The sequence below is a fragment of the Rhodopseudomonas pentothenatexigens genome (assembly GCF_900218015.1).
Classification (GTDB): Bacteria; Pseudomonadota; Alphaproteobacteria; order Rhizobiales; family Xanthobacteraceae; genus Rhodopseudomonas; species Rhodopseudomonas pentothenatexigens.
In genome coordinates this window covers 141,688-318,551 of record NZ_UFQQ01000002.1, presented here as the reverse complement: position 1 = coordinate 318,551, position 176,864 = coordinate 141,688, and the positions used below count along the sequence as shown (strand labels likewise).

Annotated in this window: 163 protein-coding genes, 4 tRNA genes, 1 other RNA gene and 2 pseudogenes; 106 read left to right on the top strand and 64 right to left on the bottom strand. The window is 65.6% G+C overall.

Annotation, left to right across the window (positions count from 1 at the left end; translation table 11 throughout):
- Window positions 1-263: 263 nt before the first annotated feature.
- The 3 genes from DWA33_RS02930 to DWA33_RS02920 are packed head-to-tail and all read right to left on the bottom strand — an operon-like array spanning window position 264 to window position 3,384.
- Window positions 264-557 carry a type II toxin-antitoxin system HicB family antitoxin gene (locus DWA33_RS02930; protein ID WP_114356577.1) on the bottom strand — a complete coding sequence of 98 codons (294 nt, stop codon included), beginning with the start codon at window positions 555-557 and terminating at the stop codon, window positions 264-266.
- Between the two features lie 9 nt (window positions 558-566).
- Window positions 567-761 (bottom strand): type II toxin-antitoxin system HicA family toxin, encoded by a 195-nt coding sequence (locus DWA33_RS02925; protein WP_114356576.1) that lies wholly within the window; start codon window positions 759-761, stop codon window positions 567-569.
- Between the two features lie 43 nt (window positions 762-804).
- Complete coding sequence (locus DWA33_RS02920; protein WP_114356575.1) at window positions 805-3,384, bottom strand: ATP-dependent helicase; 2,580 nt, start codon at window positions 3,382-3,384, stop codon at window positions 805-807.
- A gap of 314 nt (window positions 3,385-3,698) precedes the next feature.
- Between DWA33_RS02920 and DWA33_RS02915 the strand changes: the two genes are divergently transcribed.
- Complete coding sequence (locus DWA33_RS02915) at window positions 3,699-3,872, top strand: DUF1328 domain-containing protein (RefSeq protein WP_114356574.1); 174 nt, start codon at window positions 3,699-3,701, stop codon at window positions 3,870-3,872.
- Here the strand turns inward: DWA33_RS02915 and DWA33_RS02910 are convergent.
- Window positions 3,869-4,396 carry a thioesterase family protein gene (locus DWA33_RS02910; protein WP_114356573.1) on the bottom strand — a complete coding sequence of 176 codons (528 nt, stop codon included), beginning with the start codon at window positions 4,394-4,396 and terminating at the stop codon, window positions 3,869-3,871. The genes DWA33_RS02915 and DWA33_RS02910 overlap by 4 nt on opposite strands.
- Window positions 4,397-4,463: 67 nt before the next feature.
- Here DWA33_RS02910 and DWA33_RS02905 point away from each other — a divergent pair, with 67 nt between their 5' ends.
- Together DWA33_RS02905 and DWA33_RS02900 are read left to right on the top strand one after the other, a co-directional pair.
- Window positions 4,464-5,891, top strand: a complete 1,428-nt coding sequence (locus DWA33_RS02905; protein WP_114356572.1) for an FAD-binding oxidoreductase — start codon at window positions 4,464-4,466, stop codon at window positions 5,889-5,891.
- Between the two features lie 135 nt (window positions 5,892-6,026).
- A complete protein-coding gene (locus DWA33_RS02900) occupies window positions 6,027-9,800 on the top strand; it encodes an AsmA family protein (RefSeq protein ID WP_114356571.1) in 3,774 nt (1,257 codons plus the stop codon).
- A gap of 25 nt (window positions 9,801-9,825) precedes the next feature.
- On the opposite strand, the gene DWA33_RS02895 is transcribed toward DWA33_RS02900, so the two are convergent.
- The 5 genes from DWA33_RS02895 to ssrA all read right to left on the bottom strand — a co-directional run bounded on the left by DWA33_RS02895 (window position 9,826) and on the right by ssrA (window position 13,225).
- Complete coding sequence (locus DWA33_RS02895) at window positions 9,826-10,101, bottom strand: ribbon-helix-helix domain-containing protein (protein ID WP_114356570.1); 276 nt, start codon at window positions 10,099-10,101, stop codon at window positions 9,826-9,828.
- Window positions 10,098-10,286: a DUF4169 family protein gene (locus DWA33_RS02890; protein WP_114356611.1), complete on the bottom strand. Its 189-nt coding sequence runs from the start codon at window positions 10,284-10,286 to the stop codon at window positions 10,098-10,100. The genes DWA33_RS02895 and DWA33_RS02890 overlap by 4 nt, the downstream gene beginning before the upstream one ends.
- 266 nt (window positions 10,287-10,552) lie before the next feature.
- The gene (fumC, locus tag DWA33_RS02885; protein ID WP_114356610.1) at window positions 10,553-11,980 is read right to left on the bottom strand and encodes a class II fumarate hydratase; all 1,428 of its coding nucleotides are present in this window, start codon (window positions 11,978-11,980) and stop codon (window positions 10,553-10,555) included.
- Window positions 11,981-12,092: 112 nt separating this feature from the next.
- Window positions 12,093-12,626: an SspB family protein gene (locus tag DWA33_RS02880; protein WP_114356569.1), complete on the bottom strand. Its 534-nt coding sequence runs from the start codon at window positions 12,624-12,626 to the stop codon at window positions 12,093-12,095.
- Window positions 12,627-12,856: 230 nt separating this feature from the next.
- Window positions 12,857-13,225, bottom strand: a transfer-messenger RNA (tmRNA) gene (ssrA, locus tag DWA33_RS02875).
- Window positions 13,226-13,365: 140 nt separating this feature from the next.
- Between ssrA and DWA33_RS02870 the strand changes: the two genes are divergently transcribed.
- The 18 genes from DWA33_RS02870 to DWA33_RS02790 all read left to right on the top strand — a co-directional run bounded on the left by DWA33_RS02870 (window position 13,366) and on the right by DWA33_RS02790 (window position 29,800).
- Window positions 13,366-13,962: a chromate transporter gene (locus DWA33_RS02870; RefSeq protein ID WP_114356568.1), complete on the top strand. Its 597-nt coding sequence runs from the start codon at window positions 13,366-13,368 to the stop codon at window positions 13,960-13,962.
- Window positions 13,959-14,489, top strand: a complete 531-nt coding sequence (locus DWA33_RS02865; RefSeq protein WP_114356567.1) for a chromate transporter — start codon at window positions 13,959-13,961, stop codon at window positions 14,487-14,489. The genes DWA33_RS02870 and DWA33_RS02865 overlap by 4 nt, the downstream gene beginning before the upstream one ends.
- Before the next feature lie 68 nt (window positions 14,490-14,557).
- Entirely contained in the window at window positions 14,558-15,058 is a 501-nt protein-coding gene (locus tag DWA33_RS02860; RefSeq protein WP_114356566.1) for a tripartite tricarboxylate transporter TctB family protein, read from the top strand.
- A 10-nt stretch (window positions 15,059-15,068) separates the two neighbouring features.
- Window positions 15,069-16,583, top strand: coding sequence for a tripartite tricarboxylate transporter permease (locus DWA33_RS02855; protein ID WP_167443109.1), 1,515 nt, complete (start codon window positions 15,069-15,071; stop codon window positions 16,581-16,583).
- 104 nt (window positions 16,584-16,687) lie between these two features.
- Window positions 16,688-17,695 carry a tripartite tricarboxylate transporter substrate-binding protein gene (locus DWA33_RS02850; RefSeq protein ID WP_114356564.1) on the top strand — a complete coding sequence of 336 codons (1,008 nt, stop codon included), beginning with the start codon at window positions 16,688-16,690 and terminating at the stop codon, window positions 17,693-17,695.
- Between the two features lie 182 nt (window positions 17,696-17,877).
- On the top strand, window positions 17,878-18,672 hold the full coding sequence (locus tag DWA33_RS02845) for a thymidylate synthase (RefSeq protein ID WP_114356563.1): 795 nt from the start codon (window positions 17,878-17,880) through the stop codon (window positions 18,670-18,672).
- 3 nt (window positions 18,673-18,675) lie between these two features.
- Window positions 18,676-19,089: a HEPN domain-containing protein gene (locus tag DWA33_RS02840; RefSeq protein ID WP_114356562.1), complete on the top strand. Its 414-nt coding sequence runs from the start codon at window positions 18,676-18,678 to the stop codon at window positions 19,087-19,089.
- Window positions 19,068-19,439 (top strand): hypothetical protein, encoded by a 372-nt coding sequence (locus DWA33_RS24870; protein WP_147270217.1) that lies wholly within the window; start codon window positions 19,068-19,070, stop codon window positions 19,437-19,439. Before DWA33_RS02840 ends, DWA33_RS24870 begins: the two co-directional genes overlap by 22 nt.
- Complete coding sequence (locus DWA33_RS02835; protein WP_114356561.1) at window positions 19,436-19,951, top strand: dihydrofolate reductase; 516 nt, start codon at window positions 19,436-19,438, stop codon at window positions 19,949-19,951. Before DWA33_RS24870 ends, DWA33_RS02835 begins: the two co-directional genes overlap by 4 nt.
- Window positions 19,952-20,095: 144 nt before the next feature.
- Entirely contained in the window at window positions 20,096-21,247 is a 1,152-nt protein-coding gene (hflK, locus tag DWA33_RS02830) for an FtsH protease activity modulator HflK (protein WP_114356560.1), read from the top strand.
- Complete coding sequence (gene hflC / locus DWA33_RS02825; protein ID WP_114356559.1) at window positions 21,244-22,188, top strand: protease modulator HflC; 945 nt, start codon at window positions 21,244-21,246, stop codon at window positions 22,186-22,188. Before hflK ends, hflC begins: the two co-directional genes overlap by 4 nt.
- A gap of 226 nt (window positions 22,189-22,414) precedes the next feature.
- Window positions 22,415-22,615: a DUF2065 domain-containing protein gene (locus tag DWA33_RS02820; RefSeq protein ID WP_114356558.1), complete on the top strand. Its 201-nt coding sequence runs from the start codon at window positions 22,415-22,417 to the stop codon at window positions 22,613-22,615.
- A 206-nt stretch (window positions 22,616-22,821) separates the two neighbouring features.
- Entirely contained in the window at window positions 22,822-24,330 is a 1,509-nt protein-coding gene (locus DWA33_RS02815) for a Do family serine endopeptidase (RefSeq protein ID WP_114356557.1), read from the top strand.
- A gap of 6 nt (window positions 24,331-24,336) precedes the next feature.
- Window positions 24,337-24,975, top strand: a complete 639-nt coding sequence (locus DWA33_RS02810; RefSeq protein ID WP_114356556.1) for a class I SAM-dependent methyltransferase — start codon at window positions 24,337-24,339, stop codon at window positions 24,973-24,975.
- A 504-nt stretch (window positions 24,976-25,479) separates the two neighbouring features.
- A complete protein-coding gene (dctP, locus tag DWA33_RS02805) occupies window positions 25,480-26,484 on the top strand; it encodes a TRAP transporter substrate-binding protein DctP (RefSeq protein WP_244601187.1) in 1,005 nt (334 codons plus the stop codon).
- Window positions 26,485-26,595: 111 nt separating this feature from the next.
- The gene (locus DWA33_RS02800) at window positions 26,596-27,138 is read left to right on the top strand and encodes a TRAP transporter small permease subunit (protein ID WP_114356554.1); all 543 of its coding nucleotides are present in this window, start codon (window positions 26,596-26,598) and stop codon (window positions 27,136-27,138) included.
- A gap of 14 nt (window positions 27,139-27,152) precedes the next feature.
- The gene (locus DWA33_RS02795) at window positions 27,153-28,475 is read left to right on the top strand and encodes a TRAP transporter large permease (protein WP_114356609.1); all 1,323 of its coding nucleotides are present in this window, start codon (window positions 27,153-27,155) and stop codon (window positions 28,473-28,475) included.
- A 131-nt stretch (window positions 28,476-28,606) separates the two neighbouring features.
- A complete protein-coding gene (locus DWA33_RS02790) occupies window positions 28,607-29,800 on the top strand; it encodes a CaiB/BaiF CoA transferase family protein (protein ID WP_114356553.1) in 1,194 nt (397 codons plus the stop codon).
- 69 nt (window positions 29,801-29,869) lie between these two features.
- Here DWA33_RS02790 and DWA33_RS02785 read toward each other — a convergent pair whose 3' ends face one another.
- Together DWA33_RS02785 and DWA33_RS02780 are read right to left on the bottom strand one after the other, a co-directional pair.
- Complete coding sequence (locus tag DWA33_RS02785; RefSeq protein ID WP_114356552.1) at window positions 29,870-30,778, bottom strand: restriction endonuclease; 909 nt, start codon at window positions 30,776-30,778, stop codon at window positions 29,870-29,872.
- Window positions 30,779-30,885: 107 nt separating this feature from the next.
- Window positions 30,886-30,959, bottom strand: a tRNA-Gln gene (locus tag DWA33_RS02780).
- Window positions 30,960-31,238: 279 nt separating this feature from the next.
- Here DWA33_RS02780 and DWA33_RS02775 point away from each other — a divergent pair.
- On the top strand, window positions 31,239-31,493 hold the full coding sequence (locus tag DWA33_RS02775) for an AbrB/MazE/SpoVT family DNA-binding domain-containing protein (protein ID WP_114356551.1): 255 nt from the start codon (window positions 31,239-31,241) through the stop codon (window positions 31,491-31,493).
- Window positions 31,490-31,894: a PIN domain-containing protein gene (locus DWA33_RS02770; protein WP_114356550.1), complete on the top strand. Its 405-nt coding sequence runs from the start codon at window positions 31,490-31,492 to the stop codon at window positions 31,892-31,894. The genes DWA33_RS02775 and DWA33_RS02770 overlap by 4 nt, the downstream gene beginning before the upstream one ends.
- A gap of 44 nt (window positions 31,895-31,938) precedes the next feature.
- Here DWA33_RS02770 and DWA33_RS02765 read toward each other — a convergent pair whose 3' ends face one another.
- Both DWA33_RS02765 and DWA33_RS02760 read right to left on the bottom strand, forming a co-directional pair.
- The gene (locus DWA33_RS02765) at window positions 31,939-35,073 is read right to left on the bottom strand and encodes a multidrug efflux RND transporter permease subunit (RefSeq protein ID WP_114356549.1); all 3,135 of its coding nucleotides are present in this window, start codon (window positions 35,071-35,073) and stop codon (window positions 31,939-31,941) included.
- Window positions 35,074-35,075: 2 nt separating this feature from the next.
- Window positions 35,076-36,311: an efflux RND transporter periplasmic adaptor subunit gene (locus tag DWA33_RS02760; protein ID WP_114356608.1), complete on the bottom strand. Its 1,236-nt coding sequence runs from the start codon at window positions 36,309-36,311 to the stop codon at window positions 35,076-35,078.
- 331 nt (window positions 36,312-36,642) lie between these two features.
- Between DWA33_RS02760 and DWA33_RS02755 the strand changes: the two genes are divergently transcribed.
- The 6 genes from DWA33_RS02755 to DWA33_RS02730 all read left to right on the top strand — a co-directional run bounded on the left by DWA33_RS02755 (window position 36,643) and on the right by DWA33_RS02730 (window position 42,579).
- A complete protein-coding gene (locus tag DWA33_RS02755) occupies window positions 36,643-36,888 on the top strand; it encodes a hypothetical protein (RefSeq protein ID WP_114356548.1) in 246 nt (81 codons plus the stop codon).
- Between the two features lie 267 nt (window positions 36,889-37,155).
- Window positions 37,156-39,540 (top strand): TonB-dependent receptor, encoded by a 2,385-nt coding sequence (locus DWA33_RS02750; protein ID WP_114356547.1) that lies wholly within the window; start codon window positions 37,156-37,158, stop codon window positions 39,538-39,540.
- Window positions 39,541-39,565: 25 nt separating this feature from the next.
- The gene (locus tag DWA33_RS02745) at window positions 39,566-40,255 is read left to right on the top strand and encodes a Fe2+-dependent dioxygenase (RefSeq protein WP_114356546.1); all 690 of its coding nucleotides are present in this window, start codon (window positions 39,566-39,568) and stop codon (window positions 40,253-40,255) included.
- Window positions 40,252-41,217, top strand: a complete 966-nt coding sequence (exbB, locus tag DWA33_RS02740; RefSeq protein WP_114356545.1) for a tonB-system energizer ExbB — start codon at window positions 40,252-40,254, stop codon at window positions 41,215-41,217. The genes DWA33_RS02745 and exbB overlap by 4 nt, the downstream gene beginning before the upstream one ends.
- A 3-nt stretch (window positions 41,218-41,220) precedes the next feature.
- A complete protein-coding gene (exbD, locus tag DWA33_RS02735; protein WP_114356544.1) occupies window positions 41,221-41,670 on the top strand; it encodes a TonB system transport protein ExbD in 450 nt (149 codons plus the stop codon).
- A 114-nt stretch (window positions 41,671-41,784) separates the two neighbouring features.
- A complete protein-coding gene (locus DWA33_RS02730; protein ID WP_114356543.1) occupies window positions 41,785-42,579 on the top strand; it encodes an energy transducer TonB in 795 nt (264 codons plus the stop codon).
- Window positions 42,580-43,578: 999 nt separating this feature from the next.
- On the opposite strand, the gene DWA33_RS02725 is transcribed toward DWA33_RS02730, so the two are convergent.
- The 3 genes from DWA33_RS02725 to DWA33_RS02715 form a co-directional block, all read right to left on the bottom strand.
- Entirely contained in the window at window positions 43,579-44,328 is a 750-nt protein-coding gene (locus DWA33_RS02725) for an SDR family NAD(P)-dependent oxidoreductase (protein ID WP_114356542.1), read from the bottom strand.
- Window positions 44,329-44,491: 163 nt separating this feature from the next.
- Entirely contained in the window at window positions 44,492-45,226 is a 735-nt protein-coding gene (locus DWA33_RS02720) for an SDR family oxidoreductase (protein ID WP_114356541.1), read from the bottom strand.
- A 169-nt stretch (window positions 45,227-45,395) separates the two neighbouring features.
- Window positions 45,396-47,204 (bottom strand): IlvD/Edd family dehydratase, encoded by a 1,809-nt coding sequence (locus tag DWA33_RS02715; RefSeq protein WP_114356540.1) that lies wholly within the window; start codon window positions 47,202-47,204, stop codon window positions 45,396-45,398.
- A 235-nt stretch (window positions 47,205-47,439) separates the two neighbouring features.
- Between DWA33_RS02715 and DWA33_RS02710 the strand changes: the two genes are divergently transcribed.
- The 7 genes from DWA33_RS02710 to DWA33_RS02680 all read left to right on the top strand — a co-directional run bounded on the left by DWA33_RS02710 (window position 47,440) and on the right by DWA33_RS02680 (window position 56,386).
- A complete protein-coding gene (locus tag DWA33_RS02710) occupies window positions 47,440-48,504 on the top strand; it encodes an ABC transporter ATP-binding protein (protein ID WP_114356539.1) in 1,065 nt (354 codons plus the stop codon).
- A gap of 75 nt (window positions 48,505-48,579) precedes the next feature.
- Window positions 48,580-49,905 (top strand): ABC transporter substrate-binding protein, encoded by a 1,326-nt coding sequence (locus DWA33_RS02705; protein WP_114356538.1) that lies wholly within the window; start codon window positions 48,580-48,582, stop codon window positions 49,903-49,905.
- 343 nt (window positions 49,906-50,248) lie between these two features.
- Window positions 50,249-51,202 carry a carbohydrate ABC transporter permease gene (locus tag DWA33_RS02700; RefSeq protein WP_114356537.1) on the top strand — a complete coding sequence of 318 codons (954 nt, stop codon included), beginning with the start codon at window positions 50,249-50,251 and terminating at the stop codon, window positions 51,200-51,202.
- Entirely contained in the window at window positions 51,195-52,121 is a 927-nt protein-coding gene (locus DWA33_RS02695; RefSeq protein ID WP_114356536.1) for a carbohydrate ABC transporter permease, read from the top strand. The genes DWA33_RS02700 and DWA33_RS02695 overlap by 8 nt, the downstream gene beginning before the upstream one ends.
- A 174-nt stretch (window positions 52,122-52,295) precedes the next feature.
- Window positions 52,296-53,282 carry a D-erythronate dehydrogenase gene (gene denD, locus DWA33_RS02690; RefSeq protein ID WP_114356535.1) on the top strand — a complete coding sequence of 329 codons (987 nt, stop codon included), beginning with the start codon at window positions 52,296-52,298 and terminating at the stop codon, window positions 53,280-53,282.
- Between the two features lie 246 nt (window positions 53,283-53,528).
- Complete coding sequence (locus DWA33_RS02685; protein ID WP_114356534.1) at window positions 53,529-54,698, top strand: acetyl-CoA acetyltransferase; 1,170 nt, start codon at window positions 53,529-53,531, stop codon at window positions 54,696-54,698.
- Window positions 54,699-54,859: 161 nt separating this feature from the next.
- Window positions 54,860-56,386, top strand: a complete 1,527-nt coding sequence (locus tag DWA33_RS02680) for a class I adenylate-forming enzyme family protein (protein WP_114356533.1) — start codon at window positions 54,860-54,862, stop codon at window positions 56,384-56,386.
- Between the two features lie 394 nt (window positions 56,387-56,780).
- Here the strand turns inward: DWA33_RS02680 and DWA33_RS02670 are convergent, their stop codons facing one another.
- A complete protein-coding gene (locus DWA33_RS02670) occupies window positions 56,781-57,659 on the bottom strand; it encodes a hotdog family protein (protein WP_114356532.1) in 879 nt (292 codons plus the stop codon).
- A 228-nt stretch (window positions 57,660-57,887) separates the two neighbouring features.
- Here DWA33_RS02670 and DWA33_RS02665 point away from each other — a divergent pair, with 228 nt between their 5' ends.
- The 3 genes from DWA33_RS02665 (at window position 57,888) to DWA33_RS02655 (ending at window position 60,781) form a co-directional block, all read left to right on the top strand.
- The gene (locus DWA33_RS02665) at window positions 57,888-59,090 is read left to right on the top strand and encodes a CaiB/BaiF CoA transferase family protein (protein WP_114356531.1); all 1,203 of its coding nucleotides are present in this window, start codon (window positions 57,888-57,890) and stop codon (window positions 59,088-59,090) included.
- Between the two features lie 192 nt (window positions 59,091-59,282).
- Window positions 59,283-60,419 carry a thiolase family protein gene (locus DWA33_RS02660; protein ID WP_114356530.1) on the top strand — a complete coding sequence of 379 codons (1,137 nt, stop codon included), beginning with the start codon at window positions 59,283-59,285 and terminating at the stop codon, window positions 60,417-60,419.
- Complete coding sequence (locus DWA33_RS02655; protein WP_114356529.1) at window positions 60,416-60,781, top strand: Zn-ribbon domain-containing OB-fold protein; 366 nt, start codon at window positions 60,416-60,418, stop codon at window positions 60,779-60,781. The genes DWA33_RS02660 and DWA33_RS02655 overlap by 4 nt, the downstream gene beginning before the upstream one ends.
- 54 nt (window positions 60,782-60,835) lie before the next feature.
- Here DWA33_RS02655 and DWA33_RS02650 read toward each other — a convergent pair whose 3' ends face one another.
- The 4 genes from DWA33_RS02650 to DWA33_RS02635 form a co-directional block, all read right to left on the bottom strand.
- Window positions 60,836-61,390, bottom strand: coding sequence for a hypothetical protein (locus DWA33_RS02650; protein WP_114356528.1), 555 nt, complete (start codon window positions 61,388-61,390; stop codon window positions 60,836-60,838).
- 105 nt (window positions 61,391-61,495) lie between these two features.
- Window positions 61,496-63,562 (bottom strand): TRAP transporter permease, encoded by a 2,067-nt coding sequence (locus DWA33_RS02645; protein ID WP_114356527.1) that lies wholly within the window; start codon window positions 63,560-63,562, stop codon window positions 61,496-61,498.
- A gap of 28 nt (window positions 63,563-63,590) precedes the next feature.
- A complete protein-coding gene (locus tag DWA33_RS02640; protein WP_114356526.1) occupies window positions 63,591-64,751 on the bottom strand; it encodes a TAXI family TRAP transporter solute-binding subunit in 1,161 nt (386 codons plus the stop codon).
- A 188-nt stretch (window positions 64,752-64,939) separates the two neighbouring features.
- On the bottom strand, window positions 64,940-65,161 hold the full coding sequence (locus DWA33_RS02635) for an acyl-CoA carboxylase biotin carboxyl carrier protein subunit (protein ID WP_114356525.1): 222 nt from the start codon (window positions 65,159-65,161) through the stop codon (window positions 64,940-64,942).
- A 275-nt stretch (window positions 65,162-65,436) separates the two neighbouring features.
- Between DWA33_RS02635 and DWA33_RS02630 the strand changes: the two genes are divergently transcribed.
- Both DWA33_RS02630 and DWA33_RS02625 read left to right on the top strand, forming a co-directional pair.
- The gene (locus DWA33_RS02630) at window positions 65,437-66,402 is read left to right on the top strand and encodes an IclR family transcriptional regulator (protein WP_114356524.1); all 966 of its coding nucleotides are present in this window, start codon (window positions 65,437-65,439) and stop codon (window positions 66,400-66,402) included.
- Entirely contained in the window at window positions 66,311-67,870 is a 1,560-nt protein-coding gene (locus DWA33_RS02625) for an acyl-CoA carboxylase subunit beta (RefSeq protein ID WP_114356523.1), read from the top strand. Before DWA33_RS02630 ends, DWA33_RS02625 begins: the two co-directional genes overlap by 92 nt.
- A 212-nt stretch (window positions 67,871-68,082) precedes the next feature.
- On the opposite strand, the gene DWA33_RS02620 is transcribed toward DWA33_RS02625, so the two are convergent.
- Both DWA33_RS02620 and DWA33_RS02615 read right to left on the bottom strand, forming a co-directional pair.
- Window positions 68,083-69,366 (bottom strand): MFS transporter, encoded by a 1,284-nt coding sequence (locus DWA33_RS02620; RefSeq protein ID WP_114356522.1) that lies wholly within the window; start codon window positions 69,364-69,366, stop codon window positions 68,083-68,085.
- A 126-nt stretch (window positions 69,367-69,492) separates the two neighbouring features.
- Window positions 69,493-70,263 (bottom strand): enoyl-CoA hydratase, encoded by a 771-nt coding sequence (locus tag DWA33_RS02615; RefSeq protein ID WP_114356521.1) that lies wholly within the window; start codon window positions 70,261-70,263, stop codon window positions 69,493-69,495.
- Window positions 70,264-70,407: 144 nt separating this feature from the next.
- On the opposite strand from DWA33_RS02615, the gene DWA33_RS02610 reads away from it, so the two are divergent.
- The 9 genes from DWA33_RS02610 to DWA33_RS02570 all read left to right on the top strand — a co-directional run bounded on the left by DWA33_RS02610 (window position 70,408) and on the right by DWA33_RS02570 (window position 79,110).
- Window positions 70,408-70,983, top strand: a complete 576-nt coding sequence (locus tag DWA33_RS02610; RefSeq protein WP_114356520.1) for a PaaI family thioesterase — start codon at window positions 70,408-70,410, stop codon at window positions 70,981-70,983.
- Between the two features lie 72 nt (window positions 70,984-71,055).
- Window positions 71,056-71,724 carry a TetR/AcrR family transcriptional regulator gene (locus DWA33_RS02605; protein WP_114356519.1) on the top strand — a complete coding sequence of 223 codons (669 nt, stop codon included), beginning with the start codon at window positions 71,056-71,058 and terminating at the stop codon, window positions 71,722-71,724.
- Window positions 71,725-71,882: 158 nt separating this feature from the next.
- Complete coding sequence (locus tag DWA33_RS02600) at window positions 71,883-73,379, top strand: CoA-acylating methylmalonate-semialdehyde dehydrogenase (RefSeq protein WP_114356518.1); 1,497 nt, start codon at window positions 71,883-71,885, stop codon at window positions 73,377-73,379.
- 59 nt (window positions 73,380-73,438) lie between these two features.
- Complete coding sequence (locus DWA33_RS02595; protein WP_041807176.1) at window positions 73,439-73,666, top strand: hypothetical protein; 228 nt, start codon at window positions 73,439-73,441, stop codon at window positions 73,664-73,666.
- A complete protein-coding gene (locus DWA33_RS02590; RefSeq protein WP_013501683.1) occupies window positions 73,663-74,091 on the top strand; it encodes a type II toxin-antitoxin system VapC family toxin in 429 nt (142 codons plus the stop codon). Before DWA33_RS02595 ends, DWA33_RS02590 begins: the two co-directional genes overlap by 4 nt.
- A complete protein-coding gene (locus tag DWA33_RS02585; RefSeq protein ID WP_114356607.1) occupies window positions 74,091-75,236 on the top strand; it encodes an isobutyryl-CoA dehydrogenase in 1,146 nt (381 codons plus the stop codon). The genes DWA33_RS02590 and DWA33_RS02585 overlap by 1 nt, the downstream gene beginning before the upstream one ends.
- Complete coding sequence (locus DWA33_RS02580) at window positions 75,233-76,306, top strand: enoyl-CoA hydratase/isomerase family protein (RefSeq protein ID WP_114356517.1); 1,074 nt, start codon at window positions 75,233-75,235, stop codon at window positions 76,304-76,306. Before DWA33_RS02585 ends, DWA33_RS02580 begins: the two co-directional genes overlap by 4 nt.
- Window positions 76,307-76,340: 34 nt before the next feature.
- Window positions 76,341-77,228 (top strand): 3-hydroxyisobutyrate dehydrogenase, encoded by an 888-nt coding sequence (gene mmsB / locus DWA33_RS02575; RefSeq protein WP_114356516.1) that lies wholly within the window; start codon window positions 76,341-76,343, stop codon window positions 77,226-77,228.
- Between the two features lie 160 nt (window positions 77,229-77,388).
- Window positions 77,389-79,110, top strand: coding sequence for an AMP-binding protein (locus DWA33_RS02570; protein ID WP_114356515.1), 1,722 nt, complete (start codon window positions 77,389-77,391; stop codon window positions 79,108-79,110).
- Between the two features lie 323 nt (window positions 79,111-79,433).
- On the opposite strand, the gene DWA33_RS02565 is transcribed toward DWA33_RS02570, so the two are convergent.
- The 3 genes from DWA33_RS02565 to DWA33_RS02555 all read right to left on the bottom strand — a co-directional run bounded on the left by DWA33_RS02565 (window position 79,434) and on the right by DWA33_RS02555 (window position 83,101).
- The gene (locus tag DWA33_RS02565; protein WP_114356514.1) at window positions 79,434-80,324 is read right to left on the bottom strand and encodes a crotonase/enoyl-CoA hydratase family protein; all 891 of its coding nucleotides are present in this window, start codon (window positions 80,322-80,324) and stop codon (window positions 79,434-79,436) included.
- Between the two features lie 178 nt (window positions 80,325-80,502).
- Window positions 80,503-81,921 carry an amidase gene (locus DWA33_RS02560; RefSeq protein WP_114356513.1) on the bottom strand — a complete coding sequence of 473 codons (1,419 nt, stop codon included), beginning with the start codon at window positions 81,919-81,921 and terminating at the stop codon, window positions 80,503-80,505.
- Window positions 81,914-83,101 carry a M20 aminoacylase family protein gene (locus DWA33_RS02555; protein WP_114356512.1) on the bottom strand — a complete coding sequence of 396 codons (1,188 nt, stop codon included), beginning with the start codon at window positions 83,099-83,101 and terminating at the stop codon, window positions 81,914-81,916. Before DWA33_RS02555 ends, DWA33_RS02560 begins: the two co-directional genes overlap by 8 nt.
- A 527-nt stretch (window positions 83,102-83,628) precedes the next feature.
- Here DWA33_RS02555 and DWA33_RS02550 point away from each other — a divergent pair.
- From DWA33_RS02550 to DWA33_RS02525, 6 genes and pseudogenes are all read left to right on the top strand, one after another.
- A tRNA-Leu gene (locus DWA33_RS02550) sits at window positions 83,629-83,714 on the top strand.
- Between the two features lie 231 nt (window positions 83,715-83,945).
- A pseudogene (locus DWA33_RS02545) lies at window positions 83,946-84,948 on the top strand (IS481 family transposase); the annotation flags it as partial.
- Window positions 84,949-85,357: 409 nt separating this feature from the next.
- Window positions 85,358-86,197 (top strand): vWA domain-containing protein, encoded by an 840-nt coding sequence (locus DWA33_RS02540; RefSeq protein WP_114356511.1) that lies wholly within the window; start codon window positions 85,358-85,360, stop codon window positions 86,195-86,197.
- Window positions 86,198-86,956, top strand: a complete 759-nt coding sequence (locus DWA33_RS24865; protein ID WP_147270216.1) for a hypothetical protein — start codon at window positions 86,198-86,200, stop codon at window positions 86,954-86,956.
- Entirely contained in the window at window positions 86,940-89,990 is a 3,051-nt protein-coding gene (locus DWA33_RS02530; RefSeq protein ID WP_114356509.1) for a peptidoglycan-binding protein, read from the top strand. The genes DWA33_RS24865 and DWA33_RS02530 overlap by 17 nt, the downstream gene beginning before the upstream one ends.
- Before the next feature lie 20 nt (window positions 89,991-90,010).
- A pseudogene (locus DWA33_RS02525) lies at window positions 90,011-90,247 on the top strand (transposase); the annotation flags it as partial.
- Window positions 90,248-90,253: 6 nt separating this feature from the next.
- Here DWA33_RS02525 and DWA33_RS02520 read toward each other — a convergent pair.
- The 3 genes from DWA33_RS02520 to DWA33_RS02510 form a co-directional block, all read right to left on the bottom strand.
- Window positions 90,254-90,709 (bottom strand): GNAT family N-acetyltransferase, encoded by a 456-nt coding sequence (locus tag DWA33_RS02520; protein ID WP_114356507.1) that lies wholly within the window; start codon window positions 90,707-90,709, stop codon window positions 90,254-90,256.
- 26 nt (window positions 90,710-90,735) lie between these two features.
- Window positions 90,736-91,578, bottom strand: a complete 843-nt coding sequence (locus DWA33_RS02515) for a glycosyltransferase family 92 protein (RefSeq protein ID WP_244601184.1) — start codon at window positions 91,576-91,578, stop codon at window positions 90,736-90,738.
- Window positions 91,579-91,686: 108 nt separating this feature from the next.
- Window positions 91,687-92,115, bottom strand: coding sequence for a universal stress protein (locus DWA33_RS02510; RefSeq protein WP_114356505.1), 429 nt, complete (start codon window positions 92,113-92,115; stop codon window positions 91,687-91,689).
- Window positions 92,116-92,214: 99 nt separating this feature from the next.
- On the opposite strand from DWA33_RS02510, the gene DWA33_RS02505 reads away from it, so the two are divergent.
- A complete protein-coding gene (locus DWA33_RS02505) occupies window positions 92,215-92,619 on the top strand; it encodes a twin-arginine translocation pathway signal (protein ID WP_114356606.1) in 405 nt (134 codons plus the stop codon).
- 10 nt (window positions 92,620-92,629) lie between these two features.
- Here DWA33_RS02505 and DWA33_RS02500 read toward each other — a convergent pair whose 3' ends face one another.
- Window positions 92,630-93,823, bottom strand: a complete 1,194-nt coding sequence (locus tag DWA33_RS02500; RefSeq protein ID WP_114356605.1) for an FAD-dependent monooxygenase — start codon at window positions 93,821-93,823, stop codon at window positions 92,630-92,632.
- Window positions 93,824-93,841: 18 nt separating this feature from the next.
- On the bottom strand, window positions 93,842-94,087 hold the full coding sequence (locus tag DWA33_RS02495) for a zinc-finger domain-containing protein (protein ID WP_013501700.1): 246 nt from the start codon (window positions 94,085-94,087) through the stop codon (window positions 93,842-93,844).
- 210 nt (window positions 94,088-94,297) lie between these two features.
- Between DWA33_RS02495 and DWA33_RS02490 the strand changes: the two genes are divergently transcribed.
- The 4 genes from DWA33_RS02490 to DWA33_RS02475 all read left to right on the top strand — a co-directional run bounded on the left by DWA33_RS02490 (window position 94,298) and on the right by DWA33_RS02475 (window position 97,788).
- A complete protein-coding gene (locus tag DWA33_RS02490) occupies window positions 94,298-95,446 on the top strand; it encodes a hypothetical protein (protein WP_114356504.1) in 1,149 nt (382 codons plus the stop codon).
- A gap of 169 nt (window positions 95,447-95,615) precedes the next feature.
- On the top strand, window positions 95,616-96,371 hold the full coding sequence (locus tag DWA33_RS02485; RefSeq protein ID WP_114356503.1) for an alpha/beta fold hydrolase: 756 nt from the start codon (window positions 95,616-95,618) through the stop codon (window positions 96,369-96,371).
- Window positions 96,372-96,584: 213 nt separating this feature from the next.
- Window positions 96,585-97,412, top strand: coding sequence for a serine O-acetyltransferase (gene cysE / locus DWA33_RS02480; RefSeq protein WP_114356502.1), 828 nt, complete (start codon window positions 96,585-96,587; stop codon window positions 97,410-97,412).
- 157 nt (window positions 97,413-97,569) lie between these two features.
- Window positions 97,570-97,788, top strand: a complete 219-nt coding sequence (locus DWA33_RS02475) for a DUF3126 family protein (RefSeq protein ID WP_013501704.1) — start codon at window positions 97,570-97,572, stop codon at window positions 97,786-97,788.
- A 15-nt stretch (window positions 97,789-97,803) separates the two neighbouring features.
- Here DWA33_RS02475 and DWA33_RS02470 read toward each other — a convergent pair whose 3' ends face one another.
- Window positions 97,804-98,511 (bottom strand): hypothetical protein, encoded by a 708-nt coding sequence (locus DWA33_RS02470; RefSeq protein ID WP_114356501.1) that lies wholly within the window; start codon window positions 98,509-98,511, stop codon window positions 97,804-97,806.
- A gap of 193 nt (window positions 98,512-98,704) precedes the next feature.
- Between DWA33_RS02470 and DWA33_RS02465 the strand changes: the two genes are divergently transcribed.
- Together DWA33_RS02465 and DWA33_RS02460 are read left to right on the top strand one after the other, a co-directional pair.
- Window positions 98,705-99,043: a DUF6949 family protein gene (locus DWA33_RS02465; RefSeq protein ID WP_114356500.1), complete on the top strand. Its 339-nt coding sequence runs from the start codon at window positions 98,705-98,707 to the stop codon at window positions 99,041-99,043.
- A gap of 58 nt (window positions 99,044-99,101) precedes the next feature.
- Entirely contained in the window at window positions 99,102-99,632 is a 531-nt protein-coding gene (locus tag DWA33_RS02460) for a gamma carbonic anhydrase family protein (RefSeq protein ID WP_114356499.1), read from the top strand.
- Between the two features lie 20 nt (window positions 99,633-99,652).
- Here DWA33_RS02460 and DWA33_RS25075 read toward each other — a convergent pair whose 3' ends face one another.
- From DWA33_RS25075 to DWA33_RS02450, 3 genes are all read right to left on the bottom strand, one after another.
- Window positions 99,653-99,820 carry a hypothetical protein gene (locus tag DWA33_RS25075; RefSeq protein WP_167443107.1) on the bottom strand — a complete coding sequence of 56 codons (168 nt, stop codon included), beginning with the start codon at window positions 99,818-99,820 and terminating at the stop codon, window positions 99,653-99,655.
- A 10-nt stretch (window positions 99,821-99,830) separates the two neighbouring features.
- Entirely contained in the window at window positions 99,831-100,022 is a 192-nt protein-coding gene (locus DWA33_RS02455; RefSeq protein ID WP_114356498.1) for a hypothetical protein, read from the bottom strand.
- Window positions 100,023-100,227: 205 nt separating this feature from the next.
- Window positions 100,228-101,721, bottom strand: a complete 1,494-nt coding sequence (locus DWA33_RS02450) for a porin (protein WP_114356497.1) — start codon at window positions 101,719-101,721, stop codon at window positions 100,228-100,230.
- 521 nt (window positions 101,722-102,242) lie between these two features.
- On the opposite strand from DWA33_RS02450, the gene DWA33_RS02445 reads away from it, so the two are divergent.
- Complete coding sequence (locus tag DWA33_RS02445; protein WP_114356496.1) at window positions 102,243-102,830, top strand: MarR family winged helix-turn-helix transcriptional regulator; 588 nt, start codon at window positions 102,243-102,245, stop codon at window positions 102,828-102,830.
- Between the two features lie 664 nt (window positions 102,831-103,494).
- Entirely contained in the window at window positions 103,495-104,817 is a 1,323-nt protein-coding gene (locus DWA33_RS24860; RefSeq protein WP_147270215.1) for an ImmA/IrrE family metallo-endopeptidase, read from the top strand.
- Between the two features lie 181 nt (window positions 104,818-104,998).
- On the opposite strand, the gene DWA33_RS24855 is transcribed toward DWA33_RS24860, so the two are convergent.
- The 3 genes from DWA33_RS24855 to DWA33_RS02425 form a co-directional block, all read right to left on the bottom strand.
- Window positions 104,999-105,724: a site-specific integrase gene (locus tag DWA33_RS24855; protein WP_147270214.1), complete on the bottom strand. Its 726-nt coding sequence runs from the start codon at window positions 105,722-105,724 to the stop codon at window positions 104,999-105,001.
- Between the two features lie 73 nt (window positions 105,725-105,797).
- Entirely contained in the window at window positions 105,798-106,415 is a 618-nt protein-coding gene (locus DWA33_RS02430; protein WP_114356493.1) for a transglutaminase-like cysteine peptidase, read from the bottom strand.
- Window positions 106,416-106,746: 331 nt separating this feature from the next.
- Window positions 106,747-107,337: a PilZ domain-containing protein gene (locus DWA33_RS02425; protein WP_114356492.1), complete on the bottom strand. Its 591-nt coding sequence runs from the start codon at window positions 107,335-107,337 to the stop codon at window positions 106,747-106,749.
- Between the two features lie 394 nt (window positions 107,338-107,731).
- Between DWA33_RS02425 and DWA33_RS02420 the strand changes: the two genes are divergently transcribed.
- A complete protein-coding gene (locus tag DWA33_RS02420) occupies window positions 107,732-108,496 on the top strand; it encodes a Crp/Fnr family transcriptional regulator (protein ID WP_114356491.1) in 765 nt (254 codons plus the stop codon).
- Here the strand turns inward: DWA33_RS02420 and DWA33_RS02415 are convergent.
- Entirely contained in the window at window positions 108,478-109,035 is a 558-nt protein-coding gene (locus tag DWA33_RS02415; RefSeq protein WP_114356604.1) for a PAS domain-containing protein, read from the bottom strand. The genes DWA33_RS02420 and DWA33_RS02415 overlap by 19 nt on opposite strands.
- 490 nt (window positions 109,036-109,525) lie before the next feature.
- Here DWA33_RS02415 and DWA33_RS02410 point away from each other — a divergent pair, with 490 nt between their 5' ends.
- Both DWA33_RS02410 and DWA33_RS02405 read left to right on the top strand, forming a co-directional pair.
- On the top strand, window positions 109,526-110,293 hold the full coding sequence (locus DWA33_RS02410) for a rhomboid family intramembrane serine protease (protein ID WP_114356490.1): 768 nt from the start codon (window positions 109,526-109,528) through the stop codon (window positions 110,291-110,293).
- 233 nt (window positions 110,294-110,526) lie between these two features.
- On the top strand, window positions 110,527-110,955 hold the full coding sequence (locus tag DWA33_RS02405) for a CBS domain-containing protein (RefSeq protein WP_114356489.1): 429 nt from the start codon (window positions 110,527-110,529) through the stop codon (window positions 110,953-110,955).
- Window positions 110,956-110,976: 21 nt separating this feature from the next.
- On the opposite strand, the gene DWA33_RS02400 is transcribed toward DWA33_RS02405, so the two are convergent.
- Window positions 110,977-111,612 (bottom strand): TetR/AcrR family transcriptional regulator, encoded by a 636-nt coding sequence (locus DWA33_RS02400; protein ID WP_114356488.1) that lies wholly within the window; start codon window positions 111,610-111,612, stop codon window positions 110,977-110,979.
- Between the two features lie 149 nt (window positions 111,613-111,761).
- Between DWA33_RS02400 and DWA33_RS02395 the strand changes: the two genes are divergently transcribed.
- Genes DWA33_RS02395 through DWA33_RS02385 form a run of 3 tightly spaced genes read left to right on the top strand, consistent with a single transcriptional unit; the run spans window position 111,762 to window position 115,349 of the window.
- Window positions 111,762-114,023 (top strand): TonB-dependent siderophore receptor, encoded by a 2,262-nt coding sequence (locus DWA33_RS02395; RefSeq protein ID WP_114356487.1) that lies wholly within the window; start codon window positions 111,762-111,764, stop codon window positions 114,021-114,023.
- Window positions 114,024-114,051: 28 nt separating this feature from the next.
- Window positions 114,052-115,167, top strand: coding sequence for a PepSY-associated TM helix domain-containing protein (locus DWA33_RS02390; protein WP_114356486.1), 1,116 nt, complete (start codon window positions 114,052-114,054; stop codon window positions 115,165-115,167).
- Window positions 115,164-115,349, top strand: coding sequence for a hypothetical protein (locus tag DWA33_RS02385; RefSeq protein ID WP_114356485.1), 186 nt, complete (start codon window positions 115,164-115,166; stop codon window positions 115,347-115,349). Before DWA33_RS02390 ends, DWA33_RS02385 begins: the two co-directional genes overlap by 4 nt.
- A gap of 12 nt (window positions 115,350-115,361) precedes the next feature.
- Here the strand turns inward: DWA33_RS02385 and DWA33_RS02380 are convergent, their stop codons facing one another.
- Window positions 115,362-116,393: a patatin-like phospholipase family protein gene (locus DWA33_RS02380; RefSeq protein ID WP_114356603.1), complete on the bottom strand. Its 1,032-nt coding sequence runs from the start codon at window positions 116,391-116,393 to the stop codon at window positions 115,362-115,364.
- A gap of 224 nt (window positions 116,394-116,617) precedes the next feature.
- Here DWA33_RS02380 and DWA33_RS02375 point away from each other — a divergent pair, with 224 nt between their 5' ends.
- The 3 genes from DWA33_RS02375 (at window position 116,618) to DWA33_RS02365 (ending at window position 122,318) form a co-directional block, all read left to right on the top strand.
- Entirely contained in the window at window positions 116,618-117,670 is a 1,053-nt protein-coding gene (locus tag DWA33_RS02375) for a hypothetical protein (RefSeq protein ID WP_114356602.1), read from the top strand.
- A gap of 208 nt (window positions 117,671-117,878) precedes the next feature.
- On the top strand, window positions 117,879-120,353 hold the full coding sequence (locus DWA33_RS02370; RefSeq protein WP_114356484.1) for a putative bifunctional diguanylate cyclase/phosphodiesterase: 2,475 nt from the start codon (window positions 117,879-117,881) through the stop codon (window positions 120,351-120,353).
- A gap of 90 nt (window positions 120,354-120,443) precedes the next feature.
- A complete protein-coding gene (locus DWA33_RS02365) occupies window positions 120,444-122,318 on the top strand; it encodes an amidohydrolase (RefSeq protein WP_114356483.1) in 1,875 nt (624 codons plus the stop codon).
- A 57-nt stretch (window positions 122,319-122,375) separates the two neighbouring features.
- Here DWA33_RS02365 and DWA33_RS02360 read toward each other — a convergent pair whose 3' ends face one another.
- A complete protein-coding gene (locus tag DWA33_RS02360) occupies window positions 122,376-122,939 on the bottom strand; it encodes a nitroreductase family protein (protein WP_114356601.1) in 564 nt (187 codons plus the stop codon).
- Between the two features lie 284 nt (window positions 122,940-123,223).
- On the opposite strand from DWA33_RS02360, the gene DWA33_RS02355 reads away from it, so the two are divergent.
- The 3 genes from DWA33_RS02355 (at window position 123,224) to DWA33_RS02345 (ending at window position 124,566) form a co-directional block, all read left to right on the top strand.
- Window positions 123,224-123,802 (top strand): hypothetical protein, encoded by a 579-nt coding sequence (locus tag DWA33_RS02355; protein WP_114356482.1) that lies wholly within the window; start codon window positions 123,224-123,226, stop codon window positions 123,800-123,802.
- 94 nt (window positions 123,803-123,896) lie between these two features.
- Complete coding sequence (locus DWA33_RS02350; protein WP_244601183.1) at window positions 123,897-124,190, top strand: type II toxin-antitoxin system HigB family toxin; 294 nt, start codon at window positions 123,897-123,899, stop codon at window positions 124,188-124,190.
- 7 nt (window positions 124,191-124,197) lie between these two features.
- Window positions 124,198-124,566 (top strand): helix-turn-helix domain-containing protein, encoded by a 369-nt coding sequence (locus DWA33_RS02345; RefSeq protein WP_114356480.1) that lies wholly within the window; start codon window positions 124,198-124,200, stop codon window positions 124,564-124,566.
- Between the two features lie 22 nt (window positions 124,567-124,588).
- Here the strand turns inward: DWA33_RS02345 and thrS are convergent, their stop codons facing one another.
- From thrS to DWA33_RS02325, 3 genes are all read right to left on the bottom strand, one after another.
- Window positions 124,589-126,667 (bottom strand): threonine--tRNA ligase, encoded by a 2,079-nt coding sequence (thrS, locus tag DWA33_RS02340; protein ID WP_167443106.1) that lies wholly within the window; start codon window positions 126,665-126,667, stop codon window positions 124,589-124,591.
- An 843-nt stretch (window positions 126,668-127,510) separates the two neighbouring features.
- Entirely contained in the window at window positions 127,511-127,972 is a 462-nt protein-coding gene (locus tag DWA33_RS02330; protein WP_208639111.1) for a hypothetical protein, read from the bottom strand.
- A gap of 26 nt (window positions 127,973-127,998) precedes the next feature.
- Window positions 127,999-129,129, bottom strand: a complete 1,131-nt coding sequence (locus DWA33_RS02325) for a helix-turn-helix transcriptional regulator (RefSeq protein ID WP_114356477.1) — start codon at window positions 129,127-129,129, stop codon at window positions 127,999-128,001.
- Between the two features lie 151 nt (window positions 129,130-129,280).
- Between DWA33_RS02325 and DWA33_RS02320 the strand changes: the two genes are divergently transcribed.
- On the top strand, window positions 129,281-130,399 hold the full coding sequence (locus DWA33_RS02320) for an MFS transporter (RefSeq protein ID WP_114356476.1): 1,119 nt from the start codon (window positions 129,281-129,283) through the stop codon (window positions 130,397-130,399).
- A 361-nt stretch (window positions 130,400-130,760) separates the two neighbouring features.
- Here DWA33_RS02320 and DWA33_RS02310 read toward each other — a convergent pair whose 3' ends face one another.
- Window positions 130,761-131,411: an O-methyltransferase gene (locus DWA33_RS02310; protein ID WP_114356474.1), complete on the bottom strand. Its 651-nt coding sequence runs from the start codon at window positions 131,409-131,411 to the stop codon at window positions 130,761-130,763.
- A gap of 96 nt (window positions 131,412-131,507) precedes the next feature.
- Between DWA33_RS02310 and DWA33_RS02305 the strand changes: the two genes are divergently transcribed.
- Both DWA33_RS02305 and DWA33_RS02300 read left to right on the top strand, forming a co-directional pair.
- Window positions 131,508-132,140 carry a TetR/AcrR family transcriptional regulator gene (locus DWA33_RS02305; RefSeq protein ID WP_114356473.1) on the top strand — a complete coding sequence of 211 codons (633 nt, stop codon included), beginning with the start codon at window positions 131,508-131,510 and terminating at the stop codon, window positions 132,138-132,140.
- Between the two features lie 4 nt (window positions 132,141-132,144).
- Window positions 132,145-132,570, top strand: coding sequence for a DUF3574 domain-containing protein (locus DWA33_RS02300; protein WP_244601182.1), 426 nt, complete (start codon window positions 132,145-132,147; stop codon window positions 132,568-132,570).
- Here DWA33_RS02300 and DWA33_RS02295 read toward each other — a convergent pair.
- The 3 genes from DWA33_RS02295 to DWA33_RS02285 all read right to left on the bottom strand — a co-directional run bounded on the left by DWA33_RS02295 (window position 132,560) and on the right by DWA33_RS02285 (window position 133,353).
- A complete protein-coding gene (locus tag DWA33_RS02295) occupies window positions 132,560-132,799 on the bottom strand; it encodes a TenA/THI-4 family protein (RefSeq protein WP_244601181.1) in 240 nt (79 codons plus the stop codon). The two genes, DWA33_RS02300 and DWA33_RS02295, sit on opposite strands and share 11 nt — an antisense overlap.
- Before the next feature lie 7 nt (window positions 132,800-132,806).
- Window positions 132,807-133,043, bottom strand: a complete 237-nt coding sequence (locus DWA33_RS02290) for a transcriptional regulator (RefSeq protein WP_114356472.1) — start codon at window positions 133,041-133,043, stop codon at window positions 132,807-132,809.
- Window positions 133,044-133,143: 100 nt separating this feature from the next.
- Complete coding sequence (locus DWA33_RS02285) at window positions 133,144-133,353, bottom strand: cold-shock protein (protein WP_107346662.1); 210 nt, start codon at window positions 133,351-133,353, stop codon at window positions 133,144-133,146.
- A 276-nt stretch (window positions 133,354-133,629) separates the two neighbouring features.
- Between DWA33_RS02285 and DWA33_RS02280 the strand changes: the two genes are divergently transcribed.
- Window positions 133,630-134,883, top strand: coding sequence for an arsenic transporter (locus DWA33_RS02280; protein ID WP_114356597.1), 1,254 nt, complete (start codon window positions 133,630-133,632; stop codon window positions 134,881-134,883).
- 131 nt (window positions 134,884-135,014) lie between these two features.
- Window positions 135,015-135,740: a DUF3750 domain-containing protein gene (locus DWA33_RS02275; RefSeq protein ID WP_167443105.1), complete on the top strand. Its 726-nt coding sequence runs from the start codon at window positions 135,015-135,017 to the stop codon at window positions 135,738-135,740.
- On the opposite strand, the gene yidD is transcribed toward DWA33_RS02275, so the two are convergent.
- Complete coding sequence (gene yidD, locus DWA33_RS02270) at window positions 135,727-136,125, bottom strand: membrane protein insertion efficiency factor YidD (RefSeq protein ID WP_114356471.1); 399 nt, start codon at window positions 136,123-136,125, stop codon at window positions 135,727-135,729. The two genes, DWA33_RS02275 and yidD, sit on opposite strands and share 14 nt — an antisense overlap.
- 240 nt (window positions 136,126-136,365) lie before the next feature.
- Between yidD and DWA33_RS02265 the strand changes: the two genes are divergently transcribed.
- Window positions 136,366-137,256 carry a COG3904 family protein gene (locus DWA33_RS02265; RefSeq protein ID WP_114356595.1) on the top strand — a complete coding sequence of 297 codons (891 nt, stop codon included), beginning with the start codon at window positions 136,366-136,368 and terminating at the stop codon, window positions 137,254-137,256.
- A 138-nt stretch (window positions 137,257-137,394) separates the two neighbouring features.
- Here DWA33_RS02265 and DWA33_RS02260 read toward each other — a convergent pair whose 3' ends face one another.
- A complete protein-coding gene (locus DWA33_RS02260) occupies window positions 137,395-137,847 on the bottom strand; it encodes an iron-sulfur cluster assembly scaffold protein (protein WP_114356470.1) in 453 nt (150 codons plus the stop codon).
- Window positions 137,848-138,113: 266 nt separating this feature from the next.
- On the opposite strand from DWA33_RS02260, the gene folE reads away from it, so the two are divergent.
- The gene (gene folE, locus DWA33_RS02255; RefSeq protein WP_114356469.1) at window positions 138,114-138,803 is read left to right on the top strand and encodes a GTP cyclohydrolase I FolE; all 690 of its coding nucleotides are present in this window, start codon (window positions 138,114-138,116) and stop codon (window positions 138,801-138,803) included.
- Between the two features lie 28 nt (window positions 138,804-138,831).
- On the top strand, window positions 138,832-139,287 hold the full coding sequence (gene hisI, locus DWA33_RS02250; RefSeq protein WP_114356468.1) for a phosphoribosyl-AMP cyclohydrolase: 456 nt from the start codon (window positions 138,832-138,834) through the stop codon (window positions 139,285-139,287).
- Between the two features lie 9 nt (window positions 139,288-139,296).
- Here the strand turns inward: hisI and DWA33_RS02245 are convergent, their stop codons facing one another.
- Window positions 139,297-140,004, bottom strand: coding sequence for a hypothetical protein (locus tag DWA33_RS02245; protein ID WP_114356594.1), 708 nt, complete (start codon window positions 140,002-140,004; stop codon window positions 139,297-139,299).
- Window positions 140,005-140,211: 207 nt separating this feature from the next.
- Between DWA33_RS02245 and DWA33_RS02240 the strand changes: the two genes are divergently transcribed.
- Window positions 140,212-141,237 (top strand): transglycosylase SLT domain-containing protein, encoded by a 1,026-nt coding sequence (locus DWA33_RS02240; protein ID WP_114356467.1) that lies wholly within the window; start codon window positions 140,212-140,214, stop codon window positions 141,235-141,237.
- A gap of 7 nt (window positions 141,238-141,244) precedes the next feature.
- On the opposite strand, the gene DWA33_RS02235 is transcribed toward DWA33_RS02240, so the two are convergent.
- From DWA33_RS02235 to DWA33_RS02215, 5 genes are all read right to left on the bottom strand, one after another.
- Window positions 141,245-142,192 carry a LysR family transcriptional regulator gene (locus DWA33_RS02235; protein WP_114356593.1) on the bottom strand — a complete coding sequence of 316 codons (948 nt, stop codon included), beginning with the start codon at window positions 142,190-142,192 and terminating at the stop codon, window positions 141,245-141,247.
- A 78-nt stretch (window positions 142,193-142,270) separates the two neighbouring features.
- The gene (locus DWA33_RS02230; RefSeq protein WP_114356466.1) at window positions 142,271-143,944 is read right to left on the bottom strand and encodes a carbon-nitrogen hydrolase family protein; all 1,674 of its coding nucleotides are present in this window, start codon (window positions 143,942-143,944) and stop codon (window positions 142,271-142,273) included.
- 60 nt (window positions 143,945-144,004) lie between these two features.
- Window positions 144,005-144,802 carry an ABC transporter ATP-binding protein gene (locus tag DWA33_RS02225; protein WP_244601180.1) on the bottom strand — a complete coding sequence of 266 codons (798 nt, stop codon included), beginning with the start codon at window positions 144,800-144,802 and terminating at the stop codon, window positions 144,005-144,007.
- Window positions 144,803-144,837: 35 nt separating this feature from the next.
- Complete coding sequence (locus tag DWA33_RS02220; protein WP_114356592.1) at window positions 144,838-145,830, bottom strand: ABC transporter substrate-binding protein; 993 nt, start codon at window positions 145,828-145,830, stop codon at window positions 144,838-144,840.
- 35 nt (window positions 145,831-145,865) lie between these two features.
- On the bottom strand, window positions 145,866-146,699 hold the full coding sequence (locus tag DWA33_RS02215; RefSeq protein ID WP_244601179.1) for an ABC transporter permease: 834 nt from the start codon (window positions 146,697-146,699) through the stop codon (window positions 145,866-145,868).
- 319 nt (window positions 146,700-147,018) lie between these two features.
- On the opposite strand from DWA33_RS02215, the gene DWA33_RS02210 reads away from it, so the two are divergent.
- On the top strand, window positions 147,019-148,188 hold the full coding sequence (locus tag DWA33_RS02210) for a DUF2336 domain-containing protein (RefSeq protein ID WP_114356464.1): 1,170 nt from the start codon (window positions 147,019-147,021) through the stop codon (window positions 148,186-148,188).
- A 382-nt stretch (window positions 148,189-148,570) separates the two neighbouring features.
- Here DWA33_RS02210 and DWA33_RS02205 read toward each other — a convergent pair whose 3' ends face one another.
- Both DWA33_RS02205 and DWA33_RS02200 read right to left on the bottom strand, forming a co-directional pair.
- Window positions 148,571-149,161, bottom strand: a complete 591-nt coding sequence (locus DWA33_RS02205; protein ID WP_114356463.1) for an Hpt domain-containing protein — start codon at window positions 149,159-149,161, stop codon at window positions 148,571-148,573.
- A gap of 16 nt (window positions 149,162-149,177) precedes the next feature.
- A complete protein-coding gene (locus tag DWA33_RS02200) occupies window positions 149,178-149,723 on the bottom strand; it encodes a response regulator (protein WP_114356462.1) in 546 nt (181 codons plus the stop codon).
- Between the two features lie 225 nt (window positions 149,724-149,948).
- Here DWA33_RS02200 and DWA33_RS02195 point away from each other — a divergent pair, with 225 nt between their 5' ends.
- The 5 genes from DWA33_RS02195 to DWA33_RS02180 all read left to right on the top strand — a co-directional run bounded on the left by DWA33_RS02195 (window position 149,949) and on the right by DWA33_RS02180 (window position 155,597).
- On the top strand, window positions 149,949-150,134 hold the full coding sequence (locus tag DWA33_RS02195) for a hypothetical protein (protein WP_244601178.1): 186 nt from the start codon (window positions 149,949-149,951) through the stop codon (window positions 150,132-150,134).
- A 198-nt stretch (window positions 150,135-150,332) separates the two neighbouring features.
- Entirely contained in the window at window positions 150,333-150,500 is a 168-nt protein-coding gene (locus tag DWA33_RS25070; RefSeq protein WP_165825140.1) for a hypothetical protein, read from the top strand.
- A 224-nt stretch (window positions 150,501-150,724) separates the two neighbouring features.
- Window positions 150,725-151,429 carry an SDR family oxidoreductase gene (locus DWA33_RS02190; protein ID WP_114356590.1) on the top strand — a complete coding sequence of 235 codons (705 nt, stop codon included), beginning with the start codon at window positions 150,725-150,727 and terminating at the stop codon, window positions 151,427-151,429.
- A gap of 440 nt (window positions 151,430-151,869) precedes the next feature.
- Window positions 151,870-155,169, top strand: coding sequence for a type ISP restriction/modification enzyme (locus tag DWA33_RS02185; RefSeq protein ID WP_244601177.1), 3,300 nt, complete (start codon window positions 151,870-151,872; stop codon window positions 155,167-155,169).
- 41 nt (window positions 155,170-155,210) lie between these two features.
- The gene (locus tag DWA33_RS02180) at window positions 155,211-155,597 is read left to right on the top strand and encodes a hypothetical protein (RefSeq protein WP_147270213.1); all 387 of its coding nucleotides are present in this window, start codon (window positions 155,211-155,213) and stop codon (window positions 155,595-155,597) included.
- A gap of 83 nt (window positions 155,598-155,680) precedes the next feature.
- Here the strand turns inward: DWA33_RS02180 and DWA33_RS02175 are convergent, their stop codons facing one another.
- Window positions 155,681-156,505, bottom strand: coding sequence for an NAD kinase (locus DWA33_RS02175; RefSeq protein ID WP_181902382.1), 825 nt, complete (start codon window positions 156,503-156,505; stop codon window positions 155,681-155,683).
- Window positions 156,506-156,691: 186 nt separating this feature from the next.
- On the opposite strand from DWA33_RS02175, the gene DWA33_RS02170 reads away from it, so the two are divergent.
- Together DWA33_RS02170 and DWA33_RS02165 are read left to right on the top strand one after the other, a co-directional pair.
- Window positions 156,692-157,111, top strand: coding sequence for a hypothetical protein (locus DWA33_RS02170; protein ID WP_114356459.1), 420 nt, complete (start codon window positions 156,692-156,694; stop codon window positions 157,109-157,111).
- Between the two features lie 202 nt (window positions 157,112-157,313).
- Window positions 157,314-158,027, top strand: a complete 714-nt coding sequence (locus DWA33_RS02165) for an outer membrane protein (RefSeq protein ID WP_181902384.1) — start codon at window positions 157,314-157,316, stop codon at window positions 158,025-158,027.
- 146 nt (window positions 158,028-158,173) lie between these two features.
- Here DWA33_RS02165 and DWA33_RS25065 read toward each other — a convergent pair whose 3' ends face one another.
- Window positions 158,174-158,311, bottom strand: a complete 138-nt coding sequence (locus DWA33_RS25065; RefSeq protein ID WP_167443104.1) for a hypothetical protein — start codon at window positions 158,309-158,311, stop codon at window positions 158,174-158,176.
- Window positions 158,312-158,541: 230 nt separating this feature from the next.
- On the opposite strand from DWA33_RS25065, the gene DWA33_RS25575 reads away from it, so the two are divergent.
- Both DWA33_RS25575 and DWA33_RS02160 read left to right on the top strand, forming a co-directional pair.
- Window positions 158,542-158,670: a hypothetical protein gene (locus DWA33_RS25575; protein ID WP_283808596.1), complete on the top strand. Its 129-nt coding sequence runs from the start codon at window positions 158,542-158,544 to the stop codon at window positions 158,668-158,670.
- Between the two features lie 168 nt (window positions 158,671-158,838).
- Window positions 158,839-158,952: a sodium:solute symporter gene (locus DWA33_RS02160; protein ID WP_114356457.1), complete on the top strand. Its 114-nt coding sequence runs from the start codon at window positions 158,839-158,841 to the stop codon at window positions 158,950-158,952.
- Between the two features lie 267 nt (window positions 158,953-159,219).
- Here DWA33_RS02160 and DWA33_RS02155 read toward each other — a convergent pair whose 3' ends face one another.
- Entirely contained in the window at window positions 159,220-159,429 is a 210-nt protein-coding gene (locus DWA33_RS02155; RefSeq protein WP_114356456.1) for a hypothetical protein, read from the bottom strand.
- Between the two features lie 398 nt (window positions 159,430-159,827).
- On the opposite strand from DWA33_RS02155, the gene DWA33_RS02150 reads away from it, so the two are divergent.
- Window positions 159,828-160,409 (top strand): hypothetical protein, encoded by a 582-nt coding sequence (locus DWA33_RS02150; RefSeq protein ID WP_114356455.1) that lies wholly within the window; start codon window positions 159,828-159,830, stop codon window positions 160,407-160,409.
- Window positions 160,410-160,497: 88 nt separating this feature from the next.
- Here DWA33_RS02150 and DWA33_RS02145 read toward each other — a convergent pair.
- Window positions 160,498-160,572 (bottom strand) — tRNA-Thr (locus tag DWA33_RS02145).
- 205 nt (window positions 160,573-160,777) lie between these two features.
- Between DWA33_RS02145 and DWA33_RS02140 the strand changes: the two genes are divergently transcribed.
- Window positions 160,778-161,260 carry a hypothetical protein gene (locus tag DWA33_RS02140; protein WP_114356454.1) on the top strand — a complete coding sequence of 161 codons (483 nt, stop codon included), beginning with the start codon at window positions 160,778-160,780 and terminating at the stop codon, window positions 161,258-161,260.
- 54 nt (window positions 161,261-161,314) lie between these two features.
- On the top strand, window positions 161,315-161,812 hold the full coding sequence (locus DWA33_RS02135; RefSeq protein WP_114356453.1) for a hypothetical protein: 498 nt from the start codon (window positions 161,315-161,317) through the stop codon (window positions 161,810-161,812).
- Window positions 161,813-161,834: 22 nt separating this feature from the next.
- Here the strand turns inward: DWA33_RS02135 and rlmB are convergent, their stop codons facing one another.
- A complete protein-coding gene (rlmB, locus tag DWA33_RS02130; protein ID WP_114356452.1) occupies window positions 161,835-162,659 on the bottom strand; it encodes a 23S rRNA (guanosine(2251)-2'-O)-methyltransferase RlmB in 825 nt (274 codons plus the stop codon).
- Between the two features lie 209 nt (window positions 162,660-162,868).
- Between rlmB and DWA33_RS02125 the strand changes: the two genes are divergently transcribed.
- The 7 genes from DWA33_RS02125 to DWA33_RS25060 form a co-directional block, all read left to right on the top strand.
- Window positions 162,869-162,954: transfer RNA gene (locus DWA33_RS02125), tRNA-Tyr, on the top strand.
- Window positions 162,955-163,134: 180 nt separating this feature from the next.
- The gene (locus DWA33_RS02120) at window positions 163,135-164,682 is read left to right on the top strand and encodes a TolC family outer membrane protein (protein ID WP_167443103.1); all 1,548 of its coding nucleotides are present in this window, start codon (window positions 163,135-163,137) and stop codon (window positions 164,680-164,682) included.
- 213 nt (window positions 164,683-164,895) lie between these two features.
- Window positions 164,896-167,091 carry a type I secretion system permease/ATPase gene (locus DWA33_RS02115; protein WP_114356450.1) on the top strand — a complete coding sequence of 732 codons (2,196 nt, stop codon included), beginning with the start codon at window positions 164,896-164,898 and terminating at the stop codon, window positions 167,089-167,091.
- Window positions 167,092-167,100: 9 nt separating this feature from the next.
- A complete protein-coding gene (locus DWA33_RS02110) occupies window positions 167,101-168,435 on the top strand; it encodes an HlyD family type I secretion periplasmic adaptor subunit (RefSeq protein ID WP_114356449.1) in 1,335 nt (444 codons plus the stop codon).
- 241 nt (window positions 168,436-168,676) lie between these two features.
- A complete protein-coding gene (locus DWA33_RS02105) occupies window positions 168,677-169,660 on the top strand; it encodes a transglutaminase-like cysteine peptidase (protein ID WP_114356448.1) in 984 nt (327 codons plus the stop codon).
- Between the two features lie 68 nt (window positions 169,661-169,728).
- Complete coding sequence (locus DWA33_RS02100) at window positions 169,729-170,118, top strand: hypothetical protein (protein WP_244601176.1); 390 nt, start codon at window positions 169,729-169,731, stop codon at window positions 170,116-170,118.
- A 482-nt stretch (window positions 170,119-170,600) separates the two neighbouring features.
- On the top strand, window positions 170,601-176,864 hold a 6,264-nt coding region (locus tag DWA33_RS25060), incomplete at its 3' end, for a T1SS-143 repeat domain-containing protein (RefSeq protein WP_488225861.1).

Sequence of the window (176,864 nt, the reverse complement as noted above, 5' to 3'; positions counted from 1 at the left end):
TCGTACTCGGCCATCAGAAACCGCCATTTCTGGATGTAATTCCGCTCGATCGTCCGGTCGAAACTGTTGTCGCGCATCGAAGCCTCCCTGATGGGTGGATTCGATCACCGAATTATTGAACTTGCACAATTGCGAGGCGGCGAAGCCGCCGAAGCAATCCAGAGCCCCGGTGCACTGAGTTTCTGGATTGCTTCGCGGAGCCTGTCATCGGGCGGCGCTGCGCGCCGACCCGTTGGCTCGCAATGAAGGAGACAAGCCGGCGATCACTCCGCCGCGTGGGCGTGGGTGGGGTATTCGACTAGGGCGACGATTGCGTCCTTGCTGGCCTCGACAAAGGCCGGGTCTTTTTTCAGCTCGTCGATCGTGCGGGGCGGATTGAAAACGGTCGAACCGTCCGGATTAGTCCAGTCCTCGGCCGCGAAGACGAGCACTTCTGCGGCTTCTTGCATCGCTTCCTCGATGGTGTCCCCCGCCGTAATGACGCCGGGAATGTCAGGGAACGATACACCGTAGCTGCTGTCGTCGTCTTTGTGGATCAAGGCGATGTAGTGAACCATCGCTGCCTCCTAGTCTTTCGCCCAACCCGCCTGGTTGTAGATCGCTTTCACCGTGCCTCTGGCCATATCTCGTTTCGGGTGCGGCACAATGACGGTCCGGTTCGTCCTAGGATCGCGGAATTTATGATGCGATCCGCTGACGCTGATCAGCCTATATCCTTCGCGCTCCAGTCGCCGGATGATATCACGGCTGTCCCTCAGCATTTTCGTCGCGCCCCACGGGAGCGGATGAGCCGCCCGAAGAAAGTTACACCCGCTCCACGAAACTATCGACCACCTTCTTCTCGCCGGCCTTGTCGAACGCGATGGTGAGTTTGTTGCCGTCGATCTTGGTGACGTGGCCGTAGCCGAATTTCTGATGGAAGACGCGGTCGTCGAGGCTGAACGCGGAGTCGGTGCCGGTGGATTTCGCGACCAGTTCGCCCTCGATGGTGAACGGGGCGCGGCGGGCGCTGCCGGACGAGTAGGACGCGCCGCTTTCGCCGAAGCCGCCGCTGCGGCCGCCGTTGCTTCCGCCACCGCTGCGACCGCGCTGCGCCTGGGCGCGCTGCCAGCCGGGAGTCGAATAGCTCGAGCCGAACGACTCGACGTTGTCGAACCGCGACGGGCCGTAGCCGCTCATGCCGCCCCAGCCGGAGCCGCCTTTGGACTCGGTGATCTCGACATTGGCGGCCGGCAGTTCGTCGAGGAAGCGCGACGGGATCGTCGTGTTCCACGTGCCGTGGATGCGGCGGTTGGTGGCGAAGTACAACTTCGCGCGCTTCCTCGCGCGGGTGATGCCGACGTGGGCGAGGCGGCGCTCTTCTTCCAGGCCGGCGCGGCCCTGTTCGTCGAGCGCGCGCTGATGCGGAAACAGCCCTTCCTCCCAGCCGGGCAGGAACACGGTTTCGAATTCCAGGCCCTTGGCGGAGTGCAGCGTCATCACGCTGACGGCGTCCTCATCGGCGCCGCCGTCGCGGTCCATCACCAGCGAGATGTGTTCGAGGAAGCCTTGCAGGTTCTCGAACTCCTCCATCGAGCGGACGAGTTCTTTCAGGTTCTCCAGCCGGCCGGCGGCGTCGGCGGAGCGATCCTTCTGCCACATCTCGGTGTAGCCGCTCTCGTCGAGCACGATCTCGGCCAGTTCGGTATGCGCTAGCGCGTCGCGCTGCACCTGCCAGCGTTCGAAATTCTCGATCAGGCCGCGCAGGCTGCTGCGCGCTTTCGGCTTCAGCTCGTCGGTGTCGATCACCATCCGCGCTGCCTCGAACAGCGGCATGCGGCGCTTCCTGGCATGATCGTGCAGCATCTGCACGGTGGCGTCGCCGAGGCCGCGCTTCGGCACGTTGACGATGCGCTCGAAGGCGAGATCGTCGGCCGGCGAGTTGATCACCCGCAAATACGCCAGCGCGTCGCGGATTTCGGCGCGTTCGTAGAACCGCGGGCCGCCGATCACCCGGTAGGGCAGGCCGAGGGTGACGAAGCGGTCTTCGAACTCGCGCATCTGAAACGAGGCGCGAACCAGGATGGCGATCTCGTTGAGCGCGTGGCCCTGGCGCTGCAGCTGCTCGATCTCCTCGCCGATGGCGCGGGCTTCCTCTTCGGAGTCCCAGGCGCCGGTGACGGTGACCATTTCGCCGTCGACGTCCTCGGTGCGCAGCGTCTTGCCGAGCCGGCCTTCATTGTGCGCGATCAGATGCGAGGCGGCGGCGAGGATGTGGCCGGTCGAGCGATAATTGCGCTCCAGCCGGATCACCTTGGCGCCGGGGAAGTCGTGGTCGAAGCGCAGGATGTTGTCCACTTCCGCACCGCGCCAGCCATAGATCGACTGATCGTCGTCGCCGACGCAGCAGATGTTTTTCGGAGGGCCGCTCGGAGTCGGTGTCCCGGCCTCGCCCTTCGAGACGCGCGGGCTTTGCCCGCGCTCCTCAGGGTGAGGGACGGGGTCAGTGCTTGCGGAGCCCTCATCGTCGGCGCCCTCATCCTGAGGAGCCGCGCGTAGCGCGGCGTCTCGAAGGATGGGGGAGGGGGACGAAGGCGTCTGCGACAGCAGCCGCAGCCACAGATATTGCGCGACGTTCGTGTCCTGATACTCGTCGACCAGAATGAACTTGAAGCGGTTCTGATACTGCCGCAGCACGTCGGGATGTTCGCGGAATAGGCGGATGTTTTCCAGCAAGAGATCGCCGAAGTCGGCGGCATTCAGGATCTTCAGCCGCTCCTGATACTGCGCGTAGAGCTTGCCGCCGCGGCCGTTGCCGAACATCGCGGCTTCGCCGGCCGGGACCTGCGACGGCGTCAGGCCGCGGTTCTTCCAACCGTCGATCAGGCCCGCGAGCATCCGCGCCGGCCAGCGCTTGTCGTCGATGTTGTCGGCGGCGAGCAGTTGCTTGAGCAACCGGATCTGGTCATCGGTGTCGAGCACGGTGAAGTTCGAGGTGAGCTGCACCAGTTCGGCATGATAGCGCAGGATGCGGCCGCCGATCGAATGGAAGGTGCCGAGCCACGGCATTCCCTCCACCGCCTGGCCGAGCATCTGGCCGAGCCGCAGCTTCATCTCGCGCGCGGCCTTGTTGGTGAAGGTCACCGACAGGATCTCGGCGGGGCGGGCGCGGCCGGTGGAGAGGATGTGGGCGATCCGCGTGGTCAGGACGCGGGTCTTGCCGGTGCCGGCGCCGGCCAGCACCAGCACCGGACCATCCAGCGTCTCGACCGCGTCGCGCTGCTCCGGATTGAGGCCGGACAGATAGGCCGGGCCGGCCGCGGCGCGGGCGCGCGCAGCGATGCCGCCGGCGGCGGGCTGATAGCTGGAGACGTCGAGGGACGGGCGCTGAATCGGATCGGTCATGCGAATCGTTTTATCACCCGCAGCCGTGCTGCGGGGCTCGATGAAGAGCTTTCATAGCAGGATTACCCGGCGATATAGGCGCGCTCCGCCGCGATCGACAGGCCGAGTTGCGCAACTCGCCCAGCCGCAGCGCCGCTGAAGGCGATTTCGTTCCTGTTTTTCGCGCAAAAATGGCCGCTCGGCCGAACGAAACCGGCCGGAACTTTCGTTCCCAGGTGGGATTGTTTCGGCAAGCGGCGCGGCCGAAACCGGCGGCGCCTTCACCGAAAAGGGCAACCGCCTGCGGGTGCCTGAAGCGAAACGGAGGTCATCACATGTTGGGTTGGGTTGTGACGTTTCTCGTGGTTGCGCTGATCGCGGGCCTGCTCGGCTTCGGCGGCATCGCCGGTGCGTCGATCGAAATCGCCAAGATCATCTTCTTCATCGCGATCATCCTGTTCCTGGTCTCCGCGGTGATCAGCATCTTCCGCGGCCGTTCTCGGGTCTAGCCCGCCGGACGCTTCGAGGGCATCGCGATACGTCGTCCGATGCCCTCGGGTTGCGGAAGGGTGCGATGAGCTTCTGCCATCCGCGCGATATTGGCGCGGATGTCGTCCGGAAACGGCGCAACTTTGCGGCTCGCCATGTCGACATGCATCGACATGTTCTCCGATGTCGCCGACAGCCAGCCTTCCTCGGCGTGGCGCAGTTCTTCGAAGGTGTGGATCCGCTTCTCGTCCGCCGCGACGATGTAAACCGCGACCTGCACCGGGTCGCCGAGATGGATCTCGCGCAAGTAACGGACGTGGGCTTCGGCCGTGAAGGTCGAGCCGCCGCGGCTGTTCAGGTAATCGACGCCGATCCCGAGTTCGCTCCAGATCTGATCGATCGCGCGGTCGAACAGCACGTTGTAATAGGCCATGTTGAGATGGCCGTTATAGTCGATCCATCCCGGCTCGATCTGCATCACCGACGACAGGAACGGCGCGGCCCCAGTGCCGGTTTCGACGCTGCGATCTACTTCCAAAGTCAATCCTACCTCCCTTGACCCCTCCGGTATCCTTTGCCACGGTCGCCCCGTTTCCGAAGGAGTTTTTGTCGTGGGCCTGACCATCACCAACACGCCGAAGCGCGCCGAGCCGCAGGCCGTGGCGAGCGCCATTGAAGCGCTCGCGGCGCGGTTCGGCAACCGCCTCGTCACCTCGCTCGCGGTGCGCGAGCAGCACGGTCACACCACGACCTGGCTGCCGAACCAGCCGCCGGATGCGGTGGTGATGGCGCAGGAGACGGCGGACATTCAGGATACGGTGCGGATCTGCGCCCAGCACAAGGTGCCGGTGATCGCGTTCGGCACCGGCACCTCGCTCGAGGGCCACGTCAACGCCCCGGCCGGCGGCGTCTGCATCGATCTGCGCGACATGAACAAGATCCTGGCCGTCCATGCCGAGGACCTCGACTGCGTGATTCAGCCCGGCGTCACCCGCAAGGCGCTGAACGAGAACCTGCGCGACCAGGGGCTGTTCTTTCCGATCGATCCCGGCGCCGACGCCTCGATCGGCGGCATGGCGGCGACCCGCGCGTCCGGCACCAACGCGGTGCGCTATGGCACGATGCGCGACAACATCCTGGCGCTGAAGGTGGTGCGCGGCGACGGTGAGATCATCACCACCGGCACCCGCGCCAAGAAATCCGCGGCTGGCTACGACCTGACCCACCTGTTCGTCGGCTCGGAAGGCACGCTCGGCATCATTTCCGAGCTGACCATCAGGCTGCGCGGCATTCCGGAGACGATCGCGGCGGCGGCGTGCTCGTTCCCCTCGGTCAGCGATGCCTGTCAGGCGGTGATCCTGGCGATCCAGACCGGCATTCCGCTGGCCCGGATCGAGCTGATGAGCCAATCCCAGGTCAAGGCGGTCAATGCCTATTCCAAGCTGACGCTGCCGGAGACGCCGCTGCTGCTGCTCGAATTCCACGGCAGCGAGGTCGAGGTCGCCGAGCAGTCGAAGAATTTCGGCGCCATCGCCAAGGATTGCGGCGGCGGCGACTTCACCTGGACCACCCGCCCGGAGGACCGCAACAGGCTGTGGCAGGCCCGGCACGACGCCTATTGGTCGGTGCGGGCGCTGCGCCAGGGCGACGGCGTCGGCGTCGTCGCCACCGACGTCTGCGTGCCGATCTCGCGGTTGGCCGATTGCGTCGGCGAGACCGAGGCCGACCTCATCCGGCTCGGGCTGCTGGCGCCGATCGTCGGTCATGTCGGCGACGGCAACTTCCACTGCTCGCTGCTGTGCGACGTCAACGACGCCGAGGAGTTGGCGCGGGCCGACGAGTTCATGCACCGGCTGGTCGAGCGGGCGCAGTCGATGGACGGCACCTGCACCGGCGAGCACGGCATCGGCCAGGGCAAGCAAAAGTATCTGCAGGCCGAGCTCGGGCTCGAAGCGCTGCAGGCGATGGCCGCGATCAAGCAGGCACTTGATCCGCAGAACATCTTCAATCCCGGCAAGATTTTGCCGCAAGGGATTTGAACCACAGGATATTTCGGCGGCGTGAATCTGCCGCTTGAAGTCGCTGTGAGTTCGCCACAGTCTGGCGCTAGGCGTTGAAAACACAAGGGAACGACGCCGGCGAGGGGCGTCGCAACGCCCCCGAGGGGAAACCGCGTGCAGACGACTCTGCTCGGCCTGGCCATTGCGCTGATCCTGGCGCTGCTCGCCGCATTGGTCGGGCCGTATCTGATCGACTGGAACCAGTTTCGTGGACCTTTCGAGGCTGAGGCGACACGGCTGCTCGACGCCCAGGTCCGCGTCGCCGGGCCGCTCGATGCGCGGCTGCTGCCGGCCCCGTCGTTGCGGCTGCAGAACGTCAGCGTCGGTGGCGCCAATGACGCCGGCCGGCTGGGGGCCGCCAAGCTCGACATCGAGTTCAGCCTCGGCGCGCTGATGCGCGGCGAGCTGCGCGCCGACGAAATGTCGATCAACGGGCTGTCGCTCGATCTCGGGCTCGATCCGCAGGGCCGGGTCGACTGGCCGGCGGCAGGGCTGTCGAACCTCGCGGCGCTCACCGTCGACCGGCTCAATCTCACCGGGCGGATCGCGCTGCACGACGCCGCCAGCCGTTCCAATCTCGAACTCAGCGACATCGCGTTCTCTGGCGAGCTGCGGGCGCAGGCTGCGGTGCTGCGCGGCGACGGCAATTTCCTGCTGCGCGGCCAGCGCTATCCGTTCCGGCTGTCGACCGGCCGCGCGGCAGATGGCGATGCGATCCGGCTGCGCGCCGGGGTCAATCAGGCTGCCGGCGGCATCGCGGCCGATCTCGACGGCCTGCTCCGGTTCGACCACGGCCGGCCGCGGTTCGACGGCAGCGCGTCGCTGGCGACGCTTGCGGCGGCGGCGGGCGAGACGCCGCGGACGCCGTGGCGGATCGCCGCCAAGATCGAGGCCGATCCGGCCCGCGCTCAGCTCGGCGAGCTTGAGGTTTCCTGGGGGGCGGACGACCGCGCCCTGAAGCTCGCGGGCAGCGGCGAGGCGCGGTTCGGCGCCGCGCCGCGGCTCGACGCCAAGTTGTCGGCGCGGCAGCTCGATGCCGACCGGCTGCTGGCGAAGCCCGGCGATGCCGCCCCGCCGCTGCCGTGGCTGGCGCGGCTGCGCGATCTGGCGGGCGCGCTGCCGCCTCCGCCGTTGCCGGCACGGATCACACTCGACGCCGACCAGATCGTGCTCGGCAGCCGCACGGTGACCGATCTGGCCGCCGAATTACGCGGCGATGCGCAGGTCTGGCAGATCGAACGGCTGGAGCTGCGCGCGCCCGGCGGCACCCGGCTGGCGCTGCGCGACGGCGGCGGGGCGGACGCCGTCGTCACCGGCTCGCTGGACTTGTCTGCGGCCGATCCGGATCTGCTCGCGGCCTGGCTGCAGGGCCGCACGCCGGCGCCTGGCGGTGCAAGCAGGGCGCTGCGGATCACCGGCGGCATCCGCCTCGGCTCCGATGCAGTGGTGCTGGATCCGCTGACGGCGGAAAGCGGCGCCGATCGGCTGCGCGGCCGCTTCGCCTATCGGGCGGGCCGCGACGACCAGGGGGCACAGATCGACGCCGAGCTGAAAGGCGACAGCGCCGATCTCGATGCCGTGCTGCAATGGGCGCGCTCGCTCGGAGGCTCCGGCGGCTGGCCTGAACGGGCGAACCTGACACTCGACCTCGGCAAGCTAAGTGCCGGCGAACAGGTGTGGCAGCCGGCGGCGCTACGGCTGGCTTACGATCCGCACCGCATCGCGCTCGACCGCCTGAAGCTCGGTACCGCGGGCGGGCTGCTGCTGGAAGGCGAGGGTGCCCTCGATCGTGACCACGCGGTGGGGCGGCTCGCCCTCACGGCGCGGGCACCGTCGACGGGGCAGATCGCGGCGGCGATCGATCCGTTCGCGCCCGCCGTCGCGGACAGGCTAAAGGCGCTGCCGGCGGAGGCGGGCGAGGCCCGCGCCAAGCTGACGCTGTCGGTCGAGAAGTCTGGCACTGCGCCGGACCACCTCGCCGCAACCGGCACGCTCGAACTGACCGCGCCCCAGCTCAGCGGTCGGTTGACCGCCAAAGCGAACCCGCCCGCCCCCGCTCTTCGCAAACTCGACGGCGAAGCGCTGGTCCGCAGCGCGCTCGAGCTCGACGGCGAACTGTCGGCGCCGCGCGGCGAGGCGCTGCTCGCGGTGCTTGGACTCGATCACGTCGTCGCCGCTGGCGATGGCGCGGCGACACTACAAGCCTCGGGCACCGGCAGATGGCGCGGCGCGCTGCGCGGCAAAGCCAAGCTGACGGCGGCACGGCTCGACACCGAGGCGAGCGGCGAGATCGAGCCTTTCGCGGCCGAGCCGAAGGCGGCGCTGTCGCTGAATGCGCGCAAGCTCGATCTGTCGCCATTGTTCGACTTGCCGGCCAACGCCGATGCAACGCTGTCGCTCTCGACCCAGCTTGCGGTCGCCGGCCAGCGATGGACCTTCAAGGACATCGACGCCGGTGTCGCCGGTTCGCGGCTGCGCGGCCGGCTGGCGCTGACCCGTGGCGGGACAGCCGAACTCGACGGTGAAGCGGGAATCGACACGTTGCCGCTGGGACCGGTGCTGCAGCTCGCCCTTGGCGCCGCCGGACGCCCCGCCGACGAGCCGCTCGGGCAGGGCTGGCTGCGCGGCTGGCGCGGCAACATCGCGTTTCAGGCGGTGCGGGCGGAACTGCCGGGTGGCAGCGAGCTGCAGCCGCTGCGCGGCGTGGTGCGCAGCGATGGACGATCGCTGACGCTGGACGGCAGCGGCAAGCTCGGCGGCGGCGACGCCAAAGCGACGCTGACCGCCAAGGCGACCGACGCCGGCGTTGCGCTCGACGCCCAGCTCGCGGTGAAGGACGGCGACGCGGCGGCGCTGCGCGATGGCGCCCTGGCGCTGCCGCCCGGGAAACTGTCGCTGCAGGCCACGCTGGCGAGCGCCGGTCGCAGTGCCTCCGCGCTTGTCGGCGCATTGTCGGGCGGCGGCACCGTCACGCTGTCGCAGGCCTCGATTGCCGGGCTCGATCCGAACGCGTTCGCGGTGGCGATCCGCGCCGCCGATCAGGGCCAGCCGATCGACGGCGACCACCTGGCGAAGCAGATCGAGCCGGCGCTGAGCGTCGGTCGGCTGCAGCTCGACCGCGCGCAGCTTGCGATCAGCATCAGCGACGGTCGCGTGAAGCTGGCACCGACCACGCTGCACGCCAAGGATGCCCGCGTCGTGGTGTCCGGCGGCTATGACATCGCGGCCGGCCAGGCCGATTTGCGCGCGACGCTGACGCCGGCCGACACCGGACAGGAGCTGCCGCCGGAAATCCGGATCTTCGCGGCGGGGCCGCCGGATCGGCTGGTGTGGAGCCGAGACCTGTCGGGATTGTCGTCGTGGCTGTCGGTCCGGCGGATCGATCGCGAAACCCGCAAGCTGCAGATGCTCGAACAGGCGGGAAGGCCGCCGGCTATTGCCGACCCGGCCAATGCCGAAAAGCCCCCGGCGCAGACGTCGAGTCTGCCGCCTCCCCAGGCGGGTAACCGGGAGGGGCCGCCGGCCGCAGCCGCCGGCTCCCAATCGGCGCGGCCGCCGGCCGAATCGTCCGGAGTCGAGCCGTCAGGGACCGATTCGTCAGGAACGGCGGGCGCACCGGCACCGCCGCTGGTACCGCCGCTACCCGATGGCGATCCCCGCCGCGCCACGCCGAAGGCTCGCGCACAGCCGCAACGAGCTTCGCCGCCGCCCGCTCAGCCACGGCCGTCCGCCGCGCCTTCGCTCGCAACGCCTTCGGCCTCGCGCGAGAAGCTCGCGCCACTGCCGCCGCCTTTGGAAATCAAACCGGCACCTGGGGATTCGCGGCCGTCACGGCCGCGTCCACCCATGGTGCTGTCGCCGCCCGGCAACTCGCGGGCGACCTTCTGATCAGCGCACCGTCCAGTCGACCTGGTCAGTGCGCCGTCAATGAACTCTCTGGCTTCGGGTCGGCGACCGGCTGCTGCGCCTGGATCGCGCGGCTGCGGAAGTAATCGAGCACGAACAGCCGGATCGCCGAGGACAGGTTACCCTGCTGGCGATTGCTGTCGATTTCCCCGACGAGCTCGGACAAGGTCATGTCCCGCACGCTGGAGATTTCCTTCATGCCGTTCCAGAAGGCTTCTTCGAGGCTGACACTGGTCTTGTGGCCCGCGACCACGATCGACCGTTTGACGACCGGCGATTTCATGACGCGTCCTCGCCACCGATTTTGTGTTGATCGAGCAGTTGATTGGCGCGGCTGACATGATGATCGTCGAGCGCGCGCTGCGATTTGGTCCTGCCGAATCGCGTGCGATTGGCGTCTGCGAGTTTGGCGGCTGCTTCCCGCTCGGCTCGCTTCTTGAATCGTTTTAAATTGACCACGTCGGCCATATAGGCACCCATTATCGATCAAATCGGCAACGGGCGTCGCCTACCAGGCGGGCACGAATGCGCGAAGCCATTGGCGGCTCGGTCACCATCAAGAACAACAACCATATCGCCGCAGGATGTCGCCCGAGACTTATTCGATAATCTGAATAAGGCAGTCGTACGACAACGCCGCAAGTGCAAGTTGACCAATCTGAGCGCGCAAGGGATATGATTTACATCAATTTCCGAAAGGCGATTTTTACGACGAGGGCGCGCGCGCTGCGGGCTCATCCCGGATGCGTCATTTTGTCCGGCCGGACCAGCCGGTCGAAGTCGGCGGCGCTGATCAGCCCGGAGCCGACCGCTTCCTCTTTCAAAGTCGTACCGCGCTGGTGCGCCGCCTTGGCGATTTTGGCGGCGTTGTCGTAACCGATGCTCGGCGCCAGCGCGGTCACCAGCATCAGCGAGCGCTGCATCAGTTCGCCGATCCGCTGCTCGTCGGCGCGGATGCCGTCGACGCAATTGGTGGTGAACGAACGTGCCGCGTCCGCCAGCAGCCCGATCGACTGCAGCATCGCCTGGGCCATCACCGGCTTGTAGACGTTGAGCTCGAAATGGCCCTGGCTGCCGGCCACGGTGAGCGTGGTGTGATTGCCGAACACCTGGCAGCACACCATGGTCATCGCCTCGCACTGCGTCGGATTGACCTTGCCGGGCATGATCGAGGAGCCGGGCTCGTTCTCGGGCAGGATCAGTTCGCCGAGACCGGAGCGCGGGCCGGAGCCGAGCAGGCGGATGTCGTTGGCGATCTTGAACAGCGCGGTGGCCGCCGCGTTCAGCGCGCCGTGCACGAACACATAGGCGTCGTTGCCGGCCAGTGCCTCGAACTTGTTCGGCGCGGTGACGAACGGCAGCTTGGTAATCGCGGCGGCGCGCTTGGCGAACGCCTTGGCGAATTTCGGATGGGTGTTCAGTCCGGTGCCGACCGCGGTGCCGCCCTGCGCCAGCGGATACAGCTCCTTCAGCGCCGATTTGATCCGGGCGATGCTGCTGGCGAGCTGTGACGCGTAGCCGGAAAATTCCTGGCCGAGGGTCAGCGGCGTGGCGTCCTGGGTGTGGGTGCGGCCGATCTTGACGATCTTGGCGAACGCCTTCTCCTTCTTGCGCAGCGCGTCGTGCAGCAGCGTCAGCGCCGGGATCAGGTCCGAACTAATCGCCTGCGCCGCCGCGATATGCATCGCGGTCGGAAACGAGTCGTTCGACGACTGGCTCATATTGACGTGATCGTTGGGATGCACCGGCTTCTTCGATCCGCGCTCGCCGCCGAGCAGTTCGTTGGCGCGGTTGGCGATCACCTCGTTGAGGTTCATGTTGGTCTGGGTGCCGGAGCCGGTCTGCCACACCACCAGCGGGAAGTGATCGTCATGGCTGCCGTCGATCACTTCGCGCGCGGCCCGGACGACGGCATCGGCGCGCTTGCGATCGAGCAGGCCGAGTTCGCGGTTGGTCTCGGCAGCGGCCAGCTTGACGATCGCCAGCGCCCGGATGATGCCGATCGGCATCCGCTCGGCGCCGATCCGGAAGTTCTGCCGCGAGCGCTCGGTCTGCGCGCCCCAGTAGCGGTCGGCAGCAACCTCGATCGGACCGAAACTGTCGGTCTCGCTACGGGTGGCGGCAGAACGCGCGGGGCGGGGGGAGCGGGGCGTGCGAGCCATGATCATCGTCCTGAAGGCTGGGGATCGGGGGAGGGCGGCACGGCGCCAAGCGGTAACGCCGCGCGCGCCGGAACGATCCAGCGCGCCAGTGAGCGGACGATCGGCAGCGCCGTTACTTCTTGCGGAAGCGGTCGAGCCGCACCACTTCGGCGCCTTCGCCGGAGCGGGCCGGCTCGTCGTCGGCAGGTGCGCCGGTCTCGGTCGTCGCGGAGGACGACGGCGGCAGCGCCACCGGCGCCGCGGTCACCAGTTCGGTCGTATCCTCGGACTCCCCGGTGTCGTCGATCTCATCGGCCGCCTCGAACTGCAGACCGAACTTCACCGAGGGATCGAAGAAGCTCTTGATCGCGGCGAACGGCACCACCAGCCGCTCCGGGATGCCGCCGAACGACAGCCCGACCTCGAAGCGGTCTTCGGTGACGATGAGGTCCCAGAACTGATGCTGCAGCACCACGGTCATCTCTTCCGGGTACTGCGCCAGAAGCCGCGGCGACAGCTTCACGCCATCGGCCTTCGACTGGAAGGTGATGAAGAAGTGATGTTCGCCCGGAAGGCCGTGCTGCGCGACGTCGGTGAGGACATGCCGCAGCACGCCACGCAAGGCATCGCGGGCGAGCACGTCGTATCGAATGTGGTCGGTGGCCATGTGGTCGTCCCGTGTCGTCGTCCCGTCGCTCGGATACCCCGAAGGTGCTGCCTTGGGGCTGGTCGGCACCGAGGAGGTGGCCCGACTCGCGCCGAACATCATGCTACCCCGGCCGCTGCCCATGGTCAGCATCTATCGCGGCTGAATTGTGCGGCGCGGCGCCGGAGAAACGGGCAGTAAGCCATCCGGCAGGCTGCAGAATTCTGAACGACCAAGGCATGATTAGAATGAGTGGAGGCTTCTGTTGCCAGGTGCCTCCGAACCCCGCCTAACGGAGCTTAACCCGTTAGGACTTTAAAGTGGTCTTTCAAACTGCGTTACGCAGCCTGAGCAACCGGAGCATAGTTGTCGTTGGCAACTATTGCAGTAGCCCGATAACGGCGGAACAATACCGGGAAAAAGCGAGCCCTTTACGCCCTCGTCGATCCTATTTCGCCCCCGCCGAAACCCGCCTTCCGAAACGAAGAGGAACGGGCTTGGGTGGAGGCGCCGGGTACCGCCCCCGGGTCCGAATGGTTTATTGCGGCGGCCATTTATTTCCATAGTCGGGTTGCCCCGACGCTCCCAATATAGGGGGCAATGGCGCCGGGCGAAAGGGCCTCCCGTCCAAGCACTTGTGGGCGTGGCCGGGATCCTCGCCAAGGCGAGGTCCAGCATCCGGGCAGCTTGGCGGTGCGCGAACAGGGGGACGGCGGAAAAGCCGGTGGTTGCCTAAGCTGCGGCGGTCTAAAGCTTGCGAATGGCTCTTATCGATGCTCCCGATCGCGAGACTGGGGACGCCGCGGCCGCGCCGCCGCCCGGCCTCGGCGAACTGTTCGTCGCCTTCGCCAAGATGTCGCTGGCCGGGTTCGGCGGCGTCTTGGTGTGGGCGCGGCAGGCGATCGTCGATCGGCATCGCTGGATGACAGCCGAGGAGTTCAACGAGACCTTCGCGCTGTGCCATTTTTTGCCGGGGCCGAACATCGTCAACCTGTCGGTGGTGTTTGGATCGCGGTTCCGCGGCATCCCAGGGGCGATCGTCGCGTTTGCGGGGCTGCTGGGGCCGCCAGTGTTGATCGTGACGGTGCTGGCGGTGCTCTATGCCCGCTACGGCGAGATCGAGGTGCTGCGGCGCGTTCTCGCCGGGGTGTCCTGCGCGGCGATCGGGCTGCTGCTGGCCGTGGTGTTCAAGATGCTGGTGCCGCTGCTGCGCCGGCGGGAGCCGGTGGCGCTGGCGCTGTTCGCAGGGGTGTTCGTCGCAGTCGGCGTGCTCCGGCTGCCGATGCCGTGGGTACTCGCGGCCGCGGTCCCGCTCAGCATCGGCGCCAGCTTCATGCTGCGGAGACGCGCCGCATGACCGGAGCGGCGTCGCTCGGCGGGCTCGCAGCCACCTTCAGCACGATGTCGCTGTTCGCGATCGGCGGCGCCAACGCCGCCCTGCCGGAAATCCACCGCGTCGCCGTCACACTCAATCACTGGCTGACCGAACAGCAATTCGCCGACGCGTTTGCGATCGCGCAGCTGTCGCCCGGTCCCAACGTGCTGATCGTCACCCTGATCGGCTATCAGGCGGCCGGGCTTGCCGGCGCGCTGGTGGCGACGGTGGCGATGTGCGGGCCGAGCGCGGCGCTGGCCTATGCGGTCGGCCGGCTGCTGCGCCGCCCGGCCCGTTCGCAGTGGCCATCGATCATTCAGGCGGCGCTGGTGCCGCTGTCGATCGGGCTGATGGCGGCGAGCAGCCTGGTCCTCGCCGGGACCTCGGACCGGTCCGGCGCGGCGCTGGCCGTCATCGCGGCGGTCGCGGTGCTGGCGGCGGTCACCAGGATCAATCCACTATGGTTGTTGCTGGCCGGCGGGCTCCTCGGCCTCGCCGGCGTTGTTTGAATCAAGCCGATAGGCCAAGACCAACAAACACCGTTCACGACTCGGACGGGACATTCAGGGAGCAGACGATGGGCGAGGCGCCGAGCGAGGTGCGGGAGGGATCCGTGTTTCCGGCCTGGATCCGCGGACCGCAGGATTTCGTCGGCGGGCTGGTGCTGATGGCGGTCGCCGCCTTCGCGCTGTGGGCCGCCGCCGACCTCGGCGGCATGCAGGGCTTTCGCTTCGGGGCTGGGACCGTGCCGCGGCTGCTGGCGGTGCTGCTGCTCGGGCTCGGCGCGGTGATCACGGCGACCGGGATCTTCGCCGAAGGCGAGCCGCTGGCGAAACTGCATTGGCGCGGTCCGCTGTTCGTCGGGCTCTCCATTCTGTCTTTCGCGATCGCGATCCGGCCGCTCGGCCTGGTGATCGCGGCGTTCTCCAGCTTCCTGATCGCGGCGCTCGGCACGCCGGAGACGCGCTGGGGCGAGACCATCGTGGTCGGCATCGTGCTCACCGCCGCGTGCTGCGGGCTGTTCGTGTACGGGTTGGCGCTGCCGTTCACGCTGTGGCCCGCGGCCCTGACGCAGTGAGGGCGCGGTGATGGATCTGTTCTCCAATCTCACCCTCGGTTTTCAGGTCGCCGCGTCGCCGACCAATCTGCTGCTGTGCCTGACCGGCGCGCTGGTCGGCACGCTGATCGGCGTGCTGCCGGGGATCGGCACCATCGCCACGGTGGCGATGCTGCTGCCGATTACCTTCGGCCTGCCGCCGATCGGGGCGCTGATCATGCTGGCGGGCATTTATTACGGCGCGCAATACGGCGGCTCGACCACCTCGATCCTGGTCAACATTCCGGGCGAGGCGACCTCGGTGGTCACCACGCTCGACGGTTTCCAGATGGCCAAGCAGGGGCGTGCCGGTCCGGCGCTGGCGATCGCGGCGATCGGCTCGTTCGCCGCCGGCTGCTTCGCCACCGTGCTGATCGCTCTGGTCGGCGAGCCGCTGACCAGGATCGCTCTGGAATTCGGCCCGGCCGAGTACTTCTCCCTGATGGTGCTGGGTCTGGTGTTCGCAGTGGTATTGGCGCGCGGATCGGTACTGAAAGCGGTAGCGATGATCGTGCTCGGGCTGCTGCTGTCGACGGTCGGCTCCGATATCGAGACCGGGGCGGCCCGGATGACCTTCGATCTGCCGGAACTGGCCGACGGGCTCGGCTTCGCCACGGTGGCGATGGGGGTGTTCGGCTTCGCTGAGATCATCCGCAACCTGGATTCCGGCGCATCGGCAGATCGCGAACTGGTGCAGCAGAAGATCACCGGCCTGATGCCGACCCGGAAGGATCTGCGCGACGCAGCACCGGCGATCGGCCGCGGCACGGTGCTCGGCTCGATCCTCGGCATCCTGCCTGGCGGCGGTGCGGTGATCGCGTCGTTCGCCGCCTATACGCTGGAGAAGAAGATTTCGCGCACGCCGCAGCGGTTCGGCCGCGGCGCGATCGAAGGCGTCGCTGCGCCGGAAAGTGCCAACAATGCCGCCGCCCAGACCTCGTTCATCCCGCTGCTGACGCTCGGGATTCCGCCGAACGCGGTGATGGCCCTGATGGTCGGCGCGATGACGATCCACAACATCGTGCCGGGGCCGCAAGTGATGCAGAACCAGCCCGAGCTGGTCTGGGGCATGATCGCATCGATGTGGATCGGCAATCTGATGTTGCTGGTGATCAATCTGCCGCTGGTCGGCGTCTGGGTACGCTTGCTGCGTGTTCCGTACCGTCTGCTGTTTCCGGCGATCGTGATCTTCTGCTGCATCGGGATCTATTCGGTGAACAACGCCCCTATGGACGTGATCCTGGCGGGCGCGTTCGGGCTGGTCGGCTATTGGCTGGTGAAACATGATTTCGAGCCAGCGCCGCTGCTGCTCGGCATGGTGCTCGGTCCGCTGATGGAGGATAATCTGCGCCGCGCCTTACTGATCGCACGCGGCGACGCCTCCGTGTTCTTCGCCAGTCCACTCTCGGCGTCGTTGCTAATAGCGGCCGCCGGCCTGCTGATTCTGGCGGTATTACCGGTGCTCCGCGGCAAGCGGGACGAGGTGTTCGTCGAGTCCGAGGGCTGATCCGCCCGGCCCCTTGCATTCTCGCATCGCCGCAACGCCGTTTCGCCGGTTGATCTGATAGCGAGTAATTCGCTATTAGCACTCCTTTCCGGCGGAGACGTCCAATGAAGTTGTTTGTCGGCGCGAGCGCAGCGAGGGGCGTTGCGGCCGCCCTGATGGCGCTGTGGCTGGCGCCTGCCTCGGCCTTCGACCAAGATCGGTTGGATCAGATCGATTTTCCCGTGCGCACCGTCACTGTCGTCGTTCCGTTCGCCAGAGGCGGCCCCACCGACACCGTGGCTCGTCTGATCTCGATGGAAATGGCCAAGACGCTGGGACAGCCGATCGAGATCGAGAACATATTGGGCGCCGGCGGTACCCTGGCGGCGACCCGCGTCGCGCACGCCACTCCCGACGGTCACACCCTGATCGTCGGGCACCTTGGGACGCACGGCTCGGCGGTGGCGCTGTTCCCAAAGCTCGGCTACCGGCCCGACAAGGACTTCGAGCCAGTCGCGCTGCTCACCGAGATGCCGGTGCTGCTGCTGGCAAGGAAGCAGTTCCCGCCCAAGGACATGACCGAGTTCGCCGCGTTCGTGAAGGCCCACACCGACAACATCAACGTCGCCCATGCCGGGTTCGGGTCGGTGTCCTACGCGTCGTGTCTGCTGCTCAACCGCCTGCTGCATGTCGACCCGACCGGCGTGCCGTTCAGCGGCACCGGCCCGGCCTTGCAGGCGCTGATCGAGGGGCAGGTCGACTACATGTGCGATCAGATCGTCAACGCCGTGCCGGCACTGCGCGAGGGCAAGATCAAGGCCTATGTGATCGCATCATCGGCCCGCGATGCCGCGCTGCCGCAAGTCCCCACAGCGGGCGAAATGGGGCTGCCCGGCTTTCAGATCGGGGCCTGGACCGGGCTGTTCGCCCCTCGCGGCACGCCCGAACCGATCGTCGCCAAGCTGAACGCCGCGGTGTCACGGGCCCTCGACCAGTCCGAACTGCGCAGCAAGCTGACCGACCTCGGCGGCCTGGTTCCCCGCCCGGACCAACGCTCGCCGGTGGTCCTGGCACAGCTCGTTCACGATGAAATCACCCGTTGGGGCGAGCTGGCGAAGGGGGCCGGACCCTAACTTCCGCCGCCCGGCGCGGCCGCCAGCGGGCGGCGCAACAGCCTTGTGTGGATCGGCGGCGCTACGGCCTTGCCGCGGCCGCCGCCAGGGGCCATTTTCGCAGCTGTCCGCACCGTTCCCCAAGCCCTCCCGTGTCGTCGCCCGGCGACCGTGTCGGCGCTGCATTGCCGAGCCACCTCGCCATGATCCAATATCAGGACCTGCTCGAACGCATCTTGAGCGACGGGGCGGAGAAGCACGACCGCACCGGCACCGGCACGCTGTCGGTGTTCGGGCATCAGATGCGGTTCGATCTGGCGGCCGGCTTCCCGATGGTGACCACCAAGCGGCTGCCGCTGAAGGCGATCGTCCACGAACTGCTGTGGTTCCTGAAGGGCGACACCAACATCAAATACCTGCACGATCACGGCGTGACGATCTGGGACGAGTGGGCGGACGCCAATGGTGATCTCGGCCCGGTATACGGCGCGCAATGGCGCTCCTGGCCGACTGCGGACGGCGGCTCGATCGATCAAATCGCCAACGTTGTCGAGATGATCAAGCGCAATCCGGATTCACGGCGCCTGATGGTGACAGCGTGGAATCCGGCCGATGTCGAGAAGATGGCGTTGCCGCCGTGCCACTGCCTGTTCCAGTTCTACGTGGCCCGCGGCAAGCTGTCGTGTCAGCTCTATCAGCGCTCGGCCGACGTGTTTCTCGGTGTGCCGTTCAACATCGCGTCCTACGCACTGTTGACGATGATGGTCGCGCAGGTCACCGGGCTGAAGCCGGGCGAGTTCATTCACACGCTCGGCGACGCGCATCTGTACTCCAATCACCTCGATCAGGCCCGGCTGCAGCTCACCCGCGCGCCGCGCGCGCTGCCGGTGATGGCGATCAACCCCGCGGTGACCGACATCTTCGGTTTCCGCTACGAAGATTTCACCCTGCAAGGCTACGATCCGCACCCGCACATCAAGGCCGAGGTGGCGGTGTGAACCATGGCAGAGATCAGCAAGGCAAGACTGCTTGCGCTGTCTGAGGCAAAGCTCCTCGATGCCAAGCTGCTGCTCGAGGCTGGCAGCCACGGAAACGCCTATTACTTGGCGGGGTATGCGATTGAATTGGCGTTCAAGGCGATCTTGTCGGCGCAATTCAAAGCCGATACGCTTCCTGACCGAGCCTTGCTCAAGGATCTTTACACTCACGATCTGTTCAAGCTTCTCCGGCTGTGCCGGTTGGAGGAAGAGCTCAAGGCTCGAAGGCAAACTGACGCCGAATTCGAAGGATTTTGGCAAATTGTGACAGGCTGGGACGAGGCCAGTCGTTATGCAGACGTTGGGCCCGACGACGCCCTGGCGCTGATTCGAGCTATCGAAGGAGGTATTCTTCCATGGTTGCGCAGCAAGCTGTAGCGCCGGAGTTCGAGACTGCGCACAAGCTGCTCGACCTTCTCGAGCGAGATGGGTTTCCTGTCGAGACAGCAGTTTGGGTGCCTGATGACGAAGGACGCGGCCGCCTGTATATCGTGCCGCGGTCTCACCCGAAGGATACACTGCGTGAGACCATTCGCGTCGCTGAAACCATCGTGAACCACAGCGACGAGCTTCCGGGTAGAAACGATCTGCGTTACACCATCGCCAAACCAGACCATCCGATTGTTCAGGCAGTCAGGTCGGTATCATCTCCAGACGGAAGAGTTCGGGGCGCTTATCGCAACGGCACGTATGTCGACGAAGCGTATGTTCTTCGTCCTGCCGCATGATCACGATCGTCCTCGTCGTCGCGGTTGCCGATAACGGCGTGATCGGGCAGGGCAACGCGATGCCGTGGCGGCTGAAGTCCGACCTGCAGCGGTTCAAGCGGCTGACGCTGAGCAAGCCGGTGATCATGGGCCGCAAAACCTATCAGTCGATCGGCCGGCCGCTGCCGGGACGGACCAACATCGTGGTGACGCGCGATGCCGCTTTCGCGGCGGCTGGCGTCGTCGTGGCGCCGTCATTCGAGGCCGCCGAACAGGTCGCGCGAGGCGATGCGCTGCGGCGTTTTGCCACCGAAATCGCGGTGATCGGTGGCGCCGACATTTTCGCCCACTGGCTGCCGCGCGCGGCACGGCTCGAGCTGACCGAAGTGCACGCCAGCCCCGAGGGTGATACCTGCTTTCCGCCGATCGATCCGGCGCAATGGCAGGAGGTTGTGCGCGAACGTCACGTCGCCGGGCCACAGGACAGCGCGGATTTCTCCTATGTGACCTATCGACGCTGTGCCGCCGGGTGAGCGGGGGCGCGGCACCGTTGGCAATTGACAAACCTTCGCCAAGGCTTAGCTCGCAACGCGGAATGACGCGCGTTGTGCCCGGGGGGACGGTCCCCTATAAAGCCGGGCAGACTGCGGCCGTTCGGCCGCGAAGGAGATGTTTGAATGCCGTGGAAGAATCAAGGCGGAGGCCCGTGGGGTTCTGGCCCCAAGGGTCCGTGGGGCTCGGGGCCGCAATCGTCGGGACCGCGGCCGCCTGATCTCGAAGACCTGCTGCGCCGCGGCCAGGACCGGCTGCAACAGATCCTCCCCGGCGGCCATTTCAGCGGCCTCGGCATCATCGTCGTGGTGCTCGGCGCGCTGGCGATCTGGGGCCTGTCGGGCTTCTTCCGGGTGCAGTCCGAAGAACTCGGCGTGGTGCTGCGGTTCGGCAAGCATGTTCGCACCGTGCAGCCCGGCCTCAACTATCATCTGCCGTATCCGATCGAGACCGTGCTGCTGCCGAAGGCGCTGCGCGTCAACACCATCAGCATCGGCGTGGTCGTGTCGGCCGATTCCTCGCGTCGCGGCGCGACCACGCAGGACGTTCCGGAAGAGAGCCTGATGCTGACCGGCGACGAGAACATCGTCGACGTCGATTTCACCGTGCTGTGGCGAATCAAGCCCGACGGCGTCGGCGATTTCCTGTTCAACATCCAGAATCCGCAGGGCACCGTGAAGGCGGTGGCCGAGAGCGCGATGCGCGAAGTGATCGGCCGTTCCGATATCCAGCCGATCCTCACCGGCGCCCGCACCACGATCGAAGGCGCGGTGCAGGAACTGATGCAGAAGACGCTCGACAGCTACGGCGCCGGCGTACTGGTACAGCAGGTGCAGCTGCAGAAGGTCGACCCGCCGCAGCAGGTCATCGACGCATTCCGCGACGTCCAGGCGGCGCGCGCCGACCTCGAGCGGTTGCAGAACGAAGCGCAGACCTACGCCAATCGCGTGATTCCCGACGCCAAGGGCCGCGCGGCGCAGATCACCCAGAACGCCGAAGGCTACAAGCAGCAGGCGATCGCCGAGGCCCGGGGCCAGAGCGCGCGCTTCCTCGACGTCTATGAAGAATACCGGAAGGCTCCCGACGTGACTCGTCAGCGCATCTATCTTGAAACCATGGAGCGCGTGCTCGGTCCGGCCGACAAGCTGCTCTACGATCCCGGCGCGGGCGTCGGCGGTGGCGGCCAGGGCGTGATCCCGTATCTCCCCTTGAACGAACTCACTCCGCGTCGTTCTGCAACGCCGCCGCAGCAGTCGCAGCTGGGAGGCACCCGATGAAGGCCGGAGTCGCAGGTGTCGTCGCCCTGATCGTGACGCTGGTCGTGATCGTGGTGGTGTGGTCGTCGCTGTTCACCGTGCGCCAGACCGAGCAGGTCCTGCTGGTCCGGCTCGGCGAGCCGGTTCGCGTGGTCACCGAGCCGGGGCTGCATTTCAAGGCGCCGTTCATCGATTCGGTGATCAGCATCGACAAGCGAATCCTCGATCTGGAAAACCCGTCGCAGGAAGTGATCGCCGCCGACCAGAAGCGGCTGGTGGTCGACGCCTTCGCGCGCTACCGGATCAAGAATGCGCTGCGCTTCTACCAGTCGGTCGGCTCGGTGCCGGCGGCCAACCTCCAGCTCACCACGCTGCTCAACGCGGCGCTGCGCCGCGTGCTCGGCGAGGTCACCTTCATCCAGGTGGTGCGTGACGAGCGCGAGGCGCTGATGGGCCGGATCCGCTCCCAGCTCGACCGCGAGGCCGAGAACTACGGCATCTCGGTGGTCGATGTCCGGATTCGCCGCGCCGATCTGCCGGACCAGAACAGCCTGGCGGTGTATCAGCGGATGCAGACCGAACGTCAGCGTGAAGCCGCCGAGTTCCGCGCCCAGGGCGGCCAGAAGGCGCAGGAGATCCGTTCCAAGGCCGATCGCGACGTCACCGTGATCATCGCCGAGGCGAATTCCCAGGCCGAAGAGATCCGCGGTTCCGGCGACGCCGAGCGCAACCGGCTGTTCGCGACCGCCTATTCCAAGGATCCGGATTTCTTCGCGTTCTATCGTTCGATGACCGCCTACGAGCAGGCGCTGAAGAGCAACGATACCCGGTTCCTGCTGCGGCCGGATTCGGACTTCTTCCGGTTCTTCGGCAGTGCCGAGGGACGGGCGGCCACGAACGGCGCAGCGCCGTCCGCGGCCGCGACACCGGCGGTGCCGGCGGCTCCCGCCGTACCGCGCTGACGAATCCACGATCGAAAAACGGGCCGCCCAGCAGCGGCCCGTTTTGCGTTGGGGCGCCGCCGCCGGTTTCGGACGCTGCGAGAAGACGCGACAAAACAATTCTCTAGAGCCGCGGTTGGATTTCAATCGGACGCCGAATTGCTCTAGAACAGGCCGATCAACAGCGGCGCGCGGAGCTTGCGCCGGACGACAAGGGCCGAGCGCCGGCCGGGGAGGATGCTGTCGCATGAGGTCTTTCGCGTTCGCCGACCTCCTCATCGGCGTGGGATTGCTGTTCGTTCTGGAAGGACTGATCTTCGCGGCCAGCCCGAACTGGATGCGGCGGGCGATGAAGAGTGCGCTCGAGACTCCCGACAATGTGCTGCGCGCGGTCGGCATCGGCTCGGCGGTCGCCGGCCTGCTGCTGATCTGGGCGGTGCGGCACTAGCGCGACCCCAGCGGCCGGGACGGTGCCGGGGTGCTGTCACGACGTTTTCAACCGTGAGATCGTGTTTGGAGCCGGTTTTCGCCGCAATCGGTGCGGCGGATAGGGTAGCTTCGTTCACCACCGATGCTTGCGCCGGTCCCAGGATCGGGCGCAGTGTTTCACGCGACTGCGCCGCCGTTTCGCGCACGCCAGGAGAAGATTGGACCATGCCCGCTGCGATCGCGTTCAATTCCCGGATCAGGCCCATGCGGATCAGGCCGCTTCTCGCCGCGCTGTGCCTCGGCATCGCGACGATCGCCGGTCCTGGGCCGGCCTCCGCCCGCGGTCCGGAAGGGATCGCCGATGTCGCCGAGAAGGTGATCGACGCGGTGGTCAACATCTCCACCACCCAGACCGTCGAGGCCAAGGGCTCCGGCGAGAGCAAGGGCGCGGCACCGCAACTGCCGCCGGGTTCGCCGTTCGAGGAGTTCTTCGAGGACTTCTTCAAGAACCGTCGCGGCGACAAGGGCGGCGGCGGCGGCCCGCGCAAGACCAACTCGCTCGGCTCCGGCTTCATCATCGACGCGGCCGGCGTCGCGGTCACCAACAATCACGTGATCGCCGATTCCGACGAGATCAACGTGATCCTCAACGACGGCACCAAGATCAGGGCGGAGCTGGTCGGGGTCGACAAGAAGACCGATCTCGCGGTGCTGAAATTCAAGCCGCCGGCCGGCAAGACGCTGACCGCGGTGAAGTTCGGCGACAGCGACAAGCTGCGGCTCGGCGAATGGGTGGTGGCGATCGGCAACCCGTTCTCGCTGGGTGGCACGGTGACCGCCGGCATCGTCTCGGCCCGCAACCGCGACATCAATTCCGGCCCCTATGACAGCTACATCCAGACCGACGCCGCGATCAATCGCGGCAATTCCGGTGGGCCGCTGTTCAACCTCGCCGGCGAAGTAGTTGGCGTCAACACCCTGATTATCTCGCCGTCGGGCGGCTCGATCGGGATCGGCTTCGCGGTGCCGTCCAAGACCGTGGTGCCGGTGGTCGATCAGCTCCGCCAGTTCGGCGAACTGCGCCGCGGCTGGCTCGGGGTGCGCATCCAGCAGGTCACCGACGAGATCGCCGAGAGCCTGAGCATCAAGCCGGCGCGGGGCGCGCTGGTCGCCGGGGTCGACGACAAGGGCCCGGCCAAGCCGGCCGGGATCGAGCCCGGCGACGTGGTGATCAAGTTCGACGGCAAGGACATCAAGGAGCCGAAGGATCTGTCGCGGATCGTGGCCGACACCGCGGTCGGCAAGACCGTCGACGTCGTGGTGATCCGCAAGGGCAAGGAAGAAACCAGGCAGGTCACGCTCGGCCGGCTGGACGACGATGCCAAGCCGCAGCCGGCTTCGGCCAAGTCGCAGCCCGAAGCCGAGAAGCCGGTCACTCAGAAGGTGCTCGGCCTCGATCTCGCCGCGCTGTCGAAGGACCTGCGCGGCCGCTTCAAGATCAAGGACAGCGTCAAGGGCGTGCTGGTGACCGGTGTCGACAACGGTTCGGATGCCGCCGAGAAGCGGCTGTCGGCCGGCGACGTCATCGTCGAGGTGGCGCAGGAGTCGGTCGGCAGCGCCGCCGACATCAAGAAGCGCGTCGAGCAGCTCAAGAAGGACGGCAAGAAGTCGGTGCTGCTGCTGGTCGCCAACGCCTCCGGCGAGCTGCGCTTCGTCGCGCTCAGCCTGCAATAAGGCAAGATGGCCGAATCGGCCTCGACCGCGCCCGCCGTCGATTTCGTCGGCGGCGCGGTCGGCTACCGGTTTCGTTCCCAGGCCGGCCGCAGCCACGCGCTGCTCAAGGCCACCGGCGTGTCACCGGCGCGCCCGCTGCACGTCGTCGATGCCACCGCAGGCCTCGGCCGCGACGCCTTCCTGCTGGCCTCGATGGGCGCGACCGTGACGTTGATCGAGCGCGTGCCGGAGGTGCACGCGCTGCTGGCCGAAGCCCTCGAAGCCGCACGCAGCGAGAGCGACGAACTCGCCGGCATCATCGGCCGGATGACGCTGCTGCACGGCGATGCCCGCGCACTGCTGCCGACGATGCAGGCCGACGTCATCACCATCGATCCGATGCATCCGCCACGTACCAAGACCGCGCTGGTCAAGCAGGAGATGCGGCTGCTGCGTGATCTCGTCGGCGCCGACCTCGACGTCGCCGAACTGCTGGCGGCGGCGCTGTCGGCCGATTGCCGCCGCGTCGTGCTGAAATGGCCGCTGCGCGCCGCCGCGCCGCCCGCTCCGCGCAAGCCCTCACACCAGATTGCCGGCAAGACCGTTCGCTACGACGTGTTCGTGCGGTCGCAGCCAGCGGCCGAGCCGACGGCACGGAATGTCTGATCACGTTGGTACGATTTCGCACCTTTCTGCTTGGAGGCGATGCGGATCCTCACCCTTCGATATGTACGGCTTTGCCGGTCGATGGTGACAGTGTGGAGCTCCTCGGGCCGCTCGAGGAACTAACGTGAGACAGTCGATGACGCGGAAGACGTTCCTCGCTGCGCTCGATCCGCCGCATCGGTAGCAATGACGTCCTGCCTCCGGATCGTGACTGCTACGTATTGTCGCGACCCGCAACGACACGACAGCCGCCAGGCCGGTCGACGCACGCTGAATCGCCGCGTTTCCTCGGGATCGCGGATCGGCCATCGATCAGTATGCCACTGCGCGAGATATTCGCGCGGCATCGCGATCACGCCGCACTGCACACGCGTGAGGCCGCCGAGGCCGAGTGATTGACGGCCGATCACAGGCCGTGCTCTGATCGAAAGAAACGACACAGAACAAGATCAGCCAAGGGAGAAACCAATGTCGGGATCAACTAACAAGTTGAATCGACGCGCCATGCTCAAGGCATCGGTGGCCGCCGCCGCGGCGCCGGCACTGATCGGCAGCGCACAAGCTCAGCAGACGGTGACCTGGAAGGTGCAGGCGCATTGGCCGAAGGCATCGGGCTCGTTCAACGACAGCCTCGGCGTGCTGGCGAAGGAACTCGAGGAGCGGACCGGCGGCCGTTTCAAGCTGGAGACCTATGGGGCCGGCGAAATCGCCAAGGACCGCGAGATCTACAACGTCGTTCGGCGCGGTGTCGTACCGATGGGCACGATCTCGCCGGCCTACATTCTCGGCGAAGCGCAGGCGATGGGATTGTTCTACGGCGTGCCCGGAACGCTGCGCGAATCCTGGGAGATGATGCATCTGACCAAGAACCTCGGCATCGAGAAGATGGTCAACGAGGAGCTGCGTCCCAAGGGCGTGTTGATGATGGCCGAGAAGGCCTATCCGACCGAGGTCGTGCTGAAGAAGAAGGTGACCTCCGCGGCCGAACTCGGTTCGCTGAAGATCCGCTCGGCCGGCACCATGCTCGATTATCTGGCTGCCGCCGGGGCGTCGCCGCAGCAGATCGCCGGTCCTGAGATCTATCAGGCGATCTCGACCGGCGTGGTCGACGGCGCGCATTGGGGTGCCGCGATCGGCGCGCTGTCGATGAAGTTCTGGGAAGTGGCGAAGTACCACATGAAGCCGGCGCTCGGCTTCGCCAACGACGCCTACATCGTCAACATCGCGGCGCTCGACAAGCTGCCGCCCGATCTGAAGCTGCAGTTCGTGTCGCTGGTCGAAGAGCGCTATTTCCGCCGCTCGGTCGAGTATCTGAATCAGGAAGCGGTGGCGCTCACCACCGGCAAGACCAAGATGGACGTCGAGGTCCTGCGCTTCCCGGACGACGTGCTGAAGAAGTTCGCCGATGCGTCCAATCAGATCCTGAAGAAGGAAGCCGCCAAGGGTGATGTCGCGCAGAAGGGCACCCAGGCGCTCAACAAGCTGATGACCGATCTCGGCTACGCCTGACACCGGCGCAGACCGGGGCCGACGCGGCGGCGCACGCTGCCGCGTCGCTGTTCCTGCTCCGAACATCGGTGACGGTCGTCACCGCATCTCTTCAACCAACGGCGTAACCGGATGCTGAGCTTCGCACGCGCAATTACGCGCCTGAACTACTGGGTCGCGATGATCGCCGCATGGCTGATCGCGCCGATCTTCCTGCTGCTGATGGCCGACGTGATCATGCGCTACGTGGTCGGCAGCGCCGCGATCTGGACCGCCGAACTCGCCCAGCTGGTGTTCGGCGTTTACGCGGTGATCGCCGGCGGCTATCTGCTGGCCGAGCGTGCGCACGTCAACGTCGACATCATCTACGGCAGGTTCAGCCCGGCGCAGAAGGCCAAGGTCGATCTCGCCACCTCGTTCCTGTTCTTCCTGTTCATGGCGGTGCTGATCTGGCAGGGCACCGACATGGCGTGGGAATCCGCGGCGAAGTTCGAAACCTCGTCGAGCATTTGGAATCCACCGATCTGGCCGGTCAAGATCGCGATCCCGGTCGCGGGCGTGCTGCTGCTGCTGCAGGGGCTGGTGCGGATCGTCTCCGACGTGCGCACCGTGATGGGGCTTCCCAACGATCCGGACGCGTTCGGCAAGCAGGCCGCCGACGGCCCCTCTCATTGATCGGACCCGCCATCGTGTCAGTGGAAATTCTCACTCTTCTGTTCTTTGGTTCGCTGCTGGTGTTTCTGTTCATCGGCACGCCGCTGGTGTTCACGCTCGGCGGCATCTCGGTGATCTTCCTGTATTTCACGATGGGGCCGGTCGGCTTCTATCTGGTGGCGTCGAAGTTCTGGGACTCGATGACGAGTTTCACGCTGATCGCCATCCCGATGTACGTCTACATGGCGATGCTGCTGGAGAAGTCCGGCGTCGCGCAGGATCTGTACCGGATGATGCACGTCTGGTTCGGCGCGATCCGCGGCGGGCTGGCGATCGGCACCGTGGCGATCTGCGCGATCTTCGCGGCGATGAGCGGGATCAGCGGCGCGGCGGTGGTGACGATGGGCACGATCGCGCTGCCGCGGATGCTGGAGCGCGGCTACGACAAGCGGCTCGCGGTCGGCGCGATCAATTGCGGCGGCGGCTGGGGCATCCTGATCCCGCCGTCGATCCTGATGGTGCTGTACGCGCTCTTGACCGAAGTCTCGGTCGGCCGGCTGTTCGCCTCCGGCATCGGCCCCGGCATCCTGCTGTTCGTGCTGGTGTCGATCTACATCTTCGTGCGCGCCTGGCTGAACCCGGCGCTGGCGCCGGCGCTGCCGGTCGAGGAGCGCGGCGACTGGGGACTGAAGCTGCGCTCGCTGCGCGCGGTGTTCCTGCCGCTGTTCATCGTGTTCCTGGTGCTCGGCGCGATCTTCGGCGGGTTTGCGACGCCGACCGAGGCCGCGGCGCTCGGCGTGTTCGGTGCGCTGATCGCCTCGGCGGTGCATCGCAAATTGTCGTTCTCGGTGCTGCACGACGCCGCGGTGCAGACGCTGCGGCTGACCGCGCTGGTGATGTGGATCCTGTTCGCCGCGCACGCGTTCTCGACAGCCTATACGACGCTCGGCGCCAACGAATTGATGAACCACATGATGTCGCTGATCCCCGGCGGGCAATGGGGCGCGCTGGCGTTCATGCTGGCGGTGCTGCTGCTGCTCGGCATGGTGCTCGACCCGGTCGGCATCATGCTGATCACGCTGCCGGTGTTTCTGCCGGTGGTGCAGCTCTACGGCTGGGATCCGATCTGGTTCGGGGTGATCTTCATCATCATGATGGAGATCGGCTACATGACGCCGCCGTTCGGCTTCAACCTGTTCTATCTGAAGGCGGTGGCGCCGCCAGACGTCACGATGAGCGACATCTACTGGTCGGTGATCCCCTACGTGCTGGTGACGATGCTCGGCGTGTTGATCATCATCGCGATCCCGGACGTCGCGCTGTATTTCCCGAACCTGTTCTTCGGCAAGCCGGGCTGAGGGCGGTCCCGCGGGGCGCGGCGCCGACGCGCGCGCCGAGCCCTGCGAAGATCGCATGCGCATCCGCGCGCGGCGGCGCATCTCACCGCCGCGCCGGCCTGTATGGTCCTTTCGATCACAACGGCTTCTCCATGACCGCACCGACCGGGCCGCTCGCCGGCATTCGCATTCTCGACCTCACCAGCGTGCTGTTCGGCCCCTATGCGGCGCAGATCCTCGGCGATTGGGGCGCCGACGTCGTCAAGATCGAAACCCTCGACGGCGACATGTGGCGCTATGCCGGACTGTTTCGCAATCGCGGCATGAGCGGCCAGTTCATGGCGGTGAACCGCAACAAGCGCAGCCTCGCGCTCGATCTCAAACATCCGGACGGCAAGACGGTGCTGCAGCGGCTGATTCCGACCGCCGACGTGCTGCTGACCAACGTCCGCCCCGCCGCGATGGCGCGGCTCGGCTTCGGCTACGACGCATGCGCGGCGCTCAACCCGCGGCTGATCTACGCGGCTGCGACCGGCTTCGGCCAGGACGGGCCGTGGGCGGCGCGGCCGGCGTTCGACGAGATCATCCAGGCTTCCTCGGGCCTGGCATCGTCGATCGGTTCGGACGACGAGCCGCAATTCGTGCCCAGCCTGATCGGCGACAAGATCTGCGGCCAGGCGCTGGCCGGCGCAGTGTCGGCGGCACTGTTCAGCCGCGAGCGCTCGGGCAGGGGCCAGCTCGTCGAGGTGCCGATGCTGGAGACCATCGCCGGCTTCAACAGCATCGAGATGCTCGGCGGTTATGCGTTCGATCCGCCGATCGGCCCCGCCGGCTACAAGCGGATGAAGGAGCGCAAGCCGGTGCGCACCAAGGACGGCTGGATGACGATGCTGCCGTATTCAGGCGACAATTGGTGCGCGTTCTTCGCGGCGGTCGGCCGCCCCGAACTGATCGACACGCTGCAGGTGCGCGACCCGGTGGCGCGGGCGGAGAACATCGACAGGATCTATGCGGCGATGGCCGAGATCGCGCCGAGCCGCACCACCGCCGAGTGGGAAGAGCTGCTGCTGCGCCTCGACGTGCCGCACACCGCCTTCGCCAAGATCAGCGAGATCGGCGAACAGGAGCATCTCAAAGCGGTCGGCCTGTTCGAAGCGATCGACCATCCGAGCGAAGGCAGCATCCGCCAGGCCCGCCCGGCGACGCGTTTTTCCGAAGCGCCGCCGAACCTGCACCGCCCGACCCCGCGCCTCGGCGAACATTCCCGTGAAGTGCTGCTGGAGGCCGGCTACAGCACCGCGGAGATCGACGCGCTGGTCGAGGCGAAGGCGGTGGGAGAGGGGTGAAACGGCGCGGTCTCGTTTCACCTCTGCAGAGTTTTTCTGCTCGGACCCCGCTCGGGGGAGCCCGAGTGGTTATCGTGGCGTGAGAAAGTAGATCGGCGTCAATGGCAACCGCTCGCGTGCCAGATCGTCGAGCTTTGCGTAGTGCTCTATCCACAATTCGAGCAGGCGATCGAGATCGATGAGCGTAATCTTGCGGCGCTCTTGCATTCGTGCTGCATCCCGCGCCGCTTTCGTGAAGCCGCCGATCGCCACAAATAGGCCAGCATCATCCTCGTTCACCAAGGCAAGAAACGCGCGTAGTCCGCTCTCATCGACGGCTTGTGCATTGCGTTTGACCTGGACTTTGATACGTGGTGGGCGGGTGCCGAGCGGATCAGGGTGGGCAACAATGTCCAGGCCGCCATCGGGACCAGGCGGCGAGACCCAAGATGGATAGTAGCCCATTGCCTTCAACAGGTCGGCGACGAGCTGCTGCAGTTCATAAGGGTTGATCGACGAGAGGTAGGTTCTGATCTCGTTCTGCGCCTGCTCCTCGGCCTGTTCAAAAGTGATTTGGGCCGACTTCTCAATCGTCCCGCCGTTTTCGACGATCACATCCGAGCTTTCGTCGACTGGTGTTGTCGGCTTTCCTCGAGAAGCGTCCCACTCGCGATACAGTCTGACGGCCTCCTTGTAGAACGCTGCCGGATCTTTGATGGAACGATAGGCCGCGCGGCCTGCCTCCGTGAGGCTCCATATCCCGCGCTGTTTGACGAGCCACCCGGCCTTGCTGCAATCGACCGTCGCGAAGCGAACGATTTGCTCGAAGCGGCGGACGCCGCTGCTCGGATATACGCCAGCTTCGTACTCAGTAAGCGTCACCGACTCGGCCAACCGCGCCAGCGCAATGCTGGCTTGCATGCCTTCGGTCGCATCCATCAGAATCGAGAAGAGCTTTTGGAGAAGCTCGCCCGTTCGTCCTCGCGTTATTTCTGCCATCGTTCCCCCAGCTCATGATTCCGATGACCTGCCGAACGCGTCGGCATGGCAACCAGAAGATGTTCTGAGTGCGGTTTACCCGCAAATTCACAAAAAGCGGATTAACTTGGCTGGGGAACCTGGATTCGAACCAAGACAAACAGAGTCAGAGTCTGTTGTGCTACCGTTACACCATTCCCCACCGAGAATGCGCTGACGGATCAGGCATTAGAGTGCTGCACGGGGCACACTCGACACGGCGCCGGGCGCGGCGGGAGTGGTTCGCGACGCACCTCGGGTGTGCGGGTCTTCTAGCTGCGTCGGCTCCGCGCTGCAAGAGGGTTGCTGGCGACAGATGGGGAGATCGGGAGCCGATCTCGCCGCCGGCGCCAATCGGCTGGGCGCGGCGAACACGCGCTCTGGTTGAAGTTTAGGATATCCTGCATATGATATACATTCGGGCAGGAGCATGGAGGGTGCAATGAAGGTCTCCAGATGGGGCAATAGCCTTGCCGTCAGGCTGCCCACTGCGCTGGTGGACAAGCTCGATCTGAAAGAGGGCGACGAGCTCAACGTGGTCGACGTCGTCGAGCGAACGCTGGTGGTCGAGAAGCAGGATCGGCGCAAAGCGGCGCTGGAGCGGCTTTCCAAGCTGAGATGGACGCTGCCTCCTGATTACAAGTTCGACCGCGACGAGGCGAACGAGCGCTATCGCGACGAGACGGACGAGCGGTGAGGGCGTTTTTCGATACCAATGTTTTGGTCTACACCACGACGTCGGACCCGCGGCAGGCAACCGCCGCCGCTTGCCTGCGCGGCGGTGGGGTGGCCAGCGTTCAGGTGCTCAACGAATTCGTCCACGTGGCGCGCCGCAAGCTGCGGCAGGACTGGCCGCAGATCGAGATCGCGCTCGCGCAGTTTCGCACTGCGCTGGATGACGTGCGTCCGATCACTCTGGGCACCCACGTCGCTGCAGTTGCGCTCGCGCGCGACCACCGGCTGTCGTTCTACGACGCGCTGATCGTCGCTGCCGCGCAGGAGGCCGGCTGCGAGGTGCTGTACAGCGAGGACCTGCAGCACGGCCGCAGCTTCGGCACGTTGCGCGTCGAAAATCCGTTTCTGGACAATCCGCGATAGAGCGCGCTCGAGCGATGAACCGCCTCGCTCATTCGCGCTTCGCTTCACTCCGCCGCCTGCTTGACCCCGCCGGCTTCGTCCTCGTCCACCGGGATGTGGGCGCGGCCCCAGTTGGTCAGCGCGTTGGAGAGGCGGTCGAGATAGAGGTAGACCACCGGGGTGGTGAACAGCGTCAGCGCCTGGCTGACCAAAAGGCCGCCGACCATGGCGTAGCCGAGCGGCTGGCGGATCTCCGAGCCGGTGCCGGTGCCGAGCATCAGCGGCACGCCGCCGAGCATCGCCGCCATCGTGGTCATCATGATCGGGCGGAAGCGCAGCAGCGCCGCCTTGCGGATCGCCTGCTCGGGATCGAGATGCTCGTCGCGCTCGGCGGTGATGGCGAAGTCGACCATCATGATGCCGTTCTTCTTGACGATGCCGATCAGCAGGATGATGCCGATCAGCGCGATCAGGCTGAAGTCGAAGCCGAACAGCATCAGCATCGCCAGCGCGCCGACGCCGGCCGAGGGCAGGGTCGACAGAATCGTCAGCGGGTGGATGTAGCTCTCGTACAGGATGCCGAGGATCAGATAGACCACCACCAGCGCCGCGATGATCAGCAGCGGCACGGTCGACAGCGACTGCTGGAACGCCTGCGCGGTGCCCTGGAAGCTGCCGGTCAGCGTCGGCGGCGCGCCGATCTCGGCCATCGCCGTCTGCACCGCCGCGGTGGCTTCGCCGAGCGCCACGCCTTGCGCCAGATTGAAGCTGATCGTGGTGGCGGGGAACTGGCCCTGATGGCTGATCGACAGCGGCCGCACCGGCACCGTGGTCCACTTGGCGAAGGTCGACAGCGGCACCTGATCGCCGCTGGTCGGGGATTTGATGTAGATCTGGTTCAGCGTATCGAGCCGGCCCTGCAGTTCCGGCAGCACCTCCAGGATGATCCGGTAGGTGTTCACCTGGGTGAAGTACTGCGTCACCTGGCGCTGGCCGAACGCGTCGTACAGCGTATCGTCGATCAGTTGCGGCTTGATGCCGAACCGCGAAGCGGTGTCGCGGTCGATCGTCAGCGTCAGCGTGGTGCCTTCGGTCTGCTGGTCGGTGGCGACGTCGCGGAGCTGCGGCAGGCTCTGCATCTTCGCCAGCACCTTCGGTGCCCATTCGTTGAGTTCGGCGAGATTGGCGTCCTGCAGGGTGTATTCGAACTGGGTGCGGGTCGGCCGGCCGCCGAGCCGCACGTCCTGCGCGGCCTGCATGAACAGCCGTGCGCCTTCGACCTTCTCCAGCTTCGGCCGCAGCCGCGCGATGATCTCCTGGGCGCTCGCCGCGCGCTCCTCGCGCGGCTTCAGCGAGATGTACATCCGCCCGGTGTTGAGCGCGCTGCCGCTGCCGCCGATGAACATCGCGATGCTGAACACGTCCGGATCGGCCATCACGATCTCGCCGAGTTCCTCCTGGCGCTGCTTCATCGCGCTGAACGAGATGTCCTGCGCGGCCTCCGAAGCGGCGGTGATCAGGCCGACGTCCTGCTGCGGGAAGAACCCCTTCGGAATCGCGACGAACAGATACACCGAGAGCCCGAGGGTGGCGAAGAACACCATCAGCGTCGCAAGCCGCCAGCGCAGCACCAGATCGAGGCCGCGTTCGTAGCCGCGCAGCATCGCGTCGAAGCCGTTCTCGACCCAGCGATACAGCCGGCCGTGGCGGACCTCGGTCGCGGGCCGCAGGAAGCGCGACGCCATCATCGGCGTCAGCGTCAGCGACACCAGCATCGACACCCCGATCGCCATCGCCAGCGTCACCGCGAATTCGCGGAACAGCCGGCCGATGATGCCGCCCATGAACAGCAGCGGGATCAGCACCGCGACCAGCGAAATGCTGATCGAAACGATGGTGAAGCCGATCTCGCGGGCGCCCTTCAGCGCCGCGGCGTAGGGCTTCTCGCCCTCTTCGATGTGACGGGCGATATTCTCCAGCATCACGATGGCGTCGTCGACCACGAAGCCGACCGAGATCGTCAGCGCCATCAGCGACAAATTGTCGAGCGTGTAGCCGGCCGCCCACATCAGCGCGCAGGCGCCGAGCAGCGCCAGCGGCACGGTGACGCTGGGGATGATGGTGGCCCAGAAACTGCGCAGGAACAGGAAGATCACCATCACCACCAGGGCGATGGTGAGCAGCAGGGTGAACTGCACCTCTTCGACCGCAGCGCGGATCGTGGTGGTGCGGTCGCTCATCACCTCGACCTTGATCGCCGGCGGGATGCCCGCGACCAGCCGCGGCAGCTCCGCCTTGATGTGATCGACGGTGTCGATGACGTTGGCTCCGGGCTGCTTGAACACCACCAGGAACACGCCGCGCTTGCCGTTGGCCCAGGCCGCGGTCTTGGCGTCCTCCGGCCCGGTCACCGCGCGGCCGATGTCGCGGATCCGCAGCGGGCCGCCGTTGCGATAGGCGAGGATGACGTCGTTCCAGTCCTTGGACTCGGTGAGCTGGTCGTTGGCGTAGATGGTGTAGCTCTTGGTCGGCGCGTCGAGCGTGCCCTTCGGGCTGTCGACGGTGGTGATCGCGATCTGGCTGCGCACCTCCTCCAGCGACAGCCCCTTGGCCATCAGCTTGGCGGGATCGACCTGGATGCGGATCGCCGGCTTCTGCTGACCGCCGATGAACACCTGGGCGACGCCGGAGATCTGGCTGATCTGCTGCGCGATCTTGGTGTCGGCGTTGTCGCTGACGGTGGTCAGCGGCAGGGTGTCGGAGGTCGCCGACAGGATCAGGATCGGCGCGTCGGCCGGGTTGACCTTGCGATAGGTCGGCGGGTTCGGCAGGTTCTTCGGCAACTGGCCGCCGGCGGCGTTGATCGCCGCCTGGACGTCGTTGGCGGCGGCGTCGATGTTGCGGTTGAGGTCGAACTGGATGGTCACCGCGGTCGAGCCCAGCGAGCTCGTCGAGGTCATCTGCGACACGCCGGGGATCTGCGCGAGCTGGCGCTCCAGCGGCGTCGCCACCGAGGAGGCCATCGTCTCCGGGCTGGCGCCGGGCAGGCTGGCGGAAATCTGGATGGTCGGGAAGTCGACCTGCGGCAGCGGCGCCACCGGCAGCGCCGGGTAGGCGATCAGGCCGAGGAACAGGATCCCCGCCATCAGCAGCGAGGTTGCGACCGGGTAGCGGATGAACGGCGTCGAGATCCCGTTCATGGCTATTTCCCGGTGGGCACGGCCGGCGCCGAGCCCGGCGCGGCCGGCTCGTTGTCGGCGACCTTGAACGCCAGCAGCGATCCCGGCTTGACCTTGTACTGACCGCCGACCACCACCCGGTCGCCGGGTTCGAGACCACGCTCGATCACCGTGCTGTGGTGGTTGGCGGCGCCGACCGCGATCTTGCGCAGTTCGGCCTTGTTGTCGGCGTCGACCGCGTAGGCGTACAGCCCGTCGGTGCCGTGCTGGACCGCATCGTTCGGCACCACCACGACGTCCTTCAAGGTCTTCACCAGCAGCCGGGTCTGCACCGCCAGGCCAGGCCACAGCGCGTGGTTCTTGTTGGCGAACACCGCCTTCAGCCGCACCGTGCCGCTGTTGCTGTCGACTTGGTTGTTGACCACCGCCAGCGTTCCGTCTTCGGCGAAGGTGGTCTTGCCGTCGGTCGACAGCGCGATCACCTGCAAGGGATGCGCGGCCTGCGCGCGGTTGATGTCGAACACCCGCTCTTCCGGCGCGGTGAAGATCACCGCGATCGGCTCGATCTGGGCGATGGTGACGATGCCGGTCTGGCTGGCGGCGTTGACGATGTTGCCCTTGTCGACCTGGCGCAGCCCGGTGACGCCGGAGATCGGCGCGCGGATCGTGGCGTAGTCGAGCTGGGTCTGGGCGTTGGCGATCGCGGCTTCGTCGGCCTCGATCTGCGCGGTGAGTTGCTGCACCGTCGAGCGCTGGGTGTCGGTCTGCTGCTTGGTGGCGAATTCGCCGAGCCGGACCGAGCGGCTGAGGTCGAGCTTGGCGTTGGCCAGATTGGCCTCGTCCTGGGCCTTCTTGGCCTTGGCCTGATCCAGCGTCGCCTGAAACGGCCGCGGGTCGATCTGCGCCAGCAGGTCGCCGGCCTGGACCATCTGGCCTTCCTTGAAGGCGATCTGGTCGATCTGTCCGTCGACCCGGCTGCGCACCACCACGGTGTTGAAGCCCTGCACGGTGCCGAGCCCGCTCAGATACACCGGAAAGTCGGTCTTCTCCGCCGTTGCCACCGTGACGGGAACCGGCGCGCTGCGGACGCCGGCCGCCGATTTCGCCGCTGCGCCGCCGGAGCGGGCTTGCGTCGCCGCGGGCGGTGCGCCGAGGGGGCGCTCGCCCGAGATGCGCTGCCATCCCCAATACGATGCCCCCGCTGCAAGCAGCAGGCATCCGACAACGACAGCCCTGCGAGAGGCGCCGGCTTTGATCATGCCCGATCCGATCATTCGGCCGGCGGAGATCCGGCTCTGGCGACCGGTTCAGCCTGCGCGGCGGTGATTTCTGATTGGCGGCAACTATACCGGCAAACGCCGCCAGCACACCACAAACCACATGACATTGCTAAACTTTCATGGATTTGGCGACGCGGCCCCGCGCCGCGCCGGCCGAGTTGCGCATAGCTGCCAATCGCAGGACGCGAGGCCAAGCGTCGTCGGTCCGGCCGATGGAATAGAATAGTTCCAATTGTCAGTCGCAGTGTGCTCGGCCATATCACCGCGCGCGAAACGGCAGTGCGATGGAGCTGCCGCGCAGGAGGGCAGCATGGAAGAGCTCAACGGCCGGATGATCGCCTGCCAGATTCTGATCACCGGGCTGATCGCGCGCGTCGCCAACGAGCAGCGCGACCCGTTGCAGTTTCTCAGCGAGTTTCGCGACGAGATCCGCGCGGTGGTCCGCGGCATCCGGATCGATGGGATGTTGGACACCGAGCGCGTCCGACTCGCCGCGCAGCAGACCGTCGACGAGATGTTCTCGCTGATGAAGCCGCCGAGCCGCGACAAGGCGTGAGCGCTGAGCTCAACGCGGTCTCGCGCGGCAGAGTTTAGAATCGTTTCAGATTGCTGAGCGACTGATCAGTTGCTCGCTTCGCAAGCGCTGCGCTGAATGGTTGTAAGCCTGCGGTCGGCTCATGTTCGGAACGAGTCTTAGAATGGTTATCATCTTGAACGATTCCAGCGCGCGGTAATTCGACGTGCGTTGACCCTGTACCCCGCGGCCGATAGCTCTCAACGACTGCTTGTAATTAGCAACAGCATTCCTTGGGGGCGGATTAACATGAACGGGGCGAAGGCGCCGCGATCGTTGCGTGCTGAGGCAGCGACGCGCAGGGGCGATCAGGAATTCGATGGCGCGTACGGCCGCAAAGTGTCGGCCGTTGCCGGCATGATCGCGGTGGCTTCGATCGGCGGCGCCGAGGCGCAGCAGTCGAGCCTGCCGGCGGTGACGGTGGATGCGCCGGTGGCGCGGCCGAAGCCCGCGGCGGCGCGGCCGACCCCCGATCAGATGCGCGCCCGCACCGCGCTGCGCCGTGCTGCGCGCCGGACCCAGCCGACCCAGGTGCAGCCGGTGCCGTTTCCCAATGCCGGGTCGCTGTCGGCGGATCGTAACCCCTACGCGGATGCCGCTGCGCCCTACAAGGTCGATCGGCTGTCGGGCACCAAGTTTACCGAGCCGGTGCTCAACACCCCGCGCACCGTGACGGTGCTGACCAAGGAGCTGCTCGAGGACAAGAACGCCACCTCGCTGCGCGAAGTGGCGCGCTCCACTGCGGGCGTCACGCTCGGCACCGGGGAGGGCGGCAACGCGTTCGGCGACCGCTTCTTCATTCGCGGCTTCGACGCGCGCAACGACGTGTTCATCGACGGTATCCGCGATCCGGCGATCTCGATCCGCGAGAATTTCTTCACCGAGCAGGTCGAGATCCTGCGCGGCCCGGCTTCGACCATGGCGGGCCGCGGCACCGCCGGCGGCGCCATCAACATCGTCACCAAGCAGGCCACCACCGCGGGCAACTTCACCAAGGCGGAAACCACCTTCGGCACCGACGCCACCAAGCGCGTCACCGTCGACGTCAACCAGGTGCTGAGCCCGACCTTGGCGGTGCGCGTCGACGGCCTGTACCAGGACGCCAAGGTCGCCGGCCGCAATTTCGTCACCGACGATCGCTGGGGCACACTCGCCGCGGTGAAGTGGACGCCGACCGACGCGATCAAGGTCACGGCGAACTACGTCCACACCGATCTCGACGGCCTGCCGGATTTCGGCGTGCCCTACAACACCGCGCTGCGCCGGCCCTCGACCGACGTCAACGTGCCGCGCGAGACCTATTACGGCTTCGTCAATCGCGACTTCCAGAAGGCCAGGCAGGATTTCGGCACGGTCACCGGCGAGTTCGCGATCACGCCGGACCTGACCCTGACCAACCGCTCGCGCGCCGCCCATTCGGTGCTCGACTATATCGGCACGCTGCCGAGCAACCCGACCGCCACCACGGTCTCGCTGGCGTCGCAGAGCCGCTATCAGACCACCGACGTGCTCGCCAACCAGACCGACCTGACCTACAAGTTCGACACCGGCGGGGTGAAGCACACCATGGTCGGCGGCGCCGAGATCTCGCGCGAAAGCGTGATGCGCGACACCTATGCGGGGCTGACTTCGGAACTCGCCGGCTTCCAGACCGGCGGCCGCGTGATCGTGCCGCTGCTCAATCCGCCGAATACGCTCGAATTCGCCACCTCGCCGCAGCGCGCCTACAATCCGACCTACATCACCGTCGATACCAAGTCGGCTTATCTGATCGAGACGGCGAACTGGAACGACGTCGTCATCCTCAACGGCGGCGTGCGCTACGACGATTACGACATCAAGGGCGAGAACCGGACCGCGTCGACCGGTGTGCAGTCGGGGATGTGGAACTACAATCTCGGCGCCGTGGTGAAGCCGCTGCCCTACGGCAGCCTGTACGCCGCCTATGCGACCTCGACCAACCCGGTCGGCGCCGAACTCGACGCTTCGGGCACCGCCTATGGCGGCCTCGTCGTCAACAACACCACGTTCCAGGCGCTGCCGCCGGAAATGAACAGGGCGGCGGAAGTCGGCACCAAATGGGAACTGTTCGACCGCCGGCTGCTCGTGACCGCGTCGCTGTTCGAAACCCAGAAGTCGAACGCCCGCGAGACCGTCGGCAGCAACATCCTGTCGACCGGCGTCTATCGCGTCCGCGGCATCGATCTCGAAGTCGCCGGCAAGGTCACCGACCGCTGGAGCGTGTTCGGCGGCCTGGTGCTGATGGAAAGCAAGGTGCTGCAGTCGATCGATCCGAATTCGGTCGGCGCGCAGCTCGCCAACATCGCCCATCAGTCGTTCAACCTGCTGTCCAAGTACAAGTTGGACGACCACTGGGAGGTCGGCGGGCAGGCGGTGTACGCCTCCAAGATCTACGGCGGCACCTTCGCGGCGATCAACGGCAACGTGCTGCCCGAACATTGGCGGTTCGACAGTTCTGTCGAATTCAAAGTCGACAAACACATGACCGCCAAGTTGTCGGTCAACAACATCTTCAACACCACCTATTACGACGCGTTCTATCGTTCGAACTCGCCGTTCGTTTTCATCGCGCCCGGCCGTTCGGTCTGGCTGACGCTGCGCGGCGCGCTGTAAGCGCGTCGCGGGAATTGGAGCGGCCATGCTGGTCTGCATACCCGAGGTCCTGCCGAAGTCCGAGGTGGCGGAATTCCGCCGCCTGATGGACGCGGCGGAATGGGAGGACGGCCGCTCCACCGCCGGCGCGCAGTCGGCGATGGTCAAGCGCAACGAGCAATTGCCGCCGGACGGCGAGCTGTCGCGTGCGCTCGGCCGGCGGATCGTATCGGCGCTGACGTCGAACCCGAAATTCGTATCCGCCGCGGTGCCGCTGCAGATCTTCCCGCCGCTGTTCAACCGCTACGCGGCATCGAGCGGGCATCATTTCGGCATCCACGTCGACAACGCGGTGCGCGGCGATCATCTCACCGGGCTGCGCATCCGCACCGATCTGTCGATCACCTTGTTCCTGGCCGAGCCCGACGAATACGACGGCGGCGAACTGGTGATCGAAGACACCTACGGCTCGCACGAGGTCAAGCTGCCCGCGGGCGATGCCGTGCTGTACCCGTCCACCAGCCTGCACATGGTGACCCCGGTCACGCGCGGTGCACGGGTGGCGTCTTTCTTCTGGCTGCAGAGCATGATACGTGACGCACAGGCGCGCAGCATGATCTACGATCTCGACACCGCCATTCAGGCCCTTGTCGAGCGGCTGGGACGCGATGACCCTGAAACGGTCAAATTGACCGGTATCTATCACAACCTCATCCGCTACTGGGCCGAAGTATGAAGATGTTGAACTTCCGATCGATCGGCGTTGCCGTAATCGCATTGGCGCTGCTGGCGCCGCCCGCACCCTTGTTCGCGCAGCAGGCTCCCGCCGCTTCGCCGCCGAGCGCCACCGCACCGACGCCGAGCGCGACTGCGCCGTCGCAGCCGACGGCCGCACCTGCAGCCGTCCCGGCGATCAGCGCTGCTCCGGCTGCGAGCACGGCCGAGCCGGCCGCGACGCAGGCGTTGCCGGAAGCGGGCCACGCCCCGGGCAGCGTGGTGCCGGGCCTGTCGGAACTGTCGCCGTGGACGATGTTCCTCAACGCCGACATCATCGTTCAAATCGTGATGGTCGGTCTGGCCGTCTCGTCTGTGATCACCTGGACGATCTTCATCGCCAAGAAAGTCGAACTCGGTCGCGCCCGTTTCCGGCTGCGTCGTTCGCTGAAGAAGATCGCAGAGGCGCGTTCGCTCGCCGAGGCGCAGATGGCGCTCGGCGACAAGCACAGCGTGCTGTCGATGCTGCTCGCCGCCGCGTTGCGCGAGGCGAAACTGTCGGCCGGGCTGTCGAGCGACGACGGCATCAAGGAGCGCGCGGCGTCGTCGTTCAGCGAATACGTCCGCGCCGAAGCGCGGCACATGCGGCGCGGCATGGGCTTTCTCGCCACCATCGGCGCCACCGCCCCGTTCATCGGCCTGTTCGGCACGGTGTGGGGCATCATGAACAGCTTCATCGGCATATCGAAGTCGCAGACCACCAACCTCGCGGTGGTCGCACCCGGCATCGCCGAAGCGCTGCTCGCCACCGCGATCGGTCTCGTCGCCGCGATCCCGGCGGTGATCATCTACAATCACTTCTCGCGCGAGATCAAAGTCTACCTCGAACTGGTCGCCCGGGCTTCGGGCGCCGCCGGCCGGCTGCTGTCGCGCGATCTCGATCGCAGCCACGGCAGCGCGCATCGCGCCCGCGCGGCGGAGTGAGCGATGGCTGTCTCGCTCGGCAATTCCGACGATCTCGACGACGATTTCGACGAGACCCACGAGATCAACGTCACGCCGTTCATCGACGTGATGCTGGTGCTGCTGATCATCTTCATGGTGGCGGCGCCGTTGTCGACGGTCGACCTGCCGGTCAGCCTGCCGACCTCCAGCGCCACGCCGCAGAAGAAGCCGGACAAGCCGACCTATGTCAGCATCAAGTCCGACCTCGCGGTGGCGATCGGCGAGAACCAGGTCAAGCGCGTCGATCTGGTGAAGACGCTGGACACCATGCCGGACATGACCAAAGACCGCTTCATTTTCCTGCGTGCCGATCGCGCCGTGCCTTACGGCGAGCTGATGGAGGTGCTGGAGATGCTGCGGGCCGGTGGCTACGCCAAGATCAAGCTGGTGGCGCTGGAAGCGGTGCCTGGCGCCAAGCCCGACGGCAATTGAGCGGCGCCGTCGCGGCATCTTGGAGTTCTTCTAAACTCGCGTGCGGCGTGACGGGATTTTCCGCGCTTCGCGGGCGATGACGCCGCGGCCCCGTTTCGATAAGATTTTGAAGACATGTCGGACACTGATTTCGAACGCAATGGTTCCTACCGGCTTTGGCTGATGGCCGCCGTCGGCGCGGTGGCGCTGCACGTCGGCGGCGCCGCGCTGGCGCTGGTCGGCATGCCGGAGGAGGCCGACGACGACGCGCTCGGCGCGCCGGCGATCGAGGTCGGCGTCGAGATGATGTCGCCGAAGGTCGAGGCGTCGGACCTACCGCCGGGGCCGGACACCGAGGCGTCGATGGCCTCGCCGGCGCTCAACGAGCAGAAGGCCGAGGTGCACGAGAGCGACCTGCCGAAGGACACGCCGCAGGAGACCGAAGAGCCGGACCGCGTCGTAACCACCGAGACACCGAAGAAGGTCGACGAGGAGCAGAAGGAAAAAGCGCAGCAACAGCAGCAGGCCTCGACCGAGTCGGTCGCCGCAGAGGCCACTGCGATGCCGAGCAACGAGGCCGCCAAGGAAGGTCCGCGCTCGGTGGCGCCGGCGCAGGGCGTCGGCAAGGCCGCCGCCCGAATCCGCGCCACCTGGCAGAAGGAGCTGGTGGCCTATCTCGACAAGCACAAGCGCTACCCGAAGGACGCCGCGCAGAAGAACGTGCGGATCGTGGTCGGCTTCGAGCTCGACCGGGTCGGTCACGTGCTGTCGATGAAGATCGTCGAAGGCTCGGGCGATCCGGCGTTCGATCAAGCCGCGCTCGACATGATCAAGCGCTCCGACCCGGTCCCGGCCCCGCCGCCGCTGATCGCCGACGAAGGCCTGACCTTCAGCCTGCCGGTGATCTTCCGGACCAAGGGGAAGGGGTAGGGGACCACGTTCCAGCGCCGTCATTCCGGGGCGCGCGCGAAAGCTCGCGAACCCGGAATCCGACGCGGGCAATGACCAACGACCGTCATCAACAACGACCGTCATCGCCCGCGCAGGCGGGCGAACCAGTATTGCAGAGCCTTCGTGTTGATCATCGACGCCCTGGGATACTGGATCCCCGCCTGCGCGGGGATGACAGGGGGAGATTTTTTTGCCCACGAAGCAGGGCTTCGCGCGGCACGCAGAACATCTCGGGATTCCGGGTTCGCGCTGCGCGCGCCCCGGAATGACGTTGTGGGAGGATCACGTTCCCTGCGCGGTCATTCCGGGGCGCGAGCGAAAGCTCGCGAACCCGGAATCCGACGCGGGCAATGACCAACGACCGTCATCAACAACGACCGTCATCGCCCGCGCAGGCGGGCGAACCAGTATTGCAGAGCCTTCGTGTTGATCATCGACGCCCTGGGATACTGGATCCCCGCCTGCGCGGGGATGACAGGGGGAGACACGTTTGGGCATGAAGCGAGGCTTTCGCGCGCCGTCGCCCGTGGCCGATGCCCGGAACGACGAACACTACTGACAAATGTCGTCATCGCCCGCGCAGGCGGGCGAACCAGTATTGCAGAGTCTTCGTGTTGATCATCGACGCCCTGGGATACTGGATCCCCGCCTGCGCGGGGATGACGTGGGGAGAAGTTTTCGCCCACGAAGCAGGGCTTTCGCGTGCCGTCGCCTGTGGCGATGCCCGAAACGACGAACACCACTGACAAAAGCCGTCATCGCCCGCGCAGGCGGGCGAACCAGTATTGCAGAGCCTTCGTGTTGATCATCGACGCCCTGGGATACTGGATCCCCGCCTGCGCGGGGATGACGTGGGGAGACACGTTCGGGCACGGAGCAGGGCTTTCGCTCGGCACGCAGAACATCGCTGGATTCCGGGTTCGCGCTGCGCGCGCCCCGGAATGACGGCGTGGGGCGGGTGCTCGCCCAGGGGCCCCATCAATACGTCGCGCGGCCGCCGGAGATGTCGAACACCGCGCCGGTGGAGAACGCACAGTCTTCCGAGGCCAGCCACGCCACCAGCGCGGCGACTTCCTCGACCAGCACGAACCGGCCCTTCGGGATTTTCGACAGCATGAAGTCGATATGCTGCTGCGTCATCTGGTCGAAGATCGCGGTGCGGGCCGCGGCCGGCGTCACTGCGTTGACGGCGATGTCGTAGGCGGCCAGCTCCTTGCCGAGCGATTTGGTCAGCGCGATCACCCCGGCCTTCGAGGCCGAGTAGTGCGCGGCGTTGGGGTTGCCTTCCTTGCCGGCGATCGAGGCGATGTTGACGATGCGGCCGTATTTGTGCGCGATCATCAACGGCACGATCGACCTGCAGCACAGGAACGGGCCGTCGAGATTGAGCTTCAGCACCCGCTGCCATTCGGCGTAATCGGTCTCCCACACCGTCTTGTTGACCCCCGCGATGCCGGCATTGTTGACCAGGATGTCGATCTTGCCGAACACCTGCAGCGTCGCGTCACGGGCGCGATCGACCGCAGCCGGATCGGTGACGTCGACCGCCACGGCGATCGCGACGTCGTCGCCGATCTCCTTGGCGGTCTTCTCCGCCAGCGCGACGTCGTGATCCCACAGCGCCACCTTGGCACCGGACGCGACGAACCGCTCCGCGATCGCCCGCCCGATGCCCTGCGCGCCGCCGGTGACCACGGCGCAGCGATGGTTGAGGTCGATGCTGTTCATGGCAGTATCATCCTTGCTGCTCGATCCGGCTCCTCATGGTGAGGAGGCGCGAAGCGCCGTCTCGAACCATGAGGTGGCACGGCCTTGCCTCCCTTGGCTCATCCTTCGAGACGGCTGCTGCGCAGCCTCCTCAGGATGAGGTCGCGTAGTCGGCGTGGCGTATTCACAACGTCCAGCCGCCGTCGATGATGTGGGCGACGCCGGTGGTGAACGCGCTTTCGTCCGAGGCGAGGTACACCGCCAGCGCGGCGATCTCTTCGGCGTTGCCGAGCCGGCCCATCGGCTGGCGCGACACGAACATCTCGCGGCCCTGCGGTCCGAGCGCGGCGGCGCGGCCGACCATCGACGGGGTTTCGATCGTGCCCGGGCAGATCGCGTTGCAGCGGATGCCGCGGGTGATGAAATCCACCGCGACGGCGCGGGTCAGCGCCGCGACGGCCGCCTTGGTGGCACCGTAGACGTAGCGGTTCGGCGCCGCCTTGAACACGCCGGCGGCCGACGAGATGTTGACGATCGAGCCGCGGCCGGCTTCCAGCATCGCGGGCAGGAAGGCGCGGATGGTGCGGTGCATCGACTTGACGTTGAGGTCGAACGAGAAGTCCCAATCCGTATCCGAGCAGTCGAGCACCGTGCCGTGATGCACGAAGCCGGCGGCGTTGAGCAGGATGTCGACGGTGCCGGCCTCCCGGGCGATCGCCTCCACCGCGGCGGTGTCGCGGACGTCGAGCTTGGCGGTGCGCGCAATGCCGTGCTCGGCGAGCGAGGCCAGCCCGGTCTCGTCGATATCGGTGGCGAATACCTCGGCGCCCTCGCGCACGAACGCGATCGCCGACGCCCGCCCGATCCCCGCCGCCGCCGCGGTGACGAACGCGCGTTTGCCTTTCAGGCGGTCGGACATGTTTTCCCCTCGTTAGTTCGCGTAGCTCTCTTGGCTGTCATTCCGGGATGCGCCCGCAGGGCGCAGACCCGGAATCCAGAAATTCAGAGCACATCGAGATTCCGGGTTCGCGCGCTTTGCGCGCGCCCCGGAATGACGTTGCAAAATGATTTGTCGTGCGTCGCCGCCATCAATGATTATGCCGCGCCACGCCGACGGTGCCGGCGATGTTCTGGTAGCGGGTGGCGAACTCCATGCAGGCGCCGGTGGCCTGCTGGCCGACCGTGGAGCGATACAGCTCCTGCCACGGCGTCTGGTGCTTCGGGTAGGCGAAGCCGCCGTGGGCGGCGAGGTCGGCACGGCGCTGCGTCAGCTCCTCGTCCGAGATCAGGATATCGGCGCTGCCTTTGTTGAGGTCGATGCGAACCTTGTCGCCGGTCTTCAGCAGCGCCAGCCCGCCATTGGCTGCGGCTTCCGGCGTCGCGTTGAGGATCGACGGCGAGCCGGAGGTGCCGGACTGGCGGCCGTCGCCGATGCACGGCAGCGAGTGGATGCCGCGTTTGAGCAGCGCCGCCGGCGGCTGCATGTTGACCACCTCGGCGCCGCCCGGATAGCCGATCGGCCCGGTGCCGCGCACGAACAGGATGCAGTGCTCGTCGATGTCGAGCGCCGGATCCTCGATGCGGTGGTGATAATCCTCCGGGCCTTCGAACACGATCGCCCGACCTTCGAACGCGTTCGGATCCTTCGGATTGGAGAGATAGCGCTCGCGGAACTCGAGGCTGATCACGCTGGTCTTCATGATCGCGGAGTCGAACAGATTGCCGCGCAGCACCAGGAAGCCGGCGTCATGCACCAGCGGCACGTCGTATCGGTGGATCACGTCGCCATCGGGGGCGGGCGCATGCGCGCAGTTCTCACCCATGGTCTTGCCGTTCACCGTCAGCGCGTCCTGGTGGATCTTGCCGTGGCGCATCAATTCGCCGACCACCGTCGGCACGCCGCCGGCGCGGTGATACTCCTCGCCGAGATAGAGGCCGGCGGGCTGCAGATTGACCAGCAGCGGAACGGCGTGGCCGACGCTCTGCCAGTCGTCGATCGACAGTTCGACCCCGACGTGGCGGGCCAGCGCGTTGAGATGGATCGGCGCGTTGGTCGAACCGCCGATCGCCGAATTGACCACGATGGCGTTCTCGAACGCCTTGCGTGTCAGGATATCGGACGGCTTCAGATCCTCCCACACCATCTCGACCGCGCGCACGCCGGTTTCGTAGGCGATCTGGCCCCGCTCGCGATACGGCGCCGGGATCGCGGCGCAGCCGGGCAGCGACATGCCGAGCGCCTCGGCCAGCGAGTTCATCGTCGAGGCGGTGCCCATGGTGTTGCAGTGCCCAACCGACGGCGCCGAGGAGGCGACGATCTCCATGAACTGCTCGTAGTCGATCTCGCCGGCGGCGAGCCGCTCGCGCGACTTCCACACCACCGTGCCGGAGCCGGTGCGTTCGCCATTGTGCCAGCCGTTGAGCATCGGCCCGCCCGACAGCACGATCGCCGGAATGTTGACCGTAGCCGCCGCCATCAGGCATGCGGGGGTCGTCTTATCGCAGCCGGTGGTCAGCACAACGCCGTCGAGCGGATAGCCGAACAGCACTTCGACCAGGCCGAGATAAGCGAGATTGCGATCGAGCGCCGCGGTCGGCCGCTTTCCGGTCTCCTGGATCGGATGCACCGGGAATTCCATCGCGATGCCGCCGGCGGCGCGGATGCCTTCGCGCACCCGTTGCGCCAGCTCGACATGATGCCGGTTGCACGGTGACAGGTCGTTGCCGGTCTGGGCGATGCCGATGATCGGCTTGCCGGATTGCAGTTCCGCGCGGGTCAGTCCGTAGTTCAAATAGCGCTCGAGATAGAGCGCGGTCATTCCCGGATTATGCGGATCGTTGAACCATTCGCTGGACCGGAGTTTGCGCCGGGCAGTGCCGGCATCGTGCTTCGTCATCGTCTCTCCCGCACCGCACACATCCTTGACGCGGATGTTTTGAGCGCCTTTGCCGAGTATGGAACGGAGCGCATGCTGGCATGTCGCACCGCGCTACGCAATCGGCGTAGTGTGATCACGCGGACTAATTTGCGAGCGCGACAGCGGCGAAATATTCTGCTAGGAGTTGCGTCAACATAAGTCTCACGCCGGCGGCAACGACCGCACTAAATGGCGGGACCTCGGGAGGTGCTGGATGGCGTCGGTGCAGATTCACGACGTGCGTAAGTCTTTCGGCGGCTTCGAAGTGTTGCACGGCGTGACTGTTCCCATCGAGGATGGTGAGTTCGTCGTTCTGGTCGGCCCGTCCGGCTGCGGCAAGTCCACTTTGCTGCGGATGCTCGCAGGGCTGGAGAAAATCACCGCAGGAACGATCTCGATCGGCGAGCGTGTCGTCAACGACGTGCAGCCGAAGGAGCGGGACATCGCCATGGTGTTCCAGAACTACGCACTGTACCCGCACATGACTGTCGCCCAGAACATGGGCTTCTCGCTGAAGCTGCGCGGCGCCGATCAGAAGACCATCGACAGCAAAGTCCGTCGTGCCGCCGACATCCTCGACCTCGGCAAATTGCTCGACCGCTATCCGCGCCAGCTCTCCGGCGGCCAGCGCCAGCGCGTGGCGATGGGCCGGGCGATCGTGCGCGATCCGCAGGTGTTCCTGTTCGACGAGCCGCTGTCCAACCTCGACGCCAAGCTGCGGGTGGCGATGCGCACCGAGATCAAGGAACTGCATCAGCGGCTGAAGACCACCACGGTCTACGTCACCCACGACCAGATCGAGGCGATGACGATGGCCGACAAGATCGTGGTGATGCAGGACGGCATCGTCGAGCAGATCGGCGCGCCGCTCGATCTGTACGACCGGCCCGACAACAAATTCGTCGCCGGCTTCATCGGCTCACCGGCGATGAATTTCCTCGACGGCACGCTGAAGGTGAACGGCGGCCAGCCTTATGTCGAGACCGCCAGCGGCGCCAGGCTGCCGATCACCGCGGCGCCGGGGAACGGTAACGGTCGCCCGGTGAGCTACGGCATCCGCCCCGAACATCTCGACTTCGCGGGCAGCGGCATCGCGGCCGAGGTCGTGGTGGTGGAGCCGACCGGTTCGGAAACCCAGATCGTGGCGCGGGTCGGCGACCAGGAAGTGATCGCGGTGTTCCGCGAACGGCATCCGGTCGCGCCCGGCGATTTGATCCATCTGCAGCCGCGCGCCGACGTCGCGCATCTGTTCGACAAGGAGAGCGGCCGGCGAATCTAGACTTCCCAGCACGGGACCAGAATTGGTCGATCAACGAACCAATGCGCAAAGCGGAACTTAGGGAGTGAACGACAGATGACTGACTTTACCCTCGATCGCCGCACGCTGCTGAAGGGCGGCGCGATGACTCTGGCCACCGCGGCGACGATGTCCGCCGACCAATTGCTGGGCTACGCCAAGGCGTGGGCCGAGACCTCGCCGTGGAAGCCGGAAGCCGGCGCCAAGATCAACCTGCTGCGCTGGAAGCGGTTCGTCGAAGCCGAAGACGTCGCCTTCATGAAGATCGTCGACGCGTTCCAGAAGGCCAACAACGTCACCATCAACGTCTCCAACGAATCCTACGACGACATCCAGCCCAAGGCGTCGGTCGCGGCCAATACCGGGCAGGGGCTCGATATGGTCTGGGGCCTGTATTCGCTGCCGTTCCTGTTTCCCAACAAATGCACCGACGTCACCGACGTCGCCGATTATCTCGCCAAGAAGTGCGGCGGCTGGAGCGACTCCGGCAAGGCCTACGGCATGTACAACGGCAAGTGGATCGGCTTGCCGGTGGCCGCCACCGGCGGCCTCGTCAACTATCGGATGAGCGCCGCCGAAAAGGCCGGCCACAAGACCTTCCCGAACGATCTCGCCGGCTTTTCCGATCTGGTGAAGGGCCTCAACAAGAACGGCACGCCGGCCGGCATGGCGCTCGGCCACGCCTCCGGCGACGCCAATGGCTGGCTGCACTGGGCGCTGTGGGCCCACGGCGGCGCGCTGATCGACAAGGACAGCAAGGTCGTCGTCAATTCGCCCGAGACCGCCAAGGCGCTCGAATACGTCAAGGGCCTGTACGACAACTTCATCCCCGGCACCGCCTCGTGGAACGATGCGTCCAACAACAAGGCGTTCCTCGCCGGCCAGCTCTATCTCACCGTCAACGGCATCTCGATCTACGTGGCGGCGAAGAAGGACGCCAAGGAGATGGCCGAGGACATCAACCACGCGCATCTGCCGGCCGGCGTCAACGGCAAGACCCGCGAGTTGCATCTCGGCTTCCCGATTCTGATCTACAACTTCACCAAGTACCCGCAGACCTGCAAGGCGTTCGCCGCCTTCATGATGGAGCCGGCGCAGTTCAATCCGTGGGTCGAGGCCGCGCAGGGCTATCTGTCGCCGTTCCTGCTCGACTACGAGAAGAACCCGATGTGGACCGCGGACCCGAAGAACACGCCGTATCGCGACGTCGCCCGCACCGCCTCGACCCCGGCCGGCGACGCCCAGATGGGCGAGAACGCCGCCGCGGCGATCGCCGACTTCGTCGTGGTCGACATGTTCGCCAACTACTGCACCGGCCGCGAAGACGTGAAGACCGCAATGAGCAGCGCCGAACGCGCGGCGAAGCGGATCTTCCGGGCGTAGGGCGGTTATCGCTGCGGGAGCCGGCGCCGATTGCGCCGGCATCCGTCCCTCATGGTGAGGAGGCGCGTCAGCGCCGTCTCGAACCATGAGGCCGAAGCGCTCGCGGCCATCCTTCGAGACGCCCGGCATCGCCCTTCGGGCTCCGCCGGGCTCCTCTGGATGAGGGCGGTGCTTGTTGGTTGTGTGTTTTGCCGTCATGGCCGGGCTTGTCCCGGCCATCCACGGCCACCAGTACGGCGGCGCTTCAAGACGTGGATGCCCGGGACGAGCCCGGGCATGACGAAGTCATCGGACGGTCGGACAAGATGAGCCTGCGTTGCAGACAACAAGAAAGTAGCTCGCGATGACCATGCTTCAGCCATCGCTGCCGCAGTCCGCTCATAGCGGCCCCACCGCCTGGCAACGCGTCCGCACCAACCGCAACTTCATCGCGCTGTGGTTCATGCTGCCGGCAGCGGCGTTCTTGATCCTGTTTCTGGCCTATCCGCTGTTTCTCGGCGTCTGGATGAGCTTCACCGACGCGCGGATCGGGCGCGACGGGGCGTTCATCGGCATCGAGAACTACGAATGGCTGTGGGACGACAGCATCTTCTGGCTGTCGGTGTTCAACACCATTCTCTACACGGTGGTCGCCAGCGCGATCAAATTCGCGGTCGGCCTGTATCTGGCGCTGCTGCTGAACCGCCATATGCCGTTCAAGGCGATCATCCGCGCCGCGGTGCTGGTGCCGTTCATCGTGCCGACGGTGCTGTCGGCGATCGCGTTCTGGTGGATCTACGACTCGCAGTTTTCGATCATCTCCTGGTCGCTGATCAAGCTCGGCGTGATCGATCAGAACATCAACTTCCTCGGTGACACCACTTGGGCGCGCGCCTCGGTGATCTTCGCCAACATCTGGCGCGGCGTGCCGTTCGTGGCGATCACGCTGCTGGCCGGGCTGCAGACCGTGTCGCCGTCGCTGTACGAAGCCGCGACGCTCGACGGCGCCACCGCGTGGCAGCGCTTCCGCTACATCACCTATCCGCTGCTGACGCCGATCATCGCCGTGGTGATGACGTTCTCGGTGCTGTTCACCTTCACGGACTTCCAGCTGATCTGGGCGCTGACCCGCGGCGGACCGGTCAACGCCACGCATCTGATGGCGACGCTGAGCTATCAACGCGGCATCCTGTCGGGGCGGCTCGGCGAGGGGGCGGCGATCGCCACCGCGATGATCCCGTTCCTCTTGGCGGCGATCGCGATCTCGTGGTTCGGCATGCAGCGGCGCAAATGGCAGCAGGGGACCGACAATGACTGAGACCACCGCTTCCGATCCCCGGCTCGCCGTCAAAGCCGCCGCCACCGTGGCGCAGAGCGACGACAGCGAGGGCATGAGCTATCTGGAGTCGCTACCGCGCCGGCTGGTGACGCTGTATCTGCCGCTGTTCGTGATCCTCGTCGTGCTGCTGTTCCCGTTCTACTGGATGGGGCTGACCGCGATCAAACCCGACGAGCAGCTGATCGACATGGACACCTACAACCCGTTCTGGGTGGTGCATCCGACCTTCAAGCACATCGAGAAGCTGCTGTTCGAAACCCAATATCCGCGCTGGCTTTGGAACACGATGTATGTCGCCGCCGCTTCCACCGTGCTGTCGATCGCCGCCAGCGTGCTGGCCGCCTATGCGATCGTCCGGCTGCGCTTCCGCGGCGCCGACACCGTCGGCGGCGCGATCTTCCTCGCCTATCTGGTGCCGCCGTCGATCCTGTTCATCCCGCTCGCCTCGGTGATCCAGGCTTACGGGCTGTTCGACTCGCCGTTGTCGCTGATCCTGGTGTATCCGACGCTGCTGATCCCGTTCTCGACCTGGCTGCTGATGGGCTATTTCAAGACGATCCCGTTCGAGCTCGAGGAATGCGCGCTGATCGACGGCGCCTCGCGCTGGCAGATCCTGGTCAGGATCATCATTCCGCTGGCGGTCCCCGGGCTGATCTCGGCCTTCATCTTCTGCTTCACGCTGTGCTGGAACGAATTCATCTACGCGCTCACCTTCCTGCAGTCGACGCCGAACAAGACCGTGCCGGTGGCGATCGTCAACGAGTTCGTCGACGGCGACATCTACAAATGGGGCTCGCTGATGGCCGGCGCCCTGGTCGGCTCGCTGCCGCTGGTGATCCTGTACGCGTTCTTCGTCGAGCACTATGTGTCGGCGATGACCGGAGCGGTGAAGGAATAGCCGGTGGGCTTCGCGGCTTGACTTTCAACCACATCAGAGTTCGTCATTCCGGGGCGCGCGAAGCGCGAGCCCGGAATCCATAACCACCGCCGGGAATATGGATTCCGGGCCTGGCCGCGAGTCGGCTGCGCCGCCTCACGACCATCCCGGAATGACAAAAGATAGGGGATCACGTTGCACATTCTCATCCTCGGCGCCGCCGGCATGGTCGGTCGCAAACTCACCGACCGCTTGCTCGCGGACGGCCGCCTCGGCAGCCGCGACATCACCCGGATGACGTTGCAGGACGTGGTTGCGCCGGCGCGGCCGCCGCATGCCTCGATCGCGATGTCCACGGTGACCTCCGACCTCGCCGAGCCGGGGCAGGCGGCGGCGCTGGTGGCGCATCGGCCGGAGGTGATCTTCCATCTCGCCGCGATCGTCTCCGGCGAGGCCGAGGCCGATTTCGACAAGGGCTACCGGATCAATCTCGACGGCACCCGGCATCTGATCGACGCGATCCGCGCCGAGGGCGACGACTATCATCCGCGGCTGGTGTTCACCTCGTCGATCGCGGTGTTCGGCGTGCCGTTCCCGGAGAAGATCGGCGACGAATTCCTGTCCGCGCCGCTGACCAGCTACGGAACGCAGAAGGCGATCTGCGAACTGTTGATCGCCGACTACACCCGCAAAGGCTTCTTCGACGGCGTCGGCATCCGGTTGCCGACCATCTGCGTCCGGCCCGGCAAGCCCAACAAGGCGGCGTCCGGCTTCTTCTCGAACATCATCCGCGAGCCGCTCGCCGGGCAGGAGGCGGTGCTGCCGGTCGGCGATGACGTGATGCACTGGCACGCTTCGCCGCGCTCGGCGGTCGGCTTCCTGATCCACGCCGCCACGATGGACACTGCCGCGATCGGCCCGCGGCGCAGCCTGTCGATGCCGGGGCTGGCCGCCACCGTCGGCGAGCAGATCGCCGCGCTGCAGCGGGTCGCAGGCAAAGGCGTCGTGGCCCGGATCAAGCGCGAGCCCGATCCGACCATCATCGGCATCGTCTCCGGCTGGCCGCGCAACTTTGCGACCGACCGGGCGCTGAAGCTCGGCTTCACCACGGCGGAACAGAGCTTCGACGACATCATCCGCATCCATATCGAGGATGAACTCGGCGGAACGTTCGCTCGCTGAAGTATTTCCGCGACACCGCCCTCATCCTGAGGAGCGGCCACTTGGCCGCGTCTCGAAGGATGGCGACAATCTCATCATGGTTCGAGACGGCGCTTCGCGCCTCCTCACCATGAGGGTGGTGCTTGGGGACCGGGTCAAGCGCGGGCATGGCGGGTCTTTATGCGTCCCACGGGGGATGCTTTTGGCTGACGGTCGTCCTATATTCCGCGTCAATCAACCGTCACCCGGGATCGAGGAGAAAACGCCATGACCGCCAGCATCGTCGGATGGGCCCATATGCCGTTCGGCAAGTTCGACGCCGAAACCGTGGAAAGCATGATCGTCCGCGTCGCGGGTGAGGCGATCGCCGATGCCGGGATCGCGCCGGGCGATGTCGACGAGATCGTGCTCGGGCATTTCAATGCCGGCTTCTCGCCGCAGGATTTCACCGCCGCGCTGGTGCTGCAGGCCGATCCGGCGCTGCGCTTCAAGCCGGCGACGCGGGTGGAGAACGCCTGCGCCACCGGGTCGGCCGCCGTGCATCAGGGCATCCGCGCGATCGAGGCCGGCGCCGCCAAGGTGGTGCTGGTGGTCGGCGTCGAGCAGATGACCCGCACCCCGGGTCCCGAGATCGGCAAGAACCTGCTGCGCGCCTCTTATCTGCCGGAAGACGGCGACACCCCGGCCGGCTTCGCCGGCGTGTTCGGCATCATCGCGCAGAAGTACTTCCAGAAATACGGCGACCAGTCCGACGCGCTGGCGATGATCGCCGCCAAGAACCACCACAACGGCGTGGCCAATCCCTATGCGCAGATGCGCAAGGATTTCGGCTTCGAGTTCTGCCGTGCGGAAGGCGAGAAGAACCCGTTCGTCGCCGGTCCTTTGAAGCGCACCGACTGCTCGCTGGTGTCCGACGGCGCCGCCGCGCTGGTGCTGACCTCGGCCGAGAACGCCAAAGCGATGGGCAAGGCGGTCAACATCCGTGCCCGCGCCCACGCGCAGGATTTCCTGCCGATGTCCAAGCGCGACATCCTGCAGTTCGAAGGCTGCACCGTCGCCTGGCAGCGCGCGCTGGAACAGGCCGGCGTGACGCTGAACGACCTGTCGTTTGTCGAAACCCACGACTGCTTCACCATCGCCGAGCTGATCGAATACGAAGCGATGGGCCTGACCCCGAAGGGCCAGGGTGCCCGCGCCATCAAGGAAGGCTGGACCCAGAAGGACGGCAAGCTGCCGATCAATCCGTCCGGCGGGCTCAAGGCCAAGGGCCATCCGATCGGCGCCACCGGCGTGTCGATGCACGTACTGAGCGCGATGCAGCTGCTCGGTCAGGCGCCGGAAGGCATGCAGATCAAGGACGCCAAGCTCGCCGGAATCTTCAACATGGGCGGCGCCGCCGTCGCCAACTACGTGTCGGTGCTCGAACCGGCGAAGTAGTCTCGCCAACATCGTTTTCGTCATGCCCGGCCTTGTGCCGGGCATCCACGTCTTGAAGGTCTTTCAGCGCAAAAGCCGTGGATGGCCGGGACGAGCCCGGCCATGACGTGTGAGTGAGTCGGCATCAACGACCCCTTCGTCCTACACTTGAGAGGCGCGCGATGAATTTGGCGGAATGGCTCGCCGCGAGCGCCCGGATGCGGCCGGACGCCCCGGCGCTGCTGACCGGCACGACGATCGATGCCGACTACGCGACCTTCGCGGCGCGTGCGGCGTCGTTCGCAGCCGGGCTGGCGCGCGACTACGGTGTCGCGCCCGGCCACCGGGTCGCGCTGTTCGCGCACAACTGCACGCGCTATCTCGAGGCGCTGTACGGCATCTGGTGGGCCGGCGCGGTGGCGGTCCCGATCAACGCCAAGCTGCACGGCCGCGAAGCGGCCTGGATCTGCAGCAATGCCGAAGCCAGGCTGGCGCTGATCTGCGACGACACCGCCGACACTTTCAACGAGGCGGCGGCGGATTTTCCAGCCGGCATGGCGACCCTGGCGATCGACAGCGACGGTTACGACCGCGCCCGAAACGGCACCGGCCCCAGCGCGCCGGTGCCGCGTGACGATGACGATCTCGCCTGGCTGTTCTACACCTCCGGCACCACCGGCCGGCCGAAGGGCGTGATGCTCAGCCACGGCAATCTCGTCGCGATGTCGCTGTGCTATCTCGCCGACGTCGACGCGGTGACGCCGGAGGATGCGGCGCTGTACGCCGCGCCGATCTCGCACGGCGCCGGGCTCTACAACATGATCCACGTCCGGTTCGGCGCGCGCCACGTCGTGCCGGAGTCCGGCGGGTTCGATCCCGACGAAGTCCTGACGCTCGGCCGGCAGCTCGGCAACGTCGCGATGTTCGCGGCACCGACCATGATCAAACGCCTGGTGGAGGCCGCCAAGCGCCGCGGCGAAGCCGGCGAGGGGCTGCGCACCATCGTCTATGGCGGCGGGCCGATGTATCTCGCCGACATCCGCGAGGCGCTCAGCGTGATGGGCCAGCGCTTCGTGCAGATCTACGGCCAGGGCGAGTCGCCGATGACCATCACCTCGCTGAAGCGCGCGCTGCACGCCGACGTCGATCATCCGCGCTATCTGCAGCGGCTCGCCTCCGTCGGCACCGCGCAGAGCGTGGTGTCGGTGCGGATCACCGGGGCGAACGGCGAGGTGCTGCCGCCGGGCGAGACCGGCGAGATCGAGGTCAAGGGCCTGACCGTGATGCTCGGCTACTGGAACAATCCGCAGGCCAATGCCGAGGCGCTGAAAGACGGCTGGCTGCGCACCGGCGACGTCGGGCGGCTGGACGACGACGGCTTCCTGACGCTGTCCGACCGCTCCAAGGATGTCATCATCTCCGGCGGCACCAACATCTATCCGCGCGAGGTCGAAGAGGCGCTGCTGACCCATCCCTTGGTGCGCGAAGTCTCGGCGATCGGCGTCGCCGATCCGGAATGGGGCGAGAGCGTCGTCGCCTGCGTTGTGCTGGCGGAGGGGGCGGAGCCGAGCGACTCTGCGCTCGACCAACATTGCCTCGCCGCCATCGCCCGCTTCAAACGCCCCAAGCGCTACGTCTATCTCGACGCGCTGCCGAAGAACAACTACGGCAAGGTGCTGAAGACGGAATTGCGCAAGATGGTGAAGTAATTCGGCAACAACTTCCGATTCTCCCCGTCATGGCCGGGCTCGTCCCGGCCATCCACGCCTTGGGGTCGTCGGGATTCTAGAGCGGCTCATCGTTTGATTGAAACGATCCGACGTTTCCGAAGGCACTGAGTCCTCATCCCGAGGAGCCCGGCGAAGCCGGGCGTCTCGAAGGATGGGGCAACGCATTCCGTGCGTCACATGGTTCGAGACGGCGCTACGCGCCTCCTCACCATGAGGTTGTGCGTGTGGCACGCGGTGCGGATCAGCTCTGATTCTACAAAAAGCAGAACTAGTCTAAAAGGCGTGGATGCCCGGCACAAGGCCGGGCATGACAAGTTGATAGTTCCAGAGCTGGATTGCTTCGTCGGCTTCGCCTCCTCTCAGGGACGGAGACTTAGCTCATCCGCCCCACCATCGCGGCGCGCTCGTCGCCGTCGACCCACAGCGCGAAATCTTCGCCGTCGGCCGAATGCGTCTGTCGCAGCGTCACCGCGCGGTTGTAGTAGACCGGCCCCTTGAGCCAGAGGTCGAGCTGGTTCGGAGCGGAGGTCTTCGTCAGGTGGCCGAGGCATTCGGCGGCGACGCGCTGCGGATGCGCCGAGGCGGCGGCGAAGCCGGTGCGGCGCGCATAGGCGTCGAGCAGGTGCAGCGGATTGTAGTCGCCGGTCAGCCGCGCCCAGCGCAGCCGATCGCCGCCCTCGGCGATCCAATGCGCCACCGGCTCCAACTCCGGGTCGATCGCCGGGGAGGTCATCGGGGCGCCGTCGTCGGCGCCGTGCCGCGGCGGTCCCGCGAACCGGCCGCGATAGTAGAACGTGGTGATACTCTCCCAGACGCAGTCGTCGCCCTGCAGCAGATGAGCGTGGATGTCGAGCTCGATGCCCCTGTCGTGGACCCGCCAGCCGGTGGACCGCACGATCAGGTCGGACGGAAACGCGATACGGATCTCGCCGCGGCGGATCAGCCGGTTGCGCAGCTGCAGCGCGCGCCAGATCGGCAGCGGCCAGTGGCGGTGCATCAGCATGGCCAGGCTCAGGCGGAAGCCGGTGACGTGTGGCGCGAGCAGCAGCAGCCGTTCGCTGGTGGCATCGTCGGCGCGGCCGGCGAGATGCTGCAGCGTCGCCAGCACCGGCCGTGCGATCTCGTAGCCGCGCCAGATGAAGCTGAAGCTCGGAAAACCGTCTTTCGGATTCCAGCCCGCGGACGGCCACAGCGTGTTCAGCATCATCGCCGGGCCGAACGGCGGCGCGGTGTATCGCTCGTGATGCGTCATGGCGCTGTGCTTTCGATCGGTCGGGCGTCGGTCGCGGCCGATTGATGCGGGCGCCACCATGCGCGGTCAATGACCGCTGTCAAACCTTCCGTTACACGAACTATTCGCCGGCGGGCGACCGCATGGCGCCATGCCGGGCGGCTCGCTTGATCTTCGCCCGATCGCAACGTTACATCGACCGGCGGCGCCGGACGAGAGCGCCGCGAACCAGGGATGCGAAGCGCAGCGATGGGGCCACTGGCGGGCACGACAATCGTCGACATGACGTCGGTGCTGATGGGGCCTTACGCCACCCAGATGCTCGGCGACTACGGCGCCGACGTGATCAAGATCGAATCCCCGGACGGCGACGTCACCCGGCAGATCGGCCCGGCGCGGCATCCCGGCATGGGGCCGGTGTTCCTCAATGCAAACCGCAACAAGCGCAGCATCTGCCTCGATCTCAAGCACGCCGCCGGCCGCGCCGCCGCGCTGCGGCTGATCGCAGGCGCCGACGTGCTGGTCTACAACGTCCGCCCGCAGGCGATGGCGCGGCTGAAGCTCGGCTATGACGATGTCGCGCCGCTCAATCCGCGGCTGATCTATGCCGGCGTGTTCGGCTTCGGCCAGGACGGGCCGTACGCGGCCAAGCCCGCTTACGACGATCTGATTCAGGGCGCCACCGCGCTGCCGGCGCTGAATGCGCGCATCGGTGACGGCACGCCGCGCTACGTGCCCAATGCCCTGGTGGACCGCATCGTCGGGCTCACCGCGGTCGGCGCAATCTGCGCCTCGCTGGTGCATCGGGATCGCACCGGCAAGGGCCAGCGGCTGGACATTCCGATGTTCGAGACGATGGCCAGCTTCGTGATGGGCGATCACCTCGGAGGGCTCACCTACGAGCCGCCGCTCGATCGCGGCGGCTACGCGCGGCATCTATCGCCGGATCGCCGGCCGTACCAGACCGCCGACGGCTACATCTGCGCGATGGTGTACAACGACAAGCAGTGGATCAGCTTTCTCACCGCGGTCGGCCGCGACGACCTGCTCGCCGACGACCGCTACACCAGCTTCGCGCGGCGGGCGGTGAACATCGACGTGGTCTATGCCGAGCTGGCGCGGATCTTCCTGACCAGGACCACCGAGGAGTGGGTGGCGCTGCTCGACGTCGCCGACGTGCCGGCGATGCGGATGCACGATCTCGAGAGCATGCTGCACGACCCGCATCTGGTGACGACCGATTTCTTCCCGGTGGTCGAGCATCCCAGCGAGGGCGCGATCCGCGACATGCGGGTGTCGGCGACCTGGTCGGACAGCAAGGTCGAGCGCCAGCGCCTCGCGCCGCGGCTCGGCGAACACGGCGCCGAGGTGCTGCGCGAGGCGGGCTATGGCGACGGCGAGATCGCGGCGCTGGCGGCGTGCGGGGCGCTGAAGTTGCTGCAGGAGAGCTGAAGAAAGTGACGCGTTCGGTGCGAATTCTCCGAAGTCTCTCGTTCGTCATTCCGGGGCGCCGCGAAGCGGCGAGCCCGGAATCCATAACCACCGTCAGGGGATATGGATTCCGGGCCCGCGCCAAGAGGCGCGTCCCGGAATGACGTTGATAGGTTCTGCTTTCTCGCGAGCGTCGAAGTGGGAAGTGATCCGATGAGCTACATCACCGGCGCCGGCCTCACGCGGTTCGGCAAGATCGAAGGTTCGACCACGCTCGGCCTGATGCGCGAGGCGGCGGAGGCGGCGATTGCGGATGCGGGCTTGAAGCGCGGCGACATCGACGGGCTGCTGTGCGGCTACTCGACCACGATGCCGCACATCATGCTGGCGACGGTGTTCGCCGAGCATTTCGGGATTCGCCCGAATTACTGCCACGCGGTGCAGGTCGGCGGCGCCACCGGGATGGCGATGGCGATGCTGGCGCATCAGCTGGTCGAGAGCGGGGCGGCGAACAACATCCTGGTCGTCGGCGGCGAGAATCGCTTGAGCGGGCAGAGCCGCGACGCCTCAGTGCAGGCGCTGGCCCAGGTCGGCCACCCGGTCTACGAAGTGCCGCTCGGGCCGACGATCCCGGCCTATTACGGCCTGGTCGCGTCGCGCTATATGCACGACCATGCGGTCACCGAGGAAGACCTCGCCGAACTCGCGGTGCTGATGCGCAACCAAGCACTCACCCATCCGGGCGCACAGTTCCACGAGCCGATCAGTGTCGCCGAGGTGATGGCGTCGAAGCCGATCGCTTCGCCGCTGAAGCTGCTCGATTGCTGCCCGGTGTCGGACGGCGGCGCCGCGCTGGTGGTCAGCGTCGAGCCGACCACCGAACATCGCATCCAGGTGCGCGGCTGCGGTCAGGCGCACACCCATCAGCACGTTACCGCGATGCCGGCCGAGGGACCGTCCGGCGCCGAGCTGTCGATCGCGCGCGCCAAGGCTGCGAGCGGCGTCGCGGTGTCCGACGTCAAGTATGCCGCGGTGTACGACAGCTTCACCATCACGCTGCTGATGCTGCTGGAAGACCTCGGGCTCGCAGGCCGCGGCGAGGCGGCGGCGCGGGCGCGCGACGGATATTTCTCGCGCGACGGCGCGATGCCGCTGAACACCCATGGTGGACTGTTGAGCTATGGCCATTGCGGCGTCGGCGGCGCGATGGCGCATCTGGTCGAGACCCATCTGCAGATGACCGGGCGCGCCGGCGACCGTCAGGTGCGCGATGCGTCGCTGGCGCTGCTGCACGGCGACGGCGGCGTGCTGTCGTCGCATGTCAGCATGATCCTGGAGCGGGTGCGATGAGCGAGATGGCGATGCCCGACTGGACCTGCGGCGAACCGAAGATCGTGTATCAGCGCTGCGGCGGCTGCGGCGCGGTGCAGTATTTCCGCCGCGACTTCTGCGCGGCCTGCGGCAGCGAGGAACTGTCCACGCTGGTCGCGAGCGGCGAGGGCGTGATCTGCGCCGAGACGCTGGTTCACCGCGCGGCGACCGCCGAGGCGCGGGCGCACGTGCCGTTCAAGATCGTGCTGGTCGATTGCGCCGAGGGGTTTCGGATGATGGCCCACGGCGCGGTCGACCTGGCGATCGGCGATCGCGTTCGCGCCGGCTTTACACAATTCACCGGGCAATTGGTGCCGTTCTTCGGGAAGGCGGACCGCTGAGCCGGCGCGGCAAGCGGGCACCGGAGTGCCCGCCGCCGCCGTTGGTCGCGAAGCTCAGCCGCACCACACCCGGACGACACGCTCGGTCTTGGGATCGAGCTCGATGTTGCCGCGGTCGGTGCGATAGTCGTCAGTGATCCCGTCGCCGGTGTGATAGACGCGGAGCACCTTGCCGGTCAGATCGCAGTCGGACGCCGTCGCCGTGACGATCAGCCATGGAATCGGATCGTCGTCGCCGCGAAACAGCGAGATCGCCTGGGCGAGATCCTCGGCCGCATTGAAGCTCGCTTCCTTGGTGTTGGTGCGGGCGTGGATCCGGACGCCGCGGAGCGCCTTGCATGGTCCCCAATAATCCTCGGGATCGCGGGGGATGGTGGCTTCGGCGACGATGGTGGTGATCATCGGCAGCACGATGCCGGTCGGGGCATCGGCGACAAAGTCGAAGTCCTGGATGCCGTCGTCCGGCGGCCGGATGTAGAACCACGGCGACAGCCGCGGATGCTTCCATCCGGAGGTCGGCACGGTCCCGTGAGTCACGATGTGAATCTGCGGAGGCTTGGTCTTGACCAGGCTGAGATCAACCGAAGTGACTTCCAATACACGCTGCATTGCAAAGCTCCTTGGTTTGAAACACCAGGATGCTCAATCAGTGCGTGTAGCAAGTCCAGTGAAATCTGAACGACGGGGGGCAGAGGCCCGCCGCCGCAATCGTCCTCACAGCACCGGCCGTGCCGCCTGCCGGGGCGGGTCGCCGCGGCGCACCAGCAGCAGCGCGATCGCCAGCGTCGGGACCAGCAGGCACAGCCCGAGCGAGGTGACCTGCACCTGCGACAGCGGATTGATGCCGCCGCCCGGGGTCGCCAGCACGAAGCCGCCGATCACCAAGGCCACGCGCAGCGGCCATTCCAGCGCGCCGGCGCGGCGCAGATCGCCGACGCCGACCTGATAGCCCTGGATGCCGCCGCAGATGCACACCGTGCCGAGCGCCGCGAGCCCGAGCAGGCCGAGCGCGGCGAGATACGGGCTCGGGCCCTGCAGCACCAGCGCCGGGTTCATCACGAAGAAGAACGGGATGAAGTAGATGATGCTGCCGACCCACATCGATTCCCAGCCCGTCTTCATCGCCGGCGAGCCGGCGATGCCGGCTGCGGCGAACGAGGCGATCGCGACCGGGGGCGTGATCGACGACAGCATGCCCCAATAGAAGATGAACATGTGCACCGCCATCCGGTTCAGCCCGAGCTTCTCCAGCGCCGGCGCCACCAGGATGGCGAGGAAGATGTAGCAGGCGGTGGTGGTGAGGCCGAGGCCGAGGATCAGGCTGGTGATCGCGCACATCGCCAGCAGCAGGAAGGCGTTGTCGCCGGCGAGCCGCAACAGATCGGCCGCGAGGCTGGAGATCACCCCGGTCATCGAGAACGCGCCGATCAGCAATCCGCAGCCGGCCAGGATGCCGATCAGCTCGACGAAGGTGCGGCCGTTGACTTCGAGGAAGCGGACGATGCTGCCCAGATTCCAGCGGGTGTCTTTCGAGAAGATCTGGTTGAGCACCAGCAGCAGCGCGGTGGCGTAGAACGGGGCGTGGCTCTCGCGCTTGAAATACAGCAGCATCACCACCAGCAGCGCGATCACGAAGGCGTAGTACCAGCCTTCCTTCAGCGTCTGCCACAGGCTCGGTAGCTCCGAGCGCGGGATGCCTTCGAGTCCGTGCCGGGCCGCATAGGCGTCGACTTGCATGAACAGGCCGATGTAATACAGCGCCGCCGGCAGGATCGCCGCCAGCGCGACTTCGGCGTAGGACACGTTGACGAATTGCGCGATGACGAAGGCGGTGGCCCCCATCACCGGCGGCGCCAGCACCGCGCCGGTGGAGGCGCAGGCTTCGATCGCCGCGGCGTAGGAGGCGCGGAAGCCGCTCTTCTTCATCACCGGGATGGTCATGGTGCCGGCGGTCAGCACGTTCGAGATGATCGAGCCCGACATCATGCCGAGCAGTGCCGAGGCGAAGATGCAGACCTTGGCGGCGCCGCCGCGGAAGGTGCCGCAGATCGCGAACGCCAGATTGATGAAGAACTTTCCGGCGCCGGTCAGCATCAGCGCGGTGCCGAACACCAGAAAGCCGATCACGGTGTCGGCGAAGGCCTGGATCGGAATCCCGAGCAGGCTCTCGCCGGACAGCACGTGATAGGCGGTGGCCTGTTCCAGCGTCGACTGCGAGCCGCCGAGCGGGCCGAGCCAGCGCGCGCCGGCGAACAGCGGATACACCGTGAACGGGAAGATGCACAGCAGCAGGCTCCAGCCGCCGGTGCGGCGCAGCGCCTCCATCAGCAGCGCCCACATCACCAGGCCGGCGATGAAGACGTGGGTCGGCGCGCCGCCGAATTCCCATCCGGCCTCCGCCGCCTTGCGGATGGTGCTCATCAGCACCAGCGCCGCGCCGATCGTCAGCAGAAACAGCGCGACGTCGTACAGCGGGACGCGGTCGAGCCGTGCCGTCGGTGACGCCGGGAAGATCAGGAAGGTGAACGGCAGCATCAGCGCGATCAGGAGATAGAAATACTCCGTGTTGAGCTGGGTGTGGCCGACGAAGAAGCGCAGCGAGAACTGCTGGTTGATGCACAGCAGGATGGTGGCCGCGGCGGCGGCCACCAGAGCCCAGCGCCAGAAGCCGCGCAGGCTGCGCACCCGCGTGACTTCGGCTTCCTGCATGTTGTCGACCGAGTGCGGATCGTCGAGCACGATCCGCTTGGTCGGGCGGGCGACAGATTCGGCAGCACGCATGGCGACGTCCCCGGCGCGGAGGAGAACGCTATTGCTCGAATCCGTTCGGCAGGCCCGCCCGCTTCAGCGCAGCGGCGCGCGCCGTCATCCAGCCGTCGCGGAAGTCCTGCTCACCGGACGGCGCCGCGGCTGCGTATTGCTTCCACGCGGCGGCGAGCACTTCCTGGCGCTTGATCAGCCCGTCATTGTGGGCCTGATCCTCGGCGCTCCACTGGCCGGCCTCCTGCAGCGCCTTCACCGCGCCGGGGTGGAACGGCACCACCCATTTCATGGTCTGGGTCTTGACCGCCAGCCCGGTCGCGCCCGGAGCGCTGTCCTTGTAGGCGTCGTAGTTGACGATCATCGACTTGGTGATCGAATACACCTGATCGCCGGATTGCGTCGCGTAGACGGTGGCGATCGGGTAGGGGTAGTTCGACAGCTCGATCGGCTTGCCGGGCTCGTGGGCCGCGCCGCAGGTCGACATCGCCGGGTTGAAGAACGGCGTCACCTTCTTGACCCGCTCCCACGCCGCCTTGTCGGCGTGCGGCATCGGCGGCCAGATCAGCCCGCGCGGCGAACTCTCGGCCTCCTTGGCCGGACCGGTGATGGTGGTGCCGAACGCGGCGTCGACGTCGTTGTTGATCAGGCCCTTCCACATCGCGCCGTAGCTGGCGAATTCGACGATCTTGACGTCGTCCTTGGTCAGTCCGCCATAGGCCATGATGCCGAGCGCGTTCTGGTTCAAAGCCGGCGAGCCGACCACGAAGCCGACGCGCTTGCCGCGCAGGTCCTTGATCTCCTTGACGCCGGTGTCCTTGGCGACGCCCAGCGAGGAGCCGTTGCAGTCGATCACGCTCAGCGTGATCTGCAGGGCCTGCGGTCCCCATTCCTTGGCGCCGAATTCGAACACGCCTTCCTGCGCGAAGTAAGTCCCCGATCCCATCCAGGCGAGCTGGGCACGGCCGGCGCGGAGCGGCGCCAGACGGGCGACGTCGTTACCCGCCGGCAGCACGCGCACGTCGGTGCCGTGCTTGTCCTTCATCATCTTGCCGACCGCGACCGCGATGTTGAATCCGGCGGTTCCGGTGTCGTAGGCGGTGAACGCCATCGTGCTGGGTAGTTTGATGTCGCCGGCACCAGCAGGGGTTGTGGTGAGCAGCGCACAGCCGACAGCGAGCGCCGCGAACGGACCGAAACGTCCCGTCATGTTTCTCTCCCGGAATGCATCCGCTTCGCGGATTGCTTTGTTATGGAGAGAGCATGTCATCACTGATCGGTGATGGCAACGACGTGCTGAGGACTACCGCGGGGCTGTGTGTACCGATCGAACTGTGATGCGGCATTACGTCTCGTCGCGATGCCGTGCATGTCGACGTGACGCAACTGCGACGTGCTTCAGCTTTCGATGACGGCGACGAGCTGGCCTTCGGCGACCACATCGTCGAGCGCGACGTGCAGCGACTTCAGCGTGCCGTCCGCGGGAGAGGCGACCGGGATCTCCATTTTCATCGCTTCGACAAAGGCGATGTCGTCGCCTTCACCGACGCCGTCGCCGATCGACAGCGGCAGCGCGCAGACGCGGCCGGCGACTTCGGTGACGATCTTGATCTCGGCCATCGGTGTTCCTCCGTCGTGTTGTTGTTGTCGGCGCCGGTTCCGCTGCGGCGGTCGCAGCGAAAAATCTTGCGCCGAGTGGTCGCGCGTAGGGCGTTGCGCGGCGCCCGTCGATGTTGTCCTCGCAATTTGCCTGATGTAGCTTTGTCTTCAAGCGGAATTATATTCCGCTGTGCGAAACTAGACGACGATAACAACCAAGAACGTAAGATGGGCCGGGGTCGGGAAGGTGGGCGCTCCCGGCGCATCGGGCATCATAACCACGCAGGACAAAAGACATGGGACGACGCTCGGAACGACTGTGCAGGCAAGGGGACGTGGCCGGTGACGGCGATGTGATTCAGGTGGTGTCGCGCGCCTTCGACGTGCTGCGCTGCTTCGAAGGACACGACGTCCGGCTCGGCAATCTCGAAATTTCCAATCGCTGCGGCTTGCCGCGCTCGACGGTGTCGCGCCTCACCCATACGCTGACTCGCATGGGCCAGCTGGTCTACCTGCCGCGCGATCAGAAGTACCGGATCGGTCCCTCAGCGGTCGCGATGAGCACGTCGATGACCCGCGGCCTGCAACTGCGCAATCTGATCCGCACCCGTTTGCAGGAAGTCGCCGACCAGATCCCCGGCACCGTCGGCTTCCTGATCCCGGACCGCTCTCATCTGGTGTATCTCGAATTCGCGCGCGCCCCGCATGCGCTCGGCCTGCATTCGACCACCGGCAGCCGGATCGCGATCAGCCGGTCCGCGGCCGGCCACGCCTACGCTGCTTCGCTCGACGACAACGTCGCCGCCGCGTTGCTGGCCGACATCCGGCGCGAAGCCCCGGCCGACGCGGCGCTGTTGAGCGAGCGGCTCGAAGCCGGCCGCGCGATGCTGCGTGAGCGCGGCTATGTGGTGTCTTGCGGATTGTTCAGCCCCCACATCAACGGCATCGCCGTGCCGATGTGGTCTCCGCAATACCAGACCTACGTGATGGTGACGATCGGCGTGCTCGCCGCGATGTACGACGAGCAGCGGCTGCACGAAGAGATCGCGCCGGTGCTGCTCAAGCTCGCCGGATCGATCGAACCGCTGGTGCAGAATGCGGACGGCGGTCTGGTCGCGGTGCGCCCATCGGCAAGCAATAACAAGAAGACGATCAGACCGGAGGGAATGCATGAGTTGGAAGCCGGAGCTCGACGAGCTGGCCCGGCGCGAGAACTTCGCGCGGCAGATGGGCGGCATCGACAAGGTCAAGCGCCAGCATGACCAGGGCCGGCTCACCGTCCGTGAGCGCATCGACCGGCTGAGCGACGCCGGCAGCTTCCACGAGATCGGCGCCGTCGCCGGTCTCGGCGAGTACGACGCCAATGGCGAACTGATCGATCTGACCCCGGCGAACTGCGTGTTCGGCCGGGCGAAGATCGACGGCCGCACCGTGGTGGTGGTCGGCGACGATTTCACCGTGCGCGGCGGCTCGGCCGACGCCTCGATCCACGCCAAGCCGCAGATGGCGGAGGAGATGGCGCACGACTACCGCCTGCCGATCATTCGCGTGATCGAAGGATCGGGCGGCGGCGGCTCGGTGAAGACGATCGAGAGCAAGGGCGCCGCCAATCTGCCGGGCGGCGTCGATGGCACCCGCTGGTACTGGTACACGACGGCGAACCTCGCGCAGGTGCCGGTGGTGGCGCTCGGGCTCGGCTCGGTCGCCGGCCTCGGCGCGGCGCGGCTCGCCGCCAGCCACTATTCGATCATGACCCGCAGTTCGGCGATGTTCGTCGCCGGCCCGCCGGTGGTGGCGCGACTCGGCCAGGATCTGACCAAGCAGGAGCTCGGCGGCGCCGACATCCAGACCCGCGCCGGCGCGATCGACCATGCGGTCGACACCGAGGAAGAAGCCTTCGCCTGCGCGCGGCGCTTCCTGTCCTATCTGCCGTCGTCGGTGCACGAACTGCCGCCGACGATTGCCTGCGACGACGATCCCGATCGCACCGATGAGAAGCTGCTGAAGGCGGTGCCGCGCAATCGCCGGCAGGTCTACAAGATGCGGCCGATCATCGAAGCGGTGGTCGATCAGGGCTCGTTCTTCGAGATCGGCTCGGCGTTCGGCCGTTCGATCATCACCGGTCTCGCCCGGCTCGAAGGGCGGGCGGTGGCGCTGCTGGCCGGCGATCCGTATCACTATGGCGGGTCGTGGACGGCGGACACCTGCCAGAAGGTGATTCGCTTCGTCGATCTCGCCGAGACCTTCCATCTGCCGGTGGTGTATCTGATGGACTGTCCAGGCTTCATGATCGGGCTGGAGGCCGAGAAGTCGGCGACGATCCGCCACGGCGTGCGCGCGATGACGGCGGTCAATCAGTCCACCGTGCCGTGGTGCACGATCATCGTCCGCAACGCCTTCGGCGTCGCCGGCGTAGTGCACCAGCCGGCCAACCGGTTCTCGATGCGCTACGCCTGGCCGTCGGCCTATTGGGGCTCACTGCCGCTCGAGGGCGGCATCGAGGCGGCCTACCGCGCCGATCTCGACGCCGCGGACGATCGCGACGCCAAGATGCGCGAGATCGAGGACCGGCTGAACAAGCTGCGCTCGCCGTTCCGCTCGGCCGAAAAGTTCTGGGTCGAAGAAATCATCGATCCGCGCAAGACGCGCTCGCTGCTGTGCGAATTCGCCCGCTTGGCCGAACCGCTGCGCAAGCCCGGCGTCGCGACCGGCATGCGGATGCGGCCGTAGGCCTTTCGACCTCTCCCCGCAGCGCGGGGAGAGGTCGACCGGCGCAGCCGGTCGGGTGAGGGGCCAGGCACTGAGGTTGCCGAACGCGCAGCCTCTCGGGCCTGATGACTTGTCTTCCTGATAGTTCGGACGCGCTGAAGGGCCGTGCCTTGCCCCTCACCCCAACCCTCTCCCCGCGACGGGCGGAGAGAGGGAGCAGGCAACGCTCCTGTTCACGCCGCCGCCGGCTTGGCCGCCTTGCTGATCGTCAGCGCGGCCGCGGCGGCGATCACGCACAGGGCGCCGGCGATGAAGAACGCCGGCAGGTAGCTCGCCAGCAGGTCGCGCGACAGGCCGGCGCCGAAGGCGGCGGTGGCGGCGCCGAGCTGGTGGCCGGCGAAGATCCAGCCGAACACCAGATTGGCGCGCTCGGGGCCGAACTTCTGCGCCGTCAGCCGCACCGTCGGCGGCACGGTGGCGACCCAGTCCAGGCCGTAAAACACCGCGAACAGCGACAGGCCGTAGAACGAGAAGTCGGTGAACGGCAGCGCCAGCAGGCTGAGGCCGCGCAGGCCGTAGTACCAGAACAGCAGCCAGCGATTGTCGTAGCGGTCGGCCAGCCAGCCCGACAGGATGGTGCCGATGAAATCGAACACGCCCATCGCCGCCAGCAGTCCCGCGGCCTGCACCTGCGGGATGTTGAAATCCGCGCACAGCGGAATCAGGTGAACCTGCACTAGGCCGTTGGTCGACGCGCCGCAGATGAAGAAGGTGCCGAACAGCACCCAGAACACCCGCGTCTTGGCCGCGTCGCGCAGCGCGCCGAGCGCAGCGGCGGCGATCGAGCCTGGCGCAGCCTGCGCCGACAGCGGCACCTCGGTGCTGGTGTCGCCATAGGGCCGCAGTCCGACATCGCTCGGCCGGTTGCGCATCGCGATCAGCACCGCGACCGCGGCGACGCCGAGCAGCGCGCAGACGTAAGCCATCGCGATCCGCCAGCCGTAGCGTTCGGTGAGCGCGGCGAGGATCGGCAGGAACACGAGCTGGCCGGTGGCGACGCTGGCGGTCATCAGGCCGATCACCAGACCGCGGCGGGCGACGAACCAGCGCGTCGCCACCGTGGCGCCGAGCACCAGCGCGGTGAGGCCGGTGCCGACGCCGACCACCACGCCCCACAGCAGCATCAATTGCCACAACGAGGTCATCGCCAGCGACGCGATCAGTCCGATCGCGACCACCAGGAGCGCGGTCAGCGTCACCTGGCGCAGGCCGAACCGGTTCATCAGCGCCGCGGCGAACGGCGCCATCAGGCCGAACAGCACGAAGCGGATCGACAGCGCGGACGAGATATCCGCGGTGCTCCAGCCGAATTCCTGCTGCAGCGGCACGATGAACACGCCGGGTGCGCCGACCGCACCGGCATTGACCAACGCGGTGAGGAAGGTGACGCCGACCATCACCCAGCCGTAGTGGATGTTGCGGCGGGCCAGCGCGGCGGCGAGGGCGTCGGAGATCATGCGGCGATCCTGTCGGCGAACGCGCCGGCGCTCGGGCGTGAGCCGGCTAGTTGAAAATGATGCTCATCATATAATTCGTCGGCCGCAAAGCAATATGAGAATTTCCCAAGATCGCGTGATTAGATCTCAGCGTTTGCGGTTGACGAAATCCGCCATCAGCGCCTGCGGCTCGCCGGTGAGGTAAGCCTCGCCGAACACCTTGACGGAATGCGCCACCGCCTGCGGCAGCGGCATGTCCTCCCAGGCCGCCAGCAGCGCCTTCTGCGCCCGCATCGCCTGCGGTGCGCCGGCGACCAATGCGCCGACCAGATGCTCGACCGCGGCATCGAGTTCGCCCGGCGCTGCGATCTTGTCGATCAGGCCCCAGGCCAGCGCTGTGTCGGCATCGATGTTTTCGGCGGCCATCACCAGGAAGCGTGCCCGTGCCCAGCCGATCAGTCGCGGCAGCAGGGCGGCGTGGATCACCGACGGAATCCCGACGCGGACCTCGGGCATGCCGAATTTGGCGTCGTGGGCGGCGACGCGGAAGTCGCAGGCGGCGGCGAATTCCAGGCCGCCGCCGAGGCACCAGCCGGGAATCCGCGCGATCACCGGATAGGGCACCGCGCGGACCGTCTCGCAAAGCTCCGCAAGGCCGGTGATGAAGCGCTCGGCGGAACTCTGATCCAGCGTGGCCATCTCGTTGATATCGGCGCCGCCGATCATGCTGCGCTCGCTCTGGCCGGTGACGATCAGCACGCGCAGGCTTTCGTCTTCGGCGAGTTGCTGCAGTCCTTCGCGGACGCCGGTGATCACCGCGGTGTTCAGAATGTTGAGCTTGCCGGCATTGCAGATGGTGAGGCGGGCGACGCCGCGGGAATCGCGGTCGACGCCGCAATGGGTGTTGAGCATCTGCATGATGGATCTCTTCGGCGAGGGCGGGACAGGCGCGACATCATGCCCGGCAAGGCTGGGGGGCTGTCAAGCACGTCACCGCCCGGCCGCTTGCCGCGATTGCTGATCGATTATATGATATACGTAATTCCAAACTGGAGTTCGCCGATGACGCTGCTCGATTCCGCCGTACCGCACGATCCCGCCGAGTTGTTCGCGCCGGCTCAGCGCCGCAGCCGCACCGTCGACTGGCAGGAGCCGGGGCCGGTCGCCCGCGCCGCGATGGCGATGTCAGGCCTCGAGGCGATGCAGGCGATCCGCGACGGCCGGTTGCCGCCGCCGCCGCTGGCGCGGCTGATCGGCTTCAAGATGGCCGAGGTGCATCCCGGCCGGATCGTGATGCAGCTCGATCCGGAGCAGAGCCTGGAGAACACCGCGGGCCTGCTGCACGGTGCGATCGCTGCCGCGCTGCTCGACACCGCGATGGGCTGTGCGATCTCGACACGGCAGCCGGCCGGGCAGGGCTCGGTGACGATGGACCTGAAGCTCAGCTATCTGCGGCCGCTGTCGGTGCGCTCCGGCACGATCGTGGCCGAGGGGCGGGTGGTGAAGCTCGGCCGGCAGTCGAGCTACACCGAGGGCTTCGTCTATGACGGCGCCGGCAAATTGGCGGTGCACGCCACCGCAACCTTTGCGATGCTCGGCGGCGCGCCTGCTGCGACGCCATATCCGCACGATTCCTGAGGCGATGCGAAACTTGAGGCAAACGCCCGCGTTCGTGTCATAATATGATCCTGAACATGGCATGGATCGCCGATGCGCTATTCGAAGGAACACAAGCAGGAAACCCACGACCGCATCGTCCGGCGGGCGTCGGTGAAGCTGCGTGAAAAGGGCGCCCACGGCATCGGCGTCGCCGATCTGATGAAGGACGCGGGCCTCACCCACGGCGGGTTCTACGCGCATTTCGCCTCGCGCGAGGCGCTGGTGATCGAAGCCTTCAGCTACGCGATGGACCGCTCCACCGAGCGCTGGCGCAAGCTGGCGGAGGAACTGCCGCCGGAGCAGCGGCTGGCCGCGCTGGTCGACGGCTATCTCAGCGCCAGCCATCGTGATGATCCCGGCCGTGGCTGCGCGGTGCCGGCGCTCGGCGCCGAGATTGCGCGTGAAAGCCCGAAGACCCGCAAGGCGTTCGCCGCCAAGCTCGACGAAATGATCGACATGATCGCCGCCGAGTATGTCGGCTCGACCCCGAAGGCCGCGCGCAGGCAGGCGATGGCGACGCTGGCGACGATGATGGGAACGCTGGTGCTGGCGCGGATCGCCGGCAGCGGCGAATTGTCCGACGACATTCTCGCCGCCGGGCGCGCTGCGGCGCTGGCGGATTGTGCTCCGGGCGGACCGAAACGGCCGCCCCAGGCGGCCACGGCGAGGTCGAGAAAGACCGCCATCAAGGCGGCGGCGAGGCCTGCCGCGCAGGATTGAACCGCCTGCAATCGCCTCGCGCCACCGCGAACGGTGGCCGCATGCCGCAGCGCGGCCGCATCGCTATTTCGGCACAGGTGTCGCGCGTGCGGGGCCTTCCCAAACCTGAAAAAATTCTGTTCAAGGGGACGAGAACACAGCCTTTCAGGAGGAAGTCCATGCGCACGGTCGGGCATTTCATCGGCGGCAAAGAGGTCGAGGGCAAGTCGGGGCGTTTTGCCGACGTGTTCGAGCCGATGACCGGCGAGGTGAAGGCCAAGGTCGCCCTCGCCACCAAGGCCGAGCTCCGCGCCGCGGTCGAAAACGCCAAGGCGGCGCAGCCGGAGTGGGGCGCCACCAACCCGCAGCGCCGCGCCCGCGTGCTGATGAAGTTCCTCGAATTGGTGCAGCGCGATTACGATAAGCTCGCCGAGCTGCTGGCGCGCGAACATGGCAAGACCATTCCCGACGCCAAGGGCGACATCCAGCGCGGCCTCGAAGTGGCCGAATTCGCCTGCGGCATTCCGCATCTGATGAAGGGCGAATACACCGAGGGTGCCGGCCCCGGCATCGACATCTATTCGATGCGCCAGCCGCTCGGCGTCGTCGCCGGCATCACCCCGTTCAACTTCCCGGCGATGATCCCGATGTGGAAGTTCGCCCCGGCGATCGCCTGCGGCAATGCGTTCATCCTCAAGCCGTCGGAGCGCGATCCCGGCGTGCCGATGGCGCTGGCGGCGCTGATGCTCGAGGCCGGCCTGCCGCCGGGCATCCTCAACGTCGTCAACGGCGACAAGGAAGCGGTCGACGCCATCCTCGACGATCCGGACATCAAGGCGGTGGGCTTCGTCGGCTCCTCGCCGATCGCGCAGTACATCTACGAGCGCGCGGCGCAGACCGGCAAGCGGGCGCAGTGCTTCGGCGGCGCCAAGAACCACGCCATCATCATGCCGGACGCCGACATCGACCAGACCGTCGACGCGCTGATCGGCGCCGGCTACGGCTCGGCGGGCGAGCGCTGCATGGCGATCTCGGTCGCGGTGCCGGTCGGCAAGGCGACCGCGGACGCGCTGATGAGCAAGCTGATCCCGCGCGTCGAGGCGCTGAAGATCGGTCCGTCGACCGATCCGACCGCCGACTACGGCCCGCTGGTGACCAAGGAAGCGCTGGAGCGCGTCAAGAACTACGTCGAGATCGGCGTCAAGGAAGGCGCGACGCTGGCGGTCGACGGCCGCGGCTTCAAGATGCAGGGCTACGAGAACGGCTTCTACATGGGCGGCTGTCTGTTCGACAACGTCACCAAGGACATGCGGATCTACAAGGAAGAGATCTTCGGCCCCGTCCTGAGCGTCGTTCGCGCCCACGACTACGCCGAAGCGCTGGCGCTGCCGTCCGATCACGACTACGGCAACGGCGTCGCGATCTTCACCCGCGACGGTGACGCCGCCCGCGACTTCGCCGCCAAGGTGAATGTCGGCATGGTCGGCATCAACGTGCCGATCCCGGTGCCGATCGCCTACTACACCTTCGGCGGCTGGAAGAAGTCCGGCTTCGGCGACCTCAACCAGCACGGCCCGGATTCGGTGCGGTTCTACACCAAGACCAAGACCGTCACCTCGCGCTGGCCGTCGGGCGTCAAGGAAGGCGCGGAGTTTTCGATCCCGCTGATGAAGTGAGGCGAAACGCCGGGGAATGATGTAAGATCATTTCCCGCAGCTTGCATTGGTATCAGGCAATGACCGACACCGCATTCAAGCAGAAGCTCGACGAGACGTTGGCGCCCTATGTCGAGCGCGCCAAAGCGAACGGGCGCACGTTGCGCGAGGAAATCGACGCGCTCGGAGGCGAGGGGCGTCCGTACACTCCGGCTGAGCGCGTTGCGGTGTCGGCCTATTTCCTCTCGCAATATTCGGAGCCTCAGCCGTCTATGACGCTCGACGAAATACGCGAAGGTCTCATGTGACGAGCCTGGTCGTAGACGCCAGCGTCGCTGTGAAATGGCTTGTCTACGAGGACCTGTCGACTAACGCCATCTCGCTCGCACGCAGTGGAAATCCGCTCCTTGCGCCACGTCTCTTACTGATTGAAGTCGCAAACGCATTGGTTCGGAAGGCTGCACGCGGCGAGCTCTCGATGGACAGGGCGATGCACGAGTACGATAAGTTGCCGTTATTCTTCGACGAAATCGTCTCCATCGATGACGTCATTCCCGCAGCTCTTCGAAGGGGCTGCACGCTTCGCCATCCGATCTACGATCTGATTTATCTCGAAACAGCGCGCAAGCTCGGTGCTCGGCTCGTCACCGCGGACCGCCGGTTCGCCGCCAAGCTTGCCGGCACCGAGCATGCTCGGTACGTCACGCTCCTTTCCGACTGGCAGCCTGAATGATGCAGTTCGACCTCAACGAAGACCAGATCGCCATCCGCGACATGGCGCGCGACTTCGCGGCCGAGAAGATCGCGCCGCATGCGCTGAAGTGGGATGAAGACAAGCACCTGCCGCTGGACGTGATCCGCGAAGCGGCGGCGCTGGGCATCGGCGGCATCTACATCCGCGACGATGTCGGCGGCAGCGCGATGACGCGGTTCGACGCGGCGCTGATCTTCGAAGCGCTGGCGACCGGTTGCCCGGCGGTATCTGCCTTCATCTCGATCCACAACATGGCGGCGTGGATGATCGACAGCTACGGCTCCGACGCGCAGCGCCGGCGCTGGCTGCCGAAGCTGTGCAGCATGGAGCAGGTCGCGAGCTACTGCCTGACCGAACCGGGCTCCGGCTCGGATGCCGCGGCACTGCGCACCCGCGCGGTGCGCGACGGCGACACTTACGTCCTCAACGGCCAGAAGCAGTTCATCTCCGGCGCCGGCGCCAACGACCTCTACGTCGTGATGGTCCGCACCGGCGGCGACGGCCCTGGCGGCATCTCGACGCTGGTGGTCGACAAGGACACGCCGGGCCTGTCGTTCGGCGCCAACGAGCGCAAGATGGGCTGGAACGCGCAGCCGACCCGTACCGTGATTTTCGAAAACGCGCGGGTGCCGGTCGCCAATCGGCTCGGCGACGAAGGCATCGGCTTCAAGATCGCGATGGCCGGGCTCGACGGCGGCCGCCTCAACATCGGCGCCTGTTCGCTCGGCGGCGCCCAGGCCGCGCTCGACAAGACGCTCGCTTACATGAAGGAGCGCAAGGCGTTCGGCAAACGGCTCGACGAATTCCAGGCGCTGCAGTTCCGGCTCGCCGACATGGCGACCGAATTGGAGGCCGCGCGGACGTTGCTGTGGCGCGCCGCCGCCGCGCTCGACCGCAAGGACGCCGACGCCACCAAGCTGTGCGCGATGGCCAAGCGCTTCGCCACCGATGCCGGCTTCGGCGTCGCCAACGAGGCACTGCAACTGCACGGCGGCTACGGCTATCTGGCCGAATACGGCATCGAGAAACTGGTGCGTGACCTGCGCGTCCACCAGATCCTCGAAGGCACCAACGAAATCATGCGGCTGATCGTGTCGCGCAAGCTGCTCGAGGCCAATCGATGAATGGGGCCGTCACCGAACCCGATCTGATTGTTCGGCGCGAAGGCGCCGCCGGTGTGATCCGGCTCAACCGGCCGAAGGCGATCAACGCGCTGACGCTGGAGATGGCGCGTGACCTCGATAACGCGCTCGACGACTTCGCCGCCGATCCGAACGTCGCGCTGATCCTGGTCGAGGGCGCCGGCGAGCGCGGGCTGTGCGCCGGCGGCGACATCGTCGGCCTCTACAACAGCGCCCGCGAGGGCGGCGATCTCGGCAAGGTGTTCTGGCGCGAGGAATATATCACCAACGCCAAGATCGCTAAGTATCCGAAGCCCTACGTGGCGTTCATGGACGGCTTGGTGATGGGCGGCGGCGTCGGCATCGCCGGCCACGGCAGCCACCGCATTGTCACCGACAAGACCAAGATCGCGATGCCGGAAGTCGGCATCGGCTTCTTTCCCGATGTCGGCGGCACCTGGCTGCTGACCCGATCGCCCGGCGAGATCGGGACGTATTTCGGCCTGACCGGCGACATCATGAACGGCGCCGACGCGATCCACGCGCAATTCGCCGACGCCTATGTGCCGACCGTGAACTGGGCGGCGCTGCGCCAGGCGCTCACCGAGGCGCCGAGCGGCGCGTCGGCCGCGCAGGTCGGCGGCATCATCGCGCGCTTCGCGGGGCAGCCGGCCAAGGGCCCCGCCGAACTGCATCAGGCCGAGATCGACCGCTGCTTCGGGCACGAAACGATCGAACAGATCGTCGCCGCGCTGCAGAACGACGCGTCTGAGTTTGCGCAGGCCGCGCTGAAGACACTGCGCATCAAGTCGCCGACCAGCCTGAAGGTGACGCTGAAGCTGCTGCGCGCCGCGCGGCACAGGGCGTCGCTGGAAGAATGTCTGGTGCATGAATATCGCGCCGCGCTGCAGGTGTTCGTCAGCGACGATTTCGTCGAAGGCGTTCGCGCCGCGGTGATCGACAAGGACCGCAAGCCGAAATGGCGGCCTGCGACGATCGCAGAGGTGACGCCGGAGATCGTGGCGCGCTACTTTGAAGATCGCGGCGACGACGAGCTGAAATTTCCGGGCTGAAGCGCCGGAGACAGACAAAGGGGAGGAAGGGGACATGACGGAGATCGCATTCATCGGTCTCGGCAATATGGGCGGGCCGATGGCCGGCAATCTGGTCAAGGCCGGCCGCAAGGTCGCCGGCTTCGATCTGGTGGCGGCCTCGTGCGAAGCGGCCAAGGCCGAGGGCGTCAGCATTGCGCCCACCGCGATCGACGCGGTGAAGGGCGCCGGCGTGATCGTCACCATGCTGCCGGCCGGCAAGCATGTGCTGGCGGTGTGGAACGAGATCCTACCGCACGCCGCCAAGGGCGCGCTGATCATCGATTGCTCGACCATCGACGTCGAAAGCGCCGTGCAGGCGCATGCGCTCGCCGCCAAGCACGACATCGCGTCTGTCGATGCGCCGGTCTCCGGCGGCACCGGTGGTGCCAAGGGCGCGACGCTGACCTTCATGGCCGGCGGCAGCGAGGCGGCGTTCGCGGCGGCCAAGCCGGTGCTCGAAAAGATGGGCAAGAAGATCGTGCATTGCGGCGGTGCCGGCGCAGGGCAGGCGGCGAAGATCTGCAACAACATGATCCTCGGCATTTCGATGATCGGCGTGTCGGAGGCGTTCACGCTGGCCGAGAAGCTCGGCCTGTCGCATCAGGCGCTGTTCGATGTCGCCTCGACCTCGTCGGGTCAGTGCTGGTCGCTCACCAGCTATTGCCCGGTGCCCGGCCCGGTGCCGGCGTCGCCCGCCAACAACAGCTACAAGCCGGGCTTCGCCGCAGCGCTGATGCTGAAGGATCTGAAGCTGTCGCAGGAAGCCGCCAAGGCCGCCGGCGCCGCGACCCCGCTCGGCCAGCACGCCGCCGAGATCTACGCCGCGTTCGAACAGGCCGGCCACGGCGGCACGGATTTTTCCGGAATCATCAACTACCTGCGCGAGCAGGGGCGGAAGTAATCAATCCGATGTCTGGCACGACCGCTCCCCGATCCAGCCGTCATGCGCGGGCTCGACCCGCGCATCCATCGCTTTCGCAAGGATGATGGATGGCCGGATCAAGTCCGGCCATGACGGATGAGGAAGTGGTTGCGGGTGTGCCTCGTAAGCGAGGTGCTTCATGACCACGTTCCAGCAAGCCCGTTCCTTTCTGCTCCAACACCGCACCGACTACGCAGCCGCGGTCGCCGGCTTCCGCTGGCCCGATCCGGTGCCGTTCAACTGGGCGCTCGACTGGTTCGACGCCGAGCTGGCAAGCAATCCGGACAGCCGCAACCGTCCGGCGCTGTGGATCGTCGACGGCACCAGCGGCCGGGAGGAAAAGCCGAGCTTCGCGCATCTGTCGAAGCGCTCCAACCAGGTCGCGAACTATCTGCGCGCCAAGGGCCTGAAGCGCGGCGATCATTTGCTGCTGCTGCTCGGCAACGTCGTGCCGTTGTGGGAGGTGATGCTGGCGGCGATCAAGCTCGGCCTCGTCACCATCCCGGCGACCACGCTGCTGACGCCGGAGGAATTGCGCGACCGGCTCGACCGCGGCCGCGCCAAGGCGGTGGTCGCTGCGCCCGACCAGATCGCCAAATTCAAGGGCCTCGGCGGCGACGATCTGCTGCGCGTCGTGGTCGGCGACGCCCAGGACGGCTGGCTCGCTTACGACGGGACCGCGCTGCAGCCTGACGTCTTCACGCCGGACGGGCCGACACAGGCCGACGATCCGATGCTGCTGTACTTCACCTCCGGCACCACCGCGAAGCCGAAGCTGGTGCGGCACAGCCAGCGCTCCTATCCGGTCGGTGCGCTGTCGACGATGTTCTGGCTCGGGCTGCAGCCCGGCGACGTGCATCTCAACATCTCCTCGCCGGGCTGGGCCAAGCACGCCTGGAGCTGCCTGTTCGCGCCGTGGAACGCCGGCGCCACCGTGTTCGTGGTCAACCAGCCGCGGTTCGACGCCAAGAGCCTGCTGACGACGATCGGCCGCTGCGGCGTCACCACGCTGTGTGCGCCGCCGACGGTGTGGCGGATGTTCATCCAGGAGAAGCTGGCGGACTATCAGGTCGTGTTGCGCGAAGTCTGCGGCGCCGGCGAGCCGCTCAATCCGGAAGTGATCGATCAGGTCAAGGCGGCCTGGGGCGTCACCATCCGCGACGGCTATGGCCAGACCGAAACCACCGCGATGGTCGGCAATTCGCCGGGCCAGACCGTGAAGATCGGCTCGATGGGCCGGCCGCTGCCGGGCTATGTGGTCAGGATCACCGATGCCGACGGCCATCCGGCCAAAGAAGGCGAGATCACGCTGGCGCTCGGTGACGCGCGCCCCGCCGGCCTGATGCAGGGCTATCAGGGCGAGGGCGGCAAGCTTTCGGGCGCCGACGGCGAGGTGTATCGCTCCGGCGACGTCGCCTTCGCCGACGAGGACGGCTATCTGACCTTCGTCGGGCGCACCGACGACGTGTTCAAATCCTCCGACTACCGGATCTCGCCGTTCGAACTGGAAAGTGTACTACTCGAGCACAATCTGGTGGCGGAGGCCGCGGTGGTGCCGAGCCCGGATCCGATCAAGCTGGCGATCCCGAAAGCCTATGTGCTGCTCACCGCCGAGGCGGAGCGCTCGCGCGACACCGCGCTGTCGATCTTCAAGCACATGCAGGGCCGGCTGGCGCCGTTCAAGCGCATCCGCAAGCTGGAGATCGTCAGCGAACTGCCGAAGACCATCTCCGGCAAGATCCGCCGCGTCCAGCTCCGCCGCATCGAGCACGAACACGACCAGGCCGACAGCTTGCGCGGGCTCGCCTTCTCCGAAGAGGATTTTCCGGAGCTGAAAGCCGCGCCGGCGAAGGAGGGGTGAGGGTTGGCGCGCCAAACCTCTCACCGTCATTCCGGGGCGCCCGAAACGCGCGAACCCGGAATCTCGCCACGAAAACAAGCTCTCGTTCGTCATTCCGGGATGCGCCCGTGAGGGCGCAGGCCCGGAATCCATAACCCCTGCGCTATCGTCCTGATAACAGCGTTCCGCCGCCGTGCCCCAGTGCCGCTGCTGCGGCGTATGGATTCCGGGCTCGCGCTACGCGCGCCCCGGAATGACGCGGTGAGGCTGTGCTGGTAACTGCTGGATTCCGGGTTCGCGAGCTGGCGCTCGCGCCCCGGAATGACGTGCTTTGGAGACGGCGCTTACTTGTATTCGCGCTCGTCCCACCACGGGAAGTAGGGCGGCATGTCGGTGGTGATCTTGTTCTTGAACTGCGCCGGGCGCTTTTCCAGGAACGAAGACACGCCTTCCTTGACGTCGTCGGAGCGGCCGCGCTCGTAGATGCCGCGGCTGTCGATCTTGTGGGCTTCCATCGGATCGTCGGCGCCGAGCATCCGCCACATCATCTGCCGGATCAGCGCCACCGACACCGGCGCGGTCTTGGCGGCGATCTCCTTGGCGAGCGTGCGCGCGGTCTCCAGCAGCTGATCGGCCGGGACGACGCGGCTGACCAGCTTGCCGTCGAGCGCTTCCTGCGCCGGGAACACGCGGCCGGTGTAGCACCACTCCAACGCCTGGGCGATGCCGACGATGCGCGGCAGGAACCAGCTCGACGCCGCTTCCGGCACGATGCCGCGCTGCGAGAACACGAAGCCGAACCGCGCGGCTTCGGACGCGATGCGGATGTCCATCGCGAGCTGCATGGTGACGCCGATGCCGACCGCCGGGCCGTTCACCGCCGCGATCACCGGCTTCAGGCACTTGAAGATCCGCAGCGTCACCTGGCCGCCGCCGTCGCGCACCTGCGGGTCGGAATAGTCCGCCGAGCCGTCGGCGTTGCGGCGCACCGGGCCGCGGCGGGCGTCGCGATCGAAGGTGTCGGCGCCGGACGACAGGTCCGCGCCGGCGCAGAACGCGCGGCCTTCGCCGGTGACGATGATGGCGCGGATGTCGTCGTCGGCGTCGGCCTTGTCGAACGCCTCGATCAGCTCGTGCTGCATCGCCGGGTTGAAGGCGTTGAGCTTGTCCGGGCGGTTCAGCGTGATGGTGAGGATCTGATCGGCGACCTCGTATTTGATGGTCTCGAAACTCATGGGTGTTTCCTTCGCCCGTTGTTGTTCTTGTTGATGCCTTTCGGCGCGTCATTCCGGGATGCGCGCTCGCGCGCAGGCCCGGAATCCATAGCCCCTGTCGGTGCGTATGGATTCCGGGCTCGCGAGCTGGCGCTCGCGCCCCGGAATGACAATGGTTAGGAGGTGTGTGCGGCCTTGGTCAAGCGCGCGGCGGCACCGGCCACGGTTTCTGTTCGCCGCGCAGGCCTTCGAACGCCTTCGCCATCCGCAGCACGCCGAGATCGTCGAAGCGCTTGCCGACGATCTGCACGCCGATCGGGAAGCCCTTGGCGCTATAGCCGGCGTTGATCGAAGCGGCGGGATTCTCCGCCATATTCCAGGGCACGGTATAGAGGATGTGATCGAACGGCCGGTCCGGATCATTCCACGGCGAGGCGACGTCGGCGGCGAAGCTCACCACCGGCGCCACCGGCGAGATCAGATAGTCGATATCGGCAAACAGCTTGGCGCCGAGCGCGCGCACCGCCATGGTCTGGTTGAAGCCGCGGACCACGTCGACGCCGCTCAGCCGCGCGCCGGGCTCGGCCCAGCGCACGATGTAGGGCAGCACGCGTGCGCGCTGCTCGTCGGAGAACAGCGCCAGATCGCTCCACATCCGCGCCCGCCAGAAATTGTCGAGCCCGTCCATCATCTCGCGGGTGAAGCCGAGTTCGACCGGCTCGACGATCGCGCCCTGCGCCTCGAAGGTGCGCGCCGCCTGCGTGACGACGTCGCGAACCTCGTCTTCCAGCGCCATGCCGAAGCCGAGATCGGTGAGCAGGCCGATTGTCTTGCCGCGCACATCGACGTCGAGCTCGCTCCAGTCGAAATCGTGCGGCGGCAGGCTCATGCCGTCGCGGCCGTCGGGCTGCGACAGCACGCTCATCATCAGCGCGGCGTCGTCGACGGTGCGGGTCATCGGCCCGGCGCAGCGGCCGACATAGGGCGGATCGATCGGCACCCGGCCGAGGCTCGGCTTCAGCGCGAAGATGCCGCACCAGTTCGCCGGCAGCCGCACCGAGCCGCCGATGTCGGTGCCGAGATGCAGCGGCCCGTAGCCGGCCGCGCCCGCGGCTCCGGCGCCGGCCGACGAGCCGCCGGTGTTCTGCGACACGTCCCACGGATTGCGGGTGACGCCGTGGAAGCTCGACAGGCCCGACGACAGCATGCCGAAATCCGGCATCGTCGTCTTGCTCCACAGGATGCCGCCGGCTTCGCGCAGCCGCGCGGCGGGCGGCGCATCGGCCGTGGCCGGCGTCAGCGGCGTGATCGGCACGCCGAGCGGCACCGGCACGCCTGCGGTGGCGACGTTCTCCTTGATCGTCACCGGCACGCCGTCGAGCAGGCCGATCGGCTCGCCCTTGGCCCAGCGCGCGGTCGAGGCCTGCGCCGCCTTGCGCGCGGCATCGGGGTCGAATCCGTACAGCGCGTTGATATGCGGCTCCCAGCGCGTCGCCTGGGCGATCACCGCCTCCATCACCTCGCTCGGCGAGAACTGCTTGCCGTAGTAACCGGCGAGCAATTCGGTGGCGGAGAGGTCGTGCAGCGCGGTGGCGGTGGTGGCGAGGCCGTCAGACATGCGCAGCTCCGTTGTCGCCGCCGAGCGGCAGCCGGGTTTCGATCAGCCGGGCGAACATGCTGGCGCCGACCGGAAGGATCTTGTCGTCGAGCACAAAGCCGGGATTGTGCAGCGGCACGTTGCCGTCGTGGCCGATCCAGAAATACGCGCCGGGCACCGCCTGCAGCATGTCGGCGAAATCCTCGCTGCCCATCTTCGGCGTTTCGCGGGTCTTCACATTGGCTTCGCCGACGATGCTGCTCGCCACTTCGGCGACGCGCTCGCTGTGCTCGGGGGCGTTCACCAGCACGCTGAAGATGTCGCGGATGTCGACCTTGATGTCGACCTCGAACGCCGCGGCGATGCCGGCCGCGACCGCGCGCATCCGGGTGCGGATCAGGTTGCGGATCTCGTCGGAGAACGCGCGCACCGTGCCGGCGAGCCGGGCTTCGCCGGGGATCACGTTGTAGGCCGAGCCGGAATGGATCTGGGTAATCGACAGCACCGCCGACTGCAGCGGATCGACGTTGCGGCTGACGATGGTCTGCAGCGCCTGGCCGAGCGTCATCGCGATCACCACCGGGTCCTTGGAGCGCTCCGGCATCGCGCCGTGGGCGCCGTAGCCCGAGATGGTGATGTCGAAGAAATCGGCGCCGGCCATCGCCGGGCCGGGCCGGATCGCGATCTCGCCATGGCCGAGGTCCGGCGCGTTGTGCAGGCCGTACACTTCGTCGCACGGAAATTTCTCGAACAAGCCGTCCTTCAGCATCGCGCGCGCGCCGCCGAGGCCTTCCTCGGCGGGCTGGAAGATGAAATGCACGGTGCCGTCGAAATTGCGGGTCTCGGCGAGATAGCGCGCGGTGCCGAGCAGCATGGTGGTGTGGGCGTCGTGGCCGCAGCCGTGGAAGCGGCCGGGAATGGTCGAACGCCACGGCAGGTTGGTGGCTTCGTCCATCGGCAGCGCGTCCATGTCGGCGCGCAGCCCGATGCGGCGGCCGCCGTCGCCTTTGCCCTTGAGCACGCCGACGACCCCGGTGCCGCCGATGCCGCGATGCACCTCGATGCCCCATTGCCCGAGCTTGTCGGCGACGATGCCCGAGGTCCGCACCTCTTCGAACCCGATCTCGGGATGGGCGTGGAGGTCACGGCGGATCGCAGTCAGTTCGTCGGCGAAGGCGTCGATACGGTCGATGGTCGGCATGCGCGGGTCACCTCGGCTGTGGCGGGCTGTATGGGACGTCTCGGGCGGCCTGCATGCAAGGAACGGGCAACAGCGGGGCAGGGCAGAAGGAGAGCGGAATCGGCATCGGCTTAAAGACAGACCGCCGCGCCCGACGCCGCAGGCGCCGTGCGTATTCCAGCCGACAATGCGGGGCGATGTCAAAGCGCGCGGACGGCGAAGCCGCCACACGGCTGCAACCCCGCTTTGCGTTGCGCCGCCGGGTCGATTATGAATGCGGCGCACTGGCGCGGAACCCGGCACCATCACGGCCGCCGAGCCGGACAGCCACCACCGCAGCCGCCACCGTGAAGGCGGCGTCGCGGTCCGGGATGCGGGCGTGGCGAAATTGGTAGACGCAAGGGACTTAAGATTCGGTCGTGTCGGCGACAAAAGCACAATCGGAACATATACTTGAATCCGATCTCGCTATATCAAACCTGACATAGGCCCGCTGCGCGTGACTCGAACGAGTCTCGGGCGTGGGTTATTGGGCTGGAAAACTGAATGGCCGCTTGCCGAAACTGGTAGACGGAAGGCACTTAAAATGCCTCGGGCAATGCCCGTGTGGGTTCGAGTCCCACAGCGGCCACCACGCCAATACGCTTCCTGATCAAACTGGGTACGACAGCCGACAGGCGCTACTCTATCAAGCTCTTCTTGAACGTCCTGAGATCGTAATCACCTGACAGTTCGGCCCCGAAAGAACCGGGGGCGGACCGCATGAGTCCGAGAGTCCGAGAGTCCGGTTCCGGTGGTCGCGCCGCGTCCGAGCGGGTTTGATGGCGTCGCCAAACGACCAATCGAACCCAAAGGACAAACGATCATGACCTCCAAGGACAAGATAGCACGGCGCAAGCTCTCGCTGCTGGAACTGGCGACCGATCTTCAGAAAGTCAGCCGCGACTGCAAGCTGATGGGCTATTCCCGTAGCAGTTCTACGAGATCCGCCGCAACTTCCAGACCTTTGGCGCCGAAGGGCTGATCGACCGGCTGCCCGGCGCCAGCTGGCCCGCACCCCAACCGGGTCTCGGCCGAGATCGAGGCCGCCGTGCTCGACCACGCGCTGGTCCATCCCTGCCACGGCGCTTTGCGGGTCGAGCAGGAGCTGCGCCTGAAGGGCCTGCAGGTCTCCGCCGGCGGCGGTCCGCGGAGTGTGGCAGCGCCATGGCCTGCTGACCAAGCACGAGCGCCTGCTGCGGCTGGAGAAGACCGCCGCCGAACGCACCATCGAGCTGTCCGAAGAACAGACGAGGCTGCTCGAACGGTTCTCGCCGGAGTTCCGGGAGCGTCACATCGAGGCCCCGCACACCGGCAGTTTGGTCGCCATCGACACCTCCTTCGTCGGCTCGCTGAAGGGCGTCGGCAAGGTCTATCTGCAGACAGCGATCGACTGTCACAGTCGCTACGCATGGGCCAGGCTCTACACCAGCAAGCTGCCGGTCACCGCGGTGCATCTGATGAACCACGACGCGCTACCGACCTTCGAGGCGCACGACGCCAGAATCGAGACCGTGCTGTCCGACAACGGCCGGGAGTTCTGCGGTCGCCCCGACCAGGATCCCTATGAGCTGTTCCTGCAGCTCGAGGACATCGACCATCGCGCCACACGGGTGAAGCGGCCGCAGTCCAACGGCATCGTCGAGCGGCTGCATCGCACGCTGCTCGACGAGCACTTCCGGGCCGAGGACCGCCGCACTTGGTTCGAGACCGTGGACGAGATGCAGACCGTTCTCGACGACTACCTGGTCGGTTACAATCAGCGGAGGCCGCACCAGGGCCGCGGCATGAACGGCCGCACGCCCGACACCGCCTTCGTCGAAGGCCTGCCCGCGTCACAGCAAAGGAAGGAGGGAAAGAAAGCCGAAAAACAAGTCGCCAAAGTAGTGCCTGACGCTGCCCGCTCACCACGGCACTGTCAGCCGATTACCCTCCTCTGTACACCAGGTTCGAGCCCTAGTGCGCCCCACCAATATTGCGAGAAGAGCTACCATATACGTCAATGGTATTATCGTTTGTCCTTCTGTTGGATAGGCTTCCGCTCTTGTCGCGCGGTGGCCAAATATCGACCACCGAAACATTCGCCGAATACATCGTTGCTTAGAATATTACCGCAGGCTTCCCACTGTTCCCGCTAGACGTGCCTTTCAATTGTCAATTTGTCGAATGGGAGCAATTTGGATGTTTACTCGCGCTTCGTCAAACGGCAGATTTACTCCGAAAAAGGGGCTCCATTGAATGACCTACTCATCCGAGATTAGCCGCGACAATCCTACAGCGATTCTTTTTGTCATTGACCAGTCGCATTCAATGAATGACAAAATGAGTACTCAAAATTCTAAAGCCTCTTTCGTAGCTGACGTTCTAAACCGAACGATCTACACGCTTGTGACTAACTGCAGTCGATCGGAAGGGATTCGCGACTATTTTCACCTCGGCGTGATAGGTTATGGAGAAGGTGGTGCGTCACCCGGCCTAGGCGGCGTCCTAGCGGGGGCCGTCTTCCACCCAATTTCGGCTGTAGCCGCTGCACCGCTACGAGTTGAAGATCGCCTTCGATCGGAAGATGATGGTGCGGGTGGAATAATTGAGCGCAAAGTAAAATTTCCCGTTTGGTTTGAAGCCAAGGGAAACAACGGAACGCCTATGAACGCAGCTCTGCTGATGGCAACTGAAGTGCTTGCGGAGTGGTGCGAAACATACCCCACCTGCTATCCACCGACCGTCCTGCACGTTACTGACGGGGAGTCCGGGGATGGCGATCCATCGGATGTTGCTGCCGCTCTAAGGCAGATTTCGACCAACGATGGTCCGTGCTTGTTGTTCAATGCCCATGTTTCAAGTGATGCGGGGCGGGCAGTACAGTTTCCGTCGGTGCTTCCCGCCGTTCAAGATAAATTCGCAAGCACGCTATTCAATATGTCAAGCGTGCTCCCGTCCCATATTGCTCATATGGCGGTCGATCGTGGGTACAATGTGCCTGAAGGAGCGCGAGGGTACATATTTAATGCAGATCCCCGGGATATCGTGAATTTCTTCGAGATTGGGACTCGTCCAAGACTTACAATGGATAGGTAATTGTCGTCTAACGAGACAGCCGAGCAGGCGACTAAACTGATTCTTAGGAAGGCGTTCAGTGTACCAAAGTCTGTACGCGATCCAAACGAGGACAGTTGGTGCAGCAGGGAGTTTCCATTTGGCTCCCTCCATGCCATCAGTGATGGGGCGTCTGTCTCATTTGATCCAGCGCGGTGGTCTGATATTCTCGCAAGAAAATTTGTTGCAGATCCGTTCGTAACGCACAGTTGGCTGAAGGAGGCGCAGCTCGAGTTTAGCGAGTACTTCGATCGTGAAGCGATGCCTTGGAATCTCCAGGCTGCTTACGACGTAGGAACGTTTGCATCGCTTCTTGGTGTTGTCGTTTATGAACCTGGCGCAACGGTTATGCTGCTGGCAATTGGCGATAGCCTAGGTGTCTGTTATGATGGAAGTCGATTTGTTAGCTCTTTTCCATATCAAAGCGAAGAGCAATTTAAGCAGCGTCCGAAACTATTATCGACCAACTTAGTTGATAACGATTTCTATCTTTCGGCCAGATCGTCGTTTAGAGAGTCAATTCAATTGTGGCAGCTCAAAGATCCTGTGCTGCTATTAATGAGTGACGCGCTAGGTGAGTGGCTCCTGTCGTCGGACAATCGGGACTGCTTCGCCGATCGCGTTATGAACTATTCGGAGGCTGATTTTGAGGAATTCGTCGAAGCGGAACGCGCCATAGGGCGGCTTAGACGTGATGACACCACACTGCTTGTGATCGCCACCGATGTCCTACCCGGATAACACGGACTATAGCGAAGCCATTCAGGATGTGGCTCATGCGCTAGCTGATAGGGAGCTTGCAAGGGGAAAGTTGCGGACAACACCCCTTGGTCTGCCATTGGCACTGTCGGGCGGTTTCGCGATCACGTATCGACTGAATGTCGGGGCAAAAGAGTACGCGGTGCGTTGCTTTCATCGCGAAATTCCGCAGATCGAGCAGCGATACGATCGTATTTCCAATGCCCTGAAATCCCTGTCGTCCGATTATTTCGTTAGGTTCGATTTTCAGCCGTCTGGAATTCTGGTGAAAGGTAAGCGCTTTCCGATCTTAAAGATGGATTGGGCAAAGGGTGATACCCTGTTTGTCTACTTAGAGCGAAATGCGGCAGACAGAAAGAAAATAGAGGCGCTTAGAGAGGAGTTTGCGAAGCTAGAGAGATTCCTTCGATCCGTTGGTGTGGCGCATGGAGACATCCAAAACGAGAATGTAATTGTTGCGCCGGATGGGTCACTGCGTTTGATCGATTACGATGGGATGTTCGTGCCTGGCATGACGTTGGGAGACGGTACGGAAATTGGCCAGCCACATTTTCAGCATCCGCTCCGCAAGACTACTGATTTCGGTCCTTCCATTGATAGATTTTCATTCGCAGTGGTAGACGCTAGCCTCCAAGCTCTCTCATTTGACGGGAGTCTACACAAGCGGTTCAATGCCGGCGGGCAGGCCATTATATTCCAAGCCAAGGACTTTCGGGACCCTGCAGGCTCCGATGTTTTTCAATATCTTGAAGGCGTACCAACTCTGTCCGAGACGACGGCGCGTCTGAGGGGCATATGTGGGTTGCCGGTTCGCGATCTGCCTAACCTTGAGCAGTTCCGGAGCGGTAGTTGGAATGCTAGCGGGGGAGGGAGCAACGGCAGCGTGCTTTCGCAATGCCGGGATTACCTCGGTGTCTATCCAGTCCTCAACGCGTCCGATGTTGAAGAGGTGGTTCGGTGCGTTGGTGACACTGTCGAGTTGGTTGGCAAGATTGTCAGTGTGAAGGGTGGTTTCACAAAGCGGCAGAATCGAAAAGGGAGATTTGTCGGTCGACGGTATAAATTTATTTGCTTCGGCAATTCGCAACAGAGGCACGTTCGGGCAGAGATTGGGGCGGATGGGTTGGCAAAGCTGAATCCAGAGCCGGACGAGACGTGGGAGTCGACGTGGGTCAGCGTATCGGGATTGATCAGTTACCTTGATAACACACGTTTAGTTGTCGGTATCACCATTTCCGAGAATGGCCAAATTGAACGAATAGAGGAGCAAGAAGCCCTTTTCAGGCTAGGTGTTCGAGAGCGATCGACAAATTTCGGCATTCTGCGTTCAGTTCGAAACTTGGCGGGGGCAACCGCCGGCGGTCGCCGTGCGGCGGCCGCAGTGTCAAAGTCCAATCGAGCAGTTTTGAGTGGTTTAAGAAGTCAAGGAGTAGATGCAAAGGCGGCGGCGCCGAGTGCTCCGTCGTTCGGTGGCACTCAAGCTGTGGCACCGCCTGTGATTAAGGGGCCCGTTAAGCCGATGCCGCCTGCATGGAGTGCTCCGCGGGCGCTCAGGCATCTTTTAAGCTTGGTGACGGTACTTTTGATTGGCGGATTGCTCGGTGCGCTCGTTCTGTTCAACCTGAGTGATAACGGAGATAGGTCAAAAGAAGATGGTGTCAACGGGACAAACCGTGAGCCCGGCTCCGTTCCCGCGACAGCCCCCTCTGGCGGAGTTGCAGCCCCCCCAAATCGCGGCAAAGTGGACGGCAAGGCCGATGAAAATAGGCCGAGTCTTGAAGACGCATTGTGGTTTGAAGACAAGATTGCGGATGGTGTGATTGGCCTTGCCGCGGGTCCATTCCCACAGGAACGATTGCGGGGGCTCACGATTAGGTGCAGCCAATCTTTGGGGGTGGATCCTGTTGGTGTTAACCAGCGATCGGAAACGACCACCTTGCGCGTGACACTAAGATCCGGAGGGGCGGCGACGTTTTCCTTTCGCGAATCGAGGCAGGACGAAAGTGTTGTTCGGAATCTTGTCAGTTCGTTGCGGCTTGCATTGTCGCGAAGTGAGTTTGCTGTAATCGAAGTCGAGATCGTAGAATCAAATACTCGGCAAGTGTTGCGTGTACCACGGCCATCGAAGGCAATAGGCGAGTTTCTGGCATCATGCGTTTTCCCTGGCCCCTTGATTGCCACACCGGCCGTGTTGGTGCCGTCTACTGCTTGGCGTCCCAACGAAGAGGCGGTTCTGGTTGATTTAGTGGATTCCGATGCGGCTCGCCGGGTTCAGGAGAGGTTGCGGGTATTGGGGTATTTTTTAGGAATTCCTGACGGCTTGTGGGGGCCTCGCTCAAGGCGAGCTTTGCGTGAATTCCGAATTGGTGCCGGGTTAGGGCAGGATGATCAATGGGATCTTGAAACGCAAGCGTCCCTGTTCGCTACGAGCGCACGGTCTGGGAGCCGCATTTCGGAAGAACCGGAGAGTCCGTTTGAGGAGTTCAGCTTTCCGGGTGTGCAGGGCGCATATCTTAGTCCTCTGAATGAGGGGGACGCTAGGTGGATACAGGAAAGGCTCCGCTCATCTGGGTATCTAGTTGGCAGTGTAGACGGAGTGTGGGGCTTGAGATCGAGGAGCGCGCTAAGGGACTACAAAGTTTTCAATGGTCTTGGTCAGACTGATGGATATGATGGTCGTGTTGAAGATGCACTGAAGCGGCCGCCGCGAGTCCATGGGGATGACACTTTCATCGGTACCTGGGCCGCGAACCCTTCTGCCTGCGCGACAAACGGAACTGATGAAATTGCCAGCATCAACACGGACAAGGCAAGCACCGCAGCGGGAAGCTGTGTATTTCGAGCGCTGGAGGGGAGTGGGTTTCGTGCTTGGAGAGTCGGTGCAGAATGCAATGCAAACGGAGATAAGTGGGATTCGGAAGTGCGCCTTTCTCTCAGCGGGTCGACGCTCTCGTGGGTGAGTGACAGGAAGGGTAGGGCAATATACTATAGATGTCCGCGCAAAAATGGTCAGTAATGAGTTGGCGTGACGAGCCGGCCGTACGCCAGATGATCAAAGCAGCTGGCGCCAGGCTATGGTATCTGCCGCCATACTCGCCCGACCTCAACCCGATCGAGCAGGTCTTCGCCAAGATCAAGCACTGGATGCGCATATCCCAGAAGTGCACGATCGACGCCGTCTGCAATCACATTGGCCACCTCGTCGGAACTATCCTTCCAGACGAATGCACCAACTACTTCGTCAACGCAGGATACGCTTCAATCAAAACATGAAATGCTCTACCCCATCCGTTTCACCATATGCACCACCCGTGCTCCGTTGGCCCGCGTCTCCAGCCGTTCCTGTGCGTAGCCGAGCGATGCGTAGAGCCGGGTGTTTTCTTCGAAGCGTTCGTTGGTGTAGAGCCGCAGCGTGGTGCGACCGGCCTCGGTGGCAATCTGTTCGGCGAGTGCCATCAGGCGGCGGCCGTGGCCGCGTTTCTGGGCGTCCGGTGAGACCGCGACGTTGACGATCAACAGATCGTCGTCGCGCAGCTCGGTCTCGATCAGCGCGGCGAGTTCGCCATCGACCTCCAGCAGGTCGAAGCGATGCTGCGCGATCGCCGCCGCGTAGTCGGCGAGCATCGGCAGCGGCTCGTAGCCGATCAGCGCGAGCCATTTGGCGTAGGCACGCATCGTCAGGTCGGTGATCGCCGCGACGTCGGCGGGCGTGCCGCGCCGGATCAATACAGGCATGCGATGGCTTTCGTCTCCTGGCGTGGTCAGCCCGCCTTCGCCGCGTCCTCCGCCTTGCCGAATACCCGATCCAGCACCGGCAGGATCGAGGTGTCGTCTTCGGCGTTCATGTCTTTCTCGGCGGCGAAGTGCCAGTCGCTGTCGCGCGGCACCGGCGTCGAGGCGTCGCCGCGCTGGATCTTGGTCTGCAGGTCGGACAGCGAGCGCGACCAGTAGTGATTGAGGCGGAGCAGGTCGAGCACCGGGCGGTCGCCCTGGAACGGCCGGCCCATGGTGTCGATGGTGTCGCCCTGCCAGTATTTGTAGAGATGCACGTTGCGGATGGCGCGGATCCAGCGCGGGTTGGCGATGGTCTTGGCCGAGATCTTCGACAGCGGCGAGCGCTTGGTGAAGGCGCGGCTGATCGGCACCGGCGGCCGCTGCTCGTGACCGGCCGAACCGAAATACGGCGAGAACACGCCGACCGCGGGCGCGCCGTCGAACCGGCCGAGCACGTCGGTGACCTTGTCCGCGACCGGCGAGAACAGAAACTCGTCGATGTCGATGAACGCCATCCACTTCGCATCCAGCATGTGCTGCTTGATGCAGTGGCGATACGCCGGCAGCTGCCCGACCTCGACCGGCCAGTCGGTCAGCGTCACCAGCCCGCGCGCGATCCACGGCGCCAGCACCTCGCGGAAGTGATCGGTGCTGAAATTGTTGTAGAGGTAGAAATGGCCGACGCCGACCGCTTCGTGGAAGCGCAGCCATTCGTCGAGGAACGGCGCCTCTTCGCGGAAGATCGCCACCACCGCCAGTGTCGGCACGTCGCGCTGCGCGACGAGGCGGTCGCGCGCCTGCGCCCGCCACACCCAGGGGGCACGCAGCATTTGCTTCAATCCCGACACGGGTCGCTCCTTGGTAAGTCCGATCGATCGCGGCGGGACACTGTTCCAAACCCGCCGGTTTGGCAAGGCGAGCGCGGCGCGAGTGGGCGGTTACTTCACCAGCGTCACTGGTAGTTTGGTCAGGTGGACGACCTTGTTGGCGACCGAGCCGAGTACCAGATTGCCGATCGCGCTGCGGCCGCGGGTGCCCATCACGATGCCGCTGCAGTTCAGCTCCTCGGCGCGCTTGACGATGCGCTGGGCGGTATCGCCGGTCAGCACTTCGGCGGTGAACGGGATCTTGGCGGCGGTGAGCTTGGCGATCGCCGGCTGCAGGATGTCGTCGCCGTGCGCGCGCTGCAGCTCCTCCATCTTCTCCTGGGAGACGTACACGGCGATCTCGCCGTACAGCGCCGGCTCGGGGTGGGCGTAGACCAGCACCAGCTCGATCGGCACGTTGTCGTGGGCGAGGGCGATCACCCAGTCCAGCGCGCGGCCGGCATTGGCGGAGCCGTCGTAGGGGAGGAGGATCTTGGGCATCGGTCGCGTCCTGCTGGTGGGGGCTTGCGGCCGGCCACACTGCGGTCATCACAGCCTGATTTGACCGAAACCTCAACCTGGTTCACACAGCCGGTCACCATGACATCGCAACGCTCGCCCGCTTTCCCCGCAGCCCGCGCCGCTGCCGCCGCTACGTTGGCCGCGCTCGCCCTGTCCGGCTGCGCCGGGATCGGCGACAGCGCGCTGTCGCAGGCGTTCGTCGATCCGGCCAAATACGCGCTGTACGACTGCAAGCAGCTCGAGACGGAGCGCAAATCGCTCGATGAGCGGCTCGCCAAGCTCGACGGCCTGATGCGCAAGGCGCAGACCGGCGTCGCCGGGCCGGTGGTGTCCGAGATGGCCTACCGCAACGACTACATCAACCTGAAGGCGCAATCCCGGCTCGCCGAGCAGACCTGGCGCGACAACCGCTGCACCGAGTCCCCGGAGCCGCCGCCGACCGAGCCGGCCGCGCCCAAGCGGGCGGGGCGCGCCACGCGCTGAGGCGGCCGCCTCAGCGGCGCCAGTCGTAGATCCAGCTCTGCCGTGCCAGCAGCCGGTCCGGGCCGAGTGCCCGCATCGCGACGTCGCGGGCGAGCGCCGCGACGCCGGGCAGGTGGTAGATCACGCCGTTCTGCCGGGCGAGCTGCTGCACCCGCTTGACCCGGGGCCGGCGCAGCGCCGCGTAGCGCTGCAAAGTCGCCGGCACCTCGGCGGCGCTGCCGCCGCGGCCCTCGCCATGGCTGGCGGCGAGGCAGTCGGCCAGCACCGCGGCGTCTTCGATCGCCATACCGGCGCCCTGCGCCGCGAACGGCAGCATGCCGTGCGCGGCGTCGCCGAGCAGGGTGACCGGTCCGCGGTTCCACACCCCGCCGTCCGGCATTCCAAACAGCGCCCAGCGGGTCCAGGCGTCCACCGCCCCGATCAGCGCCCGGGCTGCTCCGTCCCAATGGGCGAACCTCGCGATGATCTCGGTCGGCTCGCCGCGCGCGCTCCAGCCGCGCTGGTTCCACGAGCCGTCGACCACCGCCACCAGATTGATCCGGCGGCCGCCGGAGATCGGGTACACCACCAGATGCGCTTCCGGCCCCAGCCACAGCTGCACCCCGCGCAGCGTCGCGCCGTCCGGCATCGCCTCGGCCGGGAGCGTGCCGCGCCAGGCGATCAGGCCGGAGAACAGCGGCTGGGTATCGGCAAACGTCAGGCCGCGCACCGCCGACCAGATGCCGTCGGCGCCGATCAGCGCCAGCCCCGGCTCCTGGGCGCCGCCGGCCGACACGGTGACGCCGTTGGCATGGGGCGCGATGTCGTCGACGGCGCAGCCAAGCCGCAGCTCGATCGAGGGGTGTGCCGCCACCTGGGCGGCCAGCGCCGCCTGCAGATCGGCGCGATGCACCACCCAATACGGCGCGCCGGTGCGGGCGGCGACATCGCCGATCGGCATCCGCACGATGGCGCGGCCGGAGCGTGCGTTGATGGCGGTGACAGCGTCGGGTGCCACCGCGCAGTCCTGGAGCCGGGATTGCAGGCCGAGATCGACCAGGATGCGGGAGGCGTTGGGGGAGAGCTGCAGGCCGGCGCCGACCTCGTCGAGGCGTTCGGTGCGCTCCAGCACGACGATGCGGAACCCTTTGGCGGCGAGTGCCAGCGCCGCCGTCAGGCCGCCGATCCCTGCGCCGGCGACGATGATGGTTCGGGAGACCGCCACGCCGCGGTCAGCGTCCAATCAGGCGACCTTGTCCTTCAGCACGCATTCCGGCGGCCGAGCCTCGCCCGGTTTCAAGTCCGGCGCGTAGCGATACAGCGTCGAGCAGTACGGGCAGATGATCTCGTTGTCGTTGCCGAGGTCGAGAAACACGTGCGGATGATCGAACGGTGGGGCGGCGCCGACGCACATGAATTCCCGCGAGCCGATCTCGATCGTCGCAACGCCGGCATCGTTCTGGAAGTGGGGAACCACGTGGTCGGACATTCAGCTCACCTTTGCTGACAGCGGAGGGCAACTAACACGGTGCAGCGCACCATACCGGCGCCGTCGCCTGATTCCTAGAGCGGCCGAATAGCAATTGCCCGGCGAAATTCGACACAATCCCGTGGTGTGGGAGAAGCCCTTCTTTCGTCTGATCGGTTGTGTCGAAGTGATGACGCACCACATCCTTCCGGAAGACCCATGAGGATCCCAATGCGACTGCAACTCGGCGTGGCGAAGCTCGGCCTTGCAATCAGCGCTGTGGCGCTGGTTGTCGCGTGGCCGCAGGCCCGGCACGGCGCCGCGATGCTGGCCGCCCGGGACGACCCCGCCCGGCTGTCCGAGCTGCAGATCACTGAGGCATTGCGGCGGGACCAAGGCCTGATCGCGCGCCAGGCCGAGGCGGCGCTGGCGGCTGGCGACGCCGATCTCGCGCGAAGCCTGGTCGAACTGGCCGGCGCGCACCAGGTCGCGCTTCCCGAGCAGCTCACCCGCCGGGTCGACGACGCCGTCGCGGCGGAGCGTGCACCGGCGCAAGTCGCGACCCGGTTTGCGACCGGGCTGGTCACCGGCCAGGCCGATGATCTGGCCGGACTGTCCGGCACCGTTGCCGGCGATCTGTTCGTGTTCGGCGATGTCCGCGACGTGGTCCGCGAGGGCAAGCATCTGGCCACCGGGGAGGCGACCGATCATCTGCTGCTCGGCCTCGCCGCCGCGGGCATCGCGGTGACGGCTGCGACCTATGTCAGCATCGGCGCCGCCGCGCCGGCGCGTGCCGGGCTGACGCTGGTCAAGGATGCGCGCAAGGTCGGCCGCATCAGCGAGGGGCTGGCGACATGGGCCGGGCGGTCGGCGCGCGAGATGGTCGATACGCCGGCGCTGCGCCGCGCGGTCGCCGACGCTTCGCTGCTGCGCCCGGCGCAGACGCTCGACGCCGTGAAGGCGGCAGTCCGCACCGACAAGGCCGGCGGCCTGCTGCGGCTCGCCAAGGATGTCGGCAAGATCGGCGAGAAGGCCGGCACCCGCGGCGCATTCGATGCGCTGAAAGTCGCCGACAATCCGAAGGAGGTCGCGCGCGCCGCCAAGCTCGCCGAGGCCAAGGGCGGCCAGACCCGCGCCATCATCAAGCTGCTCGGGCGCGGCGCATTGCTGCTCGCCACCGGGGCGTGGAATTTCGCCTCGTGGATCTTCAGCGCGCTGCTGATGCTGATCGGATTCGTCACTTCGCTGAAGGCCGGCACCGAGCGGCTGACGCAGCGCTGGCTCGACCGCCGCAGACGCAAGGCTGCCAAACGCGTGCTCGCCGCCGAGACACAGCCGCAGCCGTCCGTCGGCGTGGCCTCTGCCGCGGTCGAGGCATAGTGCGAGCGCCGCCACAATGATAACGTTCTCTCCTGTTCGATACGACGGCGCCGATCGCGGCCGTGCTCGCTTGCCGAAGCGACGGATCGTGTGGCCCGGCTGCGCTCGCCGTCCGGGCCTGACGACGTAACCCGCCACGCTCATTCCCATCATCAACGACGGATACCTGATGCCGAGCTTCGATCACGCCGGACTCACCATCGCTTACCTCGACGAAGGCGAGGGCGAGCCGATTTTGCTGGTTCACGGCTTCGCCTCCAACAAGAACGTCAACTGGGTGTATCCGTCCTGGCTGTCGGAGTTGAAGCGCGCCGGACGTCGCGTCATCGCGATCGACAATCGCGGCCATGGCGAGTCCAGCAAGCTGTACGATCCGCACGACTACACGCTCGAAGCGATGGCGGCAGACGCCGCGGCGCTGATGGATCATCTCGGCATCGCGCGCGCCGACGTCATGGGCTACTCGATGGGCGCGCGGATCGGCGCCAATATGGCGCGATGGCGGTCGCAGCGGGTGCGCTCGCTGGTGCTCGGCGGCCTCGGCATGGGGCTGCTCAGCAACGAGGGCCGTCCCGGCGAGAACGTCGCGCGCGCGCTCGAGGCCGACTCGCTCGACGACGTCACCGATCCGGTCGGTCGCACCTTTCGCGCCTTTGCCGACCAGACCCGTTCCGATCGCAGAGCGCTCGCCGCCTGCATGCGCGGGTCGCGCGGACTGATGAGCCGTGACGATGCCGCGCAGATTGCGGTGCCGGTGCTGATCGCGGTCGGCACCGACGACGACGTCGCCGGCTCGGCACACGAGCTCGGCGGGATCATTCCCGGCTCACAGGTGCTCGATATCCCGCGGCGCGACCACATGCGCGCGGTCGGCGACAGGGTCTACAAGGAAGGCGTGGTCGCATTCCTGGAGCGCCGGCCGTGAGCGCCGCCGCTCCGCGCTCTTGATTCCGACCGCATCGCACCCAGGTTGATCGGGAGGTGCGTCAGCCACAGAGCCTCGCCGATTTTTGGAATGTCGGCCAGGTTCAATGGCTTAAGGAGCCGGCGCGAAGCCATCCGCGGCGCCTTCGAGGCGCCGCGACAGCGTGGCAGCCGCCGTGCTATAGTTTTGTAACGACCGATCGAGAGAGCCGGCATGGTGATGCATCAGATCAATCCGCACAATGCGACAGTCGCGACTCTCGATCCGATCTGGGAGCGGGTGCGTAGCGAAGCCGACGACATTGTGCGTCGCGAGCCGGAATTGGCGTCGTTCATCTTCGCCACCGTGCTGCATCACGACCGCCTCGAAGACGCGGTGGTGCACCGGGTCGCCGAGCGCCTCGATCATTCGGCGCTGTCCGGCGATCTGATCCGCCAGACCTTCGAAGACGCGCTGCGCGACCAGCCGGATCTCGGCAACGCGTTTCGCGCCGACATGGTGGCGATCTTCGACCGCGATCCGGCGACCGCGCGCTTCATCGATCCGCTGCTGTACTACAAGGGCTTTCACGCGATCCAGACTCATCGTCTGGCGCATTGGCTTCACGGCAAGGGTCGCAAGGATTTCGCGCTGTATCTGCAGAGCCGCGCTTCCGCCGTGTTCCAGACCGATATCAATCCGGCGGCCAAGATCGGCCGCGGCATCTTCCTCGATCACGCCACCGGGCTGGTGGTCGGCGAGACCGCGGTGATCGAGGACGACGTGTCGATCCTGCACGGCGTCACGCTCGGCGGCACCGGCAAAGAGCACGAGGATCGCCATCCGAAGATCCGTCACGGCGTGATGATCGGCGCCGGCGCCAAGATCCTCGGCAACATCGAAGTCGGCCATTGCGCCCGCATCGCCGCCGGTTCGGTGGTGCTGAAGCCGGTGCCGCACAACATGACGGTGGCCGGCGTTCCGGCCAAGGTGGTGGGCGAGGCCGGCTGCGCCGAACCGTCGCGCACCATGGACCAGATGCTCAACGCGATCGGGCTGTGATCGGCGGTCGCCCGATTGCGGTTCGCAACTCGCGGCGAGGGGTTGCGGCAGCGGCCGCGAGAAAGTACTGACGGCGACCCCGGCCGTGACCGATCGTGCGATGGACGTAACGTCCGTGGCCTCGTCGCGTTGCCGTTCAATTGAATTGGAGATCACCGTGGACGTTCAGGAAGTCAGAAAGCTCGATGCCTATCTCAAGCGGGTGTTCGGCAATCCGAAGATCCGCGTCGTGCCGCGTCCGAAGAAGGAAGACTCCGCCGAAGTCTATATCGGCGAGGAGTTCATCGGCGTGCTGTTCGTCGACGACGAGGACGACGATCGCTCGTTCCAGTTCCAGATGGCGATCCTCGAAGACGATCTCGCCGACGTCGACTGAGCCGAACCGTCGCCCTCAGCCGCGCACGTGGATCTGCGCGGCGAGCCGCGCGATCGCACTCGCGACGTCGCGCCACTGGTTCAGCCACTGACGCGGAAACCGGAAGGTGACGTCGGCGCCTTCGATCCGCACTTCGCTGAGACACATCCCCGGGGTCTGACGGTCGCGGGTACAGCGCGCCGCCAGTTCGGGCTGCTCGGCGGTGAACAGGTCTTCGCCGGCGTAGGGCGAGCCGTCGACGAACGGCCGCATGGTCAGCCCGTCGACCGTCTGCGGCGCGACCTGAGCCAGATAGCGCGGATAGATGGTGCGGAGCCGGGTCTCGGGAGCCAGCGTCTCCTGATGCGCGGCGATGCTGACGAAGATGCGGTCGATCGGCTGAAACTCGGCGATCTCGCCTGCGGTCTTGTGCGCGGCGCGCTCCGGCGGATTGAGCGACGGATAGAGGAAGGCGAGATCGACGCGCTCCTGCGGTCCTGACCGCCTTTGGTACTTCACCCGGAACGCCTTGGTCGGCACGTTGAACAGGGTGTCGCCGATCGTCACCGGCGTCCGGTCGGGATCCCCGGCGCTCTGCACGTGCCAGGTCGGCCACAGCAGATAGGCGACCGCGGCGATCGACGCCGCGCCGATGGCGCCGCCGATCAGCAGGGGAATCCGGGACGAACTCCGCACTGCGCGGCGGCCGCGCCGGCGGTCGGTAAGCGACGAGACCAAAGTCATGACAACGCGAGATGTCTGTACCCACACGAATCGTTTCCGACTATGCCACGCGCCGAATCGCCGCCGAACGGGATTGTGCGATGCAGGGCAGCAATTCTTACCGGGCACGTTAACCCTTTCTTAAGGATGTCGTGGCGGCCGTTGCCGGTTTCTGCGACAGATCGGTCGTCCGCGATTCAGCCGGAGGCCGCAGATGTCGCCCGAAGCCTTCACCAACCTGTTCTCGCTGCTGATCGGCTTCGCCGTCGCCGGAGCCTTGACCAGCGCCTATCAGTCGCTGGCGCAGCGGCCGGCCGGCTTCGGCCTGCTGCAACAGGGGGTGGTGGCGCAGAGCTTCGCCGCCGTGCCGTTTCTGATGTTCGCAGCCCCCTTCATCATCATGCGCAACACCTTGCTGGGGCCCCGCACCACCACGACGGCGCGGCGGCGCACCGAATTCGTGGCGCTGGCGACGGTGCTGGCGGGCACCTGGAGCCTGATGTCCGGAACCGTCGTGCTGATGGCGCTGCACGCGGTCGGGCTGATCGCCTGAAAATCGTTGCGTCGTCCGGCCCGCATTGCGATGACGGAGCGGACGACAGGAGACAGCGATGGCGATCTACGAACTCGACGGGCAGCGGCCGGATCTTCCGGCGGATGGAAATTACTTCGTCGCTGACAGCGCGTCGGTGATCGGCAAGGTGCGGCTCGGCAACTCGGTGTCGGTGTGGTTCGGCGCGGTGCTGCGCGGCGACAACGAGTGGATCGAGATCGGCGAAGGCTCGAACATCCAGGACGGCACCACCTGCCACACCGACCCGGGCTTTCCGCTCAAGGTCGGCAAAGGCTGCACCATCGGCCACAACGTCATCCTGCACGGCTGTACGATCGAGGACAGCGTGCTGATCGGGATGGGCGCGATCGTGATGAACGGCGCCAAACTGGCGCGCGGCTGCGTGGTCGGCGCCGGCGCCGTGGTCACCGAAGGCAAATCGTTTCCGGAGAATTCGCTGATCCTCGGTGCGCCGGCCAAGGTCGCGCGGACGCTGGCGCCGGAGCAGGTGCAGGCGATGCTCGCCGGCGCCGGGTTCTACGTCGCCAACGGCCAGCGCTACGCCAAGGGTTTGAAGAAGATCGGCTGAGTTGCGGCGAAGCCGCTCTCTCACGTTCCTTCCGATTCGTTCGCTTCGATCGCGGTCGCGATCCGCTCGTGACCGGCGGCCCACAGCGCGTGTTCTTCGCTGCCGTCGTGATACGGATTGGCTTCGGCGGGAATGTTCTGGCGTGCGGCGCGTTCGCCCAGCGTGAACGGATCCGGATCGGCTGACATCGGCTGCTCCTCAATGCTTGCGATGCGAGGCGGCCGCCGCGCTCTTGCGCAGTGCGTCCTTCAGGTCGATCGGCACGCCGTGCTTCTTCAGCAGATCGGCGAAGGCTTCGTCGGCGAGCTCCTGCAGGCTCGCCATCCGATCGCGGCCGAGTTGCTTCAGCTTGTCGAAAGTGTCGTCGTCGAAACCGATCAGCTTGCGCATCGCGGGGTCTCCGCGACGTCAAGTTCCGTGCCGGCAAAACGTTCCGGCCGAGGCAGGGAGACGCGAGAGCTCGATTCCTCCTTGGCGATGAGTATTCACCTCGGGGAAACGATGCGAACTGCCGACAGCAGAGCCCAAAAAGAAAACCTCCGGCGGGGCATCGCCGGAGGTTCCTTGGAGGTTTACAAGTTCCTTTCGTGTGGACTTAGAAAGTGCGCTGAACGCGAACCGCGCCCACCACCGTGTCCTGATCCTTGAACTCGTACCGAGCAAACGGCTTGGTTCCGGTCGGCTGCACGTTGGCGGCGGTCACGCCCGAGTAGTTCTGGTCGAGGCGCATCCACATCACTTCGCCCGAGAACGTCAGGTTCTTGACCGGGGTCCAGGCGGTGCGGAGACCGACCTGCGCGATGTTGAAGTTCGGGTTGCCGGTGTAGGTGGTGCCGAAGCCCGGGACGGCCGCGGCAAGACCCGCGTTGTACAGCGCGCCGCCGGTGCCACCGAAGTCGACCGACGAATAGGCGCCGAACAGCGAAGTCGACCAGTTCGGGTTCCAGTTGTGGTTGAACGCGCCGCGGATACCCCAGGCCTTGACGGTGGAGATGCCGGTGCCGTTCAGGTTGTTGGTGCCGCCGAACACGCCGTCCGGCGCCGAGCCGAAGCCGACGCTCTGGTACACGCCAGCGCTGCTGTCGCTGTACATCGCGAACGCGTTCGGGCTGGTGCCGCCGATCACGTAACGGGTCGCGCCGTCAGCGTAGGTGGCATCGAGGTTGATCGAGTCGCCCGGGCCGGTCGGCAGATTCTTGAGCGACAGGGCGGCGAGCACCGCGAAGCCCCACTTGTCGCTCGGATGACCCGAGGTCTCCAGTGTCGGGGTGTAGTAGCTGGCGCGGATCTGGTGGGCCGCGGCCGACACCTGGAACAGGCCCCAGGCCTGGTCGACGCGGATCTTGCCGACGATGTCCGGAACGTTGGTGCCGGCAGTGTAGTTGGTGCCGTTACCGGTGCCCTGCAGCCAAGCGGATGCGGCTCCGCCAGTGGTGTTGACCACGTTGGAAACGCCCGAGGCGGTGCGATAGCTGCTCTGGTCTTCGAGGCTGATCGAGGCCGACACGCCATTGCCGAATTCGGCAGTGTAGCTGACCTGATTGATGCCGGTCGAAGTGTCGTCGCCGCCGAGCAGGTTCGAAGTGATGTTGCCCGGCGAACCGTGCCACGGGGTCGAGAACTGCGAGACCGCCTTACCGAAGGTGAAGCCGGCGAACTGCACGAAAGCGAAGAACACGCCCAGGCTGCCGTTGGCAGTCGTATCGCTGCCGGTGGTCCAGGTGAACACCGAGTCGAAATAGGTGCGGACCACGCCGTATTCGGTCGCGGTGCGGGTGTCGATGTTCAGGTCGGCGCGCGAACGGTAGATGGTGTTGTTCGACAGCCGGTTGCCCTGACCGGCATTGCCGTTCCACGACGGGGTTTCCGTCATGCCGCCGGCGTTGAACGCGTACTCGGCGCGGATGTAGCCGCCGAGCTTGATGCAGGTGTCGGTGCCCGGGATGTAGTAGAAGCCGGCGCCGTACAGCGAGCAGACCTTCACGTATTCGACCGCCTTGGCCTTGAGCGGAAGATCGGCCGCCTGCGCGCCGGCGGTGGCGACGAGGAGCGCCGCACCACCGAGCATAAGGCTCTTCGCAAAATTCATCGTAAACCTCCAAGTTTGCCTTCGAAGGGCCTGCCGGACCGGCGCTGTGCACCGGGATACGGCCCGCCCGTGAACCCGACTGCCGTTCGCCGCAGTGATCGGCAGCTTGAGCCGGGACGACTTCGAGGTTGCCCCCCTCCGTCAGGGCTTTAGATACATAACAAAAATAGCTAACGAAAGGATCGAAGGACGCTGCCGGGCTTCATCCGGGGAACCTGTGGTATTGAAGCAACAGGGTGTCACGATTCTGTCACGTGAAAATTCCGCCCTGCGGGCCCACCGGTGCCGTGGTCGGTTGGCTGATCCGCTTGGGGATATTATTGAAGATTAAGGGGTTTCCCTGCGAACTGGGCCCTCAGCGAGGGGCTTCAGCGATCGAGGATACCGACACGGCAGAATTTGGCACCTTTGGTCTCTGCTCATGTTTCCATGCATAATGCAGACTCGGTCGTGCCGTTTTCGGGCGCACGAGTCGACAAGCAAGAACAAATGGTCCAGGGGTGATTCGAGAAGGGCGGAGTATGTCGCATCGAAGTAGGGAGCAGCGCCGCGGCGATGCCGTTGAGGAGCCCTCCGTGGTGACGACACTGTCTCCGCCCGCGCCGCGCGAGGAGCCGGCCGCAGCTCCGCAGGCCTGCGGGCACCGCGATTTCGGCCTGTCTTACCAGGTGATCTGGGATTTCGTTTCGATCAGCAACAATCTCGAGGATATGCGCCGCGCCTGGGCCAAGCTGTTCGGGATCAGCGGCTCGCAATGGCTGATCCTGATGGCGATCGCCGATCTCGACCAGGGGAAAGGCGTCTCTGTCGGCGACGTGTCGCAGAAGATCCACGCCGTCTCGACCTTCGTGACCACGCAGACCAAGATCCTGGAGCGGATGGGCCTGCTCAACCGCGTGCCGTCGACCGAGGACGCCCGGGTGGTGCTGATGTCGCTGTCGGAAGACGCGCGGTGCAAGATCGACCACTTGTCGCCGCGCTGGGAGGCGTTGCACGAATACATCTTCCGGGACTTCGACGCCGAGGCGCTCGCCGACGTCAAGGCCAAGCTCGAGATGCTGAAGCATCGCACCAAGCTGGCGATGCAGCGCGTCGTCGAACAGACCTGAAGCGCCGTCGTCCGCGCCGCCGGTCCTTAGAGCCGCCGGTCCTTAAAACGGGGTGTGGCCAGCCTTGGGGGAGGCGAGGCGGTGGTGAGCAATATCAATTGGTTGCGGGGTGACAGCTTACACTTCAGCGCCTTTTCCACGCCCGCGGTGGGACCACCATTCGCGTTCGATTTGCGGATCATCCGGGGCGACGGTCTAAACTCGCCCCTTCGGAGGGGTTGTGTTTTCCGAGAGCTGCGACATATGGTTGCGAGGCTGTAACGGCATGGGGCGTCGGAATGGGGAGGCCGAAAGGCCGGGAAGTTCGTTTTCCCGGTAAACAACGCGTGTTGCGCAAGAACGTTAGCGCGGAGGAGCTGGAGGTTGCTGCCTCTGCCGCTCTGTACGCGCCGAGCAACTATCACTGTAAAATCGATGGAAAATTGGCTCGTCGTTTAAAGCCCGCGACGCCTTGCCCAAAAGAGTTCTCACTTCCTGAAGCGGGAATGGCAATTCGAGAGGCGATCCGAAAAGGACGCGTTTCGGTTCGATGGGTTAACGGATTCCCCAAACACGTATGGCATCGAGATGGGGATGTCTGGTACGAAGCGTGTACGGAAGCTGGAACTGCTGGCACCTACCACGCTTACCCAGTTGAGGTCGTGCCGCCAGAGCTAATGAGATCATGAGCGATTTTGAGCTGCAAGTCGATTGGGTCGACCAAGAGGGGCGGAACCAATCCGACGCTACTCTTGCAAGCCTGCTGATCCAGGTGGGCGGCGTTGCTGTGACCGAATTTACTGCTCGGCATATGAACAAATTTGGCGGTCCGCTACGAAACAAATGCAAGGCGGTCCAAATCCCCGCTTACTTCGTCGCAGAGTGGATTGCCGATAACTGGTGGTCCATTTTATGGGAGCCGCGAAAGAACGAAGAAGAAGCCGATGACGACGAGTTCCTGTCGCGTCATTCGTTGCTAACTGCTCAGCATGGATTCTCCCTGCCACGGTTGGAATTTGTGGCGTCGGGAGGGACACTACAGATTTCGGCGAGAGCGCGAGATCCAAAATTTTCTGATGTTCGTTTTTGCAATTCTGCGCGCGCAACAGCGCCGAGAGAAAAGGTCGAGTCCGAGTTGAGACGGTTCGTGCAGTCGGTCGTCGACCGGTTGAACGATCGTCGCGTTTCCGAAACTTGGCTACAAGATACTTGGTCGCTAATAACTGAAACCAAAGATGATGAGCTGAGTTTCTGTCGCTTTATCGGAGCACTAGGTATGTCTCCGTACGATATCGACGATGGGTTCGCCAAACTGATAGAGCGGCTCGAAGTTGCGCTTGGCGAGCGCCTCCTTATGGACCTGTGTTTGGCTTCATCGGAGAGCGACTTCGCTTCTGTTTCTAAGGTTGCGGAAGAGGCTGTTGCTCTCACGAGGACGGTTGAGAAGTCTACACTGTCGCCAATCGAAGCTATTTCCGTTCCCCAGGACAACTACGCAGTTCCGGCGTTCCGGCGAGGACTGCAGGCGGCGGAAATCCTGCGAAAGAGACTGGGGATCAGCGATACTGATCCGAACGCTGCCAGTCGGATATTTGATATGCTGGAAATCGACACGACGCTCCAGACTAAATCAGTTCAACGTAACGATGATGTTGCAGTTACCGGAGCGGTTGTTCGATTTGAAAATGAGATGAAAGTTGCCTTGCTGCAGCAAACAGAAGCGAAGAGGCGCTTCGCCGCAGCGCGAGCGGTTTTTTCCGCTTGGTCTTCCGAGACTCCAACGGAGAGTAGGCTTCTTACATCAGCTGTAACGAGGGATCAGCAGGCAAACCGCGCGTTTGCAGCGGAATTAACGGCGCCAAAGGCGCTGATTCGATCGCGTTTCCGTGGGAAGAAAAGGAAGTTCACTCAATCCGATATACGAGAGTTGGCCGATGAGCTTCGCGTGAGTCCTGACGTGGTTCGTAAGCAGGCCTCTAACAATGGAGTTACAATCTCGTTTGGATGACGTTGATCAATTCTCCAAAGCTGGTAGTTCGTCGCCGATGAGCGTTCACCTCTCAGTTATCTTTTTGTCTGATCTCGGCAGCAGATCGACCCGGCTCCATTCCTCGCGCGAAGCGACGTGGGCATAGTGGGCGGCTGAGCGTGGATCGCGCCACCGGCCAGTGGCGACCAACCCCTGAAGGTCAGCGCCGCCATAGCGCCGCATCCAAGTTGCCCACGTGTGGCAGGACGTATGGAAGCCGACCCACAACAGGCGATGAGGCCTTCGTCTCGGTCCGCTTGCGCGGCTTAGGCTTGATGCCGCATACGGCGAGCTTGGCGCGAACAAGCCTATCCTCCAGGCCGCCACCGCAGCGGAACGGGAAGACCGGCCCTTGCGTAGCACCGCCGGCAAAGGCTGGCATTTCCTCGCACAGATCGCGCTCCAGCTTCACCGTACGCGCATCGTCGTTCTTGCTCGTGACGAAGTAGGCGAGCCCCTGATCGAATTGCACGTTCTCCCAGCGCAGCGCCATCGCTCGCTGATGCGGCAGCCGGTGTAGAGTAGGAGGCGCAGCAGCATGCCGAAAGCGCGGTTCTCGCTGTCCGCCCCGGCGATGATCCCAAACGCATCGTCCACACTCAGAAACTCGGTGACGATCTTTCCCTTTGCGCCCTTCGGCCGTTTCAGCCGGATATCCCGGCCCGCGCTCTGAAATAGGCGTGTAGACTTTCCGATTGCGGGTGGCTGGCGTTGCTGTCGGAAAGAGGGGGAGGGCGGCTTGGTCGATTGCCGCTTGGTCGATTTCGTCGATCGGCGTTTCGCCGAAATGATCAATAAGCTCTGCCTGCTCTTTCTGGAACCCCAATAAAATCGCCGTTCTGGCGCTTAAAACGGGGTGTGGCCAGCCTTGGGGGAGGCTGGCCACGCACGATCCGGTCTGGGACGGGGAGGGGTGGGGATTCGACCGGGTCGCGTTTCTCCTGTTGTCTCGGTTGCGCTCAGCGCTGCTTGGCGCTGGCGGTGGCGACGGCACGACCATCGCCGAGCGCGACCCATGCATTGGGATCGCTTTGCGACTGCCGCTTGACGAAGCGGTAGCCGGTCTCGGTCCAGGCGACGACCTCCTCGTTCTGATTGTCGAGCACGAACTCACCCTTGTCGGTCTTCACCGTCAGCACGGCGTGGCCTTCGTTTTTCTTGTCGCGGACGACGGTGATCAGCAGCGCTTCGCGCGGCCAGCCGGCGTCGATCAGCATCTTGCGCTTCAGCAGCACGTAGTCTTCGCAATCGCCGTAGCCGTCGGTCGGCAGCGACCATTTCTCGATCACGCCCCAATGGTCGGAGTCGGTCAGCGGCTTGATGTTGTCGTTGACCCAGCGATTGACCTTCAGCAGATCCTGCCAGGCGATCTGAGTCAGGACGATGTCGCGCGGCTGGCTGCGGCCGCTCCTGCACTCCGACGGATTGTCGGTGCAGAAGTCGATCCAGCCGATTGGTGCACGCGTCTCGTCGCCGACGCTGGCGTAGCGAACTCTGTCTTCGGCTCGTGCCGTCGCGGTCAGCGCGACGACGGCGGCGATCACCGCAAGCCCCCGAAATCCCCTGTTGCCCGACATTGTGGCCCCCGTTTCTTGTTGGGACCATCATTTGCACAAACGATTTGCAGGGCCGCTAAGTCGACCAAGTAAAGTCGAGGCGAATACAAGTAAAACTGTCGGCGAATTCGATCTATACTTGAATCGAATTTGCGTAAAATGCGAGACATCGGCGATCGATTCAAATTTGAACGATTAACGCGCGCGTCGCTGCGGCACGCGCGGTTTTCCATCGTCACACGGCGCGCGTTAACCGCACGGCGCGCCCGGCTCGGGGCGAAGTTGAAGCGATGGAAGCAGGCAGGCGCTGGGAAAGTGCGGTGCTACGCGGCTGTGGATCGCCGCGATCCGTTCACCGCGCGGTAACGCTGTCTTCGAGCGTTTCTTCGAGCTGCTCGTGGATGAACTCCAGCGCGAAGCCGTCGTCGAGGTGACGCACGACGCGGGAGGCGACGCGGCCGAGCAGCACCTGCGCGTTCAGCGGCGGCCGCTGCTCGGCGGCGATCGCGGCGCCGGAGCGCGACATGTCGATGATGCGGCAACTCATCTTGCTGCCGTCGTCGAGCGTCAGCACGGCGATCGGATTGCGCGGCACGATACGGTCGTGGCGGCGGTCTTCCGGCAGGTTGAGGATGTCGCGATTGGCGAGCCAGGTGAGCTGTGCGGCGAGCTTGTCGCGCTTGCGCGGCGTCGCGGCCAGAGTCATCGCGAAGCCGTTGTCGATGATCCTGGTGATCTTGCCTTCGACGCGGCCGACATGGTCGAGATACGCGATCACACGGTCGCCGACATTGCCGATGCCGGGCGCCAGCAGCGCCAGGCCGCCGGGCGACATGTTGATCACCTGACACGGAAACTCCCGGCGATCCGGCAGCATATAGCGGCCGAGCAGGTGAACCTTCACCCGCTGGAAGCGACGCCGCTCGAGCGACGCCGGCTGCATCTTTGGTTTCTGCAACAACAAAACAGGGAATCCGAGAGCCGGTCGAGCTGCCGTAGATTTCAACCTACGACCGGCACAGTTAACGGCTCGTTAGCACTCCGCCGCCCGCAGGTTGCAGGCGCCCATTGCGTCTCGGATTTGGGCGGGCTCGACGGACCTGCGCGAGAGGCGACGTCGTCGCGGAGGTCGGGCGATGTGCGCATGCGCACCCTAGGGCAGCGCGGTTCGTAGATTGCGATTATAGTCCGATTTACTCGCCGCGTAGTTGTACGAAGTGGACATTTTTGCTCGCTCAATCGATTAGGTTTCCAGGGGGCCGCAATTGCAGCGGCTTGATTGAGGAGACGGGGCGCACCGTTTCGCGCGGCGTGCCTGGTCCCGGGGCAGACACACCATGGCGATCAGTCAATCGGCCAACGAATTGCTCGCGGCCTTACCAGTGGCGGATTTCGATCTGCTGCGGCCGCATCTGCGCACGGTCGAGCTGAAGGTCGGTCAGGTGCTGATCGAAGCCGGTGCGCCGCTCGAGCAGGCGGTGTTTCCCCACGGCGGGGTGATTTCCAGCGTCGTCGAACTCGGCAGCGACGAGGCGATCGAAGCCGCGGCGATCGGCCGGGACGGCGTGCTCGGCGGCGAGGCGGTGCACGAGACCCAGGCTGCGACCACCGCGGTGGTGCGCCATCCGACGACGGCATCCGTCGTCGACGTGCTGCATTTCCGCCGTGCCGTCGGCGCCAGCCCGATGCTGCGCAGCGTGCTGCTGCGCTATCACTGGGAGCGTTCGGTCCGTGCCGAAAAGATCGCGGCTTGCAACGCCGCCCACTCCGCCGAAGCCCGGCTGTGCCGCCGGCTGCTGGACTTGCGTGACATGGCCGGCAGTGATTGCCTGCAACTCGGCCAGGACCTGATGGGGCGGATGCTGGGCGTGAAGCGCAACACCATCTCGCTGATCGCGCATGCGCTGCAGCAGCAGGGGCTGATCCGGTACAGCCGCGGCCGGCTGGCGATCACCGATGTCGAGGGGCTGATGCAGCGGACCTGCGGCTGCTACAAGGCGGACCGCGGTGCGTTCGCTGCCGCCGTCGTCGAGCGCCAGCCGGGCGTGGTGAGGTCGCGAATGGCGACGGACTACGCCGCGCCTCAGCGGCTGCCTTCATAGACGGTCAGGCCGCCCACCACCTGCAGCTTGCGCAGCTTGCGCGGCGCCAACCGGCGCGGCTGCTGGCCGATCGTGCGCCACGATGTCAGCCGGAGGCTGCTCAGCGGCCCGAGAACACGGCCGCCGAGCGGCGCCAGCAGCCCGGTCATGCTCAACGGCGTGTGGGGGCGCGGCGCGAACGGCAGCAGCAACAATTCGAGGGCGACCGGGCTGGCGGTCGGCGCCGTCGCGATGATGCCCGCCACCACCGCGACGGTGTCGCCGGCGACGACGTCCAGCACCTGCTGCACCGCCAGACGCTGGTCCAGCACGAACTGCGTGGTCAGTTTCTCGCCCTTCAGCTCGCGTCCGAGCAGGGCGTTCAGCCGGGTGCCGGCGAAGCGGAACGGATAGCCGGTCGCGTCGCACGACACCACGAACACGTCCCCGAGCAGACTGCGCAGAGCGTCGGGTTCGATCGCACTGCGATCCGGCGCGGGTGCGCCGTCGCGTTGCTTGTCCCAATAGGCGAAGAATGCCCGGCTCGACGGATGCTTCATGGACGACCTTGGTTCGCGGTCGTCGCGGCCGGACGGCATTGGGACAGGGCTGTCCCGAAATCGCCCGGCGCGACGCTCGAAGAGTGTTGTGCAGGAGGGCCGTTGCAGCGTCCATGCCGGCCGGCGCGAATGGCGCCGTCATACCCGGCTTTGCGTCGTTAAGGTTAAATTAACTATGGCGTTGCGGCCCGCGGAACTGCCGCTAAGGTGTCGGTGTTCCAGCGTCGGAGGACTCCAGACCGCCGGCGCTGGCGAGATACAGGGTGGCTGCAAAACAGGCGGCCGACGCATCGGATAGGCGGCCCTTTTGCCGATGCGAACGGCGGCCGGGACGAATCGGGGGAGAGGCTTTCTCAGGGCCTCTCCCTTCTCCCGTTTTGGAGGCTGGCTGCGCGGAGTACCGGCGCGGCCGTCCGAATTCCACTTTGCCGGAAAATGCTCTAAGGGTGCGGATCGCTCGCCCGAGCCGTTCGCAGCAGGTTGCAGGCCGTTGGATTCCCCGCTCGTATCGTCGTCGTTGCCGCCGCAGCCGCCGCAGCGCGAACCGATTTTGACGCTGCCCGGGGCGGTGACCGCCTACATCGTGCTGTTGGCGGTGATCCATCTGCGCACTCTGCTCTCGCCGGAGTTCGAGTACTGGACCATCGAGATGTTCGGCTTCATCCCGATGCGCTACGACCAGACGCTGCTCGACTCGCCGTTCCCCGGCGGCACCGGCGCGAAGATCTGGACCTTCGTCAGCTATTCGCTGCTGCACGCCAATCTCAGCCACATCGTGTTCAACGTGCTGTGGTTGCTGCCGTTCGGCAGTGCGCTGGCGCGACGTTTCGGCGGCTTGCGGTTCTTCGTGTTCATGGCGGTGACGGCCGCGGCCGGCGCATTCGCGCATCTGCTCACCCATGCCCACGAGATGGCGCCGATGATCGGAGCGTCCGCGTCGGTGTCCGGCGCGATGGCGGCGGCGATCCGCTTTGCCTTCGTCCGCGGCAGTTTCCTGTCGCTGCGTCGGGGCGATGCCGACGCGGCTGCGAAAGTGCCGGCGCAGCCGCTGCTGCGGGCGCTGCGCGATCCCCGGGTGCTGGCGTTCCTCGGCATCTGGTTCGGCATCAACATCATCTTCGGGATCGGCTCGATCGCGATCGGCAACGAGGGCGCCAGCGTCGCCTGGCAGGCGCATATCGGCGGCTTCTTCGCCGGCCTGTTGCTGTTCTCGCTGTTCGATCCTGTACCGCGCACGCCCGACACGCCCGTGCTGTGATGCGCTGCAACTGACATTCGCAGTTGCGAGAGTTTTGACTTACCGCTGAAACGCCGCAATCTTGCGGTGTCATTACACCCGGCGCTGATTAGCGCCGGGCTCGGAGTGGGGATTGGCGCGATCAGTAGCGCCGATCTGGTCGAGCGCCCATTCCGCCCACCGCCGTGACTGATCCGCTGCAAGCGTCACAACGAGAGCCGTCCGGCTCGGCCGGCGGCCTATGGGAGGCGACCATGACCGTGCGTGCAATTCTGGAATCGAAGGGCCGTTACATCCACACCGTCGAGGCCGATGCCCGGCTCGCGGTGGCGGTGAAGACGCTGGCCGAGCGTCGCATCGGCGCGGTGCTGGTGATGAACGGGGCGCGGCTCGAGGGCATTCTGTCTGAGCGTGACGTGGTTCGCGTGCTCGCCGAGCGCGGCGCCGCGATGCTGGACGCACCCGTCGGCACGGTGATGACGCGCGACGTCATGACCTGTCGCCAGGACGACACCGTCGGCCAGATCATGGAACGGATGACGGCGGGCAAGTTCCGGCATTTGCCGGTGATGGAGCAGGACCGCGTCGTCGGCCTGATCTCGATCGGCGACATCGTCAAATCGCGCCTGACCGAATACGAACACGAGCAGCAGGCTCTGCACGACTACATCAAGTCGGCCTGACGGCAGCGGCCGGACTGTGACTCAGGCGCCCGCGCCGTCGAGGAACAGCGTCCAGGCTTTGTCGAAATAGACATTCTGGGCGCGGGACGATGCGTAGGTCGTGCCGCCCAGCATGGCGTCGAGCATCGGTCCGACCGCAATGCAGTTGATCAGCTGCGCGGCGAGAAAGCGTGCGTCGCCGCGCGCGAGTGCGCCGGCTTTCTGCGCCTCGCCGATCAGCGACAGCAGCCGGTCCATGATCGGATCGTCGGTCCGGTTCGCGACGGCCTGTCCGACCACGAGCGCCTCGCTGAACGCGATCCGCTTGAACGCGATCAGCGTCGGATCGAGGTTGACGGCGAGCAGCCAGCGCGCCGCAGCACGGAGCTGCGTCAGTGCGTCGCCTGTCTGTGTTGCCATCGTGGTCTGGAAATGCGCCAGCGTCTGCACGCGGGCGTGCTCGACCACGCCTTCGAACAACGCCAGCTTGGACGGGAAGCGTCGATACACGGTGTCCTTGCCGACGCCGCACGCGGCCACGACCTGTTCGACCGAAGTCGCCGCGAAGCCCTGCTGCGCGAACAGCCGCGACGCGGTCTCGATGATGTGAAGCGACTTGGCCTCGACATCGCTTTTGCGCGGGCGGCCGCCTTTGGAAGGAGTGGTCGAAGTCGGCATTGCGATCCTTGATCGTCGCTACGACGAGGCGAGTCTTTCGAGCAATTCCAATCCCAGATTTGTATTCACTTGGCAATCGATCTGGACAGGACGGTCCCGTCCCGTTTATTTCCCGCCGGCCTCGAGGCGAGGTATCTGGGGGATAGCGGATGGGAAACGAGAACAAGATCGCCGCCGGCGTCGCGATTGCGCTGTCGCTGAGTGGCGGCTCCGAAGTGCTGGCACAGAGCGCGCGCGAAGCGTCAGTGGCGCTGCCGCCGGTTACTGTGCAGCCCGCCGAGCGTCGCGCAGTGCGCCGTGCGCCGCCAGCTCCTGCGGCTCAGCGCGCCGTGCCGACACGCACTTCGGCGCGTGAACAGGCGGCACCGGCGGCGCGCCCGGTCAACGTCAGCAACACCTCCGATCGCTACGTCGCCCGTACAACGGCGACCGCGACCAAGACCGACACGCCGGTGCTGGAAACGCCGCAGTCGATCTCGACCGTCACCCGCCGGCAGATGGACGATCAGAACGTTCAGACGGTTGCCAATGCGCTACGCTACAGCGCCGGCGTGCTGTCGGACGCCGACACCAATTCGCGCTACGACAGCGTGTTCATCCGCGGCTTCGGCGCGTTCGGCACCGCGACCAACTATGTGAGCTTCCTCGATGGCTTGAAGCTGCCGCGCGGTCAGGCCTTCGCCAACACCGCGATCGATCCGTTCCTGCTCGACCGTGTCGAGGTGCTGAAAGGGCCTTCGGCGGTGCTGTACGGCCAGACCAGCCCGGGCGGTCTCGTCAATCAGATCAGCCGGATGCCGAGTGCGGTCCCGTACAACGAGGTCCGCGTCGAGGGCGGCAGCTATGGCCGGTTTCAGTCCGGCGTCACCAGCCAGGGCGCGCTCGATAAGGACGGGCATTGGCTGTACAGCCTGAGCGCGATCGGCCGGTCGTCCGGCACGCGCTACGACAATGTCGACGAGCAGCGCTTCGCCGTCGCGCCGGCATTGACCTGGTCGCCGGACATGGACACGCGCTTCACGATCCAGAGCTACTATCAGAAGGACCCGAAGGGCGGCTATTTCAACTCGCTGTACCCGACCTCGCTGGCCCCGCTGCAGTACCGGCCATACCTGAACTCCAAGCTCAATGTCGGCGATCCCGGCTTCGACTCGTTCGAGCGCGAGCAATACGGCATCGGCTATCAGTTCGACAAACGGCTCAACGAGGTCGTCAGCGTCAAATCGAGCCTGCGCTATTCGCACGTCGACGTCGACTTCAAGTCGCTGCAAATGAACGCGCCGCTCACCGCCACCGGCACGATCCCGCGCTGGGCATTGCGCTCGATCGAGGACGTCGGCGGGCTGTCGACCGACAACCGCGTCCAGTTCGATTTCGCCACCGGCGCACTGCAGCACAAGATCATCACCGGCGTCGACTATCAGAACACGCTCAGCAACTGGACCTACCAGCTCGGCGGCGCGACTTCGCTCGATGTCGTCAATCCGCAGTACAATCAGCCGGTCGGCCCGCTCGCCTCGCTGATCGACAGCGGTCAGAAGCTCACGCAGACCGGGCTGTATGCGCAGGACCAGATCAGCCTGGGCGGCTGGCGCGCCACGCTCGGTGTCCGCCATGATTGGGCCGAGCAGAGCACCGAGAGCCGTCTTGCCGGATCGCGCTCCAATCAGTCGGACGACAAGACCACCTATCGGGCCGGCCTGCTGTATCTGTTGGACAACGGCGTCGCGCCCTATGTCAGCTATTCGACGTCGTTCGAGCCGGTCACCGGCGTCGGTGCCGACGGGCAGCCGTTCATCCCGACAACGGCCGAGCAATACGAAGGCGGGATCAAATATCAGCCGACCTTTCTGCCGATCCTGTTCACGGCGTCCGTGTTCGACATCCGCCAGCAGAACGTGCTGACGCCGTCGACCGTGCCGGGCTTCAACGTGCAGCAGGGCGAGATCCGCTCGAAGGGCGTTGAGCTCGAAGCCCGCGGCAATGTCACCGACAGCCTCGAGCTGATCGGCGCCTTGACCTTCCTCGATACACGTGTGGCGAAATCCACGACTGTGTCGATCATCGGCAACCGGCCGCAGGCCGTGCCGGATTTCTTCGGCTCGATGTGGGCGAACTACACGTTCCGGTCAGGCCCGGTCAGCGGCCTGACCTTCGGCGGCGGCATCCGCCATGTCGGCGCCAGCTACGGCGACGACGCCAACACGCTGCGGACACCGGCCTATACGGTGGTGGATGCGGCGTTGAAATACGACCTCGCGAACGTCGCGCCGAGTCTGAAGGGCACGACCCTGACGCTCAACGTCAACAACCTGTTCGACAAGGAATACTATTCGAGCTGCTCGTCGGGATTCTACTGCCAGTTCGGCAATCGCCGCACCGTGCTGGCGGGGATCAGGTACCGGTGGTGAGGATCGCCGCCAGGAAGGCGCGCCGCCGATGACGCGGCGCGCCGTTCGAGCTTGGGTCTGGGTGCATCGCTGGAGCAGCCTGATCTGCACGCTGTTCGCGCTGCTGCTCTGCCTCACCGGGCTGCCGCTGATCTTCAAGGACGAGCTTGGTCCTGACCTGAAGCTCGCAGCCACGACGGCGGTGCCGGGCGCGGCCTCGGTGGACGCGATGATCACGCAGGCCGTGGCGGCGCGGCCCGGCGAGGTGGTGCCGTATCTGTTCTACGATCGGGATCATCCGATTCTGAAGGTGCCGACCGCAGCCTCGATGACGGCCGATCCGGCGACGTTTCACTATCAGGTGTTCGACACCCGCACCGGAGAGCAGATTGAGGTGCCGCAGCCGAACGAGGGCTTCCTGTATGTGATGACGCGGCTGCATCTCGATCTGTTTGCCGGGGTGCCGGGCACGCTGTTTCTCGGCTTCATGGGACTTCTTCTGGTGGTTGCGATCGTGTCCGGCGTGGTGCTGTACGGTCCGTTCACGCGGCGTCTTGCGTTCGGCGTCGTCCGGACGGACGGCAGCCGCCGGCGGACATGGCTCGACCTGCACAATCTGCTCGGCATCGTGACGCTCGCCTGGTTCGGCGTTGTCAGCTTTACCGGCGTCATCAATACGCTGGCGGCGCCGGTCGAGCTCGCCTGGCAGGCCAACCAGCTCGTCGAGATGGCATCGCAGGCGAAGCCGGCGTCCGGCGAGAGCCGGCACGCATCGATCGACGACGTACTGCGCGACGTCCGCACCGCGGTGCCCGGCATGAACGTGATGACGGTGGCATTTCCCGGCACGCCGTTCGCCACGCCGTCGCACGTCGCGATCTTTCTCACCGGCAACACGCCGATCACCAGCCGCATTCTCAAACCGGCGCTCGCCGATGCGTCGATCGGGCAGGTGGTCTCGGTCCGCGACATGCCATGGTATGCGACCGCGCTGTTCATGTCCCAGCCGCTGCATTTCGGCGACTATGGCGGGCTGCCGCTGAAGATCATCTGGGCGCTGTTCGACGTCGCGACGATCGTGGTGCTGATCAGCGGGCTGTATCTGTGGGGAGCGAAACGCCCGCGCCGTGGCGCTGATGCGGATGCTGGCAGATCCGCATCATGAGCGCGTTGCGACGACAATGGCTGTGGCCGATCGCGCTCGCGGCTTCGACCCTCTGCGGATTGCTGTCCGCATTGGCCGGCGAGGGCGGCCTGTGGTGGCTGCTATGCTGGGTCGCGCTGGGGGTGCCGCTGGTGACGATCGCGCTGTGCGTTGCGAGACGCCGCAGCAGCGGCGGCCGTTGATCCGGTTTCCGCTCAGGTTTCCACCGGCACCGTGGCGTTGGGCTGCGGCACGGCCTCCTCGATCGTCTCACGGATCGAGTCGATGGCGCGTTCGGCGGCGCGGGCACCGTGGGCGATGATCTCGTCGGCGCGGTGGAAGTCGAACCAGCCGATCCGGCCGACCCGTGGCGAGATCAGCAGGTCGGGCGGATCGCCGGCGAGCCGCGCCCGGGTGATGCGGTCCTGCATGATGTTGAAGGCGTCGGTCATCACTTTGGAAATGCCGGGACGTTCCGGACTGCCGAACAGTTCCTGCTTGACGAAGCGCTCTGGCGAGAAGAACCGGGTGAAGCCGCGCTTCTGCGCCGGCGGCTCCTCGGGTTCCGGCACGACCGGGTCGGCAACCGGGTTGCCGTGTGAGAAGATCGTGGTGCCATGGCCGAACACGTCGCTGGACACGTTTGCGGCGATCACGATTTCGGCGCCGAGGGCGCGCGCGGCGGAGACCGGAACCGGATTGACCAGCGCGCCGTCGACCAGCCAGCGATCGCCGATCAGCACCGGCGAGAAGATGCCAGGCAGTGCATAGGAAGCGCGGACGGCATCGACGATGCGGCCGTGGGTGAGCCAGATCTCGTGACCGGTTGCCACTTCGGTGGCGACGCTGGCGAATTTCTGGCCGAGATCCTGGATCAGGATCGGACCGAGGGTGGCATCGAGCTGTGCGGCGAGTTTGCTGCCGCCGATCAGGCCGGAGCCATTGAGCCGGATGTCGAGATAGCCGAAGATGTTGCGGGGCTGCAGCCGCCGCGCCCATTCCTCCAGCGTGTCGAGATGGCCTGCCACATAGGCTCCGCCGACCACCGCGCCGATCGAGGTGCCGACCACCACGTCGGGCGTAATGCCGTGCGACAGCAGCGTGCGCAGGATACCGATATGCGCAAAACCGCGCGCGGCGCCGCCGCCGAGCGCCAAGCCGATCACCGGCCGGCGGATCGGGTCGAGGCCGACCTTGTCCTGTGCCGCCGGTTGCGTTTGCCCGCGTCCGATCAGGTTTTCGAGCACGGTTGTCTCCTCAGCTTGCCGCCGTTGCGGCCGGTCCATTTCGCGATTCGCGCCGGATCGTGCCACGTCGTTTCGAATGCATGATTAATGCCTTGGGCGGCCGGGACTAGGAGAAAATCGTGACGCAATCACGAACAGCACGACCATACCGCCGATCGCCCGGCCGGCCTGGCCCGGCGTTGGACCGGCTTGAATTTGCCGCGTTTTCGGTGAAAACCATCACGATGATTTGCAGGGGTAACATCGTCGGGAGCCGTCCGCGGGGGACAGCTCGGTGGGTGCTGGTTGCGGCGTGCGCAATGTCGCTCACCCAGCCCGCCGCAGCGCAATTGTTCAGCGACCGGCCGCCCCCGGTGCCGCCGGCTTCCGTGCCGGAGCCGCCGGCCGGCGGGGCGATCAGCCTCGCTCCGCAGTCCGGCCCGGCCGCCGCCCCGAATCTGCCGGGGCCGCTGACCCAGCCGCCGGTCGCCGCGGTGGCGCCGCCGGCGATGTCGCCGCTGCCTCCCGTGACGGCGGCGCCGCAGGGCGTGCTGGCGCTGAGCGCGCGCTACGGCAAGGACCAGCCGGTGATCAACAGCGGTCTGGTGTGGCGGGTCTATTCCGATCGCCCCGACGACAGCGGTTCGATCAAGCTGGTGCGCGAGGACCACGGCGCCACACCGAACATCCTGCTGCCGCCGGGCAATTACGTGGTGCACGTCGCGCTCGGCCTGGTCAGCGCGGTGCGGCCGGTGACGGTGAAGTCCGACACCGAGCGCGAGAATTTCCTACTGCCCGCCGGCGGCCTGCGGATCGAAGGCAAGGTCGGCAGCTCGCGGATTCCGTCGAACCAGATCTCGTTCACGATCTACAAGGGCAGCCAGTTCGACAACGCCCAGCGCGCGGCGCTGCTGCCCAACGTTGCCGCCGGCGACGTCGCGCTGGTACCGGAAGGCACCTATTACATCGTCTCCAATTACGGCGACGCCAATTCGGTGGTGCGCTCCGACATCCGGGTTCAGGCCGGCAAGCTGACAGACGTCACCATCACCCACCGCGCCGCGGTGATCACCTTGAAACTGGTCAGCGAAAAGGGCGGCGAGGCGCTGGCCAACACCTCGTGGTCGGTGCTGACTCCGGGCGGCGACGTCATCAAGGAATCGATCGGCGCCTTTCCGCGCGTCGTGCTGTCGGAAGGCGAGTACCGCGCCATTGCCAAGAACGAAGGCAAGGTATTCGAGCGCGGCTTCAACGTCGTCAACGGCGTCGACGGCGAGGTCGAGGTGCTGGCACGCTGAGCATCGCGCCGGTTGCACGTCTGACGCGACCGGTTGTGAGCTTCATGCTGCTGTACGTGCGGCGTCACAATGGTGAACGCGGGATAACCATCGCACGACTTAAAAGCTTCATATTCAGTGGTTTTTCCGCGACGAGCCGGTTCGTTTACATCGTCTTAATCGGGAATAGCTCGACTGCGCCGCAGTTCTCATCCGCGGGGCGCTACTCGTGTCGGCTGCCGTCACTCAAATTTCCGAAAATCCGATCAACCAGCTTGCTTCCGACTTAACCGTACTGCAGCGCAAGTGGTACGCGGCGATCCAGCCGGGACAGTCGCTGCCGAGCTACGAAGAGGTGATGCTGGGCAGCCTTGGTCGTCTGGCTGATCATCTGGTGCTGCTGGAGATCGACGGCGAGACGCCGGAGGTGTCGCGCACCGGCCGATACGCCCAGCAATGGCTCGGCGACGAGCGCTGGGACATTCCGCTCGACGCGCTGTCGCCGGACTGCGGCACCGCGCTGGCGCAGGCCGCTTCCGGTGCGCTGCAGAACAAGCGGCCGCATCTCGGCACCGCGCATTGCGTCCGCGACGGCATCGTGCAGCGCTACACGCTGCTGGCGCTGCCGACCGCCTCGCGCTGGGGCGGCACTCTGGTCGGCGTCTATGTCAACGAAGAACGCCACCGCTACAATCTGCTCGACGCGATCTTCTCCTCGACCGACGACGGCATTGTCGCGCTGACCGCAATTCGCGGGCCCGACCGCAAGCCGTTCGATTTCCAGATCGTGCACGTCAACTCCGGCGCCTCGGAATTACTGGGACGGTCGGTCGCTGCGCTGCGCTGGAGCCGGCTGTCGGTCGGGCATCATTTGCTGTGCACGCCCGACGTCGCCGGGCGATTGATCGATCTGGTCGATTCCGATTCCAGCATCACCTTCGCGGTCGACAGCGGCGACCGCAATCTCAGCCTCAGCGCCACCGCATTCGGCGACGTCGTCTCGGTGACGATCTCCGACGTCACCTCGCTGAAGAAGCGCGAGGAGTCGTTCCGCCTGCTGTTCGACGGCAACCCGATGCCGATGTGGGTGTTCGACGCCCAGACCTTCGAATTTCTCAGCGTCAACGACGCCGCGGTGGCGCATTACGGCTATCCGCGCGAGCAGTTTCTGCGGATGTCGCTGCGCGAGATCTGGCCGCGCGAAGAGTGGATCGCGCACGGCCAGACCCTGCTGGAGATGCGCGACAGCTATCAGTCCGAAGGCAACTGGCGCCACGTCAAGGCCGACGGCTCCGAGATCCACGTCCTGACCTTCGGCCGCCGCGTCGTGTTCGACGGTCGCGACGGCTTTCTGGTCGCGGTGGTCGACATCACCGAGCGACGCAAGGCCGAAGCCAAGATCGCCCATATGGCGCATCACGACGGGCTCACCAACCTGCCGAACCGAGCATTGTATCAGCAGCGGCTGGAGCAGGCGCTGGCGCAGGCCCGCGGCAGCGGCACCATGGTCGCGGTGATGTGCGTCGACCTCGATCTGTTCAAGAACGTCAACGACTCGTTCGGTCACCCGACCGGCGACCGGCTGCTGCAATGCGTCGCCGAGCGGCTGCGGCAGCAGGTCGGCGACGGCGATCTGGTGGCGCGGCTCGGCGGCGACGAGTTCGCGATCGTGTTGACCTCGCTGGCGACGCCGAACGAAGCCGGCAGCTTCGCGGCGCGGCTGATCGAGATCCTGAGCGCGCCCTACGACATGGACGGGCTCGAAGTGGTGATCGGCGCCTCGATCGGGATCGCGCTGGCGCCGTCCGACGGCGACGAATGCGAGGCGCTCTCGCGCAACGCCGACATGGCGCTGTACCGGGCCAAGGCGGCGGGCGGCGGCTGTCACCATTTCTTCGAGAAGGAGATGGACCGCCAGGCCCAGATCCGCCGCGACATGGAGCTCGACCTGCGGCAGGCGTTCGCGCGCGGCGAATTCGAGCTGCACTATCAGCCGCTGATCGATCTTGCCGAAGACCGGATCGGCGGCTTCGAGACGCTGCTGCGCTGGCGCCACCCCGAGCGCGGCATGATCTCGCCGTCCGACTTCATCCCGGTGGCCGAGGACATCGGCCTGATCGTCGGCCTCGGCGAGTGGGTGCTGCGGCAGGCGTGCCTGGAGGCGGCGTCGTGGCCGTCCGACGTCAAGGTCGCGGTCAATCTGTCGCCGGTGCAATTCCGCAGCCGCAATCTGGTGCAGGTGGTGATCTCGGCGCTGGCGCAGTCGAGCCTGGTGCCCCACCGGCTCGAACTGGAGATCACCGAGTCGCTGTTTCTCGCCGACAGCGAAGCCAACCTCGCCACGCTGCATCAGCTCCGCAGTCTGGGCGTGCGGATCTCGATGGACGATTTCGGCACCGGCTACTCGTCGCTCAGCTATCTGCGCAGCTTCCCGTTCGACAAGATCAAGATCGACCGCTCGTTCGTGAAGGATCTCGCCGAGCGGCCGGACTGCCTCGCGATCGTCCGCGCCATCGCCGGTCTCGGCCGCAGCCTGGACATCACCACGCTGGCGGAGGGCGTCGAAACCGTCGAACAACTGGACGCGCTGCGCGCCGAAGGCTGCCACGAGGTGCAAGGATTCCTGTTCAGCCCGGCGCGGCCGTCCTCTGAAATTCACCCCCTGCTGACGCGGTTCGGACGGCAGGCGTCGAAGGCGGCGTAGCGGCGCCCGACGAATGGCCGGGGCTGAGTTTTCGACTCAGTGCTAAGCTGCTTTCAGGGCCACTAACAACTCGGTCCTGGAGCGCGCGCCATGTGCATCGCCTGCAATCCAGCATTCCAGTTCGCATTCCGCTCACTGTCGCTGCCGTCGCGCCGCAAGGTATTGAAGGGTGCGGCCGCGTTGAGCGCGAGCGTCCCGTTCGCTGCCGAGGCGGTGGTATCCAGGTCAGCGAAAGCCGATGGTGGTATCAACGCGCGGCTGACGAGCGCACTCGGCGGCGAGCAGGTCGCCGGAGCCGCAGTGCCGGTGACGATCTTCACCGCCAGGAAGTTCATCACCATGGAGCGTGGCGCGCCGGAGGCGACCGCGGTCGCCGTCGCCGGCAAGCGGATCGTTGCGGTCGGCTCGCTCGATCAGGTCAAGGCGGCGTTGGGCGACCGTTCATTCACGGTGGACGAGACGTTCGCGGCCAAGATCGTGACGCCGGGACTGATCGACCAGCACCTGCACCCGGTGCTTGGCGCACTCACGCTGGCGGTCGAGGTGATCGCGCCGGAGGATTGGGTGCTGCCGGGCGGCACCCACAAGGCGGCCGGCAGCGCCGACGCCTATCAGGCGCGGCTGAAGGCGGCCGATGCCAAGCTCGACAAGCTCGACGCCTGGCTGCTGACCTGGGGCTATCACGCGCTGTGGCACGGCAAGCTCGACCGCGCCGCGCTCGATGCCATCAGCCCGACCCGGCCGATCGCGGTGTGGCATCGCTCCTGTCACGAGTTCTATCTGAACACCCCGGCGCTGGCGGCGCTCGGCATCACCGAGGCGATGACGCAGAACCAGGGGCAGGCGAGCGAGCAGTCGAACTGGCGCGAGGGGCATTTCTGGGAGGGCGGCCTCAACCTGATGATGACGCCGATGATGAAGGTGCTGGCGACGCCGGAGCGGCTCGCCTTCGGGCTGAAGCAGATGGTGAGCTATCTGCACGCCAACGGCGTCACCGCCTATATGGAGCCGGGCGCCCTCTACACCCCGGACATGTGGAAGCTGTACGAGCAGATCCTCGGTGCCCCCGACACCCCGATGTACTCCACCTTCATCGCCGACGGCCGCGGCATCGTCGACCGCGTCGGGCTCGACGGCGCGCTCGATGCGGTGGAAGCGCAGATCGCGGTGGCGCCCGAAGCGCCGGGCCGCAAGCTGATGTTCTTCCCCGGCCAGATCAAGCTGTTCGCGGACGGCGCCATCATCTCGCAGTTGATGCAGATGAAGGACGGCTATCTCGACGGCCATCAGGGCGAGTGGATCATACCGCCGGACGAATTGGAGCGCCGCGCCCGGCTGTTCTGGAACGCCGGCTATCAGATTCACACCCACGTCAACGGCGATCTCGGCCTGGAGAAGCTGCTCGACATTCTGGAGAAGCTGAACGCCGAGCACCCGCGCGCCGATCATCGCAGCGTGATCGTGCACTTCGCCAATTCGACCGAAGATCAGGTGGCACGAATCAAGCGCCTCGGCGCACTGGTCAGCGCCAATCCGTACTACACGACGGGTTTTGCGGATAAATACAGCGCGGTGGGCCTCGGGCCGGAGCGGGCGGACGCGATGGTCAGAGCCAAGTCGGTGCTCGATCAGGGCGTACCGCTGTCCTATCACTCCGATCTGCCGATGGCGCCGAGCGCGCCGCTGTATCTGGCATGGTGCGGTGTCAACCGGATCACCCCGTCCGGCCGTGTCGCCGGTCCGGAGCAGCGCGTCTCGGTCGATGCAGCGCTGCGCGCGATCACCATCGAGGCGGCGTATTCCTGGCGCCACGAGGACTACCTCGGCAGCATCGCGCCGGGCAAGATCGCCAACTTCACGGTGCTCGAGCAGGATCCCTATGCGGTGCCGCCGGAGCGGCTCAAGGATGTGTCGATCTGGGGGACGGTGTTCGAAGGACGGGTGTTTCCGGCCGGCCGCGGTTAGCGCGCTGGACGGCCGCGGTGCGCCGTGAGCGGACCGCAGCCGGAAGCTCGAACGCGCTTAGAACCGCGTCACGATCTCGTTCAGCGTCGGGCGCGGCCGGTCTTCGATGTCCTTCGGCCGCGTGCCGATATGGATGAAACCGGCGAGCTTCTCGTCGCCGCGCAGGCCGAGCCTGCTCAGCACTTCGGGATCGAACGCGATCCAGCCGGTCAGCCAGTTGGCGCCGTAGCCGAGCGCGGTCGCGGCCGAGACGATGTTCATGCAGCTCGCGCCGGCAGATAGCTCCTGCTCCCACACCGGCACCTTGGGATGCGGCTTCGGCGACGACACCACCGCGATCACCAGCGGCGCTTCGCACAGCCGCGCTTTTTCGGCGGCGATCTCGGCGGCGGTCGCCTCGGGATGCTTGCGGGCGAACACCTCGGCGATCACCTCGCCGGCACGGGCGCGGGCGTCGCCTTCGAACACGATGAACCGCCACGGCGCGATCTTGCCATGGTCCGGCACGCGGGCGCCGATCGTCAGGATGGTCTCCAGCTCGTCGGGCGAGGGGCCGGGGCCGGTCATCTCGCGCGGCTTCACCGAGCGGCGGGTTTTGAAGAATTCGATCGGGTCGGAAATGGCTGCTCTCCATCTGCTCCAGCGCCGCCCGCGGCACCGGTCCGCGGGCGCACGCTTCGGCCGGCAATCTATCGCATGTCGGCGCAAGGTTCGATCAGAACCGTACCAATCCTGCGGCTCGACCATCGCGCTTGGCAGTAGGAAAAGCTTGCCGCCGCCGGCAATTGCCGCCGCGATGCGCGCAACGACCGCCGCGCGATCGTGTTGATCGGACAAGACTTCTTCGTGGCGCGAAGTTTGCAGCCCCACCACCGCTCGGACCAATTTGGAGCGGGGGGCGCATCATGAATATCACCGACCGACACGGCCACGTGCTGACGCCGTACATGCACGTGACCAAGGCGGATTCGGAGAAGTCCACCAACAAGAACGGGCTCGCTTTCGAAGGCGACGTCTACAGCTTCGCGGACCTGATGAAGGCGCATCCGGAAGCGGTGCGTAAAGTCACCTCCGCCGAGGTCGACGAGATCGCGCGCGTCTGGCTGCAGCAGCAGGAGACGGCGCCGCGCGGCGGCTCCGACAACGAGCCGGACGACGTCTACGCCACCGTCAAGGTCGGCAATCAGGTGGTGGCGAAGCTGTACAATGGCGGCATCGCCGAGATGAGCAACGCCACCGCGTCCGCGGTCAGCGGTCTCGACGAGCCGTCCCTGGTTGGCCCGGCGCTGGCGCAATGGCGGGCGGAGACCTACGCCAGGCTGCTCGGCGGCAACGTCGAGATCGCCGATACCGCCAAGGCGCAAAGCGAATGGACGCCGCGCTCCGGCACCGCGCCGCAATACAGCCGCGCCGAACTCGATGCGGCGATCGCCGCGATGCAGAAGGGCACCACCCAGTCCCCCGAGCTCGACCGCAGCGCGTAAGCTGGTTTTCGACGTGGCAGAGGGGGGGGCGCCGTTGCCGCTTCGCTTTCAACTTGGTCCCAGGCTGGGACTATGCTAGATTGCGCAGGTGAGGGTGATAGCGCTCAGCACGATCAAGTCGTTTCTCGCCCGACCGGGCCACGACGATGCGCGTGAACCGTTGATGGCGTGGTTCACCCACGTCCGGTCGGCGGATTGGACGCGCCCGGCGGATCTGAAACGGGATATCCGCTCCGTCAGCATCCTGAAAGACGGCCGCGCGGTATTCAACGTCGCGGGCAACAAGTACCGGGTCGTGGTCTGGATCAACTATCCCTATCGCGTGGTTTATATCCGCTTCGTCGGAACGCATCGCGATTACGATGCGATCGACGCACAAACCGTTTGAGGTCGCCATGGACATAGCTCCGATCAAGTCACAGCGCGATTATCGCCGTGCCCTCAAGCAGATCGAGGAACTGATGAATGCGCGGCGGAATACGCCGGAGGGCGATCGGCTGGACGTGCTGGTGACCTTGGTGGAAGCCTGGGAGCGCAAGCACTACCCGCTCGATCTGCCCGATCCGGTCGAAGCGATCCGCTATCACATGGAGCAGAACGATCTGCAGCCCCGCGACCTGATCCCGTTCATCGGCAGTCGCAATCGGGTGCACGAGGTGCTCAATCGCAAGCGCGATCTGACGTTGCCGATGATCCGGAAATTGCATCAGGGGCTCGGCATCCCGGCCGAGTCCCTGATCAAGAGCGTAGGCGAGGCGGCCTGACGCCGCCTCGACTTGGTCTCGGTCAGGCCGCCCCGCGCATCCGCTTGACATCCGGCGGGGTCGCCTCGTCGACCAGCGCGGCGATCGCCTCGTCGGTCGGCATCACCTTCTGGCCCTCGCTGCCGAGGCGGCGGACGGAGACCGAGTGGGTCTCGGCTTCCTTCTTGCCGACCACCAGCAGGGCGGGGACCTTGGCGAGCGAATGCTCGCGCACCTTGAAGTTGATCTTCTCGTTGCGCAGATCGATGTCGGCGCGCAGGCCGGCCTTGCGCAGCGCCGCCAGCACCTTCTTGGCGTACTCGTCGCCTTCCGACGTGATCGTGGTGACGACGACCTGCACCGGCGCCAGCCACAGCGGGAAGTTGCCGGCGTAGTGCTCGATCAGGATGCCGGTGAAGCGCTCCATCGAGCCGCAGATCGCGCGATGCACCATCACCGGCGCCTTCTTGGCGCCGTCGGCGTCGATGTAGAACGCGCCGAACCGTTCCGGCAGGTTGAAGTCGACCTGCGTGGTGCCGCACTGCCAGTCGCGGCCGATCGCGTCGCGCAGCACGTATTCGAACTTCGGCCCGTAGAACGCGCCTTCGCCCGGGTTGATCTCGGTCTTGATGCGGTTGCCGCCCTTGGCCTTGATCTCGGACAGCACCGTGGCCATCACGCGCTCGGCGTGATCCCACATCTCGTCGGTGCCGACCCGCTTGTCGGGCCGGGTCGACAGCTTCACCGTCAGTTCGCCCTCGAAGCCGAAGTCCGAATAGGTCGACAGGATCAGGTCGTTGATCTTGATGCACTCCTCGGCGAGCTGCGCCTCGGTGCAGAACACGTGGGCGTCGTCCTGGGTGAAGCCGCGCACCCGCATCAGGCCGTGCATCGCGCCCGACGGCTCGTAGCGATGTACCACGCCGAACTCGGCCATCCGCAGCGGCAGGTCGCGGTAGCTCTTCAGGCCGTGCTTGAAGATCTGGACGTGGCCGGGACAGTTCATCGGCTTCAGCGCGAACCAGCGCTTGTCTTCGGCGTCCTCGCCGGCCGATTGCGCCGCGAACATGTTCTCGCGGTACCACTCCCAGTGCCCCGAGGTTTCCCACAGCACCTTGTCGAGGATCTGCGGCGCGTTGACCTCGTCGTAGTCGCCCGCGAGGCGCCGGCGCATGTAGCCGACCAGTGACTGGAACAGGCTCCAGCCCTTGGCGTGCCAGAACACAACGCCCGGACCTTCCTCCTGGAAGTGGAACAGGTCGAGTTCACGGCCGAGCTTGCGGTGGTCGCGCTTCTCGGCTTCCTCGATCTGGTGCAGGTAGGCGTCGAGATCTTCCTGCTTGGCCCAGGCAGTGCCGTAGATCCGGGTCAGCATCGGGTTGTTGCTGTCGCCGCGCCAATACGCGCCGGCCACCTTCATCAGCTTGAAGGCGGTGCCGATCTTGCCGGTCGAGGTCATGTGCGGGCCGCGGCACAGATCGAACCACTCGCCCTGCTTGTAGATCTTGATGGTCTGGTCTTCGGGAATGGCGTCGACCAGCTCGACCTTGAACGCCTCGCCGTTGTCGGCGAACACCTTCTTGGCTTCGTCGCGGGTCCAGACTTCCTTGGTGAACGGTTTGTCGCGCGCGATGATCTCGCGCATCTTCTTCTCGATCGCGGCGAAGTCTTCCGGGGTGAACGGCTCGTTGCGGAAGAAGTCGTAGTAGAAGCCGTTCTCGATCACCGGGCCGATCGTGACCTGGGTGCCCGGCCACAGGCTCTGCACCGCTTCGGCGAGCACGTGGGCGCAATCGTGCCGGATCAGTTCCAGCGCGCGGCCGTCGTCGCGGGCGACGAAGTCGATGGCGGCGTTGTCTTCGATCGGATCGGCGAGATCGGTCAGCGTGCCGTTCAGCGCCATCACGACGGTGCGCTTGGCGAGCGAGGGCGAAATGCCCTTGGCGATGTCGAGCCCGGTGGTGCCGCGGGGGTATTCGCGGGTCTTGCCGTCGGGGAAGGTGATGGTGATCTGGTCCATGGGGGCTACCGGCTTGAGGTTGGAGAGCGTGTATTGGAAGCCGGAGGTGGACGCGGAAGGCTTGTCGCCCGAAAGCTTGTCGCCCGAAGTCTTGTCGGTCATCGGAAGGCTCCTCTGGCTCACTCCTGCGTACGAGCGCAGGTAAGCGGAAAGGGGCTGTATAGCAGGGGAATCGGACGATTCAAGGATTGTCCAGTGGTTTTCGGGCGAGGGGTGTCCAGCTTGGCATATTTTAGCTTCCTTGAATCCCTCGCCGTGCGACTGCGTCGATGACCCGCTGATTCAATCCAACACGTATTCTCATTTGAGCCGAGCTGAGATTTCGTCTCTGTTTGGTGTCTTGGAGAAAACCATACTCCCAGGAATTGAACAGATTTGCCCTGTAAAAAAATGCGATCGAATCTTCATTGAGTGACTTTGTGACGTCTCGTCGAATTCGCTTCAATGCCGCGAAGATCAGGTCCGAGCGAATGCCCATGAACCGCTTTACACATACATTCCCCACTTCGGCTGTGACTTGAGTGATGGTGTTCTTAATTACGCATATTTCGATTATTGGATAGTGCTGACAAAGGCACGTCTCTTGATGGTCAGATTCATAAATATCAATCAGCACCCACTCTCGACAGGCTGTGATCCAGTCTGTTGCTCTACTCAGCTTGAGAATTTCTGATTGAAGAATCTTGAAATTGTAGCCGTCACCCATGACCACCTCGCATCGTCATGTCCGGATTTTCTCTAAAAGATTATCACATACAAAAAACAGTATTGGTTGGTGCCCGAATCTCTGTACTTACATCGGGATTCTTTCGTCTTGTTAATTTGTGCCGAAGCTTCCGATCTCGTTGGATCTGTTAATCTGAGGCTCAGCCGAGCAGGGGCAGGTCACGCGCAAGGTCGGCGGGGTGCCTCCATAGGTCGCTGAAAACTGAGGTGAGGCGGCTCTTAGGCCGCCTCTTCATCGTCATCGGGCGCATTCAGTCTGAGCTCAATGTCGAAAGTCAGATCCATTGGTAGATCGATTGGTTCTTTGTCAGCATTGATCGAGTTCCAATGCATGATGTCCAGTGTTAATTGAAGACCGTCACCCACCATCTGCTCTCGCCGTGTCACCGCAGATTTGAGAAACGGTCCACGTTCAGCCTCGTCGATATCAATCCAGAGGTGAAGTTGTTGGCCACCGCGTCGTTCCACGAAGGAGTGATTCACTCGGTATGGACGACCAGTAGCAAGGTCGCGCTTCGTCTCCTCGCGAGCCGCATCAGCGAATTGCTTCGCCAACAACTCTAAAGGGTCTTGCGGGATTGGAAGAGGCCAGCCCTTGCCGGCTGCCCACTTCGCGACTCTCTTCATGTCGACAACGCGTTCCCCAGTCTCGTCTTTGTAAGACCGGATCAGGCGTTGCATCTCGCGCTTCTTTGACATCATCCGTCCTATTGCTCGATTGGATATACGTTGCCCCATCCGTCAGAAATGGAGCTCGGTAGTACTGATGCACGCACTTTTACGAGGTAATTCCCAAATCTGTCATACCTGTTAGTCCGACGTCTAATCTGTCCCGCAATCAGGCCTGGGTGCACGTTGATCATTTTCGCGAAAGCAAGGATGTCGCGTTCGTAAAAGAACGGCGCTTTACGTGCTATAAATGCATTCATCTTTGACTGAGGGACGCAAAATTCGGCTGCAGCTTGGTTGGCTGCGGCCTCTTCCTCATCAATTAACGAGTCCTCACCCTCAAGGTCAGCATCAAGCATTATTCGAGTTTTGCCATGTTCTTGTAAGACGTGCTCAATCTCGTGGCGTAAAACGAACCAAAAGTTGTCGATGCGATCAAAGCGCATGGAAAGAGCGATGACTGGCGACTTCTCGTTTAGCCAGAAGCACACGCCATCAATCTTTGCGCTCGGCAAACTTTCGACAATTAGGAAGCGAACTCCGCACTCTGCCAGAAGCCGCGGGACTTTGCGGGCCTCTTCGGGTGACAGTAGGAGCTGCTTTAGCCTTGGCATCGTTGCTAGCAATGCTTCGTGGCTGTACCTAGCCACAAGCATTTCACCAGCAATCTTCTTGACTCGATAAAGCCACGCTAACTGAACCGGTGTCGGCTCGTTCTTTACGTCTGTTTTCTTTGCGGCGTGGGGGAGTATTTCGATGTCTTCAATGCGATTTACGCCGAAAAATCGAACTAGTTCAGATTGGACCAAAGGGTCCCTGACGTCTTTAGCGTGAATCCAGCCTCGTTTGATCATTTCAGCGATAGGCAGCTTCCCGAATAAGTGAGCGCGAAGCTCCCTAACCGGATCATGGGGAGCTGCCAGCCTCGCCTGCGCTAAATCGTAGCTCTGTTGCAGTTCCAGAAAATGTTCAGCCGGAACATTAAGCGCTTCCTCAAGAGCTACTGCCAGCGCCGCGTCCACATCGCGCTTGCCGTTTACGATGCGTGACGTGGTTGCCTCATCTAAACCGAGGACCAAAGCGAAGACGCGATTCGTCCAACCTTTTTCCCTCAGAAGGGCTTCGATTAGCTGAGCCGGAGTCCGAAATGTAGAGAAATTTCCATTCATAACAGACAGTTATCATATTTGCGCAAACTTGCAAACTCGGATTTCGCCCCTTTCGGGGCCTCGCATCTTCGACCCGCAGAATTTTAATGCACTTGCATGAAAACCCTGCTAGCCTCTGGAAGTGTCCCGCAAATTCGCTCCCCCCGCCCTGATGCTCGGCAATTTCGTCACCGGAACCTCGGTTCTGGCGCCGGCGGGCATGTTGCCGGATCTGGCGGCCGGGCTCGGCGTGACGATCCGCGACGCCGGGCTGCTCATCACCTTCGGGGCGATCGTGCTGTGCATCGGATCTCCGCTCACCGCGTGGCTGACCAGCCGGATCGACCGCCGGCTGCTGCTGACGGGGACCCTGGCGGTGCTGGCGCTCGGCAATCTCGCCTCCGCCCTTGCGCCGAACTATGCAGTGCTGCTGGTGGTGCGACTGGCGATGCTCGCGGTCGGCGCGCTGTACACGCCGCAGGCCGCGGGCGCGGTGGCGTTGATCGTGCCGCCTGAGAGCCGCGGCGGCACCATGGCGTATGTGTTTCTCGGCTGGTCGCTGGCGGTGGCGCTCGGCGTGCCGCTGGTGACCTTCGCGGCCGATCATGCCGGCTGGCGCGGCGCCTACCTGACGGTCGGCGGCATCGGCCTGATCAGCTTCATCCTGTTATGGCTGCGGCTGCCGGGCGGCCTGACCGCAGCGCCGGTGAGCCTGCGCACCTGGGCGGCGGTGGGGCGCAGCCGCCGCATCCTGACGCTGCTCGGGGTGTCGTCGCTGCAGACCTCCGGGCAGTTCGTGGTGTTCACCTTCTTCGGGCCGCTGCTCACCGGGTTGACCGGCGCCGGGCCGCGCGAGATCGCGCTGGTGTTCGCGATCTACGGCGTCTGCGGCTTCGTCGGCAACATCATCGCCAGCCGCATCGTCGACGGCTGGGGCGCGTATCGCACCTCGGCGCTGTTCACCTCGCTGATGCTGGCGGGCGTCGCCGGCTGGACCTTCGCGGCCGGACATTTTGCCGTGATGGCGGCCGCGGTGGCGGTGTGGGGGCTCGGCTTCGCGGCATCGAACTCGATGCAGCAGGTTCGGCTGGTCACGGCCGATCCGATGCTCGCCGGCGCGACGGTGTCGCTGAATACGTCTGTGCTGTATGTCGGCCAGGCGATCGGCTCGGCGGTCGGTGGCGCGCTGTTCGCGGCCGGGCTGCTGCGCGTCAACGGCTACGTCTCGACCGCGGTGCTGGCGCTGGCGCTGTGCATGGTGGTGGTCGCGACCCGCGACCGCAGCGCTTGAAAGCGCTGCAGCCGCATCGCGTCGCGCTCCGACGCCTCACATAGTCGATCACACCCAGCAGCAGGCGCGCGCCGATCAGAACCGGCGCATGGGTCGGCGAGGCGTGCGGCGGGATCAGCGCCGCGATCGCGGTGAGGACGAGGCAGATGTGCAGCGCCAGCCGGCGGCGCAAAGACAGGGTCGGGGCGAGGCGGGCGTCGATCGAACGGACGGCCATGGGAGTCTCCAGGCTGATCCGCGATCGGCGGCGCCATCAGCGCACGCCGATCGCGATGGATCGGGACGTGCGTTGATTGACGTTGAACGCTTACGGCCGGCGCTGCCGGCGGCAGACCACGGGGCGGGCGCCCCGTCGAAATGATCAGCCGAGCCGCATCGACAGCTCGACATCGGCCGCGAACGGCACCGACAGATAGCCGTTGGCCGGATCGCGCACCCGGGCGAGATAGTCCGGGCAGTGATCGGCATTGTCGGCGACGATCAGCGCGCCGGGCGCAAGCCGGCTTTCGAGCCGGTCGAGAATCTCCGCATACAACGCCTTGGCGCCGTCGAGCAGCACGAGATCGATGCGGTCGGGCAGATCCTTGCTGAGGGTCTGCAGCGCGTCGCCTTCGCGGAATTCGACCAGATCGGCGAGGTCGCCGGCTTCTAGGTTGGCCTCGGCACGGACCATCTTGGCGTGCTCGAACTCGGTGGTGATCAGCCGGCCGCCGCCATTGTCGCGTAGCGCTGCGGCCAGATGCAGCGTCGAAATGCCGAACGAGGTGCCGAACTCGACGATCGTCCGGGCGCGGCAGCTTCGCGCCAGCATGTAGAGCAGCGCGCCGGTCTCGGGCGACACCGCCAGCGCGTAGTCCTTCAGCCGGCCGTACAGCGTCGCGTAGTCGGTCTTGCTGCGCATCAACGACATCGTGTCGGGCGGGAGCCGGTCGAGCTGCGGCTGGGCGGCGTCGGCTTCGTCGAACAATCGTGCCAGCAGCGGGGCCAGGGGTGAGGTGGTCAGGGTGGTCATTGCGAACTCCAACAGGGAGTGATCAGCGCGATGTTGCGCGTCCTCAGAAATACGAATAAATATTCGCATTCGCTAATCGCATTCCCCGGGGCGCTCATGGCCGAACGCCGAAGTGGCTCAATCTCCACGCGAAAACAGCCGCAGCAGGCGCGCTCGACGGAGTTGGTCGCGGCCATTCTGGAGGCGGCTGTTCAGGTTTTGGCGAAGCAGGGCGCGCAGCGCTTCACCACGGCGCGGGTCGCCGACAAAGCCGGCGTCAGCGTCGGCTCGCTGTATCAGTACTTCCCCAACAAGGCCGCGATCCTGTTCCGGCTGCAGAGCGACGAGTGGCGGCAGACCTCACAGATGCTGCGCGACATCCTCGAAGATCGCCGCGATCCGCCGCCGAAGCGGCTGCGCCGGCTGGTGCACGCCTTCATCCAGTCCGAATGCGACGAAGCCGAAGTCCGCGGCGCGCTCGACGATGCCGCGCCGCTGTATCGCGACGCGCCGGAAGCCCGCGCCGCGCGCAAGGCGATGGACGGAACGATGGCGGCATTCCTGCGCGAGGCGGCGCCGCAGAGTTCAGAGGCGACGCGGGCTCGCGCGGCCGAGCTGATCGGCCGCACCATCGCTGCGCTCGGCAAGGATTTCTCCAGCCGCCCCCGCGCAGCCGCCGCGATCACCGCCTATGCGGATTCGGTCGCCGACATGCTATGCGCCTATCTGAAGACGCTGCGACGAGATTGAGACGATGCCGAAGCCGATGATGATGCGGTGGTTGGTGGCCTGCCTCGCTGCAGCGACGCTCGCGGGCTGTGCCGCTCTGCCGGCGCCGGCGTGCCTGCCGCCGTCGCAGCCGATGCTCAGCGCCGAGCTGGCGTTCGGCCGCAACATCGGCGACCGGCTCGGCGTCAGCGATGCGGAATTCAAGCGCTTCACCGCCGAGGAAATCACACCGCGGTTTCCGGACGGGCTGACGGTGGTCGACGGCGTCGGGCAGTGGCGCGACGGCGAGCGCGGCCACGTCGTCCGCGAGAAAGCCAAGCTGGTGACGCTGGTGTTCGCCGAAGATTCGGTCAGGCGCGCGGCGCTCAGCGCCATCGCCGAAGCCTACAAGCAGCGCTTCAAGCAGCAGGCGGTGATGGTCTCGGTGCGGCCGAGCTGCGTCAGCTTCTGAGCGCAGCGGCGACGCCGCGATCGGTGATCTGATAGTGGGTCGAGCGTGGATCGACCGAGGCGCGCTTCAGCCAGCCGAGCTCGACCAGGTCTTCGAACGGCTTCCGCTCGCGCGCACCGAACACCTGGCGGCGGCCGCCGTTACTCTGGATGTCGCGGATCAGTTTGAAATCGTCGACGGTCGCCATCGTCGTCTCCAGCCGGGACCGCGCCAGCGGCGCACCGCTCATGTCGGACTCAGGACGTCTTGCGGGTCCGCTTCTTCGGTGCCGGCGCCGCGTCCGAGGCGGCGGCGGCCTGTTCGGCCTCGCGGGCGAGCCGCAGCTCGCGCAGCCGCGCCATGTTCTTGCGCGTGGCGACGGCCTCGCGTTCGATTTCGGCCATCCGCTGCGCGCCTTCCTGCTGCTCGAGTGCCTTGCGGCGCGCCCGTTCGATGCTGGTCGGGGAGGGGGTGGTCGTCTTGGTATCGCTCATATCCGCTTCCTTTCGGCACGCGCGGCAAAACCCGCCCGATCACGAGGATCGAACGGGCCCATCTGCCGTTTCAGTACATCCGTGAAACGGAGACGCCGGATCAAGCCAGCGCGAGGTTTTCGGCGCTGCTCTTGCCGCGCATTCTGTCGACCTTGACCTCGAACGAGACCTGCTGGCCTTCGGCGAGGCCGGACAGCCCGGCGCGCTCAACCGCGCTGATGTGCACGAACACGTCGTTGCCGCCGTCGTTCGGGGCGATGAAGCCAAAACCCTTTTGGCCGTTGAACCACTTCACGGTACCTGTCGTCATTTCTATTCTCCAAAGCACATCGTCCGCGCCAACATGGCACGTGACGTTTCAACTAATCGATGACTTTGGGAAGGAGCCCGCGGGCGCATTCAGAAAGGCACAGCGGCTAATCGAATGACCTGCACCGTATAGCATCCGCTTCGATCATACAAGGACTATATTGTCGCGCGCCGTGCGGAGGGGCTGCAACCGTACCGATAGAGACAACCGCAGCGTCTTCGCTTATCGGTTAGTTCCATCCCGCACCCCGCACGTCACCTCGCTATGCCAAGCTCGATGCTGTCCGACGATCTGATATTGACCTGGAGTATCGTCGCCCTCGCCACGGCGGGCGTGATTATTCGTCCGCTGCGCTGGCCCGAGGCGGTGTGGGCGGTCGCCGGTGCGGGCGCGCTGGTCGTTCTCGGCCTGCTGTCGTGGCAGGACGCGCTCGCCGGGGTGCGCAACGGCATCGACGTGTATCTGTTCCTGATCGGCATGATGCTGATCGCCGAGCTGGCGCATCGCGAGGGGCTGTTCGATTACCTCGCCGCCTACGCGGTCGAGCATGCCCGCGGCTCGCCGCAGCGCTTGTTCCTGCTGGTCTATGTGGTCGGCGTGCTGGTCACCGTGCTGCTGTCGAACGATGCCACCGCGATCGTGCTGACGCCGGCGGTGTACGTCGCCACCCGTGCCGCGGGCGCCGCGCCGCTGCCGTATCTGTTCGTCTGCGCCTTCATCGCCAACGCGGCGAGCTTCGTGCTGCCGATCTCCAATCCGGCCAATCTCGTGGTGTTCGGCGAACACATGCCGCATCTCGGCGGCTGGCTGCAGCAATTCACGCTGCCGTCTGTGGCGGCGATCGTCGCGACCTATCTGGCGCTGCGCCTCGCATTGCGCCGCTCGCTGGCCGAGCAGACCATCGAGGCGCGGGTGGCGACGCCGCATCTGTCGCGCGGCGGCAAGCTCGCCGCGGTCGGGATCGGCGCGATCGCGATCGTGCTGCTCACCGCCTCGGCGCTGAACGTCGCGCTCGGCCTGCCGACCTTCGTATGCGGACTCGTCACCACCGCCGTCGTGCTGGCGCTGGCGCGGCAGTCGCCGCTGCCGGTGCTGCGGGGAGTGTCGTGGAGCGTGGTGCCGCTGGTCGCAGGCCTGTTCGTGATGGTCGAAGCGTTGAGCCGCACCGGCGTGATCGGCGCCCTCGGCGGCGTGCTGCGCGAGGCGGTGGCCGATGCGCCGCGGCTCGGCTCGTGGGCGGCCGGCATCGTCACCGCGATCGCCTGCAACATCGGCAACAACCTGCCGGTCGGCCTCGTCGCCGGTTCGGTCGCGGCCGACAATCATCTGCCGCGCGAGACCATCGCGGCGCTGCTGATCGGCGTCGATTTGGGGCCGAACTTCTCGGTCACCGGTTCGCTCGCGACCATCCTGTGGCTGGTGGTGCTGCGGCGGAACCGGATCGAAGTCAGCGCCTGGCGGTTCCTCAAGCTCGGCCTCGTCGTCACGCCGCCGGCGCTGATCGCCGCGCTGGCCGCGGCGGTGTGGTGACCCTCTTGCCGCGTCGCTGACAACGCGTGCCGTTCCAGCACGAGCGCGTGATCGGTTCTGGCGAGAGGCAGGGTGCCGTCTATATTCCCAGCATCCTTCCTCGTTTCGACCCATCCCGCGTGAGACGTTTCGTGCTGATCCTGTTGCTGTTGCTGATCGTGCCGATCGCCGTGTCGGCCGGAAAATACTGGCTGGGCGATCGCAGCGTCGACTGGCAGAGCGCCGACCGCTCCAGCGCCGGGCTGCTGCCGCCGGCGGCGCAGCATCCCGATGCGGTGGTGCGGGTGTTCGCCGCGCGCACGGTGCGCTGGCGCGGCATCTTCGCGGTGCACAGCTGGATCGTGGTCAAGCCGGCGGGCGCGTCGCGCTACACCCGCTACGACTACACCGCATGGGGTGCGCCGATCCGCGTCAATGGTTTCGTCGCCGACGGCCGCTGGTTCGGCGACGAGCCGCAACTGATCGCGGCCGCCGACGGCGAAGCGGCGGCGGCGATGATTCCGAAGATCGAAGCCGCGGTGAAAGGCTACAGGCTTGCCGCTTACGGCGACTATCGCGCCTGGCCGGGGCCGAACTCCAACACCTTCGTGGCCGCGGTGATGGCGGCGGTGCCGGAGCTGCGCACCACGCTGCCGCCGACGGCGATCGGCAAGGACTATCCATGGGACGGCGGCTGGATCGCGTGGACGCCGTCCGGCACCGGCGTGCGCGCCACGCTCGGCGGTTACCTCGGGCTGACGCTGGGCTGGATCGAGGGCGTCGAACTCAACGTCCTCGGCGCGGTGCTCGGCCTCGATCTGCGCCGCCCCGCGCTCAAGCTGCCGGGCCTCGGCCGCATCGGCGTCAGTGCGGCGTGAGCTGCGAATGCTGCGAATGCGTGCCGCAGCCGCACGGCTCGGCGGGATCCGGCGGCGGCGCGTTGACGCCGCGCCAGCGGGCGTAGCGCCACGGCAGATACCAGCGCGCGCCGCGCGGGGTGGTTTGTGGAACTAAGTCGATTCCCGAGGTGCCGAACGGCTGGCAGCGCAGCAGCCGCGCCAGCGTCATCCAGCCGCCCGCCCACAATCCGAACCGGCTGATCGCTTCGTCCCCATACATCGAACAGGTCGGATAGTGCCGGCAGTTATAGCCGACCAGCGGCGACAGCGTGTGGCGATACAGCCAGATCAGGCCGCGGCCGAAGTTCCGTGGCAGCCGCAGCGCGATAGCGATCCAGTTAGTTCTGCTGGTTGGTAGTTGCATGAGCAGGTGCCGTTTCGACGAGCGGCGGCTTGCCCGGTTCCTCGGCGGGGAACCGCAGCTCGCCGACATTTGCGCAACACTTCACCAAAACTCGCGCGCTGTTGAGCGCAACGCAGCAAATCGCGGTGGAGTTTGCGGTTGATCAAAGTTAGCTTTTTCGCAACGGTTAGGTAACAGAGACGTGACAGATTCGGATTGGAACTTGTCGCGCTGTTGCTGCCGGATGCGAAGGACGCAAGGTTGGGACGCTCGGTTCTCTCCTGTTTGACCGGTTCGGCGCTGTGGCGGGTCGCAGCGTTCGGCGTCGTTCTACTCGGGTTCGCGGCCGACAGCAGCATTCCCGTCACCGCCGGCTCAGGCAGCCTGGAGGCGCGGCGGCAGCCGATGAAGTTCGGCTGGGTTGCCTGCGATCCGGATTGCGGCGGCTGGATCAGCGCGGTCGGGATCGTCACCATCGACACCCCGAAGGCGTTCGAAGACTTCGCCCGCGGCCGCCAGCTCGGCGGCGCCACCGTGGTGCTGGATTCCAGCGGCGGCTCGGTCAATGACGCCATCACCCTCGGCCGGCGCTGGCGCAAGCTGGGGCTGGCGACCACGGTCGGCATCAGCGTGCCGTCGGCGTCGCCGCTCGGCAACCGGCCGCGGATCGAGCCGGGCGCCTATTGCGAATCGATGTGTGTGTTTCTGCTGTTGGCGGGGCAGACCCGCTATGTGCCGGAAGGCGCCCGCGTCCGGGTGCATCAGATCTGGATGGGCGACCGCGCCGAGGACGCCCGCGCCGCCAGCTATTCGGCGCAGGACATGTCGATCGTCGAGCGCGACATCGGCCGGCTCGCCAAGTTCACCTTCGACATGGGCGGCACCGGCGATCTGTTGTCGCTCGCCCTCAGCGTGCCGCCGTGGGAAGACCTGCACGAATTGTCCCGCGCCGAGCTGCGCGACACCAATCTGATCACCACCCTGGCGATCGCCGATCTGCTGCCGGGGCTTGGCGGCAGTCCGGCCAAGACGGCGGCGTCGGTTGGTCCGAAGCCGGTGCAGGACCGCTTCACTGCCCAGCCGGCACCCGCCACCAAGACCGCCGACGCCCTGCCGACCGGCAGCACCGCCGCGGCCCAGCCGGGGCACTGAACCAAGCAACGTCATTCCGGGGCGCGCGAAGCGCGAACCCGGAATCCCGAGATTGTTGCGCGTTCTTTTTCGAAACGTCGAGATTCCGGGTTCGCGGGCGTTGCCCGCGCCCCGGAATGACTCGTGGAAAGGGCGGACTTACGCCGTCGCCTGGGCGCCATCCCGCTGCGCTTCGATCTGGCCGATGGCGTCGACCACGGCGTCGAAGGTCAGCAGCGTCGAGGCGTGGCGGGCCTTGTAGTCGCGGACCGGCTCGAGCATCGCGATGTCGGCCCATTTGCCGTCGGGCGGGGCGCCGTTCTCTTTCAGCATCTTGCGCACGGTCTCGCGCAACGCTTTGAGTTCGCTGGCGGTCGAGCCGACCACATGGCTCGCCATGATCGACGACGACGCCTGGCCGAGCGCGCAGGCTTTGACGATGTGGGCGAAGTCGGTGACGGTGTCGCCGTCCATCTTCAGGTCGATCGTCACCGTGGAGCCGCACAGTTTGGAATGTGCGGTGGCGCTGGCGTCGGGATGCTGCAATCGTCCGATCCGCGGAATATTACCGGCCAGTTCGATGATGCGGTTGTTGTAGATGTCGTTGAGCATGCGGCGAATTCCGTGCGGGCGCCCTGGGCACTGGTCGCGCGGGGCGGCGACCTTGGCGGTTCCGGCTTGCCGTCTTATATAGGAAGCGTGGGGTTCGAAATGAAGCCTCGCCTTGCGGCTGACTGCGCCGCGTGGAGGATGCGAGCCGAGATCGGTCAAAGATTTGGCCGGCCGGGTTCGCCGAAGGGATCAAGACGACCGGCTGTTGTCCGCCCGTCTGCCCGGTGACACATCCGGCCCAACAAGGCCGGTCGAACGGAGAGAAGATGGACGCCAAAATCAAGCCGATCCGCGGCACCAAGCCGGCCGACAGCCGCCCCGAATTCCAGCCGACCGAACTCGATCCGTCCGACTTCCTGGAAGTCGCGGTGCAGCCCGATCAGCCGCGCCCGTCGCGTGCCGAAGCCGAGGCGGCGGTCAAGACGCTGCTGTCCTATATCGGCGAGAACACCGAGCGCGAGGGGCTGATCGATACCCCGCGCCGGGTGGTCGAAGCCTATGACGAGCTGTTCCAGGGCTATCACCAGTGCCCGAAGGAAGTGCTGGAGCGCACCTTCGGCGAGACCGCCGGCTACGACGACTTCGTGCTGGTCCGCAACATCAGCTTCACCTCGCATTGCGAGCACCACGTGATGCCGTTCTACGGCAAGGCGCACATCGCCTATACGCCGGTGGAGCGCGTGGTCGGGCTGTCGAAGCTGGCGCGGCTGGTCGACATCTTCGGCCGCCGGCTGCAGACCCAGGAGCATCTCACTGCGCAGATCGCCGCGGCGGTCGACGAGGTGCTGAAGCCGCGCGGCGTCGCGGTGCTGATCGAGGCCGAGCACACCTGCATGTCGGTGCGCGGTATCGCCAAGAAGGGCGCCACCACCTTCACCAGCCGCTACACCGGCGTGTTCCGCGATAATCCGGCGGAGCAGGCGAGGTTCATGTCGATGGTCAGGGACCGCGGCTAACACGCGAGTCCTGCAAGGCAATTCAATCGTGTCCAGCGAATCGCGTTCAACGTGTTCACCCGTCGCACCCGATGACATCGAGGAAGGCGTTGTGCTGCGCCCGAAATTCGATTCGCACGGGCTCGTCACGGTCGTCGCCACCGACGCCCGGACCGGCGACGTGCTGATGGTCGCGTTCATGAACGACGAAGCGCTCGACCGCACCATCCAGACCGGCGAGGCCTGGTACTACAGCCGCTCGCGCAAGCGGCTGTGGAAGAAGGGCGAGACCTCCGGTCACGTCCAGAATGTGCTGGAGATGCGGGTCGACTGCGATCAGGACGCGGTGTGGATCAAGGTCGATCAGACCGGCGGCGCCGCCTGCCACACCGGCCGGCACTCCTGTTTCTACCGCCGCATCGACCGCGGCGGCGACGGCGCGCCGGTGCTGATCGAAACCGACGCCGACCGCAAGTTCGATCCGGACAAGGTGTACGGCAAGTAGCCGAGCGGATCAGGCCAGCCGGCTGGCGATCTCGCGCTGCTGCTGCACCAGGTCTGGACCGGCCTTCGCGCCGGTCGGATCGGCGATGCTGTCGATGTAGTCCATCGCGGCGGAACGCAATTCGCCGTCCTCGAGGCTGATCACGCCCGACAGCGTCTGAATATTCATCGAGCGGATGTTGTAGTTTGTCCAGGCGCTCTGCTGCTGCTTGCTGCCCGGGCCGCCGGAGCCCTTTTCCTTGTCGTAGAGCTCGAGCGCGGCGTTGGCCGCCTTCAGCGCATTGAGCCCGGCGATCGCTTTCAATTCCTTGGCGAGATCGGGATTGTCCTCGAAGAACTTCTCGATCTTTTCCTTCCACGGCCCTTCGGCGGTGACCTTGCCGAATTTGTCGACCTGCAGCCGGACGGCGTCGTCGAGGTTGACGTTCATTTTCTTGAACGCGTCGGTGAGCTTGGTGGTCAAGGCATCGGTGCGCTGCTGCAGCATCTCGTCGAACGACAAGGTGAGCTTGGCGGTCGCCGCCTTGTCGGCATTGGCCTTGTCGAGGATCGCCTTGGCGCGGTCGGACAGTTGCACCGTGTCGGTGACGGCGGCTGTCGACGGGGTGGTCGGCGCGGAGGAGCCATTGGTGCTCGAACCGGCTTGCCCGATCTGAGCCAGACTGGTCGGCTGAGACCAGCTCGATGTGGCGGTGGAAGAATTGGCGATCGCGGTCATGGCGGTCTCGCGCATCCCAGACCAGAGAAGAATCTCTGGACAACTACCAGGGATAGAACCAATTGCCCGGTTAAGGCAAAGTTAAGAAAAGACGCGCAGAGCCTGGCGCGCTCGTTGTCTTAACTCCTCGTTAACCATAGTCGCCGCAGGGTCCATGGCAGATGGGCGCTTCCGCGCGCGACTGGCGCATTGGAGCGGGGCAGGGCGATGGCGGCTGAGGTCTCAAATCCGGCGGTGATGATCGTCGATCCGGCGAGGACCAAGGTCGCCGGCGCGATCAAGCAGGCGGCTGGCCAGACCGGCACCAGCTTCCAGTATCTGCTCGCCACCGCCAAGATGGAGTCGGACTTCAACCCGAGCGCGCAGGCGACCACATCGTCGGCGCAGGGCCTGTTCCAGTTCATCGAGCAGACCTGGCTCGGTACTGTGAAGGAGGCCGGCGCACAGTTCGGCTACGGCCAGTACGCCGACGCCATCACCCGCTCGGCGTCCGGCAGCTACTCGGTCAGTGATCCGTCTGCGCGCACTGCGATCATGAACCTGCGTAACGATCCGGTGGTGTCGTCGGCGATGGCCGGGGTGCTGACGCAGTCGAACAGCTTCAAGCTGACCGGGGAGATCGGCCGCCGCCCGTCCGACGCTGAACTTTACATGGCGCATTTCATGGGCGTGGCCGGTGCCGCCAAGCTGATCAATGCAGCGGGCGACACGCCGAACGTCGCCGGCGCCGCGCTGTTCCCCGCCGCCGCCGGTGCCAATCAGTCGATTTTCTACGACCGCTCCGGCAATGCCCGCAGCGTCTCCGAGGTGTATTCCAATCTCGCCTCGCGCTACGAGGCGGCCGCCAACTCGCCGGCGACGCAGAGCGCGATCGCTTCGGTCGCCGGCCTGCCGGTGACGCTGGCCTCGGCCGCGCCGCCGCCCGCAGCGGTCGACAACGCCGCGTATCTGGCGAGCTTCCCGGACGTGCGCAACGTCACCCCCGCCCAGGCCGGCGACGCGACCCGCACCGCCACGGCGCAGCGCGGCAGCGAGCCGATGTTTCGCTCGCTGTTTCTCGGCGGCGACCGGACCGAACCGGTGTCGCCGGCCGTACAGTCGCTGTGGACTTCGCCGTCGCAAGCCGCAATGCCGTCGCAGACCGCGATGCCGGAGCTGTCGCGCACTCCCGAGGTCCGCCCGCCGACGCCGCTCGACCTGTTCAGCGACCGCAGCGGCACGTTCGCGAGCTGAGCGCTGGTCAGCCGTTCCGCTTCCGGCGACCGCGTTGATTCTGCACCGAGTTGAGAAACGCTCTGTCGGCCTCGATCCGCTTTTCCAGGAACGTGGTGACGGCCTTGATCCGCGCGACGTGCAGCAGATCTTCGTGCACCGACAGCCAGATGTCGCGGGTGGTGAACAGTTCGGGCATCACCGGAATCAGCTCGGCATTGCCGGATGCCACGTAGGACGGCAGCATTGCGATGCCTTGCCCGGCCGACACGGCGACTGACTGCGCCACCAGGCTGGTGCTGCGAAAGATCGTGTGCGGCGGCCGCAGCACGTCGGACAGCCAGCGGTTTTCCTTGCTGTAGATGTAGTCCTCGATGAAATCGATGAAGGCGTGGGTTTCGAGATCCTTCACCGTCGTCGGCGGGCTCCGCCCTCCGAAATACGCGTCCGTCGCGTAAAGCGAGATCCGGAATTCGCCGACCTTCTTGATCGACAACCGCTTGCCCTGCGGCCGGAAGAAGCTGACGAAGACGTCGGCCTCGCGGCGGCTGAGGTCGAGCAGCCGCGTATCGGTGATCAGCTCGATCTGAATCGACGGGTAGATCCGGTTGAAGTCGGCGATGCAGCGCGTGAGATAAAAACTGCCGATTCCTTCCATCGCGGCGATCCGCACCGCGCCGCCGGCATCGGCGGTGTCGGTGCCGATCGCCTCGACGATCGAGTTCGCCTGGCTCTCCATGCCCTCGGCGTATTGCAGCAGCCGCATCCCGATCTCGGTCAGCGTGAAGCCCGACTTGCTGCGCTTGAACAGCGTCGAATTCAGGCTGCGCTCCAGCTCGCGGATGCGGCGGCTGACCGTGGTGTGGTCGACCTTCAGCTTGGCGGCGGCGCGGACCAGGCTGCGCTGCCGCGCCACTTCCAGGAAATAGACGACGTCGTTCCAGTCGTACCTGATGGTGCGCTGTGTCTTCGCCACGCCCGCCGCCGTCTCCCCGGCACGGCCGGCGCCGATGCGCCGGCCTTCCGTCTGTGTCCGGACAGCCACCGAACGGGACTACGCCGCGACGATCGGAGCGTACGTCTCCACCAGCCGGTTTGCAAACATGTCCACCTTCGGGATCATCAGCTTCTGCCGGCACACCGCGAGGTCGATGTGCTTGGGCATGACCGCGCCGAGCTTCATCACCCGCGGCGCCGCGACGTTGATATCCCATTGCGGGAAGCCGGTCGGCGGGATCACCACGCTGCCGCCGGGGTAGGGGCTGTCGACCCGGTTGGCGAGCACGACCGCCACGCGGTTGTCCTCGGCGCGCGGCACCGCCAGCAGTTCGCGCTCGAACGGCTCGCGCAGCGCCGCCGGCCACAGGATGATGTCGGCTGCGCCGATCCCGAGGCAGCGCGAGGTTTCCGGAAACACCGCGTCATAGCCCGACATCACGCCGATCCGGCCGAACGGGGTGTCGAACACCGGATAGTCGAAGCCGGCGACCGCCCATTTGCGCTCCTCGGCGGTGAGATGCGTCTTGCGATAGCGGCCGATTTCCTTGCCGTCGGGGCCGATCAGCACCGTGCTGACATAGAGGCCGGCAGCGGCGCGCTCGACGATCGGCGCCGCGATCAGGCAGCCATAGCGGGCGGCGATCTTGGACACTGCGGCGAGGTTGGCGCCGGCCTCGTCGGCGGCTGTCGCCGCTTCGGCCGGCGTCAGGATGTAGTGCGCGCTGAAGGCGTATTCGGGCAGGGTGATCACCTTGGCGCCGAGCTTGGCGGTGTGGTCGACCATGTCGAGCACCTCGGCGACGCTGCAGTCCGGCGTGACGTGGATCTGCACCGCCGCCACCTTGGTGACCGATTGCGACGGGATCAGCGGCTGATAGGCGACGCCGTGGACCGGGGTTTTTTCGTAGGGCTGCGCCATGATGCCGTAGGTCTCGGGGCGGCGATCGGCGATCTTGTCGTTGGCGGTGTAGATCGACTTGTCGGCGGCTTCGTCGAGATCGATGGTGGCGATCGACAGGCCATGGGTATCGTACGGCACCTTCGACAGCACGCGGCCCTTCGGGTCGACGATCATGCTGCCGCCCGGATAGTAGATCGAGCGCTCGTAGCCGGCCTTGGTGGCGGCCACCAGCCAAACGCCGTTTTCGTAGGAGCGCGCCGGGCCCCACATGTCGGCCTGATCCATCGCGAAGAAGTTCGCCATGTCGACGATCACTTCGGCGCCCTGCATCGTCATGGCGCGGAAGATCTCGGGGATGCGGCCGTCGAAGCAGATCAGCAGACCGATCCTGCCGAGGTCGGTGTCGACCACCGGGCAGCCGCGCTCGCCGAACGCGAACCAGTTCTGGTCGTGGGTGGCGAGGAACTGCTTGTGATAGTGGCACGCGACCTCGCCGTTGCGGTCGAACATGATGCCGGTGTTGAAGATCTTCTGTTTGGCCGGATCCCATTCGGTGATGCCGCTGGCGATATAGACGCCGTGCTTGCGGCTTAGCGCGGCGAGCGCCTTGACGAACGGGCCGTCGGTCAGCGTCTCGGCGAGCTCGCGGCAGTGCTCGGCCGAGTCGAACAGATAGCCGGTGTCCATGCATTCCGGGAACACGATCAGCTCGGCACCCTGCCGGACCGCGTCCTCGACGTAAGCCGTCGCGAGCGCGATGTTGAAATCGAAATCGCCCAACTTGGCGAGTGTCTGCACCGCAGCGGCGCGAAACCGGCGCTTCGTCATGTCAGTCTCCAGATTGTAAGGGTGGTTCGGATCGGTCGGGCCCGGCTCAGCCGGCACCCGTCATTTCTTTACTTCCTGCCAGAAGCGATCGAGGCAGTGGCGCTTGATCGCCATGAAGTCGTCGCCGGTGGTGACGGTGCGGTCGCGCGGCCACGGCAGGCCGATCTCGACGATCTCGGCGACCTGGGTCGGCCGCCGCGTCAGCAGCACCAGCTTGTCGGCCTGTTCGATCGCCTCGTCGAGATCGTGTGACACCAGCAGCATCGTGGTCTTCGTCTTCATGAAGATCTTCTGCAACTGCTCGCGCATCGACATCGTCATCTCGTAGTCGAGCGCCGAGAACGGCTCGTCGAGAAACAGCACCTCCGGCTCGGTCACCAGCGCGCGCAGGATCGACACGGTCTGCTGCTGGCCGCCCGACAGCGTGTAGGGGTAGGCGTTGAGGTCGATGCGGATTTCGAACTCGGCCAGCAGCTTCTCGATCCGCCGCTCGCGCTCGGCGCGCGGCACGCCCATCACCTTCAGCGGGTAGTGGATGTTGTCGATCGCCTTCAGCCAGGGAAACAGCGCCTCGCGGTAGTTCTGGAACACGTAGGAGATCCGCGTCTCGCTGATGCGCTGGCCGTCGTACAGCACCTCGCCGGCATCCATCGGCATCAGGCCGGAGATCATGTTGATCAGCGTGCTCTTGCCGCAGCCGTTCGGGCCGAACACCGAGATGAACTGGCCGAGCGGCAGGTCGAGGTCGAAGCCGTCGTAAACGACGGCATCGTTGAAGGTCTTGCGCAGGCCGCGGATCGTCATCTTAGCCTGCCGGCCGGGCTTCGGCGCGGCCGGAACGGTTGCGGTGTCGGTCATGGGCTCCGGCCGCAATTGGAGGACGCTGCGCGCGTTCATTCGCCGAGATCCGCCTTGGTCAGCAGTTTGTCGCGGACGTTGATCGGTCCCTGCATCACGCCCTGGGCGATGAACACGTCGACCAGCGCCTGATAGGATTTGACGTCGGTGTCGTCGAGATCCTTGAAGCCGCGCAAATAGGGCTGCGCGACCAGATCGAGCTGGTCGGCCTTGATCGGCGTATAGCTCGGCAGCACCGCCTTGTATTTGGCGAAGTCGGCGTTGACGAGGTCGGTGGCCTGGTCGATCACCGCGACGACGCGGCGGGCGACGTCGGGCCGCTCGGTCAGGAACTTGGTAGTCATCACCGAGGCGCCGGAATAGAACGGGTCGGCGATCACGCTGGCGACCGGATTGGTCATCGCGCGCTTGGCCTTGCCGGACGCCACCGCGATCGAGCCGACCGGCTCCAGCGACAGCGTGGCGTCGACCGTGCCGCCGACCACCGCCGGCACCTGCATCGCCACCGCGAGATCGACCAGCTTGACGTCCTTGTCCGGATCGAGCCCCGCGGCCTTCACCATCTGGCGCGAGATCGTGCGCCACTGGATGCCGGGGACGTGGCCGAGGGTCTTGCCCTTGAGATCGGCGAAGCTCTTGATCTCGCTGTCCGGCTTGACGATCAGCCCGTCATTGATGCGGTCGACCTTGATGCCGCCGCCCTGCAGCCCGAACACCTTCAGCTTGCCGGGGAACTTCGACTCCGCGATCATCGCGATGCCGGCCGCGGCGCCGGGCGGACCGAAATCGGCGCGGCCGGCGATCAGCGCGTCGATGATCTGGTTCGGCGATTCCATCTTGGCGGATTCGATCTCGATGCAGGCCTTCTCGAACAGCTTCTGGTCGAGCGCGACGTAGTAGGCAGTGGTCTGCATGATCGGCAGCCAGGCGGCCGACACCTTGTCCATCTTGGCGCAGGCGGCCTGCGCGGTGCCGGCCGTGGAGAGTGCGGCGGTCACCGCGGCGGCCAGCAGAAGGGATTTGGACATCGTCGTCTCCTTGTGAACGAGGGCAGCGGGGAGGGTCATTTGCCCGACCAGTGGACGATCGAGCGCTCGAGAAACAGCAGGATCAGGTTGAGGCCGTAGCCGAGCGCGCCGGCGATCAGGATCGAGCCGTACATGTCGGTGAGCGAGTAGGAGATCTGCGCGTCGATGATGCGATGGCCCATGCCGTCGGTGGCGCCGATGAACATCTCGGCGACGATGATCACCACCAGCGCCAGCGACACCGCGGTGCGCAACCCGATGAAGGTCTGCGGCAGGGTCTCGAAGAAGATCACGTCGCGGAAGATCCGCAGCGACGAGGCGCCCATCGAACGGGCGGCGAGGATCCGGGTCTGCCGCGCGTTCATCACGCCGTAGGCGACGTTGAATACGATCACCAGCCAGGCGGCGAACGCCGCCACCGCGATCTTGGCGAGATCGCCGAGGCCGAACAGCAAGAGGAACAGCGGAAACATCGCGGTCGCCGGCGTCGAGCGAAAGAAGTCGACGATGAACTCGACCGAGCGATACACCGCCGCCTTGGCGCCGAGCACGATGCCGACCGGCACGCCGGCGATGATCGCAATGGCTATCGAATAGCCGACGCGCACCATGGTGTGCGCGATGTCCTTGCTCATGCTGCCCGACCACAGATTGACCGCGGTGTCGCGCAGCGTGTCGACCGGGGAGGGCAACAGGTCCTTGTTGACCCAGCCGCCGCGCGCGGCGAGCCACCACACGCCGAACAACAGCACCGGCCCGATCGCCAGTTCGGTGGCGCGCCGCAGCTTCGCGGCGGAGGCTTTCGAGATGTCTGCGTGCACGGCGCTCTCCTTGCTGATCAGCTCGAAGTCGTTAGTTCGCTCGCTCATCATCGCCGACGGCGGCCGGATGAAAATGACGAATTGTGCAAGGCAATGTGCAAATTTACATATGAAAACGGCCGCGACTTGCGATCAATTTGTAATCATACATTGTCGCGTTTGTAGGCAGCGGCGGCCGAGGAACCCGGGACGGCGCTTGTGCGCGGCAATGCGAGCAGGTCGCCGGGCCGCCCGCGTGCCTTAACGAAACGTCAACGAACTCAGCCGGTTATGGTGAACCCTTTGTTAAGAGGGATGGTTTATCGATGGTTGACATGAGGCGCCTTGTCACAAGGCGCGAGGTGAGGTTGCGTCGGCCGGAAGTGTCATGATTGTTCGGCAGTTCATCAGTTGGATCCGCCACGCCCCGGCCGGCGAACGCGCCGAAGCCACCCGCGCTCTGGCCCGTGCCTGGCTTGTTTCCGATCTCTCGACAGACGACCGCATCGCCGCCGAAGGCGCGCTGCTCCTGATGCTGGATGATCCCGCTGCCCAAGTGCGGCAGGCGATCGCCGAAGTCTTCGCCTCGACGCCCGATGCGCCGCCGACGATCGTGCGTGCGCTGGCGTCCGATCAGGCCTCGGTGGCGCTGCCGGTGCTGGAATTCTCGCCGCTCTTGCTCGACGCCGATCTGGTCGACATCGTCGCCACCGGCGACAACGCGGTGCAATGCGCGGTGGCGCGGCGGTTCGAACTGCCCGCCGCGGTGTGCGCCGCGATCGCCGAGGTCGGCTCGCCGGCGGCGGCGCTGGAGCTGATCGAAAACCCGCACGCCGAGCTGGCGACGTTCTCGTGGGACCGCATCGTCGAGCGCCACGGCCATCTCGCCGCGATCCGCGAGTCGATGCTGGCGCTGCCGGATCTGCCGGCCGCGACGCGGCTGGCGCTGGTGGCGAAGCTGTCCGACACCTTGCAGCAATTCGTGGTGGCGCGCGGCTGGCTCAGCGCCGACCGCGCCGCGCGCGCGGCCGGGGAGGCGATGGATCGCTCCACGATCGTGATCGCCGCAGGCGCCCGCGGCACCGATATGGCGGCGTTGATGCGGCATCTGCGGCAGACCGGCACGCTGACCGCCGGACTGATTTTGCGCGCGCTGCTCTCAGGCAATCTGCCGCTGGTCGAACACGCGCTCGCCGAACTGTCCGGCACCGCGCCGGCGCGGGTCGCGGCGCTGCTCGCCGACGGCAGCCGCGCCTCGCTGAATGCGCTGCTCGGCCGCGCCGGGCTGCCCGAGACGGTGTTTCCGGCGTTCCGCGCCGCGCTCGCCGCCGAGCGCGAGATCGGTTTCGTGGCCAATGAATCCGGCGCCGCCCGGCTGCGCCGCCGCATGGTCGAGCGGGTGCTGACGCAGTGCGAGACCGATCCGGATGCGGCCGGCCCGCTCTTGATCCTGCTGCGCCGCTTCGCCACCGAATTCGCCCGCGACGAAGCCGCCGCGCTGCGCGACGAAGTGATCGCCGAACAGCAAGCCTGGAGCTACGCGCCGGTCGCGGCGTAGGTCAGTTCTGTTCCTCATCGAAGCATGGTCGCACTTTGCTGGGCTCACAACGAGCACAGCCTCATGGTGAGGAGGCGCGCAGCGCCGTCTCGAACCATGCGTCGCGGGATGTGCGGCTCCTCATCCTTCGAGACGCCCCGGCTGCGCCGGGGCTCCTCAGGATGAGGAACCAGTACCCTTGGGAACTTATAAATCCGCTTCAATCGATCGATGAGCGCTCTGGATAGTCCCGCCGTCTGCAAGCCAACGATGAGTCATTCCGGGGCGGTTGCGTAGCAAGCGAACCCGGAATCTCGCGCTGTTGAGAGCTCGGCGTCGTCACAACCTCTGGATTCCGGGTTCGCCGCTGCGCGGCGCCCCGGAATGACGAGCCCTTGGCGAACTACTCCTCCGGCACCAAGCTCGGGGCGAGGATGGCTTCAAGGTGTTCGGGGCGGTCGCGGTTGACGGCGGCGAGGTAGTCGTCGGCGACATTGCGCAGCTTGCGGTTCAGCGCGCGCTGCACTTCGGATTTCTGGCCGCCGGCGCCTTCGCGCACGATCGCCTGGATCGCGGCGACGTGGTTGGCGATCAGTTCGGCCGGCACCTTGGCGAGATCGGGCGCGTGCTCGACGATCCGGCACAGGCTGGCGGCGGTCGCCGCGGCGGCCGGGAAACCGAAGGTGGCGGCGTCGCCCTTGATGTCGTGGGCGGCGCGGAACAGCGCGGCGCGATTGTCCTTGGTGACGCCGTCGCGCAGCAGCTCGGCATGGGCGGTGGCGAGCCGCTGGCATTCCTCCGCCATCCAGTCGCCGAATTCGCCGGACAGCGACGCCAGCGCCGCTTCGGCGCGCGCCACCGGATCGTCGGCGGGCTCGGCCGGGGCGTCCTCGGCCAGCCGCCGCATCGCGCGGCGCAGCGGGTTGGCCTGGGTGATCACCTGATGGGTCGGGAAGGTCGCGACCTGAATGTCGCCGGGGCGGGGCTTGCTCATCGGTCTCGGGCGCCTGCTAGGTGTTGACGCGGGCTTTGTCGAGCAGCGACGGCTGCTGGATGATGTCGGCTTCGCCGCCGTGGCGCCGCTCCGGCCCGATATAGCCGGCGGTGGTGTTGCGGCGGCGGTCGGGGCCGAAGTAATTGCGGGTGCGGATGAACGGGCGCGGGCTCGCCACCACGTTGAGGACGCGCTGATACAGCCCCTTCGACGAGATCGGCTTGGCGAGGAATTCGGTGACGCCGGCATCGCGCGCCAGTGTGACGCGGCGCTTTTCGGAATGCGCCGTCAGCATGATGATCGGCGCATACGGATTGCCCTTGGCCTCCGGCTGCCGGATCATCTGCGCCAGCTCCAGCCCGTCGAAGATCGGCATCTCCCAATCGGTGATCAGGATGTCGGGCGAATAATGGCTGTACATTTCGAGCGCAGTGGCGCCGTCCTCGGCTTCATAGACTTCGCGGGTGCCGAACGAGTGCAGCAGCGTGCGCAGAATGCGCCGCATGTGCGGATTGTCGTCGACGATCAGGAAGCGCAGCTTGTTGAAGTCGATCCGGTACATGGCACGGCCCGGGCGCGCATCGCGCCGATAAACGGTGCGTTAACGATAGCGGCGCGTCGTTAAGGAAGGGTTGAGCCGCGCCGGCGGCGGCCGCCGCCGCAAGGTGCGCGACTTTCGGCTGCGACCGCATGGCGCAGCTCCGGCGAATCCCTGCGCGCCAGATCGCAGTGGCGATGGAACCCGAAATCGTGCCGACTAGGGATTGTCCTGATTCGGATGGCGCGCATGACCACCACCACCCCGCATTGCCCGACCTGCAACGTCACCCTGGAGCTGACCGGCAATCGCCCGCTGGTGAAGGGCTATCAGGTGCGCGAGTACAAATGCCCGGCGTGCGGGACCGAGACCCACCGCGCCACGCCGTGGGACCATTCGCTGACCGAGCCGCACGGGCATTTCTATCACGAGTAGTTGTGCTGCGTTGCACAACGGCCCGCTTCATCAAAGATTAGCCATCGCGCACGACAGACGCTCGCATGCGAGGGCCGGTTGTCACCGGTCATTTCTGGTTATGACTCCGGCGTCTAGCATCGTGTATCGTTCGCACAGCGATGCGGCCGGCCCGCCGTCCCGGCGCCGGCCGCGCGCCAATCGAGGAGAGGAACGACCATGGGTGACGACGTCGTCGCGTTCGCAGTGTTCACGCTGATCTGCAGCGCCTTCCTCGCCGGGCTGATGCTGAACTACAGCCGCCGCATCAACCGCCTCCGCAACACCGTGTCGGCCCTCACCGAACTCGTCCCGCAACCGGTCCCGGTGCGCAGCAAGAAGGGCTGAGCCCTCCGGCCGCTTTCCAATGTCATTCCGGGGCGCGAGCAACGCTCGCGAACCCGGAATCTCGCTCGGCGATGCGACCCGCCATGTCGTGAAGCGCGCGCCGTTCTTCTGTGATTGCCTCGTGATCCTGCGCCGTGCCGCGAAGCGGTTCGCGCGCTCCGCCGTTGCTGCTATCACGCACGGGGCAGGCCGGTGCCGGCCCGCAGCAGCAGACGGAGGCAAGCATGGCAGTCGACAAAGTGGCCCTGATCACCGCGGGCGGCAGCGGCATGGGCGCTGCGGCGGCGCGCCGGCTGGCCGCGGACGGCTTTCGCGTCGCGGTGCTGTCGTCGTCCGGCAAGGGCGAGGCGTTGGCGCGTGAGCTCGGCGGCTTCGGCGTCACCGGATCGAACCAGTCGAACGACGATCTGAAGCGGCTGGTCGATCAAGCGATGGCGCAGTGGGGCCGCATCGACGTGCTGGTCAACAGCGCCGGCCACGGCCCGCGCGCGCCGATCCTCGAGATCACCGACGAGCAGTGGCATCAGGGGCTCGACGTCTATTTCCTTAACGTTGTCCGCGCCACCCGGCTGGTGGCGCCGATCATGCAGCAGCAGAAGGCCGGCGCCATCATCAACATCTCGACCGCCTGGGCGTTCGAGCCGAGCGCGATGTTTCCGACCTCGGCGGTGGCGCGGGCCGGGCTCGCCGCCTACACCAAGATCTTCGCCGACCAATACGCCGCCGACAACGTCCGGATGAACAACGTGCTGCCCGGCTGGATCGACAGCCTGCCCGCCACCGAGCAACGCCGCGACACCGTGCCGATGAAGCGCTACGGCACGAGCGCCGAAATCGCCGCCACCATCGCCTTCCTCGCCTCCGACGGCGCCGCCTACATCACCGGCCAGAACATCCGGGTGGACGGTGGCCTGACGCGGGCGGTGTGACGGCGCGGCGCCTGCGGACCGCAGGCCATTCAAGGGCGACAACACAAGCCACACCTCGCGGCCTCTCCCCACGTCATTCCGGGGCGCGAGCAAGGCTCGCGAACCCGGAATCTCTGGCGATGAAGTTTGCGTTCACCGGCAGATCAATCGTTCGGCCGCAGCCTCCGCTCCGTGTCGTCCCCGTGCAGGCGGGGACCCATATCCCCTGGCTTTGCCGGTGAGGCAAGGCGTCTGCCGCAAGACTTCAATCGAGACGCTGCAGCGCATGGGGCCCCGCCCGCGTGGGGACGACAAGCGGATAGGTCGTAGCTGCCCATCCACGTCGGACGGGAGCGCTATGCGACCCAGTCGAAGCCACGGCCTTCGTAAGGTTGTGTGTGCCGAAAATTTCTAGTAGCGAAATGAAGAAAGCGCGCGGGACTCTTTTTAGGGGTTGGAAGTTGGCGGCGAAGTCGGTCGAAAGCGCCGTGGCGGAATTCGGCGCCGCGGCGAAATCCAAGCTGTCGAATCCAGCAGTCAGTGGCGCACCGGAAGATCAGCTTCGCGCTCCGCTGGAGAGATTGCTTCATGCACTGGCCGAACTCGGCGGCCTGCCGCCGACAGCTCTCGGCCTCGTTGGCGAGACCGCGCTCGGCGATCTCAAGATTCGCCCAGATTACGCGGTCACTCTCCATAACGCACTGATCGGTTTCATCGAGGTCAAGGCGCCGGGCAAAGGTGCTGATCCGCGCAGATTCTCAGACCCCCACGACAAGGCGCAATGGGACAAGCTGAAATCCCTGCCCAATCTGCTCTACACCGATGGCAACAGCTTTAGCCTCTGGCGCGACGGCGTGCTGATCGACAAGCCGGTCCACCTCGACGGGGACGTCGAAACTGCAGGCGCCAAGCTTACGGCGCCAGCCACGTTGGCGCCGCTGATCGCTACCTTCCTGCAATGGAGTCCGATCGCACCGAAATCGGCCAAGGCACTAGCCCAGGTCAGCGCGCGGTTGTGCCGGCTGCTCCGCGACGAGGTGATCGAACAGCTCGAACTCGGCAGCGCCGGGCTCACCGAGCTCGCCAAGGATTGGCGCCATCTTCTGTTTCCGCAGGCCGACAACGCACAGTTCGCCGACGGCTATGCGCAGGCGGTGACGTTTGGTCTCCTGGTTGCGCGCGCCAAGGATATTTCGCTGAACAAGGGCATCGACGCAGCTGCGCAGGAATTACGCAAGTCTAACACTCTGATTGGCACGGCGTTGCGGCTACTTACTGACGACGATGACAATCAGCAGGCGCTGAAGACCTCGCTCGGTACCCTGACCCGTGTGCTCGGCGAAGTAAATTGGCATATCATCAGTAAGGACAAGCCAGAGGCGTGGCTCTATTTCTACGAAGACTTCCTCGAGGTTTACGACAACACGCTACGCAAGAAGACCGGCTCATACTACACGCCGCCGGAAGTCGTCGCCGCGATGGTTCGCCTCGCCGACGAGGCGCTCCGCGGAGAGCTGTTCGAACGCCCGAAGGGCTTCGCGTCACCCGACGTGACAGTGGCCGATCCTGCCGTCGGCACCGGCACATTCCTGCTCGGCGTGCTACGCAAGATTGCGGAGACTGTGAAGGATGATGAGGGCGAAGGCGCGGTGCGTGGCGCAATCGGAGCGGCGGCGAAACGCTTGTTCGGATTTGAGTTGCAGTTCGGCCCGTTCGCCGTCGCGCAGCTCCGCTTGATCGCCGAGATGCAGGCACTGGTCGCAACAAAGACCAATCCGTTGCCGGAAATTCCGGAACTGAATCTGTTCATCTCCGACACGTTGGGCAATCCATTCGTTGAAGAAGAATCGCTTGGCCAAGTTTACGAGCCGATCGCGAAATCGCGCCGCGAGGCCAACGCCGTCAAGAAGGACAAGCCGATCACGGTCGTGATTGGAAATCCGCCTTACAAAGAAAAAGCCAAGGGGCGCGGAGGCTGGATCGAAAGCGGTTCCGGCGGCGATCTGGTCGCCCCGATGGACCGGTGGAAGCCGCCCAAGGAATGGGGCGTCGGCACTCACGCCAAGCATCTCAAGAATCTTTATGTGTATTTTTGGCGGTGGGCGACATGGAAGGTGTTCGGTAACGGCAACTACGCCGCTACAGGATTCCCCGACAAGGATCAGGAAGGGATCGTGTGCTTTATCACCGTCGCCGGGTTCCTCAACGGTCCTGGTTTCGAGAAAATGCGCGCTGATCTGCGTGAGAGCTGCTCGGATATCTGGGTCGTAGACTGCTCGCCGGACGGTCACCAGCCGGAAGTATCGACGCGTGTCTTTCAAGGTGTTCAGCAACCCGTCAGCATCGTCCTGGCGGCGCGTAAGCTCGGGAAAGCGGCCTCAGAACCTGCCCGCGTAAAATTCCGCGCACTGCCAAAAGGGCGCCGGGAGGACAAGTTCGCAGCATTAAGTCTCATCGCTCTCGCTGATGATGCTTGGCTGGATTGTCCGTCTGGCGGACGCGACCCTTTCATGCCCGCGGCCGTCGGCTTTTGGTCGACCCTGCCCAAGATCCAAGAATTGTTTCTTTACGATGGTTCGGGAGTGATGCCGGGCCGCACGTGGATCATCGCACCCGACCGAACCTCGCTGGCTTCGAGATGGGATCGACTTGTCTCGGAGAAAGATCCTGCAAAGAAGGAGTTGTTGTTTCATCCGCATGAAGGTGGCGACAAGACTCCATCAAAGCCGACAAGCAAAGGCCTTCATGGTCACGCGTATCATTCCGCTTCGGTGAACGCAGATCCATCTCTCGTTGCGCCGACCGCTTATGCTTTTCGCTCGTTCAATCGCCAATGGATCATCCCAGACAATCGGGTCATCAATCGGCCGAACCCAACGCTTTGGAATTGTTATTCTTCGCGGCAGTTGTTTTTGACCGCACCGGAGGATCGATCGCCGACTTCAGGTCCAGCATTGACCCTGACAGAGCTTATTCCCGATCTGCATCACTACAATGGCCGCGGCGGACGTGTGTTTCCGCTTTGGGCCGACCGCAATGCGACGGAGTCCAACATCAAACCCGTCCTGCTGGCCTTCCTAGCTGAGCGATTTGGTAAAGCGGTCAAGGCCGAAGACGTGATGGCTTATATTGCGGCGCTGATGGCACATCCGGCCTTTACTGCGCGCTTCGCTGCGGATTTGGTGCAGCCGGGTCTGCGTTTGCCGATAACTGCGGATGCTGCGTTGTTCGACGAGGCCGTAAACCTCGGAGGCGAAGTGATCTGGCTGCACTGCTACGGCGAGCGTTTCGCCAATCCGGCCGCTGGACGGCCGAAACAGACGCCGCGTCTGCCGAAGGCAAGTGCGCCGCGCATTCCGGCCGAGGGCGCGATTCCCTCGGCGCCGGAGCCGCTGCCCGACAGCATCTCTTACGATCCCGCAACTAAGCGATTGAAGATTGGCGAGGGTTTTGTAGAGAACGTAACGCCGGAAATGTGGGCTTACGAAGTTTCGGGCAAGAAGGTTGTTTGGGAATGGTTCAGTGATCGGCGTAGGGATCGTACAAAGCCGATTATTGCCGACAAGCGTCCGCCATCGCCGCTCGACTCCATCCAGCCGGATGGCTGGCTCGCCGAATACACCAGCGATCTTCTGGATTTGCTCAACGTGCTGGGGCGACTTATCGAGTTGGAGTCCGCACAGGCTGATTTGCTCGACCGCGTCTGCGCTTCACATCTGTTTTCGCGCGACGATCTGATCGACGCAGGCGCGCTTGCTTAGATCGACGCCAAGGCGTTCGCTGCCAAGTCAACCGAGAAGAATTGATCGGACAGGTGGGGACAAACGACCGCGTGCTCTCGACAGCGCCGCGCATCCGCGCAAGATGCGGAAACATCGTCAACCGCGAGTCCCATTACGCGATGGCATCATCCCGCCAAGGCGATTTGTTCGCTTCCGATCCGCAAGCCGAATTGTTCGACGAGGACCGGCCCACGCCGGTGTACCGTGCCGATCCCGACAAGGTGCGCAACGAGTTGCTGCAGATTCTTGCTGAGGCGCGGGCTGCCAGCACGCTTCCGTGGGAACCGCGCAAGCTCTCATACTATCGGACGGTGTTTCCGCAGATGGCAAACTGGCTGCCCGACGATGAAGCCGATCAGCTTCGCTTCGAGTTCGCTGCCGAGCTGGCGCGGCTGCAGGCTGCCTGACGCCGTGGGCGCTACCGCCGGGCTTTCGAATGACTGTTTCCCGGCTCCATGAGAGGGGCGGCAGCCGCTACCCACAAAATCCCTCAATACCCAAACTGCTCGCTCAAGATCCGCTCCTCCAGACTGTGCCCCGGATCGAACAGCATGCGCATCGCGATGGTCTTGTCGGAGATCACTTCGACGCGGCGGACGTCGCGGGCTTCGTCGTGGTCGGCGACGGCGGCGACCGGGCGCTTGTCGACTTCGAGCACCTCGATCACCACGAAGGCGCTGTCGGGCAACAGCGCGCCGCGCCAGCGCCGCGGGCGGAACGGCGAGATCGGGGTCAGTGCCAACAGCTGCGCGTTGATCGGCAGGATCGGGCCCTGCGCCGACAGATTGTAGGCGGTCGAGCCGGCCGGGGTCGCGACCAGGATGCCGTCGGCGACCAATTCGCTCATCCGCTCGCGCTCGTCGATGATGATGCGCAGCCGCGCCGCCTGATGGGTCTGGCGAAACAGCGACACCTCGTTGATGGCGTGATGGATGTGCACCTCGCCGTAGATGTCGGTGGCGCGCATCAACAGCGGATGGATCACGGTCTCGCGCGCGGCGGCGAGACGGGTGCGCAGATCGACCGTCGAATATTCGTTCATCAAAAAGCCGACGGTGCCGCGATGCATGCCGTAGATCGGCTTGCCGCTGCGCATCTGCTGATGCAGCGTCTGCAGCATCAGGCCGTCGCCGCCGAGCGCGACCACGACATCGGCGTCCTGCGGCTCGGCATTGCCGTAGAGCTGCACCAGCTGCGCCAGCGCGGCCTGCGCCTCGGCGCTGGTCGAGGCGACGAAGGCGATGCGGTCGGTCGCGATGCGCGGCGAAGCGGGGCGGGACGACGGGGTGCGGTCTTGCCGCGCGGACGTGCTCATCGAAGGCGGCCTCTGGCGGCGGCGGACGGCGGGCCGGCGGCGCGGTGCCGGCCGCCATTCACCGCCGTCGTCTATACGAGCTTTCCCCGCCTTGTCGAGCCGGGCCCGGCGCCGCGCGCTGCGCCGCGGCGGCGCGCGGCCGTCCGGTCTTTGATTTCGCCGCCCGCCGCGCTATGGCAATGGGCCATGCTTCGCCGTTCCGCCGCGTCCCCACAGTTCCGGCTGCCGCTGCGCGCCGCCCTGGCGCTGCCGCTCGCGGCGCTGCTCGGCGCCTGCGCGATCGGCGGCTCGGCGTCGTTCGACAGCGATCCGCCGCAGCCGTTTCCGCAGAACTATCGCAGCGAGATCCCGGCGTTCCTGCGCACCTATCTGAACAACCCGGCCGGCCTGCGCGACGCCGCGATGGCCGAGCCGGTGCAGCGCCCGGTCGACGGCCGGACGCGCTGGGTGTCGTGCCTGCGCTTCACGCCGCGCGGCGGTACGCTGCAGGACATGGCGATCGTCCATGTCGACGGCCGGCTCGACCGGGTCGCGCCGCAGGCCGGCGAGCTGTGCACCGGGGTGGTTTATGCGCCGTTCCCCGCACTGGAAAAATTGTCGCGCTGATCCCGACCGATCCGCAATCCGCCGCGACTAAGCTGATGCGAGCCTCTGCTGCGAATTTCGGCACGGCCGGGTTCCCGTCTGTTGCGGCGTCGTCACAGTGCTGCTGAATGAATGCTGCGCCGTCGCCACCGGGCAACCAAACCATTGCCATGCTGTTTTGAGCACATCGGAACGCATCGAAGGAGGGACGACGATGACCACGATGAAGAACACTCTGCTCGGCGCAGCGGCGGTGATCGCGCTGTCCGCTCCCGCCTTCGCGGCCGACCTGCCGCCGCGGCCCTACACCAAGGCGGCGCCCGCCTATACGGCGCCCGAGGTGGTGTATAATTGGACCGGCTTCTATGTCGGCGGTCATGTCGGCGGCGCCTGGGCCGGCGACAACAGCATTCCGGGCAATTCCGGCCGGTTCTTCGGCGGCGTCCAGGGCGGCGCGGACTATCAGTTCGCCACCAATTGGGTGATCGGTATCGAGGCCCAGTACAGCTGGATGTCGTCCAACAACACCGGCGTGATCTTCCCCGGCGGCAGCACCGCGACCGAAGACACCCGCGGCCTCGGCTCGGTCACCGGCCGGCTCGGCTATGCCTGGGGCCCGACGCTGGTCTACGCCAAGGGCGGCTACGCCTGGCGCGACAGCGATCTCAGCGTCGCATCGCTCGGCGGCGTGCCGTCCGGCTACACCACCAGCGGCAGCCGCAACGACGGCTATACCGTCGGCGCCGGCCTGGAGTATCTGTTCGCGCCGAGCTGGTCGGCCAAGGTCGAGTACCAGTACTACAAGTTCGGCGACACCACCTTCACCGGCGGCCCGGCCGACGTGATCGGCACCTCGTTCCGCAACGACGAGCACACCGTCAAGGCCGGTATCAACTACCGGTTCGGCTGGGGCGGACCCTCGGTCGCCAAATACTGATCGGGCCGCGCGACATCGGCGGCTGTCCGCATCAGCTTTGCTGATCGGGACAGCCCGCCGAGGGACCTGAAGCGACACGTCCTGGCCGATTGAACGGCCAGGACGCGCTCCCTGACGGATGAAACAGGCGGGCAGTCCAGGCGGCCTCAACGTTCCGACGCGAGCTCTTTCGCTTCTTCTTCGGCCAGCAGCTTCTGAATCACGCGCCGCTTGTCGGGGTCGATCTCGGTCTTGAGAAGGTCGCGGTACCGCTTGATATTCTCATTTCTGACAAAGCGTTCCATAGCTACGCTCTCATTGCGAGGAGTTCGCAATTGTACCGTTCAACCTGAAGCGACGGTCAATCAAACGATCTTCCGGGCCAAAAAAAACGCGCCGGGCACAGCTCGACAATCGGCCCGGCGGAGTGGGCGGCCAAGACGGACAAAGCCGGGAATCGAAGGTTAACGAGGGTTGAATCCGGCGAAAAATATCGCTTGGGACTCCGGCGCTAGAATCACCCGATGGTCCGGTCATGTCCACGGGTTCCGACATGATGACGACGATCCTGAAAACCCGCATCGATGGCGCACCGTTCGGCCTGACGCTGGTCCTGCTGACCGCCTGTGCCGTCAACCTCACCGTGCTGGCGCGGTGGCTGTGACGGCCTTTCCGGCAGGCCGTTACCGCAGCGGCCGCGCCGCTGTTGACCGGCGTCAACGCCGCCGGTCGTGGCCGTGCAGATAATCGTCTCCGGCAGGCGTCGCGGCTGCGACGCTCCCGTGGCGGCGGCCGGACGGCGTGCCGCCCGTCCCGACGGAGGAGCGATCCGATGAGCGAGACCGACATTCTGGTGCTGGCCGCGGCCGGCCTGTCCACGCTGGTGATCTGGCTCGGCGTGGTGATCCAGGGCCGGATCGCGGCCGCCCTGGCGTCGCGGCACTGATCCGGCGAGCGCGCAATCGACCATTCGCCGGACAGGCGCGGACGCCGCTGCCCGCAATGTCGGGCGGCCTCCGAGGATCTGCGCATGGTTCGAAACGGTGCGATGCGGTCGCTCGCGATGAGGGGCCGTGAGGTGTGCGCGCGCCGATGCGCATCCCGAGCCGATCAGGAGGAAGGCGAGCGCTCGACCCGGCGGTTCGCCGCAAGCCGCGACCGGGCCGCGCGCACCGCTTGCCAGAACAGCGCTCGCTGGCCGCCAGCGAAGCGGTCAGGAGACCGGCGAGGACTGATCGATCACGGTCCACGGCGTGCCGGCTTCCGGAGCCACGTCGTAGATGTTGACCTGTCCGCAGCGGCGGCACTCGTAGGTGCGGCGCTCGCTGCCGCCGGCGGCCGGGGTGTTGCGCGTCAGATTGGCAACCGCCCCACACGCCTGGCAGGGATGAAAGAAGTAATCGCGGTGATGATACGAGCGCATTTCCCGGTGAGTCCTCAAAAGCGACTCCGATAATTTTGCAACCTTTGCTGGCAATTGTATTGATCCAGCGCAAGCCGCGCTGAGTTCCCTCGATGGAACTGATAGTTAGGTGCCCCGGTGGGGATCAATTGGTAGTTGCGGTCTGCAGCGACCTGCCGACGCGGCGTCGCGTGTAGCAAGGCGTCGGCATCGGCGAGCAACGCCAGCCGACTCGTAGTGATCCGAGGATGCTCCAGAAACGGATTGTTACGACAGGTGCGACACTGTCGCATTCGCACAGTTGGATGCCGCCGTTGACCGGCCGACGGCTGTCCGATAGCTGCATGCGCCGTACCGCAGCAGCGCACCGGATGGCTGAGCGGCGAACGGCGGCTGCCGAAACGAGGAATCCCTAAAACATGTTCGCGAATCCGAGCAGCGCCGAGGTCGTCAGGCACGTGCCTCATCGCTGGTTGATCAACCAGTGGGCGCGGGGCGGCAGGATCGCGGATCCGGCTCTGGTGCCGTTCGCGTTCGAGCCGGCGAGCATCGACATGTCGCGGTCGATCATCACGCGGGTGGTCGGTGACGGCGAGCCGCGGCGCTATCAGGTCCTGCACTACGGATCGCTGATGGCGGCCGCCACCGGGCTGGAGCCGCGCGGGCGATATCTCGACGAGGTGCTGCCATCGGCGACCCGCGATCACGTCCTGATGCAGTACGAGCTGTGCCGGCGCAGCCGCAAACCGGTGTATTCGATCTCGCACATCTCCGACGTGCACGACGTGCCGGTGGACTACGAGAAGCTGCTGCTGCCGTTCACCGGTGCGGACGGTGAGGTGCACTGCATCTTCACCACCAGCTTGCTGATCAGCACCGAAGGGCGGTTCGAGCGCGACGGCATTTTCGCGCATGGCGATTTCCCGTCCGCGAATACGGTGGTGGTGTATGCGATCGACGTCGCCCGCGCCGACGATGCGCCGAGCGCCGTTGCGGTCTGACCGCAACTGTCCTGATCGCCGGCGCGCACGGCTTGGCGGCAGCGCGCGGTGGACCGGCTGGTCGGGGCAGGGCAGCTTGCGGGAAACGTGGTGCCGGCGGAGAGGATCGAACTCCCGACCTTCGGTTTACAAAACCGCTGCACTACCGCTGTGCTACGCCGGCATCGGCCAGACAGCTAGCAGCGCCGCTGCGGCTCGACAAGGCCGCGGTCGCAGTTTCGGCGGGGCGCGGATCGAAAGCCGGCGTTAACGACGTTGCGGCTCGGCGGCGTGCGTGGACCCGAAACGCCGGTCGCGCGTTGGGGTGAACGGCCGTTCGCGGCCGTGCCTTAACCGATCTGCCAGGCTTTTCCGTTACCGTTGGCCGCATGTCCGATCCCGTCACCTTCCGGCGCCTGGCCCAGGCGCTCGTCCTGCTGGCCGCGACCGCGGCGCCGGCGCCGGTGCTCGCCGAGAGCGGCGGGCGGGCGATCGTGATTCCCGGCCGTCCCGGCGTGCCGATCATCATCAACGGCCGCGACGCCTCCTATGCGATGATCGAGGGCGACTGGGGGCTGGAGCGCGGCACCCACATGCAGCCGACGATCTACGGCAGCCGGCCGGTGGTGTATCCGGAGGTCGGCCACTATTACCCGGGCTCGAACCGGCTGCCCGGCTATGGCCGGCTCGAGATCGAGCCGCCGGCGGACCGCAAGCTGCCGAAGCCGGCGGAGAGCTTCCATCAATCCTGGGAAGTCGAATCGCGCCCGCCGCAGCCGGCGCCGCCGATGACGATCGATCCCCAGGTGATCGTGGCGCCGCCCTATGAGGAACCGCTGCCGCGGCCGCCCGGTCCGCGGCCGTACCGGTGACGGGCGGACGGCCGCCCCGCACCCGACCCCGACGACATCGAACAGGAGCGTAGCATGCGTAGGATGATTTCCGGACTGGTCGCGGCGCTGGCCGTGGTGACCGCGAGCGCCGCGCCGGCGCTGGCCTGCGGCGGAGCGGCGTTCGGCTGCGGACCGTGCGGTCCGGTGGCCGGCCCGTGCGGCGGCGGCTACGCCACGTTCGAGACCGGCTACGGCTATGGCTACGGCACCGCGGCGTTCGATCGGCTGCCGGACCCGACGCGGTACTATTACGTCAACCAGGGCCCGGCCTATACCGGCCCCGGCCGGTTCGCCCCGCGCCCTTATTATGACGAGCGCGCCGTCTCGGTGTACCGCACCGGCACCGCCTATACCGGCGGGGCCTATGCCCACGCCATGACCCATCAGGTGATCGGCGAGCCGTCCTGGGGCCCGGTGGTCTATCGCTACCGCGGCCGTGCGCACGCCCACCCCACGGCACATCGCCGCCACCATGCCGGCTGGCACCGCGGCCATCGTCCCCACGGGCCGATGCATCACCAGCGCTATTGACCGGCGTGTTGCGGTTTCGGCGTTAGCGCCGGCCCATCAGGTCGAGCCGGCTGGCGCCGATATACAGCGCCAGCGCGGCGGCGTTGGAGACGTTGAGGCTCTTGATCTCGCCCGGCATGTCGAGCCGGGCCACGGTGGCGCAGGTCTGCCGGGTCAGCTGCCGCAGCCCCTTGCCCTCCGCCCCGAGCACCAGCGCCAGCGGCTGACGCAATTCGACCGCGGCGAGGTCGTCGTCGCCTTCGCTGTCGAGCCCGACGGTGAGGAAGCCGCGCTCGTTCAGTTCGGTCAGGGCGCGGGCGAGGTTCTGCACCAGCACCAGCGGCACCAGCTCCAGCGCGCCGGAGGCCGACTTGGCGAGCACGCCGGTGGCTTCCGGGCTGTGCCGGGCGGTGGTGACGATCGCCTGCACGGCGAACGCCGCCGCCGAGCGCAGGATCGCGCCGACATTGTGCGGATCGGTGATCTGGTCGAGCACCAGCACGATGCCGTGCTGGGGCAGGGTGTCGATTCGCGGCGTCTCCAGCGGATCGGCCTCGGCCAGTAGGCCCTGATGCACCGCATCCGGACCGAGCCTTCGGTCGATCTCGGAGGGGCGGACGATCTCCGGCGCGATTCGGGTGTCGATGTGCTCTTCGGCGAGCCGGCGGGCGGCGTTTTCGGTCAGCCACAGCTTGCGAAATTTGCGCTGCGGATTGGCCAGCGCCGCGGTCACGGTGTGCCAGCCGTACAGGATCACCGGCCCGTCGCCGTCGCGCGCCCCATCGCGCCGCAGCCCGACAGGGCGCGGCTTGCCGCGTGGCGGCCCATCGCGGCGGGAAAAGCGGGGATTCGGCGGTCTGTCGGTCATGGCGGCGCTTGTCTCACGCCGTATCGCCCAAGGCAATTTCGCTCCGATCGTCCGATATGACGAAGGAGTGTCGAAATCGTCATGGGGTTGGTTGACTTTAGGGGGCGGCATCGCCCATAACCGCGCCGCGTTGCAGGCCCGCCCGCGGGCCCGCTGCGGCTTCCGGCCCCGGTTTTGCCTGCCACAGGCGTTCGGCCGGCGGCACGGGCGGGGGAGTGTCCCGAGTGGCAAAGGGAGCTGACTGTAAATCAGCCGCCTCATGGCTTCGCAGGTTCGAGTCCTGCCTCCCCCACCAACCCCAACTGATCTCTCGCTAAAATCGATCTGCCTGATCGACGCTCAGGGATCGACGGCGTCGCGGTACATCAATCCCAGAGTCACGTTTTTGCCACAGCGCAGTCGTTTTCGCGCGAAATGTGGCGAAACGATTGCGAGTCAATCAGGGGTTTGTTAGTGGTTCCGTATGTTGAACCGAATGCCAATTTTTGCAGCAACCATTTTCGCCCTTTTGGGTGCGGGTTCGGCCCGGGCGGCCGAGCCGTTTTTGATTCTCGATGCCATCAATCAAGCAGTGAAATCCAATCCGAGCGTCGGTGAAGCCGCGGCGAACCGTCGTGCCACCGAAGCCGAGTTGCGGCAGAGCCAGGGCACGCTGCTGCCGCAGGTCCGTCTCGAGGCCAGTCTCGGCCCGGAAATGATCAAGCAATATGTGACCCCGGCGCCCGCCAACAACGGGATCTACCTGCGTGGTCGCGAAGCCGGCGTCGTCGTGCGTCAGTTGCTGTTCGACGGGTTCGCGTCGATCAACGAGGTGTGGCGCCAGGCGGCGCGGGTCGATGCGGCATCCTTCCGCGTCCTTGAGCGCACTGAACTGATCGGCCTGGATGCGGCCGAAGCCTATATCGATGTCGTTCGCTATACCCGTCTGCTCGCGCTGGCCGAGCAGAACGTCCAGGTCCATCTTGGGCTCCGCAAGAACGTGCTGGCCCGCTTCGAAGGCGGCCGGGCCGGCGAGGGCGACACCCAGCAGGCTGAAGAGCGTGTGGCGTCGGCTCAGGCGATCGCTGCCGAGTTCCGTCTCAGTCTCGAGAATGCGCGCGCCAAGTTCCGCAAGATCGTCGGGATCGAGCCCTACAATCTGCGATTCCCGGGACGTCTGGCGGATCTGCCGAAGAACAAGCAGGAATCGCTCGATATCGCCTACAAGTTCAATCCGACGCTGCGCGCCGCCGGCGCCGACGTCGCTGCGGCAAAGCGCGGCTTCGATGCGACGACTGGCGCCTTCATGCCGACGCTGGCGCTGGAAGGCCGGGCCAGTCGTGGCAAGGAGTCGATCCTCTACAGCAACCAGTACGACGAAGTGAGCGGCAAGCTGGTCGCGTCCTGGGACATCTTCAATGGCGGCCAGAGCAGCTGGCGCCGTGAGGAAGCCGCCCAGCGGATGATCGAAGAGCAGCAGAAGCACGCGCGGCTGCAGCGGGGTGCGCTGGAATCGATCGACAAGGCGTGGGCGGCGCGGATCATCACGGTCGATCGCGTCGCGGCTTTGGTGCGCGACGTCGAGGCGGCCCGTCGCACCTTCGCTGCTTACAACAAAGAGTACGAACTCGGGCAGCGTACGCTGATTGATCTGCTGAACTCCCAGAACCAGTATTTCAATGCAAATGTCTCGCTGGTTTCCGCACGCGGCGTGGCGGTGTTTGCAGACTATCAGTTGCTTGCGGCCATGGGGCAACTGCTGAACTATCTGAAGACCGGCCATCCGCCGGAGGCCGAACTGATCGACGTTCACCCGAGCGGGTTTATCGGCTTCAAATTGCCGCCGGTTCGGTTGAGCCCGCCTTCGCCGGGTCCGGAGCCTCTCGGCGCTGTCGCTCCGGTCCCGCTGTTCGGCCTGTTTGCCGACACGGTGAAATTCCCCACTCCGATTACCTTCGGCGACCGCTGGGCGTCGACGGAGCCGGCGGAGAGCAACACTCTGTTCCTCACTTCCGGCAAATACGCGACCGCGGTGCCCAAGTAAGTCAGGTCCGGTTCACCATCTGTACCTTCTGATCCGCCCAAGCTTACGTTCTGATCCGCCCAAATTTACGATACGCGCCGATTCCGGCCCGCCCCCGGGGAATCGGCAGGCAATTTCCGAAAATTTCAATTAATAGAACGTTAAGTCGTTGGTGCCCGCTTAACACAGGTGTGGCCGTACCAGCACGACAGACCTCTTGAGTTCGAGGCGTCGATGAACATTCGGTCCGCACAGTCGACAATCGAGGATGCGTCCCCGGTACCCTCGGCGCCGCCTTCCAGCAGCGTATCCGATCCCTTGAGCGACAGCCTGCTGTATCTCGCGGCTCACCATGGCCGGGCGCTCAGCCGCAGCGCGTTGTTGTCTGGACTGCCCCTCGAGCGCGGCTTGCTCAGCGTCGGCTTGTACGAGCGCGCCGCGCAGCGGGCCGGGCTCGAGGCCCAATTGGTTGAGCGGGCGCTGTCGGAGATCCCGGCCCTGGTGTTGCCCTGCGTGTTGCTGTTCCACGACGGCTCCACCCGGGTGCTGCTGAGCACGGATCAGTCGAGCAGCCGGCTCGTTCTGGTCGACCCGTCGAAAGGCGAGGCCGAACTCACCGAGCGTGCCGAGGTCGTCGCCGCCAGCTATTCGGGGTTTGCCTACTTCGTGCGCCCCGCCATGGTCGACGATCCGCGCGCGGTCGCCACCGGCGACCTGCCGAAGCGCCACTGGTTCTGGTCGGTGGTCAGCCGGTTCGGTGCCAACTACATCCATGTCGCGGTGGCGGCGTTCATCGTCAATATTCTGGCCTTGGCAGCGCCTCTGTTCACGATGAGCGTCTACGACCGCGTGATTCCGAACGGCGCAATCCCCTCGCTGGTGGCGCTCGGCATCGGGCTGGGACTGGCGATTGTTTTCGACTTCGTGCTGAAGGTGGTGCGCAGCCGTATCATCGATATGACCGGCAAGAAGATCGACGTGGTGCTGGCATCGCAGATCTTCGAACACGTCATGTCGCTGAAGATGGACAAGCGCCCGCCTTCGGTGGGCATTCTCGCCAACCAGATGCGCGACTTCGACTCGGTCCGTGAGTTCTTCACTTCGGGCACGGTGGTCTCCGCCACCGACATGCTGTTTGCGATCCTGTTCATCGCCGTGCTCTTCATCATCGCCGGGCCGCTCGGCTGGATTCCGTTGGCGATGCTGCCGGTCATGATCGTGATCGGCCTGTTGCTGCAGCGGCCGCTCGATCGCGCGATGCGACGCATGCAGGCCGAGTCGGCTGCGCGTCACGGCATCCTGGTCGAATCGCTGAGCGGTATCGAAACCGTCCGCGCGGTGGCCGGCGAGGGGCGGGTGCAGCGGATATGGGAGCGGTCGGTCGCTGCGACGGCGCGCTCCAGCGAAGACGTGCAGTTCTGGGCTTCGATGGCAATGACTGCGGCCAGCGTCGCGAGCCAGCTATGCAGTCTGCTGCTGGTCGTCGCTGGTGTGTTCCTGATCCTCGACGGCAAGCTGTCGGTCGGTGCGCTGGTCGCCGCCAACATGTTGTCCGGGCGGGTCCTCGGCCCGATCGCGGGAATTGCCGGCGTGATGACGCGCGCGACGCAGACCACCTCGGCGCTGCGTTCGATCGATCGGCTGATGTCGCTCGAACGCGAACGGCCGCCGGAGAAAATCTACGTCGCCCGCGAAATCAAGGCCGGCGGCATTCAGTTCAAGGGCGTCAGCTTCTCGTATCCGGGCAGCCAGACCAAGGCCCTCGACAACGTCTCGTTTCAAATCAGACCGGGCGAGAAGATCGGTATCATCGGTCGGATCGGATCCGGCAAGACCACGATCGGGCGGCTGGCGACGGCGTTCTATCCGCCCAGTGACGGCACCGTGCTGATCGATGGGATCGACATCCGGCAGTACGATCCGGCCGATCTGCGTGCCGGAATCGGCTTCGTGCTGCAGGATACCGATCTGTTCTACGGCAAGCTGCGCGACAACATCACGCTCGGCCGCGCCGGCGCGACCGACGAGGAGGTGCTCGCAGCGGCCCGGCTGGCCGGGGTCGAGAGTTTCATCGCCGGTCATCCTCAGGGCTACGACATGATGATCGCCGAAGGCGGACGCAGCCTGTCCGGCGGCCAGAAGCAGGCGATCGGCCTGGCGCGCGTCCTCATCCGCAAGCCGAAGGTGCTGTTCCTGGACGAGCCCACCGCGCATTTCGACGTGCGCAGCGAGGGCGAATTTCTGGAGCGTCTGAAGGCGCTGGCCAAAGGCGAAATGACCATCATCGTGTCGACGCACCGTCCGTCGCTGCTGACGCTGGTCGATCGCATTCTGGTGTTCGATCAGGGCAAGCTGGTCGCCGACGGGCCGACCGAGCAGATTCTCACCAAGCTGCGGCCGCAGCCTTCAGCCGCCGCGGCCAGGGCGTGAGGTCGAAACATGGCACAGACTGATTTCGCATTCTCGAACGACGTCCGAGCCGCAGTCGAACTGCGTACGCCCAAGACCGCGCGGCTGCTGCTGATCGCGAGTCTGGCGCTGTTCGTCACGTTTCTGATCTGGTCCTATTTCGCCGTGCTCGACGAGGTCAAGCGCGGCAACGGCAAGGTGGTGCCGTCCCGCCAGACCCAGGTGGTGCAGTCGCTCGAAGGCGGCATCATCGCCGATCTGCTGGTTCAGGAAGGTGCGATCGTCGACAAGGATCAGGCGTTGGCCCGCATCGAAGACACCAACTTCGCCTCGCAGTTCGGCGAGATCCGCGAACGCCGTGGCGCGATGGCGGCGCGGGTGATCCGGCTCGAGGCCGAAACCAACGGCAGTACCAGCGTGGAATTTCCGGCCGAGTTGATGCAAAGCGCTCCCCGCGCGGTGCAGTCGGAACGATCGGTGTTCGAGGCTCATATGCGCAAGCTGGCGCAGGACGTCGATGTCGTTCAGCAGCAGGAATTGCAGAAGACCAAGGAGATCGACGAGCTTCGAGCTTCGGAGAAGCGGTTCTTGGAAACGCTGGCGCTGCTCAATCGCGAACTCGCGTTGACCCGCAAGCTGTACGACCAGAAGGTGGTGCCCGAGATCGAGATGCTGCGCGCGGATCGTCAGGCGACCGATATGCGCGGCCAGCTCGCGGTGGTGCAGGCCACGATGGTCAAGACTCAGGCGGCGGTGGATGAAGCCCGCTCGCGGCGGCTCAACATCAGCACCGCCTTCCGCGCCCAGGCCGAGGACGATCTCGCCAAATCGCGTGCCGACCTCGCCGTCCTCGAAGAGAATATCAAGTCGGCCGAAGACCGCGTGCGCCGCACCGAACTGCGCTCGCCGGTGCGCGGCGTCGTCAACAAGCTCAACGTGACCACGATCGGGGCCGTGGTGGCCCCCGGCGCCAGCCTGATGGAGATCACGCCGCTCGACGACACGCTGCTGGTGGAGGGACGGATCCGTCCGCAGGACATCGCCTTCATCCGCCCGAACCACGAGGCGGTGGTCAAGATCAGCGCCTATGACTCGTCCGTGTACGGCTCGCTGCACGGCAAGGTCGAGCGGATCAGCGCCGATACCATCACCGACGAGAAGGGCGACAAGAACGAGCGGGGCGAAACCTTCTATCGCGTGATGATCCGCACCGAGACCAATCATCTGGGGACTGCGGAGCACCCGCTGCCGATCTTGCCCGGCATGGTCGCCACCGTCGAAATCCTGACCGGGAAGAAGTCGGTGCTCGACTATCTGATCAAGCCGGCCCGCACGCTGCGCGACGAGGCGCTGCGCGAACACTGACCGGAGCCGCAGGACGCGGCTGCGCGTCCCGGCGAGGCGTCGGGGTGAACAATCCCTGAATCGCTAAAATGCGATCCGTTCCGGTCGCCAACGATTAGCTGCAAGATCAACAACTGATTGAATCCTAAGCCGGTTTAACCGCGTCGAAGCGGTGCGCGCCGTATCCCTGTCGGACAACAACCGGGACAGGGACCGGCGCGTGAGCGCGGGCCGATGCCCCGGAAACCACGGGGCGTCAGTCATGTTGCGGATCGATCAGCCGCGCGGATTCCCGCGCGCGTGCGGACTTGTGCTCGCGGTTGCGGCCGGGCTCAGCGTCACGCCGGCGGATGCACGGACCAAGAAGGCGACGATCGAGGCGTCGACCTCGGATGTCGGACTGACGGTCACCGCGCCGCAGATGCGGTTCTTCACTATCAACGACGTGCTCGCCAAGCACGACGGGCTGCGCCGTAAGGCGTCCGGTCCGGTCGAAGTCGCCGCCACCGATCCGTCGGCACGGGCCGGCGTGGCAGGCGACGCGCCGCGGCTGCCGGCGATCTCCGCGACGACTGACGAGCCGTTCGGATTGATGACGTTCCGCGCGCCGGAGGGTGTGCTCTGGACCAAATGGCGCGGCGTCAAGGCGACGATGACATCCGACGCCGCATCGATCAAAGCCTGCAATCAGGATGATCAGCGTTGCTCGCCGGTCGAGCGCCGCTTCGTCGCGATGACGCGGAGCGCCGCCGCCGAGACCGACCTCCGTGCGCGCGCCGAGATCGTCAACCGCAACGTCAACGAGGCGGTGCGTTACGTCGGCGACTATCAGCACCATGGCGTCGCCGACCTGTGGAACGCTCCGCTGACCACGCTGCTCAGCGGGCTCGGCGACTGCGAGGACTATGCGATCGCCAAATACGCGCTACTGCTGGCGGCCGGCACCCCCGAAACCGATCTCAAGCTGCTGCTGGTCCGCGACTTGGCGGTGCGCCAGGACCATGCGGTGCTGGCGATCCGCATCGACGGCCGCTGGTCGGTGCTCGACAATCGCCGCGCCGCGCTGATGGAAGGCCGCGATCTGCAGTCGTTCATGCCGCTGTTCGCGATCGACCACCGCGGTGTCAGCCTGTTCGCCGCGCCGTACGCCGAGCGGCCGCATCACGAGAGTGAAACCGACATCGCGCCAGCGGCCAACGTCGATATTTCCGGCGGACCGAGCTCGGACCTGCCGTTGCAACTCTGACGCAGTCCGTCGGGAAACGGCCGGGCGCTTCAGCGGGCGCTTGTCCGCGCCGCCGAATTGAGTTCTTAATGCGTCCGGAACCGGTTTTGAACGCGGGGGGCGCTGTCGTGAATTTCAGGAAATGGATTGCTTGCGGCCTGCTGGCGCTGACGCCGGTGGGCGCTATGGCCGGCAAGGCACACGCCGAGGTGTTGGTGTTGCCGGAGTCGACCTTCGCGGTGAGTTGCGCCAATGGCGGCAACTACTTGCTGAAATCCGGCCCGGTCGCCGAGCCCGGACAGATCGTCACCGCACGGTTCTACTTCAATCCGCACCGCGCCGCGTCTGTCCGGCTGATTCCGATGGGCAATGGATACCGCTACGCGGGCCGCGATTTTTGGATCGACGGCATCCGGGATCAGGCGCTGCTCTATCTGAGGAAACACGAACCGATCCCCTGTGTGGTCGGGCGGACCTAGCCTCAGTCTTTCCCCAAGTAACAACCACAAATAGTAATCGCCCCGGAACAAGAGTTCCGGGGCGATTTTGTTTCAGACAGACTATTCCCGTCAAAGTTGTTGAATTCCGTAGCGCCGTATTTGGTGATCTCGCTAGATTTACAGTCACATTCGTAGTTTCTCTAAATATTTTACCGCCGCAATACTTATAGAATTGATCGAATACTAGTATAGATCGAGCCAAGTCGCGTTTTTGCAACAGCGTTGCAACTGGTAATTACGCTCGATTGGGTGATTAACACTTTGGTCGACTTAACCAAAACAAATCAGATTCGACGAAAACACATCTGATTTCTTGACCCCCGAGGGGGCTTTAATAATAATTTAACCTTCAGTAGCCGCGCGGGCGGCTTCGTTGGAGGCTTAGGCAGATGAACGCTCCCGTCGTGCTTGCGCAACTGAATGGTGTCACGCCGCAAACGTCGAGTGGGTCGATCAAGGACTTGAAAGTCGCCAAGCCGCAGAACGGGCAGGCCGTGACGGTGCATCTCGACGGCGGCACCAAGATCGACTTCAGAGACATCTCCAGCGAGAAGCTGACCTTCGTCCGAATCGGCGATCGCCTGATCATCCTGTTCGACAACCAGTCGACGGTTTCGATCGATCCGGTGTTCAACAACGACGGTGCGCCGCTGCCTGGCCTGTCGTTCGAGATGGGTCCCGAGCGTATCCTTGACGGCAATCAGTTCGCCGAGCTGTTTCCGATTACTACCGATCAGTCGGTGCTGCCGGCGGCGGGCACGCCCGGCGCGCCCGGCGTTCCGGCCGGCGCCAATTTCGGCGGCTTCACCATCGACGCGCTGACCGGCGGCACCCCGCTCGCTCTGCTTGGCGCGGAGGATATCGGCGGCGGCTTCGCCGGCGGCGCGCTCACGACGACGTCGACGCCGATCCCGGGCACGCCCGACGCCACGATCCTGAACGAGGATGGCCTGTCTGAAGGCAATCTCGGGGGGCCCGGCGACACCGGCGGCGTGCTGACCAGCTTCACCGGCTCGCTCAACATCGACTTCGGGAGTGACTTCGCCGACCGCAGCCTGGCGTTCAACGCGGCCCAGCCGGGCCTCGTCGGACTGACCTCGGGCGGCGAGGCGGTGAGCATCGCGATCGCCGTCATCGGCGGCGTGCCGACGCTGATCGGCTACGTCGGCGCCGACCCTTCGGTCGCCGCCAATCAGGTGTTCGTTGTGACGCTGGACGCCGCCACCACCGTCGCCGGCAGCTACACCGTGACGCTGCTGCGCCCGCTCGACCACTCGGTGTCCGGCACCGAGGACACGCTCAGCCTGACCATCGGCGTGATCGCCACCGACGGCTCCGGCGACACCGCGCCGGTGTCGATCGTGATCAACATCAACGACGACTCACCGGAGGTTTCGTCGGTCGGGGCGGTCGGCCTGGCCGAGCAGACGGGGCTCGACGACGTCGAGAACGTGTTCGTGGAGACTTCGCGCACGGTGTCGCTGGGCATCGCCTGGGGTGCCGACAGCGGCAACAGCGATGTCGACGGTGGCTCGACCGGGATCGCGGTCGACGGTGACCGGTCGCTGGTATTCGACCCCGCGACCATCACCGCGTTGGAAGCGCTGGCGCTGACCTCGAACGGCGAGACGATCAGCTACGCGCTGTCGGCAGACGGCACCGAGATTGTCGCCAGCGCCGGCGGAGGCGAGAGCGCGCGCACCGTCTTCACGGTGACGCTGTCGGACCAGGGCGCCGGCAGCTACACGTTCGTCCTGTCCGACAATCTCGATCACGTCGGCGCCGATGACGCGTCGCAGCCGCTGAACTTCACCGTGGTGGCGACCGACGCCGACGGCGATTCGATCACCACCAATTTTGAAATCGACGTTGCCGACGACGTGCTGACCATCGGCACGCCGGAATCCGCCGCCGTGGACGAGGACGATCTTCCGGCCGGCAACCGCGACGTCGTAGAAACCGACGACGAACCCGACACCAATTCCGACATCGACACCGATGGGTCGGTGCTGACGTCGGCCGGCAGTCTCGCCATCGACTGGAACTCGGACGACGCCAACAGTAACGTCGACGGCGGATACAGTGGCACCCAGGTGCTGGGCGATCGTTCGGTGAGCTTCGCCGACCAGGACGCGCCGGAGACGCTGACCTCCGCCGGCCAAGCGGTCCGCTACGCGATCTTCGCCAACGGCACCGTGCTGGTTGCGTACACCGGGGAGTCCGCGCCGGAGGGCTTCGACCCCAGCCAGCCGGGCAGCAACGTCGTGTTCTTCGTGACGCTGTCCGACCAGGGCAACGGCTCCTACACCTTCCATCTGCTGCGGCAGCTCGATCACAGCCCGGCATCGGAAACTCCGGACGACCAATCGGAACAGCCCGAGGCGGCGCTCGCAGCGGTGGCGGTCGAGGACAATCGCGACCTGACCTTCAATTTCATCGCGCGCGACGGTGACGGCGACGTCGCAACCGGCTCGTTCACGGTCTCTGTCGACGACGATTCGCCGGTCACCAACGGCGCGGTCACGGCGCCGATCGCGCTGGACGACGACGAGTTCGGCGGCAACCTCGGCGGTGCCGGCGACGTCACCGACGCCACCAGTGTGTCCGGCGCGGCGGGTGCGCTGTTCACCGTAGGTGCGGACGGCATGAAGAGTGTGGTGCTGGATTCCTCGACCGCATTCGATGCGATCTATGTCGATGCCGATGGCGTCGCGCGTCAGGAGACGGTGACCGTCGGCGCCCCCGTGGTGAACGGAAGCGCGACCACCTGGACCTTCTCGAGCGACAGCATCGCCAAGGTGGCGACGCTGACGATCAACGCCGACGGCTCCTACAGCTTCACGACGTTTGCGCCCGTGGTGCATCCGACCGCGGGGACGACGGAGGAGAACCTCGGCCTGAGCTTCGCCTACACCGTGACGGACGGCGACGGCGACACCGCGACCGGGTCGCTGACGGTCGACGTCAACGACGACACGCCGGTGTCGACGGGCGACGTGGCGCCATCGACGATTCTCGACGACGAAGCGCAGCTTGAGTTTACGCCGGCCAATGACGGCATCGGGCTGGTCGGGGACGTGTCGCCGAACGTCAAGGTGGTGACCGGAGTGGCCGGCTCGCTGTTCGTGCCGGGTGCCGACGGGTTCGGCTCGGTGGCGGTGACGCCGCCGTCGTTCGCGGTGGTGTACCAGGACGCGCAGGGCTTTGCGCAGACGGAATCGGTGCAGTGGAACGGCGGTGTGACCGCCGGCGGGACCACGACCTGGACGGCGACGAGCCCGAACTATCCGGGCGGCGCCGCGGTGCTGGTGATCAACGCCGACGGCTCGTACAGCTTCACGCTGAACGCGCCGTTGGCGCACGGGCTGGCGCTGCCGCTGGTGGAAGAGAACGCGACGCTGACGTTCGGCTTCACGGTGACGGACGGCGACGGCGACCAGGCCTCCGGCTCGCTGGCGATCCGGGTCAACGACGACACGCCGACGGCGAACCTTGTGGTGGTTCCGTCCACGGTTCTGGACGACGAGGCGCAGACGACGTTCGTGCCGGGCAATGCCGGTCCGGGCGGCTTCCTCGGCGGCGACGTGTCGCCGGACGTGAACACGGTGTCGGGCGGCGCGGGTGCGCTGTTCTCGATGGGGTCCGACGGTCTGACGTCGATCGCGCTGGACCTGCCGTCGTTCGCGGTTGTGGCGAAGGACGCCGACGGCTTTGCGCAGGGCGAGCCGGTGACGTGGGGCCCGGGCGTTCGCAGCGCCGACGGGACGACGACGTGGACGGCGATCAGCGCGAGCTATCCGGACGGCGCGGCGACGCTGGTGATCCGTGCGGACGGCTCCTACAGCTTCACCATGCATGCGCCGCTGGCGCATGGCGACGGGCTGCTGGCGGAGAACACCGACACGCTGGGCATCGGCTTCACGGTGACGGACGGCGACGGCGATCAGGCCGGCGGTCTGCTGATGGTGCGGATCAACGACGACAGGCCGGTGGCGTCGAACGTGACGCCGTCGACCCTCCTGGACGACGAGGCGCAGAGCCTGTTCACGCCGGCGAACATCGGCGGCAACGGCGACGTCGACCCGGACGTGAACACGGTGTCGGGCGGTGCCGGCGCGCTGTTCTCGATGGGGTCCGACGGGCTGAGGTCGATCGCGCTGAACCCGCCGGGCTTTGCGGTGATCTACAAGGACGGCAACGGCTTTGCGGGCTCGGAATCCGTCCAGTGGAGCGCCGGGGTCCGAAGTGCGGACGGGACGACGACCTATACGGCGACCAGCACGCATTACGGCTCGGGGACGCCGGCTGCGGTGCTGGCGATCAAGGCGGACGGCTCGTACAGCTTCACGCTGAACGCGCCGGTGGCGCATTCGAACAACTCGACGACCGAGGAGAACGCCACCCTCGAGTTCCGCTACACGGTGACGGACGGTGACGGCGACACCGCTTCGGCGCGGCTGCGGATCTCGGTCGATGACGACGGTCCGGTGTCGGCGGGCAGCGTGACGGCTTCGACCACGCTGGACGACGACGGGTTCGGCGGCAATCGGAACGGTGCCGGCGACGTCACCGACGCCACCACGGCGTGGGGCGGGGCGGGTGCGCTGTTCCAGATGGGCTCGGACGGGCTGAAGTCGATCGCGCTGACGCCGCCGGCGTTCAAGGTGATCTATGTCGACGGCAGCGGTGTGGCGCACCAGGAGAGCGTGAGCTGGAGCGCGGGCACGCCCGGCGCCGGCGGCGCCACCACCTGGACGGCGACCAGCACGCACTACACCGGCGCGACGCCGGCCGCGACGCTGACGATCAACGCCGACGGCTCCTACAGCTTCACGACGTTTGCGCCCGTGGTGCATCCGACCGCGGGGACGACGGAGGAGAATCTCGGGCTGAGCTTCGCCTACACCGTGACGGACGGCGACGGCGACATCGCGACCGGGTCGCTGACGGTCGACGTCAACGACGACACGCCGGTGTCGACGGGCGACGTGGCGCCATCGACGATTCTCGACGACGAAGCGCAGCTTGAGTTCACGCCGGCCAATGACGGCATCGGGCTGGTCGGGGACGTGTCGCCGAACGTCAAGGTGGTGACCGGAGGGGCCGGCTCGCTGTTCGTGCCGGGTGCCGACGGGTTCGGCTCGGTGGCGGTGACGCCGCCGTCGTTCGCGGTGGTGTACCAGGACGCGCAGGGCTTTGCGCAGACGGAATCGGTGCAGTGGAACGGCGGTGTGACCGCCGGCGGGACCACGACCTGGACGGCGACGAGCCCGAACTATCCGGGCGGCGCCGCGGTGCTGGTGATCAACGCCGACGGCTCGTACAGCTTCACGCTGAACGCGCCGTTGGCGCACGGGCTGGCGCTGCCGCTGGTGGAAGAGAACGCGACGCTGACGTTCGGCTTCACGGTGACGGACGGCGACGGCGACCAGGCCTCCGGCTCGCTGGCGATCCGGGTCAACGACGACACGCCGACGGCGAACCTTGTGGTGGTTCCGTCCACGGTTCTGGACGACGAGGCGCAGACGACGTTCGTGCCGGGCAATGCCGGTCCGGGCGGCTTCCTCGGCGGCGACGTGTCGCCGGACGTGAACACGGTGTCGGGCGGCGCGGGTGCGCTGTTCTCGATGGGGTCCGACGGTCTGACGTCGATCGCGCTGGACCTGCCGTCGTTCGCGGTTGTGGCGAAGGACGCCGACGGCTTTGCGCAGGGCGAGCCGGTGACGTGGGGCCCGGGCGTTCGCAGCGCCGACGGGACGACGACGTGGACGGCGATCAGCGCGAGCTATCCGGACGGCGCGGCGACGCTGGTGATCCGTGCGGACGGCTCCTACAGCTTCACCATGCATGCGCCGCTGGCGCATGGCGACGGGCTGCTGGCGGAGAACACCGACACGCTGGGCATCGGCTTCACGGTGACGGACGGCGACGGCGATCAGGCCGGCGGTCTGCTGATGGTGCGGATCAACGACGACAGGCCGGTGGCGTCGAACGTGACGCCGTCGACCCTCCTGGACGACGAGGCGCAGAGCCTGTTCACGCCGGCGAACATCGGCGGCAACGGCGACGTCGACCCGGACGTGAACACGGTGTCGGGCGGTGCCGGCGCGCTGTTCTCGATGGGGTCCGACGGGCTGAGGTCGATCGCGCTGAACCCGCCGGGCTTTGCGGTGATCTACAAGGACGGCAACGGCTTTGCGGGCTCGGAATCCGTCCAGTGGAGCGCCGGGGTCCGAAGTGCGGACGGGACGACGACCTATACGGCGACCAGCACGCATTACGGCTCGGGGACGCCGGCTGCGGTGCTGGCGATCAAGGCGGACGGCTCGTACAGCTTCACGCTGAACGCGCCTGTGGCGCATTCGAACAACTCGACGACCGAGGAGAACGCCACCCTCGAGTTCCGCTACACGGTGACGGACGGTGACGGCGACACCGCTTCGGCGCGGCTGCGGATCTCGGTCGATGACGACGGTCCGGTGTCGGCGGGCAGCGTGACGGCTTCGACCACGCTGGACGACGACGGGTTCGGCGGCAACTTCGGCGGTGCCGGCGACGTCACCGACGCCACCACGGCGTGGGGCGGGGCGGGTGCGCTGTTCCAGATGGGCTCGGACGGGCTGAAGTCGATCGCGCTGACGCCGCCGGCGTTCAAGGTGATCTATGTCGACGGCAGCGGTGTGGCGCACCAGGAGAGCGTGAGCTGGAGCGCGGGCACGCCCGGC

Excerpts from the sequence above, each read along its gene's own strand:
- DWA33_RS02105 (WP_114356448.1), top strand. The coding sequence starts at position 168,677 with ATGTTGCGGATCGATCAGCCGCGCGGATTCCCGCGCGCGTGCGGACTT.
- DWA33_RS02570 (WP_114356515.1), top strand. The coding sequence starts at position 77,389 with ATGACCACGTTCCAGCAAGCCCGTTCCTTTCTGCTCCAACACCGCACC.
- DWA33_RS02170 (WP_114356459.1), top strand. The coding sequence starts at position 156,692 with ATGCTTCGCCGTTCCGCCGCGTCCCCACAGTTCCGGCTGCCGCTGCGC.
- DWA33_RS02220 (WP_114356592.1), bottom strand. The coding sequence starts at position 145,830 with ATGTCCAAATCCCTTCTGCTGGCCGCCGCGGTGACCGCCGCACTCTCC.
- DWA33_RS02135 (WP_114356453.1), top strand. The coding sequence starts at position 161,315 with ATGCGTAGGATGATTTCCGGACTGGTCGCGGCGCTGGCCGTGGTGACC.
- DWA33_RS02445 (WP_114356496.1), top strand. The coding sequence starts at position 102,243 with ATGTCGCATCGAAGTAGGGAGCAGCGCCGCGGCGATGCCGTTGAGGAG.
- DWA33_RS02685 (WP_114356534.1), top strand. The coding sequence starts at position 53,529 with ATGACCGCCAGCATCGTCGGATGGGCCCATATGCCGTTCGGCAAGTTC.
- DWA33_RS02485 (WP_114356503.1), top strand. The coding sequence starts at position 95,616 with ATGCCGAGCTTCGATCACGCCGGACTCACCATCGCTTACCTCGACGAA.
- DWA33_RS02785 (WP_114356552.1), bottom strand. The coding sequence starts at position 30,778 with ATGGCAGAAATAACGCGAGGACGAACGGGCGAGCTTCTCCAAAAGCTC.
- DWA33_RS02165 (WP_181902384.1), top strand. The coding sequence starts at position 157,314 with ATGAAGAACACTCTGCTCGGCGCAGCGGCGGTGATCGCGCTGTCCGCT.
- dctP (WP_244601187.1), top strand. The coding sequence starts at position 25,480 with ATGCTCAAGGCATCGGTGGCCGCCGCCGCGGCGCCGGCACTGATCGGC.
- DWA33_RS02560 (WP_114356513.1), bottom strand. The coding sequence starts at position 81,921 with ATGTCTGACGGCCTCGCCACCACCGCCACCGCGCTGCACGACCTCTCC.
- DWA33_RS02140 (WP_114356454.1), top strand. The coding sequence starts at position 160,778 with ATGTCCGATCCCGTCACCTTCCGGCGCCTGGCCCAGGCGCTCGTCCTG.
- DWA33_RS25575 (WP_283808596.1), top strand. The coding sequence starts at position 158,542 with ATGTCCACGGGTTCCGACATGATGACGACGATCCTGAAAACCCGCATC.
- DWA33_RS02920 (WP_114356575.1), bottom strand. The coding sequence starts at position 3,384 with ATGACCGATCCGATTCAGCGCCCGTCCCTCGACGTCTCCAGCTATCAG.
- DWA33_RS02715 (WP_114356540.1), bottom strand. The coding sequence starts at position 47,204 with ATGACGAAGCACGATGCCGGCACTGCCCGGCGCAAACTCCGGTCCAGC.
- DWA33_RS02615 (WP_114356521.1), bottom strand. The coding sequence starts at position 70,263 with ATGCAGATGCTCAACACCCATTGCGGCGTCGACCGCGATTCCCGCGGC.
- DWA33_RS02670 (WP_114356532.1), bottom strand. The coding sequence starts at position 57,659 with ATGACGCATCACGAGCGATACACCGCGCCGCCGTTCGGCCCGGCGATG.
- DWA33_RS02150 (WP_114356455.1), top strand. The coding sequence starts at position 159,828 with ATGTTCGCGAATCCGAGCAGCGCCGAGGTCGTCAGGCACGTGCCTCAT.
- DWA33_RS02540 (WP_114356511.1), top strand. The coding sequence starts at position 85,358 with ATGACCTACTCATCCGAGATTAGCCGCGACAATCCTACAGCGATTCTT.
- DWA33_RS02115 (WP_114356450.1), top strand. The coding sequence starts at position 164,896 with ATGAACATTCGGTCCGCACAGTCGACAATCGAGGATGCGTCCCCGGTA.
- DWA33_RS02870 (WP_114356568.1), top strand. The coding sequence starts at position 13,366 with ATGGCTCTTATCGATGCTCCCGATCGCGAGACTGGGGACGCCGCGGCC.
- DWA33_RS02470 (WP_114356501.1), bottom strand. The coding sequence starts at position 98,511 with ATGACTTTGGTCTCGTCGCTTACCGACCGCCGGCGCGGCCGCCGCGCA.
- DWA33_RS02760 (WP_114356608.1), bottom strand. The coding sequence starts at position 36,311 with ATGATCAAAGCCGGCGCCTCTCGCAGGGCTGTCGTTGTCGGATGCCTG.
- hflK (WP_114356560.1), top strand. The coding sequence starts at position 20,096 with ATGCCGTGGAAGAATCAAGGCGGAGGCCCGTGGGGTTCTGGCCCCAAG.
- DWA33_RS02835 (WP_114356561.1), top strand. The coding sequence starts at position 19,436 with ATGATCACGATCGTCCTCGTCGTCGCGGTTGCCGATAACGGCGTGATC.
- DWA33_RS02640 (WP_114356526.1), bottom strand. The coding sequence starts at position 64,751 with ATGACGGGACGTTTCGGTCCGTTCGCGGCGCTCGCTGTCGGCTGTGCG.
- DWA33_RS02515 (WP_244601184.1), bottom strand. The coding sequence starts at position 91,578 with ATGCTGCGTGCCCCCTGGGTGTGGCGGGCGCAGGCGCGCGACCGCCTC.
- exbB (WP_114356545.1), top strand. The coding sequence starts at position 40,252 with ATGAAGATGTTGAACTTCCGATCGATCGGCGTTGCCGTAATCGCATTG.
- DWA33_RS02295 (WP_244601181.1), bottom strand. The coding sequence starts at position 132,799 with ATGAGCGGTGCGCCGCTGGCGCGGTCCCGGCTGGAGACGACGATGGCG.
- DWA33_RS02845 (WP_114356563.1), top strand. The coding sequence starts at position 17,878 with ATGATCCAATATCAGGACCTGCTCGAACGCATCTTGAGCGACGGGGCG.
- DWA33_RS02245 (WP_114356594.1), bottom strand. The coding sequence starts at position 140,004 with ATGACCGCGATCGCCAATTCTTCCACCGCCACATCGAGCTGGTCTCAG.
- DWA33_RS02420 (WP_114356491.1), top strand. The coding sequence starts at position 107,732 with ATGGCGATCAGTCAATCGGCCAACGAATTGCTCGCGGCCTTACCAGTG.
- DWA33_RS02285 (WP_107346662.1), bottom strand. The coding sequence starts at position 133,353 with ATGACGACAGGTACCGTGAAGTGGTTCAACGGCCAAAAGGGTTTTGGC.
- DWA33_RS25070 (WP_165825140.1), top strand. The coding sequence starts at position 150,333 with ATGGGTGACGACGTCGTCGCGTTCGCAGTGTTCACGCTGATCTGCAGC.
- DWA33_RS02405 (WP_114356489.1), top strand. The coding sequence starts at position 110,527 with ATGACCGTGCGTGCAATTCTGGAATCGAAGGGCCGTTACATCCACACC.
- DWA33_RS02385 (WP_114356485.1), top strand. The coding sequence starts at position 115,164 with ATGAGCGCGTTGCGACGACAATGGCTGTGGCCGATCGCGCTCGCGGCT.
- DWA33_RS02860 (WP_114356566.1), top strand. The coding sequence starts at position 14,558 with ATGGGCGAGGCGCCGAGCGAGGTGCGGGAGGGATCCGTGTTTCCGGCC.
- DWA33_RS02240 (WP_114356467.1), top strand. The coding sequence starts at position 140,212 with ATGGCGGCTGAGGTCTCAAATCCGGCGGTGATGATCGTCGATCCGGCG.
- DWA33_RS02930 (WP_114356577.1), bottom strand. The coding sequence starts at position 557 with ATGGTTCACTACATCGCCTTGATCCACAAAGACGACGACAGCAGCTAC.
- DWA33_RS02110 (WP_114356449.1), top strand. The coding sequence starts at position 167,101 with ATGGCACAGACTGATTTCGCATTCTCGAACGACGTCCGAGCCGCAGTC.
- DWA33_RS02225 (WP_244601180.1), bottom strand. The coding sequence starts at position 144,802 with ATGACCGACACCGCAACCGTTCCGGCCGCGCCGAAGCCCGGCCGGCAG.
- DWA33_RS02195 (WP_244601178.1), top strand. The coding sequence starts at position 149,949 with ATGACCACCACCACCCCGCATTGCCCGACCTGCAACGTCACCCTGGAG.
- DWA33_RS02510 (WP_114356505.1), bottom strand. The coding sequence starts at position 92,115 with ATGCCCAAGATCCTCCTCCCCTACGACGGCTCCGCCAATGCCGGCCGC.
- DWA33_RS02310 (WP_114356474.1), bottom strand. The coding sequence starts at position 131,411 with ATGACCACCCTGACCACCTCACCCCTGGCCCCGCTGCTGGCACGATTG.
- DWA33_RS02775 (WP_114356551.1), top strand. The coding sequence starts at position 31,239 with ATGAAGGTCTCCAGATGGGGCAATAGCCTTGCCGTCAGGCTGCCCACT.
- DWA33_RS02365 (WP_114356483.1), top strand. The coding sequence starts at position 120,444 with ATGTGCATCGCCTGCAATCCAGCATTCCAGTTCGCATTCCGCTCACTG.
- DWA33_RS02890 (WP_114356611.1), bottom strand. The coding sequence starts at position 10,286 with ATGGCCGACGTGGTCAATTTAAAACGATTCAAGAAGCGAGCCGAGCGG.
- DWA33_RS02720 (WP_114356541.1), bottom strand. The coding sequence starts at position 45,226 with ATGTCCGACCGCCTGAAAGGCAAACGCGCGTTCGTCACCGCGGCGGCG.
- DWA33_RS02765 (WP_114356549.1), bottom strand. The coding sequence starts at position 35,073 with ATGAACGGGATCTCGACGCCGTTCATCCGCTACCCGGTCGCAACCTCG.
- DWA33_RS02850 (WP_114356564.1), top strand. The coding sequence starts at position 16,688 with ATGAAGTTGTTTGTCGGCGCGAGCGCAGCGAGGGGCGTTGCGGCCGCC.
- fumC (WP_114356610.1), bottom strand. The coding sequence starts at position 11,980 with ATGGCTCGCACGCCCCGCTCCCCCCGCCCCGCGCGTTCTGCCGCCACC.
- DWA33_RS02605 (WP_114356519.1), top strand. The coding sequence starts at position 71,056 with ATGCGCTATTCGAAGGAACACAAGCAGGAAACCCACGACCGCATCGTC.
- DWA33_RS02790 (WP_114356553.1), top strand. The coding sequence starts at position 28,607 with ATGACCGCACCGACCGGGCCGCTCGCCGGCATTCGCATTCTCGACCTC.
- DWA33_RS02345 (WP_114356480.1), top strand. The coding sequence starts at position 124,198 with ATGGACATAGCTCCGATCAAGTCACAGCGCGATTATCGCCGTGCCCTC.
- DWA33_RS02430 (WP_114356493.1), bottom strand. The coding sequence starts at position 106,415 with ATGTCGGGCAACAGGGGATTTCGGGGGCTTGCGGTGATCGCCGCCGTC.
- DWA33_RS02325 (WP_114356477.1), bottom strand. The coding sequence starts at position 129,129 with ATGAATGGAAATTTCTCTACATTTCGGACTCCGGCTCAGCTAATCGAA.
- DWA33_RS02730 (WP_114356543.1), top strand. The coding sequence starts at position 41,785 with ATGTCGGACACTGATTTCGAACGCAATGGTTCCTACCGGCTTTGGCTG.
- DWA33_RS02705 (WP_114356538.1), top strand. The coding sequence starts at position 48,580 with ATGACTGACTTTACCCTCGATCGCCGCACGCTGCTGAAGGGCGGCGCG.
- DWA33_RS02190 (WP_114356590.1), top strand. The coding sequence starts at position 150,725 with ATGGCAGTCGACAAAGTGGCCCTGATCACCGCGGGCGGCAGCGGCATG.
- DWA33_RS02750 (WP_114356547.1), top strand. The coding sequence starts at position 37,156 with ATGAACGGGGCGAAGGCGCCGCGATCGTTGCGTGCTGAGGCAGCGACG.
- DWA33_RS02425 (WP_114356492.1), bottom strand. The coding sequence starts at position 107,337 with ATGCAGCCGGCGTCGCTCGAGCGGCGTCGCTTCCAGCGGGTGAAGGTT.
- DWA33_RS02375 (WP_114356602.1), top strand. The coding sequence starts at position 116,618 with ATGATTTGCAGGGGTAACATCGTCGGGAGCCGTCCGCGGGGGACAGCT.
- hflC (WP_114356559.1), top strand. The coding sequence starts at position 21,244 with ATGAAGGCCGGAGTCGCAGGTGTCGTCGCCCTGATCGTGACGCTGGTC.
- DWA33_RS02160 (WP_114356457.1), top strand. The coding sequence starts at position 158,839 with ATGAGCGAGACCGACATTCTGGTGCTGGCCGCGGCCGGCCTGTCCACG.
- DWA33_RS02175 (WP_181902382.1), bottom strand. The coding sequence starts at position 156,505 with ATGAGCACGTCCGCGCGGCAAGACCGCACCCCGTCGTCCCGCCCCGCT.
- mmsB (WP_114356516.1), top strand. The coding sequence starts at position 76,341 with ATGACGGAGATCGCATTCATCGGTCTCGGCAATATGGGCGGGCCGATG.
- DWA33_RS02925 (WP_114356576.1), bottom strand. The coding sequence starts at position 761 with ATGCTGAGGGACAGCCGTGATATCATCCGGCGACTGGAGCGCGAAGGA.
- DWA33_RS02585 (WP_114356607.1), top strand. The coding sequence starts at position 74,091 with ATGCAGTTCGACCTCAACGAAGACCAGATCGCCATCCGCGACATGGCG.
- DWA33_RS02810 (WP_114356556.1), top strand. The coding sequence starts at position 24,337 with ATGGCCGAATCGGCCTCGACCGCGCCCGCCGTCGATTTCGTCGGCGGC.
- DWA33_RS24860 (WP_147270215.1), top strand. The coding sequence starts at position 103,495 with ATGAGCGATTTTGAGCTGCAAGTCGATTGGGTCGACCAAGAGGGGCGG.
- DWA33_RS02460 (WP_114356499.1), top strand. The coding sequence starts at position 99,102 with ATGGCGATCTACGAACTCGACGGGCAGCGGCCGGATCTTCCGGCGGAT.
- DWA33_RS02855 (WP_167443109.1), top strand. The coding sequence starts at position 15,069 with ATGGATCTGTTCTCCAATCTCACCCTCGGTTTTCAGGTCGCCGCGTCG.
- DWA33_RS02645 (WP_114356527.1), bottom strand. The coding sequence starts at position 63,562 with ATGCGTGCTGCCGAATCTGTCGCCCGCCCGACCAAGCGGATCGTGCTC.
- DWA33_RS02820 (WP_114356558.1), top strand. The coding sequence starts at position 22,415 with ATGAGGTCTTTCGCGTTCGCCGACCTCCTCATCGGCGTGGGATTGCTG.
- DWA33_RS02815 (WP_114356557.1), top strand. The coding sequence starts at position 22,822 with ATGCCCGCTGCGATCGCGTTCAATTCCCGGATCAGGCCCATGCGGATC.
- DWA33_RS02555 (WP_114356512.1), bottom strand. The coding sequence starts at position 83,101 with ATGCCGACCATCGACCGTATCGACGCCTTCGCCGACGAACTGACTGCG.
- DWA33_RS02320 (WP_114356476.1), top strand. The coding sequence starts at position 129,281 with ATGCTCGGCAATTTCGTCACCGGAACCTCGGTTCTGGCGCCGGCGGGC.
- DWA33_RS02755 (WP_114356548.1), top strand. The coding sequence starts at position 36,643 with ATGGAAGAGCTCAACGGCCGGATGATCGCCTGCCAGATTCTGATCACC.
- DWA33_RS02665 (WP_114356531.1), top strand. The coding sequence starts at position 57,888 with ATGGGGCCACTGGCGGGCACGACAATCGTCGACATGACGTCGGTGCTG.
- DWA33_RS02680 (WP_114356533.1), top strand. The coding sequence starts at position 54,860 with ATGAATTTGGCGGAATGGCTCGCCGCGAGCGCCCGGATGCGGCCGGAC.
- DWA33_RS02600 (WP_114356518.1), top strand. The coding sequence starts at position 71,883 with ATGCGCACGGTCGGGCATTTCATCGGCGGCAAAGAGGTCGAGGGCAAG.
- DWA33_RS02495 (WP_013501700.1), bottom strand. The coding sequence starts at position 94,087 with ATGTCCGACCACGTGGTTCCCCACTTCCAGAACGATGCCGGCGTTGCG.
- DWA33_RS02280 (WP_114356597.1), top strand. The coding sequence starts at position 133,630 with ATGCTGTCCGACGATCTGATATTGACCTGGAGTATCGTCGCCCTCGCC.
- DWA33_RS02700 (WP_114356537.1), top strand. The coding sequence starts at position 50,249 with ATGACCATGCTTCAGCCATCGCTGCCGCAGTCCGCTCATAGCGGCCCC.
- DWA33_RS02745 (WP_114356546.1), top strand. The coding sequence starts at position 39,566 with ATGCTGGTCTGCATACCCGAGGTCCTGCCGAAGTCCGAGGTGGCGGAA.
- DWA33_RS24870 (WP_147270217.1), top strand. The coding sequence starts at position 19,068 with ATGGTTGCGCAGCAAGCTGTAGCGCCGGAGTTCGAGACTGCGCACAAG.
- DWA33_RS02880 (WP_114356569.1), bottom strand. The coding sequence starts at position 12,626 with ATGGCCACCGACCACATTCGATACGACGTGCTCGCCCGCGATGCCTTG.
- DWA33_RS02465 (WP_114356500.1), top strand. The coding sequence starts at position 98,705 with ATGTCGCCCGAAGCCTTCACCAACCTGTTCTCGCTGCTGATCGGCTTC.
- DWA33_RS02100 (WP_244601176.1), top strand. The coding sequence starts at position 169,729 with ATGCGTCCGGAACCGGTTTTGAACGCGGGGGGCGCTGTCGTGAATTTC.
- DWA33_RS02355 (WP_114356482.1), top strand. The coding sequence starts at position 123,224 with ATGAATATCACCGACCGACACGGCCACGTGCTGACGCCGTACATGCAC.
- DWA33_RS02895 (WP_114356570.1), bottom strand. The coding sequence starts at position 10,101 with ATGAAATCGCCGGTCGTCAAACGGTCGATCGTGGTCGCGGGCCACAAG.
- DWA33_RS02635 (WP_114356525.1), bottom strand. The coding sequence starts at position 65,161 with ATGGCCGAGATCAAGATCGTCACCGAAGTCGCCGGCCGCGTCTGCGCG.
- DWA33_RS02390 (WP_114356486.1), top strand. The coding sequence starts at position 114,052 with ATGACGCGGCGCGCCGTTCGAGCTTGGGTCTGGGTGCATCGCTGGAGC.
- DWA33_RS02530 (WP_114356509.1), top strand. The coding sequence starts at position 86,940 with ATGTCCTACCCGGATAACACGGACTATAGCGAAGCCATTCAGGATGTG.
- DWA33_RS02395 (WP_114356487.1), top strand. The coding sequence starts at position 111,762 with ATGGGAAACGAGAACAAGATCGCCGCCGGCGTCGCGATTGCGCTGTCG.
- DWA33_RS25065 (WP_167443104.1), bottom strand. The coding sequence starts at position 158,311 with ATGGAACGCTTTGTCAGAAATGAGAATATCAAGCGGTACCGCGACCTT.
- DWA33_RS02205 (WP_114356463.1), bottom strand. The coding sequence starts at position 149,161 with ATGAGCAAGCCCCGCCCCGGCGACATTCAGGTCGCGACCTTCCCGACC.
- DWA33_RS02260 (WP_114356470.1), bottom strand. The coding sequence starts at position 137,847 with ATGCTCAACGACATCTACAACAACCGCATCATCGAACTGGCCGGTAAT.
- yidD (WP_114356471.1), bottom strand. The coding sequence starts at position 136,125 with ATGCAACTACCAACCAGCAGAACTAACTGGATCGCTATCGCGCTGCGG.
- rlmB (WP_114356452.1), bottom strand. The coding sequence starts at position 162,659 with ATGACCGACAGACCGCCGAATCCCCGCTTTTCCCGCCGCGATGGGCCG.
- DWA33_RS02565 (WP_114356514.1), bottom strand. The coding sequence starts at position 80,324 with ATGAGTTTCGAGACCATCAAATACGAGGTCGCCGATCAGATCCTCACC.
- DWA33_RS02660 (WP_114356530.1), top strand. The coding sequence starts at position 59,283 with ATGAGCTACATCACCGGCGCCGGCCTCACGCGGTTCGGCAAGATCGAA.
- exbD (WP_114356544.1), top strand. The coding sequence starts at position 41,221 with ATGGCTGTCTCGCTCGGCAATTCCGACGATCTCGACGACGATTTCGAC.
- DWA33_RS02595 (WP_041807176.1), top strand. The coding sequence starts at position 73,439 with ATGACCGACACCGCATTCAAGCAGAAGCTCGACGAGACGTTGGCGCCC.
- DWA33_RS02120 (WP_167443103.1), top strand. The coding sequence starts at position 163,135 with ATGCCAATTTTTGCAGCAACCATTTTCGCCCTTTTGGGTGCGGGTTCG.
- DWA33_RS02915 (WP_114356574.1), top strand. The coding sequence starts at position 3,699 with ATGTTGGGTTGGGTTGTGACGTTTCTCGTGGTTGCGCTGATCGCGGGC.
- DWA33_RS02200 (WP_114356462.1), bottom strand. The coding sequence starts at position 149,723 with ATGTACCGGATCGACTTCAACAAGCTGCGCTTCCTGATCGTCGACGAC.
- DWA33_RS02710 (WP_114356539.1), top strand. The coding sequence starts at position 47,440 with ATGGCGTCGGTGCAGATTCACGACGTGCGTAAGTCTTTCGGCGGCTTC.
- thrS (WP_167443106.1), bottom strand. The coding sequence starts at position 126,667 with ATGACCGACAAGACTTCGGGCGACAAGCTTTCGGGCGACAAGCCTTCC.
- DWA33_RS02580 (WP_114356517.1), top strand. The coding sequence starts at position 75,233 with ATGAATGGGGCCGTCACCGAACCCGATCTGATTGTTCGGCGCGAAGGC.
- DWA33_RS02695 (WP_114356536.1), top strand. The coding sequence starts at position 51,195 with ATGACTGAGACCACCGCTTCCGATCCCCGGCTCGCCGTCAAAGCCGCC.
- DWA33_RS02455 (WP_114356498.1), bottom strand. The coding sequence starts at position 100,022 with ATGCGCAAGCTGATCGGTTTCGACGACGACACTTTCGACAAGCTGAAG.
- DWA33_RS02415 (WP_114356604.1), bottom strand. The coding sequence starts at position 109,035 with ATGAAGCATCCGTCGAGCCGGGCATTCTTCGCCTATTGGGACAAGCAA.
- DWA33_RS25075 (WP_167443107.1), bottom strand. The coding sequence starts at position 99,820 with ATGTCAGCCGATCCGGATCCGTTCACGCTGGGCGAACGCGCCGCACGC.
- DWA33_RS02300 (WP_244601182.1), top strand. The coding sequence starts at position 132,145 with ATGCCGAAGCCGATGATGATGCGGTGGTTGGTGGCCTGCCTCGCTGCA.
- folE (WP_114356469.1), top strand. The coding sequence starts at position 138,114 with ATGGACGCCAAAATCAAGCCGATCCGCGGCACCAAGCCGGCCGACAGC.
- DWA33_RS02290 (WP_114356472.1), bottom strand. The coding sequence starts at position 133,043 with ATGAGCGATACCAAGACGACCACCCCCTCCCCGACCAGCATCGAACGG.
- DWA33_RS02215 (WP_244601179.1), bottom strand. The coding sequence starts at position 146,699 with ATGAGCGAGCGAACTAACGACTTCGAGCTGATCAGCAAGGAGAGCGCC.
- DWA33_RS02305 (WP_114356473.1), top strand. The coding sequence starts at position 131,508 with ATGGCCGAACGCCGAAGTGGCTCAATCTCCACGCGAAAACAGCCGCAG.
- DWA33_RS02840 (WP_114356562.1), top strand. The coding sequence starts at position 18,676 with ATGGCAGAGATCAGCAAGGCAAGACTGCTTGCGCTGTCTGAGGCAAAG.
- DWA33_RS02505 (WP_114356606.1), top strand. The coding sequence starts at position 92,215 with ATGACATCGCAACGCTCGCCCGCTTTCCCCGCAGCCCGCGCCGCTGCC.
- DWA33_RS02330 (WP_208639111.1), bottom strand. The coding sequence starts at position 127,972 with ATGCAACGCCTGATCCGGTCTTACAAAGACGAGACTGGGGAACGCGTT.
- DWA33_RS02865 (WP_114356567.1), top strand. The coding sequence starts at position 13,959 with ATGACCGGAGCGGCGTCGCTCGGCGGGCTCGCAGCCACCTTCAGCACG.
- DWA33_RS02400 (WP_114356488.1), bottom strand. The coding sequence starts at position 111,612 with ATGCCGACTTCGACCACTCCTTCCAAAGGCGGCCGCCCGCGCAAAAGC.
- DWA33_RS02210 (WP_114356464.1), top strand. The coding sequence starts at position 147,019 with ATGATTGTTCGGCAGTTCATCAGTTGGATCCGCCACGCCCCGGCCGGC.
- DWA33_RS02620 (WP_114356522.1), bottom strand. The coding sequence starts at position 69,366 with ATGATCTCCGACGCCCTCGCCGCCGCGCTGGCCCGCCGCAACATCCAC.
- DWA33_RS02725 (WP_114356542.1), bottom strand. The coding sequence starts at position 44,328 with ATGAACAGCATCGACCTCAACCATCGCTGCGCCGTGGTCACCGGCGGC.
- DWA33_RS02520 (WP_114356507.1), bottom strand. The coding sequence starts at position 90,709 with ATGCCTGTATTGATCCGGCGCGGCACGCCCGCCGACGTCGCGGCGATC.
- DWA33_RS02230 (WP_114356466.1), bottom strand. The coding sequence starts at position 143,944 with ATGACGAAGCGCCGGTTTCGCGCCGCTGCGGTGCAGACACTCGCCAAG.
- DWA33_RS02650 (WP_114356528.1), bottom strand. The coding sequence starts at position 61,390 with ATGCAGCGTGTATTGGAAGTCACTTCGGTTGATCTCAGCCTGGTCAAG.
- DWA33_RS02610 (WP_114356520.1), top strand. The coding sequence starts at position 70,408 with ATGACGCTGCTCGATTCCGCCGTACCGCACGATCCCGCCGAGTTGTTC.
- cysE (WP_114356502.1), top strand. The coding sequence starts at position 96,585 with ATGGTGATGCATCAGATCAATCCGCACAATGCGACAGTCGCGACTCTC.
- DWA33_RS02800 (WP_114356554.1), top strand. The coding sequence starts at position 26,596 with ATGCTGAGCTTCGCACGCGCAATTACGCGCCTGAACTACTGGGTCGCG.
- DWA33_RS02155 (WP_114356456.1), bottom strand. The coding sequence starts at position 159,429 with ATGCGCTCGTATCATCACCGCGATTACTTCTTTCATCCCTGCCAGGCG.
- DWA33_RS02625 (WP_114356523.1), top strand. The coding sequence starts at position 66,311 with ATGAGTTGGAAGCCGGAGCTCGACGAGCTGGCCCGGCGCGAGAACTTC.
- DWA33_RS02630 (WP_114356524.1), top strand. The coding sequence starts at position 65,437 with ATGGGACGACGCTCGGAACGACTGTGCAGGCAAGGGGACGTGGCCGGT.
- DWA33_RS02655 (WP_114356529.1), top strand. The coding sequence starts at position 60,416 with ATGAGCGAGATGGCGATGCCCGACTGGACCTGCGGCGAACCGAAGATC.
- DWA33_RS02450 (WP_114356497.1), bottom strand. The coding sequence starts at position 101,721 with ATGAATTTTGCGAAGAGCCTTATGCTCGGTGGTGCGGCGCTCCTCGTC.
- DWA33_RS02490 (WP_114356504.1), top strand. The coding sequence starts at position 94,298 with ATGCGACTGCAACTCGGCGTGGCGAAGCTCGGCCTTGCAATCAGCGCT.